Genomic DNA, 230686 nt, shown 5'->3' on the forward strand with positions numbered 1-230686 from the left:
GCCGCCATCGCAGCTCGCTGTTCGAATCGCGCTATCAGGCGCTCCAGCGTGTCGACGACCCGTTGGCCCAAGCCCTTGTCAGCCGCGATCCGACACTGCCGGCCAGCATCACCCGGGAACTGCTCGACACCGCCAGTGGCAGCGAGCTGTTGCAGATCAACGAGGGAGACCTGCCGGAGCGTCAACAGGACCTCATGCAACTGGCCAATCAGGAAGTACGCGTTACCCGTGCTTACGAAGGGCTGGCACTGGACTCGATGAACAATCCCGATTCCGATGCACTCGCTCTGCACAGCCTCAAGCTATTGCCAGGCTGGAGCGGCGACGTACGCCTCGAAATCCGCGATGAACGCTACGAAGGTCTCGTACTCAACAGCATCGGCATCGAAACCGCGCCCGCACGCAAAGTACTGGTTCGCCAACAGGACTGTCGCTACCAGCCCTATGACGAACGCGGTCAGGAACTGCATTCGGCCACTGATTTCTACTCCAGCGTTTTGTATGCGTTGCCCGACGGTGAACGCCAAAACCTGAAGATGCAGATTGGCCAGAACGATCGGCTGTACTCGGCGATCCGTGAGCGGACACTGGCGCGCAACGAGCTGCGCACCGTGTTGTTCGAGGCGCCGATCCGCCAGCCTGTCGTCGATACGCTGCGCCTGGAAGGCTTTGGCAATCAGCGACTGAATACACCCAGGCGCGTTGAAGATGTCGATTTTTTTGAGGCGGGCGAACTCGGTGCGGTGGGCATTGAAAACCAGGACAACCTGACCACCACCGGCCAGCGAATCATCAGCCCCGAAGAGCGCGCCCAAGAGGTCTTTCGAGGCATTTCCACCGACGAAGCACGAGCTTATGTCGCCCCGTTCCAGAATGATCCGACAGCACTCAACGCTGAACTGGCCGCACGTCGCGACGAGCACTTCAAGCTCAGTGATGACCTGCGGCGCTGGGAAACCGATGTCCCCGCCAACGACCCGGCCAGCGGCCTGCCATTGACCTACATGCAGCGCCGGGCAGCCCTACAGAATCGTGCCCTGTTCAGAGAGGCACTTTTACGCTGCTGGCGCAGACAGACTCGCGGGCCCTCAGGCTACATGCTGCAGATCGCTGAACCGATCGTCGGTGACCTGCCTTTGCTGGAGGCGGATTTCAGCCACGTCTCCATGCTCTCGATCAATGGCAGTGCCAGTACCGGGGCCGTGGATGTTTTTCTGCAACGCTTTCCGGGAATGCTGTATCTGGATGCGCAAAACCTCAACCTGCCGAATCTGCCCCAAGCCTTCACTGCCATGCCCCATCTGCGCCAGTTGATCCTGCGCAACTGCGGCGTCAGCCACTCGGCGGCCAACCAGGCAGTGCTTGCGGCATTGCCCAAGCTCTCGCTGCTGGACCTGCGCAGTAATCCGCTGAATGCGCTACCCGATATCAGCGCTCTACCCTCGCTGCGCTACGTCAATCTGTCGCGAACCGGTATTTCGACGCTGCCGGACAATCTGCTCGATCATCCGGTGCTGATTTCCGGCAACTTCCAGGGCAACCGGATCACCGAAATACCGCCATCCTTTTTCAATCTGGCCAGCTCGCTCAGTGACGGTTTCGGGTTTGCGGACAACCCGCTGACGGCGGCAACACGAGAGAAGGTCAAGACGTTCTACAACCACACCGGAAAACACTTCGGGGTACGGCCGGAGGCTGCAGACATCGAGCGCGCGGTGGCACTGTTTCCGGCGCTGGAGATTGATCAGGCCAGTGAACTTCTGTATCGGATACCCGGCCCCCTGGCTGAAGGTCGAGCCCAACTGGCCCGCTGGGAAGCCGAACTCAGCACGCTGAAAACCGAACTGGACGCGTGGGCCCAGCAGACTCCGGCGCTCGACCCCGTGTTCAAGCGCCCGTTGACGCTCGAGGAGCAAGTCCTGGAACGCAGTGCAAGGGAGACGTTCCGCAATAACCTGGAGCAGTTCTGGCGCAACAGATCGGCATCGGCCAGGCAAAGCGAACTGGCGGCCAATCTGGACTTCGCCGGAAACATGCCCGCTCTCAGCGCCAACTTCGGCCATGTTTCCCGGTTAAGGCTGACGGGCAACAAAAACATCACCGCTCTGTTGCCATTCGTGCGCCGTTTTGAACATTTGAACACGCTGGAATTGCACGCCTTCGACCTTGAACCGGTTGCGCTGTCAGAGATCAGGCTGCCGGGCCTCAATGTCCTCGAGCTCAACGACTGCGGTGTGGTGCTGACCCCGGAAAATCAGGCGACACTGGTATCACTCAACAACCTGCATACGCTGGATTTGAGCAACAACCCGCTGGGGACCTTCCCCGATCTGAATATGCTGCCCGAGCTGACCTACCTCGATCTGTCCAACACCGGCATCAACGTAGTGCCCGACGGACTGACCAGCCACCCGCACCTGCGCACCGCAATTCTCAGCGGCAACCGTATCAGCGAAATCCCCGATACCGTTTTTGAAATGACGGCCAATCAAAGTGACGGACTGGACTTCTCCGACAATCCGCTATCGAGTGCAACGCACAATAAAATAAAAGCCTATTACCGACGCACCGGTTTCGACTTCGACGTGCGCGCCGATGAAGGCGACATCGCCCTGATGCGTCAACTGTTCCCGTCCCTGGACGAACAAGAGGCCAGCGATGTGTTCTATGACTTGCCAGGCACTTTGGCAGATGGCCGGACGCAGCTCGTTCAATGGCGCGCCGAACTCAATCAGATGACCACCGACCTGACCTTGTGGGCTCCCCAGGTGCCAGGCACTCACCCGCTCACTGGGCAGATCCTCACGGCCATTGAGCTGTTCGACCAGTACGCCGCCCGATCCGAATTCGGCCAGCAGCTGGAGCGATTCTGGCGTCACCGCTATGGCGAATCAGGGATGCGCGCCGACTTTCTCGAAGCCGACCTGAGGTTCTTTGGAGACTTCCCCCAACTGACCACGGATTTCAGCCATGTGTCAGGCGTGAAACTCAAAGGCAACGCCGCCATCGGCGCACCGGATGCGTTCACCGATTTGTTCGTGAACGCGCGGGAACTGGAACTGCGAAAATTCCCGCTGGACGAAATCCCCCAGACCGTGACTCGTCTGACGAAGCTCAAGGAACTGACGCTGAGCGATTGCGGCATCACCTTCACCGCCCTCGACCAGAGCACCCTTGCGACACGGCAAAACCTTGAGCTGCTGGATCTGAGCCACAACCCGCTATCGACGGCACCTGATCTTCAGTCCTTCCCGGCCATGCGTGACATTCTGCTGAGCAATACCGGTATTCCCGCCCTGCCCGAAGGCATCGCCAGGCATCCGAACCTGAAAAACGCCCTGTTGAACGACAACCGTATCAGCGATCTCCCCGAGGCTTTTTTCAGCATCGATCTGGACCTTGCCGACGGGCTCAATCTGGGCAACAACCCGCTGTCCCTGGCGGCTCGCGAACGTATCAAGACTTTTTATGTCGAGCACGGACGCCACTTCGATGTGATGCCGGACGTCAGCGATCTGAGCAGCGCGCTACGGCTGTACCCGGAGATGGATGTCGACGACGCCAGTCACATGATCTATCACCTGCCTGGCAGCTTGCAGGCCGGTACGGCGCAACTGGCGCGCTGGGAGGTGGAGATCAGCCAGATGCTCAGCGACCTCAATACCTGGACCGAACGCGTACCGGTGCGCAACCCTGCGACCGGCGAACACTGGGGGGCATTCCGACGAACACTGGAAAGGAGCAACAGGAAACAGTTCAGTGAGAAACTGGAGGAATTCTGGCGCGGCAGAAACCCGAACAAACTCGAGTTGAGGCTGAACTCGCTGGAATTTGATGCGTCCTTCGCCGGTGAATTACCGTCGTTGACGGCCGATTTCAGCCACGTCATCCGTCTGTCCATACGCGGCAATGAGGCGTTGAATGCGCCCACGGGTTTTCTGTCGTGCTTCAGCGGATTGCAGGTGCTGGAACTGCGCAGTTTTGCCTTGGGCCGAATGCCCCGTGCACTCTCACTGATGCCGGCCGTGGAAACACTGACGCTGAGCAGTTGCGGCATCGTTCTCGATAGCGTGGGGCAGACCACGCTCACCGGACTGAGTCGCCTGAAGGCGCTGGACCTGTACAACAACCCCCTTGGCACCGCGCCGGATGTCAGCTCATTGCGAGTTCTGACAACACTCGACCTCAGTCGCACCGCTATCAGCCAGGTTCCCGTCGGCGTGGGCCAATTGCCGCGGCTGCGCTACGCGCTGCTGAGCGAAAACGCCATAGTCGATTTGCCGCAAGACATGACTGGCTTCGCTGCCAACGGGGTCGACCTGCGGGCCAATCCGCTGTCCGCCGCCGCCAGAGACCGAATCAAAACCGACTACCAGATCACTCGCCAGCATCTGGGTGTAACGGCCGCAGAAGCGGACATTGCCCTGACGCAATCGTTATACCCACGCATCAGCGAAGTCGATGCTAACCATCTGATCTACAGGCTGCCCGGCACGCTCGCCGAGGGGCATCTTGAATTGCTGCGCCGGCAGAGCGACCTTGCGGCATTACTGGGCGAACTCGGGGCCTGGGCGAAGGAGGCCCCGCGCGATCCAGTCACAGGCGCCACCCTGGAGGGCGAAGCACTGCGGCAGGAAAATGCCAAAAGAGCCTGGTTCGTAAATGGCCTGGAACGCAGATTGCGCGAAGCTCCGATAGGTTTTTCCTCCACCGAACTCACCTGTGATCTTTCGTTCACCGGCGAGTTGCCAACACTGAGCGGGCGCTTCGAGCAGATCAGCGAGCTGACACTGACCAGTACCGCGAAAGTACATCCTCGGGTTGATCGCCTGCTTGAGCTGCTGCCGAATCTGGAGCAACTGGACATACGGGCCTATCAGCTCAATGAGATCCCCCAAGCGGTATTCACCTTGAACAAGCTGACTGACCTGGAACTGCCCGATTGCCAAATCACCCTGAACGCGCAAACGGTGAGCGCCCTGGCACGCATGGAAAACCTGCAAGTTCTCGACCTGAGCCACAACCCGCTGGGGCTGGCACCAGACCTGCGAAACCTGCGGACGTGTTACTCGTTACATCTGGGCCACAGCGGGTTGAGTGACCTTCCAGCCGGGCTTTTCGAACTGCCCCGTTTGAATTATGCCGATCTGTCCGCCAACGCCATTACCGAGCTTCCTGACCCGCTGCCGTCACCGACCCTCGGTTCAGGGGCCACTTATGACTTCAGTGGCAATCCATTAAGCACGCAGAGCGAGCATCGCCTGAGAACGTACAACGAGGCACTGATCGCCCGCAGACTGGAGGATCGAGAAACGCGAGCCAGCACAAACGAAGCGCTGGATGACTTCCAGGACCTTTCGTTTTCCGATTGACCCCGGCGCTCGACGCGGTCTAACCGCGCTCGGGTGGCACTGACGACAATTCGAACGGACTGCTGCTGCGCCGCTGGTTGCGATCTTCCCGCGGCGTGGCACCGAAGAAGTTTCGATAGGCGCTGGAGAAATGCGGCCCCGAGGAGAAGCCACAAGACAGGCCGATCTGGATGATCGACTTGCTGGTCTGCATCAACATCTGCCGGGCCTTGTTCAGGCGCAGTTCAAGGTAGTACTGGCTCGGCACACGGTTGAGGTATTGCTTGAAGATCCGCTCCAACTGACGACGGGACACGCACACATGCTGGGCGATTTCGTCGGTGGTCAGCGGCTCTTCGATGTTGGCTTCCATCAGCAACACCGCTTGGGTGAGCTTCGGATGACTGGAACCGAGACGGTTCTGCAACGGGATGCGCTGGCGCTCGCCACCTTCGCGGATACGTTCAACCACCAATTCTTCCGAGACAGCGCCGGCCAGTTCCGCACCGTGATCACGGGCCAGTACCGCCAGCAACAAGTCGAGCACGGACATGCCGCCACACGCAGTCAAGCGATCGCGATCCCAGTCGAACAGATGACTGGTGGCGATGACTTTCGGGAAACGCTCGGCGAAATCGTCCTGCCAGCGCCAATGCACGGCAGCGCGATAACCGTCGAGCAAACCGAGTTGCGCCAACGGGTACACACCCGCGGACAGACCGCCGATGACCGTGCCCGCACGCACCAGTTGCTTGAGCGCACTGCTGAGCGCCGGGGCCAACGTGGTCGGCGGCTCGTCAGCGAGCAGGAACAGTTTCTGGAAATTTTCGAGCTTGCCGGTCCATGCCTCGCCGGGCAATTGCCAGGCGCCTTCGGCCGGTGGCTCGGCTTGCAGGAACGACAGTTCGTAAACCACGTCCGGGTGCACCCGCTGAGCAACACGCAAGGCTTCCTCCGCCAGCGCCAGCGTCAACGCTTTAGTGCTGGGCCAAATCAGGAAACCAATTCGATGGGCAGTCATGGGCGGGCAATCCGAAGCGAAGAACAGTGATGAAGGCATGGGCCAATGCTAGCCCGTAAATGAACACAAATCTTGAAACCAACCGAGATCCAGGCAGAGATCCAACTGTGGGAGCGAGCCTGCTCGCGAAAGCGGTGGATCAGTCGACATCTATGTCGGATATCACATCGCATTCGCGAGCAGGCTCGCTCCCACAGAGATCGCAGGCCGGCCTTCTGGCTGCGAAGCATGCACTATCACGGTGCACAACGGCAGCCCTGATTTATTTCAAACTGCCCGAGAGGAATTGTTGCAAACGTTCCGATTGCGGATTCACCAGCACTTCGCGCGGGTTGCCGCTTTCTTCAACAACGCCTTTGTGCAGGAACACCAACTGGTTCGACACTTCACGGGCGAAGCCCATTTCGTGCGTGACCACAACCATGGTGCGACCTTCCTGAGCCAGTGCTTGCATCACCTTCAACACGTCGCCAACCAATTCAGGGTCGAGCGCCGAGGTCGGTTCGTCGAACAGCATTACCTCAGGTTCCATCGCCAGCGCACGGGCAATCGCCACACGCTGCTGCTCGCCACCGGACATGTGCCCAGGGAACGCGTCTTTACGATGGGCCACGCCGACCTTGTTCAGGTAGTACTCGGCTTTCTCGCGGGCTTCGTACTTGGGTACGCCCAGTACGTGCACCGGCGCTTCCATGATGTTTTCAATTGCAGTCATGTGCGACCACAAGTTGAAATGCTGGAACACCATCGACAAGCGCGAACGCATGCGTTGCAGCTGCTTCGGATCAGCGGCTTTCAGCGCGCCGTCCTTGTTCGCCACCAGTTTCAGCTCTTCGTTGTTGAGCAGAATCTTGCCCGCGTGCGGCTGCTCGAGCAGGTTGATGCAGCGCAGGAAAGTACTTTTGCCGGAGCCACTGGAGCCGATGATGCTGATCACATCGCCGGCTGCCGCTTTCAGGGACACGCCCTTGAGCACTTCGTGACTGCCATAGCGTTTATGCAGGTCTTGGACTTCAAGTTTGTACATGCGGTCGGTTCTCACAAAAACAGTCAGTCAGTCGTTGAGCAAGCGCCCGTGACGCAGCGCTTCGCGCCCCGCCACCTTGGCCAGCCAGAAACCGGGTTGGGCATAACGCAGCCGTTCAATGGCAAACAGCACCCCGGAGGTACCAGCACACACCGTGCTGACCCGATCGGACAGAGGATCAATCACTTCAAAAATCTCGTCGCCCGCCTCGACCCACTCGCCGGGCTTGCGCAGAAAACTCACCACGCCAGGGTGCGGCGCGAACAGCAACTCAGTGCCCTCGAACGGCATGCCTTCACAGGCTTCGTGCGCCGGGTTCGGCCACTCGCCGGTGATCAAACCTTGCTCGGCGAGGAACGCGAGAATGCCTTCAGCATAGGCGCAGGCTTCAGCGCGACCGGTGTCGGCCTGACCGCCCAGCTCAATCGTGGTCGCCAGACACGCCAGTGGAATCTGCGCATCAGGGAACTGCCGCGACAGGCGCAGCCACGGCAGCGAACAGGCTTCATCGAACGAGCTACCGCCGGAATCTTCCGCCAGCAGCCCCACCTTCACATTCAGCTGCGCAGCCAGCGAACGCCACTGCGGCCAGTGCTGCGGCAACGCATACATGTGCAGCGCGGCTTCGGCATCGCAATGCAGATCGAGCACCACATCAGCGGTGCAGGCATGGCTGAGCAACACACGCTGCATACCTTGCAACTGGCTACTCGCCTCCGGCAATGCCGCCAAGTGATCAGCCATGGCCTGACGGATCAGACGCACATTGGCATGCGGATCATCACCGAGACGCTCGGCCAATGCTGCCGCAACCGGCGCGCTCAGCTCGACGAAATCACGGTTGAAATTCTTGCCGCTGCCGGCCTCGAAACGGCCCTGGTGATTGCCTTGCAGCAATTGCCCGAGACCCAACGGGTTGGCGACCGGCACCAGCTCGATAACACCGTTGAGCAAGCCTTTGGCTTCGAGTTCGCCGAGGCGCTTTTTCAGCTCCCAGGCAGTGCGCATGCCCGGCAACTCATCAGCGTGCAGGCTGGCCTGAATGTAGGCCTTGCGCTCGCCGTGGCCGAAGCGAAAGACCGAAATCTTGCGCTCGCTGCCCAGGTGGCTCCACGGCAATACGTGGTCGATGCGTTCCATATCAGTGCTTCCGCGGGGCCAGGTAGCTCAACCAGCGACGCTCGGCCAGTTTGAACAGTTTGACCAGAATGAACGTCAGGCACAGGTAGAACAGGCCAGCGGTGATGTACGCCTCGAACGGCAGATAGAACTGCGCGTTGACGGTACGTGCTGCGCCAGTGATATCGATCAGGGTCACGATGGAGGCCAGACTGGTGGTCTGCAGCATCATGATCACTTCGTTGCTGTACTGCGGCAGTGCCCGGCGCAGGGCCGATGGCAGAAGGATGCGCTTGTACAGTTTGAAGCGCGACATGCCCATGGCTTTGGCCGCTTCGATCTCACCGTTCGGCGTGGCCTTGAGGCTGCCGGCAATGATTTCCGCAGTGTAGGCGCTGGTGTTGACCGCAAAGGCCAAGCACGCGCAGAACGTTGCGCTGGACAGCCACGGCCACAAGAAGCTTTCGCGGACCGCTTCGAACTGCGCCAGACCGTAGTAGATCAGGAACAGTTGCACCAGCATCGGCGTGCCACGGATCACGTAGGTGTACAGCCACGCGGCGCCGTTGACGACCGGGTTCTTCGAGACGCGCATCAGCCCCAGCGGCAGGGCCGCGAGCAGACCGAAAAACAGCGACAGCGCGAGCAGTTTGAGGGTGGTCAGCAAGCCGCCGAGGTACAGCGGCATGGCCTCCCAAATGACGTTGTAGTCGAAGATCATAGATCAGCCGCCCTTACGCCTACCGAGTAGCGCTTCTCAAGTTGACGCAGGATCAGCAACGAAACACTGGTGATCACCAGGTACATCGCCGCCACTGCGAGGAAGAAGGTGAAAGGCTCGCGGGTGGCATCTGCCGCCTGCTTGGCCTTGAACATCATGTCTTGCAGACCGACCACGGAAATCAGCGCGGTGGCCTTGGTGAGTACCAGCCAATTGTTGGTGAAGCCCGGGATCGCCAGACGAATCATCTGCGGCACCATCACCCGGAAGAACACCTGAAAACTGCTCATGCCGTACGCCATGCCCGCTTCGGCCTGACCTTTGGGAATGGCCATGAACGCGCCACGGAAGGTTTCCGACAGGTACGCACCGAAAATGAAACCGAGGGTGCCGATACCGGCGGCCAGCGGATTCAGATCGATGTAGTCGTCATAGCCGAGCATCGGTGCGACGCGGTTGAGCAAGTCCTGACCGCCGTAGAAGATCAGCAGGATCAGCACCAGATCGGGAATCCCGCGGATCACCGTGGAATACAGATCGCCCAGCCAGGCCAGCCAGCGCACCGGCGACAGGCGCAACGCGACACCGATCAGCCCGAGAACGATGGCCAGAGCCATGGACGACAAGGCGAGCTGAAGCGTCAGCCATGCGCCATCGAGGATGACAGCCCCGTAGCCTTTCAACATGATTCAGGTCCTCGAAAGTTGGGATGAAAAAATGGCGCAAACCGCAGAGATCCTGTTGCTTGCGCCATTTCGGACTTGTCGCAGAGACGTGTTACTTGCCGTAGATATCGAAGGCGAAGTACTTGTCCTGGATTGCTTTGTATTTGCCGTTTTCGCGGATGGCCGCGATGGCAGCGTTGATCTTGTCTTTCAGGGCGTCGCCCTTACGCACGGCAATGCCTACCCCGTCGCCGAAGTATTTGACGTCGGTGAACGCAGGACCTGCAAACGCGAAGCCTTTGCCGGCGTCGGTGTTGAGGAAGCCATCTTGCAGCAGGGTGGCGTCAGCCACGGTACCGTCGAGACGACCGGCGGCCACGTCGAGGTAGATTTCGTTCTGCGAGCCGTACGGCTTGATCTCGGCACCCAGTGGCGCGAGGACTTCGCGGGCGAAACGCTCGTGGATCGAACCACGTTGCACGCCGATGTTCTTGCCCTTCAGCTCAGCCAGACCTTCGCTGACCTGAGTACCGGCCTTCATGACCAGGCGGGCCGGAGTGTTGTAGTACTTGTTGGTGAAGTCGACCGACTTCTTGCGGTCTTCGGTGATCGACATCGACGACAGGATCGCATCGATCTTGCGCACTTTCAGTGCAGGGATCAGACCGTCGAACTCTTGCTCGACCCACACGCACTTGACCTGCATCTGCTCGCACAGAGCGTTGCCGATGTCGTAGTCGAAACCGACGATGCTGCCATCCGGTGCTTTCGAAGCGAACGGAGGGTAAGCCGCTTCGATACCGATCTTCAGAGGTTTTTCGTCAGCGAAGGCGTTCATCGACAGCACGGACAGTGCCAGGGCGCCAAGCAGCACAAGTTTCTTCATCTTGGGACTCCATCGGTAAAGGGCAAAAACGGCAGAGTGAGCGACAGCCCAATATGCGAATGGGTGAATCGGGAAATCGGTTGCTGCATCGGTGGGAAATTTCCCATTGAAACCGAAGGAGGTTTCAACGTCAGCCACGATGAGCGAGTGATCGGCATTCTAACGACAGGCCGGAAGCCGATATTTCTTCAATGCGACAACTAATTACAGATGCACAGAGAAAGCGACTTTGGCACATTGACAGCCCTGCAATTTCATGCAAGAGCGAAAGACAGTGAACCGATCTATGCTGCAAATTGCGGGCCTATTATTCGCAAACCCTTCTAATCCGGCAAGCGCAGCGTTGTGTCTTATTTTTCACTGGTGGTTTTAAGGCTCTAAAACGGGGCGATGCGTTTCCCTTTGCCCCGTCGCGGGGCGGGCGGTTACACATTCGGTTACGTGGAGGGTGTTGGGTAACAGCGGGAAATGTCTTACGGGGTAGATCGATAATTATTGGTTGGGTGCGTTGGTGGTCTGACAATGGACTGCGATGGCGTCTGACAGATTGCTATCGCGAGCAGGCTCACTCCTACAGTTGATCGCGTTTCTTCAGGTGGAATGCGATCCCTGTAGGAGTGAGCCTGCTCGCGAAGAGGCCAGCCCAGTCACCACAAAACCTCCAGACACAAAAAAGCCCCGCCCGGCAAAACCGGACAGGGCTCCTATGCTTCTAACGCTTAAGCCACATTCATGGTCTTGTGCGTATCAATCAAATGCTGCACCACACCCGGATCCGCCAGCGTCGAGATATCCCCCAACCCGTCATATTCCGCCGTGGCAATCTTGCGCAGAATCCGGCGCATGATCTTGCCCGAACGCGTCTTCGGCAGCCCCGGCGCCCACTGGATCACGTCCGGCGAAGCAATCGGCCCGATCTCTTTGCGCACCCAGTTCTTCAGCTCCAGACGCAGCTGCTCGGTCGGCTCCTCGCCATTCTTCAACGTGACATAGACATAAATGCCCTGTCCCTTGATGTCATGCGGCACACCCACCACCGCTGCCTCAGCAACTTTCGGATGCGCAACCATCGCACTCTCGATCTCCGCCGTGCCCATGCGGTGACCGGACACGTTGAGCACGTCATCGACACGCCCGGTAATCCAGTAGTAACCATCGGCATCACGACGCGCGCCGTCACCGGTGAAGTACATGCCACGGAAAGTCTTGAAGTAGGTATCAACGAAACGATCATGGTCGCCATACAGCGTGCGCGCCTGACCTGGCCACGAATCGAGAATCACCAGATTGCCTTCAGCCTCGCCCTCGATGATGTTACCGAGGTTGTCGACCAGCGCCGGCACCACACCGAAGAACGGACGTGCCGCCGAACCCGGCTTCAGCGCGTGAGCGCCCGGCAGCGGGCTCATCATGTTGCCGCCGGTCTCGGTCTGCCACCAGGTATCGACGATCGGGCAACGCGACTTGCCGACATTCTTGTAATACCAGTCCCAGGCTTCCGGGTTGATCGGCTCGCCCACGGAACCGAGCAAACGCAGGCTGCTGCCATCCGCGCCTTCAACCGCAGCCTGACCCGAGGCCATCATTGCGCGGATCGCGGTCGGTGCGGTGTAGAGGATGTTGACCTTGTGCTTGTCGACGATCTTCGCCACCCGGGTGATGTCCGGATAGTTCGGCACGCCTTCAAACAGCAGCGTGGTCGCGCCGTTGGCCAGCGGGCCGTAGACGATGTAGCTGTGACCAGTGACCCAACCGACGTCGGCGGTACACCAGTAAACTTCGCCCGGACGGTAGTCGAACACGCGCTCGTGGGTCATCGCCGCGTACAGCAGATAACCGCCGGTGGTGTGCTGCACGCCCTTCGGCTTGCCGGTCGAGCCGGAGGTATAAAGGATGAACAGCGCTTCTTCGGCGCCCATCTCTTTCGGCGCGCAGACGGTGCCCGCCACTTTCATCAGGTCTTCGTACCAGATGTCGCGATGCTGGTTCCACTTGATGTCGCCACCGGTGCGCTTGCAGACGATGACTTTCTGGATGCTGCTGGTTTCCGGGTTGGTCAGTGCGTCGTCGACGTTGGCCTTGAGGGAAATCTTCTTGCCGGCGCGAATACCCTCGTCAGCGGTGATCACCACTTTCGATTTGCAGTCGATGATGCGACCGGCCAAGGCTTCCGGCGAGAAACCGCCGAACACCACCGAGTGAATCGCGCCGATCCGGGTGCAGGCCAGCATGGCGACCACGGCTTCGGGAATCATCGGCATGTAAATGGTCACCACGTCGCCACGGTGCACGTCCTGACCACGCAGGGCGTTGGCCAGTTTGCAGACTTGTTCGTGCAGTTCGCGGTAGGTGATGTTGCGGCTCTCGGAAGGATCGTCGCCTTCCCAGATGATTGCGACTTGATCGCCGCGCTCGGCCAGATGACGGTCGAGGCAGTTGTAGGAAACGTTCAGGGTGCCGTCGGCAAACCACTTGATGTCGACATGGTGATCGTCGAACGACGTCTGTTTCACCGTGGTGAAAGGCTTGATCCAGTCGAGACGCTTGGCTTGCTCGCGCCAGAAGCCGTCAGGGTTGACGACCGACTGCTGGTACATGGCTTTGTAGGTCGCCTCGTCAGTCAGCGTGTTAGCCAGAACCTCGGGACGAACGGGATACAGAGAAGCCGCACTCATCTTTCCTACCTCGGTGTAATAGTTGTTTTTGTATGACCCTGTTGTAACGGGGCGGGGGCCATAGAACCATTCGACGATGGTAGTAACAAGCCCCTACAAATCCTCCAGATACCCCGTTTACTAGCCAGACACCAACCTCCAAAACACCCCCGAACCCTGTGGGAGCTTGCCTGCAAGCGAATCAGACAACTCGGTCCCACAGACAAAACACCCGGTTATCAATCCCCATCTCAAGGGATTGTTACCAAATCTGCCAAAGGTGTTTATCAAAACCCGCTCTGTTTACCCCCGCCCCATCTCCCTAAAATCCACCTCGCCAACAAGGCAAACGCGATTAACAACGATACAGCCCCCACGAAGGCCGTTAATCCAGCTCTCAAGTAATAACTGCAAACGATGAAGTTACACACGCAACCCCATAAAGGTTGCGTGACCCCACTCGACCTCAAAAAGGTAAATCTGAAATGAAAGCTTTATTGGTTCTGGCCCTCAGCAGTCTGTGCGCAACCGCCATGGCAGATGAGGTTCCGACTGATGTCGCGCAGCAACAACCGGTGATCGAGGAATACACTTACTCCACTCACCTGGACATCGCCAACGTTGTATCGATGAGTGAAATTCCCAACGTCTGCGAAGTAGTCCCTGCAAAAATGGAGTACGACGACTCCAAAGGCCAGCGCCACATCCTGCGTTACAGCGTCATGGGCAACGGCTGCACCAATTGATGATTCGAGACTGCACCGAATTGGATCTCTCAGCGCTTCATTGAGGGTCGATTCCAGCCCGACTTCGGTCGGGCTCAGTTGTGTTTGAAGTCATCAAAAATGCTTGCAAACCACTAGATGTAGTGAAAAACCGGTTTTTTTGTTCGTTTTTTGAGCAAATCGACAATTGCGAGATTTTTGCGAAAAAAAATCTATCCCCGGCAAAGCCCTGTAAACCCTCACTCTCGTCGAAAAACCACCCTCCTCGACCGCTCCATGCGCGGATTCGCCTCAGCACAGCCGTGTTTTTTTCCCTATAATGCCGCCCCATACGGGTCAGCAATATTCCCTTACAGGGAGCAAAAGCCATTCTGAAGCCCCGCAGCAGCGTTCAAAGCTGATTGCGCCCATCAGAGGCTCTCGGAACCCGTCAAAATTTCTGTTTATTTGCCTGCGTGCATCGCTGCAAAAAACGACATCCAACGCGGTCTGTACGACCGTGTGAAAAACCAACCAATCAGGTTTCACACGGGCACAGGCCCTCACGCAGGAGACGACACGTCATGCTGAGCTGGGACGAATTCGACAAAGAAGACAGTGAAGTAGCAACCGTGAAAGGCGCCAATGCCGGCCACGCTACTGAAGCCAACATGGACCGCCTCGACAACGCTGGCGGTGCCGCCGCGATCGAAGCTCGCGCCGTGACCGCCGACGACTCGGCCGCTGTCGCCCGCGCCAAGGCTGCACTGAACTCCCTCGACGTCGCCGAAGGCCTCGCCGAACTCGAAGGCGCCTCCGCCCGTGTCGCCGTTGACGAAAAGCGCATGATCAACTGCCGCGCCGACCTCAACCAACTCGTGCCATTCAAGTACGACTGGGCCTGGCAGAAATATCTGGACGGTTGCGCAAACCACTGGATGCCGCAAGAAGTCAACATGACCGCCGACATCGCCCTCTGGAAAGACCCGGAAGGCCTGACCGACGACGAGCGCCGCATCGTCATGCGCAACCTCGGCTTCTTCTCCACCGCCGACTCCCTGGTTGCCAACAACCTGGTACTGGCCGTGTACCGCCTGATCACCAACCCGGAATGCCGCCAGTACATCCTGCGCCAGGCGTTCGAAGAAGCGATCCACACCCACGCCTACCAGTACTGCATCGAATCGCTGGCCATGGATGAAGGCGAAATCTTCAACATGTACCACGAGATCCCATCGGTCGCCAAAAAGGCAGCCTGGGGCCTGAAGTACACCCGTTCGATCTCCGATCCGAAGTTCGAAACCGGCACCCCGGACACCGACAAAGAGTTGCTGCGCAACCTGATCGCCTACTACTGCGTTCTGGAAGGCATCTTCTTCTACTGCGGCTTCACCCAAATCCTCTCCATGGGCCGCCGCAACAAAATGACCGGCGTCGCCGAGCAGTTCCAATACATCCTGCGCGACGAATCCATGCACCTGAACTTCGGCATCGACGTGATCAACCAGATCAAAATCGAAAACCCACACCTGTGGGATGCCGAAATGAAGGAAGAAGCGACCCAGATGATTCTGCAAGGTACGCAGCTGGAGATCGAATACGCACGTGACACCATGCCTCGCGGCGTACTGGGCATGAACGCGGCGATGATGGAGGACTATCTGAAGTTCATCGCTAACCGTCGGTTGTCGCAGATTGGTTTGAAAGAGGAATATCCAGGGACGACTAACCCGTTCCCTTGGATGAGCGAGATTATGGACTTGAAGAAAGAGAAGAATTTCTTTGAGACTCGTGTGATCGAATACCAAACTGGTGGTGCGTTGAGCTGGGACTAATAGTCTCGCTCGGCACGATTTGACGATTGCGGTTTGAGTCGGCAAGTCGAGAAAGCAAAAAGCCCCGATCTGATCGGGGCTTTTTTATGGGCGATCGGTAAGCCTTTTTACGCCTACGTCACAGCGTTCAATCTCCTACAGCACTTACAGTCGCTTCCCATTGAAGCCTGCCACGAGCACTAATAAGCTCTATCGCAGGTGCCTAAGAAACGCCCAACGTAGAAAGCTTGGTCAGTGACACTGACGTGTAAATCGTCGGTGGCAACTGCTCTGCTCGTTGGGATTTCTTACGTCCGCTCTACGTTGGGTCAGGCCCTCCCAAAATTCCAAACGTAGAGGTCATAGATATGTCTAACCCATGCTCGGTAACCGTCTTCTCTCGCCACAACCTTTCTCTGCGTGCCCTTCTACTCGAAAACCAGCCATGGTTTTCCGCCCGCGATGTTGGCCGTTTGATGGGTTTCCATCTGAATGATCGGGTGGTCAACAAGCTAGATAGCGATCAACGCCGCGTCATGTGGATTGAGTACTTTCGAGAACCAGAACAGCATCTGATGCTTAGTGAATCCGGGGTTTATGCACTGTTGGTGTATCACTACGTACCGGGGAATCGGTTGTTGCGTGAGTGGCTGACCAATGAGGTAGTGCCGACCTTGCGCGATGCGCAGGATTCGGGAAATTCAAATCGGCCAATGTTGAGTTTGTTGGATTGGCCGGAGATGTCTTTGAGTTTGTTGCATTGGCAGGATGAAGGCTGGATTCGGCTGCGGGATATGCCTTACCTGTTGAACGATCAAAATCCACGACGAGCTTCTCTAGAGAAGCCCTGGTGGCGGAGGGTTACGCAGGTGTTTCAGTTCTCGAAGCACTCGATGGGTTAGGAACAAGTTTGTAGGACCGCGCAGGATTCGTCGTTATTTCCTGTAGGACTTTTCGTAGACAGATGTGATGGCCACTCAGTATCGTCCGAGGGTTTTCAACCCTCGGCGATTGTATGGACACGAAAAAAAGTAATAGCGATTGGAGTGACGTAGAGATTCAGGCGGCAGTCGACGCCTATCTCAAAATGCTGGCACGCGAGCAGAGCGGCCAGAAATTCGTCAAGACTGAGGAAAATCGAATCTTGCGTGAAGGCCCCTTAACCGGTCGGACTAAAGGCTCGGTCGAGTTTCGGATGCAGAACATCTCTACCGTGCTGGTAGAAATGGGTCGAACGCGTATTGAAGGCTACAAACCTGCCAAGAATGTTGGCGCGAATGTAGCGCGCAGCATCCTTAAGGCACTTGATGCTTCTACTGTTCTGACACTTGAAGATTCTGATCCAACGGCGGACGAAGCATTGCTTGAGCAACGCGCGGCTAAATTTGAGCGAAAGCAATTTGATTACGTCCCCAAAGGGATAAAAACACCAATCCAAACGACTTCCACTAGAAAGGTTTACTTTCGCGATCCTGAATTGAGGGGTTGGGTTCGTCAGCAAGCCAATGGAAAGTGCGAAGGTTGTGGCAAAGCAGCGCCATTTGAAAAGGATGGGAAACCGTTTTTAGAAGTGCATCACGTCAAGCACATGTCGCAAAAGGGTTCGGACCTTAAGACGAATGTTGTGGCGTTGTGTCCTAACTGTCACCAACGTTGCCACCATTCGGACGACAGAGAGACTTTCACTGCATGGCTGTATGACAACGTTGGAAGACTCGAAAAGGAATAATCGCGGTTTATCTGACTAACCGTATTTGCTGTTCTTGGGACTACTCCGCAGCCAAGCGGGAGCAAGCTCCTTCTCCACAGGGTGATGCGTGTCCTGCAATTGCGGTGTGAGTATTGAAATCTGATTGATGCCAAGAATCCCCAGCAGGCTGGCTCCCACAAATCCCGCATCATCCTGAAAACAATCAGTGCAACCCGCGCCGCCTCCCGCTATTAATACCCATCCCCCACTCAAGGATCCGAGCCCCACCATGAAATTCGATCTCGCCTACTGCCTCAGCCTCGACGACAAGTTGTCGATCTATGACGTTCGCGATCTCAATTTCGATGAGACGGTGGCGTTTGACTCTGCGAAGGAACACTTCCAGTGCCCCAACGATGCCTGTCGTTCGGCGTTCGAGGCTTCCAACGAGTTGGGCACGTTCAACGCTAAGAACGTGAATTACGTGCGCACGCCGCACTTCAAGAATCTGCCCACTACGCAGCATGTGGCGGGTTGTCCGTATGTGAGTTTGAAGGCTTCAGCGTCTGGCGTTGAGACGGCGGATGGAGAGGTGGATGACGGGCGTGAGGAACACTTTCCATCGGAGTTGTTGCTGACCCGGCGTGAGTATGTGCGCAAGCCTGTCGCGCCAGCGGGGGCGGCGGATGTGTTGCGGGATGATCCGGTGCGGGTGGCGGCGGACAGTGGTAAAGAGTCGGCGAATCGTGAGTCGGCGCCTGACAAGACCAGTGTGTTTGCGCATCCGGTGGAATGTTTTGTTTCCAACTTCGCGGACAAGGAGTTGCTTAAGCGGATGCCGTTGAAGGTCGGCGAGCATACGGCGCCGTACAGTTCGTTCTTCAAGAAGATCGAGTATCTGACGGACAACAAGGGGCTGATTTACTGGGGGCGGATCAAGAAGATCGAGGACTTCCACAGTGCCAGTTTTCGTATCGATTTCGAGGACAAGGTCTGGTTCAAGAAGCCCGAGGACAGTAAGAAGAAGCCGTATCCGGTCAGTGTTTATCTGAACAAGAAGCTGATCGACAACTACCGCAAGCGCAAGGCGTTTCTGGAAGAGATCAAGCACGCGGCGGATAGCGACAAGGCGTTGTTCTGTTTCTTCTATGGGGTGACGCCGGAGTTGAGGCAGGTGCCCGGCAAGAAGAACCCCGAAAAGCCTTTCGAGGTCTTCAATGCCAATATCGAGAACCTGGACCACTTCATTATTCGTGAAGCGCCGGGCCTGGAGTGACGGTTAGCCCTGGGGCAGTTGCAGTTTGACGGCGCCGGGGTGTTGTTTGACGAGGGAGTACGGCAGGATCGACCAGTCGGGTGAATCGCAGGCTCGTTCTATGCGGGCGAAGTACGCTCCGATGTACAAACCTTTTTCGGTGAAGTGCCAGTTGGAATAGCTCCAGTTGTCTTCATTGGTGAAGTCGCAACTGTCTTCATCTCCGCCTGCCGGTTTCTTCATTTCATCCGGGTACAGTGCGGTGAGCTGCTTTATTAGCCACGGCTTGAAGATTTCGCGTTGGTACTTTGAGCGCGCTGCGTCTTCGGCCTCGGTCAATGGCTGGTCACCGCCTCGGTAACGATCAGCGTGAAGGATTGGCTGACCCTCGCCCACCCAGAGCACGTCTTCGAGCGACAACGGATGGCCGGTTTTCACATCGATGTTAAGTGGTGAATCGCCGAAGTCCGGGTGCGCACCGCCGCAGTCGTAGCTGGTGGAGATGTTCAGGCTGATGACGCTGGGCGAGATAAATGTCGGGGTGACGTCCTGCAGGAATTCGGCGTAACCGCGACCTCGCAACTGGCAACCGTAGTAACTGATGGCCTCGTCCCACAAGCGCCCGAGCAACTGCTGGTTAACCCGTTGCAGATCTTCTTTTGGCATCCCGGATTCGATGCTGAACATGGACATCTTGGTATCAGGCTCTTCCCACCATTGCAGGGAGTAGCCCATGAAGTCCTGCTTTTTACCGGGTTTGAGTCTCAGTCCCTGAAGCCGTAGATATTCGTAGGGCTCGCTCTTGGGCAACTTGGCGATGTAGGGCAATGCATTCGCCGGCACTTCGGGAAGTGGCGTATCAGTGACGAGTACGGGCAACTTTTTGCCCTTCGGGTTTTGCCATTCGCCCTTCCAGCCGCCATCAATCTGTTGCAGTTTGAGGGTCGGTAATGGCTTGTCCGGGTCCATACGATTGCTGCCCTCTGTGAGCAGCAAGATGTCATTTTGATAGGTGCCGTTAAGCTCTAGATCGCGGTGAAATTTCTCATAAAAGTAGCGACCGGTGACTTGTCCCGGGTCACTAATATCGACTTCGAAGACGATCGGCATTTTGCCCAACGTGCCGGTGAACACCATCCGGTTGTTTTCAGCGTGTGCGGTGGATTGCAGCGAGAACAACACAGCGGCGCAGGTTGCCAGGCGCATCAGTCCCTTGAGCATTGATCGTTCCTTGAAAGAGGCGGAGGCCGCGCCGGCATTGGAGGGCCGGCGCGGATAAATTCGCGGCGATTATGGCGGGGTTACGCCTGGTAATCGAGAGTCTGCGCTTGAAAGATAACGCCACCTCAAGGCAGTTGCAGTGCAACCCCGCCCGGATGTTGTTTGACGATTGTGTACGGCAGAACGCTCCAGTCCACGAATCCGCAGACCGCCGCGACGTGGGCAAATGATGGCTCGAGCTTGATGCCCTGTTCCGTGAAGTACCAACCCGGATAATGCCAGGGATAATCCTCGTCGTAGCCGCAATCGTTTTCACCCTCAAGGGTGACGGTCATTTCGTTTGGGTAGAGTTTCAGCAACTGTGCGACCAACCAAGGTGCCAGTTCAGTGTTGCGGTAGTTCGACCACGCTGTCGAGGAGCCGGGTGAGCCCGCGGCGAAATCTTCATATTCCTCGTAGTGCAACGGCTTGCCCTGCCCCACCCACAAAACATCATCAAGGGTCAGAAGCTTGCCTGTCTTGGTATCGATGTTGAGCGCGTCGTGGCTTTGATCCGGATAGGCACCGCCACAGTAATAGTCCGATGAAATCCGCACACTCATCACTGTGGGCGACATCCACAGTGGCTGGCTCCACTGCGCATAACTTCCAGAACAGCCATAAGACGACAACACTTCGCCCCACAAACGCGCCATCAATTGTTGGTTAATAAGTCGACGGTCTTCGAGGGAGTAACCGGTCAACACTTCAAACAGAGAAGTGCCTGTCTTCGGCTCAGTCCACCACTGCAGCGTGTAGCCCATGAAGGTGTCGGTCTTGCCTTTTTTGAGGGTGACGCCCTGCAGTCGCAGATATTCGTAAGGATACTTGTCGTGAAGGATGGTGAAAAAGGGCAAGGCATCGTCGGGTACATCGGGGATGACGGCTGGTTCTAACTCGACCTTCAGGATTTTCCCAGCGGTACTCGTCCACTCGCCATACCAACCATGAGTTGTCGGCTGCAGACGAAGGGTCGGGCGCGAGTCTTCCATCCGCGAACCTTCTTCCAGCATCAGTGTTTCCCCGTCCAGGGCACCGTCGAGTGGCAGATCCTTGCGATACTTCTTATAGAAGTAACGACCGTCTCCAGTGCGAGTGTTTATTTCGAGGACGATGGCCGCTTTACCCAAGGTGCCGGTGTACACCTGCGCGCCGTTGTCGGCCCACGTTGCAGTCGAGACAAACAAGCCCGTCAGAAAAAGAACAGCGAAAAGGCGTAACAATCCTCGGAACATCACTTCATCCTTGAATAAACGAGCAACTGCCCGCCAAAAGAAGCTGCGGATTATGTCGAGGTTGCGCGGGGGAATCGAGCGCTGTCGCTTTCAACTCAAGCACATGCTGATCATCACCATCAGCAACAGCCCGATGTACACACGCGCATGCACCCGATCCGGGATTCGTCCAATCCATGGCTGGGCCAATCGAATCCCGATGAGCGAGCCAACCGTCAGCACCGCAAACGCGAGCAGATCCACATACCCGATAAACCACGCCCCCAGTTCTGCCTGACTGAACCCGGCCAACGCCATGTACGTCAGCGTCCCGGCCAATGCCACCGGCACACTTAAAGAATTGGCCATGGACGTCGCTTGCGACATGCTCAATCCGCAACGGCGCAACAGCGGTACGGTCATGACGCTGCCTCCTACACCGAGAAACGTCGCGATGGCGCCGATGCCTACACCACCTGCGGAAGTTTCCGTAGCGCCAAGTCGGCGTGGGATGACGCCTGCGTTCTGAGTGAGAAACCCGCGCCTGAGCAAGCAATCGACAATGGTTACACCGAGGTAGCCGATGAACGCATAGCGAATCACGTCGCCGCTGACCCACACAGCCGCTATTGCACCCACGATTGCGCCCACGCCGATAAACCCTCCCAACGGCCACAGGTAATGACGAATGAGATTGCCGGCGCGGCGGTGTTTGTCGGTGGCGATCAGGGCGTTGACGATCATCACGCAGGTCGAAGTGGCGACAGCGATGTGCATCGCCGATTGGCTGATCGGGTCGTCGGCGCCGTGGCTGGCGGTGAGCAGGCGATACAGCAGCGGCACCACGACGAAGCCGCCGCCGAAGCCGAACAGCACGGCGGTAATGCCGGTCAGGCAGCCGAAGAGGGTCAGCAGTAAATAGAACATGTCGAGGCGTCCGTAGTGGGAGAGCGGTCGACGATAGAGCGGCGCCGCTTGGCCTGCTTCAGCAACTCAGCCAATAATGTTTGCGTTTACGCCAACCACTGGGAAACACCTGATGCGCAATGTCTCGATCAATCTGCTGGATGACACACCGCGCGCGGTGGTGGCGATCGGTACGGATTATTCCCACGGTGACTTGCTGCCTTTTCACACGCATCGACGGGCGCAGTTGTTGTACGGCGCGACCGGGGTGATGCAAGTCAGCACCCATGACGGCAACTGGGTGGTGCCGCCGCAGCGCGCGGTGTGGATTCCGCCGGGGGTGGCGCATGAGGTGTTGATGCTTGGGGTCAGCACGCGCAGCTTGTACATCGAACCGGGTGCAGTGGATTTGGGGGCGCGCTGTCAGGTGATCAGCGTGTCGCCGTTGATGCGGCATTTGCTGATGGAGGCCGTGGAGGTACCGCTAACGTATGACCTCGGCGGGCGCGATGGTGTGTTGATTGATCTGTTGCTGCATGAATTGACGCGCAGTGCGCCGCTGCCGCTGCACATTCCGCTGCCGACTGACGGAAAGCTCCTGTCTCTGTGTCAGACCTTTCTGCATCAGCCGTACGCCCACCAATCACCACAGCAGTGGGCTGACCAATTACACATAAGCTTGCGTACCTTCAACAGACTGTTTCGCCAACAAACCGGGCTGAGCTTCAGGCAATGGCGGCAGCAGGCGTGCGTGGTCCTGGCGCTGGCGCGGCTGGCCTCGGGTGAAGCGGTGACGCGCATCGCGCTGGACTTCGGTTATGAAAGCCCGGCGGCGTTCTCGACGATGTTCCGGCGGATCCTCGGGCAGGCACCGTCCGTCTGGTTGGAGGCGGCGAATTAGCGCAAATCAAAAAATGCGTTTGATCCCGGCCGAAAACAACTGTACAAAAACACAGTACATTTTCAATCAGCACTCTTGAGCCCGGAGCACACCATGGCCTCTCTTGCGATGAACCACATCCTCGAACGCATTGCCCTTTTCCAGTTCACCCCGACGCACTGCATCCAGGCCCGAGCGATGCTGGGCTGGAGCGTGGAACAGCTCTCGCGGGAGGCTGAGGTTTCGGTTGAAGACATCCAACGCTTTGAAGCGCAGCAGGATGTCGCGGATGCGGCGCGACTGGCGCTGGCTTACCGGTTTGAGGCGCGGGGGATGGTGTTCTTTCCCGGGTTTGCCCCTGGGCGCTCGGTGAGCGTGGCTCGGGAATCGGCAGGGCATGCGGATTTTGCGATGGTTGATTAAACGCTGTGCCTGCGACGAATTTCTCAAGGCGAAAACGGCATCGTCCCGGAAGAACGATGCCGCTTTTATTAGCCGTTATTTGAACTCCGGATGCTGCAGTTCCAGCGATTCCTGTTCGTAGCTGTAAGCCATTGCCAGCAATTGTGGTTCACTCCAGCGCGGGCCAAAAAAGAACACGGAAGTCGGCAACCCATCGCCGTTCATACCCGATGGCAGAGTAATCGCGGGATAACTCGCGACAGCGGCAGAAAACTGTGAGAAACCGTCGTCTTCGGAAACCAAAGCATCGAGATTGTGCTCACGCAGTTGTTCGTCGATGGCCTCCTTGAAGGCCGCGTTAAGGGCTTCAATGATCGCCGTTGCTTCTTGATGAGTCGTCGATAGCGCATTGACTGCTTCCAGCATCGACTGAGCGTAGCCAGCATGGCCGGGATTGAGCGTGTTGAAGTCGATCAGTTCCTGCAACGACTGGACCTGCAGTCCGGTTCGACTGGCGAGATATTCGGGCAGTTCATGCTTCATACCGCCCATCAAACCGGTGAAGTAGTCCCCCATGTCGGGCAAGCGCATCGTCAGAGGAACAAGGGTCGCGCCCAGCTCTTGCATGGTGGCCATCGCCATCAGGAATTCAAAACTCGGCGTCAGCGGCGTGCCTTGGGAGCCTGTATACGCGATCGGGTAACCGATCCGCTTACCGTTCAAGGCATCGTTGGCGAGCAGCGCGGTGTAATCAATGCCCTGAGGCGCTCCCGCTGTGGCGGCATCAGCAGAGTCCATGCCTTGCAGCACGTTGAACATCATCGCGGCATCGCGAACAGAGCGGGTCAATGTGCCGGGAGTATCTTGCAGGCGCGTAATTGGCACGATACCGGACCGACTGAACAACCCCAGCGTCGGTTTGACCCCGACCACACCGTTGGCCGTTGCCGGGCAAGTAATCGAACCGTTGGTTTCGGTGCCGATGGAGAGCGGTGCGAAACCCGCTGCGACGGCAACCGCCGAACCGGAACTGGAACCACAGACGCCTTCACTCAACACATGTGGGTTTTTACTCTGACCGCCTCGGCCGCTCCAGCCATGGGGTAGCTCCATGTCACGCACATAAGCCCATTCGCTCATATTGGTTTTGCCCAATACGATCGCCCCCGCCTCACGCAGTTGTTCAACGATGAACGCATCCTTGCTCGCAGGCTGACCCACCATCGCCAAAGAGCCCGCGCTGGTTTGCAACATGTCCGCTGTATCGATGCTGTCTTTGAGCAGCACCGGAATGCCGTGCAGCGGGCCACGGATGTGGCCTTGCGCGCGCTCCTGATCAAGAGCCGTGGCGATTTCAACGGCTTGCGGATTCAACTCGATAATTGCGTTGAGAGTAGGGCCTTGTTTGTCCAGGCTCGCCATTCGCTCAGTCAAGTGCTCGACCAAGGCGACGGCGGTCAACTCATTGTCGGCCATCAGCTTGCCCAGTTCACTGACGCTTGCGTATTCCAGGGCATCGGCCGCAACGGCAACATTTATCGCGACCATCGGCAGAACGATGGCCAGCGCCAGTTTATTCACGCAGTGTTTGAAGAGGTGTTTCATGTTTATCGTCCTTGTTTAGGCTATGCACGGGTGAGTCATTCACTCGCGACACAGCCTAACGAGGACGTAGGAAAGAGCTGTCGGCAAAACAGACCACATGCAGTAGGAAAAGTCATCCTGACTCGTAGCCACTACAAAAGTAAGCGGATTTTTCCGACACAAAAAAGCGCTAATTCATATAGATAAACAGCCCATCCGCATCAGGATTCGCCCGGTGGAATGAGACTTCAGGCGCCCTGCACCACCGCCTCACTCTCCCCTTCAACCGCCAACCACCACGCCTCCCCGCGTTGCGGTTGAGCGATGTTAAACGCCTCACCCATCTGCGGCGTGGTAATGGAAATACTGCGTTCCCACGCCAGTGCCAGAATCCGGTCAAATGGTTCGTGCCAGGCGTGCATGGCCAGGTCGAAGGTGCCGTTGTGGATCGGGAAGAGCCAACGGCCCTTGAGGTCGATGTGCGCTTGCAGGGTTTCTTCGGGCTGCATGTGCACGTGCGGCCATTCGACGTTGTAGGCGCCGGTTTCCATCAGGGTCAGGTCGAAGGGGCCGTACTGTTCGCCGATGCGTTTGAAGCCGTCAAAGTAGCCGCTGTCGCCACTGAAGAAGATCCGCGTGTCGCCGTCGATCATTACCCATGACGCCCACAGTGAGCTGTTGCCATCGAACAGACCACGGCCGGAGAAGTGCTGCGACGGTGTGGCGACGAAGCGGATGCCGGCAATTTCGGCGCCCTGCCACCAGTCGTACTGGCGGACTTTGCTGGCATCGATGCCCCATTTAATCAGGGTGTCGCCGACGCCGAGCGGGGTCAGGAACAGGTTGGTTTTGGCGGCCAGCCTGAGCACGGCCTGATAATCGAGGTGGTCGTAATGGTTGTGCGACAGGATTACCGCTTCGATCGGTGGCAACTGGTCGATGCTGATCGGCGGCTGGTGGAAGCGTTTCGGCCCGGCCCACTGTACGGGTGATGCGCGCTCGGCAAAGACCGGGTCGGTGATAAAGAATTTGTCGCGCAGCTTCAGCAACAAGGTCGAGTGACCGAGGCGATAGACGCTGTGATTGGGCGCTGCCAGCAGTTCTTCCCGGGTCAACGCTTGCACCGGAATCGGCGCGGCGGGTCGGGTGTTGCGCGGTTTGTGGAAAATCATGTTCCACATGATCCGCAGCATTTTGCGTACGCCTTCGCGTTGCACAGGTGCGTGGTTGCGAAACAGCCCCTGATGCTGCCGCGAGGCTTCAGGCGTGGATGTGTTATCCGGGAGCGAAACTGGATTGGCCATGACTGAATGACTCCAGAAAAACCGCACAATTCGCGGTTTTTCCACGGTGGACGATAGATGGCCAAAGCTGCACGCATAGGCCGAACTGCTGTTTTTTAGGTTGCGAGGATTAACGCAACATTACACTGCTCGGTGTAGTTTCTAGGTTGCATCAAAGCGGATGACAAGTAAACTGCCAAGTGTAATTTCATCTTTTCTCTGCCGAAGCGTACTTATGACAGCTCCACAGCGCCTCACCGACCGTAAACGCGAAGCCATTATTCAGGCGGCGATTGCCGAATTCCGTGCCCACGGTTTCGAGATCACCAGCATGGACAAAATCGCGGCCACGGCCGGTGTGTCGAAGCGCACGGTGTACAACCATTTCCCCAGTAAAGAAGAGTTGTTCGCCGAAATTCTCAACCAGTTGTGGGCACGAATCAGCGCCGAGCAATCGGTGACCTACAACCGCGATCAGCCCTTGCGCGAGCAATTACGGCAGATGCTGCAGGCCAAGGTGCAGTTGATGGCTGACGAGAATTTTCTGACCCTGGCACGGGTGGCAATTGCGGCGACCATTCATTCACCGGAGCGCGCGCAGAACATGATCGAGCGCATGGGCGAGCGCGAAGAAGGTCTGACCGTGTGGATTCGCGCCGCGCAGGCCGATGGCCGCTTGAAACCGGTCGATCCGGAATTCGCCGCCCATCAAGTACAAGGTTTGCTCAAGACCTTTGGCTTCTGGCCACAGATGTCGATGGGCCGCGCAGCCCTCGATGTCGAGATGCAGAACACCGTCGCCGAATCGGCGCTGGAGATGTTTCTGGCCTGCTATCAGCTCTAAATCGCCCTCCACCTGTAACCCGCTCCCTGCCAGTTGCCGCTGTACGAGGCATGGAGGCTTGATGGAGCGATGGGTGAAGCATTGAATTCATGTTGTCATCCACAGGTGCCAGACTTGCGAGTGGGTCTGAGTATCGGTCTGGCGCGGTATCAGCCCTTGTACAAGGATGCCCTCGACTGGCTGGACGATGCCGACGAAGCGCTCTACACCCCCAAACATAAGGGCCGCAACACCATCAGCACTGCCTTGAGCCGTGCAGTGGCGGACAACGTCAGCGCCTAAAAAGTTATACAAAATTACAAATAATTACTTTCTTGTACAACTTTATGAAGTTTTGTATAAGTAGCCATCTGCCAGTTAAGGAATGCTGGCATTGAGCAGTCACCGCCGAATGCCGTCCGCGCATTCGGTCTGCCAGCGCGGAAATAGGGACTGAATCCTCGATCTTCCCCTTCTTCCAGAGTACTGCGAGCATGTTCTTCAATCGCCACAAATCCGTCATCGACGATCTTCAGCGCACCCTCACCGAACAAGCCGGCCTGCTCGATGCGATCAATCGCTCGATGGCGGTGATCGAGTTCGACCTCGATGGCGTGGTGCTGCGTGCCAATGACAACTTTCTCAAGACCATGGGTTACACCGCCGAACAAGCGATCGGCCAAGCGCATCGGCGCTTTTGCACGCCAGAGTTCGGCCGTAGTGCTCAGTACACTGATTTGTGGTCACGCCTGAAAAACGGCCAGTTTCAGTCCGGGACATTTGAACGGGTCGACGGCAAGGGTCAGCCGATCTGGCTGGAAGCCAGTTACAACCCGATCAAGGATGCCTCGGGACGGGTGGTGAAAGTGGTCAAGTACGCCATGGACGTGACCGCGAAGGTGCAGCAGGAAAGTGAGGCCAATGCCAAGTTGCAAGCGATTGACCGGGCAATGGCGGTCATCGAATTCAACCTCGACGGCAGTATTCTCACGGCCAATCAGAATTTTCTGACGCGCATGGGTTACACCCTCGCCGAGCTGAAAGGTAAACATCACCGTTTGTTCTGCACGCCGGCATTGGTCAATAGCAGCGCGTATGAGGATTTCTGGCGGCGTTTGAACCAGGGCGAGCTTTTCCAGGGTCAGTTCGAACGCGTGGATAAACGCGGGCAAACGGTGTGGCTCGAAGCCAACTACAACCCGGTTTACGACGCTGCCGGGCGCTTGTGCAAAGTGGTGAAATTCGCCTCCGACGTGACCGCCCGAGTCGAGCAACACGAACAGGACGCACGCAGTGCCAGCGCGGCGTATCACATCTCGGTGGCGACGCGAAAAGTCGCCGAACAAGGTACGCAGGTGATCCAGCAAGCCGCCAGTGAAATGCGTGAAATCGCCGAGGACATTGCCGAGTCTTCAACGCTGATTGCACAACTGGGTGAACGCTCCGAGCAGATCACCGCCATCGTCAACACCATCCGCGCGATTGCCGACCAGACCAACCTGCTGGCGCTCAACGCTGCGATCGAAGCAGCGCGCGCCGGTGAACAGGGTCGCGGTTTTGCCGTGGTCGCTGACGAAGTGCGGCAATTGGCGGCTCGAACCAGCGGCTCGACCGCGGAGATTTCCAGCATGATCGGGCTGATCCAGAACGAGACCCGCCAAGCCATCAAGAGTATGGAAGGCACCCGGGGGCGCGCGGCTGAAGGGGTCGAGTTGGCGAATCAGGCGGGCACGGTGATCTTGCAGATTCGTGATGGCGCCAGTGAGGCGGTGGATGCGGTGAGCATGTTTGCCAATGAGCGAGTGCCGGGTTAAGGCTTGTGCAAGGCAGGTAGACCGCGTCGTGGCCTTCGCGAGCAGGCTCGCTCCCACAGGGGTTAGGTTGATCACAATATTTGTGAATACCCCGGCTACCTGTGGGAGCGAGCCTGCTCGCGAAAGGGCCATGAGCTGCAATGCAGGACTATAGTGACTTTCAGTCCCAAGCCCTGCCGAGTGCATCATGACCACTGAAAAACCCGCAACACCGGAATCAGCTCCCGTCGATCACCTGCGCTTCCACCGCCGCCATGCCCACCTCAGCACCACCTTCGGCAATGACAAGTTCGCCCTGCGCGCCGAGGCGTTTGCGCGGTTCTTCGGCACGCCGATGTTTCTCGGCGCGCAAACCCTGATCGTGTTGTTGTGGGTCTGCCTCAACGCGTTTGGCGTGACCACCTTCGACGTTTACCCGTTCATCCTGTTAAACCTCGCTTTCAGCCTGCAATCGGCCTACGCCGCGCCGCTGATTCTGCTCGCACAAACCCGTCAGGCCGCCCGCGACAAGGCGCAAGCCGATGCCGATGCGCAACACCGTGAAGCGCTGGCACAGGCCAATACCGAGCGTCAGGCCCAAGCCGCGAAGAACACCGCGCAACTGCTTGAACTGCTGGAGCAGAACACCCGCCTGACCGAGATGACCAAAAACCTCACCGAGCGCATTGCCAACCTGACCAGCGAGCTGCACGATCACATGCGCCAGAACCCGCAGCGCTGATCACGGCAACCGCAGCGCCCGCCCCAACTCATCAAACAATGTCACCACCGAGCGCAAGGCCCGGCAATCCGGGCGCGTCAGCAGCCACAGTGCGGTGTCATAGCCGTGCAGCGGCTCGCTTAACGCCTGCAAACCGCCGGTGATCAGAAAGTCCGGTAACGCCGCCACGCCGAGGCCCGCGCGAACCAGCTCCGTCACCGACAACATGCTGTTGCAGCGATAGCCCGGTGTCACGCCGGGTAGATGCTGGCGACGCCAGGCAATCGTCGGATGATCGGGGAGAAAGTCATCCGGGGCGATCCACGTCAGCGCCGCCAGATCCGACGCATCAACGTTCTGCAGATAACCCGCACTGGCGCAGACCCGGTAGGAAATCTTCGCCAGTTGCCTTCCGACCAGATGCTCGGGCGGTGTGCGCGTGAGACGCAGGGCAATGTCGGCATCGCGGCGGCTGAGGTTGGCGAAATCGTTGGAGGTGCTGAGCTCAATGGTCAGCGCTGGGTAATTGGGCATGAACTGCGCCAGTGCTGGCAGCAGCAAACTCTGCAGCACCGAATCGGTACAGGTCAGACGCACCGTGCCGCTGACCACTTCGCCGCCCTGCTCCACGCCAATGCGCGCGGCCTCTAGTGCTTGCTCGGCGCGTTCGGCTTGCTCGGCCAGTGTCTGCGCGAGAGTTGTTGGTAAATAGCCGGCGCGGCTTTTTTCGAACAGTTGCTGACCGAGTGCGGCTTCGAGACGGCGCACGGCGCGAAACACCGTCGATACGTCGACCTTCAACAGCTGCGAAGCGCGGGCCAGAGAGCCGCCGCGCACCAAGGCCAGAATCAGGGCAAGATCGGGGTAGTCGAGCTGATAGTGCGTGGCTGCATTGATCACTTGGGGAAACGCCCATATTGAGTGCGTGAACGCCAATCTATAGTGAGTGCCATCAATCAACAAGCGCAGGGAACCCCCATGGAAAACAGCGCCATCCGTATCGCCCTGATTGGCGATTACGACCCGCAGGTCACCGCTCACCAAGCCATTCCCGTCGCCCTCGGGCTGGTCGCCGAACACCTCAACCGCAACGTGCAATTGGAATGGTTGCCCACCGAGCAGATCCACGCCGATACGCCGCTCGAGCGGTTCGACGGTTTCTGGTGCGTCCCCGCCAGCCCTTACAAAAGCGAAGCCGGCGCACTGCGGGCGATCCGTTTTGCCCGCGAACAGCAGCGGCCTTTCCTCGGTACCTGTGGCGGTTTTCAGCATGCGGTGCTGGAGTTTTCCCGCAACGTGTTGGGTTGGGAGGATGCGGAACACGGTGAAACATCGCCCGACTCTGAACGCGCGGTACTCACGCCGTTGACCTGTTCGCTGGTCGAAGCGGTCGACAGCATTCACTTGGTTCCCGACTCGTTGATCGCCAAGGCGTACGAAACGTCGCAGATTCGTGAAGGCTATCGCTGCCGCTTCGGTGTGAATCCGCTGTTCGAACAGCAACTGTTGAACGATCGTCTACAGGCAGTGGGGCATGATTCGTCAGGGGATTTACGCGCGATTGAACTCAAGGAGCACTGCTTCTTTGTCGCGACGTTGTTTCAACCGGAACGTGCGGCGCTTAAAGGGTTGATGCCGCCGCTGGTGCGGGCGTTTGTTGAAGCTTGTGGGGAGTTACGTTTATGACTGATTGCTTTGCGGTGATTTTTACTTCGACTCGAACCGAAGGTGACAACGGCTATGCCGAGGCGGCCGAGCGCATGGCTGCGTTGGTCAGTGAGCAGCCGGGGTTTCTTGGGGTGGAGTCGGTTCGTGGGGCGGATGGCGTCGGGATTACGGTGTCGTATTGGGAGAGCGAGGCAGCGATTCTGGCGTGGCGGCAGAACCCTGAACATCAGGTGATTCAGGCCCGTGGGCGTTTGGAGTGGTATTCGGCGTTTCATACGCGGGTGTGCAAGGTTGAACGCGAGTATCGGTTCGGGCCATAAAATGGCGGCGCATTGGCGGCCGCCTTCGCGAGCAGGCTCGCTCCCACAGGGGATTTGTGATCGACGCAGATCCAATGTGGGAGCGAACCTGCTCGCGAAGAGGCCCTCACCCTCACAGCAAATCTTCAGCCCCGCACCAGACTACGCACCGCCACAATCTCCGGCACCTCAACCTTGCTCATATAAACGCGCAACGGCTCGGTGATGTTGATCCGGTCATCAATATTCTGATCCAGCAACAACTGAATCAACTCGCGTTTAAGCGTCATGGTCTGCGCTGTCGCCGGCGCCCAGACGAATTCATTCACAGGAATAATGCCGTCATCGGCCACGTCCATGCCGAACGAATCTTCGCTGAAACGCACGATGTATTGACCGGTTTTGCGGTTGAGGCCGACAAAACCCTTGAGATCGTCGGCAGCCTGGCAGATGAGTTGGGAGGTGATGCGCATGGTAAACCTCACGAAAAATGATCGATGGTTTACACGCAGGGCAACAGAGCGGCGCGCCCTCTGCCGGGACGTCTGCCGAGGTCAAGCGTACTGCAAACCGCGCCACAAAAGTGCAGGAAAAATCGCTTTTAATACGTTTATGTCGGTCCTGCGATAGCACCCGAGCGATTCAGTTGTTAAAAGGTAGGTCTTTGAAAATGCCCTGCGAAAGGAACTCGAACATGCCCGCTACTTTCACCAAAAGTGCTCTGGTCCTGAGCCTGCTGCTCGGCCTCGGTCAGGCGCACGCCGCCAGCCAAACCGATCCGAAAGCGCTCGCTGCCGCCAACGGCATCCCGCACCCGGCGGTGATCGCCCACCGTGGCGCGTCTTTCGATGCACCGGAATCCACTGCGGCGTCTTACAAACTGGCTCGTGACCTGGGCGCCGATTACCTGGAAATGGACTTGCAGCGCAGCAAGGACGGCGTGCTGTTCGCCCTGCACGACGACAACCTGCAACGCACCACCGACGTTGCGACCAAATTCCCGGAGCGCAAGGACGCCTCGGCCACCGCGTTTACCATGGCCGAACTGAAAACCCTCGACGCCGGCAGCTGGTTCAACGCCAAGTACCCGGATCGCGCGCGCCCGTCCTACGCTGGGCTGAAGATTCTGACCCTCGATGAAATCATCGACATCGCCCAGGCCAACCCGCAACACAAGCCGGGCCTGTACATCGAGACCAAAGAGCCGCAACTGTTTCCCGGGATCGAGAAAGACCTGAAAGAGAAGCTGCAGGATCGTGGCTGGCTGAGCCCGGCCGGTTCGAAACTGGCGAAAAGTGCGCTGGGTGTTGGTCAGGGTAAAGGCAAGGTGATCCTGCAAACATTCGAGAAAAACAGCCTCGAACTGCTGGAAAAAGAAATGCCGCAAGTGCCGAAAATCCTCCTGTTGTGGGTCGGCGAAGGCAGCATCGAGCCGAAATCGAAAGTGACGTTTGCCGAATCCGGCGAGAAAGACAAAAACGTTTTCTACGGCAAGCAAGAGCCGAAGTCCGAAGCCGAATTCAAACAATGGGTGGATTACGCCAAGGCCCAGGGTGCAATCGGCACCGGCCCTTCGGCGAAGCTGACCAAGGGCGGCGACCAGAGCTACTCGGATCTGGTGCAACCGTGGATGAACCAGTACACCCACGATCAAGGCTTGCTGGTGCACGTCTACACCGTTGATGAACCGTTAGATTTCGAGAAAGTCATGGCAGCCGGTGTCGACGGCATCTTCACCAACCGTGCCAGCGAACTGTTGAAATTCTACAAACGCCCGGCGGCTGGCACTGTTGATCAGGTGTTGAAGAGCAACGGTTTCTGATCTGAAATCGAGGCGCCTATATCGCGGGCAAGCCACGCTACCAGAGGTTCTGTGCAGGTGCATGGCTTGCCCGTTTTGTTTGGGTGCGGGGTTTTAAGGGTGAGTTAAGTTGTGCCGGTTAACCTGAGGCCACTTAAACGAATCACCCCAAGGAACGAACCGATGAAAACTTTGACTGCCCTGTTTACCGCCGCTGCCCTGACTCTTACCGCTGGCCTGGCCCAGGCTGATGTCCGCGTCGACCAGATTCCTGAACTGGTTAAGTCGGGCAAGATCAAGTCGCTGGAGTCGATGAACGCCGAAGCGCTGAAACTGCATCCGGGTGCGACTATTACTGACACGGATCTGGACAACCACTTCAATGGTTATGAGTATGAAGTTGAGCTGAAGACAGCTGATGGTAAAGAGTTTGATGTGGACTTTGATGCGACCACTGGCAAGGTGCTGAGCAACAAGCAAGACACTTGATTGAACGCACTATCAAAAGCCGCACGATTGAAAGATCGTGCGGCTTTTTTGTGTTCGGCTTTTTTTATTGGTTGTCAGTGAGATTTTCTCCCCCTCACCCCAGCCCTCTCCCCCAAGGGGGCGAGGGGGAAAGGGAGCAGATCGGGGGCTATTCAAGGCCTGAGTTCGACTCGCAATCTTGCAGCCGACAAGAAAACACCAAAGACCTGAGTGCACCTCGATATTTCAGGTCGGCGTACCTCGAATAATCACCGCGGTCAGTCCCCTCTCCCTCTGGGAGAGGGCTAGGGTGAGGGGAAAGGGCATCACGCCGAGGTGCTGACCAACGAGCCCGAAGTGCTCGAGTCGGAATCCTGCAACGCCTGCAACAGCGAGGCAGTGGCGGTGGACAGGGACGCCGAGGTAGCGGTGATCTGCGCTTGTGCGGCGGCTACTTCCGCAACCTTGGCATCCGAACTTTCCTGCTTCGCCTGCGCCGCTTGCAACGCCTGCTGTTCTTCCTGCAATTGCTTTTGCAACTCGGCAATCTGCTTGCGCAATTCCTTCACCGAATCCGATTCTTCACTGCTGCTGGAACTGCTGTCACCCGCCGGAGCGGCCCCTCCACCGGCGGCGACTTTATCGCTATCGGCAGTCGCACCCGTGCTGGCGGTTGCTGAGGTAGACGTGTCGTCACCAACGTCACTGATCGACGTTTTGCTGGTCGGTGCGCTGACGGTCTGATTGATCGAAACAGAAGTGATGCTGACCATGAAAAGGCTCCAATGCCGGTTATAGATAACCGGTCATCGACCATGGCCGCAGGTAATTGAGATCGACTGTGTACCGACTCGGTATCCGAACCGGTACACAGTCGATGGCGTCAGGCGCTCAGGCGCGCGGTGACTTCGTTCAGTTGCCCGGACAGACCGTGCAGGTTCTGGCTGGCACTTTCGGTGCGCTGCACGTTGTCGAGGTTGGTGCTGGCGATCGAAGTGATCTCGGTGAGGTTGCGCGAGATGTCCTCGGCCACCGAGGTCTGCTCTTCGGCAGCGGTAGCGATCTGACGGTTCATGTCGCGGATCGCTTCTACGGCGTGAGTAATGCGTTCCAGCATCGCGCCCGCCTGGGTCACCTGCTCGACACTTTCTTCGCTACGCGTCTGGCCGCTGTCGATGGCTTGTGCGGCGTCCACCGCACCGGTTTGCACGCTCTGAATGATCTGGTTGATCTCGATGATCGACTCGGCAGTGCGCTGTGCGAGATTGCGCACTTCATCGGCAACCACCGCAAAACCACGCCCGGCCTCACCGGCCCGCGCCGCTTCAATCGCAGCGTTGAGCGCCAGCAGGTTGGTCTGTTCGGCGATGCCACGAATCACTTCCAGCACTTTGCCAATGCGGCCGCTGTCGGCTTCCAGACGACGAATCACCGTGGCGGTGTTGGCGATTTCACCGCGCATCTGGGTGATCGAGTGAATGGTGCTCTGCATGACCTTCTCACCCTGCTGGGCAGACTGGTCGGCATCGTCCGCAGCACGCGCGGCATCGGCAGCGTGACGCGCCACTTCTTGGGCGGTGGCGGACATTTCGTTCATCGCCGTGGCCACTTGATCGGTGCGGTTGAACTGCTCGTTGGTGCCGCCGGCCATGGTCGTGGCGATCGCATTCAACTCACCGCTGGCGCTGTCCAGATCACTGGCGCTGCGCTGCAAACGGGTGAAGGTGTCGGCGAGGAAATCGCGCAGGGTATTGGCCGCTGCGGCGAGGTTGCCCAGTTCATCCTGACGGTCGCTGACCACACGTTCGGCCAGTTTGCCGCGGCTCAATTGGGTGACGTAATCGATGAGTTTGCGGATCGGATCGACCAGGTTGCGGTTGACCAGCCACAGGCTGAGCAGGCCGATCAACAGGCCCGACGCGAGCATCACCAGCAGCCCCAGCCACACGGTGCGATCGGCCTCGGCACTGATCAGCGCCGACTGTGCACTACCCTGCTTGCGCAACTCAGCGACCAGTTCGCTCATCTGATCACTGGCGGCACGGTCAACGCCTTTGACCGCCGCGTCACCCGCCGCCGGATCACCACCGGCAGCCACGTAGGCATCGCGTCCCTTCTGATAGGCGCTACCCAGTTGACGGTGTTCGTCGCGCAGGCGTTCGATGCGCGATTTCAGACTGGGCTCAATGCCTTTCTGCCCGGCCAGTTCACCAAGGATGTTCTGTACATCGCGCTGCCGGTCTTCGAACTGGCCCCAGTACTTGGCCAGATCCGCCGGTTGTTTGCCGCGCAGCAGGACGTTTTTCCACTCCTGCACCTGCACCTTGAATTGCAGGTTGGCTTCGTCGATCAGTTGCGAGGTGTGCAGGGGACCGGCGATCAACTGGCTGTAGCTTTGCACGCCGTTGGAGAGGAAATGAAAACAGGCCAGCGCAATCAACAGCACCGCCAGCAAGCTGCCGCTCAGCAGGGCGAGGATTTGCGCTCTCAGGGATTTTTGCAGCATCGAAAGATACTCAGGACAAGAATGAGGCACGCCCGGTAAGGCGTGAAATTGTGCCGGACATCCATGTCGGCGAGCCTTGGCTCATGGCCAATGGCGCGCAACCTAACGCAACTGTGATCGGCGCGCCAGAGCGCTTCTTGAAGAAAATCCGACCGTCGGTAAGTCGCTGATTTGACGTCACTTTACTGTCATATAAATGTCATGTGACATTGCGATGATGCGGCTCAGTGAACCTGCCATTTGCGCGACCGACGCACCCTCCTCGCAGCGAGCCTTCATGAACCACAGCCTCGATATCAGTCATCGCGATCCTGATCTGTTTGGCCTGCTCTACGGCTTCCGTTTCCTGCCCGGCGAACGGGGCCGCGAAGTCGATTCGGCCACGGCACTGCGCTGTTTGCAGGACGATAGTGACAGCGGCGAATTCCTCTGGCTGCACCTCAATCTGGCGCATGCAGCGTGCGAGCGCTGGATGAAAAGTCATCTGCAATTGCCCGAAGAGTTTTTCGAGGCGCTGCACGAAGGCTCGCGTTCGACGCGCATCGAGCATGTCGACTCGGCATTGCTGGCGGTGGTCAACGATGTGGTGTTCAACCTCAGCAGCATGGTTTCTTCGGATGTGTCGACGCTATGGGTTTGTGTGCGCAGCAAACTGATCGTCAGCGCGCGCTTGCAACCGCTGCACTCGGTGGACAAATTGCGCTCATCGGTGAAGGCCGGCGAGCGCTTTCGTTCGCCCTCGGAACTGCTGGTGCATCTGCTCCGTGATCAGGGTGAGGTGCTGACGCAGATCGTGCGCAAGACCAGTCTGAGTGTTGATCAGGTCGAAGACGAATTGCTCTCCTCGCGGCTGTCGACCAACCGTGCAGAACTCGGTGCCAACCGCCGCGTGCTGGTGCGCCTGCAACGGCTGCTGGCGCTGGAGCCGGGCTCGTTGCTGCGTCTGCTCAACCGGCCGCCGCCGTGGTTGCAGAAGGAGGACGTCAAGGAACTACGCAAATCCACCGAGGAGTTTGCGCTGATCATCAACGACCTCACTGCCCTCGGCGAGCGGATCAAACTGCTCCAGGAAGAGATCGCCGCCAACCTCAACGAACAGAGCAACCGCACGCTGTTCACCCTGACCGTGGTCACGGTGCTGGCGCTGCCGATCAACATCATTGCCGGTTTTTTCGGAATGAATGTGGGTGGCGTGCCGTTGTCGCAGGATCCGGAGGGGTTCTGGATATTGGTCGCGCTGGTGGCGACGTTTACCGTGATTGCCGGGCGTTGGGCATTTCGCAAGCGCGGGGATTATTGACCACCGAACCTGATGTCCAGCACAGATCACCTGTGCGAGCCTGCTCGCGAAAGCGATCTGTCATTCAACAATGATGGTGACTGACACTCCGTCTTCGCGAGCAGGCTCGCTCCCACGGGGGACCTCATCGGCCTTAAGACCGACGGTGGGATTAATCCGCCAAACACTGACATGGCGCAGTCTCTCTGTAACATTCTGCAACGATCATGGGCGACATTCCTTCCCTCGCTCAGGATTGTCCTGCTATGGCTACTCCCTCCCTGACCGCCAGCCCCGCGTCCGCCGCCAGCGGCAGGCCTGCCCTCGACAAGAAAACCGGCCCATTCACCTACGTGATCTTTTTCGCCGTGCTGGCGATGGGAATGCTGTTTACCGCTTACAGCCTGATGCACGACATGCACGAACTCGGCACGGTGGTCACCACGTGGACGCCGTTTCTGCTGCTCGGCGTCGCGCTGCTGATTGCTCTGGGCTTTGAGTTCGTCAACGGTTTCCATGACACCGCCAACGCCGTGGCGACGGTGATCTACACCCACTCGCTGCCACCCAATGTCGCCGTGGTCTGGTCGGGGTTCTTCAACTTTCTCGGCGTGCTGCTTTCGAGTGGTGCGGTGGCGTTCGGCATCATTGCCTTGCTGCCGGTGGAGTTGATTCTGCAGGTCGGTTCGTCCGCTGGTTTCTCGATGATTTTCGCCCTGCTGATTGCGGCGATCCTATGGAACCTTGGCACCTGGTGGCTGGGTTTGCCAGCCTCGTCTTCGCACACCTTGATCGGTTCGATCATCGGCGTCGGTGTGGCCAATGCCTTGATGCATGGCCGCGACGGCACCAGCGGTGTCGATTGGGCACAGGCGACCAAGATCGGTTATGCGTTGCTGCTATCGCCGTTGGTGGGTTTCGGTTGTGCGGCACTGTTGCTGCTGGCGCTGCGCGCCTTCGTGAAGAATCGTTCGCTGTATAAAGCGCCGGAAGGCAACACGCCGCCGCCATGGTGGATTCGCGGTTTGCTGATTCTGACCTGCACCGGCGTGTCCTTCGCCCACGGCTCCAACGACGGGCAGAAAGGCATGGGCCTGATCATGTTGATTCTGGTCGGCACACTGCCAATGGCTTACGCCTTGAACCGCACCATGCCGGAAGAACAGTCGTTGCAGTTTGCCGCCGTGGCGCAAGTCACCCAGCAAGCGCTGGTGAAAAGTGCACCGCTACCAACGCCTGCCGATCCGCGTGCAGTGCTCTCCGACTATGTGCGCAGCAAGGACGCCACGCCGCAACTGATCCCCGCCCTCGCCGCCCTCACCGGGCACATTGGTGAGGAAGTCAAAGGTTACGGTTCGCTGGCAAAAGTCCCGGCCGAAGCCATGGGCAACGTGCGTAATGACATGTACCTGGCCAGCGAAAGCATTCGCCTGATGGACAAGAACAAGGTCGGCAATTTCGACGCCGACACCAGCGGCAAACTGCAACTGTTCAAGCAACAGATCGACAACGCCACGCGGTTTATTCCGCTCTGGGTGAAGATCGCCGTGGCCATCGCGCTCGGGTTGGGCACCATGGTCGGCTGGAAGCGGATTGTGGTGACGGTCGGCGAGAAGATCGGCAAGACCCACCTGACGTATGCGCAGGGTGCGTCGGCGGAAACCGTGGCGATGCTGACCATTGGCGCGGCGGACATGTTTGGTTTGCCGGTGTCGACGACGCATGTGTTGTCGTCCGGTGTGGCCGGGACCATGGTCGCCAACGGTGGCGGGTTGCAGATGAAGACCATCCGCAATCTGTTGATGGCGTGGGTGCTGACCCTCCCGGCGGCGATCCTGCTGTCAGGCAGCCTGTACTGGCTGTTCACCCAGATCTTCTGACGGACGAAGATCCCCTGTAGGAGTGAGCCTGCTCGCGATAGCGGTGGGTCAGTTTAATCAATGTTGACTGATACACCGCTATCGCGAGCAGGCTCACTCCTACAGTTTTGACCGGTGTTCAGGTTTAGAGCGCGGAGCGAATCAGATCGCCCAGCCAATCCATAAACACCCGCACTCGCAAGGGCAAATGCCGCTGCCGCGCATACAGCAATGAAATGCCCATCGCCGGCGCGGTGAATTGCGGTAGCACCGTCACCAGTTCGCCGTTGTCCAGATGCGGCTGCATGCCGGTACGCGGCACCTGCGTCAGACCGAAACCGCCGAGGCACGCCGACTCGTAAGCGTCTGTGCTGTTGACCGTAATGCTGCCAGCCATCGGCAAGCGTTTAACCTGCCCGCCCTCCTCGTACACGAACCCTTCCGAACGCGAACCGAGCACGCCAACGTAATGCACCAGCCGATGCTGCGCCAGATCTTCCAGTGTCTGCGGCACGCCGTAGCGCGCGAGGTACGCGGGACTGGCGCAATTGACCATGGGGAAGTCACCGAGGTGCCGCGCGACCACCGATTGATCCGGTTGCGCGCCAATCCTCACCACGCAATCGAAGCCTTCGCTGAGCAGATCCACGCGGCGATCGGTGCTGCTGATTTCCAGCTCCAGATTCGGGTGGCGATCCATGAACTGCGGCAAGCGCGGCATGATCAGACGCCGCGCGAGAATGTTCGGCAGATCGACCCGAATGCGCCCGGTCAGCGAAGCCTCGTCCTGGCGGAACAAGCCTTCGATCTCGTCCATGTGCGAGAGCAGATCCTTGCTGCGTTCGTACAGCACCAGTCCGTCCTGCGTCGCCTGCACCTTGCGCGTGGTGCGTTGCAGCAGGCGCGTGCCGAGTAACGCTTCGAGCGCTTGCACATGCTCGGAAACGGTCGATCGCGGGAGACCGAGATTTTCCCCGGCGAGGGTAAAACTCGACAGTTCGCTGACCCGCACGAAGGTGCGCAGCAGTTCCAGTTTGTTCATTAGGCACCTGTCGATTGTTCGGCTGAGCCGATCAGTGATTCCGGTTTCACTCTGTTTATCACCTCACGGCGGATAAATAAACTGAGTCCCATCACCACTCACCGCAATCGAGGAAGCCTCCATGAATCGTAAAATCGCATTGATCACCGGCGCCAGCCGTGGCCTGGGCAAGAACGCCGCCCTGCACCTCGCCGCTCAGGGCATCGACATCATCGGCACTTACCACAGCCGTGCTGATGAAGCCCAGGCGCTTGTGAGCGAAGTGCAAGCACTCGGCGGCAAAGCCGTAATGCTGCAACTGGACGTCGGTCGCAGCGAAAGCTTTGCCGATTTCGCTAAACACGTTGAGCAGGCGTTGCAGCAGACTTTCGACCGTCAGCGTTTTGATTTCCTGATCAACAATGCCGGGATCGGTGTGCATGCACTGTTCGCCGAAACCACGCCGGAGCAGTTCGATTTGCTGATGAATATCCAGCTGAAAGGGCCGTTCTTTCTGACTCAGCAGTTGCTGCCACTGATTAACGACGGCGGACGCATCATCAATATTTCCAGCGGCCTGACCCGTTTCAGCCTGCCGGGTTACGGCGCTTATGCGGCGATGAAAGGCGCGATGGAGGTGCTGACCCGATATCAGGCGAAGGAGTTGGGTGCGCGGCAGATTGGCGTGAACATTCTCGCGCCGGGCGCTATCGAAACTGACTTCGGTGGTGGCGCCGTGCGCGACAACTCGGCGCTGAATGCGATGGTCGCCAGCAACACCGCGCTGGGCCGTGCCGGGCAGCCGGACGATATTGGCGGAGCGTTGGCGCTGCTGCTGTCGCCGGGCGGACAGTGGATCAATGGCCAACGGGTCGAGGCATCAGGCGGCATGTTCCTCTAACCAACGCTGAAACACCGTCACATGTAGTAGCTGCCGAAGGCTGCGATCTTTTGATCTTGATTTTAAAGGGCAAGATCAAAAGATCGCAGCCTCCGGCAGCTCCTACACGGGGATCGAGGTTAGTTCTGGAAAGTGTTGCGGGTCATGAAGCGCTCGCGCACCACGTCATAGCCCCAGTGATACACGTAGGTGTACGGCAGGAAAAACAGCAGCACACCGATGTCGAGCAGAAACGCCTGCCACAGGCTGACCGACAGCCACCAGGCAATCAGCGGCACGCCCATCACGATCAAACCACCCTCGAAAAGCAGCGCGTGCACCACTCGCACCCAAGCGTTGTGCGGGAGGTTCATGCGCTCCAGCAAACGATCAAAGAAGCGGTTGAACACCACGTTCCAACCGAGCGCCAACAGCGCGATCAACACCGTCACGGCGCCCATTTCAAGCATCGGTTTTTGCATGATCCACGCCAGCAACGGCGTGCAGATCAGAATGGCCAGCAGTTCGAAACCGATGGCCTGAAAAATACGTTCAGTGATGGATTTGTGGGCAGTCATGGCCTGACTCCTTGAGTGAAGATGGTTGCCATGATCTATGCTCGCATCGATACTTCATAACCAATAACCATCGATCAAGGCGATAGTTGATGATCTCTCAGGAAGTGCTGCTCGCGTTTGTCCAGGCGGCCACCCAAGGTTCGTTTTCCGCGGCGGCGCGTAAGCTCGGGCGCAGCCAATCGACCATCAGCGCGGCGGTGGCCAGCCTCGAGATCGATCTGGACCTGGTGTTGTTTGATCGCAGCAGCCGCAAACCGACCCTGACACCGGCCGGGCATGTGATGCTGCAACGCGCCGAGGCGATTCTGGCGGCCAGCAGTCGCCTGGAAATGACCGCGCGACAGTTGTCCCAAGGCGTCGAGCCGAAGCTGACGGTGGCGATTTCCGATACCTATCAGTCGGACCGTTTTGAAGCGGCGTTGGTCGGGTTTGAGCAGCGTTATCCGGATCTGGAGCTGGAATGTTTGATTGCCGAATGCGATGACCTGATCGAATTGGTGCAGCGTGGTCGTGCGCATCTGGCCTTCGCGGAGATGCAAGAAAACTATCCGCCGGATCTGGCGACGTCGACGGTGGCCGAACGCACGGAAATCGCCCTGTTCGTTAATCGCGACCATGCGCTGGCCAAGCTTGATCACATTGATCAGCAGATCCTTGAGCAGCATCGCGAATTGCGTCTGGCGACCATCGTCAATCCGTATGACAGTCGTGGCAAAGGTCGGGTGTGGTCGGCACCGAGTTATCTGATGTTGCTGGAAATGGCCGAGAAAGGCTTTGGCTGGGCGCCGTTGCCGCGTTGGCTGGCGCAGCGGTTTGGCAATGATTTGCTGGTGGAATTGAAGGTGCGCGGCTGGCCGAAGCCGGTGTTTGTCGATGCGTTGTGGTCGCGGCTTTATCCACCGGGGCCGGCGGGGAGTTGGTTGTTGAGCAAGATGCTGGAATAACTTCGCGCCCAATCGCTGGCAAGCCTGAAGTCAAAAGCCCCTCACCCCAGCCCTCTCTCTGTATGTACCGGACACATGGTGGACACATGTTCGGAGACATGGTGGACGGTTTTAGATCTTCTTACCTGCCGTTACGATCTGCAAGTTCAAGTCGATTCGGGCGATACGATGTCTACTCCAGTAGACATCGTGGATGCCGTCCTCCGTCGTCTCCCGGATAGCCACTGACCTCCCGTAAAACGCCTTTCCGACGGTGTATTCACGGTTACCCCAGTAGATCTCGCCCTTCACCTGAACCTTCCTGACCACATCCCCATCGTCGTATTCTGGCGCTGCCGGTTGTTCCTGATATTCCCGTGGGCTGCTGCTGTATCGAGTCGCAGGAACCTGCATGTCCAGTGCTTGATGCGGGCGCTTCTGGTTGTAAATATCACGCCAGATATCAAACGCCCGTTGTGCGTCGTCCAGATCGATGAAGAGCTGGCCTTGCAGAACTTCCCTTTTCAGGCTGCGGTGGAAGCGCTCTAGCTTTCCCTGGGTTTGCGGATGATAAGGTCGGGAGTGGCCGACCTTGATGCCCTGGCTCATCAGCCAGACCTCCAGCGCGGTATAAACGCCGGTTTGGTCACCCCATGGCGAACCGTTGTCCATCGTCATGCGCAGAGGCAGACCGTAGAGCCGAAAGGCCCGCATTAGTTGCTCCTGGACGGTTTGGCGCTGCTCATTGGCACACGCGGCGATGCACAGTGAGAACCGCGAGTGATCGTCCAGTATCGTCAGCGGATGGCAACGTCCGTGGTTCAGGCTGATATGGCCCTTGAAGTCCATCTGCCAAAGATCATTGGGCGCTTCATGCTCGAACCGGATAAACGGTTTAATCTCAGCAGTCTTTGGATCAACGCGCGAATGACGCTGTAAAACCGCATGCACGGTGCTGACCGAAGGCATCACTGCGCCGCTGTCTTCCAGCACGCGCTTGAGCTTACGAGCGCCCCAAACTGCGTACTCCTGACTCACGGTCAGTATCTGCTGCTCAACCTCGTCAGCGCAGCGTTTGGGTGATGTCTTTGGTCTTCGAGACTGATTGATCAATCCCTCTGCACCTGAGGTTTCAAACCTGCTGAGCCATTTGTAGGCAGTGCTTGGGCTGATGTTGAATCGGCGGCAAAGCTGCCGAACATTGACCCCTTCTTGCCGAGCCAAAAGCACGAATTCTGTACGAAGCTGCACGGTGGACACCTCTTCCCAAGACACAGGCCATCTCCTTCGCGATGAGCAATGTGTCTATTAAAATGTGTCCACCATGTCTCCGAACACCTGTCCACCATGTGTCCGGTACATACACTCTCGGAGGGAGAGGGAGCCGACCGAGGTGTCTTGCGTCCGACATCGACCTGAAAGACCGAGTCGATTATGGATTTTATTGCGACCTTAAACCTCGCCCAGACTGGGTCGATTCTGGATTCAAAACCGATCGTTCAAGTCGGTGAAATTCTGCAATATCCCCCAATCGGTCCCCTCTCCCCCTGGGAGAGGGCTAGGGTGAGGGCAATTCCAGCGCCGAAAGCCGCCCTTCAATAAACCGCCGCTCCGGCTCCTGCCGGGTCAGCTCCAATGCCCGCAGATACGCCGCCCTCGCCTCTCCCACCCTGCCCAACTGCCGGCAAAACTCCGCCCGCGCCGAATGCGCCAAGTGATAATCCTGCAGCTCGCCGCGTGCCAAAATCCCTTCAATCAGATTCAATCCGGCCAACGCCCCATCACGCTTGGCCACCGCCACCGCCCGGTTCAACTCGATCACCGGCGAAGGCACCGCGCGCAACAGCACATCATACAAACCAACGATCTGCTCCCAATCGGTTTCTGCCGCCGACGGCGCCTCAGCATGAACCGCCGCAATCGCCGCCTGCAAACAATATGGCCCAAAGCGCCGCGTGGTCAGCGCACGCTCGACCAGCGCACAACCTTCAGCGATCAATTCGCCATCCCACAATGAGCGGTCCTGATCATCCAGCAGCACCAATTCACCGTCCGGCGAAGTGCGCGCCGAACGTCGCGATTCGTGCAGCAGCATCATCGCCAACAACCCCAAAACCTCCGGTTCCGGCAGCAACTCCATCAACAGCCGCCCCAACCTGATCGCCTCACGCGTCAGATCTTCACGGGTCAACTCAGACCCGCCCGACGCCGAATACCCCTCGTTGAACACCAGATAAATCACCCGCAACACACTGTCGAGGCGCTCGGGCAATTCGCTCAGGCTCGGTACTTGATAAGGGATTTTCGCATCACGAATCTTGGCTTTCGCCCGCACGATGCGCTGGGCAATCGCCGCTGGCGCGGAGAGAAATGCACGGGCGATTTCCTCGGTGGTCAGGTCGCAGACTTCGCGCAAGGTCAGCGGCACTTGCGCATCCGCCGCCAGTGCCGGGTGGCAACAGGTGAAGATCAGCCGCAGACGATCGTCTTCCACGTCTTCGCCACTCCAGTCGGACTGTTCGAGTTCTTCCAGTTGCGCCAACAGCAAGGGTTGCGAGGCCTTGAACCGCGCGCGGCGACGCAACACATCAATCGCTTTGAAGCGCCCGGTCGACACCAGCCAGGTGCGCGGATTATCCGGCACGCCGTCGCGTTGCCAGCGCTCGACCGCGACGAAGAACGCCTCATGCAAGGCCTCTTCGGCGAGGTCGAAATCACCGAGCAGACGAATCAGCGTCGCCAGAATCCGCCGCGAGTCTTCGCGATAGACCTGCTCGACCCGCGCCCGAACCTCAGACATTCAACTGCCGCACCGGCCGCACTTCAACGCTGCCAACCCGCGCCGCCGGAATGTTGCCGGCGACCTGAAGCGCTTCGTTAAGATCCTTGGCGTCGATCAGGTAAAAGCCAGCCAGTTGCTCCTTGGTTTCGGCAAACGGGCCGTCGGTGATCGACAGTTTGCCGTTGCGCATACGCACCGTGGTGGCGGTCTGCACCGACTCCAGCGCTTCGGCGGCGACCATCCGCCCACTGCCCTGAATCGACTCGGCATAAGCCCAGCATTCGGCGTCTTCCGGGCTGTCGGGCGACGAATGCAGCAGGCGCTCATCGCTGTAGACCAGGCATAGATACTTCATGGCGTTCTCCTGAAGCGGACGGTTCAACTATGGCTGAAGATCAGGGGGTCACATCGAACAGGGTCGCGCCGCTCATCGGATCGAACGGCGCCGACCAGTGTTCGTGGACGATTTTCCACGCCCCGCCGACCTGCCGGTAGCAAGCGGTGACGCGCATCCAGCAGCTCTGGGTTTCGCCTTTGTCGTTGGTGCCACCGCAGTTGGCCACCCAGTGGGCGAAGGCGATGTTGTCGGCGCTTTCGATGGCGATTTCCTGGAATTCGAAGACGTGCGGGCCGGGGCACATTTCCATGCACGCGACCCAGTGCGCGCGGTAGGCGGGTTTGCCCTTGAATTGCAGGGCCTTGATCGCATCGAAGGAGACGATGTCGTCGGCATACAACGCCATGACTTTCTCCACGTCCTTGGTCATGACGGCTTCGCGGTAGGTGTCGATCAGGGTCTGGATTTCAGATTGTGCGCTCATGCTGTTCTCCGTGGTTTTTGTTGTGAAGACACCCTTAGTCGTTCGGCATACAGGCAGATCGACAGTCGAAACAAAAAATTTCCCCTGAGGCCAAAATCGCTAGAATCCGAGGCTCATCTTTGTAGGAAAAAGGAAATTCCCGTGTCAGCCCAACTCGTGCCGTACGACAGCCTGAACGCCTTGCAGCGTCAGCAAGTCGAGGCGATTGAAATCCATGCCGAGCAGATCAAGTTCTCCGGCGATATCCACGGTGCCTTGCACACCCTGCTGTCGAAACCCGGCCCCGGCGTGAAAGGTTTCGCGCTGTTGGCGGATGAGGTACCGGTGGCGTTTCTGCTGCTCAAGCGCCCGCCGGTGTTGCCAGCCTGGGCCAATGAGCACAGTGCAACATTGCATGCGTTGCAGGTTGATCGCCGCGCGCAGGGCAAAGGTTTCGGCAAGGCGTGTCTGCAAGCGTTGCCCGAAGTCGCGCGTCAGGCCTGGCCGGAGATCAAAGGGCTGGAATTGTCGGTGGACGCAGACAATGACGCGGCGATCGCGCTGTACGCCAAACACGGCTATGTCGACAGCGGCGAAGCGTACAAGGGCCGGATCGGTTACGAACGGCGCATGGGCCTGGTTTTCTAAGTCATCGAGGGAAGCACGATGATCGATTCAATCGAAGCGCTGGAAGCGATTTACGGACTGCCCCACGAGCGCGCGGTGCGCAAGCAGATCGGTTTTCTCAACGAGGATTATCAGGCGATGGTGCGGGTTTCGCCGCTGGTGATTGTCAGCTCGGTGGGGGCTGATGGGCTCGACAATTCGCCGCGCGGTGACAAAGCCGGGTTTGTACGGATTATTGATGAGCGCACGCTGGCCCTGCCCGATCGCCCGGGCAACAACCGCATCGATACCTTGCGCAATGTGCTGCAGGATTCGCGGGTGTCGCTGCTGTTCATCATTCCGGGGATTGGTGAAACGTTGCGGGTTAATGGCACGGCGACGATCAGCGCGGAGCCGCAGTTGCTGGAAAGCTTTGCGGTGAATGGCAAACCGGCGAAAACGGTGTTGCTGGTGACGGTGGAAGCGGCGTTTTTTCATTGCTCGAAAGCCTTCGTCCGTTCGGATGCGTGGAACCCGGAAACGCATCTGCCACGCTCGGCCCTGCCCTCTGCTGGCGCGTTCCACAAGCGCCTGAACGATGGCGAGTTCGATGCCGAAACCTACGACCGCGAAGCACCGACGCGGGTGCGCGAAAGCCTCTACTGAAAAAAGATCTCATGTTCTCTTACAGGACTAAATCATCCTGTAAGAGTTATCCCATGAACAAATCTCAAATCATTTAAAACAGATAAAACCCTGTAAGTAAATTCTGATTTTCATCCTGGATATTGACGCCTCGCTGTCAAACAATCTAGGTTTTAGCCATGAGCAAATTTATTAATTACTCAACAGCCTATATATATATTCGAACATCGGCCTTCAACATATAAACGGAAACTTAAATCACTGCACCACTCGTTTTTTTTATAATAAAGAGAACAACATGATAGACACTCTAATAAAAACCGCCAAATCAAAAATCACGCCCAATGAAATAATCATATTGGACGGAATAATCTCAATCCCGAAAAGCTATCTCCGAGAGAAAGCATTTTTAGAACCGACAAGCATCCTGATTATTTCCGGATCTTTAATTGAGGGCATCGGAACAATTCACTCCGACATCGACTGCATTATACTCTGCGACGAACACCCCAAAGCTTGCAACATTAAAGATATCGAACACGCATTTGTCACTGACGAGAATTATCGCCATATTACAAAAAACGAAAAAGTTCACAACACAACCGACTTCTACGGCGATACGAGCATCCACATCGACGCCGACTACATCACCTTCTCAGAAATTGAAGATATATATAAAAAAATCAACAAAGCATTTGATGAAGTTAGTTCGGACCAACGATTTCTATATGACCCTGTACTCACAAATACAGAGAACAACATCGTTCACCGCTCTATTATCGGGCATGCAATTACCAACGAAGAAAAATTTGATTCAATAAGAGCACAAATCCCTCTAAAAAAACATATCTACATTGCACATCGCGAAAAGCTTCCAGTTTTTTACGCATTTCAGGATATTCAAGGTTGCTGGCAGTCAGGAAATCTATGGATGGGCTGTGAGATAGCCAGGGACATGATGCTAAAAACATCCATGAGTTTCACCTACCTCACTGGCACCTCGAACAAGCATTACAAGTGGATATATTCAAATATGTATCGAATTGAAGGGTTCGACGCCATCAAAAATAAGTTTTTCGATTTAGCCAGGCAAGGAGCAACTACGGAAACAGAATGCAGATCTTACATACAAGAGATTTTGGACTACATGGACTTGGTATTCCTCGCGATTGAAGGCCTTCTAAAAACAACAGATATCTATCCAACGACAGAAACCTCCCTTGCCGCGCTTGATAATGAATTCAATGAACGCAAGCAAACCAAACATAAAACATCTGTGTGCGAGTACTACTTTAGGAAAAAGTATTTTGCTGCTTCCCAGACTCCTCCATTAACGACATTACTTAAAGAATGGGACTAATCCCCTCCCGAAACGCCACAAGCGACCCACACTATGGAAGTACTTAAATTATCTGTACCACTGATGCTTTCGAGATTGGGAGATATGATAGGGTCACTGATTTTTTTCTCATTTATCGGCCATCACATTGTCGACTCTCTGAGTGCAGCGTCATTCGCTTTGGCTTCAATATCTTTTTTGACCGTTGTCGGGATCGGTTTCTTTTCAAAAACATTAGTAACCGTTGCAGGCGCAAACAACTTAAGCACCACCAGCATAAACTCCGAAATAACCACATCATTTAATCTTGCAATTTTTTATGGGCTATTAGTTCCGGTCACGATATTTCTAGCAGGTAAAATTTTTTTAGAACTGGATACCGACCCCAACAACCTGGAAGACTTCAAAGTACTTTTAACACTTTCGATTTCGCTGCCTGCCGTTTTCCTACAAACCACCATTTTCAACGTCTATAATGGCATCAGAAAAACGCAATACGAACTCACTTACACATGGCTATTAAATAGCGCACTCGCACTGACATGTTTTGCACTCATGAACATAGAGTCAAGTATAAATCTATACGACTTCATCATCACATACGTTTGCCTGCGTTATGTGTTCTCATGTGCAGCGCTGATCTTTTTCAGAACAACAACAAACAGACTCTTTAAAAGCTCTCCCCGCCTCAATATATCAAGAGATGACTATATAAAGTACACGATTAACGGCTTCCCTATGGCACTGTGCTTAGGCAGCGAAAGCCTCCTTTTCTTTTTACTTTCCCTGATATCAAAACATATAAATGACATCAGCCTTTCTGCATACCAAGCTTCTATCCATGCAGCCAGTATCATATATATGATTTCTATAGGAATAGGAAATGCCGCAGGAATAATTACAGCACGCCATTACATTACGAAGAATATCCAAGCAATCTCAAAAACATTCCTATTGTCTATCGGACTCGGATTACTCGTACTGGCACCCATCCTAGTGTCTTTTTATTTTTTTAGTGAACGTATCGCTCTAATCTACACATCCGACACAGCGACGAGGATTCTCATAGAAAACAACATCATTATCTCAATACCCTTTTTAGTATTTGAGTTTATCTTCGTTGTCGCCAGATTGACTTTAAGAAGTATGAACGACTTTTGGATACCCACAATAATGACAATACTGACACTAAACATTTTTGGTGTGCTTTCTTCAGCAACCCTATTATTACTCTACGAGCACAACGTGCGCTCAATATTCCTGGCATTAGCACTATGCTCATTTACTTTAATGTTGCTTTTACTCTGGAGATTAAGGTGCACATTAAAATACGCATCTAAAACACTCTGCATTGAAGAGAACCTACACCGAATAAAACAGCGCTGACCTTTCCTAATTAGTTTTGCGAGAATCGACCAATGAGACAGACCTCCTCATTTATCAACACAAAACATCAGCAGTCAACTTTGACAACGATAATTAGCGAGCATCATGCCTGGCGAACATTGAGCGGATTACAAACTACCGACTATTACGCATACCGCAACGCATTACTTAATGGGTGTCATCTTCAACGTGCTTTATTCGAACTACGCCACCCCGAGGTAATGATATGTGACTTGAGCAATCTCGAGCCGATTTTTAACTACATGTCTGATTTACAAATAGTGAAAACCTGGTATCAAATCAACTCAGCCATTAATCAATCAAAATTTGAAGGCATGCGCAAAATATTAGGCGATGGCCTATCACCGGAAATAGCTATTTCTGGGCCAAGTAAGCAAAAGCTCCTCGATTTTAAAAATGAGTTAATCGAAAAAATCCTACCGAAATTGATGAAACAGAAAAGATCCTCACACACCCAATCAACGAAGCGTGGGATATCGAAAAACAGATTACTCATAGATACCAATGATAACACCATTAACTTTCATAACCGCTTCTGCGCATTTTACAGTGCCTACATATCACACGAGCATTGGGACAGCTGCATCACGTTGAACACCCGATATATTTACGAAGACCATCCAATCTGGCATAAGATCAAAACACTATCCAAGAACAAACTATTTTTATTATCAGCTGGACTACCTATTGCTCTAGGTTATCTCGCAGCAACTGGAGATGAAAAGATATTCTTTTCAGAAATTCATCGACAAAACGATGCAAATTTACTGACGCGCGATAGTGAGTTTTTGGATATTTTCCCTGACAAAGAAATAACAAATGAGCCTTGGTTGATTATAGACAAGTCATATACAGGCGGTAGCCTTAGGCAAGCTGGGAATATGATTAGAAAAAAAATAGGTTATAAAGCTGAGGTTAGAACTCTCGCATTGTTCCCGAAAACATTTAGCGCATTCATGAGCGCGGATTACGCCGTTTACGGAGGAAAACTATTTGAAGTGAGACTCTACGCATCACGCCTGAACAGAGAAACCTGGCACACACAACTCATATCCGAGCAATCAACATGAGAGCTTTATTCAGAGATGAACACGTTTCTGAACTGGAAGAATGTCTCTACAAGGCTAGGAAGCAACTACGTCGTTATTGGGCTGGAACGCTCGCATGCTTACCCGACTACGACATACCACAAGACAAGTGGATAAACGCCCAAACACAATCAGATTTAGATTGCCAATCTATATTATTTGAATGCCTTTCAAATATCAGTTTCAAGATCACAATATACTCGGAAGAAACTGACAACTTCAGCAGCTCCGATGAAAGCGAAGAGTTCTCACTTCTTATTGACCCATTAGACGCTACGCACAACGCAGTCCTTGGCTTCCCTGGCTACACATCAAGTGTGGCGCTTTATCACGAAGGCGCATATATATTTGGATGGGTGTATGACATATCAAGAGATTTAGTGTACACGGCAGCATTAAACGAGGGAGCGTATCTGCAATCCTCGATAATTGTTAAAAGACTTAAAACACGCACCACCCACTCTCTAACAGATATGAGAGTTTCTTTACATCGCCCCAAAAACGTTCAGGAGAGATCCAGAATTGAAAAAATAATATGGTCCGCGGCGAAGGTTCGAATTTATTCCTGTTCCTCACTGGAAATCTGTCTTATTGCTGCCGGGGTACTTGATGCTTTTATTGACGTAGGCGCACCCGGACACGAACGGAGTTGTGATATTGCCGCAGCAGAGTTGATACTCAGAGAGGCGGGTGGCGCATTATTCGACGACAAAGGTGGTATCAGAAACAGTCTCCCCCCTTCACAAACATCGCTATCGGACACCGGAACGTTAATAGCCCTATCCACGAAAGAACTTATACGATTACTTTTATAACATACTGAACTGGAGACGAATCATGCTATTCGAAACAGTCGCCCTAAAACTCGAATTATTGTCTAATGGTGTTAATTTCTCTAAAGAATTCCTAGATTACTTTCAGAACCAATCGACTCACATTGAAAAAAGACGAGCATATGGTACAGGTGATAGTGTAATACTTGAATCAAACACCCACACACCGCAGGAAATAATTCTAGATGGACAAATCATCGCAGCCGCTAATTACAACCCTAATTCAGCGTACCAAGTCGTCTTAGCACAAGGATACCCTGCATTAAGGCATGGAAGTAAAATTATAAAAATCACGTTCCCCACTAGACCGACGGCTTATGGAAAACATCTAAGCAACGGCGAGTTATTCGAAACACATTTAACCGTCTATGGAAACTCCACCCTCGGAGTATTCTCACCTGGCCACTGTTACTACTTCAATAATGGCCGAGAGTGCAAATTCTGCTCTCTGGGCGCTGCCAGAGAAAACCTTTCCGATCACAAAATGCGTATCAAAGGTGGTTTGGCAGGAGAAGCAGTAGAGATAGCCACTGAGGTCGAGAGTGGACGTTACAAGAGAGTACTGTTTAATGGCGGCACGATCCGGGACTATGATAAAGGCTACTCAATGCATTTAGACTTAATGGAGCGAGTCAAAGAGAGAAACACTGCAAGCAAACTCGAATACCACTTAATTTCGATGCCACCCAAAGATTTCCGGCTATTCGAGCGATTCAAAGGACTGGGCAATAATTTATCCATGAGCCTGGAAGTATTCAATGCAGATTTGTTTTCTGAAGTTTGCCCTGGAAAATCACAGGATTACACAAGAGCACGCTTCCTCTCTGCGTTTGAAGCCGCTGTCGAAGTTCTTGGTCGCGGAAATGTATACGCAGGCTTTGTGGCAGGCATGGAACCTTTAGAGTCAATCATTGAAGGAATCGAATATTTCGGAAATATGGGAGTGGTGCCCGCGGTTGCAGTATTCCACCCCGATGCAGGCTCATACTACTCTACAAAAGCGCGTCCTTCCGTTGACTTCCTAAGTACACTCGGTAAAAAAATGTCAGAAATTTATCATAGAGAAGGCTTTAGACCGTTAATAGAAGGAAGTGGAAGAAACTCTTTAGATACTGAAGCGTATTTAGGAGGTTTTGCATGAATTATTCTTTGAACAAAGGAGTATTTATTGCATTCGAAGGTACCGATGGTGCAGGAAAATCAACGGTTGCGCGAGCGACTTATGACAGAATTCTTGAATCCCATTCTGCAATGCACTATATAGACAAAAACCGCCCTCCAGTGCCTACAGGCTATACAGAGTTTCATATGTCTCGGCTACGTGAAGTCTTATGGGATTATCCGGACAACGCTCCTCTGGAACAATTAGGTGACAAACACTGGATGAGCCTCATAACAGCGTGGTTTCACGCCACAGATCATGCGGCTATAAAACCTTTAATCAATTCTGGCGCAAGTTGCATCGCCGATGGTTGGCATTATAAATACCTGGCGCGCTTCTTGCTGAAGAGTACTGATTTGGCTGAGGATGCGTTGACAATGTTCTCAACAATCAGAAAACCTGACTTCATAATTTTTTTAGATGTTGATCCGGCAATGGCAGCACAGAGAAAAGGATCATTTCGCCTTAGCGAGAGTGGAGCCTATGATGGCGCCAATGCAGATCCCCAGAAGGGCTTCATTGACTATCAGAATCGAGTTAGATCCAGTTATGAGCGCTGCGGTCTAGTGAACTGGATAAGAATCGATACAACCGACCTAAGTGAGGAAGCCGTTCTCGATAAGGCGGTGACTGCAGTCCAGAGCATTCTTCGTAGGGAGTAGAAAGCAACGAACGTTTCTAACGACGAGCTGATCGACGCCGACAGCTACGAGCGCGAAGCGCCAAAATGTGTGAGCGACACGCTTTACTGACTCAACACGGTCCCCTGGAGGAGTGAGCCTGCTCGCGATAGCGGTGTACCAGTTAAATCGATGTTGTCTGACACTCCGCTATCGCGAGCAGGCTCACTCCTACAGGTTTTGATCGGTGTTGGGTCAGAGGGTCAGGATCATCTCGTGCCACGCCATCCCGCCGTGGTCGGACTCTGACGGTTTGATGTAGGCAAAACCAAACCCGGCATACAGCGGAATGTGCTTCTCCTTGCACATCAGGTGAATCGTCGCTTTATCCATCCCGCGCATGCGATCGATGAACTCGCCCATCAAACGCTTGGCCAAACCCTGCCCCTGATAATCCGGGTGCACCACCACCGACATGATCACCACGTTCGGCCCCTTCGGGTCGTGGCCGATCAGCTCCTTGAACGCTTCATCCGACATCTGCACATCAAACGCCGCGCCGGAGTTGACGAAGCCTGCGACCTCACCGTCCACCTCGGCAACGATAAAACCTTCCGGCCAAGTGGCGATGCGCGTGGCTATTTTTTCGCGGGTGGCCGCTTCATCACCTTCATAGGCGACGGTTTCGATGGCGTAGCAGCGGTCCAGGTCGGCGGCGGTGACGTTGCGGATAACGGTGTTCATGGCGGCTCGGAAATCAGCAGAAGAAAGTGCCGAAAGCATAAAGGAATAAGGCCTGCATATCGATGCGCACGGGCGGCGTAAAGTCTGCGTATAAGCGCTTTTCTTCGTGCAGGCGGCGGGCTATTTCTGAGGTGTGTCTCTGACTACCCTTGGGGGAAACCGCTTTATGAGCAGCGTTGAAATCGGCCTGTTGCTGGTGTTGGGCATCAGTACATTCGGCTTTATCACTTTGGGCATCGACCTGTTGCGGGCGCGACGGTTGGGCAAAGGCAAGCGGGGTTGAAAACCATGAGGCGGATCATTGATCCGCCTCATGCTTGTCGGCTCAGGCCTTGGTATCGACCGGCACGCAGATTTCCAGTTTGCCGGTGTGCAGCTTCGGATTGAAATCGGCGCTGTAGCGCTCCAGTTCCGGGGCGTTGAGCTCCACGTAGTGGGAGGTCGGCAACCAGGTCTTGTAGATGTATTGCAGGGTTTGCGGCAACTGTTCGAGCGGTCCTTTGTGCTCGAATACTGCGTACTGGCGAGGCAGCACTTCGACCCATTGGTAGACCTTCTGATCGAGGTCATCGAGCTTGCTGATTTCCACCCCGGCGATGTAATCAAAGCCGCCCTTGCCGTCGAAATTGCTGCAGACGCCGTATGTCACTTCGTTCTTTTGCCCCTGAATCTTTCCCAGGTGCGGCAAGAACTTTTCCCACAGCGCGGGGATGTCTTTTGCTGTGTCTTGGGTAAATCGACCGCGAAAGCCTGCAATCAGCAGGAAGTGTCCATGTTCGAAGCGAGGTTCAGCCACTTCGACGCGTGTTTGCTCATCCATGACTCGACTCCTGGAACAAAAAAGGGGTTCGGCTGGGAGTATAGAAAGCCAAACCCAATTCGCACGCTTACAGCGAATGCAACTGCTCGACGGCACCTGATCCGACAAATTCGTTGTAGCCGGATACGATCACGTACACCGCGAAATAGCAGAAGATCGCTGCAGATGCCATGTAGGAATAGCGCAGCAGCTTGTCGCCCAACAGCTTGCCACCGTGGCTTGCGGCGAAGCATAAACCCGCCGACCACAGCAGCCCGGCGCAAAGGAAACCGCCAAGGAACAGCGCCGAACTCAAAGGGCCACCGCCACCGGAACGGGCGATCAAGGTGCCGCCGACCGCGGCAAACCAGAGAATCGCGCTTGGCGATGACATAGCGAGAAAAATCCCCCGGAAGAATTCCTTGCGATGGGAGTTGTGCCCCACCTCTGCCGTCTCGGCCAATAGCGCTTCGTGATGGATCGCCGAGTAAATCATCTTCGCCGCAAAGTAGATCAGCAACGCCGAACCCCCGATCCACAACACCCAACGCACTGTTTCGTATTGCAGCAAAACCGTCATGCCGGCCAGCGCCAGCACCGCGTAAATCAGGTCGCCGACGCAGGTGCCAAGGCCCAGCGCAAAGCCCTGAAAGTAACCGCGCTGCATCGCCAGCGTGATCATCGCAATGTTGGCCACGCCGATATCCAGGCACAGCGAAAGGCTCAGCAAGAAGCCGCTGGTGAATTCCATCTACCGATTTCCTTGGGACAAAATTGTTTACAAACGGGCTGGACAGTATGCCATCACTGACCTTATCTTCCGCCACAGGTCACCGCAGTGACCAGCGTCGCTCGGACGGTTCCGGGCGCTTACGTTATCCGAGGCAACAATGGCCGAACAAGGTTCGCCGCGCCGCTTTGCGCGCATAGATCGACTCCCCCCTTACGTTTTCAACATCACCGCCGAGCTGAAGATGGCCGCGCGTCGTCGTGGTGAAGACATCATCGACTTGAGCATGGGCAACCCCGACGGGGCTACGCCGCCGCACATTGTCGAAAAACTCGTACAGGTTGCGCAACGCGAAGACACCCACGGTTATTCGACGTCCAAGGGCATTCCGCGCCTGCGCCGGGCGATTTCCAACTGGTACAAGCAGCGCTACGAGGTCGATATCGACCCGGAAAGCGAAGCCATTGTCACCATCGGTTCCAAGGAAGGCCTGGCGCACTTGATGCTGGCGACCCTCGATCAGGGCGACACCGTGCTGGTGCCGAACCCGAGCTACCCGATTCACATCTACGGTGCGGTGATTGCCGGCGCCCAGGTGCGTTCGGTGCCGCTGGTGCCGGGCGTGGACTTCTTCGACGAACTGGAACGGGCCATTCGCGGCTCGATTCCGAAGCCGAAAATGATGATCCTCGGCTTCCCGTCGAACCCGACCGCGCAGTGTGTGGAGCTGGATTTCTTCGAGCGGGTGATCGCCCTCGCCAAGCAGTACGACGTGCTGGTGATTCACGATCTGGCCTACGCCGACATCGTCTACGACGGCTGGAAAGCCCCGTCGATCATGCAGGTGCCGGGCGCCAAGGACATTGCGGTGGAATTCTTCACTCTGTCGAAGAGCTACAACATGGCCGGCTGGCGCATCGGTTTCATGGTCGGTAACCCGGAACTGGTCAACGCCTTGGCGCGGATCAAGAGCTACCACGACTACGGCACTTTCACCCCGCTGCAAGTGGCGGCGATTGCTGCGCTGGAAGGCGATCAGCAATGCGTGCGCGACATCGCCGAGCAGTATCGCCAGCGCCGTAACGTGCTGGTCAAAGGTCTGCATGAACTGGGCTGGATGGTCGAAAATCCAAAGGCGTCGATGTATGTCTGGGCGAAGATTCCTGACCAGTACGCGCATCTGGGTTCGCTGGAGTTTGCCAAGAAATTGCTGGCTGAGGCCAAGGTGTGCGTCTCGCCGGGGGTCGGCTTTGGTGAGTATGGCGATGACCATGTGCGCTTTGCGCTGATCGAAAACCAGGACCGGATTCGTCAGGCTGTGCGCGGGATTCGCGGGATGTTCCGGGCGGATGGCTTAGTCGCAAAAACTGGCGGCTAACGCAAAACCTGTAGGAGTGAGCCTGCTCGCGATAGCGGTGTGTCAGTCACCGTAAATGGCACTGACACACCGCTATCGCGAGCAGGCTCACTCCTACAAGGGAATGTGTCCGGCCTCGAAATTTCACCCACAAAAAAACCGCATCGCTGCGGTTTTTTTGTGCCTGCAAAGCGTCGCTTAAACGAACAGCGACAGCAGCAGGATAAAGCCCAACGCAACCACCGACAGGATGGTTTCCATCGCCGTCCAGGTCTTGAACGTCTCGGCCACGGTCATGTTGAAGTACTGCTTCACCAGCCAGAAACCGGCGTCGTTCACGTGGGACAGGATCAACGAGCCGGCACCGGTAGCCAGCACCAGCAGCTCACGGTTAACGCCCGGAATCATCCCCACCACCGGCACCACAATGCCCGCGCCAGTGATGGTCGCCACAGTCGCCGAACCGGTAGCGATACGAATCACTGCCGCCACCAGCCACGCCAGCAGGATCGGCGAGATCTGCGCGCTGACCGCCATGTGGCCGATCACGTCGCCCACGCCGCTGGTCACCAGCATCTGCTTGAAGCCACCGCCAGCACCGATGATCAGGATGATCGCGGCGGTTGGCGCCAGACTTGCGTCGAGCCACTTGAGCATCTGCTGGGAACCGATGCCCTGCTTGTGCCCGAAGGTGTACAGCGACAGCAGCAAGGCCAGCAGCAGCGCCGAGATCGGGTGGCCGATCATGTCCATCCAGGTACGGAAGAAGTGACCGTCCGGCAGCGCCACGTCAGCGAAGGTTTTCAGCAGCATCAGGAACACCGGCAACAGCACGGTGATCAGGGTGATGCTGAAGCTCGGCAGCGTGGTCGAGTCGTCGTTTTCACGGGCCAGTTGATCGACCAGCTCCTGATTCGGGTGACCCGGAATGTGCTTGGCGATGAACGTACCGAAGATCGGACCAGCAATGATCGCGGTCGGCAGCGCAACGATCAGACCATAAAGAATGGTCTTGCCGATGTCAGCGCCGAACACACCGATGGCCAGTAGCGGACCCGGGTGCGGTGGCACCAGACCGTGCACGGCGGACAGGCCAGCGAGCAGCGGGATACCGATCTTGATGATCGACACGCCCGTACGGCGCGCAACGATGAACACCAGCGGAATCAGCAATACGAAGCCGATTTCGAAGAACAGCGGAATGCCCACCAGGAACGCGGCGAACATCATTGCCCACTGGACTTTGTCTTTACCGAACGCCCGGATCAGGGTCTGGGCGATCTGATCCGCCCCGCCCGACTCGGCCATCATTTTGCCGAGCATGGTGCCCAACGCAAGGATGATGCCGACGAAACCGAGCACGCCACCGAAGCCGTCCTGGAACGCCTTGATGATGGTGCCGATCGGCATGCCCGACGTCAGGCCGAGGAACGCGGCGGCGATGGTCAGGGAAATGAACGGGTGAATCTTGAACTTGGTGATCAGGATAATCAGGCCGATTACCGTGACCACTGCATCGAGCAGCAGGAACGTCTCATGGGACATGCCAAACATTGGGGGTGTCTCCTGGATTGTTGTTGTTATTAAAGCGGGTTAAACAGAAGTCGGGAGGACAGCGCTATCTCTTTCAACACACTCATACCGCCTGCTTCAGACCGTGGGCCTGCCACCAGACGTGAGCCTGGGACGCCAGTTCTTCAACGCTGTGGATCGAGGCATTCAGGGCCAGGGTCAACGGTTCGCCCTTGGGCGACTCGAGGGTGGCGAACTGGCTTTCGATCAACGTGGCCGGCATGAAGTGGCCCGGACGATGGGACACACGTTCAGCGGCAACTTCAGGGGTCAATTCAAGAAACACGAAGCCCAGGCCCGGCAAGGCACTGCGCAACACTTCGCGATAACTGTGTTTAAGGGCCGAGCAGGTCAGCACTGGGCGTTTGCCCGATGCATCGACACGACGCAGTTCATCGCACAGGCTGTCGAGCCAGCCGGCACGGTCGTCGTCGTCCAGGGGGATCCCCGCGCTCATCTTTTCGATGTTCGCGGCCGGATGGAAAGTATCGCCTTCAATGGCAGTGGCGCCGCTCAATTGGCACAGGGCCTCGCTGACGCACGTCTTGCCGCAACCGGCAACGCCCATGATGACCAGGGCGGTGATGGGATGACTCATATAACACCTCAGCGCGCAGACAGCGCTACCTTTGCTAGCTATGACTCTAGTGCACAGGCAGAAGTTGCCGACGCCTTCTTGTCGTTTTTTTGGGTTGCAGCAGGTTTGTTCCCAACGCCAAAAAGCGAAGATCAGGCAGGACCTCGCTTACGCATTTACAGCTGCATCAGGACAGCGCTACCTTAGTGCCTTGATTTTTGTTTGGCAAGCCGCCCGATGACCTCCCCTAAAAACGATAAAAACACTCGCACCACTGGCCGTCCCACCCTGAATGAAGTTGCCCGCCTGGCCGGTGTCAGCCCGATTACCGCCTCCCGCGCCTTGCGTGGGGTCAGCACGGTCGCCACGGAACTTGTGGAAAAAGTGCAGAAAGCCGCCCTCGAACTCAACTACGTAGTGAACCCTGCCGCCCGCGCGTTGGCCTCGGCGCAGAGCCATTCGGTGGTGGTTCTGGTGCCTTCGTTATCCAACTTGCTGTTCATCGATACGCTGGAAGCCATTCATCGGGTGCTCACGCCCAAGGGCTTCGAAGTGCTGATCGGCAACTTCCACTACTCGCGCGATGAAGAAGAAAATCTGCTGCGCAACTACATGGCTTATCAGCCGCGTGGATTTTTGCTGACCGGGTTTGATCGCACGGAAAGTTCGCGGCGGATGATCGAGGCGAGCAACATTCCCTGCGTGTACATGATGGAACTGGACAGCGCCGCCGGGGTGAATTGCGTCGGCTTCTCGCAGCTCAGTGCCGGTGAAACGGCGGCCGAGCATTTGCTTTCTCGTGGGCGCAAACGCCTGGCTTACATTGGTGCGCAGCTTGATCAGCGCACGTTGTTGCGTGGTGAAGGTTTCCGCAAAGCGCTGCAGAAGGCCGGCCGTTATGACCCGGATCTGGAAGTGCTGACGCCTCGCTCTTCGTCGGTGGGCTTGGGCGGGGAATTGTTTTTGCAGTTGCTCGCGGCGCATCCGGATGTTGATGCAATCTTTTTTGGTAACGACGATTTGGCGCAGGGTGCGTTGCTGGAAGCGTTGCGCAACGGCATCAAGATTCCCGAGCAAGTGGCGATTCTCGGTTTCAACGACTTGCCGATGTCCGAGCACATGGTGCCGCGCCTGAGCAGCATCAACACCCCGCGTGAAGCGATCGGCCGGCGCGCGGCGGAGCAGATGCTGACGTTGATGGCCGGTAACAGCGTGGCGCGCCCGGTAGAAGACATGGGCTTTGAACTGAAGATCCGCGAAAGTACCTGACGCTGTCGCCCCCCCGCAGGTTTTATGTGGTGCTCACAAATGCTGAGTTGAAACACAATCCCCTGTGGGAGCGAGCTTGCTCGCGATAGCGGTGTGTCAGGCGACGCATGTGTTGAATGACACTCCGCTATCGCGAGCAGGCTCACTCCTACAGGGGATCTGCGCAATGTTCAATGGCTGAGCAAGTCAACGAGGGCCAGTGCGCCTTTTTGTAAGGGCTGGCTCTTGAGCCACACCGCATGCACCGGCATCACCAGTCCGTTTTCGATGTTGCGGAAATTCAGCCGTTTCAGCCGTCCGCTGTCCAGTCGCGGCTGCACCACCGACAGCGGAAAATTGCCCCAGCCCAATCCCGCCTCGACCATTTCCATCGCCGTTTCAAGGCTGTCCGTGCGCCAGTACGACTCCGCCACCAACGGCCGCGTCTCACTGATCGGCAAGTCCCGGCTGGCGACGATGATCTGCCGCACATGCACCAGATCCTCGAGAAACACATCCTGCCCCTGCAACAGCGGGCTGTCCGCCGCCAGTGTGGCGATCATCCGCTCGCTGCCGACAAACTGAAAACGCTCCAGCACATTCATGCTCAACCCGGCAAACGCCAGGCACACGCTGACGCGGCCGCTGTGCAGCATCGCCAGCACGTCATCCTGCGGCGCGGTCAGCACTTCGATGTCGAGCAGCGGATGCCGCTCGGCGATCACCTTGATCGCCGCCAGCAAACGACGGCGATCGATGTCCGCGACCACGCCGATCGACAACTTGCTCTCCAGCCCCAATGACAATTCCACGGCATGCACTTGCAGTTGCTTGAGTTGCTCGGCGATCAGCCGTGCGTGCGGCACCAGCGACAGCGCCATCGCCGTGGGTTGCGGTTCGCGATGACTGCGATCGAACAGCAGATAACCGAGTTCGGCCTCAAGGTTGCCAATACCCATGCTGACGGCGGAAGGCACCCGACCTAACGCACGCGCCGCCGCCGAAAACGAGCCACGCTCGATCACGGCAAGAAACAGCTCGATGCTGTCGCTGTTGAAATTCACCTCAAACACCTATCAATAGAACTGAAAGTAGCTGACTTTTTCTGTCAGCCCTATTGAAGCTATCTTTCGCCGCCTTCGCCAGTCCCACTGGCCAACAAACGGCAAGAAAGAGGCAAATCCCCATGCAAGGCGTCAAACGCAAACTGGTCTATGTGTCGCTCTACGAAGTGATCGGCATGACCTTCTCCGCCCTCGGTCTGGCGCTGTTGTCCGGCACCTCGCCAGGCAGCACCGGGCCATTGGCGGTGATCATCACCACCATCGCCGTCACCTGGAATTTCATTTACACCTCGCTGTTCGAGCACTGGGAAAGCCGCCAGCAATCGCGCACCCGCACGGTGAAACGACGCATCGCTCACGCGGTCGGTTTTCAACTGACGTTGATCGTGTTCCTGATTCCGTTGATCGCGTGGTGGATGAACATCAGTCTGGTGCAGGCGTTTCTGCTGGATCTGGCGCTGATCATTTTCATCCCCTGCTACACGTTCGCCTTCAACTGGCTGTTCGACCGGATCTTCGGCTTGCCGGCCTCGGCGCTACCGGATTCGACGGCTGCGGCATAAATCGTTAATTCGTAAGCAGATATTGCAAGAAATCAGCGGTTTAGCAGGTTAAACCGCCGATATTCACAATCCGCGAACTCCGATAGCAGGCTAAGCTTTTCCATCAATAAAAAATGGACCTGCCCATGACTGCACACGCTCCCGCCGCCGCGCAAAAGCGACGGCATCGACCCGATCCGCGCCGCTCAGGTGTCCGCCCGAATTGATCGCCTTCCGGCGGTCGCGACGATCTGGCGGCTGGTAGCGCTGCTGTCGATCGGTGGTTTCTTCGAACTCTACGATCTGTTCCAGACTGCCTACATCAGCCCCGGGCTGATTCGCGATGGCATCTTTGCCACCGGTAATCAGGGTGTGTTCGGTTTCTCTGATCAAGCAGCGTTTGCTTCGGCGACGTTCCTCGGCCTGTTCCTCGGCGCCAGCCTGCTCAGCCCGTTGGCGGATCGCTTCGGCCGCCGCGCGATCTTCACCTTTGCCCTGGTCTGGTACACGGTGGCGACGGTGTTGATGGGCATTCAGAGTTCAGCGCTGGGCATCATTTGCATGCGCTTTCTGGTTGGCATCGGTCTGGGGATCGAACTGGTAACCATCGACGCCTACCTCTCGGAACTGGTGCCCAAGCGCATGCGCAGTTCGGCGTTTGCCTTTGCGTTTTTCGTGCAGTTCCTGTCGGTGCCGGCGGTGGCGCTGATGTCGTGGTGGCTGGTGCCGCAAGCGCCATTCGGCGTGTCCGGCTGGCGCTGGGTGGTGTTGGCCAGCGCGGTGTTTGCGCTGTTTATCTGGTGGCTGCGCAAGCGTCTGCCGGAATCGCCGCGCTGGCTCGCGCAGCATGGCCGCTTTGATGAAGCCAAGCGGATTCTCGATGGCATCGAAGCACGCTGCGAGAAGGATCACGGCAAGCCACTGGACGTGCCCGAAACGGTCCCGGTCGACGTCGAAGGCAAGGGCCGCTTTGCCGATATCTGGCAGCCACCGTATCGCCGCCGCGCGTTGATGCTGATCGTCTTCCACATCTTTCAGGCCATCGGTTTCTTCGGTTTCGGCAACTGGTTGCCGGCGTTGCTGTCCGGCCAGGGCGTCAGCGTCACCCACAGTTTGATGTACGCGTTCATCATCACCCTCGCCTACCCGCTCGGGCCGCTGCTGTTCGTTAAATTCGCCAACCGTTTCGAGAACAAATGGCAGATCGTCGGTTCAGCCCTCGGCGCGATGACCTTCGGCACCTTGTTCGCCCTGCAGACCAGCGCCTTCGGGCTGATCTTCTGCGGGGTGATGATCACGTTCTGCAACGCCTGGCTCAGCTTCAGTTACCACTCGTACCAGAGCGAACTGTTCCCGACCAACATCCGCGCCCGGGCGGTGGGTTTCTGTTATTCGTTCAGTCGTTTGTCGACGGTGTTCAGCAGTCTGTTGATCGGCCTGTTTCTCGACAACTTCGGCACACCGGGGGTATTGGCGTTTATCGTCAGTAGCATGCTGATCGTGATGCTGACCATCGGTTGGTTCGGTCCGCGCACGCGCAATCTGGCGCTGGAGAATATTGCGCATCGCTGATGGTTGGCAACGGTCACCCTCTGCCGCTTATCGGCAATGGATGACCGCCGCGAACACCGGACTGATGATCAAGTTGTTGAAATAAAAGGATTTATTCAGAAGGCACGGTAATTGCTGTGATACGGCAGTCAAGTAATTACCTACAGGTCCACACATCATGTTGATCAGTGCCAAACAACAGCAAATCATTCATCTGCCCAAAGCGCTGAATGACGATGCGACGTCCATCGCCGCAGCCGGTCTGCAAGGAGGTCTGCACGGCGCCATGCTGCAAACCCTGCAAAACCAGACCCAGGCGCAAACCGCCGAAGCCACCGCCAAGGTGCAGGACTCGGCCACGCAGATCGCCACCCAGCAAGTCAGCGAAGCCACTCGCATCAGCGATAACGTCGACGAAGCGTTCGCCAAGACCCGCGTGAACCTGCAATCGACCGACGCCACCAGCGCCTCGGCAACATCCGCCACCGATGAATTCAAGGACTACATGAGCAAGACGCCGGAACAGCGTCTGCGCGACAGTATCCTGCAGTCGATGGGGCTGACCGAAGACGACATCAAAGCCATGCCGCCGGAGAAACAACTGGCCATCGGCAAAGAGATCGCCGAGCGCTTGCAGGACAAGATGAAGCTGGCGCAGGCGGAAAAAGACAACGATGTGAAGGACAGTGACAAGCAGGCGGACAAGTTTCTCGCCGCACTCTGATCTCCAGGTCGCCTGAAATCAAATGTGGGAGCGAGCCTGCTCGCGAAGGTGGTGAACCAATCAACGTAGATGTTGAATGTTCCGCCGCCTTCGCGAGCAGGCTCGCTCCCACAGTTTTTTGTGTGTTCAGGAAAGATCAGTTCAATTGCAGGGTTTCATTGAACTGGCTGATCGCATCCACCACATGCCGTGAGCCCTGCTGAATCTCCTGAATCACCGCCCCCGCCTCGTTCGCCAGCTCCACGCCAAGCCCGGTACGACTCAGGCTCGACTGCATACTCGACACCGCACTCAGCGACAGGTCATGGTTCTTGCGTACCACATCGACAATTTCCAGGGTCGCCTGACTGGTCCGCGCCGCGAGGCTGCGCACCTCATCCGCGACCACCGCAAAACCACGCCCATGTTCACCGGCCCGCGCCGCTTCGATGGCAGCGTTAAGCGCCAACAAGTTGGTCTGATCGGCAATGCCGCGAATGGTTTGAACAATGGTACCGATGATGTCTGACTGTTTGCTCACCGCATCGATACTCGCCGCCGCTTCGTTGAGGTCGCGGGAAATGTCCTGAATGATCTGCACCGTTTGCTGCACGACCTGTGAGCCTTTTTGCGCGCAGGCGTCATTTTGTACCGAAGTGCTGTGGGCCGATTCGGCAGCGTTCTGCAACGTAGTCATCTGATGGGTGATGTCGCTGGCGAACTTGACCACTTTGTACAGGCGGCCCTTGGCGTCGAACAATGGGTTATACGACGCTTCCAGATAGACCATGTGCCCGGACTTGTTCTTGCGCTCGAAACGGTGCGAGTGATATTCGCCGCGATTGAGTGAGGCCCAGAATGCCTTGTACTGCGCAGACTCGGCTTCGGCACGATGGCAGAACAGGCTGTGATGATGGCCGACGATTTCGTTGAGCGAGTACTGCATGGTTTGCAGAAAGTTGTCGTTGGCGGAAATGACGTTGCCTTCCGGGGTGAACTCGATCACCGCCATGGAGCGGCTGATCGCCGCCAGCATGCTTTCTTCTTCGTGTTCTTTATTCACTCGAGCAGTGATGTCGGCAGCGACTTTGATTACGCTGCGGACTTGTTTGTCCGGGCCATAAACCGGCATGTAACTGGCTTCGAGCCAGACTTCCCTGCCGGCCTTGTTCAAGCGCAGGAAAGTGCCGCTGATCGGCTCACCGCGCGCCAGGTCACGCCACAATTTGGCGTACTCCTCGCTGCGATAGAAAGCCTCTTCACAAAACACCCGATGATGTTTGCCACGCACTTCATCGGCGCTGTAGCCCATGGTCTTGCAGAAGTTTTCATTGGCATCGAGAACGATGCCGTCAGGGCTGAACTCGATCATGGCCATCGAACGGCTGATCGCGGCCAGTTTGGCGTTGGCCTCGGTCAGGGCGCAGCTGAAGCGCTCGATTTCCTGCAGGTCAGCCTTGTGATGTAGGTTGAACATGGTTGTATCACCTTCCGCGCGGACTTTTGATTTGATGAAAGTTCAGTTCTTTCACGATCCACCACTACGTTCCACAGAACAGGCACACGCATTCCTCCACGGGAGGAAGTTGTCAGGTGATAAATGATGATCAATCGGAGCGTCCATGCAGCGACGCTCTAATCAAGACATCCTTCTCTTGATAGCCCGCACGCGGGCCAGCCCTAACGCGTTGAAGAACTTCCATGTAAGCGACGCTCCTTGTTGGTTCAGTGTCGGTGCCTTGGGTTGCGCACTCTGGCAGCATGAATTCACGGACCAACGATGCGTTTCTGCCATGTTTTGACATGACGGTCGACATAGTTAGTTACGAGAAGCATAGCCAGTGCAAAGGCCTGCGCAAGGCCACTAGTCGGCCAGTATCTGGCACTTTTTGCACAAGAAACGGTTCAGCGCGGGGCGTTGTATCGGGGGATGGCCATCGCGAGCAGGCTCACTCCTACATTTGATCTGCGATGTTCACACGATCAAATGTAGGAGTGAGCCTGCTCGCGATAGCAATAGTCGTCGCACTACCAAAACATCAGGAAAAATCTACAAACCTGCACTCACCTTGGTCGCCACCTCCGCAGGCACCCAAGGCTTCCAGACCTGCGGCTGCTCACGCAAAAACGCCTGCGCCACCACTCTCGGCTGCAAACGTTTTTCGCTCATTCCCGCCAACGTCTGGTTCAACAGATCAATCGGCAAATCAACCTTTTCAAAGAACGTCACCAGTTCCGGGTACTGCGCCTTGAATGGCGCCGACACACCGATCGCCAGGCTCGCCGGCATCGAACGGGTGCCTTTGGGATTCGGGTTATTGGCATCGGCGAGGGTTTTCCAGGCCTCGGCATCGAACGGCGGCTCCTCCAGTTTCACCAGTTTGAACCGACCCAGCAGCGGTGTCGGTGACCAGTAGTAGAACAACACCGGTTTACCGCGTTTGATCGATGACGCCACCTCGGCATCCAGCGCCGCGCCCGAGCCGGTGCGGAAGTTGACGAAACTGTCGTTCAGCGCATAAGCCTTGAGCTTCTGGCTGTTGACGATCTCCGAGGTCCAGCCAGTCGGGCTGTTAAGGAAACGCCCGCGAGACGGGTCTTCCGGGTCGCGGAACACGTCTTTGTAGCGCGGCAGGTCCGCCACCGACTTCAACTCCGGCGCCAACGCTTTGATGCCGCGCTCGGGGTCGCCCTTGATCACATACTCCGGCACCCACCAGCCTTCGGTGGCACCTTTGACCGTGTCGCCCAAACCGAACACCTTGCCTTCGGCGGCCGCTTTGACCCACGCCGGACTGCGCCCGGCCCATTCTTCGCCGATCACCTGGATATCGTTTTTCGCCAGCGCCGCTTCCAGGCTGACGGTGCTGCCAGGCAACGTGTCGGTCGGGTAGCCGTAACCTTTTTCAACGATCAGGCGTAGCACTTCGGTGATGAAACTGCCGCTTTCCCAAGTGATGTCGCCGAAGTGGATCGGCGCGGTTTTTTCCGTCGCCGAAACAGCGCCAACACTCAGGCTCAACGCCAGCAGCGAAGTGCCGAGCAGGGTTTTGATCGATCTCATGCGGACCTCTTGTCTTGCAGGGATTGGTTGGCGCTGTGGCGATCGCACAGCGCTTGGGAACGGCTCATGTACTCGCTGACCGAGCGCTGGGAGATGCCCAGTTCGGCAGCGATTTGCGGGTAGGTCAGGCCATCGATACGGGCGAGCAGAAACGTCGTGCGGACCTTGGCGGGCAAGCGTTGCAAGCTGTGATCGAGGCGGATGAGGGTTTGCGATAGCGTGACCAGGTCTTCAGGCGAGACGGCGTAATCGACAGCAAGCTGCTGGCGATGACGACGCTCCAGATCACCGCGTCGCCAGCGTTGATAGAGCAGGCGCTGGGCGATGGTCGTCAGCAAGGCGCGGGGTTCGCGGATGGCCCTCAGTGCCGGGGCTTCAAGCAATTGGGCGAAGGTTTCGGCGGCGATGTCTTCGCTGCCGGCCGCGTCGTGCAGATGCCCGCGCAGGTAAGCACAGAGCCAGCGATAGTGAGCGCGAAACAGATCGTCCACGGTGTTGCGATGGCAAAGCTCGGCGCCGGACATAGGGGCTCCTGGTTAGGGGTCGCTGAATGTCCGGTGTTCCGGTGGCGCGATCGTAGCAAGGCGCCTTATTCGTTAAAAATACTTAAAACGAATTTTTATATTCCATTTGCAAATAAAAGATCAAAAGATCGCAGCCTTCGGCAACTCCTACACCGATCCCCTGTAGGAGCTGCCGAAGGCTGCGATCCTTAGCGCAAGCGGCCATAGCCAAGTCCTTCAGCCTCACGCTGATAGTCGAGCAGGATTTGATAATCGCGCTCACTGGCCGCAAACACCTCAGGCAATCCCAAGGTCTCCACGACATCAGGGAGTTCGCGCAAGGTTTTATTCATTACCTGTCGGAGCTGCTCGATCTGCTCATCCGTAGCGCTACCTACCGTAATGAACGGCAAGGTCGGGCTCAGGGCACTGCGCGCAACCACCCGTAAGGCACGGACTTCTTCCGGCGCATGTTGCGCCAGATAGGCGTAGGTGACGCTGTCGATGGCGGCTAGATCGGCGCGGTTTTCGCGCAGCCAACGCAGGCTCTCGCGATGGCCGCCGCTGATGCCGACCGAGGCGAAGAATTGTCCGTCCTGATTCAGTGGCGCCAAGCGCTGACGCAGCAGGTTCATGCCACTGTTGGAGTCCTCACTGTTGATCACCCCGCGACTGTCGCGCAACTCCGCCAGCGTTTTACGTGGGTCGTCAGCGCGGCCGAGGATCAGGCTGCAATGATTGCCGGCGCTGGCGTCGGGGAGTTCGTAACGGGGCCGGCCGACGATGCGCACTTGCCCGCGCAATGCAGTCATCAGCGGATAGCCGCAGGTTTGTGTGAGCAGCAGATCGGGGGATAACCAGAGTTCGGGCAATGACAGGCCTTCAGCACTCAGGCGGGTGTGGCCAAGTTGCTCGAGAATGCGCGCAATCCAGCGCTCATTGGCTGCGCGGATGGGCTCGGGGGCGACGTACATCAGGAGTTCGGTGTGGTGTTGGGTCATACACATTTTTCCCGGGCAGCACGTTTCAATGTAGGAGTGAGCCTGCTCGCGATAGCAGTGTGTCAGGCACTGAAAATGTTACTGATATACCGCTATCGCGAGCAGGCTCACTCCTACAGGGTTTTGTGGTGTTCTTGGGTCAGTGGTAAGGATGCTCGGGACTGTCGATCGGCTTCAAGACATGACGTCGCCAGAACTCGCCATACCCCTGAACGAGAAACCCGCCACTGCGTGCGATCCATTGCTCGCGATGCATCCGGTAAACCGTCGGCAAGTCGTACCACGCCAGCTTCGGCAAGTCGTGATGCACCAGATGAAAATTCAGATTCAGGAACAACCAGCGCCACGGCCAACCCGCTTCGTTCAACACCGTGCGCTGCTCGGGTTGCACATGCGGGCGATGTTCGTAGTAGGAGCGGATCATCGCGATCGACAGCGCCGGCACGCTGATCAGCAGCAGGTAATGCCAGACCGGCAGCACGCTGAAACGGGCGATGAACCACAGCATCAATAACGTGAGCAGGCCGTGGGTCAGCCACATCAACCAGGCCTGGCGCTCGCCATTCTTCAGCCGCAGCAACTCTTCTTTGGCCAGCGCCATCAGCGTCAGCGGAGCACCGATCAAAAAACGCCCGAGCACGGTTTTGTTCAACCAGTGCAAGCTGCGTTCAAACAGCGAACTGCCCTGCCAGCCAGCGCGGGTCAGGTAACGGCTTTCCGGATCGACGCCGGGCACGGTCAGATCCTCATCGCGGTGATGCAGCAAATGACTGTCGCGATACAACGTGTACGGATACCACACGGCAAACGGCGCGTAGCCAAGGATCTTGTTGAAGCGCACCCAGCGCGTCGGATGCCCGTGCAGCAACTCGTGCTGCACCGACAGCCACAACACCAGCAGCGGGATCAGCAACAGCGTGCTCAAGGCACGGCCCAGCCAGTGACTGTTGAGCACAATGGCGAACCAGCCAGCATAAACGCCGATCAGCAACAGCCAGGTCGGCCATTCGGTGCGGGCGGTAAAGCGTTGGCGCAGGGTTTCGATCTGCTGACGATGGGCGGCGTCGAAGTAATGGGGCATGGCGTTGCTCGGAACGGGATTCTTGCCCTTCTGTGCAACGACGCGGTGCAATCTTGCAGATTATTTTCGGGTGCAGGCAGGAGCCCGAGAACCGGGCTCCGGAAAGGCGTGATCAGTGACCGAAGATGTCGACCTTTTTGGCTTTCTTCTCTGCGCGTTTTTCAATCGCGGTCTTGGCCGGTTTCTTCTTCGCGGCTTTCTTTGAATCCATACCTTTGGACATGATGCGTACTCCACTCACAGGGGATGTGAGGTCAGGTATACACCTATCCAGAGCCGTGCGTTCTTTTATAATCGCCGCTTTGCCCACCGACAGTCCGATCCCATGCCCGACACCCAATACAGCCTGCTCGACGAGTCGCTTTGGCCGTTGATGAACAAGTTTTACCGCAGTCACCAGTCCTCGATGAAAGCGGTTCGTGATGCGCAATTGTGGGTCGCGCGGCGCGGAGAGATTGTGGGTGCGTTGTGCTTGCGGCCGGTGGCGGGCGGACATTGGTTGACCGGGTTGTTTGTTGATCCGGACTGCCGTGAACAAGGGATTGCCGCGCAGTTGATCGCGGCGGCGGTGGAGGATGTGAGCGAGCCGGTGTGGCTGTTCTGCCATCCGGATTTGCGTGAGTTTTATGAGCGACGCGGGTTCACGTTCGACCCGGCGCTGCCGCAAGCGATGGCGGAGCGATTGAGCCGGTATGCGCGGAGCAAGCCGATGATTGCGATGGAGCTGGCCCCCTCACAATCCTGATGTGCAATGCAAAACCAATGTGGGAGCGAGCCTGCTCGCGAAGGCGCTGTGTCAGTCACAGAATCTGTCACTGATATTGCGCATTCGCGAGCAGGCTCGCTCCCACAGGGATATTTGCTGGGTCTTGAATCAATCGTCAGCAGTGGGATCGAGATCCGGGAACATCACTTCGGTAAAACCGAACTTGCTGAAATCGGTAATGCGCGACGGGTACAACCGGCCAATCAGGTGATCGCATTCGTGCTGCACAACGCGTGCGTGGAAGCCTGAGGCGACACGCACAATCGGCTCACCCTTCGGATCAAATCCTTCATAGCGAATCTGCTGATAACGCTCCACCGCGCCACGCAAACCCGGCACCGACAGACAGCCTTCAAAGCCCTCTTCCGTCAGTGGACTCAGCGGGGTGATCAACGGATTGATCAGGATCGTCTGCGGCACCGCTTCAGCGTCCGGGTAACGTTCGCTGTGTTCGAAACCAAAGATCACCAATTGCAGATCGACACCCACCTGCGGCGCAGCCAGGCCAACGCCACCGACGCTTTCCATGGTCTGGAACATGTCGTCGATCAGTTGCCACAGCTCAGGGCTGTCGAACATCTCGGCCGGCACGGGCGGGGCGATGCGCAGCAGGCGCTCGTCGCCCATTTTCAGAATTTCACGGATCATGATCAGACTTCGTCAGTGTCCGGCTTGAGCGAGTGATCGCGGCCCAGGCCCGAGACGTGTTGTTTGGGATGTTCATCGAGTTCGCCGGGGACTTTCTCACCCGCATCCTTGCCCTCGCTGGACATGTGTTCGATCACCGCGTTCATCTCGGCGCCGAGCAACAGCACCGCGGCGGAAATGTAGAAGTACAGCAACAGCACGATGATCGCCCCGATGCTGCCATACATTGCGTTGTAGTTGGCGAAGGTTTTCACGTAGAAAGCAAAGCCCAACGAGGCGATGATCCACACCACCACGGCCAACACAGACCCGGGTGTGATGAAACGGAATTCCTGTTTGACGTCGGGCATCACGTAGTAAATCAGTGCCACGGCGACCATCATCAGAATCACGATCACCGGCCAGCGCGCGATGGTCCACACGGTGACGATGAAATCTTCCAGCCCCACCTGCGCGGCGATCCAGCCCATGACTTGCGGCCCGAGCACCATCAGCGCGGCGGCCACCAGCAGCATGCCGGCAATGCCGACGGTGTAGACAATCGACAATGGGAAGCGCTTCCAGACCGGTCGGCCTTCGACCACGTCATACGCCGCGTTCATTGCGCTCATCATCAAACGCACGCCAGCGGAGGCGGTGTACAGGGCGATAACGATACCGACGGAAAGCAGGCCACCCTTGGACTGCTGCAACTGGTCGATCACCGGATTGACCTGCTCCAGCGCCTGCGGTGGCAGGACCAGTTCCGACTGCAGGCGCAGCCAGGAGAAAAAGTCCGGCAGGTGCAGGAAACCGATCAGGGCGATCAGGAACAGAATGAACGGGAACAGCGAGAACAGCATCTGGTAAGCCAGTGCCGAGGCGTAGGTCGACATCTCGTCGTCGACGAATTCAGTGACCGTGCGCACCATCACCCGGTGCAGGGGCAGACCTTTCATGTCCGGAAAAATCATTCGCGTCTCCTTTCGCCGCAGAACAGGTTGAAGTCGTGGCGACTCAGGGGCGTTTTTTACATCACGTTAGCCTGTTTGGCGAACCTCGTCGGGTCGTCGCAGGCTTTTGACACAAAAACGGCCATCCTTGGATGGCCGCTCGTGTATTTCGTTCAAGGCTGAGTTACGCCTTGTCGACACCTTTTTTGACCGCGTCCTTGGCTTTGCCGACCGCTTGCTGGGCTTCGCCTTTTTTCTCTTGAATCTTGCCTTCGGCTTGCAGCTTGGTGTTGTCGGTGGCTTTACCGACGCCTTGCTTGACGTTGCCGACCGCTTCGTTGGCCATGCCTTTTACTTTATCGCCTGTGCTACTCATGGTGTTTCTCCTTGGTGCAATTAGGGGGAAAAGTCAGTACGTAATGATTGACTGGCCGGGTTTGCGCCAAGTTTCATTTATTTTCGGGGGTTCATTTCGTCGTGGCGTGCAGGTTGAGCTTTATGTTTGCGTGCGTAGCCCCGAGAATGCGCAACATATGGGCGCCAAGCGCCAGGAACCGATACCGCAGGAATGTTATGAAACTCGATAAAACGCAGGCCATCGCCCGACGCAACAAGGAACTGGGCGGTGCCGTGCTCGGCACCAACAACTGCCACTTCGCCGAACTGAACCGTAACCGCAACATCTGGTGGTTCGACCTGCCGGTGTCGCGTCTGGCCATCGGTCAGTACGAGTGGATTCACTTGCTGATGCATACGCCGGCCACCGATGAACTGCTGCACCTGAAAGTGCCGACGGTGTTTCTGCGTGAAAAGCTTGAAGGGTTGGTGATTCGCAATGAAGGCAAGCGTAAAGCGGCATTGAGCCTGGAATTGAGTGCGGACAAGGATTCGTATCTGCAGGACATGCGTCCGGCGGGGACTAACGTGAATTTTGCGCCGTTTCGTCAATAGCCCTCACCCTAGCCCTCTCCCAAAGGGAGAGGGGACTGACTGAGTTGTTTGGGCGAGCTACACCGACCTGAAACATCGAGTCGAACTCAGGTTCTGAAAGGCCCCCCGATCGGCTCCCTTCCCCCTCGCCCCCTTGGGGGAGAGGGTTGGGGTGAGGGGGTAGGATTTACCGGGCACTGCAAACTCCCCCGCATACACCAACAAAAAGCCCCGCATCTGCGGGGCTTGGTGTTTAGGCGGCGGACTTGGCCTTGATCTTCTTCAGCTCTTCATCCCGCAGCTCGCGACGCAGAATCTTGCCGACGTTGGTGGTCGGCAGCGCATCGCGGAATTCCACCGAGCGCGGCACCTTATAACCAGTGACGTTGGCGCGCATGTGCTCCATCACCGTTTCCTTGGTCAGGGTCACGCCTGGTTTGGCAACGATGAAAATCTTGATCGCCTCACCCGACTTCTCGTCCGGCACGCCGATGGCCGCGCACTGCAACACGCCCGGCAGGGTCGCCAGCACGTCTTCCAGTTCGTTCGGATAGACGTTGAAACCGGAGACCAGGATCATGTCTTTCTTGCGGTCGACAATGCGCATGTAGCCGTCCGGCTGGATCAGCGCGATGTCACCGGTCTTCAGCCAGCCTTCGCTGTCGAGCATTTCATCGGTGGCTTCCTGACGCTGCCAGTAGCCCTTCATCACTTGCGGGCCCTTGACGCACAGCTCGCCGATTTCACCCAGCGGCTGCTCGACGCCGGCATCGTCGATGACTTTGCACAGGGTCGATGGCACCGGAATACCGATGGTGCCGATCTGGATGTTCTGGATCGGGTTGACCGTGGCCACCGGGCTGGTTTCGGTCATGCCGTAACCTTCGCAGATGGCGCAACCGGTGACCGCTTTCCAGCGCTCGGCAGCGGCCAGTTGCAGGGCCATGCCGCCGGACAAGGTGACTTTCAGCGCGGAGAAATCCAGCTTGCGGAAACCTTCGTTGTTGCACAGCGCCACGAACAGCGTGTTGAGGCCGACGAAACCGCTGAACTTCCACTTCGACAGTTCCTTGACCATCGCCGGCAGGTCGCGCGGGTTGCTGATCAGGATGTTGTGGTTGCCGATCAGCATCATCGCCATGCAATGAAAGGTGAACGCGTAGATGTGGTACAGCGGCAGCGGCGTGATCAGGATCTCGCAACCTTCATTGAGGTTGGAACCCATCAGCGCTTTGCACTGCAGCATGTTGGCGACGAGATTGCGATGGGTCAGCATCGCGCCTTTGGCCACGCCAGTGGTGCCGCCGGTGTATTGCAGCACGGCAACGTCGCCGCTGTCCGGATTGGCTTCGGCCACCGGTTGGCCCTGGCCCTTGCTCAACACGTCGTTGAACTTGACGGCTTTCGGCAGATGATAGGCCGGCACCATCTTCTTCACGTACTTGATGACGCTGTTGATCAGCAGACGCTTGATCGGCGGCAGCAGGTCGGCGACCTCGGTGACGATGACGTGTTTGACGCCGGTTTTCGGCACCACGGTTTCGGCCAGGTGCGCCATGTTCGCAAGACAAACAAGGGCTTTGGCGCCGGAGTCGTTGAATTGGTGTTCCATTTCCCGCGCGGTGTACAGCGGGTTGGTGTTGACCACGATCAGCCCGGCGCGAATCGCACCGAAGACGGCCACCGGGTACTGCAGAACGTTGGGCAGTTGCACGGCGATTCGATCGCCGGGCTGCAAATCGGTATGCTGTTGCAGATACGCGGCAAACGCACCGGACAATTCGTACAATTCACCGTAGGTGATTGTCTTGCCCAGGTTGCTGAAAGCCGGTTTGTTGGCGAAGCGTTGGCAGGATTGCTTCAACACTGCCTGAATGTTCGGATACTCGTCCGGATTGATGTCGGCAGCAATTCCAGCCGGGTATTTATCCTTCCAAAAGTCTTCGATCATGGAAGCCCACTCCTCAGCAACGCGAATTCTTCACCGCATTTGATGCGATTATTATTGGTGTGTGTTTGGTATTGGTGAATCTGGCTTTTATATAGGCCGAGAAGTCACAAAGCGCGCCGAGAGTAGCAGCTTTGCCAAGGGTCGACTAGAGCCAAAAGCGGCCCCTACAGTCATTATCATGACTCAAGACTATCTAGCAGTCATTTTAGAGCAAAAATCCTAGACCACCTTGAAAGCCCCGGTTTTCGGGGACATCGGCCAAAAAAATTCGCGAGCAGGCTCGTTCCCACAAGGATCACATCTTTCCCTGTGGGAGCGAGCCTGCTCGCGAATGCGCGCAGCGCAGCCGTTGATTTTTACGCGATATCGCGCAACTCGCGCCGCAGAATTTTCCCGACAGGCGTCATCGGCAATGACTCACGCAATACGATGTGTTTCGGCACCTTATACGCAGTGAAATTCTCTTTGCAGTAGGCCTTGAGCTCTTCGAGGCTGACCCCGGTTTCCCGCGCCACCACAAACAGCTTCACCGCCTCGCCCGAACGCTCGTCCGGCACACCGATCACTGCGCAGTTGGCGACTTTCGGATGGGCCATCACCACGTCTTCGATTTCGTTGGGGTACACGTTGAAACCGGAGACGATGATCATGTCCTTCTTGCGATCGACGATGCGCACGAAACCGTCCGGATCGATCACCGCGATATCACCGGACTTGAACCAGCCCTCGGCATCCAGCACTTCGGCCGTGGCCTCAGGCTTGTGCCAATAGCCCTTCATGATCTGCGGGCCTTTGATGCACAACTCGCCGCGCTCGCCCATTGGCTGTTCGACACCGTCATCGTTGATGACTTTGAGCAGCGTGCCCGGTACCGGCAAACCGACGGTACCCAGACGCGATTGATCGCCGTACGGGTTGGTGCAGGCCACCGGCGAGGTTTCGGTGAGGCCGTAACCTTCGGTGATGCGGCACCCGGTTATCTGCTCCCAACGCTCGGCGGTGGCCTTGACCAGCGCGGTGCCGCCGGAGTTGGTGAGCTTCAGGCTGGAGAAATCGAGGGTCTTGAAATCCGCGTGTTCCATCAGCGCCACGAACAAAGTGTTCAAGCCCAGCAACGCCGAGAAGCGCCAGTTCTTCAGCTCCTTGATGAAGCCGGCAATGTCGCGCGGGTTGGTGATCAGCACGTTGTGGTTGCCGGAAACCATCATGCACATGCAGTTCGCGGTAAAGGCATAGATGTGATACAGCGGCAGCGGCGCGATCATCACCTCCTGGCCTTCGCGCAGCAGTGGCTGACCGTCCGGGCCGAGTTGGGCGAGACAGGCGCGCACTTGCTGCATGTTCGCCACCAGATTGCCGTGGGTCAGCATCGCGCCTTTCGCCAGCCCGGTGGTGCCGCCGGTGTATTGCAGCACAGCGATGTCGTCGAGGCTGACCTTCAGCGGCTTGATCCCCAGGCCGCGGCCCATGCGCAGTGCGCTCTTGAAGGAGATCGCCTGCGGCAGCGAATACGCCGGGACCATCTTCTTCACTTTGCTGACCACGGTATTGACCAGCCAGCCCTTGGCGCTGGGCATCAGGTCGCCCATCTTCGCTTCGATCAGGTATTGAATGTCGGTGTCGGGCAGCACTTCCTGGACTTTCTGGCCGAACATGTTCAGGTACACCAGTGCTCGTGCGCCGGAATCCTTGAACTGATGGCGCATCTCCCGCGCGGTATACAGCGGGTTGGTGTTGACCACGATGAGCCCGGCACGCAGTGCACCGAACACGGCAATCGGGTAATGCAGGACGTTGGGCATCTGTACCGCAATGCGATCCCCCGGCACCAGATCGGTATGCGCTTGCAGGTAACCGGCGAAGGCAGCGCTCTGGCGCTCGAGCTCGGCGTAGGTCAGGGTGATGCCCATGTTGCTGAACGCCGGGCGATCGGCGAACTTCTTGCAGGAACGCTCGAACACCTCGATCACCGACTTGAACTCACCCATGTCGATGTCCAGCGGTACGCCGGCCGGGCGTTTATCGTTCCAGAAATCAGGTTGCATTGTTCTTGTCCTCTTTACCTGAGCCGATCCGGGGCCGCTTTCTGTCATTTCTGAAAAAGCGGAGGTTCACGGACACTAGCAGCTATGGCCATTGAGGCAAATATGGACAAAGCCGTCATTGATCGTGTGAATCTTCCTGCCGTGGCGTGGGCTGATCAGACGCGCTATACAATGATCCGACTCTGAGCAAAGGAATCGCCATGATCCACGACACCCTATGGCTGGACGCGAGTGACCGCAGCCGCCTGTTCGTCAATCAATGGCTGCCTACGGCGCCGTTGAAAGCGGTGATCCTTCTGGCCCACGGCATGGCTGAACATAGTGGTCGCTACGCGCGACTGGCCGACACGTTTTGCGACAAAGGTTATGGCGTGTACGCCCCGGATTTGCGCGGACATGGCAAAACCGCCAATCACGGAACCCTCGGCCACTTCGCCGATGACGACGGCTGGTGCAAAGTGCTCGGCGATCTGGCCAGCCTCAATCAGCACCTCGGCCAGCAGCACCCCGGTGTTCCGATCATCCTGTTGGGGCACAGCATGGGCAGCTACTTAGCCCAAGGTTATTTGCTGCACCACAGCGCCAGCCTGCACGGGGCGATTCTGAGTGGTTCCAACTTTCAGCCTGTTGCGCTGTATCGCGCTGCGCGGCAAATCGCCCGTCTGGAAAAACTGCGTCAGGGTGGCAAGGGCCGCAGTGCGCTGATCGAATGGCTGTCGTTCGGCTCGTTCAACAACAAATTCAAACCGGTGCGCACACCGTTCGACTGGTTGAGCCGCGACCCGGCCGAGGTCGACCTGTACGCCAACGACCCGCTGTGTGGCTTTCGCTGCACCAATCAACTGTGGATCGACCTGCTCGGCGGCTTGCAGCAGATCAGCAAAGCGTCCAATCTCGCGCAGATCGACCCGGGCCTGCCGCTGCTGGTAATCGGCGGCGAATGTGATCCGGTGAGTGAAGGCAAGCGTCTGACAGATCTGGCCAATGCCTTGCGCACGGCCGGCAGCCAGCACCTGCAACTGCAGATCTACCCGCAGGCGCGGCACGAATTGTTCAACGAAACCAACCGCGACGAAGTGATCGCGGATGTGCTGGCCTGGATCGATCAGGCCCTGAGCCATCCACGCCCGCATCGCAGCGAATAATTTTTTGTGGATTCATTTAATCCATCAGAGGAATCAAGCCCGATGACCCAGGTTACCAACATCCCTTACGAAGCCCTCGAAGTCGGCCAGACCGCCAGCTACAGCAAGACCGTCGAAGAGCGCGACATTCAACTGTTTGCCGCGATGTCGGGCGACCACAACCCGGTGCACCTGGACGCCGAGTTCGCCGCCGCAAGCATGTTCAAAGAGCGTATCGCTCACGGCATGTTCAGCGGTGCGTTGATCAGTGCCGCAGTGGCGTGCGAGTTGCCTGGGCCGGGCACTATTTATATCGGCCAGCAGATGAGCTTTCAGAAGCCGGTGAAGATTGGCGACACGCTGACCGTGCGTCTGGAAATCCTCGAGAAACTGCCGAAGTTTCGTGTGCGCATTGCCACTCGTGTGTTCAACCAGCGTGATGAGTTGGTGGTGGATGGTGAGGCGGAGATTCTGGCACCGCGCAAGCAGCAGACGGTGACGTTGCCGACGCTGCCGGCGATCAGCATTGGCTGATTGATTTTTGGTGTGTCAGTGAGAGCTTTTCCCCCTCACCCCAGCCCTCTCCCCCAAGGGGGCGAGGGGGAAGGGAGCCGATCTCCGTGGTTTTCAGATCTTGAGTTCGACTGGATATTTCAGGTCGGCGTACCTCGAAAGAACACCCCGATCAATCCCCTCTCCCCCAGCCCTCTCCCTCTGGGGCGAGGGGGAAAGGGAGCCGATCTTGATGCTTTTCAGAACCTGAGTTCACCTCAGATCGCTCAAGTCGGTGTATCTCCAACATCCACCTCGGTCAGTCCCCTCTCCCTCTGGGAGAGGGCTAGGGTGAGGGGCCCTTGCTTTGGCTTTCCCCCAGACATAAAAAAACGCCAGACTAGCTGGCGTTTTTTGTACCCGGCGAACGCTTACGAACGAGCGCGAGCCTGGTTACGCAGCGCTTTCACCTGGTCGTGATTACGTTGCACGCCGTGATACTGGCGTTCAACCAGGTCACGAATACCCACCAGATTGTGCTTGTTGATCTTCTCGATGGCTTCACGATAAGCCTTCAGCGCATGGTCTTCACCACGCTCGGCTTCGTTCAGCACGGCCTCTTCGTCTTTGCCGGTGAACATGGCTTTGACGTCGACCCAGCGACGGTGCAGGTCACCGCTGACGCTGGTGGAGGTTTCCGGATCGCCGCCCAGCTTGCGAACTTCGGCTTGCAGTTCAGCGGCAGCAGTGGCGCAATCAGCGGAGCGAGTGACAAACAGGGTTTTCAGCTCTGGATGTTTGATGTCTTCAGCGCAAGTCTTGAACCCTTCCTGACCGTCCTTGCTGGTTTCAATCAGGTCATTGAGTACAGAGATGGCTTCTTTATTCATGTCGGTCATTTTTCAATTCCTTGCGATTGGTTGAAGATGCAAGGGATATTGCAGCGTGCGTGCCAGCTTTTTTATTTCTAATAAACTGTTGTAAATCAACAACTTAAAGATAAGTGAACTATCTGTATCACGGTTATTTGCATGATCTGTCATTTGGCCTGCATGCAGAATGCCTGTATTTTCCTGATTGTTTTGAAGCCAGACGAAAACCCTGATGAATCCCGAAAAACTCGAACTGCTGATCACCCGCGAAATGCCTTTCGGCAAATACAAGGGGCGGATCATTGCCGACCTGCCGGGGCCATACCTGAACTGGTTTGCCCGCGAAGGTTTTCCGCACGGCGAACTCGGTGGCTTGCTCGCGCTGATGCAGGAGATCGACCATAACGGCCTCTCGGACCTGCTCGAACCGCTGCGCGCCAAACACGGCAAACCTGCCCCGCGCCACTGAAGCACCCTCCTCTCTCAGAGTCAGCCGACCATGCCCGATAACACCCGCCGCGCCCGTGACGAAGCCTTTTGGCAAACGTTCGCCGACCGTTACGACGTTCAACCCGGCCCCGTGAACCTGGAAAACGGTTACTTCGGGCGCATGTCGCGCACGGTGATCGAGGAGTACCAGCGCAATATCGAGCTGATCAATACGAGTAATTCGGTGTATGTGCGCCAGCGTTTCGAGCAGCACGACAACCTCGATATCCGCGCGCAACTGGCCGAGCTGATTGGCGTACGCGCACAGAGCGTCGCGTTCACCCGCAACGCCACCGAAGGCTTGCAGTCGCTGATCCGCAACTACAACCGCTTGCAACCGGGCGATCAGGTGCTGATCAGTGATCTGGAATACGATACGGTCAAAGGCGCCATGCGCTGGCTGGCCAGACATCGCGGTGCCGAGGTGATCGAGATTGCCCACGCACACCCGGCGAGCTACGACAGCCTGCTAGAGACTTACCGCGAGGCCTTCGTCGGTCATCCGAAGATCAAGCTGATGGCCCTGACTCACGTCACTCACCGCACCGGTCTGGTCATGCCCGTGCAAGCCATCGCCAGGCTCGCCAAGGAACATGGCGTCGATGTCATCCTCGACGGCGCCCATGCGCTCGGCCAGATTGAGTTCGATCTTGAAGCACTGGGCATCGCTTTCGCTGGTTACAACCTGCACAAATGGATCGGCGCGCCGCTCACCCTCGGTTTCCTCTATATCGCGCCGCAACGCTTGGCCGATATCGATCCGGACATGGGCGAAATGCATTACCCGGTGAATGACATCCGTGCGCGCACCTCGTACAGCACGCCCAACATTCCGGCGCTGATGACCTTGCCGCTGGTGTTCGAGGAGCACCGTTCCCTCGGCGGTGCGCCGGCCAAAGGCGCTCGCGTCAATTATCTGCGCAATCTGTGGGTCAGCGCGGTGCGGCACTTGCCGGGCATCGAGGTAATGACGCCTGATGATCCTCGGCTGTATTGCGGCATCACATCGCTGCGATTCACCCGGCACGATGATCAACAGGCGATGGCCGAGCGTCTGCTCAACGATTACAACCTGTTCACCGTGGTGCGCAACGGCGCCGCCAGCGGGCCGAGCATCCGCATTACACCGGGCCTGACCACCACCGCTGGCGACATGCAGTTGCTGGTCCGCGCGCTGAACGAGCTGCGCTAAAACACTGTGATCAGGTATTTGTCGTAGCCCGCCACGCCGATCTGCGATGACAGTGCAAAGGTGTCGACGCCGATCGTCAGGTTGCCGAAGTAGCCGTCCTCCGGGCCAGCGTCCGTGATCGGGCGCAATCCCAGCCGAACGGCATCGTTATCAACGGCTGTGCAATTGCAGGCACAGGGCAAATGCAGGCGCCCCGCCCAGGCCTCCTGGTACAGCTGCGGCTGTTGATCGTCATTGGCGATGGCGACGCTCAGAGCGATGCACGAAAAGGCAGTTTGCCGATCCGGGTAAAGGCTGGTGAAACGAACGATGCCTTTACTGTCGGTCGACTGACTGCCGCACAGTGTGTCGGTACCAATGTGCTGCTCGATGCGAACCACGGCGCCACTGACCGGCTCGCCGGTCATTGCATCGACCAGGGTCAGCCGCAATACAAGGGGCAAACCTTCGATGCCCGCGCTGATGTTGCGCACCTTGCCCATACTGTTGTGCCAATCGAAACTGCCAACCACGGGCAACTGCCGCGGGCGCAGAGCGTTGATTGATAAAGCGACAGATTGATGGTCGTCCATGAGGCGTTCTCTCTTCCGTAAGATGAACGCAGATTAGCGCCACGCAAACGCGGCTGTGCGGTAACTATGTATCGCGTGATGTCCTGACACTTTCTTCAAGGCAAAAAAAACGGTGCACCGACCAAGCGCACCGTAAAGCCGTAGAACACACAACGAAGTGTCTGGTAACAATCAGTCCAGCAGCGCCAACGCCTCGGCGGTGCATTCCTGAATACGGGCCCAGTCGCCGTTCTTGATCCACTCCGGATCAAGCATCCAGCTACCGCCCACGCACATGACGTTTTTCAGCGCCATGTAGCTCTTGATGTTGGCCGGGCCGACGCCGCCAGTCGGGCAGAATTTCACTTCGCCGAACGGGCCGCCGAGTGCCTTGATTGCCGCTACGCCACCGCTGACTTCAGCCGGGAACAGCTTGAAGCGGCGATAACCCAGACCGTAGCCTTCCATGATGCCGGAGGCGTTGCTGATGCCCGGCAACAGTGGAATCGGGCTATCGACGCTGGCTTCGAGCAAATCACGGGTGATGCCCGGGGTGACGATGAATTGCGAGCCAGCGGCTTCGGCGGCCGCGAGCATGTTGCGATCGAGCACGGTGCCAGCACCGGTCATCAGTTCCGGACGCTGGTCGCGCAGGATCTGAATAGCCTTGAGGCCGAACTGCGAACGCAGGGTCACTTCCAGCGCGGTCAGGCCACCGGCAGCCAGGGCGTCGGCCAATGGCAGCACGTCCTGTTCGCGAGCGATGGTGATCACCGGCAGGATCCGCGCCTTGGCGCAGAGGCTGTCGATCAGGGCAACTTTGTCCGCCATGGAAACGGTCGGGGATGGGGTTGTCATAGCGGCTGTTCCTTGGCTCATGGGCACCAGTAAATCTCTAACGTAGGTTGCAGAAACGCGCGCACCGGCATGGCGGCGACGTCGTCGGATGCCAGTGCGGCATTCAGGGTGGTCAGTTTCGATTGACCGGAAATCGACAGAATCTTGTGCTTGGCCGAGGCCAGCAGCGCACGGCTCATGGTCAGGCGCTGACGCGGCACGCTCGGCGCCAGCATCGGCCAGCAACGGCGTGTGCCAGCGGTTTGCAGCGCTTCGGCAAGGTTCGGGCTGTCGGGGAACAGCGACGCGGTGTGACCGTCATCGCCCATGCCCAACACCAGCACATCAATCGGCGGCAACTCGGCGAGCAGACGATCAGCCTGTTCCGCAGCCTGCTCGACGTTGGCCGCCGCGCTATAAAGGCTGAGGAACTGCGCCTTGGCCGCCGGGCCTTTGAGCAAGTATTGCTTGAGCAAACCGGCATTGCTGTCAGCGTGTTCAACCGGTACCCAACGCTCGTCGGCGAGGGTCACGACGACCTTCGACCAGTCCAGTTCCTGCTTGGCCAGGTGCTGGAAAAACGCCACCGGGCTACGACCGCCCGACACCACCAGCACCGCGTTGCCGCGTGCCGCAATGGCCTCGCTCAATTGCTTGGCAACGTTCAGCGCCAGACCTTCGGCCAACAGCACTGGGCTGTTGAATTCGTGAGCATTCACGCCCGCAGGCAGTTGCACATCAGATATCGCCATACCACGACCTCCCGTCCCGCGTGATCAATGCAATGGAGCTCATCGGCCCCCACGACCCGGCCGCATACGGCTTGGGCGCGTCACCGGATTTTTTCCACCCGGCGATCAACTGGTCACACCATTTCCACGCGGCTTCGATTTCATCTTTACGGACAAACAGGTTCTGATTGCCGTTCATCACTTCCAGCAACAACCGCTCGTAGGCATCGGGGATCCGCGCGCTACGCCAGGTGTCGGAGAAATTCAGTTGCAGCGGGCCGCTGCGCAGTTGCATGCCTTTGTCCAGGCCTTGCTCTTTGGTCATCACGCGCAAGGAAATGCCTTCGTCCGGTTGCAGGCGAATGATCAGTTTGTTGCTGATCTGCAAGCGCTGCTCAGGGGCGAAGATATAGTGCGACGGTTCCTTGAAGTGGATGACGATCTGCGACAGTTTCTGCGGCATGCGCTTGCCGGTACGCAGGTAGAACGGCACGCCGGCCCAGCGCCAATTGCGGATATCGGCACGCAAAGCGACGAAGGTTTCAGTGTCGCTCTGGGTGTTGGAATTCGGTTCTTCGAGGTAACCCGGTACGGATTTGCCTTCGCTGTGGCCGGCGATGTACTGGCCGCGCACCACCTGAGTGGTGAGGCCTTCCGGGCTGATTGGCGCCAGTGCCTTGAGCACTTTTACTTTCTCGTCACGGATGCTGTCGGCGGACAGGTCGGCCGGCGGGTCCATGGCGATCAGGCAGAGCAACTGCAACAGGTGATTCTGGATCATGTCGCGCAGCTGGCCGGCCTTGTCGAAGTAGCCCCAGCGGCCTTCGATGCCGACCTTCTCGGCCACGGTGATTTCCACGTGGGAGATGTAATTCTGGTTCCACTGGGTTTCGAACAGGCTGTTGGCGAAACGCAGGGCGATCAGGTTCTGAACGGTTTCTTTGCCCAGGTAGTGGTCGATGCGGTAGGTGCGGTTCTCCGGGAAGAACTGCGCCACGGCGTCGTTAACCTTGCGCGACGATTCGAGGTCGGAGCCGATCGGCTTTTCCAGCACCACACGGGTGTTTTCTGCCAGACCGACTTTCGCCAGGTTCTCGCAGATCGCGCCGTACACCGCGGCCGGTGTGGCGAAGTAGGCAATCATGCGTTGCGTGCTGCCGGCCAGTTCGGCCAGCGCCACATAATCTTCGGATTTAAGGAAGTCGACGTGCAGGTAGGTCAGGCGTGCGAGAAAACGCTCGGCGACGGCTTCGTCCAGCTCTTTGCCTACATAGCGGCGCAGTTCGGCGGCGATGAACGCCATGTGCTGCTGCTGGGAACCTTCTTCACGGGCCAACGCGATGATGCGCGTGTCCTCGTGCAGCAGGTCGGCGCCATCGAGGTGATAAAGGGCAGGAAACAGCTTGCGCAGGGCCAGATCGCCAAGCGCGCCGAACAAGGCAAAGGTGCACGGTTCAACCGTAATCGAAGGCATGATGTTTGTTCTTTTATCAAGTTAAGCTACAAATACCTTTTTTCAAGGCATCACTCAAGGGAAAATGTAGTAATAACCACAACATTTTCGCAAAATACAGATTCCGAGTGGTGGTCAGTCGGAGCCATCAGTAGGATAGGCCACCGTTACGGGCCATATCAAAGGCCCAATTTGCATAGCCCGGCGCACCTTTGCGCAGGTGAATTAGGAATTCCATATGGACCGCGTGCGAAATTTACTGGAACAGATCCAGAGTCGCCTTGAAGACCTGAACAAGGCCGAACGCAAAGTCGCCGAGGTGATCCTGCTCAACCCGCAGCAGGCCACCCGCTTCAGCATCGCCGCCCTCGCCCAGGCCGCCTCGGTGAGCGAACCGACGGTCAACCGCTTCTGCCGTTCGTTCGGTGTCAGCGGCTACCCCGAGCTCAAGCTGCAACTGGCGCAGAGCCTGGCCAGTGGCGCGGCGTATGTCAGCCGCGCGGTCGAGGCCGATGACAATCCCGAGGCGTACACGCAGAAGATTTTCGGCAGCGCCATCGCGTCGCTGGACAGTGCCTGTCAGGCGCTGGACCCGAACCTGATCAGCCGCGCCGTCGACCTGTTGATTCAGGCGCGGCAGATTCACTTCTTCGGCCTCGGGGCTTCGGCGCCAGTGGCTTTGGATGCACAGCACAAGTTCTTCCGTTTCAACCTCGCGGTCACTGCGCATGCCGATGTGCTGATGCAGCGGATGATTGCCTCGGTGGCGCACACCGGTGAGTTGTTCGTGATCATTTCCTACACCGGGCGTACGCGTGAACTGGTGGAAGTGGCGCGCATTGCTCGCGAGAACGGCGCTTCGGTGTTGGGTTTGACGGCGGAAAATTCGCCGCTGGCCAAAGCGAGTACCTTGAGCCTGAACATTCCGTTGCCGGAAGACACCGACATTTATATGCCGATGACTTCGCGGATCATTCAGTTGACGGTGCTGGATGTGTTGGCGACCGGGATGACCTTGCGTCGCGGGGTGGATTTCCAGCCGCATCTGCGCAAGATCAAAGAGAGCTTGAATGCGAGCCGGTATCCGGTGGGTGACGAGTTCAACTGAAGATCAAAAGCCCCTCACCCCAGCCCTCTCCCGGAGGGAGAGGGGGCCGACCGAGGTGCTCTCAGGAGTTACATCGACCTGAACGTTCAAACCGACCTCAGGTTTGGCCAAGCCAAGATCACCGTTGTAGTCGCAAGTCGGTGGATATAGCCAATCCAACTCGGTAAGTCCCCTCTCCCTCCGGGCGGTCCGACGTTTCGGGAGGGCTAGGGTGAGGGTCGCGGTGTGCTTGACACACTCAAGCCGCCGCCCACGCCTGCAAACTCAAATGCGCCTTCTCCCCCGGCGCCAGATGCAGACTGTCCGTTCCGCCCGCCGCCGCTTCCACACAGACAAACTCGGAAATCTCATCCCACGTCACGCCCAACAACGGCCGCGCCCCCGGATGCCAGACCACCGTGTCCGCGCTGTCACCGGTATCAATGCACAACTCGCGTTGCCAGGCGTGATCTTTCAGCTGCAATTCGCCGTCATGCTGGAACACTCGCTGACAGCCACCATCAACGCGCAATTCACCTTCCTGCTGACAAACCTGGCGATTCAACTGGTCATAACCCTGCGCACCTTCGAGCCCAGACAGCGCTATCTCACCGACATCGCCAATACGCCAGTAAGCATGCAAAGCCTGGCTCAACTGGCACGGCATGTCGTCCTGATGCTCGGTGCTCAGACGCAGTTCCATGCGTTCGCCCAGATGCGCATGCAGGTCAACCTGCCAGTCGCACAGCTGCAACTGCCAGTGCAGGCGCACGCCATCTTCGGCGCTGCTGCTGTCGAGCAACTTCCAGTCGAGCAAACGCGCCCAACCATGCGATGGCCAGGCGTTTTCGCTCGGATGACGGCCATACCACGGCCAGCACACCGGCACGCCACCGCGAATGGCACCTACGTGCGGCCACTTCGCCGCACACCACAACCACGGCTTTTGCCCACGCGGCTGAAAGTGCAGCAACTGCGCGCCCTGACGACTGAACACCGCCTGACACAGCGGGTGATCGATCACCAACACGTCGCGCATCTGATAGCGCTCCCAGGCGAACACCGGTTGTTCACGCAGGGATTTGAAAAAGCGTTGTAGCGGATGCTCATGCATTTGCCACGGTTCCGAATTCACTGTAACGGGCTGCGCGAACCCTCAAAAAAAAGCGGACAGCCTGGGCTGTCCGCAAATATGCGCACATAGAGAGGAGCTTATCGCAGACGCGTTAGAACGTAGACTGAATTTTCAGGCCAGCGACCAAAGCGTTATCGACTTCATCCACACCACCCGGGTGAGTGATGTACTGCAGGTTAGGGCGTACGGTCAGCCAGTTGGTGACGTGGAAGCCGTAGTTGATCTCGTAGTTGTATTCGGTTTCACGAATCGGCGAGAACACCGGATTGTCGTAATCCGAAACACCGTTGGAGGCGTTCAGCAGCTCGGCGTTTTTCTTCACGTCGTCGTTGACGTGGATACGCGCCGCACCGATACCGACATCATCCTTCGGACGCGCGTCGAATGGGCCTTTGTAGACAAACATCACCGACTGGTAGTTGTCGATGAAGTTGGTGTCTTTGTCGTGGAACGTGGCGTTGGCGGCGATGTTCAGACCGCGGGTCGCATCACCGTTGTGGCTGGTGAGTTGCTGTTGCGCCACAAACCAGTAGCCGCTTTTGCTGCTGTGGGTCTTGTAGGCATCGCCAGTAGTAGCAGCGTCGAAACCGTTGACGTCTTCGCGAACGTCGTCGGCATCCGCCGTGCTTTTGTAGTAACCGACGCGGTATTCGCCCGGCAGGCTGTTGACCTTCGGCGACCAGACCAACTCGACCGGCAACACAGTACCTTTGGTACCGCTGCCGCTGAGTTTGAAGCCGTTGCCGTGTTCCAGCTGCGACGGGTTCTGGTTGTACGCACCGATCTGCGCGTAGAGCTCGTCGTTGATGTTGTACTTCACGCGGATCGCGGCCTGGCTGACGGGCCAGTTGTACCAGATGTTGGTTGCCCAGTTACCCACTTGCGAACCGCAGAACGCGAGGTTCTGGAAGTCGCACGGGAAGGTGTTGAAGTCTTCGCCTTCACCGAAGTAACCGGCCTTGACGTCGAGTTTGTTGTCGAAGAACTGGTGCTGAATCCACAACTGGGTCAGACGCACCATGTGGCCACGACCATAAACTTCTTGCGAGGAGCTGAGGGTGCCGGCACGCGGATCGCCAACGCGGTCGTTGGAGATGTTGTAGCCGTTACGGTTGGTCAGCTGGATCTTCGCCTGGGTGTTATCCCAGCCCCACAGCTTTTGCAGATCGAGTGCCACGCCCAGACCGAACTGGTCAGCGTAACGCGCGGTCTTGTCGTCGTTGTAGCCACCGTTCAGGTTGCCACCGACTTCCCCAACGTAGTCAGCCTTGATGTCGATACCCTGCTCGATCAGCTTGGTACGCTCGCCACCCCAGTCGCCGGTCATCCACTTCGAATCGGAACTGAAGGCATCCGCCGCCATGGCGTTACCGGCCAGGACCAAGGCCGCCGCAGCCGACACTTGGCAGATCAACCGGGCATTGACGTGTTTCTTTTTCATCCCTACATCCTCGTCTTTATTGTTATTAACTGTTTTTATCTAACGCGGTTTACATAAATTGCGATGCTCGACAGGCCGGGCACCGCTTGCTCCTTTGTAGGAGTGAGCCTGCTCGCGATAGCGGTGTGTCAGGTAACAACTACATCAACTGACAGGACGCAATCGCGAGCAGGCTCACTCCTACACTGTTCCTCAGCGGCCTTTGAATTGCGCCACGTTCGCAGACCGCGCATCGGTCTGTGGTTGCCCGGCAGTGCCGAGGCGTTCGCCAGTCTTGGCATCGAACAACAACACTTTCGACGGATCGAACTGCAGCGTCAGGTTCTCGCCCACCTGCGGTGCCACGTCCGGCGCCAGACGGCAGCAGACTTTGGTTTCATTCAGGTTGACGAACACCAGGGTGTCCGGACCGGTCGGCTCGGTCACCTGAACTTCGGCACGAATGCTCGGCAGACCATTGCCCTCGCCGTTCGCCAAAACAATCTGCTCCGGGCGCAGGCCGAGGATCACTTCGCGATCTTCGAGACCAGCGTCCTGCATGCTCATCGGCAGTTCGCAACGCGCCTGACCACTGTCGAGCAGCGCCAGCAGACGACCGTCCTTGCGTTGCAGACGCAGCGGAATGAAGTTCATCGGCGGCGAACCGATGAAGCTCGCCACGAACAGGTTGGCCGGGTCGTTGTAGATCTCTTTTGGCGTACCGAACTGCTGAATGATGCCGTCCTTCATCACCGCCACCTTGTCGCCCAGGGTCATCGCTTCGATCTGGTCGTGGGTCACGTAGACCGTGGTGGTTTTCAGGCGCTGGTGCATCAGTTTCATTTCGGTGCGCATCTCGACGCGCAGCTTGGCATCGAGGTTGGACAGCGGTTCGTCGAACAGATAAATCTTCGGCCGACGCGCCAGGGCACGGCCCATCGCCACACGCTGTTGCTGTCCACCGGAGAGCTGACCCGGTTTGCGATTGAGCAAGTGTTCGATCTGCAGCAGCTTGGCCACGCGCGCGACTTCTTCGTCGATCGCCGCCTGCGGCATCTTGCGAATCTTCAGGCCGAATTCGATGTTCTCGCGCACGCTCATGGTCGGGTACAGCGCGTAGGACTGGAACACCATGGCGATGTCGCGATCCTTCGGGCTCATCCCGCTGACGTCCTGATCACCGATCATGATCGCGCCGCCGGTGATGGTTTCCAGACCGGCGATGCAGTTCATCAGGGTCGACTTGCCGCAGCCCGACGGGCCGACGAGGATCAGGAATTCTCCTTCCTTGATCGACAGTTCGATGTTCTTCAGGGTGTCCGGCAGGCCGGCACCATAGGTCTTGTTGACGTTGCGAAGTTCGAGCGTTGCCATGATTACCCCTTGACTGCGCCGGCCGTCAGCCCGCGCACGAAATACTTGCCTGCGACCACATAGACCAGCAGGGTCGGCAGGCCGGCGATCATCGCCGCTGCCATATCAACGTTGTATTCCTTGGCGCCGGTGCTGGTGTTGACCAGGTTGTTCAGCGCCACGGTGATCGGTTGCGAATCACCGCTGGAGAACACCACACCGAACAGGAAGTCGTTCCAGATCTGGGTGAACTGCCAGATCAGGCAAACCATGATGATCGGCGTCGACATCGGCAGAATGATGCGGCGGAAAATCGTGAAGAAACCTGCGCCGTCGAGGCGTGCAGCTTTCACCAGCGCATCCGGAATGCTCACGTAGTAGTTACGGAAGAACAGCGTGGTGAACGCCAGACCGTAAACCACATGGATAAACACCAGACCGGTAGTGGTGCTCGCCAGGCCCATCTTGCCGAGGGTGAACGAGGCCGGCAGCAGCACGGTCTGGAACGGCAGGAAGCAGCCGAACAACAGCAGACCGAAGAACAACTGCGAACCGCGGAAACGCCAGAACGACAGCACATAACCGTTCAACGCACCGATGGCGGTGGAGATGATGACGGCTGGCACAGTGATCTTGATCGAGTTCCAGAAGTAGCCGTCAACCGTGGCCCAGGCCTTGACCCAACCGATACCGCTGACCACGGTCGGCCAGCTCAGCAGGTTGCCGGTGCTGATGTCTTCCGGGGTCTTGAAGCTGGTCAGCAACATCACCACCAGCGGCACCAGATAAAGCAGTACGGCGAGGATCAGCACCGCGTAGATCGCGATGCGACTCAGGCTGATAGCAGGTTTGGCAGCGAGACTAGTCATTGCGCTTGGTCCTCAGCTCGGAATACAGGTAAGGCACGATGATCGCGAGGATCGCACCGAGCATCAGAATCGCACTGGCCGAGCCCATGCCCATCTGGCCGCGACTGAAGGTGAAGGAATACATGAACATTGCGGGCAGGTCGGAGGAATAACCCGGGCCACCAGCAGTCATCGCGGCGACCAGGTCGAAGCTCTTGATCGCGATGTGCGCCAGAATCATCACTGCACTGAAGAACACCGGACGCAGGCTTGGCAGCACCACTTTCCAATAGATCGTCGGCATGCTCGCGCCATCGATCTGCGCGGCACGGATGATCGATTGATCAACACCACGCAGGCCGGCGAGGAACATCGCCATGATGAAGCCCGAGGCTTGCCACACAGCGGCGATCACCAAGCAATAGACCACGCGATCCGGGTCGATCAGCCAGTCGAGACGGAAGCCTTCCCAGCCCCAGTCACGCAACAATTTGTCCAGGCCCATGCCCGGGTTGAGCAGCCATTTCCATGCGGTACCGGTGACGATCATCGAGAGCGCCATCGGGTACAGGTAAATGGTGCGGATAAAGCCTTCGCGACGGATGCGCTGGTCGAGGAACACCGCCAGCAACACGCCGATCACCAGAGTGATACCGATGAACATGCCGCCGAAAACCGCGAGGTTTTTGCTCGCGACCCACCAGCGATCGTTGTCGAACAACCGCGCGTATTGCGCCAGACCGGCCCACTTGTAGTTGGGCAGGAACGTCGAGGTGGTGAACGACAGCACGAACGTCCACAGGATGTAGCCATAGAAGCCCACCAGCACGATGAACATGCTCGGCGCCAGCACCAGTTTGGGCAGCCAGCGTTGCAATGCATCGAACGGCGAGGCCTTGCTGAACACAGCAACAGAACTCATGGGGAAATCCAGTACAGGGAATAAAAACTACAGTGAGATCCCTTGTGGGAGCGAGCCTGCTCGCGAATGCGGTGTGTCAGTCGACGGATGGAGCAACTGACACAACGCCTTCGCGAGCAGGCTCGCTCCCACAGGAGAAGCCTGTCCTACCGACGCTTATTTGGACGACTTGATCGCTGCGCCAAGTTTCTTGGCGGTGTCGGCCGGGTCAGCTTTCGGGTCGTTGATGTAGTTGGTCACGACATCAAAGAACGCGCCTTGCACCGCCAGCGTGGTCGCCATGTTGTGCGCCATGCTTGGCTGCAGGCCGCCGGACTTGGCGTCTGCCAGGAAGTCCTTGGCAGCGGTCTGTGCGCAGGAATCGAAACCGAGTTTCTCCATGTCGTTCAACATGTCGTTGCGAACCGGGATCGAGCCTTTGTTGATGCTGAAGACTTTCTGGAAGTTTTCACCCAGCACGACTTTGGCGATGTCCTGCTGACCGGCCGCAGTGCCTGCGTCCTTCTGCTTGAACACGGCCAGCGAGTCGATGTTGTAGGTGAACGCCTTGTCGGTGCCCGGGAAGGCGACGCACTCGTAGTCCTTGCCAGCGACTTTCTTGGCAGCGGTCCATTCGGACTTGGCCCAGTCACCCATGATCTGCATGCCGGCCTTGCCGTTGATGACTTTGGCCGCTTCCAGGTTCCAGTCCTGACCTTTGCCGTCGACGTCCATGTAGGTCGCGACTTTCTTCAGCTCGGTCAGCGCCTTGACCATTTCCGGGCCGGTCAGCGCGGCGTTGTCCAGGTCAACCAGGGCTTTCTTGTAACCATCGACACCCATGACCGAAAGCACTACGGCTTCGAACACAGTGCTGTCCTGCCAAGGCTGACCGCCGTGAGCCAACGGGATGAAACCCGCAGCCTTGAGCTTGTCGCCAGCGGCGTAGAATTCTTCGAGGGTGGTCGGGTTCTTGGTGATCCCGGCTTTCTTGAACACTTCCGGGTTGATCCACAGCCAGTTCACACGGTGAATGTTCACCGGCACGGCCACGTAATCACCGTCGTACTTCACGGTATCGGAGACTTTCTTGTCGAGCAGGCTGTCCCACTTTTCCGACTTGGCGACGTCTTTCAACACGTCGGTGTCGAGCAGGCCGGTCGACGCCCATTCCTGGATGTCCGGGCCTTTGATCTGAGCGACGCCAGGCGGGTTGCCGGCGACTGCACGGCTTTTCAGCACGGTCATGGCCGTTGCACCGCCACCACCGGCGACAGCGCCGTCTTTCCAGGTGAAACCGTCTTTTTCGACTTGCGCCTTGAGCACATCAACAGCGGCTTTTTCGCCACCGGACGTCCACCAGTGCACGACTTCGACCGAACCTTTGGATTCGGCAGCGGAAACACTGAGAGGCAGAATTGCGAGCGGGAACAGGGAGGCGACAGAAATGACAGTAGCGAGGCGAGAAATCGCATTCATCTGAGATGTACCTTTCTTGTTGTTATGCATGCAAGTCTGGTGCTTGCGCTGCACAGGAGTTTAAACAGGACGTTTCCCTTCGCAGGTAACGAAGGGACGCGCGAATGTCACCACATGGTTACACAGGACTGCTCTGGGATAACTGTGCCAGCGCAGTCGCCATACTGGGTGACAAGGGTAGACGAGGGATCAGCACGGCTTGCCAGGCATGATACAGATCGGGTTTGCCCGGCCAGATATCGGCGCTGGGAATGTTTTGCGGGTTGAGTTCGTGGTGCCAACTGCCGTCGCAACGGTCGATGAAATTCATCTCGCAGAATTCCCAGAACAGTCGGTACCAGGTTTCGTATTGCGCATCGCCTGTGCGCTTTAGCAACGCGCTCGCAGCAGCGCTGGCTTCAGCGTGTGTCCAGTGCAGGCGATGGCGGACGACAGCCTTGTTGCTCCAGTCGAGGGTGTAGACGATGCCCGGCAGACCATCGACGTTCCAACCGTTACGGCAATTGTTCTCGAAGAGTTTCTGCGCATCGGTCGCGAGCCAACCGGGGGTGAGCATGCCGGCCTGAACCCGCGCCGCTTCGAGGTGCAGCAACAGCCGCGCCCACTCGAAACCGTGGCCCGGCGTGGTGCCATAAGGGCGGAAACCGTCGGCAGGATTATCGTGGTTGTATTCACGCAGCGGTTGCCAGTCGCGGTCGAAATGTTCGATGACCATGTAACCGTTGGCGGCAGCATGTCCGTGGATCACCCGCTCGACGATGCGTTGCGCACGCACCAGCCAGCGCGGATCTTCGGTGACATCAGCCAGCGCGAGGAACGCCTCGGTCGCGTGCATGTTGCTGTTGGCGCCGCGATAGGCTTCTTCTTCGCTCCAGTCGCGGTTGAAGAACTCGCGCATGGCGCCCTCTTCTTCGCTCCAGAAATACGTGTCGATGATATCGATGGCGTCATCCAGCAACGCCTGCGCACCGGGGCGTTGCGCGACCACCGCAGAACTCGCCGCGAGCGCGACAAAGGCATGCAGGTAAGCGTTCTTGCCGGTGTTGTCATCGCGGTGTTCGGCGACCGCGAACCAGCCGCCGTGCAACGCATCACGCAACGGCCCGCGCAGGGCGGCGATGCCGTGATCGACCAGATCGGCAAAACCCGGCAGGCCCTGAATATGGGCCATGGCGAAGCTGTGGGTCATGCGCGCGGTGTTCATGGTTTCAGCTTGCGCGTTCGCTGGCAGACGGCCGCGTTCGTCGAGGTTGCCGAAGCCTTGTGGGAGTTTTGCTGCCTTGGCGAAATCCAGCAGACGCAGGCCTTCGGCGGCGAGCCATTGCTGGTGGGCAGGGGCGTTCAGCCAACTGCTGAAGCCGGGTTGGAAGAGATCCATGGGTGGCCTTTTTTGTTGTTATGACTGCGGGGAGTCTAAACAACGGGCCGGGGTGGGCTTGTAACGAAGGGGGCGGGGTTTGTCACTGATCCGTGACAAAAGAGCCACCCTCACCCCAGCCCTCTCCCGGAGGGAGAGGGGGCCGACCGCGGGGTATTGAAGAGTTACGCCGACCTGAAAGTTTTTCAGCGAATCCATAATCGACACGGTGTTTCAGGTCGATGTATGACGCAAGACAATGCAGTGGTCTAATTTCCCCAGACACCCCGATAGGTGGAAAATACATCTATCGAGGAGTTATTCATGACTAAAAAACGCAGGGCATTCGACGACAGCTTCAAGCTGCAAGTCGTGAAGATGATCAAGGATCAGGGACTGACCGTTGTGCAGGTTTGCCAAGATCTGAACATTGGTGAGACAGCCGTTCGACGCTGGGTGCAGCAATACGAGGCAGAGCAACTGGGGCAGGCCGGAATCGGCAAGCCATTGACGGCGGAACAGCAGCGCATCCGGCAATTGGAACAAGAAAATCGGCAGCTCAAGATGGATAACGACATCTTAAAAAAGGCTACCGCCTTCTTTGCCCGCGAGCTGAAGTAAGGTATCGACTGGTTCGGCAGCTGCAACAGAAGGCTTACTCAGTGGCACATGTCTGTCGGTTGCTGAGCATTAGTCGTTCAGGCTTCTATGAGTTTCAGAAGCGTGCCGATGCGCCTGTTCGGCAGAGTTGTCCTGTTCTTGTGCAACTCAAGGCGTCTTTCGCCGAGAGTGGAGGCTGCTACGGCAGCCGCCCTTTGCGCGACGCTTTGCGCGGTAAAGGCATGCTTGTCGGGCTGTATAAAATCCGTCGATTGATGCGGGCTAACGGACTGCGTTCAGCCTGGAAGCGCAAGTTTGTACACACAACCGATAGTAATCATGACCTGCCGATTGCAGAGAATGTACTGAACAGAAAATTTGATCCAGTAGCGCCAAACAAGGCCTGGGTAGCCGACATCACCTATATCCGCACCCGCAGTGGCTGGTTGTATCTGGCCGTAGTATTGGACTTGTTCTCGCGCAAGATAGTGGGCTGGTCGATGGCTCCGAACATGCCGGCAGAGCTGGTGTGCACCGCGATGCAACTGGCTATCGCGCAGCGTCAACCGCCACCAGGCTTGATTGCCCACTCAGATCGGGGCAGTCAATACGCAAGTGCAACTTACAGAGAGTTACTGGCAAGAAACGACATGCAGCAGAGCATGAGCCGTAAAGGTAATTGCTGGGACAATGCGGTGATGGAACGCTTCTTCCTGAGTTTGAAAATGGAGCGGGTATGGCGACGTGACTACGCCAACCATGCTGAAGCGATCCGCGACATCACCGAGTACATCGTTGGGTTTTATAACAACGAACGGCTGCACTCGAAACTGGGATATCTGCCACCGACCGTCTATGAGCGGGCGATGGCGTCAGAACCACCTATCGAGGTGTCCGGAATTAGTTGACCACTGCACAACTCGGTCAGTCCCCTCTCCCTACGGGCGGTCCGACGTTTCGGGAGGGCTAGGGTGAGGGGCGCTTTTGACCTAATCCGCCGAACGCGGCAATTGCAGAGTCACCCGCAACCCACCCTCACGCAGATTCTGCAGCGTCACTTCCCCGCCATGACTGTGGGCAATATTGCGCGCGATGCCCAACCCCAAGCCATAGCCCTGCTGCTGCCCCGCCAGCCTGAAGTGCGGCTCAAATACCTGCTCCAGCCGCTGCTCCGGCACCCCCGGCCCTTCATCATCAACGTGCAAGACAAACGCGCTGTCATCGTCATCAATGTGCAGATGCGCGTTCTGCCCATACTTCAACGCGTTGTCGATCAAATTGCCGATGCAGCGTTTCAACGCCAAAGGCTTGCCCGGATACGCCGCCAACGCCCGGCCATGCTGAGTCACGCGACCATTACCATTCGGTGCCAGATAGGGCTCGACCAGACAATCAAGCACGTGATTGAGATCCACCGGTTCGATGTTCTCGTGGATGTCAGTGTCTTTCACGCATTGCAGCGCACCTTTGACCAACAACTCCAGCTCATCCAGATCGCGACCGAATTTGGCCTGCAGCTTCTCGTCTTCAAGCAATTCGACGCGCAGACGCAAACGCGTGATTGGCGTACGCAGGTCATGGGAAATCGCGCTGAACAACTGGCTACGCTCGGTCAGGTAGCGACTGATACGCTCGCGCATGGTGTTGAAGGCGCGGCCCACTTCCACCACTTCACTGCCGCCGCCCTCGGCCACTGGTTCGACGTCGGCGCCCAGCGACAAATCCCGTGCAGCACGTGCCAGACGCTTGAGCGGCCGGCTCTGCCAGTGCACCAGCAGGCCGATGAACAGCAGCAAGAATCCGCTGGTGAGAACGATGAACCACACCTGTTGCGAGGGCAGGCCTTGCTCTTCAAGACTGGTGTACGGCTCGGGCAACAGTGAGGCGATGTACAGCCATTCGCCCGGCGCCATCTGAATCTGCGTGACCAGCACGGGTGGATTCACCGGTTCCAGGGTCAGCGCGTAATGCGCCCAGGAACGTGGTAATTCATCCAGCTTCAGCCCGGCGTTGAAAATCCGCAGATCCTCGGGGCTGACAAAAGTCACCGAAATATCGGTGTCATGGCCCAAGGTCTGCCGCAGCACTTCGTCGACCGCCTTCATCACCGCCGCTTTACGCGGTGTGACCGGCAGCACGTCCATGCCCAATGGTTTGTCGTTCAGGGTCACGACAAAGCGGGTGCCGCCCATACTGCGCAACTGATCGAGCACCAGCGGTCGATAAGCCACCGGCAACGAGCGGAAGTAACTGACGCTGGCGGTCATCGAATGGGCGAGGCTGCGGGCGCTGGTGACCAGACCTTCGAGCTGCGTGGCGCGCAGTTGCGAAACCCAGATCACGCTCGACAAGGTCTGCGCAAACAACACCGCCAGCAAGGTCAGCAACAACATCCGCCCGAGCAGCGAACGCGGCACCGGCACTTTGGCGGCGAGTTTGCGCAACGACTCAGTGAGCATTGCCGGCAACCACGTTGGCTGCCAGTTGATAGCCACTGCCGCGCACGGTGCGAATCAGTCGTGGCGGTTTCTCGGTATCGCGCAGGCGCTGGCGCAAACGGCTGACGGCCATGTCGACGATGCGATCGAGCGGCATCAGATCGCGACCCCGGGTGGCGTTGCCAATGGTGTCGCGGTCGAGGATTTCCTGCGGGTGATCGAGGAACAGCTTCAACAGGGCGAAGTCGGCACCGGAGAGAATCACTTCCTCGCCGTCAGTGTGAAACAGCCGATGGCTGACCATGTCCAGACGCCATTCATCGAAGGCCAGCACGTCACTGCCACTGCGCTCCTGGCCGAATTGCGCGCGACGCAGCAATGCCTTGATGCGGGCTTGCAGTTCGCGCGGGCTAAAGGGTTTGCCGAGGTAGTCGTCGGCACCGAGTTCCAGACCGATCACGCGGTCGGCTTCGTCGGAACTGGCGGTGAGCATGATGATCGGCACCTGCGCCTGACGCGGATGCTGTCGCACCCAACGGCACAGGCTGAAGCCGTCTTCGTCGGGCAGCATGACATCGAGGATCACCAGATCGCTCGGCGCCTCGTTGAGAGCCTGACGGAAACTGGCACCGTCGGCGGTGGCCCGTACCTGAAACCCGGCGCGGGTCAGGTAGGTTTCCAGCAACTCGCGTATTTCCTGGTCGTCATCGACCAACAATATCGACTTGTTGACTGAGCTCACTTCGAAGGCATCCTTGTTGTTGGAATTGGGGCGGATTATGCCTTAAGCATCAAACTAACAAACACTACAGAAACCCCTGTGGGAGCGAGCCTGCTCGCGAATCGGTTTTAACATTCAACAGATCTGTTGACTGACACACCGCTTTCGCGAGCAGGCTCGCTCCCACAATTGGATTGCATTTCAGGTCGGGATTGATTGATCCAGGGCTACACCGGCGCCAACCAGCCCGGAATACGGCGCTGTCACCAGCCACACCGGAATGCCTTTGAAGTAATCGCTCATGCAGCCTTTGTCAGCAAAGCTGCGGGCAAAACCGCTTTCGAGGAAGAAATCGGCAAAGCGTGGAATCACACCACCAACGATATACACCCCGCCACGTCCGCCCGTGGTCAGCACGTTGTTGCCGGCGACACGGCCGAGCCAGCAGCAGAACTGCTCCAGAACTTCCAGGGCAATCGGGTCACCGGCCAAACCAGCTGCGGTGATAGCTTCCGGCGTGTCGAGTGTCGGCTCATGCCCATCGACCGCACAGATCGCCCGGTAAACCCGTGGCAGACCGCCGCCGCTCAATGCGGTTTCCGCGCTGACATGGCCGATCTCGTTGTGGATGTGCTGCCACAACTGGGTTTCACGCGGGCTGCTCAGCGGCAGATCGACGTGACCGCCCTCGCCCGGCAACGCCGCAAAACGACCTTCACCCAGATCAAGCAAGGTACCGACGCCAAGGCCAGTGCCCGGGCCAATCACCACAGCAGGGCGCAACGGCTCCGGCGTACCCTCGCAAACCACGCGGAATTCGCCCGGCTGCAAACGGGTCATGCCCAACGCCATCGCCGAGAAGTCGTTGACCAGCAACAACTGCTCGACCTGCAAGGTTTTGCAGAACGCGGTGCGGCTCAGGCGCCAGTGGTTGTTGGTGAATTTGAATTCATCACCACTGACCGGGCCGGCCACCGACAGGCACACCGAACCGATCGAACCCGGCGCCAGACCGAGCCCGCTCAGGTAGAGGCTGATCGCCTCTTCCGGGCTGGCGTGGTCGGCCGTGGCCAGCACCTGAACCGATTGCAGTTGCTGGTTTTTCCACAACGCGAACCGCGCGTTGGTGCCTCCGATGTCACCGACCAAAGCCAGTTTCAATTAAGCGTCTCCAGGGCAGAAGTGAAGGCGCTGGCGCCCTGCTCCGCCGAGCTGAAGGCCAAACGCATAAAACCAAACAGTTCACGCCCGCTGCCAATGTTGTTGCCCAACAGGCCTTTGGCGGGTTCGCGTGCTGCAAATTCTGCGGCGTCGACCTTGAGTTCCAAGGTGCCTTTGACGCCATCGACGCGGATGATATCGCCCTCTTGCACGCGCGCCAAAGCGCCACCGACATAAGCCTCTGGGCTGACGTGAATCGCTGCGGGGATTTTCCCCGAGGCGCCGGACATGCGCCCGTCAGTCACCAGCGCGACTTTGAAGCCGCGATCCTGCAGCACGCCGAGGAACGGCGTCATCTTGTGCAACTCGGGCATGCCGTTGGAGCGCGGGCCCTGGAAGCGCATCACCGCGACGAAATCTTTTTCCAGCAGACCGGCCTTGAACGCATCGGCCAGGTCTTGTTGATCCTGGAACACCATTGCTGGCGCTTCAACGATCTGGTTTTCCAACGCGACAGCGGAGACCTTCATCACACCGCGACCGAGGTTGCCTTCCATCACCCGCAAACCGCCTTCCTGCGAGAACGCACGGGCGACCGGGCGCAGAATGTTTTCGTCGAGGCTGTCGACCGGGCCTTCGCGCCAGACCAGTTCGCCGTTATCAAGGAACGGCTCTTTGGTGTACTTGCTCAAACCGTGTCCGAGCACGGTGTTGACGTCTTCGTGCAGCAGGCCGGCGCCGAGCAGTTCGCGAATGAGGAACGACATGCCGCCCGCAGCCTGGAAGTGGTTGATGTCGGCTTTGCCGTTCGGGTACACGTGGCTCAGGGTCGGCACGACTTCGGAGAGGTCGGCCATGTCCTGCCAGGTCAGTTGAATGCCCGCGGCCATGGCGATGGCCGGCATGTGCAGGGTGTGGTTGGTCGAACCGCCGGTGGCGTGCAGCGCGACAATCGAGTTGACCAGCGACTTCTCGTCGACGATTTCGCCGATCGGCATGAAGTTGCCGTTCTGCTTGGTCAGGCGCGTCACTTGATGCGCGGCTTCGCGGGTCAGCGCATCACGCAGCGGCGTGTTCGGGTTGACGAAAGAGGCGCCCGGCAAGTGCAGGCCCATGACTTCCATCAGCAACTGGTTGGTGTTGGCGGTGCCGTAGAAGGTGCAGGTGCCCGGGCTGTGGTAGGACTTCATCTCCGATTCCAGCAGCTCTTCGCGGGTGGCTTTGCCTTCGGCGTACTTCTGGCGCACGTCGGCTTTTTCCTTGTTGGAAATCCCCGAGACCATCGGCCCGCCCGGGACGAAAATCGTCGGCAGGTGGCCAAAGCGCAGCGAGCCCATCATCAGGCCCGGGACGATCTTGTCGCAGATGCCGAGCATCAGTGCGCCGTCGAACATGTTGTGCGACAACGCCACAGCGGTCGACATGGCGATCACTTCGCGGCTCGGCAGGCTCAGTTCCATGCCCGGCTCGCCTTGGGTGACACCGTCGCACATCGCCGGAGTGCCGCCAGCGAATTGGCCGACCGAGCCGATTTCGCGCAGGGCGTTCTTGATCTGTTCCGGGAACACTTCGTACGGCTGGTGCGCCGAGAGCATGTCGTTATACGAAGAAACAATGGCGATGTTCGCCGAGTTCATCATCCGCAGGCTGTGCTTGTCTTCGCTGCCGCACCCGGCCACGCCGTGGGCGAAGTTGGCGCATTGCAGCTTGCCGCGCATCGGCCCGTCAGTGGCGGCGCCGCGAATCAGTGCAAGGTAAGCCTGACGCGTGGCGCGGCTGCGGGCGATAAGCCGTTCGGTGACCTCAAGGACGCGGGGATGCATGTGTAGAACTCCAGGCTAACGGATGTGGCGACCTGATTGTCTATGCTGATCAAACGCCGTTGTTGTTGGAATGACAGACGGCTTTTTTGACCATTCGGACCAGTTGATTCAGGTCACTCGTTGTAGATAAAACAAAATATTGCCACTAAAAAGGCTTGTTTTCTATTTTTATGCGAATAATCTTGTAATTCCAACAACAAAACGACGGCGGCGCTGTTCCATGACTCTTCGAATCGCAATCAATGGTTTTGGCCGCATCGGCCGTAATGTCCTGCGCGCACTGTATACCCAAGGCTATCGACAGGATTTGCAGATCGTCGCCATCAACGATCTGGGTGACAGCTCGATCAATGCCCATCTGCTCAAATACGACACCGTTCACGGCACGTTCGACGCGCAAGTCGAGCATGACAATGAAAGTCTGACCGTCAACGGCGACCGCATTGCGGTCAGCGCGATTCGCAACCCGGCCGAACTGCCATGGGCGGCGGAAAAGATTGATGTGGTGTTCGAATGCACCGGTCTCTTCACCGACCGCGCCAAAGCCGCCGCGCATATTACTGCCGGCGCGCGCAAAGTGATCATCTCTGCCCCGGCAAAAGGCGCCGACGCCACCGTCGTTTATGGTGTGAACCACGACATTCTGCGCCAATCGCACCAGATCATCTCCAACGCTTCGTGCACCACCAACTGCCTGGCACCGGTGGCACAAGTGCTGCACCGCGAGCTGGGGATCGAAAGCGGTCTGATGACCACTATTCATGCCTACACCAACGATCAGAACCTCACCGACGTCTATCACACCGACCCGTATCGCGCGCGTTCGGCCACGCAGAACATGATCCCGAGCAAGACCGGCGCCGCTGAAGCGGTGGGCCTGGTGTTGCCGGAACTGGCCGGCAAACTGACCGGCATGGCCGTGCGAGTGCCGGTGATCAATGTGTCGCTGGTGGATTTGACCGTGCAGCTGAAAAAAGAAGTCAGCGCCGAGGAAGTCAACGCGCTGATGAAAGCCGCCAGCCAACACTCGAAGATTCTCGGCTTCAACACCCTGCCGCTGGTATCCAGCGACTTCAACCATAATCCGCTGTCGTCGATCTTCGATGCCAACCACACCAAATCCAGCGGCAAACTGCTGAAAGTGCTGGCCTGGTATGACAACGAGTGGGGCTTCTCGAATCGCATGCTGGATAACTGCCTGGCGCTGTGTAACGCCGAATAATCTCAAGCAATCCCCTATCTCTGTGGGAGCGAGCCTGCTCGCGAATACGATGTGTCATTCAACATTTATGTTGGCTGATCCACCGCTTTCGCGAGCAGGCTCGCTCCCACAGTTTTTTGCGCAGCTTTCAAAATCAGGGCTTGACCATTCGACTAGATGATAAGCATTATCATTCGCTTGAAATCGATCAGGTCCTCCCGTGAGTCAATCGCGCTTCAACCACGTCTTCCTCACCCAGCGCACCTCCTTGCTGCGAACGCTGGAACGGATGGTCAACAATCACAGCACCGCTGAAGACCTGCTGCAGGAGACCTACCTGCGTGTGACGCGGGCGTTGAGCGAGCGGGCCATCGATCACCTCGAACCTTTTGTCTTCCAGACCGCGCGCAATCTGGCGCTGGATCATTTGCGCGCGCGCAAGATCCACTCGCGAACGATGGTCGATGATGTGCCGCAGGATGTCGTGCACAGCATCGCCGCCCCGGCCAGCAGCGCCGAAGACGCCGCCCACGCCGAACAGATGCTGGAGCGCCTGAACGTGAGCCTCAGTCAACTCAGCCCCCGCCAGCAGCAGATTTTCATCCTCAGCCGTTTGCACGGGAACAGTTATCAGGAAATCGCTGATGAGCTGAACGTCTCCCTCAGCACCGTACAAAAAGAATTGAAGCTGATCATGAGCATTTGCATCGGCGTCGCCGAACGTCTGAATGGCGACTGAGGCTGTAGGGCTTTTCTGTAAGTGCCAGGATCGACTGCACGGATCATCGGGCTTTGTTACCCTTGCCCGACTTTTACGCTTCACTTGAAAAAACAGCCGTGCGCAGACACTGCCGAGGAAACACCGTGACGGACACCCACCGCTCGCCTTCGCCGGATTCGGTGCAGGACGCTGCAAACGCAATGGACCAGGCTTTGGACTGGCTCATCGTGCTCGGCAGCCCGGACGAGGAGCAGACCCGGCAGTTTCATGCCTGGCTGGCGGCCGATCCGTTGAATGCCGATGCGTTTGCCAAGGCCCAGGCGATCTGGGACGGCCCGCAAGTCGCCCTGTGCGCGCAAAGCCTGGCGGCGAAACCTGCGAAAGTCACCGTCCTCAAGCGTCTGCGTCCGCACTGGAAACCGCTGGCCACCGCCGCGGTGCTGATCCTTGGCTTGTTCAGTTTCAGTAATCTGCCGATGCGCCTTCAGGCCGATCACCTCACGGTGGTTGGCGAGCGTCAGCGTCTGCAACTGGAGGACGGCTCGAAAGTTCTGCTCAATACCAACTCGGCATTCTCCAGCACCATCAACGATCAACAGCGTGTTGCCCGGTTGTTTCAGGGCGAGGCGTTTTTCGAGATTGCCAGCGGCCGCAGTCAACCGCTGGAAATCGATGCCGGGCCGGTCACTGCCAGCGTGCGCGATACTGCGTTCGCGGTGCGTTATCTCGATGGCGTCGCGCAGGTCAATGTGCAACGTGGCGACGTCGATCTGCGCGCCACCCACAACGATGCTCGCGTGCGTCTGACTGCCGGTGAGAGCATCCGCATTGGCCCCAACGGTTTCGACCGCCCGGCCAAACTCGACGCCAACACCGATCTGGCCTGGGTCCAGGGCCGACTGGTGTTCGAGAACTGCCCGCTGAATCAGGTGCTGGCCGAATTGCGCCGCTACTACCCGGGCTGGATCATCAACACCAACGAGCAACTGGCCGACGTCGCCGTGACCGGCAATTACCGTCTCGATCAGCCGCTCGACGTGGTTCGCTCCCTCGCTCAGATCACCTCGGCGCAACTGAAAGAATTCCCCGCCGTGGTCATCCTGAACTAAATGAGAATTATTTTTACTCGATAGCCAACGTCAGTACGTCTCGTTATAGCCAATGCAATTGATTCGCAACACGCGAAGCCAATCAGCCCCTATAAAGATTCGTGCGACACGGAGCGCTATCGATGTCCTCACACCTTACCCGCCAGACTTCCTCCCCTTCCCGCGTCTTGTCGCTGCTGACCGCGGCCATCCTGATGGCCGGCACTGCGCCACTGATGGCTGCCACCGAGCAACCGACGCGCAACATGGGCGATTACTCGTTCGCCATCGGCCAGCAGCCGCTGGTGTCGGCACTCAATGCCTTCACCGCCGTGACCGGTTGGCAGGTCGGCTTGCCGGCAGAACTGGGTCAGGGCGTGTCGTCGCCGGGCGTGCGTGGCTCGCTGCCAGCGGAAAAAGCCCTGGAGCGTCTGTTGGTGGGGACCAACCTGAGCTTCCGCAAAATCAGCAACAATAATGTGGTGCTGGAAAAGCGCAACGCCAGCGGCACGCTCAATCTCGATCAGGTGACCATCAGCGCCACCCGTCAGGAGCAGTCGGTCAACAGCGTGCCGGCCACCGTCACCGTGCAGACCCGCCAGGACCTGGACCGCAACAACGTCAACACCATCAAGGATCTGGTGCGTTATGAGCCGGGCGTATCCGTCGGCGGCGCCGGCACCCGTGGCGGTATCAGCGGCTATAACATTCGCGGTATCGACGGCGACCGCATCCTGACGCAGGTTGACGGCGTGGAAGTGCCAGACGGTTTCTTCAACGGCCCGTATGCCAAGACCCAGCGTAATTACGTTGACCCGGAAATCGTCAAGCGCGTGGAAATCCTCCGTGGCCCGGCCTCGGTGCTCTACGGCAGCAACGCCATCGGCGGCGCCGTCAGCTACTACACCCTCGATGCCGACGACATCATCAAGCCCGGCAAAGACGTCGGCGCGCGTCTGAAAACCGGTTACAGCTCCGCCGATGACAGCTGGCTGAAGTCCGCCACGGTTGCCGGCCGTGCCGACCAGTTCGACGGTTTGCTGCACTACAGCCAACGCGACGGTCACGAGACCGATTCCTACGGCAGCAACAATGGCACTGGCCTTGAACGCACTGCGGCCAACCCGGAAGACGTGAACGCCTACAACGTGCTAGCCAAGATCGGCTGGAACTACAACGAAGATTCGCGTCTGGGCCTGACCTACGAAAAGTACAAGGATGATCGCGACACCGATCAGAAAAGTGCTTACGGCGGCCCGTACTTCAACGGCGCCCCGACCATCCCCGACAGCGTGCTGCCCGGCGGCATGTACCAGTGGCGCACCGGCAACGATACGATCACCCGTGAGCGTTTCGGCATCGAGCACTCGTTCGCCCTCGACAGCCTGCTGGTCGACAACGTGAAGTGGAGCCTCAACCACCAGATCGCCAAAACCGACCAGAGCACCACCGAGTTCTACTACCCGATCACCCGCCAAGTGCTGCGTACTCGTGACACGATCTACGAAGAAAAGCAGTGGGTCTTCGATGCGCAACTGGACAAGGCGTTCGCCATCGGCGACACCGATCACGTCCTGACTTACGGCACCACCCTCAAGCAACAGAAAGTCACCGGTTCGCGCAGCGGCGACGGCACTTGCCTGGCCGTCGGTCGTGGCTGCACCGCCATCGGTGCGACCAGTACCGCTGACGTGTTGGCCAAAGCCACCGACTTCCCGGACCCGACCATCAACACCTACAGCGTGTTCGCTCAGGATCAGATCAGCTGGAACAACTGGACCTTCCTGCCGGGCCTGCGCTACGACTACACCCAGCTCAAGCCGCACATCACTCAGGAATTCCTCAACACCGTGGCGGCGGACGGCCAAGGCACGGTCAGCGACGAGAACAGGACCTGGCACAAAGTCTCGCCGAAATTCGGCCTGACCTACGCCCTGACCGAGAATTACACCTGGTACGGTCAGTACGCCGAAGGCTTCCGCACCCCGACCGCGAAAGCCCTGTACGGCCGCTTCGAAAACACCACCACCGGTTACAGCGTGGCGCCGAACCCGGACCTCGAACCGGAGAAAAGCAAAAGCTATGAAACCGGTCTGCGCGGCAACTTCGAACACGGTTCGTTTGACGTAGCGGTGTTCTATAACAAGTACCGCGACTTCATCAACGAAGACGCTGTGACCCCGGGCCGCAACGAGCTGACCTTCCAGTCGGCCAACATCAAGCACGCCACGATCAAGGGTGCGGAAGTCAAAGGTCGCCTGAATCTGGATGCGTTCGGCGCGCCGCAAGGCCTCTACACCCAAGGCTCGATTGCCTATGCCTACGGTCGCAACAACGACAACGGCGAGCCGATCAACAGCGTCAACCCGCTGACCGGCGTGTTCGGTCTGGGTTACGACCAGGACAACTACGGTGGCCTGCTGAGCTGGACCGTGGTGAAGAAAAAGGATCGCGTCGACGACAGCAACTTCAAGTCGCCGGATGGCGTCAGCAGCCAGTTCAAAACCCCGGGCTTCGGCATCCTTGATCTGGCCGGTTATTACAAAGTCACCGACGACGTCACCGTCAGCGGCGGCATCTACAACCTGACCGACAAGAAATACTGGCTGTGGGATGACGTGCGCGGTTACGACAGCGTCGGCGAAGCCTCGGTGACGCAGCCGGCCAACCTCGATCGCCTGACCCAACCGGGCCGCAACTTCGCGATCAATCTGATCTGGGATATCTGATCCGGCGAACCTCACTGCGCGTGTTCTGGCACCGCGCCGTGAGGTTTTTTTACGCTTGCACGTCGCCTTGTTCGTCTCGTTATCAAGCGCCTCTTTTATCAAGGACATGTCATGACCACTTCGGAAAAAGCCCTGCGTTCACAACGCCTGAACCAGATCACCCATGAGCCGCACAGCAAACTCGATGCGCTGGTGAAGGCTCACGCGCCGTTCGAGACCCGCGCCAATTTCGCCCGTTTTGTCGTCGCGCAGTACCTGTTCCAGTCGGAACTGGTCGAGCTGTACAACGATGCAGAATTGACTGCGATCGTCCCGGATCTGCCGGCGCGTTGCCGCGCCGAAGCGGCCAAGGCTGACCTAGCCGACCTCGACACCGAAGTGCCGGCACCGGTCGCAGGCGCGGTGAAAAACCCGAGCAAGGCTCGCGCACTGGGTTGGATTTTTGTCTCCGAAGGTTCGAAGCTCGGTGCGGCGTTCCTGATCAAACGCGCCGTGGCGCTGGAGCTGAGCGAATCTTTTGGCGCCCGTCACTTGGGTGAGCCAGAAGGTGGCCGGGCCGAAGGCTGGAAAAGCTTCGTACGCACCCTCGATTCGCTGCAGTTCAGCGCTGAAGAAGAAGCTGAAGTCGAGCAAGGTGCGATCGACGCGTTCAACCGCTTCACCGTACTGCTGGAACAGGCTTACGCCACCGAAGCCGAACCGGCCTGACACAACACACATCCCCTGTAGGAGTGAGCCTGCTCGCGATGGCGTCCTGTCATTCAACATGAATGTCGACTGATACACCGCTATCGCGAGCAGGCTCACTCCTACAGGGGAACTGCAACAACCTGTAAGATCTCCATTCCGCTTCAGAAGCCACCGCTGAGCCCATGCCGCAACCCGCCTCCTCGAAACTCGCCCGTCTGCTGTTCGGCCTGCTGGCCTATGTCAGCCTTGGCATCGGCTTGATCGCCATTGTCGTGCCCGGCCTGCCGACCACCGAGTTCATCCTCCTCGCCGCCTGGGCCGCGACCCGCAGTTCGCCGCGCCTGAGTGCCTGGCTGGAAAACCATCGGCTGTTCGGGCCGATCCTCAGCAACTGGCGCAACGGCAAGATCATCGCGCGCAAGGCCAAAGTCAGCGCGACAGTGAGCATGTTGCTTTGCGCGACGTTAATGCTGGTGATGCTCGAGCACGGCTGGCCGGTCTATCTGGCGATTGCCGGGATGAGCCTGGGCAATCTGTGGATCTGGTCGCGCCCGGAATCTCTGGCTAAAACTGTCTGATCACGCTCGCCACAAGTCTCTCCCGCCCGTGACAAGCGCCGTCACCGTCCTGAAACATCCCTGTAATTATTCGCTTTTTCAGCACTTTCCCCTGCGCAAACGTTTAGCGCTGACCGTCCGTCGGCACGCGCCTCATGACCTCTGCTTCCACGCCGATGAGCATTGAATGGCGCTGAATGGATTTGGCGAACCGGATAGTTCATATCCGCCTGCCACCCGTTTATTCATTCGCGAGATCGCCCCATGTTCGACGCTCTGTCCATTCGCCTGAAAATCGTTCTGCTCTCCGGCCTGTGCCTGCTCGGTGTGGTCGCGCTGATCGTCGGCATGAACATCTACCAGACCAACCAGAACGACGAACTGGTCAGCAACTCCAGCAACAAATTGCTCACCGCCAGTGTGCAGAATCTGTTGCAAGCCAAAGCCGCCGAACAAGCGGTGCGGGTGCAGAAAACCTTCGGCGAAAGCCTGACGGTGATCACGGCCGTAGCGGATCAGATCAAGGACATGCGGGTAATGGCCGCCAAGCGTTCACTGGACGCCGGTGCGTTGCGCGAAGAGTTGAACCTGAGCCTGAAAACCGCTTTTGAACGCAACGACAAAGTGCTGGGCATCTGGCTCGCTTTCGAACCGAATGCTCTCGACGGCAAGGACAGCGAATTCGCCAACGATGCCGCCCGCCAATCCAACGAAGCCGGGCGCTTCGCGACTTACTGGAGCCGCGCCGCCGGTGCCTCGCTGAACACCATCATGGTCGAAGAAGACCTGACCAAAACCACCCTCAGCGTCAGCGGCACGCCCTACAACAGTTGGTACACCTGCCCTCGCGACAACAAGCGTACCTGCCTGCTCGACCCGTATGCCGACACCGTCGGTGGCAAGGAAATGCTCATGACGACCATTTCCGTGCCGTTGATCGTCGACGGCAAAGCCATCGGCGTGGTCGGTGTCGACATCGCCCTCGACGCCCTGCAAGCGGCGGCTGTGGATTCCCAGCGCAGCCTGTTCAACAACGCCGGGCATATGCTGATCGTCTCCGGCAGCGGCGTGCTCGGCGCCGACAGTTCCGACGCGAGCAAGGTCGGCAAAAAGATCAGCGACACCCTCGGTGCCGATGGCAAAGACGTGCTGCAACTGCTGACTTCTGGCACACCGAAGATCCTCGAACAGGGCGACCTGATTCGTGCGGTGTACCCGGTCGATCCGATCGGTAACTCGCGCGCTTGGGGCGTGGTCATCGACCTGCCGAAACAAGTGTTGTTGGCTGACTCGGTCAAACTGCAAGCGGTACTCGACGATGCTCAGGAAACCGGCGTAATCACAGCGCTGCTGGTCGCCGTGGTTGCCGGCCTGGTTGGCCTGCTGCTGATCTGGCTGACCGCGTCCGGCGTCACCCGGCCGATCAACAGCGTCGCCGAGATGCTGAAAAATATTGCCAGCGGCGAAGGCGATCTGACCCAGCGTCTGAACTACAGCAAAAAAGATGAACTGGGCGAACTGGTCAACTGGTTCAACCGTTTCCTCGACAAGCTGCAACCGACCATCGCGCAGATCAAACAGAGCATCACCGAAGCCCGTGGCACCGCCGACCAGTCTTCGGAAATCGCCCGCCAGACCAGTGAAGGCATGCAGGTGCAGTTCCGCGAGATCGACCAGGTCGCCACCGCCTCCAACGAAATGAGCGCCACCGCCCACGACGTCGCCAACAGCGCATCGAACGCAGCCAATGCCGCGAAAGGTGCCGATCAGTCGGCGAAGGACGGCATGTCGATCATCGAGCGCAGCACCCGCGACATCAATCAACTGGCCGATGAAGTCAGCAAAGCGGTGACCGAGGTTGAAGCGCTGGCGGTGAACAGCGAGCAGATCGGCTCGGTACTGGAAGTGATCCGCAGCATCGCCGAACAGACCAACCTGCTCGCCCTCAACGCGGCGATTGAAGCCGCTCGCGCCGGTGAGAGTGGCCGTGGTTTTGCCGTCGTCGCCGACGAAGTGCGCAACCTCGCCAAGCGCACGCAGGATTCGGTGGAGGAAATCCGCATCGTGATCGAGCGCATTCAGACCGGCACCCGTGGCGTGGTCGCGACCATGCATTCGAGCCAGACCCAGGCGCATAACAACGCCGGGCAGATTCGTCAGGCGGTGGATGCGCTGGGCAAGATCAGCGATGCGGTGACGGTGATCAGCGACATGAACCTGCAGATTGCCAGCGCGGCTGAGCAGCAGAGTGCGGTGGCCGAAGAGGTCAATCGCAATGTCTCGGCGATTCGTACCGTTACCGAAACATTGACTGAACAAGCCACTGAATCGGCAGCGATCAGCAGCCAGCTCAATGCTTTGGCCAGTCAGCAGATGAAGTTGATGGATCAGTTCCGCGTCTAAGCCACACTGCATTTCCCTTGTAGGAGTGAGCCTGCTCGCGATCGCGGTGGATCAGTGGAGCATGTGTCGACTGACCCACCGCGATCACGAGCAGGCTCACTCCTACAGGAGCTTTCATCTAATCCAATGATTTTTTGCACTATCATCGCCCTCTCGCTCCGGAGGGCCTTCGATGACTGATTTACTCACGTCCATTCAAGCCGCACTCGGCTTGTCACACACGCCGATTCCGTTCACAGATCGTGGCGCCCTGCCCTCGGCGTTCGCCGTTACCGAGCTTGCCTGCGCCAGCATGGCCGCGGCCGGTCAGGCCGTTAGCCAATTGATCGAACAGCAGACCGGTCACTTGCCCGACGTTGAAGTCGACCGACGCCTGGCCTCGTTCTGGTTCTCGACCTCGCTGCGCCCGATGGGCTGGCAAGTACCACCGCTGTGGGACCCGGTTGCCGGCGACTACGCCACACAGGATGGCTGGATCCGCCTGCACACCAACGCCCCGCATCACCGCGCTGCCGCTGAACGTGTGCTCGGTGCCTGCGCCGACCGTGCTGCGATGGCGGCGAAAGTCGCGCAATGGGCAAGTACGGATCTGGAACAAGCGGTGGTCGAGGCCAAGGGCTGCGCCGCCGAAATGCGCAGTTGGGCCCAGTGGCAGACGCATCCGCAGGGGCTGGCGGTGAATGCCGAGCCGCTGGTGCATTTCCTCGATTCGCAAGATAAAAGCAGCCAAACCTGGCAAGGCTCGGTGGCGCAACCGTTGGCCGGGATCAAGGTACTGGATCTGACGCGCGTACTCGCCGGCCCCACTGCCAGCCGTTTTCTCGCGGGCCTTGGCGCCGACGTATTGCGCATCGATTCCCCGACCTGGAACGAGCCCGGTGTCGTCCCGGAAATGACCCTCGGCAAACGCTGCGCGCGGTTGAATCTGCATGACTCGGCAGATCGTGCGGTGTTCGAAAGTCTGCTGAAGGACGCCGATATTCTGCTGCACGGCTACCGCGCCGACGCACTGGAGCATCTCGGTTTCGGCGTTGAGCGCCGTCGTCAGCTCGCACCGGGCCTGATCGATGTCGCCCTCAACGCCTACGGCTGGAGCGGCCCGTGGCAGAACCGCCGCGGCTTCGACAGTCTGGTGCAGATGAGCAGCGGCATCGCCGAGGCCGGCCAGCGCTGGCAACAGGCCGATAAACCGACGCCGTTGCCGGTGCAGGCGCTGGATCATGCGACGGGGTATTTGATGGCGGCGAGTGCGATCAGATTGCTGACTGAGCGGTTGGCGAATGGCCGAGCGGGCTCGGCGCGATTGTCGCTGGCGCGGACGGCGAAGTTGTTGATCGAGTCTGCGCCGGGGACAACCGAAGCGCTACGTGCCGAGGATGAACAGGATCAGGTGGTGTCGGTGGAGCAAACCCCGTGGGGCCCGGCGCATCGCTTGCAGGTGCCGGTGAAGATCAGCGGCACACCGATTCAGTGGGCGTTGCCGGCCACAGAACTGGGTTCGCACCGGCCACAGTGGTGAATCTGAAACCGCTATCGCGAGCAGGCTCACTCCTACAGTTGACCGCATTTCTACTGATGGAACGCGGTTTACTGTAGGAGTGAGCCTGCTCGCGATGAGGCCTGAATTGACCAAGCGACATTCGGATCAGTCCGCACGGCTCAAAGATGTCCACAAAAGCTGCGCCGCATACCCTCGATAAGGCCGCCACGCCTCAGCGCGCAACGACAATTCCCGCTCTGTCGGCCGCTCGCCTTCCAGCACCTCCAACGCTCGCAACAACCCGACATCCCTGGTCGGAAACCCATCCAGATCGCGCAACTGCCGCAACGCAATGTACTGCGCCGTCCACTCGCCAATCCCGTGCAAGGCCAACAACCGCGCCACGCCACCCTCGCGATTCGGTTCAAACAAAGAAGGCTCATCCAGCAACGCTTGCACCACACCCGACAGCGTCCGCCCGCGACTTTTCGGCATGCCCAGCGCCGCCAGATCTGCCGCTGCCAACACGTCCGCCTCAGGAAACACATGGGTCAATCCAGGCACGCCCGAATCCAGCGGCGCGCCATATTGCCCAACCAGTTTCCCCGCCAAACGAATCGCCGCCAGCACCGTAATCTGCTGCCCGAGCACCGCGCGAAACGCCAATTCCAAGCCATCCCACGCACCGGGAATCCGCAGCCCCGGACGCTCGGCAATCAACCGCGCCAGCAACGGATCACTCGCCAAATGCCCTTGCATCAGCGCCAGATCCGCATCCAGATCAAACATCCGCCGCAACCTGATAACGATCTCGGGCACCATCAACGGATCAGGAAAATCCAGCTCAACCACCAAGGCATTCCCTGCCTCAGGCCAAATTGAAACCGTGCCATGAAGCCCGTTCAACCCGATGCTGCGCGAGTACATTCCATCGACCACAACCTCCATCCCAACCACCGCCCGCGCCGCGAGAAACCCCAACATCGCCGCCCAGTCATACGGTGGCTGATACTCAAGCGACAACCTCACAACGACAGCACACCGCTGTACAAACCATAAGCCGCCAGCCCCGCACCGATGACCACGCAGGTAAAAATGCCCTTCTCGACATGGGTGAACAGTGGCTCGCCCGCCTCATGCTTGGCCTTGGCAAACAGGATCACCCCCGGCGCATACAGCAACGCCGACAGCAGCAAATACTTCACCCCGCCGGCGTACAGCAACCACACCGCATACCCCAGCGCGATGCCGCCGATCAGCAGGTCCTTGGTGCGTTCGGCCGAGGCATGCTCATAGGTTTCGCCGCGTCCGCTAAGCAGCACCGCGTACGCCGCCGACCACAGATACGGCACCAGAATCATCGACGAGGCCAGATAAATCAGGCTGGTGTAAGTGCCCGCCGAAAACAGCGTGATCAAGAGGAAAATCTGGATCATCACGTTGGTCAGCCACAACGCATTGACCGGCACATGGTTCTTGTTTTCCTTTTTCAGGAACGCCGGCATGGTCTTGTCCTTGGCCGTGGCGAAGAGGATTTCCGCACACAGCAAGGCCCAGGACAGCAACGCACCGAGCAGTGAAATCGCCAGACCGATGCTGATCAACAACGCGCCCCACGGCCCGACGATGTGCTCAAGCACCGCCGCCAGTGACGGGTTCTGCAGATTCGCCAGTTCCGGCTGGCTCATGATCCCCAGCGACAGCACGTTGACCAGCACCAACAGCGCCAGCACGCCGACAAAACCGATGACCGTGGCGCGACCGACGTCGCTGCGTTTTTCCGCTCGCGCCGAATACACACTGGCGCCTTCGATGCCGATGAACACGAACACCGTGACCAGCATCATGTTGCGCACCTGATCCATCACCCCGCCGAAATTCGGGTTGCTGGTGCCCCAGATATCGCGGGTGAAAATGTCAGCCTTGAAGGCGACGGCAGCGATGACGATGAACATGATCAGCGGCACGACTTTGGCCACCGTGGTCAGCTGATTGATCAGCGCCGCCTCCTTGATCCCGCGCATCACCAGAAAATGCACGGCCCACAGCAACACCGAGGCACAGCCGATGGCGATCGGAGTATTGCCCTGGCCAAACACCGGAAAAAAATACCCAAGGGTGCTGAACAGCAAGACGAAATAACCGACGTTGCCCAGCCAGGCACTGATCCAGTAACCCCACGCCGACGAGAAACCCATGTAGTCGCCAAACCCGGCCTTGGCGTAGGCATACACGCCGGAATCCAGTTCCGGCTTGCGATTGGCCAGCGTCTGAAACACGAACGCCAGGGTCAGCATGCCAATCGCGGTGATCCCCCAGCCGATCAGAATCGCCCCGGCATCGGCGCGCGCCGCCATGTTCTGTGGCAGCGAGAAAATCCCCCCGCCAATCATCGAACCCACCACCAGGGCGATCAACGCGCCTAATCGCAGCTTTTGCGTCGGTTGCGACATTTCAGTTTCCCTTTGAATGTGTGGTGAGAATTGGATTTTAACGACGATTAACTAAACGGATAAAGGTAGATGACGTTTATCAAGTAACGCCAATCAACGCCCATTTTTATATAGCCGATGACGCTAACGCTCTAGCACGCTAAGTCGGTTTTGTGCGCTGATCCCGATAATTCAATTCTGTACTGAAAACAGAGGCGGAAAATTTGCCAAAAGCTGAAAAAGAACTAGCGTGATAATTCGAAAGTAATACTAGTCATTCCCAAAGATGTAGCCACAACGCCTCTAGGACGGGCCTTGCAGGTAGGAGCTTTATGCCTTCAGTCGAAGCCTAAGTCATTCATTAACAATGGAATGTGACCATGCACTGATCTAAGTCAGCTGTTTGAACAGACAACAGAACTACGCTGTGATCTCTTCTCTCCTGCAATGGAGTCATGCAAATGTCTGAAGCTCCCGGAAAACTACGACTAGGTGCACTGGTTGCATTGGTAGTCGGCTCAATGATCGGTGGCGGGATATTCTCCTTGCCTCAAAACATGGCCGCCAGCGCCGACGTCGGTGCGGTACTTATCGGTTGGGCCATCACCGCTGTCGGCATGCTCACCCTCGCTTTTGTCTTCCAAACCCTCGCCAATCGCAAGCCTGACCTGGACGGCGGCGTCTACGCCTACGCCAAGGCCGGTTTTGGCGATTACATGGGTTTCTCGTCCGCTTGGGGTTACTGGATCAGCGCCTGGCTGGGTAACGTCGGTTACTTCGTTCTGCTGTTCAGCACCCTCGGCTATTTCTTTCCGGTTTTCGGTGAGGGCAACACCGTTGCTGCGGTGATTGGCGCCTCGGTGCTGTTGTGGGCGGTGCACTTTCTGGTGCTGCGCGGGATCAAGGAAGCGGCGTTCATCAACCTGGTGACCACGGTCGCCAAGGTCGTACCGCTGCTGCTGTTCGTGTTGATCGCAGTGTTCGCCTTCAAACTGGACATCTTCACCGCCGACATCTGGGGCATCAAAAATCCGGATCTGGGCAGTGTGATGAACCAGGTGCGCAAGATGATGCTGGTCACCGTGTGGGTGTTCATCGGCATCGAGGGCGCGAGCATCTTCTCCGCCCGCGCCGAAAAACGCTCGGACGTCGGTAAGGCCACCGTGATCGGCTTCATCACCGTGCTGCTGTTCCTGGTGCTGGTCAACGTGCTGTCGCTGGGCATCATGACCCAACCGGAACTGGCGAAACTGCAGAACCCGTCGATGGCCGCCGTGCTTGAGCATGTGGTCGGTCACTGGGGCGCGGTGCTGATCAGCGTCGGCCTGATTATTTCCCTGCTGGGGGCGCTGCTGTCGTGGGTGCTGCTGTGTGCGGAGATCATGTTCGCCGCTGCCAAAGACCACACCATGCCGGAGTTCCTGCGCAAGGAAAACGCCAACCACGTACCGGTCAACGCCCTGTGGCTGACCAACGCGATGGTGCAGATTTTCCTGATCATCACGCTGTTCTCGGCGAGTACTTACCTGTCGCTGATCTACCTCGCCACTTCGATGATTCTGGTGCCGTACCTGTGGTCGGCTGCCTACGCCCTGCTGCTGGCGGTGCGCGGTGAAAGTTACGAAGGCTTCGCGGCCGAACGGCGCAAGGATCTGATTATCGGCGGCATCGCGCTGATCTATGCGGTGTGGCTGCTGTATGCCGGCGGGGTCAAGTATCTGCTGCTCTCGGCCCTGCTCTACGCACCCGGCGCGATCCTGTTCGCCAAGGCCAAGCTGGAACTCAAACAACCGATTTTCACTAACGTCGAGAAGCTGATTTTCGCCGCAGTGGTCGTGGGTGCCCTGGTGGCGGCCTACGGTCTCTACGACGGCTTCCTGACTCTGTAATCCCTGATTGATTTGTTATCTGGAGGATCTGAAATGACCACGGAAAAAGTTAAGTACGGCGTCCATTCCGAAGCCGGCAAACTGCGCAAAGTCATGGTGTGTTCCCCAGGTCTGGCCCATCAGCGGCTGACCCCGAACAACTGCGATGAGCTGCTGTTCGACGACGTGCTCTGGGTGGCCCAGGCCAAGCGCGACCACTTCGACTTCGTGACTAAAATGCGTGAGCGCGGCATCGATGTGCTGGAAATGCACAACCTGCTCACCGACATCGTCGCTAACCCTGAGGCACTGGACTGGATTCTCGAGCGCAAGGTCACCGCCGACTCGGTGGGCCTGGGCCTGATCAACGAAGTGAAGTCCTGGCTGAAGAGCCTCGAGCCACGGCACATCGCCGAGTTCCTGATTGGCGGCGTGTCTGCCGATGACCTGCCGGACAGCTTCGGTGGCAAGACCATCCAGATGTTCCGCGACTTCCTCGGCCACTCCAGCTTCATTCTGCCGCCGCTGCCGAACACCCAGTTCACCCGCGACACCACCTGCTGGATCTACGGCGGCGTGACGCTGAACCCGATGTACTGGCCGGCGCGCCGTCAGGAAACCCTGCTGGCCACCGCCATCTACAAATTCCACCCACAGTTCACCAACGCCGAATTCGAGATCTGGTACGGCGATCCGGACAAGGAACACGGCAGCTCGACCCTTGAAGGCGGCGACGTCATGCCAATCGGCAACGGCGTGGTGCTGATCGGTATGGGCGAACGCTCGTCCCGCCAAGCCATCGGCCAACTGGCGCTGAACCTGTTCAAGAACAAAGCCGTGGAAAAAGTCATCGTCGCCGGCCTGCCGAAGTCCCGCGCCGCGATGCACCTCGACACCGTGTTCAGCTTCTGCGACCGCGACCTGGTGACGATTTTCCCGGAAGTAGTGAATCAGATCGTCGCGTTCACCCTGCGCCCTGACGAAAGCAAACAGGGCGGCATCGACATCCGCCGCGAAGAAGGCACCTTCCTCGACACCGTGGCCAAAGCCCTCAACCTGCCGAAGCTGCGCGTGGTGGAAACCGGCGGCAACAGCTTCGCCGCCGAACGCGAGCAATGGGACGACGGCAACAACGTGGTTGCGGTGGAACCGGGCGTGGTAATCGGCTACGACCGCAACACCTACACCAACACCCTGCTGCGCAAGGCCGGCGTGGAAGTCATCACCATCAGCGCCGGTGAATTGGGCCGAGGCCGTGGCGGCGGCCACTGCATGACCTGCCCGATCATCCGCGACCCGATCGATTACTAAACCTCTGAGCCCTGGCCGACACTTACAACGTGCGGCCAGGGGGATAACCGACACCGAAGGAGATCCATCATGGCTTTTAACATTCACAACCGTAACCTGCTCAGCCTGGAACACCACACCCCACGTGAGCTGCGTTACCTGCTCGACCTGTCCCGCGACCTGAAACGCGCGAAATACACCGGCACCGAGCAACAACACCTGAAGGGCAACAACATCGCCCTGATCTTCGAAAAAACCTCGACCCGTACCCGTTGCGCGTTCGAAGTGGCGGCGTATGACCAAGGCGCTAACGTCACCTACATCGACCCGAACTCCTCGCAGATCGGCCACAAAGAAAGCATGAAAGACACCGCCCGCGTGCTGGGGCGCATGTACGACGCTATCGAGTACCGTGGCTTCAAACAGGAAATCGTCGAAGAGCTGGCCAAGTTCGCCGGTGTGCCGGTGTTCAACGGTCTGACCGATGAATATCACCCGACTCAGATGATCGCCGACGTGCTGACCATGCGTGAACACGCCGACAAGCCGATCCATGACATCAGCTACGCCTACCTCGGCGATGCGCGCAACAACATGGGCAACTCGCTGCTGCTGGTCGGCGCCAAGCTCGGCATGGACGTGCGCATCTGTGCACCGAAAGCGCTGTGGCCACTGGATGATCTGGTCGAGCGTTGCCACAAATATGCGGAAGAAAGTGGCGCACGTATCACCCTGACTGAAGACCCGAAAGCGGCGGTCAAAGGCGTCGACTTTATTCACACCGACGTTTGGGTATCGATGGGCGAACCGGTGGAAGCGTGGGCCGAGCGTATCCAGCAACTGCTGCCGTATCAGGTCAACGCTGAACTGATGAAAGCCAGCGGCAACCCGCGCACCAAGTTCATGCATTGCCTGCCGGCGTTCCACAATAGCGATACCAAAGTCGGCAAACAGATTGCCGAGCAGTATCCGCACCTGAAAAACGGCATCGAAGTGACCGACGACGTGTTCGAGTCGCCTGCCTGCATCGCCTTCGAGCAAGCGGAAAACCGCATGCACACGATCAAGGCGATTCTGGTCTCGACCCTGGCTGATCTGTAACTGAAATAGCTCCCACTGAAGGAACCGGTGCCAAAGGTGGGAGCGAGCCTGCTCGCGAAAGCGGTGGGTCATTCAACAGAGATGTCGACTGATCTGACGCCTTCGCGAGCAGGCTCGCTCCCACAGGGGATCCCGGTTCCTACAGGAAGATCGAGTTGTTTGCCTCTCCTCTGATTAGAAGGACATGCACCATGCGTATCGTCGTAGCGCTGGGCGGTAACGCCCTGCTCCGCCGTGGTGAACCGATGACCGCTGACAATCAGCGCGCCAACATCCGCATCGCCACCGAGCAAATCGCCAAGATCCATCCTGGCAACCAACTGGTCATCGCCCACGGCAATGGCCCGCAAGTCGGCCTGCTGTCGTTGCAAGCGGCGGCCTACACCTCCGTCACCCCTTACCCGCTGGACGTGCTCGGTGCCGAAACCGAAGGCATGATCGGCTACATCATCGAACAGGAACTGGGCAATCTGCTCGACTTCGAAGTGCCGTTCGCCACCCTGCTCACTCAGGTCGAAGTCGACGCCAAAGACCCGGCCTTCCAGAACCCGACCAAACCGATCGGCCCGGTTTACGACAAGGCCGAAGCAGAAAAACTCGCTGCTGAAAAAAGCTGGGCGATTGCTCCAGATGGCGACAAGTTCCGCCGTGTGGTGGCCAGCCCACGGCCAAAACGCATCTTCGAAATCCGCCCGATCAAATGGCTGCTGGACAAGGGCAGCATCGTGATCTGCGCCGGTGGCGGCGGGATTCCGACCATGTACGACGAGAACCGCAACCTCAAAGGCATCGAGGCGGTGATCGACAAGGACCTGTGCTCGTCGCTGCTCGCCGAGCAACTGGAAGCCGACCTGCTGGTGATCGCCACGGACGTCAACGCGGCGTTCATCGATTACGGCAAACCGACGCAGAAAGCCATTGCCGAAGCGCACCCGGACGAACTCGAACGCCTCGGTTTCGCCGCTGGTTCCATGGGGCCGAAGGTACAGGCAGCCTGCGAATTCGCGCGCCATACTGGCAAGGTCGCGGTGATCGGTTCGTTGGCGGATATCGAAGCGATTGTCCAGGGTACTGCCGGTACTCGCGTGACCACGGCGAAGCCGGGCATCACTTACCGATAATCAGAAACTCCGGGGGCAGGCCCCTGGTCTGCCCTTCTCCCATGCCTTGAAAGGAGAAACTCATGGCCCAGTTTGAACCCGGTCATTTGCATATTGAGCGGCACGCGTTGACGCCGGATGACGTCAGTTACAACGTGCACCTCGACTATGAAGTGTTCAGCGATCCGCAAAAAGGCAAAGGCATCCAGTTCACGATGCATGGCAACCTTCAGGGCAAGGACATGAAAGAGACCTTCTTCCTGCCCAAAGAGGAGGCCTACAACTTTGCCAACAATGTGACGAAAATCGCCGAGAAGTACGGCATTCCCAAGACGCACAGCCAGATCGGCTCGGTTCACAAGCATTACGACATGATGTTTGAAGACATCCGCAAGCAACTTGATATGAAGTCCGGGGATCCGGTCAATCTTGAGCACTTCGAATAACCCTCAAAAGCCCCTCACCCTAGCCCTCTCCCAGAGGGAGAGGGGACTGATTGGGGGATGCTCTAGAGTTACACCGATCTGATCCTGCTTTACCGAATCCATAATCGACTGGTTCTTTCAGGTCGATGTCAAACCTCAGACACCTCGGTCGTCCCCCTCTCCCTCCGGGAGAGGGCTGGGGTGAGGGACTGATTGGGAGATGCTTCGGAGTTACGCCGATCTGAACTCGCTTTACCGAATCCATAATCGACTGGTTCTTTCAGGTCGATGTCAAACCTCAGACACCTCCGTCGGCGCCCTCTCCCTCCGGGAGAGGGCTGGGGTGAGGGGGCTGATTGGGAGATGCGTCGGAGTTACGCCGACCTCAACTCGCTTTACCGAATCCATAATCGACTGGTTCTTTCAGGTCGATGGCAAACCTCAGACACCTCGGTCGGCCCCCTCTCCCTCCGGGAGAGGGCTGGGGTGAGGGTGCTTTTGCTTTCACCTCTCTCCAAGCCCAAGGCATACTTGCCACCCTCCGCTCTGCAGATCACTGAACCGCCCCATGCGTATCCACGTCAGTTTCATCGACCGCGTCGGCATCACCCAGGAAGTCCTGGCTATCCTCGGTGGGCGCAATCTCAATCTGGATGCGGTGGAGATGATCCCGCCCAACGTCTACATCGACGCACCGACCCTCAGCCCGCAAGTGCTCGAAGAGCTGAAAGACGCGTTGTTTCGCGTGCTCGGCGTGGAAGCGGTGACTGTGGTCGACATTCTTCCTGGCCAGCGTCGGCACCTGCAGCTTGACGCGTTGCTGGCGGCGATGACCGATCCGGTTCTGGCGCTCGACAGTGCCGGCAAAGTGCTGCTGGCCAACCCGGCATTAATAGCGCTCTACGGTCGCGAACCGGCCGGTGAAAGCGTCTCTGAACTGTTCAACGATCCGGCCCTGCTCGACACCTTGCTCGAACACGGCTTCCGCTTGCCACTGCGCGAAATAACCGTCAACGGCCAGACCTTGCTGCTCGACGCCACACCGATCACCGACGCTGGCGCCCTCCTGACGCTGTATCAACCGAACCGCATCGGCGAACAACTCTCGGCGCTGCACCACGACCACGCCGAAGGTTTCGACGCGCTGCTCGGCGAATCCCCGGCAATCCGCACGCTCAAGGCCCGCGCGCAAAGAGTCGCCGCCCTCGACGCGCCGCTGTTGATTCAAGGCGAAACAGGCACCGGTAAAGAACTGGTCGCCCGTGCCTGCCACGCGATCAGCACTCGCCACAGCGCACCGTTCCTCGCCTTGAACTGCGCGGCGCTGCCGGAAAACCTCGCCGAGAGCGAACTGTTCGGCTACGCCCCCGGTGCCTTCACCGGCGCGGCGCGCGGTGGCAAGCCGGGGCTGATGGAACTGGCCAACCAGGGCACGGTGTTTCTCGATGAAATCGGCGAGATGTCGCCGTATCTGCAGGCCAAGCTGCTGCGCTTCTTGAACGACGGTAGTTTCCGTCGGGTCGGCGGTGATCGTGAGGTGAAGGTCAACGTGCGCATCCTCAGCGCGACCCACCGCGATCTGGAAAAAATGGTCAGCGAAGGCTTGTTCCGCGAAGACCTGTTCTATCGCCTCAACGTACTCAACGTTGAAGTGCCGCCGCTACGTGAGCGTGGTCAGGACATTCTGCTGTTGGCGCGTTATTTCATGCAGCAGGCCTGCGCGCAGATCCAGCGCCCGGTCTGCCGCCTCGCTCCGGGGACTTACCCGGCGCTGCTCGGCAACCGCTGGCCGGGCAACGTGCGGCAATTGCAGAACGTGATCTTCCGTGCGGCGGCGATTTGCGAGAGCAGCCTGGTGGATATCGGCGACCTCGACATTGCCGGCACCTCGGTCGCGCGTCAGGCTGACAGCGACGTCGACAGCCTCGAACAAGCGGTCGAGTCCTTCGAGAAAACGCTGCTGGAAAAACTCTACGTCAGCTACCCCTCGACCCGGCAACTGGCCAGCCGCCTGCAAACTTCGCACACCGCGATTGCCCATCGCCTGCGCAAATACGGCATCCCCAACAAACCCTGAACCCACCACAAATCCTCCTGTAGGAGTGAGCCTGCTCGCGATAGCGGTCTGATATTCAACATTTGCGACGTCTGACACTCCGCTATCGCGAGCAGGCTCACTCCTACATTTATTTGTGGCGGATTCGTAATCCGTTCAAAAACGACCTTCAACTGTACTGAAAGCGCTACAGCGGAACGATATCGATACAGCCTCTTCTGATCACCGCTGTGCAAGGCTTTGATCCCGTTCAGCTTTTTTCCTCGCTCCACACTGTAGCGATTTCGCTACACACGTCAGTGCATACCGCATAGCAAAAATACATAACCTATTGATTTGTAACGATAAATCAACCTTGGCCGCATTCTTGCTATTCATCCCCTTATAAATAAGGGCCTTCGCGCCCGACTATTCCACCGCGTCCACCAGACGAGTCTGGCCCCCTGAGGAGTTTCCATGAGCGAGTTGCGTTTTACTGAAGATCACGAATGGCTGCGCACCGAAGCTGACGGCAGCGTTACTGTCGGCATCACCGCTTTCGCGCAGAACGCCCTGGGCGACGTGGTGTTCGTGCAACTACCTGAGCTGCAGGCTTACGAAAAAGGCGCTGAAGCCGCCACCGTGGAATCGGTGAAAGCCGCCAGCGGCGTGTACATGCCGCTCGACGGCGACGTACTGGAAATCAACCCGGCGCTGGAAGACGCCCCGGAACTGGTCAACGAAGATCCGCTGGGCGAAGGCTGGTTCTTCCGCTTCCAGCCAAGCGACGCCGCCGCTGTTGGCAAACTGCTCGACCAGGACGCGTACGACCGTCTGATCAAAGCCCAAGCCGAAGCCTGAGGAATACCGACATGACTCAAGTAAACCTTGGCACCGCCAACGAATTCATCGCCCGTCACATCGGCCCGCGCGCCGGTGACGAGCAAGCCATGCTCAACAGCCTCGGCTTCGACTCGCTCGAAGCCCTGAGTGCCAGCGTCATCCCGGAAAGCATCAAGGGCACCAGCGTGCTCGGCATGGACGACGGTTTGAGCGAAGCCGATGCCTTGGCGATGATCAAATCCATCGCTGGCAAAAACCAGCTGTTCAAGACCTACATCGGCCAGGGCTACTACAACTGCCACACGCCGTCGCCGATCCTGCGCAACCTTCTGGAAAATCCAGCCTGGTACACCGCTTACACCCCGTACCAGCCAGAAATTTCCCAGGGCCGTCTCGAAGCGCTGCTGAACTTCCAGACCATGATCAGCGACCTCACCGGCCTGCCGATCGCCAACGCCTCCCTGCTCGACGAAGCCACCGCCGCTGCCGAAGCCATGACCTTCTGCAAACGCCTGAGCAAGAACAAGGGCAGCCACCAATTCTTCGCCTCGATCCACAGCCACCCGCAAACCCTCGACGTGCTGCGCACCCGTGCCGAGCCGCTGGGCATCGAAGTTGTCGTCGGCGATGAGCGCGAACTGACCGACGTAACGCCGTTCTTCGGCGCGCTGCTGCAATACCCGGCGAGCAACGGTGATGTCTTCGACTATCGCGATCTGACCGAACGCTTCCACGCCGCCAACGCGCTGGTAGCCGTGGCCGCTGACCTGCTGGCCCTGACCCTGCTGACCGCCCCTGGCGAGTTCGGCGCTGACGTCGCCATCGGTTCGGCACAACGCTTCGGTGTGCCGCTGGGCTTCGGTGGCCCGCACGCGGCTTACTTCTCCACCAAAGATGCGTTCAAACGCGACATGCCGGGCCGTCTGGTCGGCGTTTCGGTTGACCGTTTCGGCAAGCCGGCGCTGCGTCTGGCGATGCAGACCCGCGAGCAACACATCCGCCGCGAGAAAGCCACGTCGAACATCTGCACCGCGCAAGTGCTGCTGGCCAACATCGCCAGCATGTACGCCGTCTACCACGGCCCGAAAGGCCTGACGCAGATCGCCAACCGCGTGCATCACCTGACCGCGATTCTGGCCAAGGGCCTGACCGCGCTGGGCGCGAAAATCGAACAAGCCAGCTTCTTCGACACCCTGACAGTAGCCACCGGCGCACAAACCGCTGCGCTGCACGACAAGGCGCACGTGGCGCAGATCAACCTGCGCGTGATCGACGCTCAGCGTCTGGGCCTGTCGGTCGACGAAACCACCACCCAGGCTGATATCGAAACCCTGTGGGGCCTGTTCGCCGACGGCAAAAACCTGCCGGACTTCGCTGCGCTGGCCGCCTCCGTGCAGAGCACCATCCCAGCCTCGCTGGTACGTCAGTCGCCAATCCTCAGCCACCCGGTGTTCAACCGTTATCACTCGGAAACCGAGCTGATGCGCTACCTGCGCAAACTGGCGGACAAGGATCTGGCGCTGGATCGCACCATGATCCCGCTGGGCTCGTGCACCATGAAGCTCAACGCCGCCAGCGAAATGATTCCGGTGACCTGGGCTGAATTCGGTGCGCTGCACCCGTTCGCCCCGGCCGCGCAAAGTGCCGGTTACCAGCAACTGACCGACGAGCTGGAAGCGATGCTTTGCGCCGCCACCGGTTACGACGCTATCTCGCTGCAACCGAACGCCGGTTCGCAAGGTGAATACGCAGGCCTGTTGGCGATCCGCGCCTATCACCAGAGCCGTGGCGATGAGCGCCGCGACATCTGCCTGATCCCGTCGTCCGCCCACGGCACCAACCCGGCTACCGCCAACATGGCCGGCATGCGCGTTGTCGTGACCGCGTGCGATGCGCGCGGCAACGTCGACATCGAAGACCTGCGTGCCAAAGCCATCGAGCACCGCGAACACCTCGCCGCGCTGATGATCACTTACCCGTCGACCCACGGCGTGTTCGAAGAAGGCATCCGCGAAATCTGCGCGATCATTCATGACAACGGCGGTCAGGTGTACATCGACGGCGCCAACATGAACGCGATGGTCGGCCTCTGCGCACCGGGCAAGTTCGGCGGCGACGTCTCGCACCTGAACCTGCACAAAACCTTCTGCATCCCGCACGGCGGTGGCGGCCCGGGCGTCGGCCCGATTGGCGTGAAGTCGCACCTGACCCCGTTCCTGCCGGGCCACGGCCAGATGGAACGCAAAGAAGGCGCGGTCTGCGCGGCACCGTTCGGCAGCGCAAGTATTTTGCCGATCACCTGGATGTACATTCGCATGATGGGCGGCGCCGGTCTGAAGCGCGCTTCGCAGTTGGCGATCCTCAATGCCAACTACATTTCCCGTCGCCTCGAAGAGCACTACCCAGTGCTGTACACCGGCAGCAACGGTCTGGTGGCGCACGAGTGCATTCTCGATCTGCGTCCGTTGAAAGACAGCAGCGGCATCAGCGTTGATGACGTCGCCAAGCGCCTGATCGACTTCGGCTTCCACGCACCGACCATGTCGTTCCCGGTTGCTGGCACGCTGATGATCGAGCCGACCGAAAGCGAATCCAAGGAAGAACTGGATCGCTTCTGCGACGCCATGATCCGCATCCGCGAAGAAATCCGCGCGGTGGAAAACGGCACGCTGGACAAGGACGACAACCCGCTGAAAAACGCGCCGCACACCGCTGCGGAACTGGTTGGCGAGTGGACTCACCCGTACAGCCGCGAGCAGGCCGTTTATCCGGTTGCGTCGTTGATCGAAGGCAAATACTGGCCACCGGTCGGTCGCGTCGACAACGTCTTCGGCGATCGCAACCTGGTCTGCGCCTGCCCGTCGATCGAAAGCTACGCTTAAACCGATGGGGGATCAGTTATCGCTGATCCCGCACACACCGCTGATCCCCTGTAGGAGTGAGCCTGCTCGCGATAGCGCACTGACATTTACCAATGATGTCGACTGACAGACCGCTATCGCGAGCAGGCTCACTCCTACAAGGGAATGCGGTCAGCCGCAAAACTTTGCCAATTCCTATAACAAGAAACCGGAGAACCACTCATGTCGTTAAGCGTGTTCGACCTGTTCAAGATTGGCATCGGCCCCTCCAGTTCCCACACCGTCGGCCCGATGCGTGCTGCTGCGCGTTTCGCCGAAGGCCTGCAACGTGAAAACCTGCTGACCACCACCGCCAGCTTGCGCGTTGAACTCTACGGCTCCCTCGGCGCCACCGGTAAAGGTCACGGCAGCGACAAAGCCGTGCTGCTCGGCCTCGAAGGCGAACACCCGGACACCGTCGATACCGAAACCGTTGCCGCGCGCCTGCAAGAGATTCGCGGCAACGGCCGGCTGAACCTGCTCGGTGAACACAGCATTGCGTTCAACGAGAAAGAACATCTGGCGATGATCCGCAAGCCGTTGGCTTATCACCCCAACGGCATGATCTTCCGCGCCTTCGATGCGGCAGGCCTGCAGATTCGCAGCCGCGAGTACTACTCGGTCGGAGGTGGCTTTGTTGTCGACGAGGACGCGGCTGGTGCCGATCGCATCGTCGAAGACGCCACGCCGCTGACCTTCCCGTTCAAAAGCGCCAAGGACTTGCTCGGGCATTGCGCCACCTACGGTCTGTCGATCAGTCAGGTGATGCTGACCAATGAAAGCGCCTGGCGCCCGGAAGCGGAAACCCGCGCCGGACTGCTGAACATCTGGCAGGTGATGCAGGACTGCGTGGCTGCAGGTTGCCGTAACGAAGGTATTTTGCCGGGCGGCTTGAAGGTCAAACGTCGTGCGGCGGCGCTGCATCGGCAACTGTGCAAGAACCCGGAATCGGCCTTGCGCGATCCGTTGTCAGTGCTCGACTGGGTCAATCTCTACGCACTCGCGGTCAACGAAGAAAACGCCAACGGCGGGCGCGTGGTCACCGCACCCACCAACGGCGCGGCCGGGATCATTCCCGCAGTGCTGCATTACTACATGCGTTTTATCCCCGGTGCGAACGACGACGGCGTCGTACGGTTTCTGCTGACCGCGGCGGCCATCGGCATTCTCTACAAGGAAAACGCCTCGATCTCCGGCGCCGAAGTCGGCTGCCAAGGTGAAGTCGGCGTGGCCTGTTCGATGGCCGCCGGCGCGTTGTGTGAAGTGCTCGGTGGCAGTGTTCAGCAAGTGGAGAACGCGGCGGAAATCGGCATGGAGCACAACCTCGGCCTGACCTGCGACCCGATTGGCGGACTGGTGCAGGTGCCGTGCATCGAGCGCAATGCGATGGGCTCGGTGAAAGCCATCAACGCGGTGCGCATGGCCATGAGAGGCGACGGCCAGCATTTCGTCTCCCTCGACAAAGTCATCCGCACCATGCGCCAGACCGGCGCCGACATGAAAAGCAAATACAAAGAGACCGCCCGCGGCGGTCTGGCGGTCAACATTATCGAATGCTGACCTCACCCCAGCCCTCTCCCTCCGGGAGATAAACGTACCTAACTCCCTCTCCCTCTGGGAGAGGGCTGGGGTGAGGGGCTTTTGATCTTGATCTTGCCTCTTACCCAAACTCAAATTTTCAAGGAGCCACGCATGTCCACCGAACAACTGTCGAAAACCCCGCTGCACGCTCTGCACCTCGAACTCGGCGCCCGCATGGTGCCGTTCGCCGGCTACGACATGCCAGTGCAATACCCGCTCGGCGTTATGAAGGAACACCAGCACACCCGTGAACAGGCCGGGTTGTTCGACGTCTCGCACATGGGCCAGATCCGCCTGACCGGCGCCAATGCCGCCAAAGCCCTGGAAACCCTGGTGCCGGTGGACATCATCGATCTGCCGGTGGGCATGCAGCGTTATGCGATGTTCACCAACGAGACCGGTGGCATCCTCGATGACCTGATGGTCGCCAACCTCGGCAATGACGAACTGTTCCTGGTGGTCAATGCCGCGTGCAAGGATCAGGACCTGGCCCACCTGCAAAAACACATCGGCGCTCAGTGCACCATTACGGCGCTGTTCGAAGAGCGTGCGCTGTTGGCATTGCAAGGTCCGGCGGCGGTCACCGTGCTGGCGCGACTGGCACCTTCCGTTGAAAAAATGACTTTTATGCAGTTCGCCCGTGTGAATCTGCTGGGTGTCGACTGCTTCGTCAGCCGTTCGGGCTACACCGGTGAAGACGGTTTCGAAATCTCCGTTCCGGCCGCCGACGCGGAAAAACTCGCCCGCGCCCTGCTCGCTGAACCGGAAGTCCAGGCCATCGGCCTCGGGGCCCGCGATTCGCTGCGCCTGGAGGCCGGCCTGTGCCTGTATGGCCACGACATGAACACCGAGACCACCCCAATCGAAGCCAGCCTGTTGTGGGCGATCTCCAAGCCACGTCGCGCTGATGGCGCGCGGGCCGGCGGTTTCCCGGGCGCGGAGAACGTTTTCGCTCAGCAGCAGAACGGTGTCGCACGCAAACGCGTCGGCCTGCTGCCACAGGAACGCACCCCGGTGCGTGAAGGCGCAGAAATCGTCAACGAAGCCGGCGAAATCATCGGCAGCGTGTGCAGCGGCGGCTTCGGTCCGACGCTGGGCGGTCCGCTGGCAATGGGTTACCTCGACAGCGCTTATGTCGCCATCGATACACCGGTTTGGGCCATCGTGCGTGGGAAAAAGGTGCAAATGCTTGTAAGCAAAATGCCATTTGTTCCACAACGCTACTATCGTGGTTGATTGACTGTTTCTATAAGTAACGCGATTGCGTAATGCGTGCACTAATGTGTCACGCAATCGCCACAAAAAAGTGCATTTTCTAACAATCGATTCGAATATGAACTTTGCTTATAACGTTCGAAAACAATTGAACGAGCCAATCGTCTAAGCCCGCACTAGTGAAAGGATTAACTTGCTAAAGCTCAGTAAAACCGGGGGCTTCGCAGGGCTTGTTTTTTCTCCCGTAGTTGGCGTAGAGTTTGTCCACTGTGTTTGCATGGGTCAGCTTGGAATCGTGACCTGGGCAGTAGCCTACAAGTTAGCTACATCCCGTTCGACGTCTTCTTACTCTCCTGCAACCAGCCCCAGTACTCTTTCATGAGAAAGAGACTGTCATCAATTTTTGCGTCAAAGGAAATAAGAAATGTCCACACGTCAGAGCGGTACCGTCAAGTGGTTTAACGACGAGAAAGGTTTTGGTTTTATCACTCCAGAAAGCGGTCCGGATCTGTTCGTGCATTTCCGCGCCATTCAGGGCAACGGCTTCAAAAGCCTGAAAGAAGGCCAGAAAGTGACCTTCGTTGCTGTGCAAGGCCAGAAAGGCATGCAGGCTGACGAAGTACAAGCAGAAGCCTGATTTCTGTTACGAAAAAGCCCCTGATATTGATATCAGGGGCTTTTTTGTGCGCGCGAATCCGTAAAATGGCGCTTCATTTTGCGTCCAGAGGCTGCCATGTCGAAAAACCTGCTCACGCCCCAAGGGGATTTCCCTCCGGTAGGCCTTGGCCGTCGCTTGGCAGCGATGTTCTACGACTTTCTGCTGTGCACCGCGCTGCTGATCGTAACCGGCGGCATCTACAAGATGATCCAGGCAGCGATCATCGGCGAAGAGCGCCTGCGGGTAATGACAGATGCCGGGCAACTGGACGGTGATCCCTTGTACTCCACCGTGCTGGTACTGGTGCTGTTCGGATTCTTCGCCAAGTTCTGGACCCATGGCGGGCAGACACTGGGCATGCAGGTGTGGGGCATTCGTGTGCAGAACGCCGATGGCACGGCGATCAGCCTGTGGCAGGCGCTGTTGCGGTTTATGGTGTCGATTGCGTCGTGGCTGTGCGTGGGGCTGGGATTCTTCTGGTCGCTGTACGACAAGCAGAAGCGCACGTGGCATGACATCTATTCCGATACCCGCGTCGTCCGGATCCCGAAGAAGACCAAATAATTTCCAGACGCCAAAAACCACTGTAGGAGTGAGCCTGCTCGCGATAGCGGTGTATCAGTCAACATAATTGTTATCTGACACACCGCTATCGCGAGCAGGCTCACTCCTACAGGTTTATTCGTTGCCTGAAAGATCTCAGGCGTTACCGGCCAGCTTCATCCGTGCAGCTTGAGTAAAGTCGAGCATCCGCTTCAACGGCCGAATCGCCTGCGGAATCAACGCCGGATCAACAAAGATCTCGTTCGTCCCTTCCTTCAAGCTCTTGAGCGTGCGCTCAAGGGTATTCATGGCCATCCACGGGCAATGTGCGCAACTGCGGCACGCGGCGCCGTTACCGGCGGTTGGCGCCTCGATGAAGACCTTGTCCGGGCACAACTGCTGCATCTTGTAGAAGATGCCACGGTCTGTAGCAACGATCAGCGTCTTGTTCGGCAATGACTGTGCAGCGGCAATCAGCTGACTGGTAGAACCGACGGCGTCCGCCAACTCGATCACCGACGTTGGCGATTCCGGGTGCACGAGGATCGCAGCATCCGGGTACAGCGCCTTCATGTCTTCGAGCTGCTTGGACTTGAACTCTTCGTGAACGATGCAGGCACCGTCCCAGAGCAGCATGTCCGCCCCGGTCTTGCGCTGAATGTAGGTGCCGAGGTGCTTGTCCGGACCCCAGATGATGGTCTCGCCGTTGTCCATCAGGCTTTCGACGATCTCCAGCGCGCAACTCGACGTCACTACCCAGTCAGCCCGGGCTTTGACCGCCGCAGAGGTGTTGGCATAGACCACCACCGTGCGCTCCGGGTGCTGATCACAGAACGCCGAGAACTCGTCGACCGGGCAACCGAGATCCAGCGAGCACGTTGCCTCAAGCGTCGGCATCAACACACGTTTTTCCGGGTTGAGGATCTTCGCGGTCTCGCCCATGAACTTCACGCCGGCGACCACCACGGTTTTGGCCGGATGAGCGTTGCCGAAGCGGGCCATTTCCAGGGAGTCAGAGACACAGCCACCGGTTTCTTCGGCCAGAGCCTGAATCACCGGATCGCAATAAAAGTGGGCCACCAGCACCGCGTCCTGAGCCTTGAGCTCGGCGGCGATGGCAGAACGGTAATAAGCCTCTTCCTCAGCCGTCAGCGGTTTGGGCTGTTTGGCATCGAGGTGGGCTTGAACCAGAAGGCGTTCGGAAATCTGCGTCATGTTCGCAAGACCTGCAGGCGCTTTCGCGCGAAAGTCGAGTATACACCCGGCTCCGGACCGCTTGAGGGTACCGCCGGGAGAGTGAGTATTATCAGGCACGGACAGCGTTGAAGCTGCGCAAGGCTACAGAATATCCCGTTGATACAAAAGATGATTCTGACCTGCGTCAGCGCTGCGGGTATTGAAATAACGCGGAGCGAAATTGCAGGCAAAAAAAAACCCGGAAATCCTCACTTTCGTGGGCCTTCCGGATTTTCTAAACCGCCAAATATGGTGGGTCGTGTGGGATTCGAACCTACGACCAATTGGTTAAAAGCCAACTGCTCTACCAACTGAGCTAACGACCCGCTGTGTGGTGGCGCGTATAATACTGATTTTTAAGGACTATTCAACACCTTTTTGAAAATAATCAAAAATAAGGTGTTGGGTCGTCCACACCAGCTGCCGCGAAGCCTTCTGCACGCAGGCGGCAGCTGTCGCATTTACCGCACGCGCGGCCGTCATCGTCGGCCTGATAGCAGGACACGGTGAGGCCATAATCAACGCCGAGCTTCACGCCCGCCTCGACGATCTGCGCCTTGCTCAGGTTCTGTAGTGGCGCCTGAATGCGGAAGCCGTTGCCTTCAACGCCGGCCTTGGTCGCCAGATTGGCCATGCGCTCGAACGACTCGATGAACTCCGGGCGGCAATCCGGGTAACCGGAATAGTCCACGGCGTTGACACCAATAAAGATGTCGCGTGCACCGAGCACTTCTGCCCAGCCCAACGCCAGCGACAGGAACACCGTGTTACGCGCCGGCACGTACGTCACCGGAATGCCTTCGCCCAGCTCTTCGGGGATGTCGATGCTGGTGTCGGTCAGCGCTGAGCCGCCCATGCCATTGAGGTTCAACCCAATCACCTTGTGCTCGACCACGCCCAGGTCGCGGGCGACGCGGGCAGCGGCGTGCAGTTCGGCGTGCGAACGCTGGCCGTAGTCGAAGCTCATGGTGTAGCAGCGGTAGCCTTCGGCGCGTGCCATGGCCACGACGGTCGCCGAATCGAGGCCCCCGGACAGCAGGATGACTGCGCGTTTTTCGAGAGTGTTCAGTTGTTCGGTCATATCAGCGCCCCGGCTCGTCATTCCACAGATATTTATGCAACTGCAACTGCAACCGCACCGGCAGGTTGTCCGCCACCACCCAGTCCGCCAGATCGCGGGCATTGAGGTCATGGTGGCTTGGGGAAAACAGCACTTCACCGGCACGCCGATCGAGACCGTACTGAATCAGTTTGGAGACGGCCCAGTCATAGTCGTCCCGCGAGCAGATGACAAACTTCACCTGATCGTTGGGCGTCAGCAGTTCGATGTTCTCGTAACGGTTGCGATGGGCTTCTTTCGAATCCGGCGTCTTCAGGTCGACAACGCGACTGACGCGCGGGTCGACCGCCGAGACGTCGAGGGCGCCACTGGTTTCCAGCGAGACCTCATAACCGGCATCACACAACTGTTTAAGCAAAGGAATGGCGTTCGGCTGTGCCAACGGCTCGCCGCCGGTGACGCAGACGTAGCGCGGACGAAATCCGGCCACTTGCTCGAGGATGTCGTCGAGGGTGCGGATGGTGCCGCCGCTGAAGGCATAGGCGCTGTCGCAGTATTGGCAACGCAAAGGGCAACCGGTCAGGCGCACAAAAACCGTGGGCAGCCCGGCAGTCCGCGTTTCCCCCTGCAACGAGTAGAAAACTTCGGTGATTCTCAATGTGTCTTGCATAGTCGCCACGGGCGTAACAGCTAAACAGGCTGTCCGCCTCCGTCAGGCACTTCAGGCAATCCCGCCAACGCGTAGACCGCAAGAAGCGTGTTTCAGAAAAAGGGCGTGAATTCTAACGAAAAAACCCGCGACAAGCGCGGGTTTCTTCCAAACGGGTCAAGCTTGCTTACATGCGTTGCAGATCGCGTTGAGCCAACTGAGCGGCAGAGGTACCCGGATATTGGGCCACCACCTGCTGCAGAATGCCTTTGACCTTGTCGGTATGACCGAGGCGGCGCTCTACATCAGCCAGCTTGTACAGCGAATCCGGCACTTTGGCATGCTTGGGATACAGCTGCGAAACCTTGGCGAAAGCCTGACCTGCACCTTGCAGATCGCCTTTGGCCAGATTCACTTCACCCAACCAGTACTGGGCGTTGCCCGCGTATTGGCTGTTCGGGTATTTGCGCAGAAAAGCGGCAAAAGCCTGGCTGGCCTTGTCGAAATCCTTGGCTTTGATCAGGTCGAAAGCGGCATCGTAATACAGCTTTTCCTTGGCCGGATCACCCGGTTCGCTGCTTGCAGCAGGTGCCTGGGCAGCAGCCCCGGCGCCAGCGGCAGCACCGGCAGCAGCACTTGCATCGCCACCGGCAGAAGAATTCTCAGGAGTCGCGGCAGGTGCAGCACCGGATCCTATGCGCCGATCAAGATCCTGGTATCGCTCCAGGGATTCCTGCTTCATGCGCGCAACCTGATTCTGCAGTTCTTCAATCACACCTTGCTGGCGCGATATCTGATCCTGCATCTGTTGCAATTGGTTGAACAGCATGCCTTGTGCCGAGGTAGGGGCCGAAGCCGCTCCCCCGGCATAGGCGCCGTTCGTACCGTAACCCGCAGGCGGATAACTGCTCCCGCTATTGTTATAACCGGAGTTGTCATCGACCACAGGAACCGCAGCCCACGCCGCAAGCGGCGCGAGGCTGAGAGCCAGAACAGTTACAGCACGACGGCACGTTCGCATATCGAATTACTTACGCAGTTCGACGCGACGGTTTTGAGCCCAGGACTGCTCGTCGTTGCCGGTAGCAACTGGACGCTCTTCGCCGTAGGAAACCAGTTCCAGCTGAGCTGGGGAAACACCTTGCAGTACCAGGTAGCGCTGAACGGCTTTCGCACGACGCTCGCCCAGTGCCATGTTGTACTCACGAGTACCACGTTCGTCGGTGTTGCCTTCCAGAACAACGCGAGCGCCGTTTGCTTTCAGGTCTTTGGCGTGAACGTCCAGAGCGCGCATGGCTTCTGGCTTCAGGTCCGAGCTGTCGTATTCGAAGTAGAAGGTGGTGATTGCGCGCAGAGCAGCTTCTTCGCTCAGGGAACCGTCAACGGCACCAGTGTTTGCGCCGTAACCAGCGTTTGGATCAACAGCGCCTTCACCGGCGTTGTCGCCGCCTTTGGACGAGCAACCTACAGCTACAGCCATGGCCAGAGCCAGCGCAGCAAATTTACCAAACTTCAGCATTTCCATCGTGAAACTCCTAATGAACCCCAGTGTGTTAAGTAAAACGTGTAGCGCCCGCTCACTTCAGGTAAGGGGACCAGGACGGTTCTCTGACTTCGCCTTGAGCGGTAGGAAGCGGGAGCCTAACGCGTCCATTAATGGACACGAGCATCAAGACTCCCCGGCCCTGTTGGCGGGTGGCGTAGATTACCATGGTGCCGTTGGGCGCAACAGTAGGTGACTCGTCCAGAGTGCTATCAGTGAGGATCTTTACACTACCTCGCTGCAGATCCTGAGCTGCCACCTTGAAATTGGTGAAGCCATCCTGACGATGAATCATCACCAAAGTCTTTTCATCTGCCGACAGTTTCGGGTTGGCGTTGTAGTTGCCAATGAACGTAACACGCTCGGCACCACCGCCACCGACGCTGGTTTTATAGATCTGCGGCTTGCCGCCACGGTCGGAGGTGAAGTAGATGGTCGAGCCATCCTTGCCCCAGAACGGTTCGGTATTGATGCCTTGCCCATTGGTTACGCGGCTGATCTGACGCGAAGCCAGATTCATCACGTAAATGTCAGGGTTACCGTCCTTCGACAGTACGAACGCCAGGCGATCACCGTTCGGCGACCAGGCTGGTGCACCGTTCAGGCCTTCGAAGTTGGTGATCTGCTCGCGGCGACCGGTGTCGATGTTCTGCATGAAGATGCGCGGACGCTTCTGCTCGAACGATACGTAAGCGATGCGTTTGCCATCCGGTGCGAAACGCGGCGACAGGATCGGCTCGCGCGATTGCAGCAGAGTCACGGCGCGGGCACCGTCATAGTCAGAACGTTGCAGGGTGTAACGGGTGTTCTTCTCGGAGAAGCGCTCAGCCGTCACGTACAGCAGACGCGTCGAGAACGCACCTTCAATACCGGTCAGCTTCTGGAACGACTGATCGGAGATGAAGTGCGCCATGTCACGCAGTTGTTCGGTGGTACCGGAAACACTGCCGTCAGCCACTTTCTGTTCGGTGGCCACGTTGAACAGCGCCCACTGCACCTGCAGACGACCGCCGGCTGGCGCAATGCTGCCGACCATCATGTATTGAGCACCCACCGCCTTCCAGTCACGGAAGATGATTTCGCTCGGCTGGCTTGGCTGGCTGATCATGTTTTGCTTTGGAATCGGCGAGTAGTAGCCCGAGTTGCGCAAATCGTTACCAATGATTTCAGCCATGTCATCCGGCAGCACGGCACCGCCTTGCATGCCGAACGGTACAACGGCAATCGGGGTAGCCCGATCGCTGCCGCTGGTAACCAGAATGTTTTTCTCATCCGCCATCGCGATCCCTGCCATGCAGCAGATCACGACCAGCATTCCTCGAAGAAGGTTTCTCACAAGGCTAGATCCTCAGGTGTGAATGTCATCTTGAATGAACGATACGGAGCGAAATCGCTCGGCTTCATTCCCTGCATTTCTGTCAAACGTCCAATATTCTTCACTGCAGCGACTGCCGACGCATCGAACGGACCATCACCACTGGACTTGGCCACGCTAACCGAGGTCACCGTACCGTCCGGCAACATGCCGATCTGCAATACAACCGTCATGCCTTTGCGTGCCGAAGGAGGACGAGCCCAACCTTCTGCCGCTCGCGCACGAATCAGGTCATCGAAACTGCCCGCGACTTCGTCACCCTGCTCATCAGCCAAGGCCTGCTGGCGCTGCGGCGTGTCGGAAAGCAGATCGGCCAAGGCCTGAGCCTTTTTATCTTCGGTCGATTTGCGTGCCGCATCCTGCGCTTTCTTCTTCGCAGCATCGGCAGCAGCTTTCTTCTTCGCTTCGTCGGCGATTTTCTTCTTCGCCTCTTCAGCTTCAGCTTTCTTCTTGGCGTCTTCGGCGGCTTTCTTCTTCGCGTCTTCGACGATCTTCTTCTTGGCTTCTTCAGCAGCGGCTTTCTTGGCCTCTTCTTCAGCAGCCTTTTTTGCTTCTTCTTCAGATTTCTTCTTGGCTATATCAGCCAATTGTTTCTCTTCAGCCTTCTTGGCTTCGGCGGTCTTCTTGGCTTCGTCGGCTTTTTTGGCTTCGTCAGCCTTTTTCGCCTCGTCTGCTTTCTTCGACTCGTCGGCCTTCTTGGCTTCCTCGGCTTTTTGAGCCGCTTCTTCTTTCTTTTGTTCCGCAGCGGCCTTGATCTCTTCCTGCTCGACCTTCTTCTGTTCCATCTGCTCGACTTCGGTCTGGCGCGCGGCGGATTTCTTCGCCTCACCCGCAATCTTCTGATTGGTCTGGGTGGTTGCCTGACTTTTCGATTTCAGCTGGTAGAGGGTCGCCTGGACGATCGGTTTGGCCGGCGGCAGCTCTGGTGTAAAGGCAAAACTGACGAACAGCATGCCGAACACCAGCACGTGCAGGACAATCGCCAGAACACTAGGCCAGAAGTAGCTTTCCGAGGCGGACGGCTCTCGCTGTTGCTGCATCAGGGGGCCTCGGTAATCAAACCAACATTACCGACCCCGGCTTTCTGCAACCCGCCCATGGCGCCCATGACGGAACCATAATCGACGGTCTTGTCACCGCGGATGAAGACCTGGGTACGCTTGCCGCCTTCAGTGCCGGCGCGAATGATCTTGGTCACCGCGTCGGTCATTTGCGGCAGGGTCATGGCCCTGTCCTGTTGCTTCTCGGTATCGACTTCGCTGCCAAGGTTCCAGTAGTAGGTCTTGTCAGCCTTGATCGAAATGGTCAGGACTTGCGTGTTGTTGTCCTGCGGCAAGGCTTCGCTGGAAACCTTGGGCAGATCAACTTTCACGCCCTGATTGAGCATCGGCGCGGTCACCATGAAGATGACCAGCAGTACCAACATCACGTCGATGTAAGGCACCACGTTCATCTCGGCGACCGGCTTGCGCTTTTTGCGAGCTCGAGCGATTAAAGCCATTGGAAATTACCTGCTTATTCTTCGCTGGTGTGCACTTTGCGGTGCAGGATCGCCTGGAATTCATCGGCGAAGGTGTAGTAGCGGCCCAGCAAGGTTTCGCTGCGAGCAGCGAAACGGTTGTAAGCGATTACGGCAGGGATCGCGGCGAACAGACCAATCGCGGTGGCGATCAGGGCTTCAGCGATACCCGGGGCCACAGTGGCCAGGGTCGCTTGCTGGGCGCTGGCCAGACCGCGGAAGGAGTTCATGATGCCCCACACGGTACCGAACAGACCGATATACGGGCTGACCGAACCGACGGTGGCGAGGAACGGCAGGCTCTGCTCCAGCTTTTCTTCTTCGCGGGAGATGGCCACGCGCATGGCACGCGCCACGCCTTCCATTACTGCTTCAGGATCAACGCCTGGCTGCTGACGCAGACGGGAGAATTCCTTGAAACCGGCACGGAAGATCTGCTCCACGCCCGAATCCGGATCAGGATTGCTGCCCGCCTGACGGTACAGCTTGGACAGGTCGATACCCGACCAGAAGCGCTCTTCGAAGCTCTCCAGGGCGCGTCGACCGGCGCGCAGCAGATTGCTGCGCTGAAAGATCATGATCCATGAGGTCACCGATGCGGCCACCAGGGTCAACATTACCAACTGCACCACGATGCTGGCATTGCTGACCAGGCTCCACATGGAGGAATGGTCGACGACGTTAGCTTCCACGCTTTATCTCCTGCTTTGAGTGTGTACCCGGGCCGACCGCGTCGGCGAAGGCCGCACGCAAGTCTTCGGGAAGGGCCCGGGGTTTCAAACTGTTAGTGCGCACACAGGCCACCAAAAACTGCCCTTCACAGAGCAGCACATTATCCGTTGCCCGCCTGACCTGCTGTTTGAAGCGCAGGCTGACCCGGTTCAATTCGATTACATCAGCGCTTACCAGCAGTTCGTCGTCCAGTCGCGCCGGCGCGTGATAGCGCGCTTCGCTGGAATGCACGACGAACAACAGGTCCTCCCCTGCCAACTGCGACTGGGCAAAGCCCAGCTCGCGAAGCCGCTCGGTTCGAGCCCGTTCCATAAACTTGAGGTAATTAACGTAATACACGATGCCGCCCGCATCGGTGTCCTCGTAATAAACGCGACAACGATGTGCGAACGGCTCAAGCCCGTTTTGCGCGCGCATACTCTAGTGCTTACTCCTCAGGTTGCCAATCCGGCCAGGCAACTGTTTTTCATGGTTTCAGAGCTTTACCGCAAAAGTACCGTCCTATGACCGTACAAACCCTGAATAAATCGACAAAAAATGTGTATCAATCGTCCACGGCATCGAGAAACTCGTCTGCCACGGGCATTTCACCCATTCGTGACGGGATGTTTAAACCGAAGTGCAGGTAGGCATGACGCGTCACCACCCTGCCCCGCGGCGTGCGCATGATGTAGCCCTGCTGAATCAGATACGGTTCCAGCACATCCTCAATGGTGTGGCGTTCTTCGCTGATTGCGGCGGCGAGGCTGTCGATACCGACCGGGCCGCCATCGAACTTCTCGATCATGGTCAGCAACAGACGCCGGTCCTGATGATCGAAGCCATGCTCATCGACATCCAGCAGATTCAGCGCCAGATCCGCCACCGCTTTGGTGATATGGCCTTTGGCACGTACTTCGGCGAAATCACGCACCCGACGCAGCAGACGGTTGGCGATTCGCGGCGTGCCACGGGCGCGACGAGCGATCTCAAAAGAACCTTCCGGATCCAGCGGCAAACCGAGAATGGCTGCCGAACGGCTGACAATCGTCGCCAGGTCGGCCGTGCTGTAGAACTCAAGACGCTGGACGATACCGAAGCGGTCACGCAACGGGTTGGTCAGCATACCGGCGCGAGTGGTTGCGCCCACCAGGGTAAATGGCGGCAGATCGAGCTTGATCGAACGCGCTGCCGGCCCTTCGCCAATCATGATGTCGAGCTGGAAATCTTCCATCGCCGGGTACAGCACTTCTTCAACGATCGGCGACAGACGATGGATTTCGTCGATAAACAGTACGTCGTGCGGCTCAAGATTGGTCAGCAATGCGGCCAGATCACCCGGGCGCTCCAGTACCGGACCGGAAGTGCTCTTGATCGACACGCCCATTTCCTGGGCGATGATGTTGGCCAGCGTGGTCTTGCCCAGACCTGGCGGGCCGAAGATCAGCGTGTGGTCGAGGGATTCGCTACGACCACGAGCAGCCTGGATGAACAGTTCCATCTGCTCGCGCACCGTCGGCTGGCCAATATAGTCGGCCAGACTGACCGGGCGAATGGCCCGATCCTGGACTTCTTCGCGCTCGCGCGGGCTGTGCGCGGCGGTGATCAGACGATCAGCTTCAATCACTTAAATCATTCCCTTCAGGGCGCGGCGGATCAGGTCTTCACTGCTCAAATTCTTGTCCTTGATGGCGGTAATCGCCTTGCTTGCTTCCTGCGGCTTGTAGCCCAGGGAAATCAGCGCGCTGACCGCATCGTTCTCGGCGGTATTGACCGGCGCTGGGCCGTCCGGCTGATTCGGTACCAGCGCGAACATGGCCGGCGTAGTTTCCCAGGCCTTGAAGCGGTCTTTCAGCTCGACCAGCAGACGCTCGGCGGTTTTCTTGCCGACCCCCGGCACCTTGGTCAGGGCCGAGGTGTCCTGCGACTGCACGCAACGGATCAGTTCGTCGACTTCCAGACTCGACATCAACGCCAGGGCCAATTTCGGCCCGACACCATTGAGACGGATCAACTCGCGAAAAAAGTCTCGCTCACGCTTGCCGGCAAAACCATAGAGTAACTGCGCGTCTTCACGTACGACCAAATGGGTGTGCAGGGTCAGCGGTTCACCGACCGACGGCAGACGATAAAGAGTGGTCATGGGCACTTCCAGCTCATACCCGAGGCCGTTTACATCCAGAATCAGGTGCGGCGGCTGTTTCTCAGCCAGAGTGCCGCGCAAGCGTCCAATCACGTTTCAGATCCTTGAGCGTTGGCCAGCCGTGGGCTGGCGACTGTCGAAAGGCGGATTCCGGGCCGACGACCCAGGCGCAAGAAATCCGCTTTCAGGAAAATTGATGCTGATGCTATCAGAGACGCAGGCGCCCGCCACGACTGCGTGCCGTTCCCAAGCCGTGCGGCAGCAGGCTGGAACGTGTATGTGCGTGACAAATGGCGATAGCAAGGGCGTCCGAGGCATCGATTTGCGGTTTGCTGGTGAGTTTGAGCATGTGCATGACCATCATCTGCACTTGTTCTTTATTCGCGGCGCCTGTGCCCACAACCGCCTGCTTGACCTGAGTGGCCGTGTACTCGGCGATTTCCAGGCACTCTTCGGCACCGGCAACAATCGCGGCGCCACGGGCCTGCCCGAGCTTCAGCGCGGAGTCGGCGTTTTTCGCCATGAAGACTTTTTCGATGCCCATGGTTACCGGGCCGTAAGTCTGGATGATCTCGCGTACGCCGCGATAAACGATTTGCAAACGTTCGTGCAACTCGCCCGCACCGGTACGGATGCAGCCCGAAGCCACATAAATGCAGCCACCACGCCCGGTATCACGAACAATGCCGTAACCGGTAATGCGCGAACCGGGGTCGATACCAAGAATTAAAGTCATAGCGCCTGCAGATTCGGTAAAAGCACGATTTTCAAATCAACCCATAACAAATGTGGGAGCGAGCCTGCTCGCGAAAGCGGTTTCATCATCAGCAACGATGTTGCCTGAAAATCCGCCTTCGCGAGCAGGCTCGCTCCCACATTGAATCGTAGTCGCTCTTAACCGAGCTGAGCGGCCACGTCTTCCGGAATATCCGCGTTGGAATAGACGTTCTGCACGTCATCCAGATCCTCAAGCATGTCGATCAGCTTGAGCACCTTTTCCGCCCCTTCCAGATCCAGTTCGGCGCTGGTGGTCGGCTGCATGACGATTTCCGCGTCATCGCCCTTGAACCCGGCGGCTTCCAGCGCGTTACGCACGGCATAGAAGCTGGTGAACGAGGTGAACACATCGATCGAGCCGTCTTCGTGGCTGACCACGTCGTCAGCATCGGCTTCCAGCGCCGCTTCGGTCAGTGCGTCCTCATCAACGCCCGGCGCGAAGCTGATCTGGCCTTTGCGCTCGAACAGGTAAGCCACCGAACCGTCGGTGCCGAGGTTGCCACCACATTTGCTGAACGCATGACGAACGGCTGCCGCAGTACGGTTGCGGTTGTCGGTCATGCACTCGACCATCACCGCCACTCCGCCCGGGCCGTAGCCTTCGTAGGTCAGCTCTTCAACGTTGTCCGCTTCGGTGGCGCCAGCGCCGCGCGCAACGGCACGATCGATGATGTCGCGGCTCATGTTCGCGCTCAGCGCCTTGTCCAGCGCCAGACGCAGACGCGGGTTGGAGCCCGGGTCACCGCCGCCCTGGCGGGCCGCAACGGTCAGTTCGCGGATCCACTTGGTGAAGATCTTGCCTCTCTTGGCATCCTGACGTTCTTTGCGGTGCTTGATGTTCGCCCACTTGGAATGACCTGCCATAACTCGCTCCGAATTCTCTTTGAAACGTTGCCCGCCCTGCTCATGCAGCGGCCAGCAAACAAAAAATCTCGACCTGCTCTCTATAGAAAGAAAAAAGGCGCATCCGAAGATGCGCCTTCAGGCCCGTCTTACTCAGCCTTTGGCGTTTCGCGCAAACGAATGTGCAGTTCGCGCAGTGCCTTGGCATCCACCACACCCGGCGCTTGCGTCATCACGTCGGCAGCACTCTGGGTTTTCGGGAAGGCGATCACTTCACGGATCGACTGGGCGCCGGTCATCAGCATCACCAGACGGTCCAGACCGAAGGCCAGACCACCGTGCGGCGGTGCACCGTACTTCAGCGCATCGAGCAGGAAGCCGAACTTCTCTTCCTGTTCCGCTTCATTGATACCCAGCAGACGGAATACCGCTTGCTGCATTTCCTTGCGGTGGATACGGATCGAACCGCCACCCAGCTCAGTGCCGTTCAACACCATGTCGTATGCGCGGGACAGAGCGCCAGCCGGGTTGGCTTCCAGCTCTTCAGGAGAGCACTTCGGCGCGGTGAACGGGTGGTGCAGCGCAGAGAAGCTACCGTCGTCGTTTTCTTCGAACATCGGGAAGTCGACGACCCACATTGGCGCCCACTCGCAGGTCAGCAGCTTGAGGTCGTGACCGAGCTTGATGCGCAGTGCGCCCAAGGCTTCGCTGACGATCTTGGCCTTGTCGGCGCCGAAGAACACGATGTCGCCGTCAACAGCACCCACGCGATCAAGGATGGCGTTGAGGTTTTCCAGCGGGATGTTTTTCACGATCGGCGATTGCAGACCGTCAACACCGGCAGCGCGCTCGTTGACCTTGATGTACGCCAGGCCCTTGGCACCGTAGATGCCGACGAACTTGGTGTAATCGTCGATCTGCTTGCGCGGCATGCTCGCCCCGCCTGGAACGCGCAGAGCAGCGATACGGCATTTCGGATCATTGGCCGGGCCGCTGAACACTTTGAAATCGACTTCTTTCAGTTGATCGGCAACGTCGACCAGTTCCAGCGGGTTACGCAGGTCTGGCTTGTCGGAACCGTAACGGCGCATGGCTTCTTCGAAAGTCATGTGCGGGAAGTCGCCGAATTCCAGACCCAGCACTTCCTTGAACAGGTTGCGGATCATTTCTTCGGTCAGGCCCATGATCTCTTTTTCATCGAGGAAGCTAGTCTCGATGTCGATCTGGGTGAATTCTGGCTGACGGTCAGCGCGCAGGTCTTCGTCGCGGAAGCACTTGGCGATCTGGTAGTAACGGTCGAAACCGGCAACCATCAGCAGTTGCTTGAACAGCTGCGGCGATTGCGGCAGGGCGAAGAACGAACCGGCGTGGGTACGGCTTGGCACCAGATAGTCACGTGCGCCTTCAGGGGTGGCACGGGTCAGGATCGGCGTTTCAACGTCGAGGAAGCCGTTCTCGTCGAGGAAGCGACGGATGCTGGTGGTCATGCGCGAACGCAGACGCAGCTTCTCGGCCATTTCCGGACGACGCAGGTCGAGGAAGCGATAACGCAGACGGGTTTCTTCGCCGACGTCGGAGAACTCGTTCAGCGGGAACGGCGGGGTTTCCGACTCGTTCAGCACTTCCAGTTCGTAACCCAGCACTTCGATCATGCCCGACGCCATGTTGGCGTTGGTGGCACCGGCCGGACGCAGACGCACCTTGCCGGTGATCTTCACGACGTACTCGCTGCGCACGCGATCGGCAGCGGCGAAGCTCTCGGCGCGATCCGGATCGAAAACCACCTGGGCCAGACCGTCACGATCACGGATATCGAGGAAAATCACCCCGCCGTGGTCGCGACGACGGTGAACCCATCCGCAAAGGGTAATTTCCTGGCCTTCCAGGCTTTCGTTCAGTTGGCCGCAATAGTGGCTGCGCATCATGGTCGTGGTTCGCTTCTCGTAATTCGAAAAATTCGGTGGAGCTCCCGTTGCTTTTCAAGCAATGCGGAACTCACGCGTGTCGTTCAACCTGAGGTTGAACCCTAGTCAGATTTGTCGCCACCGGCCAGGTTCTTCTTGGCGCCGGTCTTGAAATCGGTTTCGTACCAACCGCCGCCACTGAGGCGAAAGCCTGGCATCGACAGTTGTTTCTTGAGCTCTGGCGCCTGACAGGCAGGGCAGTCGACCAGCGGGGCCTCGCTGATCTTTTGAATGGCTTCCAACTGATGACCACAGGAAGCACATTGATAATCGTACATCGGCATGGGGGTGTCTCGGCGATCAGATTGCCACCGCGCGCAGGGCTTTGCGGCGAAAGAGCGGGATTATATCGATTAAATGCGGCCTGTGCAGCCGTAAGACTGCACAGGCCGCGACCTCGTTTGCAACCGCCGCTTCAGAGCGATTCGGCAGGTGCACCGTGCTTGACGCCGTTCATGACACACACCACCCGCACCAGCGCGCTGAAATTTCTCACCCCGCCGTGACGCAAATGCACTTCACGGTCGACGTGGGACAACAGCGAGCTGATCGAACAGCAGTTGTCTGCGGCCATTTTGCCGAGGATGTTCCAGTAGACCCGCTCCAGCCGCAGGCAGGTCGCATAACCGTTCAGACGCACGGATCGTGACGATGGCTGAACCAGTGCCATGTCGAATTCGTTGACGAACGGATCGACTTTCAATTCATGTGGCAAGCCGACAATCCTGTCGCCTCGCCTGTCTCCCTCTACCATATCGGTGACACTCCTTTGCCATCTCTGCTTGTTTGAAAAGTCACATCCTGTGGCTTTCATAAAAGCGCAGACACAAAGTTATAGCCAGACGACTTATTGACCATCTCCGTAGGATAAGCCAACGATACAGGTAAGATTCCGGACAGCGCGCAGTCCTTCGAATGCTGGCCTGCGCGCCCGCAGGATTAAGCTTCCAGCAACGCGCGCAGCATCCACGCAGTTTTCTCGTGAACCTGCATGCGTTGGGTCAGCAGGTCGGCGGTCGGCTCATCGCTGACCTTGTCGAGCAGCGGGAAGATGCCACGCGCGGTGCGGGTCACGGCTTCCTGGCCATCGACCAGTTGCTTGATCATGTCTTCAGCACTCGGTACGCCGACTTCCTCCTTAATGGAAGAAAGGCGCGCGTACGTGGCGTAGGCGCCCGGCGCCGGAAAGCCCAAGGCGCGAATACGCTCGGCAATCAAATCAACGGCCAGCGCCAGTTCGTTGTATTGCTCTTCGAACATCAAGTGCAGCGTGCGAAACATCGGGCCGGTGACGTTCCAGTGGAAGTTGTGGGTTTTCAGATACAGCACGTAGGTGTCCGACAGCAGACGCGATAAGCCTTCGACGATGGACTTGCGGTCTTCTACACTGATACCGATATCGATTGCCATTTTTACCCCCTAACGGCGATTGAATTCATCCAACAGGTGCAGACCCACTCTAGCAAGCCTGCCGACTCCCCGCAGCCCGGATCGGGTGCAGGTGCTGCGACAAATCGACCGACACCTGCCGCTGGCCGGGCTGATTTGAGTAGCCGCAGGCTTTGCTGTTAAATAGGCAGTGTGTCGCCATGCCCCATTTTTCGGGGTGTTGCGCATAGGCTGATGCCGTGAACGTGTCCACCGCCTCTTATTTTGTTCCGAAGCGAACCGTGCGCCTTCAGCTCTTCCTTGTGAGCCGTCATAAACGTGAGCCAATCAAAATGTTGAAAATCGTCCACCTGCTAATGGGCGCAGCAGCCTTGCTGCTGTCGTTCATACCCAGCTTGAAATCCGAAGCTGTTCCCTACCTGCAACAACCCGATGCACTTTATCTGGCCTTTTTCGGCCTGCTTAACCTGGTGATCGCCCCAGTGATTCCTTACTGGAACAAAGGCCCTCGTCAGCATCTGCAAAACCTGGTCAGCGCTCTTCTGGTACTGACCGTCGTCCTGCAAACCTTGACCCTGATCGCCCCGATGCCCGTCATCGCCGGCCAGCCAGCCGTGCTGTTCACCCTGGTGATCGCACTGGTTGCCGTGGTCTTGCACCTGGCTGTGAGCTTCTATCGTTCTTCACCGGCTGCCGCTCCAACCAGCTATGACATGACCAATCGCGATACCGGTACCGTCAAGTGGTTCAACACCTCCAAAGGCTTCGGCTTTATCTCCCGGGATTCCGGCGATGATATTTTCGTGCACTTTCGCGCGATCCGTGGCGAAGGTCACCGCGTACTGGTCGAAGGCCAGCGCGTGGAGTTCTCGGTGATGAACCGGGACAAGGGCCTGCAAGCCGAGGACGTGATCGCCGCTCTGCCGCGACGCTGATTCAGGCATGAAAAAACCGCGAACAGCATGCTGCTCGCGGTTTTTTTTCACCTGATGAAAACTACCCGCCTCAGTAGTGCGGCGGTGGCGCCTCATCCTCAAAGGATTCGAACTGGCCGACCATCTCTTCCTGGCGCTTGAGCAGGGCTGCCATCTGCAATTGCAGGCGCTCGACCACGCGCTGCTGAGCCACCAGTACGTCGTTCAACGCCTGAATGGTGTCATCCTGAAACGCCAGGCGGCTTTCCAGATCGGTAACGCGTTCTTCCAGACTCATGACTCAGCCCTCCACAAAGGTGAAATGCTCGGTCAGGACCAGCCGCAACCGTTCGCGAATGGCAGCGACCTGCTCGGCACTATATGGCCTGGCCGGGTGCTTGCCCCAGACCGGTGCCGGCCAGGCTGCGTCGTCGCGTTTGCGCACAATCACATGCATGTGCATCTGGCTGACAACGTTACCCAAGGTCGCGACGTTCATTTTGTCTGCATCGAACAAATCCTTGAGCAGCTCAGCCAGCGCGGTGGTTTCCTGCCAAAACTGCTGTTGGTCGGCGACATCCAACTGAAACAACTCACTGATATCGTCCCGACGAGGTACCAGGATGAACCAAGGGTAATTGGCATCATTGGACAGCAGCAGTCGGCAGAGAGGGAAATCACCGATCGTCAGCGTGTCCTGTTGAAGTCGTGAATCTAAAGCAAACACTGCGCGCACTCCCGGCTGATCTTCATTATTCAGCTTAGCGGCGATCCATGGGGACAGCGCACCAAGCGACAGGACGGCAGCATACCTGCGAATGCGCCAGCCTTCACGACGACGGTGAATCCCGCCGCTCTGCCAACGCCCCGAGATGTGACATTTGCGAGCGCGACGCACCAGCACGGAACCAACATCGACGTTCAGCGCGAAAAAATGACCAGAATCAGCAGAGACGTGCAGCGTCATGTTCCTTCAAGCTGTATGAATTCAGAACAGCTGTAAATTTTTTTGCACCAAAACCGCACAGTGCGTCTACGCTCACTGCGTCGGGCATCCGCCAAATACTCACTGGCGGGGTGAACCGGTAACGTTTTTGGTTGTCACGCGCGTTTCTCGGCGTGGCAACACCATAGGAGGAATGGCGTCAAGCACAGAAAAAATCAGGCTTGAAGCCCAGCTTTCACAAGGTTTTCACAAGCGCAGGCGGGTGTTCAGAAAAATAACCGCAACGAAATCGCGGTTTGTGCACGCTTGTTGCATTCGTACCCATATGGACTATAAGCGCACCACTGGAAGTGGATGCCTTAAGCCCCATAAGAACAGTGGCAGGGTTGCCCGATGGAGATTCAAGTGTTTTGCCAGGGACTCTTTTTTACCGATGCAAAAAGGCCCATAAACAGCGAGAAAGTTGTCAGTCCGGCTGCATTGGTACTGTGAATTTGCGACATCCACCGCGCCATTTGCGACAACGTCGTAAAGAAGCTGAAAGGTTAGATTCGCAAGTATCGCCAACATTGTCGGCGTGATATAAGTTTGCGCCGACACAAAAAGAAAGAGCCGCCCAGATAATAAAACAGGTGGGACGGCAGTACTCTTCTAAAACCAAAGGAGCAAATCACGATGCGCGTGATGAAGTGGAGCATGATCGCACTGGCAGTTGCTGCAGCCGCCAGTACTCAAATGGCTACGGCCGCACCGTTTGTAAGTGACCAGTCTGAAGCCAAAGGTTTTGTTGAAGACGCGAAACTCACCGAGACGTTGAAGAACTACTACTTCAACCGCGACAACAAAGACGGTGGCCATGATCAGAAAGACTGGACCCAAGGCTTTCTGGGTAATTTCACCTCCGGTTACACCCAAGGTACTGTCGGCGTAGGTATCGATGCATTCGGTTACCTGGCGATCAAACTGGATGGCGGTGACGGCACTTCCGGCACTGGCAACATGAGCCGTAGCGACACTCTGAAGGCTAACGGCTATGCTCACGACGTTAACGACAGCCAAGGTAAAGCCGGTGCTGCCGTTAAATTCCGCATCTCCAAAACCGAATTGAAAATCGGTGACCAACAGCCAAGCACTGCTCCAGTGTTCGCTGTCGGTGGTTCCCGCATAATTCCTCAATCTGCCAGCGGCTTCCAGTTGCAGAGCAGCGAAGTCAAAGACCTTGACCTCGAAGCCGGTCACTTCTACTCGGCGACCAGCCAGGACAAAAACGCCCGTGATGGCGGCCTGTACGCTAACTACGCAGGCCAGGAAGCCAAGACCATCGACTATTTCGGTGGCAAATACGGCATCACCGAAAACCTGAGCGCATCGCTCTACGGCGCCAAGCTGGAAGACATCTGGAACCAGTACTACGCCAACGTGAACCTCACCACTCCATTCGGTGGCGACACTTCGCTGAACACTGACTTCAACATCTACCGCACCACCGACACCGGTGACAAGCTGGCGGGTGACATCAGCAACACTGCCTTCTCCCTGGCAACCGCGCTGTCGTTCCTGAAAGCACACACCTTCACCCTGGCCTTCCAGAAGGTCAACGGCGATACCCCGTTCGACTACGTCGGTGTGGGTAAAAACAACCGTGGCGGCGACTCGATCTTCCTCGCCAACTCCATCCAGTACTCTGACTTCAACGGTCCTGGCGAGAAATCCGTGCAAGCCCGTTACGACCTGAAAATGGCCGAGTACGGCGTTCCAGGCCTGAGCTTCATGGTTCGTTACGTTAAAGGTTGGGACATCGACGGTACCGGTCTGGCTGCTAACAGCCAATACCGCACCAACACTGGCGCTCCGCTGTACGGTGAAGATGGCAAACACCACGAAACCAACTTCGAAGCCAAGTATGTTGTTCAGTCTGGCCCGGCTAAAGACCTGTCCTTCCGCATTCGTCAAGCCTGGCACACTGCCAACGCTGACGAAGGCGAAGGCGACGTCAAAGAGTTCCGTCTGATCACCGAATACCCACTGAACATCTTGTAATCGTCAGTGGTTAGTTTGGAAGCATAAAAAAAGGCCCATCTTGCGATGGGCCTTTTTTGTTGCCTGTCACTTGCAATAGTTGCCTGACCGATAAGTCAGGCAATTAATTAGCAACCTATCATTGTGTGACCGATTCCTGTACCACACGTATCACGCGTTGTGGAAAAGGAATATCAATACCGGCAGTCTTTAAACGGTCACGCGACTGTTCGTTAAACATGAACATCACGTCCCAATAGTCTGCAGTTTTAACCCACACACGCAGGGAAACAGTGATCGAACTGTCACCCAGCGTCGAAATCACGGCCTGTGGCTCAGGATCCTGCAACACACGCTCATCCTTGGCCAGATCCAGCAGTACCTGACGCGCTTTTTGCAGATCGGCTTCGTAATCCACACCGACATCGAACACCACTTTGCGGGTTGGCTGACGATTGGTGTTGGTGATAATGCCGTTCGACAGATTGCCGTTTGGCACGATGATGGTTTTGTTGTCGCCAGTACGCAGCACCGTGTGGAAAATCTGGATGCTGTCGACAGTCCCCGCCACACCTTGCGCTTCGATCCAGTCACCGATACGGAACGGACGGAACAGCAGAATCAGCACGCCACCAGCGAAGTTCGCCAGACTGCCCTGCAACGCCAAGCCGATCGCCAGACCGGCCGCACCGATCGCGGCAACGAAAGAGGTGGTTTCAACACCGATCATCGAAGCGACGCTGACAATCAGCAGCACTTTGAGAATGATGTTCGCCAAGCTGCTGATAAAGCCTTGCAGCGCCAGATCGGCATTACGCAGGGCCAGCAGACCGCCGAGTTTTTGCGTGACCTTGTTGATCAGCCACCAGCCGATGGCCAGGGTAATCACTGCCAACAGCACGCGGCTGCCGTATTCCATGATCATCGGAATCCACGCCTGGGACGCCTTGACCAGGTTGTCCACCTCAGCATTCAAATCCATGTTCTATCTCCTGATTTCCGGCCATTCGGCACGCGAAAAATAAGCGGCAGAAACCCGCCGGGTGTACAAAAAACAACGTGGGAGCGAGCCTGCTCGCGAAGGCGCCGTGTCATTCAGCAATGAGTTGACTGACACACCGCCTTCGCGAGCAAACTCGCTCCCACAGGTCATCGGACCGAGCTTAGTCGCGGAAGTTGTTGAACTGCAGCGGCATGCCGAATTCTTTGGCACGCAATGCCGCGATGGCTTCTTGCAGGTCATCACGCTTCTTGCCAGTCACACGCACTTGCTCGCCCTGAATGGCCGCCTGCACTTTGAGCTTGGCGTCCTTGATGTGGCCGACGATCTTCTTCGCCAGTTCCTTGTCGATGCCTTCCTTGAGCACGGCGTCCTGCTTCATCAGCTTGCCCGATGCGTAGGCGTCTTTGACTTCAAGGCACTGCACGTCGATCTTGCGCTTGACCAGCGCCAGCTTGAGGATTTCGATCATCGCTTCCAGCTGGAATCCGGCTTCAGCGGTCAGGCTGACGGTCAGGTCCTTTTCCTTGAACTCGAAGCTGCCTTTGCCTTTCAGGTCATAACGACGATCGAGTTCCTTCACGGCGTTCTCGACCGCGTTGGTGAGTTCGTGTTTGTCCAGTTCGGATACCACGTCGAACGACGGCATGTAATCTCTCCAATAAAAAGGCGCGCTCGATGTGGATGGAGCGCGCTTGGCTTGCGGTTAAAATCGGGCTCATTATAACGGGTCTTTTCCCACCGACACGGCGAGCCGCACATGCCTGTACGCAATCGAGCAAAAAACTGATGTCCACCCCCTGGCATGTACTGGGCGCCGGCAGTCTCGGCACACTGTGGGCCACACGTCTGGCCCGCGCGGGTCTGCCGGTCAGGTTGATCGTGCGTAATGCCGAGCGCTTGCGCAGCTATGAAGCAGCGGGCGGCTTGACGCTGGTGGAGCACGGTGTGGCGAGCAGCTATGCGGTTCCCGGCGAAACACCCGACAGCCCCGAGCCGATTCGGCGCTTGCTGGTCGCGTGCAAGGCCTACGACGCTGAAAGCGCTGTTGCCCGCCTCGCCCCACGGCTGACAGCGGACGCCGAACTGATCCTTCTGCAAAACGGCCTCGGCAGTCAGGACGCTGTCGCCAACCTTGTGCCATTGGCACGCTGCATCAGCGCTTCAAGTACCGAGGGTGCCTTCCGCGATGGCGACTGGCGTGTGGTGTTCGCCGGTCACGGTTTTACTTGGCTGGGCGATGCCGGGCATCCGGTCGCGCCGATCTGGCTGGATGATCTCGACGCCGCGAAGATCCCCCACGAGTGGAGCACCGATATCCTCACCCGGTTATGGCGAAAACTCGCGCTCAACTGTGCGATCAATCCGCTCACTGTGTTGCACGAATGCCGCAACGGCGGATTGCAGGAACATCACTGCGAAGTCGCCACGCTGTGCGGCGAACTGGCCGAACTGCTGGAGCGCTGCGGCCAACCGGCTGCAGCAGAAAACCTGCAACAGGAAGTCGAAAGGGTCATCCACGCCACCGCCGCCAATTACTCATCGATGTATCAGGACGTCGCCAATCAACGCCGCACCGAAATCAGCTATCTATTGGGCTATGCCTGCAAAGTCGCTGCGCGCCACCAGTTGAACCTGCCGCACCTCAATCAATTGCAGCAGCGGCTGATCGCGCATCTGAACAGCCGTGGATTGCCCAGCGACTGAGCAGCGGCTACGCTGGCCACTTGTTCCTTTGCTGCGATAAACCTGATGCCATTGCGCCAGCGCCTCGAAAACCTGCCGGTCGGCCAGAAACTGCTGGCCGCCCTGCTGGTGCTGTTGACCACGGTTCTGCTGGTCGCCAACCTGACCTTTATCAGCGCCGCCTATTACATCTCCCAGGAAAGCATGGCGCCGCAGGCCTTGCAGACCATCGGCCGACTGATTGCCAACCCGAGTCTGGTCAGCGAGGCCCTGCAATCACCGCAAAGCGCCGAGCGCCTGCTCAAAGAGCTCGACAGCTACTCACCGCTGCGCGCCGCCGCGCTGTATGACGGCAAGGGCGAACGCCTGGCGCAAGTCCAGCACGGCGACAAACTCAGCCTGCCGGAACGTTATCGGCACATCGAAGCGTGGCAACTGACCGAGTTTCGCAGCAACCAGTTGATCACCCTGCCCCGCCCCGGCACTGCGCCGGGCCATCTGTTGCTGGTGGCCAGCAGCGAACTGCCGATGGCCTTCTACACCGGCACGCTGACCGCCAGCCTCGGCATTCTGATTTTCAGTGTGTTGTTGTGGCTGGTGATTGCCCGGCAGATCAAACGTCTGATTACCCGCCCGATTCATCAGTTGGAAGAGCTCTCGCGCCAAGTCACCCGCGAAGAAAACTACGCCCTGCGCGCCTCACGCGGCAACCACGACGAAATCGGCAGTCTGGCGGAGGCGTTCAACACCATGCTGTCGCGCATCGAAGCCCGCGAACAGCAACTCAAGCGCGCCCGCGACGACTCGCAAGCCGCCTACGATCAGGCCCAGGGGCTGGCCGAGGAAACCCGCCACACCAACCGCAAGCTGGAACTCGAAGTCCAGGTGCGCAGCAAGATCGAGAAGAAACTCACCGGTTTCCAGAACTACCTCAACAGCATCATCGACTCGATGCCCTCGGCGCTGATCGCCCTCGACGAGCAGCTCTACGTCACCCAGTGGAACCAGGAGGCCAGCGCCCTTTCCGGTACGCGGCTGGACGAAGCGCTGAACCAGCCGATCTTCCTAGCCTTCGAACCGCTCAAGCCATTTCTGCCGCAACTCAAGCAGACTGTCGAGCAGCACACCGTAGCGAAAATCGAGCGGGTAACCTGGTTCAAGGATGAAGAACCGAAGCATTACGCGCTGACGTTCTATCCATTGATGGGCGGTGCCGGGCGTGGCGTGGTGATCCGCATCGATGACATCACCCAGCGTTTGTCGCTGGAAGAAATGATGGTGCAGTCGGAAAAAATGCTCTCGGTCGGTGGCCTCGCCGCCGGCATGGCCCACGAAATCAATAACCCGCTGGGGGCGATCCTGCACAACGTGCAAAACATCCGTCGACGCCTGTCCGCCGACCTGCCAAAGAACCTCGAAACCGCCGAGCAACTGAACATCGACCTGGACACGGTGAACCGCTACCTGCAGGGCCGCGAAGTGCCGCAGTTGCTGGATGGCATTCAACAGGCCGGTGCCCGGGCAGCGAAAATCGTCACGCACATGCTCAGCTTCAGCCGTCGCAGTACCCGGCAGATGGCGCCCTGCGATCTGCCGGCGCTGATCGATCAAGCCGTGGAAATCGCCGGCAACGACTTCGACCTGGCCATCGGTTTCGACTTCAAGGGCCAAGCGATCATCCGCCAGTTCGACCCGGCGCTCGGCCCGGTGCCGGGCACCGCCAACGAACTGGAACAGGTGCTGCTCAATCTGCTGAAAAACGCCGCGCAGGCGATTCACCAGCGCGAAGACGACAGTGAGCCGGGGCGGATCATCCTGCGCACCAAGCTCAATCCGCCATGGGCTGAAATTCAGGTCGAGGACAACGGCATCGGCATGAGCGAGAACGTGCGCAAACGCACCTTCGAGCCGTTCTTCACCACCAAGGAAATCGGTCAAGGCACCGGGCTTGGCTTGTCGGTGTCGTACTTCATCATCACCAATAATCACAAAGGACAGATGGAGGTGCAGTCAGCACCGGGCCAGGGCACTTGTTTCACTTTGCGCCTGCCGCTGACGCAACCGCTGCCCATCGCTGCCGAAACCAATCAATTATCGAGGTAACCCATGGGCTTTCGCCTGTCGAAAATCTACACCCGCACCGGTGACAAAGGCGAAACCGGCCTGGGTGACGGCCGTCGCGTGCCCAAGGATCACCCGCGCATCGAGGCGATTGGTGAAGTCGATACGCTGAACAGTCAGGTCGGTGTATTGCTGGCCGGGTTGCTGGCCGAGCGCGACACGTATCCGGGGCTGAATGAACTGATCGAGGTGTTGGCGCCTTGTCAGCATCGCTTGTTTGATCTGGGTGGCGAGTTGGCGATGCCGGCGTATCAGGCATTGAACGCGGCAGAAATCGAACGACTGGAAACTGCGATCGATGTGTGGAATGAAGAACTGGGGCCGCTGGAGAATTTCATTCTGCCGGGCGGGTCGATGTTGATTGCCCAGGCCCATGTCTGCCGGAGCCTGGCGCGGAGTGCCGAGCGGCGGTGTCAGCATCTGAATGCGCTGGAGCCGTTGGCCGGGGTTGGGCTGGCGTATATCAATCGGTTGTCGGATTTGCTGTTTGTGGCGGCGCGGTTGATTGCGCGGCGGCAGGGGATTGCGGAGATTCTTTGGCAGCCGGCTGCCAAGCCTGCAGAAAAGTAGCGCCCTATAGGACGCCATCGCGAGCAGGCTCACTCCTACAGTTGACTGCGTTCTACCTGAAGTAACGCGGTCAATTGTAGGAGTGAGCCTGCTCGCGATGAGGTCAGTAGCCGTTAAACAGAGTCAGGCCAGAACGCGCGAATCCCCGCGACACCCTGCGCGCCAACATTCCAGGCCTTGTCCCGCTCCGCCGGACCAACCCCACCCAACAGAAACACCGGCTTACTAAAGCCTTCAATCAACGCCTCAGCCTGCTCCCAGCCCAACGGCTGCGCGTCCGGGTGCGTCAAGGTCGGCTGCACCGGCGACAGCGTGACGAAATCCACGCCCATCTGCTCGGCCAGCGCCAGTTCTTCAGCGTTGTGGCACGACGCCGCGAGCCAGCGCTCCGCGGGCAACGGGCGCCCCGCCGCCGCATATTTACGCAGCTGTGCAGAGGTGATGTGCCATCCGGCAGACGGGAAATCGCCCAGCCATTCGAACGGCCCCTTGATCATCAATTGCGCCTTGCCGGCACACAGCCCCACCGCATCAACAGCCAGATCGCGGTACTTGGGGTCGTAGCCGTTCGGTGCGCGCAGCTGGATCAGTTTGATCCCGCCGGCAATCGCCTTCTGGATTCCGCGCAGCAACGCCGGGGTTTCCAGGTCCTCAGGAGTGATCAGGTATTCCGCCGGCAGACGCGCGGCGGCAACGATCGGCTGATTGGCGGCCGGGAACTCATAGTTCGCCAGCTCCTTCGCGGTCACCCAAGCCAAAGGCTGGCCCTCGGCACCGTGTGGTTCACCGGTGAATGCCGACACTTCCCAGACATCCAGCAATACCTGCTTGTCCGGGTAATCGTGACGCACTTTGATCAGCGGGCGGGCGGCGCCAACGACGATGCCCAACTCTTCGTGCAGCTCCCGGGCCAGCGCAGTTTCGACCGACTCGTCAGCCTCGACCTTGCCCCCGGGAAACTCCCACAGACCACCCTGATGCTGGGTGTCGGCGCGGCGGGCGATGAGGATTTTGCCACTGTCGTCACGAATGACCGCAGCGGCGACGTGTACACGTTTCACGGATTCAACTCCTCCAGTCCAGCCTTTTGCCACGCCTTGAAGGCGGGCCATTGGTAGACGGTTTCAACATAGGCTTCGTCGGCGGCGGGCAGCTGCACTTGGTAGGTGCGCAGACGCACGGCAATCGGCGCGAAGAAGGCATCGGCCAGGCTGACGCGTCCAAACAGGTACGGCCCGCTCTCGGTGGCGGCGGCACGGCACTCGGCCCACAGCGCAAGCATGCGGTCGATGTCGACCTTCACTTCTGGCGGTACCGGGTTCAGCGGTGCGTCATGGTTGAGGTTGAACGGCATGTGATTACGCATGGCGAAGAAGCCGCTGTGCATTTGAGCGCAGGCGGATCGGGCCTGGGCGCGGGCGAAGATATCGCTCGGCCAGAGCTGCTCGGACGGGAACGTCTCGGCGAGGTATTCGGCGATGGCCAGTGAGTCGGCGATGGTGCCGCGCGCCGTTTGCAGCAGCGGGACTTTAGCGGTCGGCGAATGCTTGAGCAGCAGCGCGCGGGTGTCGGGCTTGCCGAGTTTGATCAGTTCTTCGCTGTAGGGTGCGCCGGTCAGTTCGAGCGCCAGGGCGGCACGCAGGGACCAGGAGGAAAGCAGTTTGTCGCCGATGATCAGGTGCAGGGACATGGGTGTGGCGCCTTTTCGTCAGAGGAGAAACCTGGAGACTTGCATTCTTTGAGCTGCCGTCTTCGCGAGCAGGCTCGCTCCCACATTGGATCGTGTTGCCACAAATCCTCTGTGGGAGCGAGCCTGCTCGCGAAAGAAGCAACCAGGTCTTGGATCAGGTGCGGTATTCAGCGTTGATCTTCACATACTCATGCGACAGGTCGGTGGTCCAGATGGTTTCGCTGCAATCGCCACGACCCAGTTCGATGCGGATGGTGATCTCTTCCTGCTGCATCACCGCCGAACCCTGGGCTTCAGTGTAGGTCGCCGCACGGGCGCCACGGCTGGCGATGCACACCTCGCCAAGGAACACGTCGATTTTGCTCACGTCCAGATCCGGCACGCCGGCACGACCAACGGCAGCCAGAATACGGCCCCAGTTCGGGTCAGAAGCGAACAGTGCGGTCTTGATCAGCGGCGAGTGGGCCACGGTGTAGCCAACGTCCAGGCATTCCTGATGATTGCCGCCGCCATTCACTTCAACCGTCACGAACTTGGTCGCGCCTTCGCCGTCACGCACGATGGCCTGGGCCACGTCCATGCACACTTCGAACACCGCCTGCTTCAATTTGGCGAACAGCTCGCCTTCAGCGCGGGTGATTTCCGGCAGTGCAGCCTTGCCGGTGGCGATCAGCATGCAGCAGTCGTTGGTCGAGGTGTCGCCGTCGATGGTGATGCGGTTGAACGACTTGTTGGCGCCGTCGAGCATCAAATTGTGCAGCACGTCGCGGGAGACTTTGGCGTCGGTAGCGATGTAGCCGAGCATGGTCGCCATGTTCGGGCGGATCATGCCGGCGCCTTTGCTGATGCCGGTGACGGTGATGGTCACGCCGTCGTGCTCGAACTGGCGGCTGGCGCCCTTCGGCAGGGTGTCGGTGGTCATGATGCCGGTGGCGGCGGCTTCCCAGTTGTTTTCCGATAGATCATCCAGCGCGGCTTGCAGGGCGCCTTCGATCTTCTCGACCGGCAGTGGCTCGCCGATCACGCCGGTGGAGTACGGCAGAATCTGGCTGGCATCGACACCGGTCAGCTCGGCCAGTTTGGCGGTGGTGCGCTCGGCAGCGGCCAGACCCGGCTCGCCGGTACCGGCGTTGGCGTTGCCGGTGTTGGTCAGCAAATAACGCACGGCGTTCTGTACGCGCTTCTTCGCCAGGATTACCGGCGCGGCGCAAAAAGCGTTCAAGGTGAACACGCCCGCCACGGTCGAGCCTTCGGCGCAGCGCATCACAACGACATCTTTGCGCCCCGGGCGCTTGATGCCGGCCGAGGCGATACCGAGTTCAAAACCGGCAACCGGGTGCAACGTTGGCAAAGGACCAAGACCAACAGCCATGAATGCGCTCCTTACTCAATGATGTCAGCACCGCCACGCGCAGCGACGGTGGTTTAAATGGCAAAACGCCGCGACGGCAGGAGCCGGTCGCGGCGCGGGTATTTCAGCGATTGAAACGGGTTTTACTGGATCTGCCCGTGGCAATGCTTGAATTTCTTGCCCGAACCGCAGTAGCACAGTTCGTTGCGGCCCAGCTTCTGCTCGTTGCGCACCGGCGCGGTGGCGAGGGCTACATCGACCTCTTCACCGAGTACTTCCGGTTGCTCCAGACCTGGCGCTTCGGCGTGTTCGAACTGCATGCGGGCGGCCAGTGCTTCGGCTTCCTGACGCAGACGTTGCTCTTCGGCTTCCGGATCTTCGCGGCGCACCTGAACGTGCGACAGCACACGGATCGAGTCGCGCTTGATCGAATCGAGCAGCTCGGAGAACAGCGTGAACGACTCGCGCTTGTATTCCTGCTTCGGGTTCTTCTGAGCGTAGCCACGCAAGTGGATACCGTGACGCAGGTGATCCATGGTCGACAGGTGGTCTTTCCACAGGTCGTCCAGCACGCGCAGTACGATTTGTTTCTCGAACGAGCGCAGTGCGTCGGCACCAGCCTGATCTTCTTTCTCGTTGTACGCCGCCATCAGCTCGGTCATGAGCTTCTCGCGCAGGGTTTCTTCGTACAGGTGATCGTCTTCGTCGAGCCATTGCTGGATCGGCAACGCTACACCGAAGTCGCTCTGCAGCGAGGCTTCCAGACCGGCCACGTCCCACTGCTCTGGCAGCGATTGCGGAGGAATGTGCGCGCTGACGGTGGCGTTGAGCACGTCCTGACGGAAATCAGCGATGGTTTCACCGATGTTGTCAGCGGCCAGCAACGTGTTACGCATGTGATAAATCACTTTACGCTGTTCGTTGTTGACGTCGTCGAACTCGAGCAGTTGCTTGCGAATGTCGAAGTTGCGGCCTTCAACCTTGCGCTGCGCCTTCTCGATCGCGTTGGTCACCATGCGGTGCTCGATCGCTTCGCCCGGCTGCATGCCGAGGGCTTTCATGAAGTTCTTCACTCGATCAGACGCGAAGATGCGCATCAGGCTGTCTTCCAGCGACAGGTAGAAGCGGCTCGAACCGGCATCGCCCTGACGACCGGCACGGCCACGCAACTGGTTGTCGATACGACGGGATTCGTGACGCTCGGACGCAATCACTTGCAGACCGCCGGATTCCAGCACTTGCTGGTGACGCTTCTGCCAGTCGGCCTTGATCTGGGCAATCTGCTCAGGGGTCGGATCTTCCAGCGACGCGACTTCAACTTCCCAGTTACCGCCCAACAGGATGTCGGTACCACGACCGGCCATGTTGGTGGCGATGGTCAGAGCGCCCGGACGACCGGCCTGCGCGATGATCTCGGCTTCTTTTTCGTGGAACTTGGCGTTGAGAACCTTGTGTTCGATGCCTTCCTTCACGAGCAGTGCGGACATGTGCTCGGAGGTTTCGATGGTGGCAGTACCCACCAGCACCGGACGACCGGCCGCCATGCTTTCCTTGATGTCCGCAACGATCGCCGCGTATTTCTCTTCGGCGGTGAGGAACACCAGGTCGTTGAAGTCTTTACGCGCCAACGGTTTGTTCGGCGGAATGACCATGACTTCCAGACCATAGATCTGGTGGAATTCGAACGCTTCGGTGTCGGCGGTACCGGTCATGCCGGACAGCTTGGTGTAGAGACGGAAGTAGTTCTGGAACGTGGTCGACGCCAGGGTCTGACTCTCGGCCTGAATGTTCAGGCCTTCCTTGGCTTCGATGGCCTGGTGCAGGCCTTCGGACAGACGACGACCCGGCATGGTACGGCCGGTGTGTTCGTCGACCAGTACGACCTGGCCGTCCTGCACGATGTATTCGATGTTGCGGTTGAACAGCTTGTGCGCACGCAAACCGGCATACACGTGGGTCAGCAGGCCCAGGTTGTGTGCCGAGTACAGGCTCTCGCCTTCAGCCAGCAGGCCGACGCGGGTGAGCATGTCTTCGATGAACTGGTGACCGGCTTCGTTGAGTTCGACCTGACGGGTCTTCTCGTCAACGGTGTAGTGGCCAGCCTTGGTGACTTCGCCTTCGACTTCTTCAACGTGCAGTTCCAGCTGCGGGATCAGTTTATTGATCTCCATGTACAGCTTGGAGCTGTCCTCGGCCTGACCGGAGATGATCAGCGGGGTACGCGCTTCGTCGATGAGGATGGAGTCGACTTCGTCGATCACGGCAAAGTTGAGTTCGCGCTGGAATTTTTCTTCCATGCTGAACGCCATGTTGTCGCGCAGGTAGTCGAAACCGAATTCGTTGTTGGTGCCGTAGGTGATGTCGGCGGCGTAGGCCAGACGTTTCTCTTCCGGCGGCTGGAACGGCGTCACGACGCCGACGGTCAGGCCGAGGAATTCATACAGCGGACGCATCCAGTTGGCGTCACGACGCGCCAGGTAGTCGTTCACCGTCACAACGTGCACGCCCTTGCCGGACAGTGCGTTGAGGTAAACGCCCAGGGTCGCTACGAGGGTTTTACCCTCACCGGTGCGCATTTCGGCGATCTTGCCTTCGTGCAAGGTCATGCCACCGACGAGCTGTACGTCGAAGTGGCGCATACCCATGATGCGCTTGCCGGCTTCGCGGGCGACCGCAAAGGCTTCTGGCAACAGCTTGTCGAGGGTTTCCCCTTTGGCGATGCGGGCCTTGAACTCAGCGGTCTTGGCACGCAATTGATCGTCCGAAAGGGCTACCATTTGCTCTTCGAAGGCATTGACGAGCTGCACCGTCTTGAGCATGCGTTTGACTTCACGCTCGTTCTTGCTTCCAAAAAGTTTCTTTAACAAAGGCGCAAACATATCGGCAGGATCTTCCACACTAAAGGGATGGAGGGCGGCCCCGTGAGCGTCGCCCGTGCAGCCCTCATGGCCGCATGCGAACGAGCATTCTACCCGGAAACGGAAGTGAGGAAAGTGGCGATGTTCCACGATGCTGGCACTGCGCTTTGACGGGGCTCACTTAAAATAGGGGCGTTTTGCTCAACTTCAAGTCATACAAGGCAGAAGTTAGTCGTTGATTTAATGGGTAAAGCGGGGGCAAAAGCAATGGGCGAGTGATTTCGGCCTTTCTGCTACCATGGCGTTTCTGTTACTTCAGGTGTTCGATCATGGCATTCCGCCCTCTTACGGCCAGAGCACCCGCCGTTCTCCTGCGCGAAGCCAAGCCGCTCAAAGCCATCCTCGGCCATGCCCAACGACTGGGGCATTTGCAGCGCCTGCTCGAAAGCCAACTGCAACCTGCCGCCCGGGAACACTGCCATGTGGCCTCGTGGCGTGAGGGCAGTTTGCTGTTGATTGTCACCGACGGCCACTGGGCGACACGTCTGCGCTATCAGCAAAAACGCTTGCAGCGGCAATTGCAGATGTTTGACGAGTTCGCCAGTCTGACGCGGATTCTGTTCAAGGTGCAGCCGCCGACGGTGCAGCGTGGAGCGGTCGGGCACACGATGGATTTGTCCACGGAAGCGGCGGCGACGATTCAGGCGACGGCGGACGGGATCACTGATCCGGGGTTGCGTGCGGCGCTGGAGCGTTTGGCGGCGCACGCCAAAGACAAGTCCTGACAGCAACAATTGTAGGAGTGAGCCTGCTCGCGATAGCGGTGAAACAGTCGACATTGTCGTGCCTGGCATACCGCAATCGCGAGCAGGCTCACTCCTACATTAGATCAGCGGCGTTTGCTGCCACCGAGTAAAGAGCCCATAAGGCCGCGTACCAGTTGTTTGCCCAGATTGTTGGCCGCCTGGCGCATCGCCGACTTCAGCGCCTGCCCTGCCGCCGTACCCAGAAACTCCCCTGCCCTGTCGGCCAGGCTCGGCTCTTCAACTGCTGGCTTACCCTCTGGCACCTCGGCCTCCGGCGCCAGCCCTTTGCGCCCCATCAGAATTTCATACGCCGATTCCCGATCAATCGGCTTGTCGTAGCGCCCCTTGAATGGCGAACCTGCGATCAACACCGTGCGCTCGGTCTCGGTCAACGGCCCGATCCGCGATTGCGGTGGCGCGACCAGCACGCGCTGGACCATTTCCGGCGTGCCTTTCTCGGTCAGCGTGCCGACCAAGGCCTCGCCAATGCCCAGTTCAGTCAGCACCGACAAACTGTCGAACGCCGGATTCGGCCGGAAGCCGTCCGCCACCGCGCGCAGGGATTTCTGCTCTTTGGCGGTGAAAGCGCGCAAGCCATGCTGGATTCGCAGGCCCAGTTGCGCCAGCACGTCATCCGGCAAGTCCGCCGGCGACTGCGTGACGAAATACACGCCAACCCCTTTGGAACGGATCAAGCGCACCACTTGCTCGAGGCGCTCCTGCAAGGCCTTGGGCGTATCGCCGAACAACAAATGCGCCTCATCGAAAAACAGCGCCAGCAGCGGTTTGTCGGCATCGCCGCGCTCCGGCAACTGCTCGAACAGCTCAGCCAGCAGCCACAACAGGAACGTTGCGTAGACCTTCGGCGCCTCGTGCACCAGACGGCTGGCGTCGAGCAAGTGAATGCGCCCACGACCATCGGCGGTCGGTTGCAGAATGTCTTCGAGTTGCAGTGCCGGTTCGCCGAACAAGGCTTCAGCGCCCTGCTGCTCAAGGATCGCCAGACGGCGTAGCAGCGCCTGACTCGAGCCAGTGGTCATCAGCGCCGCGTCTTCGCCCAGCAGTTGCGGGTTTTCCTTGAGATGATTGAGCAGCGCTTTCAGATCTTTCAGATCCAGCAGCAACAGGCCCTCGCGATCGGCAACCTTAAAGGCTGCGTAGAGCGCCGACTGCTGACTGTCGGTCAGCTCCAGCAGGCTGCCGATCAGCAACGGGCCCATTTCGCTCAGCGTGGTGCGCAGCGGATGACCGGACTCACCGTGGATATCCCACAGCGTCACCGGATAAGCCTGCGCCGTGTAATTGAGCCACGGCATCCCGGCGATACGCTCGGCAACCTTGCCCTGCGGGTTGCCGGCGGCACCGAGGCCACACAGATCGCCCTTGATGTCAGCGGCAAATACTGCGACCCCGGCGTCGCTAAACGCCTCGGCCAAACGCTGCAAAGTGACGGTTTTACCGGTACCGGTGGCGCCGGCGACCAGTCCGTGGCGGTTCGCCAGGCGCATGGCCTGAGCAATCTGCTGGCCCGCGAGATCAGCGCCGATTACGAGTTGCGAGGAGTCAGGCATTTTGTCACCCAATGGTTAATCTTTGATTACGCATGGCCGATACAGAAGAGTGAGAGACCCGACCACAAGTCAGGCCGGACATTTCCCTAAGGAGAGACGGAAATATCAGCTTGTTTTCACCCTTGCCCATTTTGCGCGCTTCTATAAAAGCACGCCCTGGACATTAAGACCTTAGCGGAACCCCAAGCCATGAACAAAAATCTGCGCTTCAGCCATAAAATCTTGCTTGCCGCCGCCCTTATCGTCATTGCCGCCTTCGCCTCGTTTACCTTGTACAACGACTGGCTACAGCGCAATGCGATCCGCGATGACCTGAACAACTATCTCAACGAGATGGGCGAAGTCACCGCCGGCAATATCCAGACCTGGCTCAGCGGTCGCATTCTGCTGATCGAGAACGCCGCCCAGAACATTGCCATTAACCCGGAACCGGCCAATGTCGCCAGCCTGCTGGAACAGAAAGCCCTGACGTCGACGTTCATGGCTTCCTACCTCGGCGATGCCACTGGCCACTTCACCATCCGTCCTGATGCGAAGATGCCCGACGGTTTCGATCCACGGGTGCGCCCTTGGTATAAAGGTGCCGAGAGCAGCAGTACCTCGACCCTGACCGAGCCGTACATCGACGCCGCGACTGGCCAACTGATCATTTCCATCGCCACCGCCTCGAAAAAGGCTGGTCAGAGCGTGGGCGTGGTCGGTGGCGACTTGAGCCTGCAATCGCTGGTCGACACCCTCGCCGCCCGCGACTTCGACGGCATGGGTTACGTGTTCCTGGTCAGCGCCGACGGCAAGATCCTCGTGCACCCGGACAAGGCGCTGGTGATGAAATCACTGAAAGAAGCCTATCCGCAGGACACCCCGCGCATCAGCAGCGACTTCAGCGAAGTCACCGTTGACGGCAAGACCCGCATCGTCACCTTCGCGCCGATCAAAGGTCTGCCGTCGGTGAACTGGTACATCGGTCTGTCGGTGGACAAGGATCAGGCTTTCGCCATGCTCAGTCAGTTCCGCACCTCGGCCGTGATCGCCACCGTGATCGCGGTGGCGATCATCATTGCCCTGCTTGGCATGCTGATCCGCCTGCTGATCCAGCCGCTGCACGTGATGACCCGCGCCATGGAAGACATTGCTGATGGCGAAGGCGACCTGACCAAACGCCTGACCATCGTCAATAACGATGAGTTCGGCATCCTCGGAACCGCATTCAACCGTTTCGTCGAGCGCATTCACGGCTCGATCCGCGAAGTGTCTTCGGCGACCGGCCAGGTTAACGAAGTCGCCCTGCGCGTGGTCGCGGCGTCAAACTCGTCGATGTACAACTCCGATCAGCAAGCTTCGCGCACCAGCAGTGTGGCGGCGGCGATCAACCAGCTCGGCGCCGCCGCACAGGAAATCGCCCGCAACGCCGCACAAGCCTCGAATCAGGCCAGCGACGCGCGCGGTCTGGCTGAAGACGGCCAGCAAGTGGTGGATCGCAGCATTAAAGCGATGAATCAGCTGTCGAGCATGCTCAGCGCGTCGAGCAGCAATATCGAGTCGCTGAACAGCAAAACCGTGAACATCGGCCAGATTCTCGAAGTGATCACCAGCATTTCCCAGCAAACCAACCTTCTAGCGCTTAACGCGGCGATTGAAGCCGCGCGTGCCGGTGAGGCCGGTCGTGGTTTTGCTGTGGTGGCCGATGAAGTGCGCAATCTGGCGCATCGCACCCAGGAATCGGCGCAACAGGTGCAGACCATGATCGAGGAGCTGCAGGTCGGCGCCCGTGAATCGGTGAGCACCATGAGCGACAGCCAGCGCCACAGTCAGGACAGCGTGGAAATTGCCAACCTTGCCGGGGAGCGCTTGAACAGCGTGACGCAGCGCATTGGCGAGATCGACGGCATGAACCAGTCGGTGGCCACGGCGACCGAGGAGCAGACCGCTGTGGTTGAGTCGATCAACGTCGATATCACCGAGATCAATACGCTGAACCAGGAAGGTGTGGAGAACTTGCAGGCGACGTTGCGGGCGTGTTCGGATCTGGAGCAGCAGGCTTCGCGTCTGAAGCAGTTGGTTGGCAGTTTCCGCATTTAAGATCAAAAGCCTCCCCCTCACCCCAGCCCTCTCCCCCAAGGGGGCGAGGGGGAAAGGGAGCAGATCTATATGCTTTTCAAAATCTGAGCTCGGCTCAGGAATTGCCAAGTGTAGAGAGGAAAGGAAGCCGATCTTCGTGCTTTTCAGAACCTGAGTTCGACTCAGGTCTCTCAAGTCGGCGTATCTCCAACATCCACCACGGTCAGTCCCCTCTCCCTCTGGGAGAGGGCTAGGGTGAGGGCGCTCTTAAGCCCACCGCGCAATCCCGACCGAACATCTATTCTTGATAAAGGTCAACCAAGGGAGAACCACGCAGCGGAGGGATGATCACCGTGCACATCGCCGACATCACCATGTTCTACGCCCCGGCCAGCGGTGGCGTGCGCACTTATCTGGATGCCAAACACCGCAGGCTGGGCGTCAAACCCGGCATTCGCCACAGCCTGTTGATTCCAGGTGCGCATTTCGGCGAACACGACGGTATTTACACGGTTCCCGCCCCCGCCCTGCCCTTCGGCAAGGGTTATCGCTTCCCTGTACGCCTCGCGCCTTGGCGAAATGTCCTGCAGGATTTGCAGCCTGATCTGATCGAAGTCGGTGATCCTTACCTGACCGCATGGGCCGCGCTGGATGCCCGGCGGCAGCTCGATGTGCCGGTGATCGGCTTCTATCACTCGGATCTGCCGCTGCTGATCAGCAATCGCATGGGCCATTGGGTCACGCCGAATATCGAGGCATACGTCACCAAGCTTTACGGCAACTTCGATCGGGTCCTGGCACCTAGCCAGGTCATGGCTGACAAGCTCAGCGGGCTCGGTGTACGCAATGTTTTCGTGCAACCGTTGGGCGTCGATCTGCAGACCTTTCACCCCAGTGTCCGCGACCCGCAACTGCGCGCAGAACTGGGCATCGCCGAAGACACCCGGTTGCTGATTTTCGCCGGACGCGGTTCGAAAGAGAAAAACCTGCCGGTGCTGCTCAAATGCATGCAACGCCTTGGCCCGCGTTATCACTTGTTGCTGGTCGGTTCTTCGATGCCGGCGGCAGTGCCGGACAATGTCAGTGTGATCGACGAATTCTGCCCCGCGCCACGCGTCGCGCAGTTGATGGCCAGTGCCGATGCGTTGATCCATGCCGGCGATCAGGAAACCTTTGGCCTGGTGATCCTCGAAGCCATGGCTTGCGGCATTCCCGTGGTGGCGGTGGCTGCCGGGGCGTTCGAAGAGATTGTCACGGAGTCTTGCGGCCTGCTGTGCGCGCCAAACAACCCGCAGGCGATGGCCAATGCCGTGCGCGAACTGTTCAGTCGCGGCTGCGGCAAACTGGGCGCACAGGCCCGCCAGCATGTCGAAACCCACTACGCCTGGGACACGGTGGTCGACAGTTTACTGGGCCACTATCACGCGGTACTTGGGCAAACGCTGCCGCGGGCGGCCAATGGTTGAATCGATGAACAATCCCGCCGTGTTGCTGGTATTGCACGACGTGGCACCGTCGACGTGGACGGATTACCAACCGTTTGTCGAGGCGGTCGACGCATTGGGCAATGTGCCAATGACGTGGCTGGTCGTACCGAACTTCCACCGGCACAACACCCTCGACGCTCACCCGGCATTTTGTCGAATGCTCGACACGCGCGCCGCCCGTGGCGATGAGTTGGCGTTACATGGTTATTTCCACGATGACCAGGAGCCCCGCCCAACGACACCACGAGACTGGTTCATGCGCCGGGTCTACACCCATGAAGGCGAGTTCTATCGTTTGTCCCGCGAAACCGCCCTCGCCCGCCTGCGCGATGGCATCGATGTTTTCCAGCGCCACGGCTGGCCGCTGCACGGTTTCGTCGCCCCGGCGTGGCTGATGAGCGACGGCACCCGCCAGGCCCTGCGTGAATTGCCGTTTAGCTACACCAGCGATCCGCAGCATCTTTATCGGTTGCCGGATTTCACCGCTATCGACGCCCCCGGTCTGGTCTGGAGCGCCCGCAGTGCCTGGCGCCGGGGCCTGTCAAAGTTGGTCTGCGAGCAGCGGGAACAGCGCTGGCGCCAGGCGCCGGTGATTCGGCTAGGCTTGCACCCGGTGGACATGCGCCACCGCTTCTCCCGCGACTACTGGTTGCATACTCTTGAACGACTGCTGAACGAAGGACGCGTACCGATGACCAAAATGAACTGGCTCGCTCAACAGTGCGGTCGACTGGAACGCGTCGCATGAGTCGCGGCATTCTGTTGCTGATCGGCCTGCTTGCGGCGGTGCTGATCCCCGTTGTGCTCGGCGGCGGCGAAACCTGGGCGCGACTGCAGAGTTTCCCGTTGCACTGGCTGCTGATCATGTTCGGCATGATCCTGCTGTGCTGGGGCATCAATACCCTGCGTTTACGGTTGTTGCTCGGCGATCAACGTGATCGCATAACACCCTTGAAGAGCCTTGGCGTGGTCATGGCCGCCGAATTCGCTTATTGCGCAACACCCGGCGGCAGTGGCGGACCGCTGACGATCATGGCCCTGCTGGCCCGTTCGGGTGTGCGGCCGGCGCGGGGCAGCGCGGTGTTTGCCATGGATCAACTGAGTGATTTGCTGTTCTTTCTCTGCGCCCTCAGCGGGATTCTGATTTATGCGCTGTTTCAACACCTCAGCGATCGGCTGGAGTGGCTGCTGACGGTCAGCGCCGTGTCGTTGTTTGGCGGCCTGTTCAGTTGCGTATTGGTCGCGCGCTACCACCGCGCGTTGATTCGACTGAGCGGGCGTCTGTTGGCAAGGGCCAACGTCAAGGTCCGCACCCGGCGTCGCTGGGCGCGCAAGTTGCTGCATTTTCTCGCCGCGTTTACCGATACGTTGAAGTTGCCCTGGCAGACACTGATCAAGGTCTTTGCGCTGACGTGCGTGCATTGGTTGCTACGTTACAGCGTGCTGTATCTGGCGCTGCGCGGGTTGGGCGCCGATTTGCAGTGGGCGTGGAGTTTTCTGGTGCAGATGCTTTCGCTCGGAGCCGGACAATTCAGTCTGCTGCCGGGCGGTGCCGGAGCGGCGGAATTGACGTCGGCAGCGCTGCTGGCGCCGATGGTGGGTAAATCCACCGCAGCGGCGGCGATTCTGATTTGGCGGGTGGTGACGTATTACTTCTATCTCGTGGTCGGTGGCCCGGTGTTTCTGTTGATGTTGGGGCGGCCGCTGTTGAAGAAGCTGATGAACGTCAGACAGGCTTCTTGACGTCGTCCTGCTCCTGCTCTTTGAGTTGTTCCCACAACTCGGCAGCGCCGGGAAACTCGGTACCATCCTCCGGGCTCATGTCCTCGGGATCATATCGACTCAAACAACCCTCGCCCAAAGTTGCCGGTGCTTTGGAAGTGGCTTTGTCCAGTGGATCGGTCATGGCTTTTCCTCAAAGCTGAAATGAACAAGGGTCTGGGCGATTGAACGCCCAGACCCTTGGTTTTTCAAGCCGGTGTGGTTTAGATCAAAACACCACAGTCTTGTTGCCGTGCACCAGCACGCGGTCTTCGAGGTGATAACGCAGGCCACGCGCCAACACCATCTTCTCGACATCACGGCCGAAACGCACCATGTCTTCGATGCTGTCACTGTGGCTGACGCGGACCACGTCCTGCTCGATGATCGGACCGGCGTCCAGCTCTTCGGTAACGTAATGGCAGGTCGCACCGATCAGCTTCACGCCACGCAGCGACGCCTGGTGATATGGCTTGGCGCCAACGAACGACGGCAGGAAGCTGTGGTGAATGTTGATGACCTTGTGCGCGTATTCACGGCACATGTCCGGCGGCAGGATTTGCATGTAGCGCGCCAGCACCACCACTTCAGCGTCGTGCTGTTTGACCAGGCGCGACACTTCATCGAAGGCCGGTTGCTTGTCCTGCGGATTGACCGGAACGTGGTAATAAGGAATGCCGTGCCACTCGACCATGCTGCGCAGGTCATCGTGGTTGGAAATCACGCAGGAGATTTCGCAGTCCAGTTCGTCGCTGTGCCAGCGGTGCAGCAAGTCAGCGAGGCAGTGGGATTCGCGGCTGGCCATCAGCACAACACGCTTTTTCTGCTCGGTGTCGGTGATGCGCCAGTCCATCGAAAACTCTTCGGCGATCGGCGCAAACTTCTCGCGCAGCACTTCAATACCGAAAGGCAGCGAATCGGCACGAATTTCGTGACGCATGAAGAACCAGCCCACTTGATTGTCCGAGTGGTGGCTCGCTTCGGTGATCCAGCCGTTGTGGGCTGCCAGAAAATTACTGACTTTGGCAACAATGCCAACGCGGTCCGGGCAAGAAATCACCAGGCGGAAAGTGCGCATGAGGGGGAAACTCCAGAACTTCGCAAAGGCCGCCATTCTAGCGGCTGCGGGGGAAAACTGCAGTATTGATCAGCATCGGTGCGCGCCAGGCCCGACACTCCGGTTTTTCGCTGGCGTCACCATCAAGCTGAGGGCCACCGTTTGACATCGCTTGATCAGGCAACTGTGAATATCTGTGATGACTGGATCACACTATTTAACTGAATATTCAATAGAACGCAGTTTCTCGTAACTAATTTAAATAAAAACTCCGGTTAAATGTTTACTTGATGAAACAGCCTGACTATTATTGCGGCACTGTCCCCCTGCCATCCCGCACTCTACTAAGGTAGTAATCATGTCCTTGATCAACGAATATCGCGCCACCGAAGAAGCTATCAAAGAGCTGCAAGCCCGTTTGAAGAACCTGTCCCAAGACGACAAACTGCAAACCGAGCTGGAATTCGAAGGCAAACTGCGCACCCTGATGGGCGAATACTCCAAGTCCCTGCGTGACATCATCGCGCTGCTGGACCCAGAGTCAAAAACCAAAGCACCACGCGGCGGCGCAGTAAAAACTACCGGCACCAAGCGTGCTCGCAAAGTTAAACAATACAAAAACCCGCACAACGGCGAAGTCATCGAAACCAAAGGTGGCAACCACAAAACTCTGAAAGAGTGGAAAGCCAAGTGGGGCGGTGACGTGGTTGAAGGCTGGGCTACCCTGCTGGGCTAAGCCGCAACGCCTTCGCAGAGCGATCCGCGAAAAAACAAACGCCAGCGAATGCTGGCGTTTTTTTATGCCCGGCATTTACGCCCGGTCATGTTCGATTTCAAAGATTCAAACGTTTGCGCAATGCCTGGACATAATTCTGCCATTCATTGAGCACCTCACTCTGCATTGGCGTGGCATTAATCGACCATTGCTCGGCCGCCTCGGTAAAAGATTTCAAGGTATTCGGTGCGCCGCACTCAGGCGTGGACAAACGCTGCTGACAAAATATTCTCCAGCGCTCTTGCTCTTCGAAATTCAACGTCTCGGGAAAGTTACGTGCGCGATATCGAAAGAGTAATTCTGGCAAACGTTCGTCATCGAAAGGCCATTGCTCTTGCGCTAGTTGTGCCGGGTCAGCGCTCCTCACTTGCTCACATAGGCGCCGGTCGCGGTCGCCGATAAATCCGTCGTACAACTGTTGTTCCGGATCCTCGCTCGGCGTGAAATCTTCACTGACATAAATCTCTGCAACTTTATCTTTCCAACTTTGTTGTGCGTCAGTTAGCCGCAGTGCTCGCTGTTGATACAGCGCCATGTCCAGCCCCAGCCGTTGCTGATCTTGCGCGCGCAAAACCGCAAGCGGCGCCACCACCGGGCAACGGTTGATGTGAATCAGTTTGAGCGGCACCGGTAACTCGCCTTCCAGTAAATCATCGCGACGCCTGTACAACCGCTGACGCAGGGTCTGCGCGTCCAGATCGAGCAACCCCTGCGGGTCGAGGTGCAGATCGCAGACGATCAAGGCGTTACGGTTTTTAGGATGCCAGGCTAATGGCAGCACCACACCGACATAACTGCGCGCGGCCGAGAAACGCCCGGAAATATGCACCAGTGGCTGCAGCAGACGAATCTGATCCATGACCTTTTGCTTGCTGCGCAACTGGAACAGCCAGTCATACAGCTTCGGCTGTTTTTCGCGGATCAACCGCGCCAGTGCGATGGTGGCGCGCACGTCTGACAAGGCTTCGTGGGCGTGACCATGATCGATATTGTTCGCCGCTGTGAGGCGTTCGAGCTTGAGCGTCACCCGGCCTTCGTCATCGGTCGGCCAGACCAGGCCGTCAGGACGCAACGCATAGGCGGCGCGTACCACATCGATCAGATCCCAACGGCTGTTGCCGCCCTGCCACTCCCGGGCGTACGGGTCGAAAAAATTGCGATACAGGCTGTAACGGGTCATCTCGTCGTCGAAACGCAGCGTGTTGTAACCGGCGCCGCAGGTGCCGGGAGCCGCCAGTTGAGCGTGCACCCGCGTCATGAAGTCCGCTTCGCTCAAACCCTTTTCGGCGAGCTGGCTCGGGGTGATGCCGGTGATCGCGCACGCCGCCGGATGCGGCAGGATGTCTTCGCTGGGCTGGCAGTAGAGATTGACCGGCTCGTCGATTTCATTGAGCGCATGGTCGGTGCGAATCCCGGCCACCTGCAACGGGCGGTCGTTACGCGGATTGATGCCAGTGGTTTCGTAGTCGTACCAGAAGATTGAAGTCACGGGCGGTTCCTGAACTGAAGATCGGCAAAGTCTAGGCGCTCGACCGCGCTCGCGGCCAGCCTCGCGTCATTCAAACACTTCGCGCTTTACGATGTGCAATACATAGTTATGTCGTTTTCCCCCGAGAGGCTGCTAGCATCGGCCTCACTTGCACCCCGAACAGGCGAACATCAGGTAGCCCATGCTCGAGCCCACAGCACCGCCAAGGAAAGCACCGCTGGATACGCGGCATCAGGTCGAAACGCCGGAAGGTATCGACCTGCCGTTGCGTCCCGCCGGGTTGATGGTGCGGGCCGTGGCCTTCGCGATCGATCTGGCCATACGCGGCGTGATCATGGGCGTGCTGTTCATCGCCCTGGCGTTTCTCGGCAAGCTCGGCATGGGTCTTGGTTCGCTGCTGCTGTTTGCGATCAGCTGGTGGTACATGGTGCTGTTCGAAGTGCTGCGTCAGGGCCGCTCGCCGGGTAAACAGTGGATGGGGCTGCGCGTGGTACACGACGACGGCACACCGATTGGCTGGTCGGCCTCACTGCTGCGCAATCTGCTGCGTTTTGTCGATCTGCTGCCCTTCGGCTACTTCCTCGGCACCCTCAGTTGCCTGCACCACCCGGCCTTCAAACGCCTCGGTGACATGGCTGCCGGTACGCTGGTGATCTATAGCGAACGTCCGCTGATGCGTCCGCAACTGCCTAATGCCGAACCTCGCCGCTCACCTGTTGCCCTGACACTCGCCGAACAACGCGCCGTGCTGGGTTTTGCCGAGCGCCAAGGTGATTTATCGCCAGCGCGGGTCAATGAACTGGCGGCGCTGCTCGCCCAGCCGCTGCATATTTCTGCGCCAAAGGCTGTCGCTGAACTCAATGGCATCGCTCGCGGTTTGTTGGGCCCGACATGAAGCAAAGCCTTTTCGAAAGTCGCCACAAGGCCGAATGGGAGCGTTTTGCGCTGGCCCTCGAACGCCTCGAACGTGGCAAGGACACCTCGCAAGTCGGCGGTTTCCCCAAGGCCTATCGACGGCTTTGCCAACATCTGGCGCTGGCTCAGGAGCGTGGTTACAGCAGTTTCCTCATTGATTCGCTGCAGCAACAAGTACTGCGCGGACATCAACAGCTGTACCGTCATCGCAGCCGACTCGGCGGCAATCTGCTGAGTTTCATCCTCGCCGACTTCCCCAGACTGGTGCGTGCCGAGTGGCCTTTTGTGCTGGTCGCCAGCCTGCTGTTCTTTGGCAGCCTGATCGGCGTCGGCATGCTGGTGTATGTGTTTCCCGAACTGGTCTACAACCTGATCCCCGCCGATCAAGTGCGTGAGATGCAAGGCATGTACGACCCGGTTGCCGGCCACCTCGGGCGCCCCGCCGAACGTGCAGCCAGCGAAGACTGGGTGATGTTCGGTTACTACGTGATGCACAACATCGGCATCGCCTTTCAGACCTTTGCCAGCGGTTTGCTGATGGGCGTGGGCAGTGCGTTTTTTCTGTTCTACAACGGCATGGTCATCGGCGCGGTCGCCGGGCATCTGAGCGAAATCGGTTTTGGCCAGACCTTCTGGTCATTCGTCATCGCCCACGGCGCCTTTGAACTCACCGCCATCGCCCTCGCCGGCGCGGCCGGTCTGCAACTCGGCTGGGCGTTGATCGCGCCCGGACGGCTGACCCGCAGCGAAGCGCTGCAACGGGCGGCGCGCAAAAGTGTGCTGCTGGTGTGCGGCGTGATGATGTTCCTGCTGATTGCTGCGTTTATCGAAGCCTATTGGTCATCGAAAACCAGCGTCACGCCGCTGACCAAATATCTGGTCGGCGCCGGGCTGTGGGCATTGGTCGCGCTCTATCTGTTGTTCGCCGGAAGGACCCGCCATGCGCCTGAGTGACGCCACCGTGGTGATCCGTCCGCGCACGACCTGGGAAGCCATGGACCTGGGTGTGCTGATGAGCCAGCAACATCGGCGTCTGCTGATGACCAGTTGGGCGATTGTCACCCTGCCGCTGTTCGCTTTGCTCAGCCTGCTGCTGTGGGATTCGCCGTCGCTGGCGGTGTTTATCTTCTGGTGGCTGAAACCGGCGTATGAGCGCCTGCCGCTGTACATCCTGTCGAAAGCGCTGTTTGGCGAAACGCCGACACTTAAACAAGCCTTGTGCGAATGGCCGCGCCTGCTCAAACCGCAACTGCTGGCCAGCCTGACCTGGCGCCGCTTGAGTTTGAGTCGCAGCTTTCTGCTGCCGGTAGTGCAACTCGAAGGCCTCGATGGCAATGCCCGACAGCAACGCCTGCAAGTGCTGCTGCAACGCAACGCCGGTGCCGCGCAGTGGCTGACCATTATCGGCGTGCATCTGGAGACTGCGCTGTGGATCGGCCTGATGGTGTTGTTCTACATGCTATTGCCGCAGCAGATCGAAACGGATTGGGACTGGCAATCACTGATCTTCGCAGCGGATCACGACTGGCGCTGGCTCGAACACCTGACCAATGTTTTCTACGCGCTGGTGCTGGTGGTGTGGGAGCCGATCTACGTCGCCTGCGGCTTCAGCCTTTATCTGAACCGACGCACACAGTTGGAAGCATGGGATATCGAGTTGGTGTTCCGCCGCTTGCGTCATCGTCTCAACAACGGTGTTTTGGGGGTGCTGCTGGCGGTCTTTCTGCTGCTGCCGAATGTGCCTTCGGCGTGGGCAGCCGAGCCGGATGACAGTCCCCAGGCGCCGCGACTGTTGAATCAGCCACTCACCAGTCAGGCATCCCGTGACAGCATCCAGGCGCTGCTTGAGCAACCGCCGTTCAAGAACAAGGAATCCGTCACCCGCTACCGGTTTGGCGACGACCCGGCGAAACCTGCCGAAGCGCAAACACCGGGTGAAGCGCCGCAGTGGCTGAAAACCCTGCTGGGCTGGCTCGACGGGCAACACTTGAATGGACTGGCGAAGATTATTGAAGTGCTGTTGTGGGGCACGGTCATTGCTGCGCTCGGCTGGCTGATCTGGCGTTATCGCGAGTTTCTGCAAGCCTTCGTCAGCCGCAGACCGAGGCTGCCTGCCAAACCGAAACGCGCGTTGCCGCAACAAGCCTTCGGTCTGGATTTGAACCGCGACACCTTGCCTGATGACATCGCCGCCCATGCCGAACAACTCTGGCAAAGCCAACCCCGTGCAGCGCTGGGCCTGCTCTATCGAGGGCTGCTCAGCCATCTGCTCCACGACTTCGACCTGACCCTGAAACCCGCCGACACCGAACTCCAGGTGCTGGCGCACGTTGAACAATTGCAGCGCGCCGAACTGCTCGCCTTCAGCCGCAACCTGACCAATCACTGGCAGAACATGGCCTACGGGCATCGCGTACCACCGGCGTCCATGCAGCAGGAATTGTGCGATGGCTGGCGCGCCTTGTTCGGCCCCGGAGCCGCCCGTTGAGTCGCCGGACATTGTGCTGGGTCGCTGCGTTGATCGCCCTGTTGCTGGGCGCGCTGAGCGTTTTCCTCTACCTCAAGGCCAAGCCTTATCAGGAAGAAGTCGATCACGGCCCCTCGCCCGCCGCGCAAGCCAATCCCTATCTGGCGGCCGAAATGTTCTTGCGCGAACGCGGCCTCAACGTCAACCATGCCGAAAGCCTCGCGGTGCTCCCCGATATCGATCCGCGCCGCCATACGCTTCTGCTGTTCAACGACCGCTCTCGCATGACTCCGCGTCAGGTCGAGCAAGTGTTGAACTGGACGCGCGCCGGCGGGCGTCTGGTATTCGTCGCCGAATCGCTGTGGGATGAGCAGACCAAACAAAGCAACGACCTGTTGCTCGACCGGGTGCAACTGCATCAATCCCTGAGCAAGGATCTGAAAGATTTACCCGCAGACGTTGAGCCAGACCGTTTCCCGCAACTGACCAAACTTTATCTGGAGGACGAAGACGCACCGGCCTACGCCGGTTTCGACACCGACTTCCACCTCGACGACCCGAAGAATCTTGCGCAAGCCTGGGCTAACAGTGCCAAGGCCACGCACATGATGCAGCTGCCCTACAGCCTTGGCACGATCACCGTGGTCACCGACGCCGAGTTGTGGAAGAACAAGACCATCAGCCAATACGACAACGCCTGGCTGCTCTGGTACCTGAGCGCCGACACCGACGTTGCGTTGATCTACAACACCGAGCACGACGGTCTGCTGACCTTGCTCTGGCGTTACTTCCCGCAAGCCATCGTCGCCCTGCTCGCCTTGATCGGCCTGTGGCTCTGGCACGTCGGTGTGCGCGACGGCCCACTGCAATTGCCCGCTCAGAGTGGACGTCGGCAATTGCAGGAGCACCTGCGCGCCAGTGCCGATTTCCTGTTGCGCCACAACGGCCAGCAAGCGCTGCTGCAAGCACTGCAACAGGATGTGCTGCGCCGCGCCCGTCGCCGGCATCCTGGCTTTGATCAATTGAACGTTGCCGAACAATGGCTGGCGTTGTCGCGCCTGACCCGGCAACCCACCCGCGCTATCAGCCAGGCCCTGAGCCCGGTGCCGAACCGGCGCATATCCAGCGCCGATTTCTGCCGCCAGGTCGCCCACCTGCAAACCCTGAGGAACACGCTATGACTGAACATATCGAGCCCGGCAGCGCCAGCCACGCCGCCCAGCAACGCCAGCGTGCCAGCCAGTTGGCGCAAGCGGTGCGCGGCGAATTGCAGAAAGCCCTGATCGGCCAGAATCAGGTGATCGACGACGTGCTGACAGCGCTTATCGCCGGCGGCCACGTGCTGCTCGAAGGCGTGCCGGGGCTGGGCAAAACCCTGCTGGTGCGTGCCTTGGCCCGTTGCTTCGGTGGCGAGTTTGCGCGGATTCAGTTCACCCCGGACCTGATGCCCAGCGATGTCACCGGCCACGCCGTGTACGACCTGCAAACCGAGCAGTTCAAGCTGCGCAAAGGTCCGTTGTTCACCAACCTGTTGCTGGCCGACGAGATCAACCGCGCGCCGGCGAAAACCCAGGCAGCCTTGCTCGAAGCGATGCAGGAGCGTCAGGTCACGCTCGAAGGTCGCGCCCTGCCGATCGCGCAACCGTTCATGGTTCTGGCGACGCAAAACCCGATTGAGCAGGAAGGCACCTATCCCCTGCCGGAAGCCGAGCTCGACCGTTTTATGCTCAAGGTGCGCATGGATTATCCCGACGCCGATCAGGAGTTGAACATGGTGCGTCAGGTCTGCCGCTCTACCCGCGCCGATATGCTCGATGTGCAACCGCTGCGCACCGTGTTGCAAGCCAAGGATGTGCAAGCCTTGCAACGCATCGCCAGTGATTTGCCGCTGGACGACCAAGTCCTCGACTACGCCGTGCGCCTGGCGCGCAGCACGCGCACCTGGCCGGGGCTGACCCTCGGCGCCGGGCCGCGCGCCTCGATTGCGTTGGTGCGTTGTGCCCGTGCCCGCGCTTTGCTGCGTGGTGGTGAGTTCGTGATTCCCGACGACGTCAAAGGCTGCGCGCTGGCGGTGCTGCGTCATCGCGTGCGCATTGCCCCGGAGCTGGATATCGAAGGCCTGCAGGTCGATCAAGTGCTCCAGCAACTGCTTGAGCAGATTCCGGCGCCGCGTCTGTGAAATTCGGGATGAGCCAAAAAGATCGCAGCCTTCGGCAGCTCCTACACGGAGTGAAGGCATGAAACCGTCGAAACTGCTGTTGATCTGGCTGGCCTTGTTGCTGGCCATCGGCATTGTGCTGGGCACGTTGCGCACACTGGAAATCGACCTCCCGGCCAGTCTGATATCGATCAACTGGGGTTTACTGCTGGCGTTGCTGGCCTTGGCGGTGCTGGATGCGCTGCGCCTGCAACGTCTGCCAACACCGCGCGTCACACGACAGATGCCCGGCAGTCTGGCACTCGGCCGTTGGGGTGAAGTGCGTCTGGAAGTCGAACATGACTTCAGCGAGCCGATGCACATTCAACTGTTCGACCATCCGCCAGAAGGCCTGAGCTTCGAAAACCTGCCACTGTCGATTGAATTGCAACCCGGCCAGCGCAGCCTGCTCGGCTACCGTCTGCGCCCGCTCAAACGCGGTCATTTCAACTTCAGCCACTGCGAAATCAACCTGCCCAGCCCTTTGGGGTTATGGTCAGGCAAACGCCTGCTCAATGTCAGCGACCAGACCCGCGTCTACCCCGATTTCGCCCGTCTCTACGGCGGTGAGTTGCTAGCCGTGGACAACTGGCTCAGCCAGCTCGGCGTGCGCCAGCGGCAACGTCGCGGTCAGGGTCTGGAGTTTCACCAACTGCGCGAATTCCGCGAAGGCGACAGCCTGCGCCAGATCGACTGGAAAGCCACCGCCCGTCAACGCACGCCGATTGCCCGCGAATATCAGGACGAGCGCGACCAGCAGATTATCTTCCTGCTCGACTGCGGCCGACGCATGCGCAGCCAGGATGATGAACTGTCGCACTTCGACCACGCGCTCAATGCCTGCCTGTTGCTCAGTTATGTCGCGTTGCGCCAGGGCGATGCGGTGGGCCTGAGTACCTTCGCCAGCGAACACCCGCGCCATCTCGCCCCGGTCAAAGGCAGCGGCCAACTGAACGTGCTGCTGAACACGGTTTATGACCTCGACAGCACGCAGCGCCCTGCCGATTATCAGGCCGCCGCCAATCAACTGCTGACGCGGCAGAAGCGCCGGGCCTTGGTGGTGCTGGTGACCAACCTGCGCGATGAGGATGATGAGGAACTGCTGAGCGCGGTCAAACGCCTGAGCGCACAACATCGGGTGCTGGTCGCCAGTCTGCGCGAAGAGACGCTGGATACGTTACGCCAGTCAGCGGTGCAAACCCTGCCCGAGGCGTTGGCTTACTGCGGCACGCTGAGTTACCTGAATGAACGGGCAGAACTCCATGAGCGGTTGAGTGCTCATGGCGTCCCGGTAGTGGATGTCCGGCCTAAAGATTTGGGGGCCGAACTGGTGACGCAGTATCTCAGTTGGAAACGCAGTGCGGCGCTCTGATCATCTCTCGATCCGGACGAGCACAGACCCGCTGCTCGAGGTCCCGTCAGGATTCTCGACTTTGACGTCAAGGGAAACGGTTTCCGACAGGTCCATCACCCTCCAGGAGATTTTGTATTTACCATCGCCATTTGTACTGGACTCAATAAATGGCCTCCCGTTAATGGCGACAAGAATTTTCCTTTTCGGCATCGGCTCTCCAGAAGCCTTGTCTACGATCAACGCAGTCATGTCTACCCAGTCGTTCACGAAAGCCGGATTCGGCGAGGCGACAACGGACTTCACAACCGCCGGACGTTCAGTGACATTCAACCGCAGCGTTTCCACATCCCAGCCAGCCAAGCCGCCCTTTACCGACGCCCACAATGCTGCCTCACCTGCAGTGCCCAAGACAAAGCGCACCGTTGCCATGCCATCGGTACCCGTCAGTGTTGCCGGTAAAGATGTGTTGCCGTACTCCCACATCACTTCGACATTAGCCAAAGGCTCGCCGGTATTGGCTGAAACCACCAAAGCCTGCGCTGAAATCTCTTGCCCCGGATAACCGGTCAAATCATCGCTGAACAGTTCCTTGATCTGTCGAGGCTCATGCAGGAAATACGGTAACGAAATCGATTCCGAATACTGCGAATCCCCCACTGTCGCCGTCAGCTGTGCCGCTCCCGGTGTTGTAGGTACAAAGCGGATCCACGCCTCGCCATAGAAGTTGGTGGTCGTTCTCACCTCGCCCAGATCCAGACTTCTCCAGACAACCGTCATTCCCGCCATCGGCCTGCCACTGATAACCGAAACAATGGTGATTCGTTCGAACACAGCCTGGCCCCAGAACAGCGCTTGACTGACCCGCGAACGCTCGGCGATTTTCACCACTTGCGCGCCTTCACCCACCGACATTGCATTGACAGGTGACCATCGAGCCAGGTCTTCGCAGGCCAGAAACAAACCGAAACTGCCATTACGCTTGTCATCGACCGAGAATGAATCGGTGAATCCCGCGTAGCTGCTGAAGACCCTTGGCAAACCGAGTACTGGCTGAGTAAAACGAATGCCCAGTGCCTCAGGTCCGGTGCCGGCCATGCCCAGCGTTAACTTTCGACCGGACAAGAAGGTGTCTTCCGGGGCAGTTATATCGATTCTATGGGTCAGTTTGCGACGCGCAAAACCGGTGTCCTGGCCGATAGGCTGTGCCGGGCCGAAATCCATACTGAACAGCAAGCGATCCCAAGGGTCGCTGGCCAGCGAACAGACCTCCATCGAACGTGTATCTGTAGCATTGTCATACGGACTGGTGACCGACACTTCAACCGTTGCCGATCCGCCTGTGGTTGCCCCATACGCAAAGCCTGCCCAGCCATCGTCAGCAGTCACATGCTCTTCAGAGTGACCATCAACCTTCCACTGCGTTGGCACTTGAACCATGGCATCTTCCGAGAAATCCGAACGTACCTTCGCCCACATCCATGCCGGGTCCTGATCCACGATCGGGAAAACGGCAGACTCACGCACGGTTTCAATGCTGAGTTTGTTGTGGCCCAAGTGCATTCTGGTGACATCCGTCGAGCCAGCCCCCACCGTCAAGAATTTCAGACCGAACGCCCCGCCCCCCTGACTATCGGAACAATCCAGTGTCCAGGTCATGCCACTTTCATCAATAACAGTGTGGCTATGTGGAGGCGGGTCGAGAACGATGTCCATCTCTGACGCTGGAGTTCCGGACCATTGCAAATCCATGGCAAGCCCCACCAGGGCACTCAGTGCTTTGGTTCTGAAAATATATCGGTGTACGGCACCCAGGCAGGGATACAGCAACTGACCTCGGTCGGTGCTCATCTGATCCAGTTCCAGAGTGAATTCATCGTAAATGTCCGGTGAAACCAAGCGGCCGAGCAACTCTCGATCTTCCAGTGAATCGGTCAACAACCGCAGTCCGAACATGCTGCTGCGGCTCTTGGCGAATTCAGAACTCAGAGTCCAGATCAGCGGTTCATCTGGCCGCAATACCCTGGGCTCGCCAAGTTCACTCACCACCAGCCCGATTTCTGGTTCGTCGATGCCCCATACCAGCGTTATTTCCTGGCCGATAAGAGGACTGCCGGCGAGGGCAGTGACCACCAGGGAATGGGTGAGACCTCGTTTGCAGGCAACCCCTAGATTCTGGTCGATCAGACCACGATCAAATGTGATGTTGACCTTGTCCTTCCATGAACTCCTGGCAATCGCTGTCACGCTGAATTCGCACTCATGCGGCTCAGCAGATTCATGCGCTCGGACCGCTGCGGTGATCCCATGAGTACCGGGTTCTCTGGTGTAAAACTTCAGGCTCCCCCAACCACCGCTTCCCGTTTGGCTCTGCACGACGCTGTCGGCCATTTGCCAATCGACCAGCGCACCGATGACCGGTTCGCCGTCGCCCTGATCAGTAACATGCACCACCTGCAAACGCAGGTACGCACTTTCGTATTCCTCGACCACCGGACTATTCGCGGCCTGGCGTACCTCTTTGATTTTGATCCTGTTGCGCGCCAGCGACATGCGCTTCCTGGGCGACGGCAACAACAGCTTCGAGCAGACCAGTGACAACTCGAATATCCCATCGCGGCGGTCTTCGCAGTTCAGCGTCCAGGATGCAGTGCCCTCTCCATCGATCGGCATGGGTACCGATGTTTCCAGTGGCGGACTGACTACGACACCCAATTGCCCAGGCTTGTCACCGTGCCAATGCAGATAGAAGTCCCTGCCTCGCAGACGACTGTTGGCCGCCAGCATTACATCAATGAAATGGGTAGAACCCCGATTCGGATAACTGTTATCAATCCAGTCCCTGATCTCGGTGTTTTCACAGACAGTCAACTGTGCCCACGGATCCTCCCCCAGTACTAGCACGTCGAACGTCTGAGTCCACACACCCTGCTCGTAATAAAGGCTGACCACAGACGCTTCGATAACGAAGTCCCCTGCTGCCTTCGCCGCATAATCGAAGTAGGCCCAACCTTGTTCATCAGTAACGGCAGCCGCCAACACCCCGTGCTCGACGGTCGCCCAGTTCACCGTAAGCCCGGCAAATGGCTGGCCGGTGTAATACGACGCCACTTGCACACCCAAACGGACACTTTGCTCAATCAACGGGTAGTAAGCAGCCTCGACCACCTCACGAAAAATCAGTCGATGATGCCCCAGCGATACGGGGATCTCGTAGGCCTGCGAGGTGTAACGGTTGCGCAAGCTCAGGGTGAATTCGTAGTCCTGATCATCGATCAACGGGCAATCGAGCGTCCATGGCGCGTCCAGCGCTTGCTGGGTGTCCCACACAGGCGTCGCGACAATCGCGCCCTGCGGATTATTGTCGATGCTCAATGCAACCGGGGTGCCGTGCCAAGGGTTATCCGGCACAGGTACAAAACCGAGCACGTGCGGCGTGATCAATGCGTCGCTGCCAAAAGCTCCGCCCGTGCTGGCGCCCTGACACAGGTACATTTTACGCAAGGGCTGGAACGACAGGCCGTCCAGCTCAATTTCCTGCAATTCAAGTGGCGCGAGTTTCAACTCGATTGTGACGCCTGTAACCCAGAGTTCGCCAAATGGACTCGAAGAGTCTGTCGAGCTGAATATTTCGATGCGCAGCAACTTTAAGCTTGAGATGTCCGATGTCAGTTCCACTTCATGCAGGGTCGGACTGAATCGCCTCTCTGGCCCTGATCCGAAACCCTCGCGCTGTTGTGCCTGATCAGGTTTACCGGCGGGTTTGAGTTCGATGCGGTGATGCTCGATGTCTCCCTGAGAAATCCTCACATAGCCTGATTGGCTGAAACTGCTTTCCCAGAGAAAACTCAACCAATAAACACCATTGCCATCGGGATCTCTGGGAAGTGTGACGTCTTGAGTGACACCCGCGCCCTTCGGCGCTTTGATGTGCTTGATAGGCGTGTTGTTGTAATACGCCGTGCCTATAGCAACCGTCCCCGTCCTTGCCCAATATTCGAACCTTCCTTCGAAATCACCGTTGCATACCAGGTTTTCATTCATCTGAACGACAGGATCACTCATGACTGCGCACTCCCTTGCCCCTTGCCGGCCAAGCCCCCTTTCGCTGCTTTGACCAACTCCTTCACCGAATCGGTAAACAATTGATCTCCGCTCTTGCACGTATAGCGAATGCGCAAGATGCAATCGTTCATCGAGCGCAGCATGGCCTCCTGCGATGGCTCTTCATGCCATGGCCAATGTAGATCCCAATCGGACACCGCACCGGTATTTTCAAATGGATAGAGCATACCTTCATCTGGCTTCGCCGCCGCCATGCCGTTGTCGGCAATACCCACCGACAGGGCGATCTGCTGGCCCGGACGTAAGTTGAACAGCACATCGGGAGGGGCCATCTCCCCAGGATCAAGATTGTGCAAGTACTTCACTGACTGCACCGAAGGCCGGCTCGCCGTCATGCTGCCGACCTGTAGCAAGATCGCGTGAACATCCCCGAAAGGTTCCGTCATTATTGGCAAATCGACTTCTACCGAACTGATCTGCCGGCAGTAATGCCCCGGATAATCCCGATCGAACAGCAATTGCGTCAGTCTGAACTTCAGCGAGCCGGTGGTCCGCAGTTGCGCCAGCGCAGCCTCCCAGGTAGCGATGCCGACCTGAGGGTCTGTTGCATCGTTGAACAGGCGACGCAAGGAGATGGTCTTCACCAGTTCCAGTCGCCGCTCGGTGCGCTGCAGGTATTCATGCTCCATATGCAGCAGATGCGCGCGCAAATGCTCGCCAGCAGTAAAACCGTGGCGCTTATCCAGCCACACTTGAGACAACGGAATATGTGAATCGTAATCGCCGGTTTCGGCGCTCATCGCCACTTGCGCGCTGTTGCACAGACTGACCACCGCGTCATAAGCCTGATAGTGCAAAGCCTTGAGCTGGCCCAGCATCCAGCCGAACAATTCGGCATTGGTCGCACGCTTTTTCAGATAGTTGTACATCGTCAACGCCTGAGCGTTAGCTCGCAGCGTTTGCGCGAGGTTGGTTCTGGCCGCATCAATTGCATGGTTCTGCGCGACGATCTGTGCATCGATGGCCGCGATTTCTGCCAGCGCCTGATCGCGTTGCAGCCCCCATTCATTGCGGCGACGGCGATAGCCTTCGGTGGTGGCCTGCTTGTCTGCATCGATTTGCAGCATCGACGAAGCTATTTCCAGGCCGAAGCAGATGGCATCCGTAACTTTGTCGACCCGAAAACCACCGTTCGCCATACCGAAAATATTAGGCGCAGCCGCCACCGCCGCGCCGACCGGTTTGAGGATTTTGGCAGTCAGCGCCAGCTCTTTGGACTGGTCCAGGTTTTCCATGACCTTATATTCGACGTTCGACACGTTGTCGTCATAGCGGGCTGCGAAAGCATCAGTCCGTTCCTGCGCCACTGTCCGGCTCTGCTCAAGCGCCGTCCTGCTCGCTTCCAACTGAGCGATGGATTGCTCCTGCACGGTTCTGGCGTAGCTGCCCAACTCCACCAGATGGTTTTGCTGCAGCTCTTCCTGCTCGGCTCGATCGCGCCGCTCAAGCAGGTTGAGCACTTGGCTGCCGTAATCCTGCAAGGTCTGCACGGCGCGCAAGGCAACTTCGAAGATCACGCGCCAGCGAAATGCAATCACCACCAGCCGTCCCCCCATCGGTCTGGCGCCACCGACGCCACCTGCTGCCAGAGCTTGCAGCAATAGCTTCGGGTCAGTCGGAGGGTTAAACAACGGCAGGAGCATGGGCTTGCCATCAATGGTCAGGTTGTTGCGCAAGTTGTTCATGCGGTACTGCGGCGCGTTGAACCAGGCGAGCAAATCATCATTGATGGGGGTCCTGAACGGCGGACACCCCAACACCCCCAGCATGGGAGACGTATCGGAGCCGGCTGAAACATCGTCCAGGCTGTAATTCAATGTCCGCTCGAAAGTTTCCAGTGCCGTACGCGTGCAACTTTGGGTCAGAAGGTCGCCCAGTGTCGCGGTCTGCCACAAGTTTACCGTTTGAGTCAGAGGTGGTTTGCCCATCAATGACCCCGCTTGCATATAGCACTGCTTTGCCGCCGCCAGGCTTTCGCGGGTCAGTCGGCGGTAATGCCAGTCCCCCCAGGCCATGAGGTTCTTCACGTACTCGATGAACATCAGCAGCCTCAAATGCACAGGCGCTGAATATCCAATCGCATCCGGGTCGGTGGGCGCCACAGCTTCACAGCCGGCATTGCCCAGATCGTTGATCAACGGTCGGCAGCGCCAGTAATTCGGTTTTTCGGGTACCGAGCTGCTGTCGGCAGTAGCCCGGGGATCGAAGATGAAATGCAACCATTTCTGCGCATCGGCATACCGCTCTTCATCACTCAACCGTTTCGCGATCAGATGCGGTAAATGGAAAAACAGCTCCCAGAAAAACAGCCCGTTGGCACTGTCGAAAGCGCCATTACGCTCCTCGAAAACAACACCGGTGGGCGGTGGCTCGGGCTGATGCTGGGATTCCCAACTAAGCAGAGTCGCTGGAGAGACAGTCGAGCTTGTGACCAAATGGGGACCGAACAGCGAATTAAGCCGAACGTAGCGCAACGCCCAGTCATCGCCCAGTTGAAAGTCGAGGAACTGGGCGGCATCCGTGGTGTTTTTCAGCAGCTTTGGCGGGAGGAAATCAGAGAGATTGACAATCTTCAGGTCAAACTGTTTGCCACCAAAACCTTCTTCTTCACTCTTCAGGGTGAACTTGACGTTGTCCCAAGTACCTTTGGGTCGAGTGAAGCTATCCAAAAATTTAATTGCCCAACCGCCGGCTGTAGACACCTCAAGCGTCACCGGCTTGGGGTCGTCACCGGCGAAATTCTCCAACTGCAAGGTAAAGTTTGTATTGTTCTCTGACAAACCTGTGGGCCGGCAAAAACCTTCCACCGTCAGCACATCGTTGTCACCCACTCGCAAGGCGAAGACGGTCAGCCCCAGAAAAGCTGCCATGGAGCCTGAGGGTGACTCACTTGGAACCACAGTAACCTCAAGACCCAAGGGGTGCTGAACCGTCAAGGCAGAAACAAATCGTTCTTCCTTGGCCAGCTCCAGCCAGGTACCACTGTCCTCGGCAACGGGGTTCATCAGCACATCGATGATCGCAGTCTTTTTCAAGGCACCTGTGCCGGTTTTATCATTGTCCAGCAATACCCCGAGCTTGCCTTTGGGATTCTGAGAGTCGACCCATACGGTTGCAATCAAGCGGGCACCTGCAGAGAGATCCTCATCAAACTCGCTATGGCATAAATTCAAAGGCGCCGACCACTGGCCGCTCTGCCTCATGAAGGCCACATAGATATCCAGCTGATGCGGTACGAACCGGGATCTGTCATCTTCCGAAGAATTCGGAGGATCGGCTTTGATGATCTCGCCGACCTTGTCCCGCCACTCCGCCCAGACCATACACAGCCGGCGATTCCAACGCACCGCCCGCATGTCCAGCAACCGCCCGGCAGGTTGAATATCCACCACTTTCCACTCACTCCACGCGGCCGGGTTGACGGCGAGACAAGTGGGCGTGATCTCGATTTGCGCCTTGCGCCAGAAGTGCTGGTACGGCGGCATTCGCTGGCATCCGACAAAATAATAATCAGCGCGCTCAGGGGTCGTGCCATCCATGTAGACGCTGCGCAAATCCATATCGAGGATCTGCTCCAAGGCTTGCAAATAATATTGCAGCGCCGCCTGAACCGAATCGGTGCTCAGACTGGTATGGTTGAGATTGTTTTCAAGGGTCTTGAACAGATCCGTCTTGCGCTGACGCACAAACGGAGTGATGTAATTTTCCGGGTAGTGCACGATCATCTGCCGCGCAGCCCAATCCGAGTAGTTGTTATCCAGCGCCCAGTTTTCCAGGTGATCAGCGGGAAACTCGAGGTTTTCGTAACCGGGCTCCATATTGTTGAGCGCCGCATTGATGTACCACTGCGCACAACTGATCGCTTCGGCCACCCCCGACGTCTGCACCCGAGCACTGTCCAGCAGGTCGATGCGCAGCAATTCGGACACGTCGTCCGCGGTCTGCAAACGCGGGTAACGCTCCGCCCTTACTTGCCCGATGCAAAAATCAAGCAACGCGGTACGAAGTTTTTCCTGTAACAGACCAATGTTGTTCGAGGTCATGATCCTTGCTCCGTGGAAGAGGTTCCCACGTCACCGCCGGAAGGCGGTGACGCTTGTTCAAGCGACTGGCTGCGGCCTTGCGTCACCCAAACTTGATGGGGTCGAAGACAACCCCCTGCCCGCTTGCCAGGCTGCGTATACCGATTTCGAATTCACCGCTGAAAGCGCTGGAAACACGAACACTGGTTACACCTTGCTTATTGGTGAAACCCTGTGCCGGGTGGAACGTTGGCCTTTTTTCGGGATCTGTTCCTGCTTCCCAGGCCCAGTCCACCAGCATCTTGGCCCCAAGGTTTCCGAACTGGTCCACCATCTTGGCGAAAAGTGTGATTTCCTGACCAAGCGCCACGACCGACGTTGGCACCGGAGACATTTCCCCGGTCGGGAAAGTCATGCTGTTGGCGTCGGCGATGACGTTGAGGTTCACTGCCCACTTAGGCTCGAGCAGGCTCATGGAAAAATAAAGGCGGTCCGTGCCCAGGACTTTGCCCGGAACATACTCAGCCTTGAGGACTCCTTCGGTATCGGTGATACCCGAGCTGATGGTCCCTAGCTCGGAGTGCCAGACAACAGGGACACCTTTCAACGCTGCACCTTGGGCGTCGGTGAGCGTCATCGTAATGATCGCTTTCTCGTCTGGTTTACCAGCGAAGACTTCTGTAGGCGTTACGGTGCAAGTCATCCTGACCAACTGGTTCAGTTCACCCGGTATTTGCAAGACCGGCACACGCCTCTGGGTCTGACTGAGCAAAGCCAGTTCAGCCGCTTGCGCATAGGCCTCACTGGCTTCGATCGTCTCCGGCAAGGTACCGATCCGCAAAATGGTCCGGGCATCCATACCGGTCTGCATCGACAACTGGTAAACGCGCATCAGCAGATCCAGTTGTTCCAGGGTTTTCAACACTTGGGTTTGAGGATCGATATGGCGAACACATTCGCTGACTTCCTGCGCGCTCCAGGCAAAGAATTCAGCCAGTTTGATGGCCGCTGCTTGCTGCACCACGCGTAATGCATCGGTGCTGGGAGAGGATGGTAGCGAATGGACCTGACGCAGATAGTCCAGCAAGTTCTGCTCCGGCTGTTCGCTCAGACTGAACGCGCGGGTCAGCGTGGTCAGTGCATAAAGTATGCGCACCGAGAACTCATGTTTTTGACTGGAGTCGATTTTTTTTCGACGGCCAATCCAGGCTTCGTATCCATAACCCAGATAATCCCGGATCAATGCCGCACTCAAGCCCAGTGTCGAAACAACTTCAGCGCGCTGACGCACAACAGCCAGCAGCTCGAGTAACGGATCTGAAGGTTCGTCGCGCCTGCGCTCCGTCGCTGGCGATTCGAGGGCGGTGCGGTCATACACCTGGCGCAACAGTTGGTACACCGAAGCATCGACCCAGTTCAGCACCAGAATGGCCAATTCGCCCTCGATGCCGGCGTAGATTGCCAGCGACTCCCTGACCAGCGACACCTGAGCGTCTCTGGCCTGCAGAAGAACGGCGAGCATGATCCCGGCCAGGACGCTGACCTGGGTTTCCTCAATGTCCAGGCCGTTCCTGACGGCCCATTCGAGCTTCTCGCGGGCGAAGTCCAAATAATCTTCCGGCGTCAGGTCAGTGGCCAGTACCAGGCCATTGACGTCGACAACCGGCGCCAGCCCCTCACTGTCAATCGAGAGCAAATCCAGCCAGTCGTTTTCTCCGGCCGACGGAATACCGGCCACGAGAAAAGAATTATTGGATAACTGCGCGCTGGGCAGGAGGGTGCCGATCTTGTCGAATAACTGCTGATCCTGCTGGGAGGACTCGCTCAGACGCAGTGGTGCACTCACGTGTTGCAACATCCACAGCACCGATATGTTGCTTTGCTCGCACCATTGCACACAGGACTGCATGGCTTCGATCAAGCTCAGCACACCCGGACTGTCAGCCGTGTCTTCTTTACGGCTGTCCTCATCCACTATGCTGACAATACGCGGTTTGCCTGCCAGCCCGTTGAGCCAGGAATCATCCCCCTGCGAACTCAGCACTCGCAACATGAGTACGCCTTCGACCGGCGTGATATTCAACAGCCGGGGCAGTTTTACCAAACGGTAAAAACTGGAAATGACCGCCGAACTGCGTACCAGATTATCGGTAAGCTCATGTGCCTGGGCTATCGCCAGCGCCAGGTAGTGGTAGGTCTGAAGATCAATGTCCAAACCACTGCATAGCTGGCTGACCGTAAGATTGTCTTTTTCCGATATCGGTATCAGCGCAAACGTTGTGTCGTCGAGTTTCAGCGGCTCACGATAATTGCCCTGATTATTGAAGACCTGATCGAACTGCGACAGTGCATCACCGTGACTGTAGAGTGACAGTTCATCGAGAAACACGGCGAAATCCGCTATCGTGCAGTTGTAGCGTTCACGCAGTCGCTGAAACAGACCCAATGCATGGATCACGTCTACCGAAATCGCCCACTCCTCAGTCTTTTCGGCACCGCGCGCTACGGCCTTGATCGCTGCCACCAACAAGGCGTCAATCTGCTCAGAGGGCTGATTCAGCCATTTGTCCAGGCGTAACTTGCGGTTCAACCGGTCAAATACATTCAAGCCTTTTGGACTATTGGGATTAACGATTATCCGATGGAAGTTATTCCCTGACTGGTTGGTGAAGCCGATAGCAGGGTGGCTGTTTTCATTGATGTAAACCGAGCCGGATCGACCGCCTTCCGGGACGTCGGGCTCACTGGGGTATTTCACATTGGCCGAACGCCGCGGCGCGTAGTCACCGACCGAAAAAAGCCTGGTAACCTCCTCGGCCACAAGATTCGTACGTGCAGCCAAAAAAGATGCCTGATTGACATTCAGGTACTCAAGGTCTTCGGTGCCAAAGTTATCCCGATAGAACTGATACATATCTTCAGAGTTATAGTATTTTTCAGTCAGCAACCATTGCTGGTACGGGCCCAGCCGAGAGGCATGAGCCAGGGCGGCAGCGGCTAGCGTCGTCAGGGATCCGGAGTGCAAGAAGTTAGGGAAATTCACGTCTACGATGTTGGTAAAATCCCCCACCGATTTACCGTTGAAACCGGCAACCCCATCGACCGAGCTCCAATCCTGGTTGTACGGCAGACTGTTGGGATAGCGCGCTTTGATCAATGCCTGTTTAAGTGGAACAGTTGTGTTCGCGGTAATGAACGCCTGCAACACGCGAACGATAACGTCGACCGATGACTCCGGCGCGTTCACCGTTTTACTGTCGACCGTCAACGCCATCAGATCCGTGCGGCGCTCATGCAATGGCAGTTTGCGTTCGTCGTCACCAACGGATTCGATGAGATCGCGGATCAAGCTGTACAGGAAGACGAGATACGCCGCCGGCCCGAATATGGACTCCAAAGAATCCGGAGGGCATTTGGCTCTCAATTGCAGATCGAATAACCGCTCCAGTTGCGGTCCCGCTACGAGTGACATCAACCCGCTGGACGGTCCTGTCGAGCCGGCTTTGTCCCGATGCACGTCATGCTCGATATACCGGCGCCGCACATAAGTCGCCAGGCTGTTGGCCCGGCGCAAGAAACGCCGGGCCTCTTCCTGTTCAAGTCCGTACTCGCCGACCAGGAACGGAAGACCCCTTTCGACCAGAGGGAAAATCGATCCCCCCTCCGCTATGTAGGTCCAGAGCTTCCAAAGCCGGTTTTGCCTGGTGGGCGCTTGCTCACCAAACAGCTGAACGAACAACTGCGCGGCGGGACGGAGCGAATCAGCCATGATCACATTCCTTGAGTCGATAACAGGCCCGGGCTGCCTGACGGTTGTGTCAGGCGACCCAGCGTTCAATAAGGATTTAGCGCTTGAAAATGGCTATCGCCAACTGTCATAAATGACAGGTTTTATGACCACTCATCGGATTTTCAATCCAGTTTTATCTGCCGGCGCTGATTCAACTTCAAACCGTTGGCTGACAACCCAGTCAGACCCGATCGGATCGCTTTCACTTGGCAGCAGCCTGAAGCAACACCAGTTGCCACCCAGCGATAGCGCGTGCTCAGCCTGACCTTTCCAGTCAGGGTCGGCCTGAATCGACGCTACCCATATCTTGTCCGGGTTGAACGGGTCGACCAGAACACCGATGCCTTGACGGCCCTTGCCGGCAAACAGCACCGGGTTGCTAACCCTGCGTCCCGGCGCTGGTATCTCAATGGTGGGCTGATAAGTTGCCAGCTGAACCATGCGTTTCGCACTATCGGATTCAAACCCTTCGCAGGCCGCCACAACTTTCAGTTCATGATTGCCCTCGACTTGCCCAGGCTTCAGCGTTACCGACCACGTCCGGTTTTCCCGCACCTCGACACTTGCCTGGTCGCTACCCAGCGTCGCGGTCACGGTGTCGCCGTGCGTCGCGAAACCCGACACCTCGACCTCTAGGCCGACATGGTCAAGGGCAGTCGGGGTTTCGATAATCGCAGCCGCCGGCACGACTTTGTAACGCAGACGCTCATTGGGTTGAGAACGCTGCGCAATGCCATTGAGGACGAATGTCTGAAAGGCCCAGATGATTGTGATTCCCACAGGCAAACTCACTTCGGCTTCCCAGTCGCCTAACGCGTTCACCAGGATATCCGTCAGCAATGGCTCAGTAGCGCCTTGCAGCCAGACCTCCACCCGCGCGCCAGGTCGGCCAGTGCCAGCAATCTTCGAGGTGCGCGGCGCTTTCCCGCCAGGGATCGGCGTCGTGAATCGAGGCGGCGGCACCACCACCTTGAGTTCGTGCTCATCGCTGTTGGTCGACTCTTGCCCGTTGAGTATCTGTTGCGCGTGGAGGAAATAATGCCTCAGCTCCAGATCACGTAGTTCGATCGACCATTTGCCCTCCTTAAGCAATTCGAGCGGAGCACCCAACTCTCCTCCCATCTGGCTGTCATGCAATTGCATCACCGCGCCCTGCATGCCGTCATCACCTTCAATGATGACGTCGTACCCAACTTCTGAACCGGATACCGGCGCGACAATGCGCGGTTGCAATATGACTCTGTGGACAGTGAAGGTTTTCGAAGCCGGCTTTGAAGGGAGATCGAGGATTGTTTGCGTGACCTCCACGGTATGTTCGATATTCGCCTCGAACGGGGTTGGTCGCTGAAACGTCCAGATGGTGGCCGTCACAGTCGCCACATACGTCTCGGTATCGTCGCTGAACGTGATGCTCACCGTGGCGCCCGGCAAGCAAGTGCCGCTGAATTCAGGCTCCAGCCCTTCCTCGGAAGGATCATCCAGGCCTGGCGCCAGCGGTGGAATCGTGACGTACAGGATGAAAGGACATTGCGAGGAGTGGTCTCCCAGACGCTGGGTAATCAGCACTTGTCGTTTGTCGGTTGGCCCCCACTCCTCCAATGCTGGCGTCGACCATTGGCCGTTCACGACCCCTACACTTCGCGCAACCTCGTGTGTATCGGGATCTCTGAGCGAGACGGTAGCGCCTGAGTAACCTTCGCCGCTGAAGACGGGTCGATACTCCTTGCTGTAGCTCGCCTTGGTGATATTCGGCATGTCGTTGTGGACTTTGAAATCAAGAGCCAGCGATTCGATCCAGCCATTGGCGTTGTCGGCGATTTGTTGAATCACCGTCACATCGTGGCTGCCCAGAGGCAAGACAACCGGGGCCGTTTCCCACTCGCCTTGCCCATCGACGCGGGTGTTGGGAGGCAAAGGCAGCGAGCCGTTGCTGGCAGAGAACTGGATTTCGGTCGAGAGGCTTTGATCGAAATGGCCGCGGCCGGAGAACTTCAAGCTTGTATCCGGGAAAAAGGTGACCTCAGGTTTTTCCAGTTTGGGAGGGCGGATTCGGAACGAGCGGGTTGCGCTTCTCCCGGACGGTTTATCGTTCAATACCTGAATTGCGACAAGTGAAGCCGGTCCAGGCTCGAGCGTCACAGACAAGCACCAATCAGTCGCCGTGACGGCAGTCTCACCCAGTTTTTCCAACGTCAAATCTTTATAGATATAAAGAATTGCGCCCACGACGCCGTCGATACCTGACAGTAAGAAATGACACTCCTGCAACTCAATGACCGGGAAAGTGATTATCGGCTTGCGAATGCCCGGCGCGTAGGTTTCGGGGTCAGATTTATCGGAGAGGAATGCTTTATCGTCGATGAAAAAACGACTCCATGCTACGTATACATATTCCCGCTCTTGGGGTTCAAACCCTTCGAGCCACTCGGGAGTCCACTTGCCATCAGTGCCCACAACAGCAGTCCCGAACGCGCCCTGTCCATCCGAATCCTGGCCGTGTAACAGTATGCTGGTACCCCATACGCCGGTTCCGTTAACCTCGACTCCCGTACCTTCTTGAGGAGCAATCCTTGGCGGAGGCTGAGTAGCAGTGAAGTAATTCGTCACCTCAAAAATTGAGCTGCGCGCCGTAACCCGGTTTTTGCCAGTGGGCATGAAGTGTGGCAGGGTAAAACTCCAGACCCCGCCCTTGGCAGACACCTCGAAATTCAGAGTAACAAGAGGCCCAATGATTTGGATGTAAACCGTCTCATTGTTGATCAGCCCCCTACCTGAAATGGTATTGCTTCTGAAATCAATCTCCGATCCGTCCGCTGGCTCATCAATAATTAAAGTGGCTGCCTGAGGAGCATGGTGGGTATCGTCGTTCATGCATCACCTTCGGATACAGTGACAAAGAAAGACAGAAAGCCACAGCAGTCGGATTATTCCTACCTGTAAAATCTGACAGTCCCGACGAACGGTAGCACCTTGCAAAAAGCAAACCGGCAGCGAACGATCAGTCGATCAAAAGTGCGCCGTTGCTAGAGAAAAAGCCGGAATAACGAGGGGGTAATTGACCCAACCTGACCGTCAATTTCGGTGTGTGGGTAAGAACGCTTTCGCGGGCAAGCCCGCTCCCACAGGCTTTGTGTACGCCACAGATCGCAGGTGAGAACGAACCTGCTCGCAAAGCTTTTAGCGGTTTTGAATCAGGCCGAAGCCGGCATCGGCTGAAAACTGAAGTACTGCTGCAACGCCTGCACCAGTTGGCCGAATTCCGGCGGGGGGCGCTGCACGATGAAGCCGGCGTCGTAATGCAGCGGCGTGGCGTCTTCATGGCACCACACGCAACACGCGGTGAAGTCGATGACTTGCTGGCAGCCATCGCTGGCGGGGATTTTCAGGCGTAACTGGAAGTCCACCCCGATCATCATCGGCAACTGGCTGATCAGCATCAGCCCGTCTGCGGAGACATTGCCGAGAAAACCGATGGGCTTGTCGGTAACGCTGTTGAACACTCTGAGGAAGTACGGCAACTGGTGCCGTTCGATCCGGCGGTCGGTAAACATGCGCAGTTCGCCATGCAAGGCTCCATGACAGAGCCGCACCTTTGCTTCGGAACGTGCCTGTGTCGCGGGCCCGCTCTCCCCGCTTCCGGTGTGACGGTCACCAAGTCGCCGTCACCTGACCACTTGCCAGTCGCAGGTGTTGCTCCGGGTTTACAGATTCAGCTCCAAACCCGGGTTACTCGACTATAGCTCAGCCTGTACAAGCGGCCAGATTTTGTATGACAACTGTCATCAGAAACGAGTCGGGCGCACCACCGCAGCGGCGCTGCGCGTCGGGTAGTGGCCCAGGCTCTGCAAGGTTTCCAGACGCGCGCGGGCGCGGTAGGCGTATTCGCTGTTGGGGTACGAGGCGATGATGAACTGGTAGGTCTGCGCCGCGTCGACAAACATTTTCTGCCGTTCCAGGCACTGGCCGCGCATCATCGACACTTCCGGCCATACATACGGGCGGGCACGGCTGGCGCGTTCGACCTTGGACAGCTCGAGCATGACCTGCTCGCAATTGCCGCGATCATAGGCGCTGTAGGCGTTGTTCAAATGATGGTTCATCGACCAACGGGTGCAGCCCGTCACGGCGAGGACGCTGAGGGCAAGGGCGGCAATGGGTACGAATCGCATGAGGGTTCTCCTGTCTTGTGCTCTTTATCGACCCTTGCCGAGAAATCTTCAGAAGTGTTTGCGCCAATCGTCGTGTTCAATAAAGAAAACAATAAGTAGTGCATTCGAACAATGACTACACCCCAAGAGCATAGTAGCCTTCGCTAGCGCTTGAACTCAGGAGTCTTTGCATGTCCGTCCGTCGTACCAAAATCGTCGCTACCCTTGGCCCGGCCAGTAACTCGCCGGAAGTTCTCGAACAGCTGATTCTGGCTGGTCTGGACGTTGCCCGTCTGAACTTCTCCCACGGCACCCCCGACGAGCACAAGGCTCGCGCGAAGCTGGTGCGTGACCTCGCTGCCAAACACGGCCGCTTCGTCGCCCTGCTCGGTGACCTGCAAGGCCCGAAAATCCGTATCGCCAAATTCGCCAACAAGAAGATCGAGCTGAAGATCGGTGACCAGTTCACCTTCTCCACCAGCCATCCGTTGACCGAAGGCAACCAGCAAGTGGTCGGCATCGACTACCCGGACCTGGTCAAGGACTGCGGCGTGGGCGACGAGCTGCTGCTCGACGACGGCCGCGTGGTAATGCGCGTGGATACCGCCACCGCCACCGAACTGCATTGCACCGTGACCATCGGCGGCCCGCTGTCCGACCACAAAGGCATCAACCGTCGCGGTGGCGGCCTGACCGCACCGGCCCTGACTGAAAAAGACAAGGCCGACATCAAGCTCGCCGCCGAAATGGAAGTCGACTACCTCGCGGTGTCCTTCCCGCGTGACGCTGCCGACATGGAATACGCCCGTCAACTGCGCGACGAAGCCGGCGGCACCGCCTGGCTGGTAGCGAAGATCGAACGCGCTGAAGCCGTGGCCGACGACGAAACCCTCGATGGCCTGATCAAGGCTTCCGACGCGGTGATGGTTGCCCGTGGTGACTTGGGTGTGGAAATCGGCGACGCCGAGCTGGTGGGCATTCAGAAGAAAATCATTCTGCACGCACGCCGCCACAACAAGGCGGTGATCGTCGCGACCCAGATGATGGAGTCGATGATCCAGAACCCGATGCCGACCCGCGCCGAAGTGTCCGACGTGGCCAACGCCGTGCTCGACTACACCGACGCCGTGATGCTGTCTGCTGAATCCGCTGCCGGTCTGTACCCGCTGGAAGCGGTTCAAGCGATGGCGCGCATCTGCGTCGGCGCTGAAAAGCACCCGACCGGTAAAACCTCCAGCCACCGTATCGGCAAGGAATTCACCCGCTGCGACGAAAGCATCGCGCTGGCGACCATGTACACCGCCAACCACTTCCCGGGCGTCAAAGCGATCATCGCCCTGACCGAAAGTGGCTACACCCCGCTGATCATGTCGCGCATCCGTTCTTCGGTGCCGATCTATGCGTTCTCGCCGCACCGTGAAACTCAGGCGCGCGCAGCCATGTTCCGGGGCGTGTACACCGTACCGTTCGACCCGGCTTCGCTGGAACCGCACGAAGTCAGCCAGAAAGCGATCGACGAACTGGTCAAGCGCGGCGTTGTGGAAAAAGGCGACTGGGTCATCCTGACCAAGGGCGACAGCTACCACACCACCGGCGGCACCAACGGCATGAAGATCCTGCACGTGGGTGATCCGCAGGTCTGAGTGACGCGCTGAAAAACAAGAGCCCCGGCATGTGAGTGCCGGGGCTTTTTGTTGTCTGATCCAGGAGATGTGTCGACTGATCCGACGCCATCGCGAGCAGGCTCACTCCTACAGGGGTACGCATTTCAAATGTAGGAGTGAGCTTGCTCGCGATGGCGTCAATCCATACAACAAATATCTCAATGCCGTTTGATAAAACCGGTCAACGCCGCCATTGCTTCTGGCGAGCGCAGTCTTTGAGTGAACAATGCGCCCTCCTCCTCGATCACCTTACGAATCAACTCGCGATCCGGGGCTTTCATCAATTGCTTGCTGATACGAACAGCTTCCGCCGGCAACTCTTCAAAACGCAATGCCACTTCCCGTGCCTTGCGCAACGCCGCATCACCACTGCCCAACGCCTCGGTGGCAATCCCCCACTGCGCAGCCTGTTCACCGCTAAAGCCTTCGCCCAACAACAGAAGCTCCGCCGCTTTGGCCTGCCCAAGCAAACGCGGCAGGATCAGGCTGGAGCCGAATTCCGGACACAATCCAAGATTGACGAACGGCATGCGCAATCGCGCATCACGGCTGACATAGACCAGATCGCAATGCAGCAACAACGTGGTGCCAATGCCCACCGCCGCGCCGGCCACAGCAGCTATTACCGGCTTGCGGCATTCGAGCAGGTTGAGCATGAAGTGAAACACCGGGCTGTCGAGGTCGCTCGGCGGTTGCTGGATAAAGTCAGCGATGTCGTTGCCGGCGGTGAAGCACTCGGCGCTGCCGGTGATCAGCACGGCGTTGATCTCAGGATCGCCATCGGCCTGCTTCAGCGCTTCGGCGAGGCGGCTGTACATGGCGCGGGTCAGGGCGTTTTTCTTGTCCGGGCGGTTGAGGCGCAGGGTCAGCAAACCGCGTTCGCGTTCCAGCAGGATGGCATCAGTCATGGCGTGTCTCGCGTCTGAAAATTCAGCGCTCAACCACGGCTCAAAAATACGTCGGCCAGCAGTTGGTTGCGCGGCAATCCGGCCAGGTACAGACGTCGGGCGAAGGCGTCGACGCTGGCCGTCGAGCCGCAGACTAAGGCCAGGGTTTGCCGGGAAACAAGGCGCAGTTGCGCCAAAGCGGCGGCTGACTCGGCCGCTGTCCACAGCTCGACAGTGAGGTTTTCCCGTTGTGCGGCCAGTGCGGCAAGGGGTTTGGCCAAATAGTGCTCGCGATCGTCATGAGCCACGTGAATGACGCGGATCGCGCCTTGGTGATCCTGACGCAAGGCTTCGCGCAGCACGCCGAACAACGGGCCTAGACCGGTACCGGCGGCCAGCAGCCATAGCGGCCGGTTGTGCCAGTCCGGGTCGTAATGCAAGGCGCCGCCACGCAGTTCACCGAGGCGGATAGAGTCGCCGATCTGCAAGCGCCGCGCGGCGTCGCTGAACTCGCCGGGCTGGCGGCAATCGAGGTGGAATTCGAGAAAACGATCTTCTTCCGGCAGGCTCGCCAGCGAATACGGCCGGGCGATGTGATCGATCCACAGCACCAGATGTTGCCCGGCGCTGTAGCGCAACGGCCGCTGCGGGGTCAGACGCAAGCGCAGGACGCTGTCGCTGAGCCAGTCCAGCGCCTCGACCACTGCCGGGCGACCGTCGGTGATCGGGTCGAAAGTGTGCACCTGCAAGTCTTCGACAACCTGACACTGACAGGCCAGACGCCAGCCTTGCTGACGCTGTTCGGCGCTCAAGGCGTCCGGGCGATTGTCGGCGGGCAGGCCCTGCACGCATTGCACCAGACAGGCATGGCAACTGCCGGCGCGGCAACTGTAAGGCACGGCCACGCCATTCTGATTGAGGGCATCGAGCAGGTTGCTGCCCGCTGCCACTGACCATTGTCGCTCACCGACGCGAAGTTCAGGCATCAACGTTCTCCCACGCGGCCGCACACCGATTGCGCCCGTCACGCTTGGCCCGATACAGCGCCTGATCGGCGCGCTGCAAGGCGTCGTCCAGATCATCGCCCAATGCCAGCAGGGTCATGCCGGCCGAGAGACTGAGATTGCGCACATTCAGGCCGACCAGTTCAACGTCGGTGAAGGCGATGCGCAGACGCTCACAGCACGCGGTCAGCCGTTCGGCATCGCAATCGGGCAACAGCACGACGAATTCCTCACCACCATAACGCGCCAGTACATCGCCGTCGCGCAGACACGCCTGAGCGACGCCGGCGAAGGCCTGCAACACCTGATCGCCGGCGGCGTGGCCGTGCAGGTCATTGATGCGTTTGAAGTGGTCGAGGTCGATCAGTGCCAGACCGTGCACGACATCCTCGTCCATTTCATTCAGCTCTCGCGTGGCCAGGCGCAGAAAATGTCGACGATTGAACAGTCCGGTCAATTCATCGGTGGCGACCAGATCTTCGAGCTGACGCATCATCCCGCGCAGGGTGTCCTGATGCGCCTGCAAGGCAAACCGGCGCTGGCGCTGGCGTTGTCGCGACACCTGGACGAAGCGTGCGTAAAGCACCAGCCACGCCAGCACCATCGCCAGAATGCACACCTGCAAGGCTGCGAGCGCTGGCTCGCGCAAGCGGAAGTGGTAACCGTCCCACAGCGTGATTGCACAGAAACTGAAGAACACCAGCAAAGCACAGCGGATGAACGCCCGTCGACTGAGATGGAACAGACCGAACAGCAGGATCAGCACGTAGAAAACCAGAAAGGCGCCACGGGCTTCATCCAGATGGGCGATCAGCCAGGTCTGCCAGCCGAGGCCGATCAGCACCTGTGCTTCGGTCAGGCTGGGGTCGGCAAAGCGCAGGTTGCGCCCGCTCCAGAACAGCGCGAACAGCACCGACTGACTGATCACCACCAGCGCACTGCCGATGGCCACCGAGCTGACAGGCTGGGCGTAATGTCCGGTGAAAAACGCCAGCCACAGCAGCAGCAAAGCCAATCCATAGGTGGCCGCAGCGAGGGCAAAGCGTTTGAGCAAAAGACGTTGAATGGCGTTATGGGTCAATCGTTGACTCACCGTGCGATAAGAGGCTGACCGAGTGTCCTACTCTACAGACCGGCTGCCACTTTAGAGGCGTAGTCGATAAATGACCACCGATTTTCGGGCTCGAAATTTGACGTCAAAAGTGTGGCCTGCGTATACCGCCAAAAGCCCCTCACCCTAGCCCTCTCCCGGAGGGAGAGGGGACTGACCGAGTTGTTTGTTCGAGATACGCCGACCTGAAATACCGAGTTGAACTCAAGTTTGAACTACATGAAGATCGGCTCCCTTTCCCGAGTCGAACTCAAGTCTGAACAGCACGAAGATCAGCTCCCTTTCCCGAGTCGAACTCAAGTCTGAACAGCACGAAGATCAGCTCCCTTTACTGAGCCGAACTCAGGTCTGAACAGCACGAAGATCAGCTCCCTTTCCCGAGTCGAACTCAAGTCTGAACAGCACGAAGATCAGCTCCCTTTCCCGAGCTGAACTCAGGTCTGAACAGCACGAAGATCAGCTCCATTTCCCGAGTCGAACTCAGGTCTGAACAGCACGAAGATCAGCTCCCTTTCCCGAGTCGAACTCAGGTCTGAACAGCACGAAGATCAGCTCCCTTTCCCGAGTCGAACTCAGGTCTGAGCAGCACGAAGATCGGCTCCCTTTCCCCCTCGCCCCCTTGGGGGAGAGGGCTGGGGTGAGGGGGTGGCTGTTGAAGTGCAAACCCTCTGTCCGATATTCGCCCACCCATGCGACCAACGAATGACTGCCGGCGCGTGTACGCCCCATCCAGGCGCGGTATACTGCCGCGCCTTTTTAGCGTCGCGCCAGCAGCCCCGGCGTGCCCGGCCCCAAGGGCCAGCTTCAAGTTGCAAGCTTCAAGCCGCAAGCTCAAGCAGTCCGCGTACTGCTCCAACTTGCCGCTGAAAGCTTGAAGCTTGTAGCTGCCCCATAGAATGTTCCCGTCTTTTAGAGGAGCGCGACTCATGACCGTGATCAAGCAAGACGACCTGATTCAGAGCGTTGCCGACGCCCTGCAGTTCATTTCCTATTACCACCCCGTGGATTTCATCCAGGCGATGCACGAAGCCTACCTGCGCGAAGAATCGCCAGCGGCCCGTGACTCGATGGCGCAGATCCTGATCAACTCGCGCATGTGCGCCACCGGCCACCGCCCGATCTGCCAGGACACCGGTATCGTTACCGTGTTCGTGCGCGTCGGCATGGACGTGCGTTGGGATGGCGCCACCATGGGCCTGGACGACATGATCAACGAAGGCGTGCGTCGCGCCTACAACCTGCCGGAAAACGTCCTGCGTGCCTCGATCCTCGCCGACCCGGCGGGTGCTCGGAAAAACACCAAGGACAACACCCCTGCCGTGATTCACTACTCCATCGTCCCGGGCAACACCGTGGAAGTGGACGTGGCGGCCAAGGGCGGTGGTTCCGAGAACAAGTCGAAAATGGCCATGCTCAACCCGTCCGACTCGATCGTCGACTGGGTACTCAAGACCGTTCCGACCATGGGCGCCGGCTGGTGCCCACCGGGCATGCTCGGCATTGGCATCGGCGGCACCGCCGAAAAAGCCGCGGTCATGGCCAAGGAAGTGTTGATGGAATCCATCGACATTCACGAGCTGAAGGCCCGTGGTCCACAGAACCGCATCGAAGAAATGCGTCTGGAGCTGTTCGAGAAGGTCAACCAGTTGGGCATTGGCGCCCAGGGCCTCGGTGGCCTGACCACCGTGCTCGACGTGAAAATCATGGACTACCCGACCCACGCAGCCTCGCTGCCGGTGTGCATGATCCCCAACTGCGCCGCCACCCGTCACGCACACTTCGTGCTCGACGGTTCCGGCCCGGCCTCGCTGGAAGCGCCACCGCTGGACGCCTACCCGGAAATCGTCTGGGAAGCCGGCCCGTCGGCTCGCCGCGTCAACCTCGACACCCTGACCCCGGAAGATGTGCAGAGCTGGAAGCCGGGCGAAACCGTCCTGCTCAACGGCAAAATGCTCACCGGTCGCGACGCCGCGCACAAGCGCATGGTCGAGATGCTCAACAAAGGTGAAACCCTGCCGGTCGATCTGAAAGGTCGCTTCATCTACTACGTCGGCCCGGTTGATCCGGTCGGTGACGAAGTGGTTGGCCCGGCTGGCCCGACCACCGCGACGCGGATGGACAAGTTCACCCGGCAGATCCTCGAGCAGACCGGCCTGTTGGGCATGATCGGCAAATCCGAGCGCGGCCCGACTGCGATCGAAGCGATCAAGGACAACAAAGCCGTATACCTGATGGCTGTCGGCGGCGCTGCTTACCTGGTGGCTCAGGCGATCAAGAAGTCGAAAGTGCTGGCGTTCGCCGAACTGGGCATGGAAGCGATCTACGAGTTCGAGGTCAAGGACATGCCGGTCACCGTTGCGGTGGACAGCAAAGGTGAGTCGGTGCACATCACCGGTCCGGCGATCTGGCAACAGAAGATCAGCGAAAGCCTGGCGGTAGAAGTGCAGTAAGCATTTCGCTCTCATAAAAACGGCCGGTTCATCTGCAACGATGAACCGGCCGTTTTTGTTTGTGCGAACCGATCGCGATAAAAAATCTGCCAAAGCACACAAAATGATCTTGCGCACCTGTCAGATCTGACAGGTTCAATTTCAGCCTGTTCTTGTTAGCGTCAATCCATACACGCCCACGTCAAGCGCGATGGATTTCCCTATGCCCGATCAAGACTTGAGCATTACTGCTCCTTCCATCGCCAAAAGCTCATCAATCGCCACCATTGGCAACAGTTGGAGCGCCGTAGGCCCGACCGGTACGGCTGGACTCGAACTGCCTGTCCCGACGACTGCCGGACGCGGCTATGATCCGCAACTGACCCTGCGTCACAACAGCAACAGCGGCAACGGCCCCTTCGGCGTGGGGTGGGGTATAGACATCAGCCGGATCAGCCGCCGCACCAACAAGGGTGTGCCGCGCTACACCGTTCACGATGAAATCGTCAATCAGAATGGCGAAGTGTGCATGGCCGAACTGGATGAAAACGGCGATCTCAAATACCGATTGGAGAGCACATACAACGGCCAGGACATCGGCCCGCATAAAGTGGTGCGTTACTGGCCGCGAATCGAAAGCGATTTCGCCCTGTGCGAGTGCTGGCAACGGCAGACCAGGAAAGCCGATGAACCGTGGTTCTGGCTGGTGCATGGCGCTGACGGCTCATTGCACGTCTACGGCATGACTGCCGCTTCACGCCTTGCCGACCCCGACGATCCGTCTCGCGTCAGCGCCTGGCTGCTGTGCGAAAGCATGAACGCGCGCGGCCAGCACATCTGCTACGAATATAAAGCTGACGATGCTGAGCCTGATCCGGTTCATGACTATCGTGCCCAGCGCTATCTGCGCCGGGTGTGCTACGGCAACGTCGTGGCAAGCAACCGACTATTGAGTTGGACCTCCGATAACCCGGCGGCCACTGCGCGATGGTATTTCCAGGTGCTGTTCGATTATGGCGAGCGCGGCACACTACTCACCGATAAGCCGGAATATGCCAGCACCAAGCCCTGGCCCGTGCGTGACGACTCTTTTCTGACCCACGGACAAGGGTTTGAACTGGGCACCCGCAGACGGTGCCACCAGGTGCTGATGTTTCATCACTTTCCTGACGGTGCAGTCGAAAACGCCAAACTCGCGCGCCGGCTGCTGCTGGAATATGGACCGCTGTCAGATGCGCAGCCCTACAGCCAGATCCGCGCGGCGCACTATCAAGGGTTCAATGCCGACGGTAGCGACGAAAACTCACCGCCAGTGGAATTCAAGTACTCGGCGTTCAACATCAATAACGTCCCGCAGCGCTTTCTCGAATCCGACAAGCAAAATGGCATCGAGGACAGCCGTTTCTACAGCTGTATCGATCTGTGTGGCGAAGGCCTGCCGGGTTTGCTCTACCGCTCTGACCGGGCCTGGTATTACCGCCCCCCCAAGCGCGCGAAGCCCAACACCGACCAGGTCGATTATGAGCAATGGCAGTTGCTGGAAAAGATCCCGGTCGCCAACCGTAATAGCGCCGTGCTGCAAATGCTCACCGACCAGATCGGTAGCGGACGTCTGCAATGGGTCACCGCACAACCGGGCTTCAGTGGTTTTCGTGAACTGACCGAGCAGTGTGACTTCTCTGACTTCATGTGCTTCGACGCCTGGCCGACGGAGTTTTTCTCCCCGCAGGCAGTCGTCGGCGACTTCGGCGGAGACGGTTTGCCTTCAATGGCAATCATTGCCAGTAAAAACGTCCGCTACTACAAGAATCTCCGTGAGGAAGGCTTCGCGCCGGCTGAGGAAGTTGCTCATGACGACGATGACCCCTTGCCAGTGTTCAGCAATTCACGCAGTGAACTGGTCCTGCTGGGCAATCTGACTGGCAGTGATATTCCCGGGTTGTGCCGCATCCGCCATGACCAGGTCGATTATTGGCCAAGTCTCGGTCATGGCAAATTCGGCAGAGGTCGCAAGATCAGCGAGTTGCCGTTCAACTATGGAGAGTTCGACTCGTCGCGTGTACGCCTTGCCGACCTTGACGGCTCCGGCGCACCGGCACTGATTTATCTGAAATCCGATGCTTTCGAGATCTATCTGAACTGCGCGGGCAACGGTTTCAGACAAACGCCCGTGATTGTCCCCTGGCCGGCTGGCGTGCGGTACGACTCGTTGTGCCACGTTATCTTCGCCGACCTGCAGGGGCTGGGTTGCGCGACGCTGATCCTGACCGTGACGCACATGAAGCCGCAGCATTGGCGCTACGACTTCGTCTCGGCCAAACCCTATCAACTGATCGCCAGTAATAACAACATGGGTTGCAGCACCCGTGTGACCTATCGCAGTTCGGCACAGGAATGGCTGGATGAAAAGCGTGCCTTGCTCAAACGCCGGCGCCAGGCAAATTGCGGCTTGCCGTTTGCGGTGTCGGTGGTCAAGCAACAGCAGCAACTCGATGAGATCACCGGTAACTGCTTCACCCAGTTTTTTACCTGGCAGGAGGGGTATTACGATCCCAAGGAGCGCGAATTCCGTGGTTTTGGTCACGTGCAGCAGACCGACAGCGAAGCGGCCACGATCAATCCAGACCCAGGCTTCAGCCAGCCGGTACGGGTACTGACCTGGTACCACATGGGCCGCGCGATGAATCGCTCCCGCCTGCCCTATTTCAACAGAGATGAGCAGGCTATCGCGCTGGGAAAAACCTTGTTTACCCGTTTTGAACACAAAGAAGGCGTCGATAAAATCGTCAAAACAACGCTCGACGCCGAAAGCGAATACCAGATTGCGCGGGCCTTGGTCGGCTCGGTTCTGCGCAGCGAGACGTACGCCGACACACCGCGCCTCACCACCCCGTACTCGGTCGTAGAGAGGCGTTTTCTGGTGCGCGAAGTTCGGCCCCAGAATCAGTATGCCGCCGCAGTTCTGCTGCCGCTGCTCGCAGAGGAAATCAACTATCAATACGACGGTTTCGTCAATGACCCGCGTTGTCAGCACAGCATCAGCCTGCTTTGGAACGACTTCGGACAATTGATCCATGGGTTCAACGTGAGTTACGCCCGCAGGCTGACGGCCGACAGTCCCCCTCCCTACGCCGATGAAGATGAAGATGAAAACGATTTTTGGCGCGACGCCCACGACGAGGCACAGCAATCGTTCTATTTGAAGGAATTGCGTGCCCGATTCATTGATCTGCACACTCCACAAATATGGCGACTGGGCCTGCCCTTCCAACAACGTGAAAATGCGCTGGTGTTGCGCAAAGGCACGCTGCCTGCCGGGCTCGATCCGGCGCAGGCGTCCTACGAGAACTTTACGCAACATCAGGATTCGAAAACCTGGCACGACCTGCGTGTACTGACGACACAATCCGTGCAGCGCTATGTCGGCACAGACGGCAAGCCACTCAATGATGGTGAAGCCGGTTTCGAAGCCTTGTCAGGCCGGGTGGAAGTGGCGCTGCTGGACAAAACCGCACTGGAGGCCTACAGCCTGCCCGGCGTGGATATTGACGTGCGGGCTGAACTGGAAAAAATCGGTTACACCCCAATGCCGTTTCTGTTCGGGATAATCCCGCGAGGCAGCACACATCGGGACTTGTGGTCTGCGAACTTCAATGATGTCGAATACCACGATAGCGACCATTTCCATCACGTCCGCCGTTATCGCGAAACACTCAGCCACGGTTGGACCAGCGCCGACTATGATTCCTTTGCACTGAGGATTATCCGCGTTGAACTGCCCGACGGTTGTGTGACGCAAACCCGCTACGATGACCACCATCTACTGCCTCGGGAAATCACCGACGCCAATGAAAACGTCGAGGAAGTGGATTTCGACGCCTTCGGGCAACCCATGAGGATCAGTTTTTACGGCAGCGAAGGGGGGGCGGCCGTCGGCTTCTGCCCACTGAGCGAATATAACCCTCTGCCGGATACCCACCCTGAATGGGCCATCGCCAATCCGGAAGACACCGTGCAAAGTGCGGCGAGTACGCTGCATAAAGATCTGTTCAGCTGGATGGGACAGATTCCGCCCGGGGCGGCGTTGTACTCAAAATGGATAGACCAGCGGCTGCTGTTACCCAGCGGGCATATTCGCGCCAGCACCCGCCATCGACTGACCTACGACAAAGACCTGACGCCTGATGAACTGGCATTGCTTGGGGCGGTAAAAAAAGTCTGGCGCGAGCCGGTACACACGCTGACTCTCAGCGTCGATCGCTACCCCTGCGACGTAATCAAGCCACAGATCCAGATGGTCAAGGCCTGTGTCGACGGTTTTGGCCGGCCGTTGCAAACCCAGCAACGGGTCGATCCGGGTGAGGCGTACGAAGTGGACCCGACAGACTGCTCGCTGCTCATTGATAAAGGCCAGTCGCCTGCCGATCCGCGCTGGCGCATCAGCGAACGCGTCGAGTACAACAACAAGGGGTTGCCGACGCGCCAGTACCGGCCGTTTTTTGCCAACAGGCATTGCTACGTCAACGATCGATCACTGCACAAACTCGGACTGTACGATCAGCTGTTTTATGACCCATTGGGCCGCGTGGTTAAAGTGCTCAACGCCAAAGGCTACTTTTCCCGAGAGACTTACCATCCCTGGTATCGCGCCTCCTACGATTTCAACGACACCGCCGAAGAAGCGCAGCCTTCCAAGGTGCCGAAACAATGAACGCCAGTGTGCATTCGCGCACGCCCTCGCTGGCGGTGATCGACGGCCGTGGCCTGCCGATTCGTCAGGTCGCCTACCTGCGCACGGTGGCTGGCGAGACCCCTAGAGCACTCGTGACGCGCCAACAACACGATGTGGCCGGCCGTCTGGTGGCGCAACACGATCCTCGCTTGCCCATAGCGAACGCCACAACCGTTTACGCGCTGGACGGCACGGCGGTGCTCACCGACAGCGTCGATAGCGGCAGGCGCCATGTGCTCGCCGGCCTCGCCGGCGAGCCGCTGCAACGTTGGGACGAGCGCGGCCATCACTGGCGCTCGACCTTTGACAGCCAACTGCGCGTGGTGGCGATGGAGCTTTCGGGCAACGGTCAGAATCAGCTCGATACTTTCACCTATGCCGAGGGGGCCGAGAGCGCAACCCACAACCGACGCGGCAAACTGATCCTGCAGGTCGATCCCTCAGGTTCACTGGTCATCCCCCGCTATGCCTTCACCGGCCAGCCACTGGAGGAAACCCGTACGTTCCATGATGGCGCAGCGTTCACCAGCCAGCATGTGTTCAGTCCGCTCGGCGTCGTGCTGGAGCAGACCGATGCCGGCGGACATTGTCGACGGTCACGTTACGGCCTCGCCGGGCAACTCAGACAGGTGGACCTGTGGATAAACGGCACAGAATTGCAATCCGTGTTACTCGATGCGCAGTACAACGCCAATGATCAGATCATCGAGCAACGGGCCGGCAACGGCGTGCTCAACCAATGGACCTACGATCCGGCCGACGGGCGCCTGCACACCCAGTGCAGCCGGGCAGGCGAAAAGTTACTGCAGAGTTTTGTGTATTTTTACGACCGGGTCGGCAATGTTGTCCGCGTCGAAGACCCCATCTTCAAGCCTGTCTGGTTTGCCAATCAACTGATCGACGGTCACCGCGAGTTCAACTACGACTCGCTGTACCGGTTGATCCGCGCCACCGGCTACGACGACGCTGCGCCTTCGGACATTCCCGGCTGGCCGACACCGACCGACCCGAAAAACCGCCTCAATTACACCCAGAGCTATAAATACGACGACGGCGACAACCTGACCGAACTGTGTCATGTACGAGACGGTAATACCTTCACCCGTCAGATGTGTATCGACCCGAACAGCAACCGCGGCGTGCTCTGGAAATCCGGCGACGCACCGCCGGATTTCGACACGTTGTTTGATCCTCACGGCAATCAACAGACTCTGAAGCCAGGTCCGACATTGCAGTGGAACGCGCGCGACGAGCTGGAAAGCGTGCCTCTGGTCATCCGGAAAAACAGCAACAGTGACGCCGAGCATTACCGTAACAGCCAGGGCCAGCGAGTCTTCAAATGCCATGAATGGTTTACCGGCACCACCCGCCACTTTCATCAGGTGCGTTACCTGCCCGGCCTGGAAATCCGCACCAAGGACGACGGCGAAGAACTGCACGTCATTAGCCTCGGCAATGCGCGGTGCCTGCACTGGATCACCGGGCGCCCCGGCAGCATCGAAAACAATCAAATGCGCTACAGCCAGAAAGACCACCTCGGCTCGTGCGTGATGGAGCTCGATCAACAGGCCGACATAACCAGCAAGGAAGGTTATTACCCCTTCGGCGGAACCGCGTGGCTGGCGGCACGACACGAAGTGGAAGTGCGCTACAGATTCATCCGTTATTCAGGCAAGGAAATGGATGTCAGCGGGTTGTATTACTACGGTGCACGGTATTACGCGCCGTGGTTGCAGCGCTGGGTCAGTGCGGACCCGGCGGGGACCGTGGATGGGCTGAATCTGTATGGGTTTGTCGGGAACAACCCGGTCTCTTTTATCGATGTGCATGGCAACAGCGGAGAGAAATTCGACATCGTCAATTTCTCGAACTTCGTGACCGAGCTCAGTGATTACGCCGCTACTACGCAGGACAAGATGCAGAAGATATCAAAGAAAAAGTACGGGACCGAGCTGCTGGCGAACGTTGTTGCAGAATCACTTATTGGCATTGCCGGCTTCTTCGCTGGTTATTTCGGCGGCGGGTTCGCAGGTTCAACACTTACCGCCGGTATGCCCTCCTTCGTCGGCTACTTGTCCGAGATGATTGCCATGCACGTCAGCGGCGATATCGGCGAGTCGATCGCCAGCAAATACACGTCCGTTGCAAATATGACCACCTCATTGATTCCACAAACTTCGGTAATGAGCGTCGCAGCCATTGATCAAAAGGTCGGCATCACAGAGAGTTCATCGAGTTTCACCCCGGCCGATGCCGCCAACACCTTACTGGCCCGCGGCGTCGGATCATATCTTCCAGGCGTAGGCGCGGCACTTAATATCGGTGCGCGGGTGCAGGAAGTGGAGGACATTAAACATGGTCTGGATCCGGTCAAGATTGAAAAAATCGAAACGATGCTCTCCGGCTGGAAACAAGCCCTCACTTCGCGAATGGCCGATATAGAGAAAGCCTTCAGAAGCTTAGGACAAGACACGATCAATTCCGCTGGTGTACTACCTGATGCGAGCCGCCTGAAGGCTGCCAAAACCATTCGACTCGATACCTTGCGAGAGGAGACCAATAAGGCCCTGGGGTATATCGAAAGCACTCAGACCTTCATGAAGTGGTACAAAGAGGACTTGCTCACAGACAACAGGTTTTTGCGCAAACAAGCGAAACCAGAGTCGAATTGGAAGAAGTTTCAGAAATTTGTTCTGCCCTTCACCAAACACAAATACAAATGAAATACGACCCCGTTCATAGGCGCACTCCAACGTTGGCGGCGGTCGATGGTCGTGGCCTGCCGATCCGTCAGGTCGCCTACCTGCGCACGTTGGCTGACGAGCCCCCTGGAGCACTCGTGACGCGCCAACAATACGATGTGGCCGGCCGTCTGGTGGCGCAGCGGGATCCGCGTCTGCCCACTGCGAATCTCACTAACGTCTACTCGCTAAACGGCGATGTCGTAAGGACTGACAGCGTTGACGCCGGCTGGCGCTTGACCCTCCCGGGACTGGCCGGTGAGCCTTTGCAGCGCTGGGACCAGCGCGGTAGCCATTGGCACATGAACTTCGATCAGCAACTGCGGGTGGTAGCGGTCGAGGAAAATGGTGAACCCGATGTGGATGTTTTTATTTACGCCGACGCCTCGGCGAAGGCGCAGTTCAACCAACGCGGGCAGTTGCTGGAGCAAAAAGACCGTGCCGGTTCGCTGTTGACGGACAGTTTTTCCCTGACCGGCCCGCCGCTGTGCGAAACCCGAACCTTCCAGGACGGTGAAGCGTTCACCAGCGCACAGGTGTTCAGCCCGCTCGGTGCGCTGCTGGAGCAGACCGACGCCGGCGGCCATCAACGACGCTCGCGCTACGGCCTGGCCGGGCACCTCAAAAAAACTGAACTGCTGATCAGCGGTACGCCTGACTGGCAAGAGGTGTTGCAGGACGCGCAGTACAACGCCAACGACCAGATCATCGAACAACTGGCCGGCAATCGCGTCCTCAGTCAGTGGACATATGACCCGGCGGACGGTCGTTTGCACACCCAGTCGAGCCACAAGGACGTTTACACAGTCCTGCAAAACCTCGAATATTTCTACGACCGCGTCGGCAATATCACCCGCATCAAGGACCACGCTTTTCAGCCGCGCCACTTCGCCAACCAACTGATCGATGGCCACCGCGATTTCACCTACGACTCGCTCTATCGGCTGACCAGCGCCACCGGTTACGACGACGCCCCACCGCCCGACATACCTGGCCTGCCGCAACCGGGCGACCCGAACAATCGCCTCAATTACACCCAGACTTACCAGTACGACAGAAGCGGCAACCTGACAAAACTTTGTCACGTGCGAGCCGGCAATAACTTCACCCAGCAGATGCGCATCGACCCACAGAGCAATCGTGGTGTGCGCTGGAAACAAGGCGATGCGGAGCCGGATTTCGACAAGTTGTTCGATACACACGGAAACCAGCAGGCGCTACAGCCAGGCCAATCCATGAGTTGGAATGCCCGCGACCAACTGTTGAAGGTGACCCTGCTACCCCGCACAAACGGGCGCAATGATGCCGAGGGTTACGGGTACAGTCGGGGCATGCGTGTGTTCAAACGCTACGAAACCTTCACTGCCACCACCGAACATTTCCAGCAGGTGCGCTACCTTCCGGGGCTGGAAATCCGCACCCGCGACAACGGCGAAGAACTGCACATCATCAGCCTCGGCAATGCGCGCTGCCTGCACTGGCTGGCGAAAAAACCCGATGACATCGACAACGATCAACTGCGCTACAGCCTCCAGGATCACCTCGGCTCCTGCGTGATCGAACTGGATCAGCAGGCGCGACGGGTCAGCGAGGAAGGTTATTACCCCTTCGGCGCCACGGCGTGGATGAGCGCGCCCTCGGAGACTGAAGTCAGCTACAGATTCATCCGTTATTCGGGCAAGGAAATGGACGTCAGCGGTTTGTATTACTACGGCGCACGGTATTACGCACCATGGCTGCAACGCTGGATCAGCGCGGACCCGGCAGGCGACGTGGATGGGCTGAATCTTTACGCCTTCGTCGGCAACGATCCGATTGGCCATGTCGACGTCGACGGTGAATCCAAGTGGCCTACTTTGGACGATATGAATGCCGGAGTGGATCGCATCATTGCTTCGCAAAACAAGAGCTATGCCAAAAATGCGCAACGCCTTGCAGAAAAGCGTATGGCCCGCCAAATGAATGATCAGATGATGCAGCACATTGAAATTCTGGGGATTACCCAGCGCCGCGCCAGCGATGCCGCCAAGCAACTCGACAGAATGGGTTCAGGCAGCGACATTGCCTTGGCGACAACACGCAGAACGCTGGTATTGGTCGCAAGCAAAGCCCTCAGTTATGGCGTCGGTCTAACGGTCGGTGTCGGTGCTCAGGCTCTAGGCGCCGCGGCACCCGGTGTCGGCAACGTGATAGGCGCAGGGATGGGCTACGCCGCAAAAATCGGGGTCAGCGCGCTCATCGACTACGCGGCTGAAAGAAGCGGACTGAGCGCGTCGGTCAATTTGAAAACCTCCAAAGTGTCAGCGGACACTATTATCGAGAAAGCCCAACACAAACAAATGCAGCCGCTTGAGTATTTAAACGCCAAACTCCAAGGCATGATTCCTCGCGACAAAAAATCCGGACTCAAGTTGGTGAAGGAGGCAGGCGCTCAACTAACGGCGACGGGTGTGAAGGGAACTCTCAATTCACTATCTCCCGCAGCGGCCGGCGCCATCGCTAGCGGAGCCGCGGCGTTATGGAGTTTGCCGGAAATTGTCAATGAAGCGGCCAAGGCCATCTCTGGAAAATCCAGCGAAAAAATGTTTGAGTTCGAGGGGAAAATTCTCGGACTTGCACAGGCTATCGAGGCGAGTAACGACTCGGTCCATGAGTATGCTCACGCACTTGGCAGAACCAGCATGAACGGCGTCGACCTCAACGATCTAGACCAGGAAACAGCCCGAATCACCGACATGCTCCACGGTCTGGCGTTAACGGTGCAAAAGCATAGAACTGCTCACCACGCCGCCGCGTAAATGGGCCGCTTTCTAAGCGGGGACAATGTTCCCGCCTGCCGACATGCTATCGTGCCCGCCCGACTGCCATCCGTTTGCCCAGCATGCTGCCGACTTCCCGTACCTTGCGTCTGTCGTTGTATACCCTGCTGATCATCGCCGGCGCAGCGCTTGCCGCCACACTTGCGATCCGCCACGCCGAACGTCAGGCGCTGGAGGAAGACGCCGCCCGCGCCAACCAGCAACTGGCGTTGTACGCCAATTCCCTGCACACCCTGATCGACCGCTACCGCGCCCTGCCCGCCGTGCTGGCGCTGGACCCGCAACTGCGCTCGGCGCTGGCCGGGACGGTCAATGCCGACGAACAGACGGCGCTGAACCTGAAACTGGAGAAGATCAACGGCGCGGCACAATCCTCGACCCTCGAACTACTCGATCACACCGGGCTTGCCGTGGCGGCGAGCAACTGGCGTCTGCCGAGCAGTTACGTCGGCCACAATTACGGCTTTCGTCCCTATTTCAGCCAGACCCGCACCCAAGGCAGCGGGCGTTTTTACGCGGTGGGCGTGACCAGCGGGATTCCCGGCTACTTCCTCTCCAGCGCGGTGCTCGGCGATAACGACGAGTTCCTTGGCGCGATGGTGGTCAAGCTGGAATTCCCCGAGCTGGAGCGCGAATGGAGTCAGGGCAATGACACCCTGCTGGTCAGCGATGCGCGCGGAATCATCTTCATCGCCAATCAGCCCGGCTGGCGTTATCGCGCGCTGCGGCCATTGAACGCCCGCGATATGGATGAGATCAAAGCCACCCGGCAGTACGACAAACAATCCCTGCTGCCGTTGACGCATTTGTCGCTGCGCAGTTTCGATGACAACAGCGATCTGCGCCGCGTCGAAGGCCCGCAAGGCACGGCGGATTATCTATGGGAATCGCTGCCACTGAGCGCCGAAGGCTGGACCCTGCACCTGCTGCGCCATCCGCAAGTGGCCTTCGAAGACCTGCGCAACGCCGGCCTCGCCGCCGCCGGCGTGTGGCTAGCGCTGGTGTTTCTGTTGCTGTTTCTCAACCAGCGCTGGCGCCTGTCGAAGATTCGTCAACGCAACCGCGAAGAACTTGAACAATTGGTGGAAGAACGCACCCGCGACTTGCGCACCGCGCAGGACGGTCTGGTGCAATCGGCCAAACTCGCCGCGCTCGGCCAGATGTCCGCCGCGCTGGCCCACGAAATCAATCAGCCGCTGACCGCTCAGCGCATGCAATTGGCGACCCTGCGCCTGCTGCTCGACCATGGCCGCGTCGACGATGCCTATAAAGCCTTGAAACCGGTGGACGACATGCTCACGCGCATGGCCGCCCTCACCGGCCACCTCAAGACCTTCGCGCGCAAAAGTCCCAGCGGCTTGCGCGAGCGGCTGGATCTGGCGACGGTGGTCGATCAGTCGTTGCAGTTGCTCGATGCACGGCTGCGCGACGAACAGGTCAGTCTGGTGCTGCACCTGACCCGTCCGGCGTGGGTACGCGGTGATGCGATTCGTCTCGAACAGGTGCTGATCAACCTGCTGCGCAACGCCCTCGATGCGATGCAGGGCAAAGCCTGCAAGCGTCTGGAAATCCGTCTGGAAGCCGATGAACAACTGTGGCGGCTGAGCGTCAGCGACAATGGCGGAGGCATCGCCGAAGACCATTTGGGCCAGGTCTTTGATCCGTTCTTCACCACCAAACCGGTGGGCGACGGTCTGGGCCTGGGGTTGGCGGTATCCTTCGCTATCGTGCATGAATCCGGCGGTCGTCTAAGCGCCGAAAATGGCGACAGCGGCGCGGTGTTCAGCCTGACTTTGCCGATCGATCTGGAGGCACACATCTGATGCTCAATTCGGTAATGGTGGTCGATGACGAAAGCAGCATTCGCAGCGCCGTCGAGCAGTGGTTGAGCCTGTCGGGGTTCGCGGTGCAGTTGTTCAGCCGCGCCGAAGATTGCCTCGCCGCCCTGCCCGCGCACTTTGCCGGGGTGATCCTCAGTGACGTGCGCATGCCCGGCATGGGCGGCCTGGCGTTGTTGGCCGAGGTGCAGAAACGCGACGCTGATCTGCCGGTGATTCTGCTCACCGGCCATGGCGATGTACCGATGGCCGTCGAGGCAATGCGCGACGGCGCCTACGACTTTCTGGAAAAACCGTTCAGCCCGGAAACCCTGCTCGGCAGCTTGCGCCGGGCGCTGGACAAACGCCGGCTGATTCTGGAAAACCGTGCCCTGCACGAACAGGCTGATAACCGCGCCAAGCTCGACGCAACGCTGCTCGGCGTGTCCCGTGGCTTGCAGACCCTGCGTCGGCAAGTGCTGGATCTGGCGGCGTTGCCGGTCAACGTATTGATCCGTGGTGAAACCGGCAGTGGCAAAGAGCTAGTCGCGCGTTGCCTGCATGATTTCGGCCCGCGCGCGGCCAAGCCGTTCGTGGCGCTGAACTGTGCGGCGATCCCTGAGCAGCTGTTCGAGGCCGAGTTGTTCGGTCACGAGAGCGGCGCGTTTACCGGCGCCTCGGGCAAGCGCATCGGCAAACTGGAATACGCCGACGGCGGCACTTTGTTTCTCGATGAAATCGAAAGCATGCCACTGGCCCAACAAGTGAAACTGCTGCGGGTGTTGCAGGAGCAGAAGCTTGAACGGTTGGGTTCGAACCAGAGCATTCGCGTCGACCTGCGGATTGTCGCGGCGACCAAACCGGATCTGCTCGACGAGGCTCGGGCCGGACGTTTTCGCGAGGATCTGGCCTATCGCCTCAACGTCGCCGAGCTGCGTTTGCCGCCGTTGCGCGATCGTCGCGAAGACATTCCGTTGCTATTCGAAACCTTTGCCCACCATGCCGCTGAACGCCTGGGGCGCACCTTTCCACCTTTGAGTGGTGCGCAATTGAGCCATCTACTCAGCCACGACTGGCCGGGCAACGTGCGCGAACTGGCCAACGTTGCCGAACGCCAGGTGTTGGGGCTGGATGAGCCTGCGCCGGAGATTGATCCGGGGCAATCGCTGGCGGCGCAACAGGAGGCGTTTGAGGCGCAGTGTTTGCGTGCAGCGCTGACCCGGCACAAGGGCGATGTGAAAGCGGTTCTTGAAGAACTGCAACTGCCGCGCCGCACGTTCAATGAAAAGATGCAGCGGCATGGGTTGAGTCGGGAGATGTTTTTGGCTGAGTGAGGCAGGGTCGGGATTTTTTGGTGTGGCTGAAATCCATCCCCCTCACCCCAGCCCTCTCCCCCAGAGGGGCGAGGGGGAAAGGGAGCCGATCTTCATGCTTTTCGAAACCTGAGTTCGACTCGATATCCCAGGTCGGTGAATCTTGAATAAACACCGCAGTCAGTCCCCTCTCCCCCTGGGAGAGGGTTAGGGTGAGGGGCTTTTGATCTTCGCCCCAATAAGCGGAAATCCGCTCATCAAACCAGATTCTTCGGCGATATCCCGCTCACCCAATCCCGCCACCCCCTCTAAACCGGCCCTCCCCCCGTTGGCACACCTCCTGCTATAGCCCTCGCAGGCTGCGTTCCAACGCGCTCCACAAAAACAATTAAACGAAGGATCCTTCAATGGATAACTCCAACGCCCTGCCACTTGGGTCGGCTGCCGTGCCCGCCAAAGAAAGAACCACCGCCAGCCGGATCAAATCGATCTTCAGCGGTTCCGTCGGCAACATGGTCGAATGGTACGACTGGTATGTGTATGCCGCCTTCTCCCTGTACTTCGCGAAAACCTTCTTCCCTGCCGGTTCCACCACCGCCCAACTGATGAACACCGCCGCGATTTTCGCCGTCGGCTTTCTGATGCGTCCGATCGGTGGCTGGCTGATGGGCATGTACGCCGACAAGGTCGGACGTAAAAAAGCCCTGATGGCCTCGGTCTACCTGATGTGCTTCGGCTCGCTGCTGATCGCCCTCAGCCCGAACTACGAAACCATCGGCATCGGCGCGCCGATCCTGCTGGTGTTCGCGCGCTTGCTGCAAGGCCTGTCGGTCGGTGGCGAATACGGCACCTCGGCGACCTATCTGTCGGAGATGGCGACCAAGGAACGTCGCGGCTTCTTCTCCAGCTTCCAGTACGTGACCCTGATCTCCGGCCAGCTCATCGCGCTGGGCGTACTGATCGTGCTGCAAAACGTGCTGACCACTGAGCAGTTGTACGCGTGGGGCTGGCGTATTCCGTTCGCCATCGGCGCGCTGTGTGCGGTCGTGGCGCTGTACCTGCGTCGCGGCATGGAAGAAACCGAGTCGTTCACCAAGAAAGAAAAGTCCAAGGAAAGCGCGATGCGCACCTTGATGCGCCACCCCAAAGAGCTGTTGACCGTGGTCGGCCTGACCATGGGCGGCACCCTGGCGTTCTACACCTACACCACCTACATGCAGAAATACCTGGTGAACACGGTCGGCATGAGCATCTCCGACTCGACCACCATTTCTGCCGCTACGCTGTTCCTGTTCATGTGCCTGCAGCCGATCATCGGTGGCCTCTCGGACAAGATCGGTCGTCGCCCGATCCTGATCGCCTTCGGCGTGCTGGGGACGATCTTCACCGTGCCGATCCTGATGACCCTGCACACCATTCAAACCTGGTGGGGTGCGTTCTTCCTGATCATGGCGGCGCTGATCATCGTCAGCGGCTACACCTCGATCAACGCCGTGGTGAAAGCAGAATTGTTCCCGACTGAAATCCGCGCCCTGGGCGTCGGACTGCCGTATGCACTGACCGTGTCGATCTTCGGTGGCACCGCTGAATACATCGCGCTGTGGTTCAAGAGCATCGGCATGGAAACCGGTTACTACTGGTATGTGACGGCGTGCATCGCGGTGTCGTTGCTGGTGTACATCACCATGAAGGACACCCAGAAGCATTCTCGTATCGTCACCGACTGATCGGGATTTCACAGCCACTGCAATGGTGGCTGTGATGGACTCTTCGCGAGCAGGCTCGCTCCCACATTGGATCTGTGATCGACACAAATCCCCTGTGGGAGCGAGCCTGCTCGCGAATGCCTCAACTCGACTTCGGATCAATCAGGACATTTCGGCAGCCGCCCCCTGTCTGCCATACCGCTTCTGCGCATACGAAGCCCCGACAATCATCACCAGCAGAATCCCCGCCAGCACCGCAGAAGAACCGATGGTGCCGAAGTCCAGCCCACCCTTCTCATGGGGCTTGGTCATCAAGTCGCCCAACGTCGCGCCAAAAGGCCGGGTCAGCACGAACGCCACCCAGAACAACACCACTGTGGAAATCTTCGTGAAGTATTTCAGCAGCACGACCGCCGCGATGGTCGAGCCGATCAGCAGCGCGCCACCGGCAAAACCCAACCCTGAATCGTCGGCAAGGTAGTCGCCCAGCGCGGTGCCGAGGGTGTTGGAAAACAGAATCGCCATCCAGTAGAACATCTCGCCGCGGAAGGTCTGCACCTTGCTGACGTTGAGCGAGTCACCGCTCAGGCGCCACGCGGCAAAGATCGCCAGCAGGATCGCGATAAGGATCATCGAGCCGGTGGCGTAACCCAGTCCGAGGGTGCGATCCATGAAGTCCGACATGGTCGTGCCGGCGGTACTGGTCGACAGGATCACCAGCCAGTACAGCAATGGTTTGTACGTCTTGGCCATCAACTGCGTGATCAGCGTCAGGACAAACACGCTGATCAGAATCAGCGAGCTCATGGCGTAACCGACGTTAAGGGTCATCGACAGCAAATCGCCCGCGGTTTCCCCCAGGGTCGTCGCGCAGATTTTCATGACCCAGAAGGCCAGGGTGATTTGAGGAAGTTTATTCATCGCAAGCAACGCTCCAGTGTGTGACGGCCGGTTCTTGGTTTTCTGGCCGTGGGCAGACTGGCGTTGCGGCAGTGAAAATGCGGTCGGCAAAGTATGAAAAATCTGTCACACGCGCAAAAACAGCGATTAATCGCTAATTAATGCTGCCCCTGCATTCTGCAATCACCTGATCGATGACCTGCGCGACGCTCGCACCGACGACGAAAGCGAATACTCTGCGCCGTCCTTAATATCAATTTAACCGATTGTTTTTAGCATTAATTTGCGCTTTTTAATCAATTTAGTTGGCGTAGCATTAAACCCAAGCAAGACACACCCGCCAACGAATCTGGAGTAACCGACATGAAAACCAAACTGATCCTCGCCCTGACCCTTTCCGTACTGGCCGCCAACACCTTCGCCGCCGACGGCTCGGATCGCACCAAATCCGCCGACTTCATCAACGGCGCCAGCGCCGCGATCGAAACCAGCCACTCGGGCACCTATGCTGCTGACGGTTTTGATAAAACCAACATTGGCAAAGCTGTGGCTGCCGATGGTTTCGACAAGACCAACCTGGGTAAAACGGTCGCTGCTGACGGCTTCGACAAAACCGGCACCGCCGCTGCCATCAGCTAAGTATCAGCAGTCCTCCCACAGCCCGGCCTTGGCCGGGCTTAGTCATTTCTGGGGGATGACAATTTCTGAAACCCACACAAAACCCTGTGGGAGCGAGCCTGCTCGCGAAGACGTCATTTCAGTCGACATCGTTGCGAATGATCCGGCGCTTTCGCGAGCAGGCTCGCTCCCACAGGGGAATTTCATAGCTTGGAATATCGGTGTCTGGCTAGAAATATGCGGCGTCTGCTTGCACTATTGGCTACCTGTTCCAGCACTCTCCAGGACCACCCACCATGCCCGATGACATCCACTTCTACGAACCCGCCAACGGCCACGGTCTGCCCCACGATCCGTTCAACGCCATCGTCGGTCCGCGCCCGATCGGCTGGATTTCTTCGCAGGATGTCGATGGCCGCTTGAACCTGGCGCCGTACAGCTTCTTCAACGCCTTCAACTACATTCCGCCGATCATTGGTTTTTCCAGTGTCGGGCGCAAAGACAGCCTGAACAACATCGAGCAGACCGGCGAATTCGTCTGGAACCTCGCCACCCGCCCGTTGGCCGAGCAGATGAACCAAAGCTGCGCGATGGTCGCGCCTGAGGTCAATGAATTTGAATTGGCGGGATTGACGACAGTGGCGTCAAAAGTGATTTCGGTGCCACGGGTTGCCGAAAGCCCGGTGTCCTTCGAGTGCAAGGTCACGCAGATCATTCAGTTGCAGCGTGCCGATGGCGAGACGGTGCCGAGCTGGCTGGTCCTCGGCGAAGTGGTCGCCGTTCACATTGCCAAGTGGCTGTTGAAGGACGGCATCTACGACACCGCCGCGGCAGAACCGATTCTGCGCGGCGGCGGGCCGGCGGATTATTTCCAGCTGGGGCCTGAGGCCCTGTTCAAGATGTGGCGTCCGGGTGCCAACAAGTAACGCGTTACCAGATCAATTCGGCGTCGTCAGTGACGCCCTTGAGGTTATCCAGCTCATTGATCGCCGCTTCATCGGCGGCAATGGCGCCGGGGAAGATCTGGTCATTCAGCAGTTTGTGAAAGCGTGGTGCGCCGCCATCGACCAGGGCCTTGACCGCGATTGCCGCGTGATAGCCCTTGTTGCCGCCCAACTCGACGGGGACGACTGCGGAAACTGCTTCGAAGTGTTCGAACTCTTTACGTGCCATGTCACACATCCCGGCTCAGACAAATTAAGCCGGACATTAAACCCTCAACCGACGAGTTTGTGTACCGGCGCCGGGCATTGGCCGAGGGCTTGTGCCGCCGACACGTCCTTGAAGGTGTGGAAGTCGAGGCTGTTGACCACCAGTTCCTGCACCAGCTCGGCGAAGATTTCCATCGACGGGCTGTTGAAATAGTTGGTCATCATTTGCTGGCTGCTCCAGAACCCGGAGACCAGCCACAACTCGGGATCACACTGCGAATGCTGCAAGGCAAAGCTCAGGCAACCGGGGGCGGCGCGGGACGGATCGATCAACGCACTGAGGCGCACACCGAGTTCCGCCGAACGCCCGGCGCGCGCTCGAACGAAGGCCATATGACTGACGGGAATCTGCTTGGACATGTTCAACCCTCCCAGGGAGTCGCGTGGCAGCCGGGGGACGGGCTGCGACAGGATCAAAGGTTAAGGGCCGCACGCCCGCCGCCGTTAGTCGATTCCTGCCGCCGCGTTGCACAATCCTGCGAGACTGCATGCAGAACCTGTAACAACCTGTAAAACTGCGTCACACGGTTGTCATACGCGTTTTGTGTAGGAGCTGCCGAAGGCTGTGATCTTTTGATTTTGCTTTAAAGATCAACAGATCGCAGCCTTCGGCAGCGCCTACAGGGTTGAATCGCGACAGGCGCGAAAACAGCTCCAGGCAGAATCAGGCAAGCATTTCGCAGGATGTGTCTACCGCTCGCGCTTGCACAAACATATGCTCTGCTCCATTCCACCTCCCCTGCCGAGGATGCCGTGCATGACGTCATTCGATCGTTTTCAAGCCGAACCCAGCGCTGACATGGAAAAACAGCGCGCGGAACTGGCGGCGATCATCCGCCGCAACACCACTGACGATGGCAGCTACGAGACCGCCATCGGCTCGCTGTTCATGTCGCGCCACACCCAGTCCCATGACTTCGCCCCGGTGCTCGCACAACCGGCGCTGTGCATCATGGCGCAGGGACGCAAAGAGGTGCGGCTGGCCGACGAGTACTTCAATTACGACCCGCTGAATTATCTGGTGGTCTCGGTTTCGATGCCGCTGAGCGGGCGCGTGGTCAACGTTTCGCCGGAGGATCCGATCCTCGCCGTGCGCCTGGACATCGACCCGACCGAAATCACCGCACTGATCGCCGACGCAGGTCCCATGGGTGTACCGACCCGGCCGACCGGGCGCGGTTTGTATGTCGAGAAGATCGACAGTTCGATGCTCGATGCGGTGTTGCGTCTGGCGCGTCTGCTCGATGCGCCGAAAGACATCGCCATGCTCGCGCCGCTGATTCGCCGGGAGATTCTTTATCGCCTGCTGCGCAGTCCGCAGGGTCATCGCTTGTATGAAATCGCGATTGCCAACAGTCAGAGCCATCGCATCAGCCAGGCGATCAAATGGTTGAACGGCAACTTTGAACAGCCATTGCGCATTGATGATCTGGCCAAGGAAGTGAATCTGAGTGTGTCGACGTTGCATCACCGGTTTAAGGCGATGACGGCGATGAGTCCGTTGCAGTATCAGAAGCAGTTGCGCCTGCAAGAGGCCCGGCGGTTGATGTTGGCGGAGGGGCTGGAGGCTTCGGCGGCGGGGTATCGGGTGGGGTATGAAAGTCCGTCGCAGTTCAGCCGCGAGTACAGCCGTTTGTTTGGTGCGCCGCCGTTAAGGGATTTGGCGCGGTTGCGGTTGTCTGTCTGATCCGGAATGTCATTGGGCTTACAACCCTATCGCGAGCAGGCTCACTCCTACAGGGTCAGGTGTACACCCGCCCAATGTAGGAGTGAGCCTGCTCGCGATGAGGCCAGTTCAGACGAAAAAACCTCTGGATCAGATCGCCCGGATCACATGCTTGATCTCCTGAAACGCTGCCAACCCCCAAGGCCCCAGCTCGCGGCCAATACTGCTCTGCTTGTACCCGCCCCACGCTGCCTGCGGGAAAATCACTTGCGGCGCATTGATCCACACCATCCCCGCCTGCAAGGCATTGGCCACGCGATCCGCCGCAGCAGCATCGCTCGTCACCACACTGGCTACCAAACCAAACGGCGTGTCATTGGCCAAGGCAATCGCCAGCGCTTCAGTGGTGAAACTGCGCACGCACAGCACCGGCCCGAAAATCTCTTCACACCACAGCGCGCTGTCCAGCGGCACGTCGGTGAACACGGTCGGCTGCAAGAAATAGCCGCGCGGCAGCTCCGCCGGGCGATTGCCGCCACAGATCAATCGCGCACCCGCGCTGAGCCCACGGTCGATGTGCCCAAGCACTCGCTGGTACTGCGCCTGATTGACCAGCGCACCCATTTCCACGTCTGGGTCAAACGGATCGGCAACCCGAATCGCTTGTGCACGCTTGTGCAAACGGCGGAGGAATTCCTCTTCCAGCTCCTCAGCCACCAGCACACGACTGGTGGCCGAACACATCTGCCCGGCGTTGAAAAATGCGCCGCCACAGGCCAGCTCAACCGCCAGATCGAGATCTGCATCCGCCAACACCAGCAGCGAAGATTTGCCGCCCAGTTCCAGGCTGACCCCCTTCACCGTTTCCGCCGCGCGCTGCATGACCTGCACGCCGACCGCGTTGCTGCCGGTAAAGGAGATTTTGGCGATACGCGGATCCGCCGCCAATGGTGCACCGACCGCCAGTCCTGTGCCGCAGACAAGATTGAACACGCCGTTTGGCAGACCCGACTCCGCGATGATCGCCGCCAGTTCCAGCTCCGGCAGCGGTGTCACTTCCGACGGCTTGAGCACCACGCAGCAACCCGCCGCCAACGCCGGTGCAAGCTTCCACGCCGTAGTGACCATGGGGAAATTCCACGGCACGATCAGCCCGACCACACCGCACGGCTCGCGGCGCAGGCGTGCGCTGAAATCATCGCTGGGCAGCGGCACGTTGCTGTCTTGTCTGGCGTCGAGGCCTTCGGCGAGTTCGGCGTAGTACTCGAATGTGGCGATCACATCGTCGACGTCGATGGCCGCTTCGAACTGCGGTTTGCCGTTGTTGCTCGATTGCAGATTCATCAAATGATCGCGTCCGTTACGCACGCCATTGGCGATGTTGCGCAGGATTGCGCCGCGCTCGGCACCACTGGTTTGCGACCAGTCCTTGAACGCTGCTGTGGCCGCGGCGACGGCTTGATCGACCGCGTGCTCATCACCGCCATTGACCGTGGTCAGCAGCGCTTCGGTGGCCGGGTTGATCACCCGCAGATGTTCGCGGCCGGCCGACCATTGGCCGTTGATGTAGAGGCCGTCGAGTGTGGTCGGGAAACTGATCATTGCGCCACCGCCTGCATCCACTGGTTCTGGTCGATTTCAATCAGGGTCGGGCCCTGACGATCGCTTGCGCTACGCAACGCGGTGCGCAGTTGTTCGATGCTGCTGATCGCTTCAGCCGCGCAGCCGAGGCCCTTGGCCACAGCGACAAAATCCGGGGTGTAGATGTCGACGCCGACCGGCTCGATGGCGCGGTTGACCATGTATTTCTTGATCTCTTCGTAGCCCTGGTTATTCCACAGCAGGACGATTACCGGGGTGCGTGCCTCGACGGCGCTGGCCAGTTCCGGCAGGGTGAATTGCAGGCCGCCGTCGCCGATCAGGCACACCACCGGTGGCCGCGCACCTTGGTCGGTTTGACCGCCGAGCCAGGCGCCAATCGCCGCCGGCAAGGCGTAGCCGAGCGTGCCGTAGCCGGTCGACGCGTTGAACCAGCGGCGCGGGTGATCCGGGTTGAACGTCAGGTTGCCGGTGTACACCGGTTGCGTCGAGTCGCCGACGAACACGGCGTTGGGCAGCTCATCAAGTACGGTGTCGAGGAAACGGGTTTGCGCGAGAGTCGGTGCATCCCAGCTCGCGACCAGTTCGGCGCGCAGTTTGCCGGCGCGGGCCTGGCCCCAATCGCTGCTGCGTTCGCCGAGTTTTTCCTGCGACAGCATGTTCAACAAAGCTTGCGCGGCGTTGCGTGCATCGGCCACCAACGCCAAGTGCGGCGGGTAGTTGCGCACGGTTTGATCGGCGTCGATATCGATGCGCAACAGTTTGCCGGGAATCTCGAAACCGCCAGCGAAAGTGACGTCATAATCGGTCTCGGCCAGTTCGGTGCCGATGGCCAACACCACATCGGCATCGGCGACCAGCGCGCGGGTGGCGACCAGCGTCTGGGTCGAACCAATCAGCAGCGGATGGTTGCCCGGCAGCATGCCTTTGGCATTGATCGTCAGCGCCACCGGCGCGTCGAGCAACTCGGCAAGTCTGGTCAGCTCTGGCGCTGCGTCGATGGCACCGCCGCCAGCCAGAATCAGCGGACGTCTGGCTTCAGCCAGCAGCTCGCTCATGCGTTTGACGGCCGCTGGCGCAGCGCCGGCGCGGTCGATATTGACCGGTACGCTGGCGAGCAATTCATCGGCGTTTTCGACCAGCACGTCCAACGGAATTTCGATGTGTACCGGACGTGGGCGACCGGCCTGAAACAAGGCAAAAGCACGTGCCAGCACTACCGGCAATTCAGCGGCGGACATCAAGGTATGCGAGAACGCCGCAACACCTGCGACCAGTGCGCTCTGATTCGGCAACTCATGCAGCTTGCCGCGCCCGCCGCCCAGCTGACTGCGCGATTGCACACTGGAGATCACCAGCATCGGGATCGAGTCGGCGTAGGCCTGGCCCATCGCCGTGGTGATGTTGGTCATGCCCGGCCCGGTAATGATGAAGCACACACCCGGTTTGCCGCTGGTGCGCGCATAACCGTCGGCCATGAAACCGGCGCCCTGCTCATGCCGTGGGGTGACGTGGTTGATGCTCGAACGGGCCAGCCCGCGATACAACTCCACGGTGTGCACGCCGGGAATGCCGAATACCTGCTCGACCCCATAATCCTCAAGTAACTTGACCAGTACTTCGCCACACGTCGCCATGTCGATTGCCCTTCTTGTTCGCTGAAGACACAGAGCCTTTCTGTAGGAGTGAGCCTGCTCGCGATGGCGTCTGGACATTCAACATTGCGGTGACTGACTCACCGCTATCGCGAGCAGGCTCACTCCTACAAAGAGCCCTTCATGGCTTCATTGGAACGGTCGGCAGGTAGCGGCAACAATCGATTAAAAGTCATACTAGCCATGTCCTCACGTCATACCTTGGATCCCTATGAAACGCCTGCCTCCCCTCCCCGCTCTGCATACGTTTCTGATCACCGCGCAGTGCTGCAACTTCACCCGGGCCGCCGAGCAGTTGCACATCACCCAGGGCGCAGTGAGCCGGCAGATCGCCGGGCTGGAGGCGCATCTCGGTTATCCGCTGTTCATCCGCCTGGCCCGTGGCCTGGCGCTGACCGCCGAAGGACGTGAATGGCTACCTCGTGTGGAAAAAGTCTTCGGCCTGATCAGCGAAGCCACCGAGCAAATCGGCCTGCAGCGCGAAACCCTGCAACTCAAAGCGCCGAGCTGCGTGATGCGCTGGCTGCTGCCGCGCTTGCTGCAATGGCAGAAAGAACGCCCGGACGTGCCGGTAAAACTCACCGCCTCGCTGCAACACGGCGTGGACTTTCAGCGCGAGCAATTTGATGCCGCGGTGATCTACGGCCCGCCGCCGGACAACTCGCCGGGCGCGCTGCACCTGTTCGACGAGCAACTGACGCCGGTGTGTTCGCCGCTGTTGCTCAAGGGCTCACCGGCTCTGTATACGCCGGCGGATCTACAACAGCATCTGTTGCTGCACCCCACTCACGATATTCAGGATTGGTCGGTGTGGCTGAACGCGGCTGAGCTGCGGCTGAACAACATCGGCAGCGGCCAGCATTTCGAAACGCTGGATCAGGCGATGTCGATGGCGTCGCACGGAACGGGGGTGGCGATCGGCGATTGGTCGTTGATTGGTGATGACTTGCGCGCGGGGCGGCTGGTGATGCCGTTCGAGTTGAAGGTGAAGACGGGGCTGGCGTATTACGTGGTGGTGCCTGCGGGAACCGAGCCTTCGCCGCAGTTGGAAGAATTGATGATCTGGTTGGTTGAGCAGGCGCATTTGCGGTGAGGCTTTTTTCCCTCACCCTAACCCTCTCCCAGAGGGAGAGGGGACTGACCGGGGGATATTGAAGAGGTTCAGCGACCTGAACGATTGGCTTTGAATCCATAATCGACTGGATTTTTCAGGTCGATGTACAACGCCAGACACCTCGGTCGGCTCCCTCTCCCTCCGGGAGAGGGCTGGGGTGAGGGTAAAGCTGTATATCAATACCCGACAGTAAACCGCTGATGCGAATGCTTCGGCGTTTCCACTTCGTCGATCAACGCAATCGCGTAATCGGCAAAAGTAATCCAGCTACGCCCTTCGGCACTCACCAGCAAATGATCCTGGCCGACACGAAAACTCCCCGTGCGCTCCCCTTCGACAAACTCTGCCGACGGCGACAGAAAGGTCCAGTCCAGTTCTTTCTCTTGCCGCAACGCCTCAAGAAACGCCGCACCAGCACTGGCTTCAGCTTTGTACTCCGCCGGGAAACCCGCACTGTCGATCACTCGCGTATCGTCCGGCAGCAACAGCGAACCGGCACCGCCGACCACCAGCAAACGCTGCACACCGGCGTGCTTCACTGGCCCAACAATAGCGCTCGCAGGAACGGTAGCGAAGTGCGCAGCGGTGATCACCACATCGTGACCGGCCACCGCGTCCTGCAACGCGGCCGAATCCAGCACATCGACATTCTTGCTGACCACACCGGCACGGGCGCCGATCTTCGAGGTGTCGCGGGCGATAGCGGTAACGCTATGGCCGCGACGCAGGGCTTCTTCCAGCAGTTGGCTACCGGCGCGGCCAGTGGCACCAATGATTGCGATCTTGCTCATGACATTCTCCAGTTGGCTTGAGAGTGCTGCGTTTTTCAGAATCGGCTTACCACTGCATTTCGCCCTTGGCGACTTTCGCGCTCAGCTCCAGCGAGCTTTCTTCGCCCAGTTTTGGGTAACGCTTTTTCATCGCGGCGATCAGTGCGGCGGAATCTTTGGCCTTGGCGGTTTCCACGTCAAAAGCCTTAATGTAGTCGGCGGTGAATTTCACGCTGACCAGCGAACGGCTGCTGTCACCCAAGTAGTGACCCGGCACCACGGTGTTCGGTTTCAGGGTTTCAATCGAGTGCAACGTTTCCAGCCAGTCGGCGTGGGATTGCGCGGTCTGGGTATCGGCCATCCATACGTGGATGTTTTCGGCGACAACCACACCACCGACCACGGCTTTGAGCGACGGGATCCACACAAAACTGCGATCCGGTTGTTTGCCGTCGAGGCCGATGACCTGCAATTTCTGCCCTTCGAGCATCAGGCTGTCGCCCTTGAGCACGCCCGGCACGATGGTTTTCGCCGGAACGTCAGCGCCCATTTTCGGCCCCCAGAAAGCCAGTTTGCCGGCGACGGTTTTGTTGATGTGATCGACGGTCGGTTGCGAAGCCAGCACCTTGGCGTCAGGGAAGGCCTGGGTCAGGGTATCGAGGCCGAAGTAGTAATCCGGGTCACCATGGCTGATGTAGATAGTGGTCAGGTGTTTGCCGCTGGCGCGGATCTTTTCCACGACGTGTTCAGCCTGGGACTTGCCGAATTGTGCATCGACGAGGATTGCGTCTTTCTCGCCGCTGACCAGCACCGAGGTCACCGGGAAAATCGCGTTTGTCCCCGGGTTGTAGACGTCGAGGTTCAGGTTGGCTGCCGCTGCATGCGCGGCAAAACCCAGGGATGCGGTGGCGAGCAGAACGCGTTTGAGTGTGGTGAAACCGATCATCTGTTGCTCCGGTGTCGGAATGCCGTGTTTGGCGATGGGACAGAGCTTAGTTGCCTGACTCGGTACAAAAAATGCGATGCTTGAACATAGTTTGTTTCTGAAAGCGGGCAAATCATGGATCGTCTCCAAGCAATGCGGGTGTTTGTCACCGTGGTGGATCTGGGCAGTCAGTCGGCAGCGGCCGATCATCTGGACCTTTCGCGGCCGGTGGTTTCACGTTATCTGGCGGAGCTGGAAAACTGGGTCGGCGCGCGGCTGATGCACCGCACCACACGCAAGCTGAGCCTGACCGCCGCCGGCAGTGAAATTCTGCCGCGTTGCCGACAGATGATCGAACTGTCGACGGACATGCAGGCCGCCGTCAGCGAACCCCACGACGCCCCGCGCGGCTTGCTGCGGATCAGCGTCAGCACCTCGTTCGGCCAGGCGCAACTGGCGGATGCGATGGCCGCCTACGTCAAACGCTATCCGGGTGTGAGCATCGATCTGCAAATGCTCGATCGCACGGTGAATCTGGTGGATGAACGAATCGATCTGGCAATTCGCACCAGTAACGATCTCGACCCCAACCTGATCGCCCGGCGCCTGACCGTTTGTCGTTCGGTGGTGTGTGCCGCGCCGGCTTATCTACAGGAGCAAGCGGCGCCGTTGCGGGTCGAGGAATTGAGTCGGCATAACTGCCTGACGCACTCGTATTTCGGCAAGAGCCTGTGGCATTTCGAGGAGGATGGCGAACCGGTTTCAGTGCCGGTACAGGGCAATATCAGCGCCAATGAAGCCAGCACGTTATTGCGCGCGACATTGGCCGGCGCCGGAGTGGCGATGCTGCCGACCTATCAGGCCGGGGTGCATATTCACAGCGGTGAACTGGTTCGACTGCTGCCCCATGCCGAACCGCGGCAGATGAGCATCTACGCGGTGTACGCCTCGCGCAAACACATGCCGGCGGCGCTGCGCAGCATGCTGGATTTTCTGGTAGAGCGCTTTCCTGAGCATCCGCAATGGGACGTTGATCTGTAAACCCGATCCAATGTGGGAGCGAGCCTGCTCGCGAAAGCGTTCGTTCAGCCAATTTTTCAGTAACTGAGACACCGCTTTCGCGAGCAGGCTCGCTCCCACAGTGGCTATCGATGTGCTGAATGGTGGGTTACAAGCTCAAGCACATTCGCTGGCAACTCCCCACCGCTGACCTATGCTGAAAGTAATACCGCAGGGTATGTCGTTCAGAGGTCAACGCCATGAACATCAAAACAAGAAGGTACTTCGCGATTTTCATCACCTGCGCCGCCACGCTGGCGCTGTACGGCACCGCTGCCTGGCGGGTCGAACAGCAGCGACAGCTGCCGCGCGAGTATGCGAGCTGCAACTTTGAGCGGTGCATTCCGCACAATGCCACGCTGAACGCATTACGCTGATTTGTCTGGCTGGAATGTGATCCTGTGGGAGCGAGCCTGCTCGCGAAAGCGGTGGGTCAGTCAATATTGATGTTGAATGACACACCGCTTTCGCGAGCAGGCTCGCTCCCACAGTAGACCGCAGCGCTTAGAGGGTTATTGCTCGGCCTTGAGGCTGTCGCGGAAAGCCTTGGGCGATATTCCCACCCTGCGCCGAAACAGGCGCGTGAAATTGGTCGGATCGGAAAACCCCAACAGCTCCGACATCTCGTAAATCGTCATGCTGGTGTAAGTCAGCAAGCGCTTGGCTTCCAGCAACTGGCGCTCGTGCATGATCTGCAACGCCGGTTGTCCCGCCAGCTCACGGCAGGTGCCGTTGAGGTGCGACACCGAAATCCCCAGTCGGTGGGCCAGGTCTTCGACTTTCACGTGCTGGCGATAAGTCTCCTCGACCAACTGGATAAAGCCATTGAGGTATTCGCGCTGACGCTGCGGACGCTGACTGGCTTTGTGCCGCACGATCGCCTGACGGCTGACCCAGACCATGATCACGCTGACCAGCGAATGCATGAGCATTTCCCGCGCCGGCTGGTGGCCGTTGTATTCGGCCTGCAACGCCGAGAACAGGCTGTTGAGGTAATCGCCGTCGTTACCTGCCGGGTAGTTTTCTGCGCTGGCCAGCGCATGTACCGAATCGCCCAGTTGCGCCTGCAAGTGGTTGATCAGCGGTGTGGCGAGAGTAACGATGAACCCTTCGACGTCTTCGGAAAAACGAAAGCCGTGCACCGAAAGCGGTGGCAGCACTTGGATGGCCGGGGTGTCGAGTTGCGTGCGTTGCCCTTCGATCTCAAGCTCTGCCTGACCTTTGAAGACGAAGAGTAACTGGCACAAATCAGCATGGCGGTGGGGTTTGATTTCCCACTCGTGTTCGCGACTGCGGGAGGAAATGGTTTCACAGTGCAGCAAGTCAGGGGTCGGCCAGTCCAGGCTTTCACCGTAGAGCTTGAACACTGGAATCGAAGGCAGCTCAGGCTTGTTCATCACTTCAATCCAGGCCTCGGGGTTGTGGGCGATAATCGCACCGATTGGCAGAATGTACAGGTATCGGCTCAGTTTTCACCTTCAATTGACAGACCCG

At 58.3% G+C, this 230686-nt stretch carries 193 protein-coding genes, 1 tRNA gene and 6 pseudogenes (1 of these 200 only partly in view); 95 read left to right on the forward strand and 105 right to left on the reverse strand.

The features are described 5' to 3' along the window. Positions 1-5372, forward strand: the 3' portion of a protein-coding gene (locus tag AC5SEM_RS18490) for a dermonecrotic toxin domain-containing protein (protein WP_495470979.1). The gene continues 2434 nt to the left of window position 1, outside the view; 5372 of the gene's 7806 nt are visible here — the last part of the coding sequence; its start codon lies off the left edge, out of view; its stop codon occupies positions 5370-5372. A 19-nt stretch (positions 5373-5391) separates the two neighbouring features. On the opposite strand, the gene argR is transcribed toward AC5SEM_RS18490, so the two are convergent. The 7 genes from argR to acs all read right to left on the reverse strand — a co-directional run bounded on the left by argR (position 5392) and on the right by acs (position 13465). Beyond that, a complete protein-coding gene (gene argR, locus AC5SEM_RS18495; RefSeq protein WP_034153329.1) occupies positions 5392-6372 on the reverse strand; it encodes a transcriptional regulator ArgR in 981 nt (326 codons plus the stop codon). A gap of 262 nt (positions 6373-6634) precedes the next feature. After that, complete coding sequence (locus AC5SEM_RS18500) at positions 6635-7399, reverse strand: ABC transporter ATP-binding protein (RefSeq protein ID WP_007912705.1); 765 nt, start codon at positions 7397-7399, stop codon at positions 6635-6637. A 27-nt stretch (positions 7400-7426) separates the two neighbouring features. Beyond that, positions 7427-8539 (reverse strand): M14 family metallopeptidase, encoded by a 1113-nt coding sequence (locus AC5SEM_RS18505; protein ID WP_495470980.1) that lies wholly within the window; start codon positions 8537-8539, stop codon positions 7427-7429. A 1-nt stretch (position 8540) separates the two neighbouring features. Continuing rightward, positions 8541-9239: an ABC transporter permease gene (locus AC5SEM_RS18510; protein WP_495470981.1), complete on the reverse strand. Its 699-nt coding sequence runs from the start codon at positions 9237-9239 to the stop codon at positions 8541-8543. Then, complete coding sequence (locus AC5SEM_RS18515) at positions 9236-9925, reverse strand: ABC transporter permease (RefSeq protein WP_007912702.1); 690 nt, start codon at positions 9923-9925, stop codon at positions 9236-9238. Before AC5SEM_RS18515 ends, AC5SEM_RS18510 begins: the two co-directional genes overlap by 4 nt. 91 nt (positions 9926-10016) lie before the next feature. Then, positions 10017-10790 (reverse strand): ABC transporter substrate-binding protein, encoded by a 774-nt coding sequence (locus AC5SEM_RS18520; protein WP_038366516.1) that lies wholly within the window; start codon positions 10788-10790, stop codon positions 10017-10019. A 719-nt stretch (positions 10791-11509) separates the two neighbouring features. Further along, positions 11510-13465 (reverse strand): acetate--CoA ligase, encoded by a 1956-nt coding sequence (acs, locus tag AC5SEM_RS18525; protein WP_007912698.1) that lies wholly within the window; start codon positions 13463-13465, stop codon positions 11510-11512. 464 nt (positions 13466-13929) lie between these two features. Between acs and AC5SEM_RS18530 the strand changes: the two genes are divergently transcribed. From AC5SEM_RS18530 to AC5SEM_RS18550, 5 genes are all read left to right on the forward strand, one after another. After that, on the forward strand, positions 13930-14190 hold the full coding sequence (locus AC5SEM_RS18530) for a DUF2790 domain-containing protein (RefSeq protein ID WP_008084846.1): 261 nt from the start codon (positions 13930-13932) through the stop codon (positions 14188-14190). Between the two features lie 542 nt (positions 14191-14732). Further along, positions 14733-15983 (forward strand): ribonucleotide-diphosphate reductase subunit beta, encoded by a 1251-nt coding sequence (locus AC5SEM_RS18535; protein ID WP_008084848.1) that lies wholly within the window; start codon positions 14733-14735, stop codon positions 15981-15983. A 347-nt stretch (positions 15984-16330) separates the two neighbouring features. After that, a complete protein-coding gene (locus tag AC5SEM_RS18540) occupies positions 16331-16864 on the forward strand; it encodes a BRO-N domain-containing protein (RefSeq protein WP_495470982.1) in 534 nt (177 codons plus the stop codon). Between the two features lie 113 nt (positions 16865-16977). Continuing rightward, on the forward strand, positions 16978-17691 hold the full coding sequence (locus AC5SEM_RS18545; protein WP_495470983.1) for an HNH endonuclease: 714 nt from the start codon (positions 16978-16980) through the stop codon (positions 17689-17691). Between the two features lie 250 nt (positions 17692-17941). Continuing rightward, complete coding sequence (locus tag AC5SEM_RS18550; RefSeq protein ID WP_495470984.1) at positions 17942-18928, forward strand: hypothetical protein; 987 nt, start codon at positions 17942-17944, stop codon at positions 18926-18928. A 3-nt stretch (positions 18929-18931) separates the two neighbouring features. On the opposite strand, the gene AC5SEM_RS18555 is transcribed toward AC5SEM_RS18550, so the two are convergent. The 3 genes from AC5SEM_RS18555 to AC5SEM_RS18565 form a co-directional block, all read right to left on the reverse strand. After that, positions 18932-20128: a hypothetical protein gene (locus AC5SEM_RS18555; protein WP_495470985.1), complete on the reverse strand. Its 1197-nt coding sequence runs from the start codon at positions 20126-20128 to the stop codon at positions 18932-18934. A 125-nt stretch (positions 20129-20253) separates the two neighbouring features. Further along, complete coding sequence (locus AC5SEM_RS18560) at positions 20254-21402, reverse strand: hypothetical protein (RefSeq protein WP_495470986.1); 1149 nt, start codon at positions 21400-21402, stop codon at positions 20254-20256. Positions 21403-21492: 90 nt separating this feature from the next. Further along, positions 21493-22308, reverse strand: a complete 816-nt coding sequence (locus AC5SEM_RS18565; protein ID WP_495470987.1) for a sulfite exporter TauE/SafE family protein — start codon at positions 22306-22308, stop codon at positions 21493-21495. Positions 22309-22420: 112 nt separating this feature from the next. Between AC5SEM_RS18565 and AC5SEM_RS18570 the strand changes: the two genes are divergently transcribed. Together AC5SEM_RS18570 and AC5SEM_RS18575 are read left to right on the forward strand one after the other, a co-directional pair. Beyond that, entirely contained in the window at positions 22421-23188 is a 768-nt protein-coding gene (locus tag AC5SEM_RS18570) for an AraC family transcriptional regulator (RefSeq protein WP_495470988.1), read from the forward strand. A gap of 93 nt (positions 23189-23281) precedes the next feature. Beyond that, complete coding sequence (locus AC5SEM_RS18575) at positions 23282-23590, forward strand: helix-turn-helix domain-containing protein (protein WP_495470989.1); 309 nt, start codon at positions 23282-23284, stop codon at positions 23588-23590. Positions 23591-23665: 75 nt separating this feature from the next. On the opposite strand, the gene AC5SEM_RS18580 is transcribed toward AC5SEM_RS18575, so the two are convergent. Together AC5SEM_RS18580 and AC5SEM_RS18585 are read right to left on the reverse strand one after the other, a co-directional pair. After that, positions 23666-25174 (reverse strand): amidase family protein, encoded by a 1509-nt coding sequence (locus AC5SEM_RS18580; RefSeq protein ID WP_495470990.1) that lies wholly within the window; start codon positions 25172-25174, stop codon positions 23666-23668. A gap of 227 nt (positions 25175-25401) precedes the next feature. After that, positions 25402-26457: an MBL fold metallo-hydrolase gene (locus AC5SEM_RS18585; protein ID WP_495470991.1), complete on the reverse strand. Its 1056-nt coding sequence runs from the start codon at positions 26455-26457 to the stop codon at positions 25402-25404. 214 nt (positions 26458-26671) lie between these two features. On the opposite strand from AC5SEM_RS18585, the gene AC5SEM_RS18590 reads away from it, so the two are divergent. From AC5SEM_RS18590 to AC5SEM_RS18610, 5 genes and pseudogenes are all read left to right on the forward strand, one after another. After that, the gene (locus AC5SEM_RS18590) at positions 26672-27280 is read left to right on the forward strand and encodes a TetR/AcrR family transcriptional regulator (RefSeq protein ID WP_495470992.1); all 609 of its coding nucleotides are present in this window, start codon (positions 26672-26674) and stop codon (positions 27278-27280) included. Between the two features lie 120 nt (positions 27281-27400). Further along, positions 27401-27562: a diguanylate cyclase domain-containing protein gene (locus tag AC5SEM_RS18595; protein WP_495473483.1), complete on the forward strand. Its 162-nt coding sequence runs from the start codon at positions 27401-27403 to the stop codon at positions 27560-27562. Positions 27563-27843: 281 nt separating this feature from the next. Next, positions 27844-28527, forward strand: a pseudogene (locus AC5SEM_RS18600) (PAS domain-containing protein); the annotation flags it as partial. Positions 28528-28635: 108 nt separating this feature from the next. Further along, positions 28636-29073: pseudogene (locus AC5SEM_RS18605) on the forward strand (methyl-accepting chemotaxis protein); the annotation flags it as partial. Positions 29074-29260: 187 nt separating this feature from the next. After that, positions 29261-29794 (forward strand): DUF1003 domain-containing protein, encoded by a 534-nt coding sequence (locus AC5SEM_RS18610; protein ID WP_495470993.1) that lies wholly within the window; start codon positions 29261-29263, stop codon positions 29792-29794. Here AC5SEM_RS18610 and AC5SEM_RS18615 read toward each other — a convergent pair whose 3' ends face one another. Continuing rightward, positions 29795-30736, reverse strand: coding sequence for a LysR family transcriptional regulator (locus AC5SEM_RS18615; protein WP_495470994.1), 942 nt, complete (start codon positions 30734-30736; stop codon positions 29795-29797). Between the two features lie 15 nt (positions 30737-30751). Here AC5SEM_RS18615 and AC5SEM_RS18620 point away from each other — a divergent pair, with 15 nt between their 5' ends. After that, entirely contained in the window at positions 30752-31459 is a 708-nt protein-coding gene (locus AC5SEM_RS18620) for a CTP synthase C-terminal region-related (seleno)protein (protein WP_495470995.1), read from the forward strand. Beyond that, positions 31456-31761: an antibiotic biosynthesis monooxygenase family protein gene (locus AC5SEM_RS18625; protein WP_495470996.1), complete on the forward strand. Its 306-nt coding sequence runs from the start codon at positions 31456-31458 to the stop codon at positions 31759-31761. Before AC5SEM_RS18620 ends, AC5SEM_RS18625 begins: the two co-directional genes overlap by 4 nt. Before the next feature lie 125 nt (positions 31762-31886). Here AC5SEM_RS18625 and AC5SEM_RS18630 read toward each other — a convergent pair whose 3' ends face one another. Beyond that, positions 31887-32213 (reverse strand): DUF2025 family protein, encoded by a 327-nt coding sequence (locus AC5SEM_RS18630; protein WP_108227136.1) that lies wholly within the window; start codon positions 32211-32213, stop codon positions 31887-31889. Positions 32214-32434: 221 nt separating this feature from the next. On the opposite strand from AC5SEM_RS18630, the gene AC5SEM_RS18635 reads away from it, so the two are divergent. After that, the gene (locus AC5SEM_RS18635) at positions 32435-33562 is read left to right on the forward strand and encodes a glycerophosphodiester phosphodiesterase (protein ID WP_495470997.1); all 1128 of its coding nucleotides are present in this window, start codon (positions 32435-32437) and stop codon (positions 33560-33562) included. A gap of 162 nt (positions 33563-33724) precedes the next feature. Beyond that, positions 33725-34030: a PepSY domain-containing protein gene (locus AC5SEM_RS18640; RefSeq protein WP_007917758.1), complete on the forward strand. Its 306-nt coding sequence runs from the start codon at positions 33725-33727 to the stop codon at positions 34028-34030. Between the two features lie 305 nt (positions 34031-34335). Here AC5SEM_RS18640 and AC5SEM_RS18645 read toward each other — a convergent pair whose 3' ends face one another. Both AC5SEM_RS18645 and AC5SEM_RS18650 read right to left on the reverse strand, forming a co-directional pair. After that, complete coding sequence (locus tag AC5SEM_RS18645) at positions 34336-34782, reverse strand: hypothetical protein (RefSeq protein ID WP_495470998.1); 447 nt, start codon at positions 34780-34782, stop codon at positions 34336-34338. Between the two features lie 110 nt (positions 34783-34892). Further along, on the reverse strand, positions 34893-36515 hold the full coding sequence (locus AC5SEM_RS18650; protein ID WP_495470999.1) for a methyl-accepting chemotaxis protein: 1623 nt from the start codon (positions 36513-36515) through the stop codon (positions 34893-34895). Positions 36516-36792: 277 nt separating this feature from the next. Between AC5SEM_RS18650 and AC5SEM_RS18655 the strand changes: the two genes are divergently transcribed. Further along, complete coding sequence (locus AC5SEM_RS18655) at positions 36793-37815, forward strand: transporter (protein WP_095121237.1); 1023 nt, start codon at positions 36793-36795, stop codon at positions 37813-37815. Between the two features lie 245 nt (positions 37816-38060). Then, the gene (locus AC5SEM_RS18660) at positions 38061-39674 is read left to right on the forward strand and encodes an inorganic phosphate transporter (RefSeq protein WP_077574219.1); all 1614 of its coding nucleotides are present in this window, start codon (positions 38061-38063) and stop codon (positions 39672-39674) included. Positions 39675-39798: 124 nt separating this feature from the next. On the opposite strand, the gene AC5SEM_RS18665 is transcribed toward AC5SEM_RS18660, so the two are convergent. Further along, the gene (locus AC5SEM_RS18665) at positions 39799-40695 is read right to left on the reverse strand and encodes a LysR family transcriptional regulator (RefSeq protein WP_331691817.1); all 897 of its coding nucleotides are present in this window, start codon (positions 40693-40695) and stop codon (positions 39799-39801) included. 121 nt (positions 40696-40816) lie between these two features. On the opposite strand from AC5SEM_RS18665, the gene AC5SEM_RS18670 reads away from it, so the two are divergent. Then, positions 40817-41575 (forward strand): SDR family oxidoreductase, encoded by a 759-nt coding sequence (locus AC5SEM_RS18670; RefSeq protein ID WP_116029940.1) that lies wholly within the window; start codon positions 40817-40819, stop codon positions 41573-41575. A gap of 119 nt (positions 41576-41694) precedes the next feature. Here AC5SEM_RS18670 and AC5SEM_RS18675 read toward each other — a convergent pair whose 3' ends face one another. Beyond that, on the reverse strand, positions 41695-42132 hold the full coding sequence (locus tag AC5SEM_RS18675; protein WP_495471000.1) for a multidrug/biocide efflux PACE transporter: 438 nt from the start codon (positions 42130-42132) through the stop codon (positions 41695-41697). Between the two features lie 89 nt (positions 42133-42221). Between AC5SEM_RS18675 and AC5SEM_RS18680 the strand changes: the two genes are divergently transcribed. Next, complete coding sequence (locus AC5SEM_RS18680; RefSeq protein ID WP_116029942.1) at positions 42222-43076, forward strand: LysR family transcriptional regulator; 855 nt, start codon at positions 42222-42224, stop codon at positions 43074-43076. A 111-nt stretch (positions 43077-43187) separates the two neighbouring features. Here the strand turns inward: AC5SEM_RS18680 and AC5SEM_RS18685 are convergent, their stop codons facing one another. From AC5SEM_RS18685 to AC5SEM_RS18700, 4 genes are all read right to left on the reverse strand, one after another. Continuing rightward, positions 43188-44330 carry an IS481 family transposase gene (locus tag AC5SEM_RS18685; RefSeq protein WP_495471001.1) on the reverse strand — a complete coding sequence of 381 codons (1143 nt, stop codon included), beginning with the start codon at positions 44328-44330 and terminating at the stop codon, positions 43188-43190. A gap of 283 nt (positions 44331-44613) precedes the next feature. Further along, positions 44614-45855 carry an RNA polymerase sigma factor gene (locus AC5SEM_RS18690; RefSeq protein WP_495471002.1) on the reverse strand — a complete coding sequence of 414 codons (1242 nt, stop codon included), beginning with the start codon at positions 45853-45855 and terminating at the stop codon, positions 44614-44616. Beyond that, positions 45848-46192 (reverse strand): YciI family protein, encoded by a 345-nt coding sequence (locus tag AC5SEM_RS18695; RefSeq protein ID WP_077574226.1) that lies wholly within the window; start codon positions 46190-46192, stop codon positions 45848-45850. The genes AC5SEM_RS18690 and AC5SEM_RS18695 overlap by 8 nt, the downstream gene beginning before the upstream one ends. Before the next feature lie 40 nt (positions 46193-46232). Then, on the reverse strand, positions 46233-46658 hold the full coding sequence (locus AC5SEM_RS18700; protein ID WP_495471003.1) for a YybH family protein: 426 nt from the start codon (positions 46656-46658) through the stop codon (positions 46233-46235). A gap of 141 nt (positions 46659-46799) precedes the next feature. On the opposite strand from AC5SEM_RS18700, the gene AC5SEM_RS18705 reads away from it, so the two are divergent. From AC5SEM_RS18705 to AC5SEM_RS18740, 8 genes are all read left to right on the forward strand, one after another. Next, complete coding sequence (locus tag AC5SEM_RS18705; RefSeq protein ID WP_368968413.1) at positions 46800-47285, forward strand: GNAT family N-acetyltransferase; 486 nt, start codon at positions 46800-46802, stop codon at positions 47283-47285. Between the two features lie 18 nt (positions 47286-47303). After that, a complete protein-coding gene (locus tag AC5SEM_RS18710; RefSeq protein ID WP_495471004.1) occupies positions 47304-47909 on the forward strand; it encodes a pyridoxamine 5'-phosphate oxidase family protein in 606 nt (201 codons plus the stop codon). Between the two features lie 277 nt (positions 47910-48186). Further along, positions 48187-49248: a hypothetical protein gene (locus AC5SEM_RS18715; RefSeq protein ID WP_495471005.1), complete on the forward strand. Its 1062-nt coding sequence runs from the start codon at positions 48187-48189 to the stop codon at positions 49246-49248. Between the two features lie 33 nt (positions 49249-49281). Next, positions 49282-50613: an MATE family efflux transporter gene (locus AC5SEM_RS18720; RefSeq protein ID WP_495471006.1), complete on the forward strand. Its 1332-nt coding sequence runs from the start codon at positions 49282-49284 to the stop codon at positions 50611-50613. 233 nt (positions 50614-50846) lie between these two features. Then, a complete protein-coding gene (locus tag AC5SEM_RS18725; protein WP_495471007.1) occupies positions 50847-51704 on the forward strand; it encodes a hypothetical protein in 858 nt (285 codons plus the stop codon). Then, positions 51701-52537 (forward strand): inositol monophosphatase family protein, encoded by an 837-nt coding sequence (locus tag AC5SEM_RS18730; protein WP_371043179.1) that lies wholly within the window; start codon positions 51701-51703, stop codon positions 52535-52537. Before AC5SEM_RS18725 ends, AC5SEM_RS18730 begins: the two co-directional genes overlap by 4 nt. A gap of 22 nt (positions 52538-52559) precedes the next feature. Further along, positions 52560-53696, forward strand: coding sequence for a radical SAM protein (locus AC5SEM_RS18735; RefSeq protein WP_495471008.1), 1137 nt, complete (start codon positions 52560-52562; stop codon positions 53694-53696). Then, positions 53693-54379 (forward strand): dTMP kinase, encoded by a 687-nt coding sequence (locus tag AC5SEM_RS18740; RefSeq protein ID WP_371043181.1) that lies wholly within the window; start codon positions 53693-53695, stop codon positions 54377-54379. Before AC5SEM_RS18735 ends, AC5SEM_RS18740 begins: the two co-directional genes overlap by 4 nt. Before the next feature lie 213 nt (positions 54380-54592). Here the strand turns inward: AC5SEM_RS18740 and AC5SEM_RS18745 are convergent, their stop codons facing one another. The 3 genes from AC5SEM_RS18745 to AC5SEM_RS18755 form a co-directional block, all read right to left on the reverse strand. Next, complete coding sequence (locus AC5SEM_RS18745) at positions 54593-55081, reverse strand: GNAT family N-acetyltransferase (RefSeq protein ID WP_495471009.1); 489 nt, start codon at positions 55079-55081, stop codon at positions 54593-54595. Between the two features lie 325 nt (positions 55082-55406). Beyond that, a complete protein-coding gene (locus tag AC5SEM_RS18750) occupies positions 55407-55901 on the reverse strand; it encodes a GyrI-like domain-containing protein (RefSeq protein ID WP_095121252.1) in 495 nt (164 codons plus the stop codon). A gap of 67 nt (positions 55902-55968) precedes the next feature. Next, positions 55969-56631 (reverse strand): LysE family translocator, encoded by a 663-nt coding sequence (locus AC5SEM_RS18755; RefSeq protein WP_077574232.1) that lies wholly within the window; start codon positions 56629-56631, stop codon positions 55969-55971. A 139-nt stretch (positions 56632-56770) separates the two neighbouring features. Here AC5SEM_RS18755 and alaC point away from each other — a divergent pair, with 139 nt between their 5' ends. Continuing rightward, on the forward strand, positions 56771-57988 hold the full coding sequence (alaC, locus tag AC5SEM_RS18760) for an alanine transaminase (RefSeq protein ID WP_495471010.1): 1218 nt from the start codon (positions 56771-56773) through the stop codon (positions 57986-57988). 177 nt (positions 57989-58165) lie between these two features. On the opposite strand, the gene AC5SEM_RS18765 is transcribed toward alaC, so the two are convergent. Together AC5SEM_RS18765 and AC5SEM_RS18770 are read right to left on the reverse strand one after the other, a co-directional pair. Continuing rightward, the gene (locus tag AC5SEM_RS18765) at positions 58166-59521 is read right to left on the reverse strand and encodes a GntP family permease (protein ID WP_008082018.1); all 1356 of its coding nucleotides are present in this window, start codon (positions 59519-59521) and stop codon (positions 58166-58168) included. An 82-nt stretch (positions 59522-59603) separates the two neighbouring features. Then, positions 59604-60137, reverse strand: a complete 534-nt coding sequence (locus tag AC5SEM_RS18770) for a gluconokinase (protein ID WP_495471011.1) — start codon at positions 60135-60137, stop codon at positions 59604-59606. Positions 60138-60353: 216 nt separating this feature from the next. Here AC5SEM_RS18770 and gntR point away from each other — a divergent pair, with 216 nt between their 5' ends. After that, positions 60354-61385, forward strand: a complete 1032-nt coding sequence (gntR, locus tag AC5SEM_RS18775; protein WP_122598743.1) for an HTH-type transcriptional regulator GntR — start codon at positions 60354-60356, stop codon at positions 61383-61385. Positions 61386-61555: 170 nt separating this feature from the next. Here the strand turns inward: gntR and AC5SEM_RS18780 are convergent, their stop codons facing one another. After that, positions 61556-62428, reverse strand: a complete 873-nt coding sequence (locus AC5SEM_RS18780; protein WP_331691825.1) for a LysR family transcriptional regulator — start codon at positions 62426-62428, stop codon at positions 61556-61558. A 122-nt stretch (positions 62429-62550) separates the two neighbouring features. On the opposite strand from AC5SEM_RS18780, the gene AC5SEM_RS18785 reads away from it, so the two are divergent. From AC5SEM_RS18785 to AC5SEM_RS18795, 3 genes are all read left to right on the forward strand, one after another. Then, positions 62551-62991, forward strand: a complete 441-nt coding sequence (locus tag AC5SEM_RS18785; RefSeq protein WP_027612586.1) for a PACE efflux transporter — start codon at positions 62551-62553, stop codon at positions 62989-62991. Positions 62992-63120: 129 nt separating this feature from the next. Continuing rightward, entirely contained in the window at positions 63121-64542 is a 1422-nt protein-coding gene (locus AC5SEM_RS18790; RefSeq protein ID WP_495473484.1) for an MFS transporter, read from the forward strand. Positions 64543-64699: 157 nt separating this feature from the next. Then, positions 64700-65245 (forward strand): hypothetical protein, encoded by a 546-nt coding sequence (locus AC5SEM_RS18795; RefSeq protein ID WP_495471012.1) that lies wholly within the window; start codon positions 64700-64702, stop codon positions 65243-65245. Positions 65246-65381: 136 nt separating this feature from the next. On the opposite strand, the gene AC5SEM_RS18800 is transcribed toward AC5SEM_RS18795, so the two are convergent. The 6 genes and pseudogenes from AC5SEM_RS18800 to AC5SEM_RS18825 all read right to left on the reverse strand — a co-directional run bounded on the left by AC5SEM_RS18800 (position 65382) and on the right by AC5SEM_RS18825 (position 70873). Continuing rightward, positions 65382-65921: a methyl-accepting chemotaxis protein gene (locus tag AC5SEM_RS18800; RefSeq protein ID WP_439958830.1), complete on the reverse strand. Its 540-nt coding sequence runs from the start codon at positions 65919-65921 to the stop codon at positions 65382-65384. A gap of 3 nt (positions 65922-65924) precedes the next feature. Then, positions 65925-66701: pseudogene (locus AC5SEM_RS18805) on the reverse strand (PAS domain-containing protein); the annotation flags it as partial. Between the two features lie 573 nt (positions 66702-67274). Further along, on the reverse strand, positions 67275-68288 hold the full coding sequence (locus tag AC5SEM_RS18810) for an ABC transporter substrate-binding protein (protein ID WP_495471013.1): 1014 nt from the start codon (positions 68286-68288) through the stop codon (positions 67275-67277). Next, complete coding sequence (locus tag AC5SEM_RS18815; RefSeq protein WP_495471014.1) at positions 68285-68812, reverse strand: sigma-70 family RNA polymerase sigma factor; 528 nt, start codon at positions 68810-68812, stop codon at positions 68285-68287. The genes AC5SEM_RS18810 and AC5SEM_RS18815 overlap by 4 nt, the downstream gene beginning before the upstream one ends. A 188-nt stretch (positions 68813-69000) precedes the next feature. After that, entirely contained in the window at positions 69001-69792 is a 792-nt protein-coding gene (locus AC5SEM_RS18820; RefSeq protein WP_495471015.1) for a phosphate/phosphite/phosphonate ABC transporter substrate-binding protein, read from the reverse strand. Between the two features lie 139 nt (positions 69793-69931). Beyond that, positions 69932-70873, reverse strand: coding sequence for a fatty acid desaturase (locus AC5SEM_RS18825; protein ID WP_495471016.1), 942 nt, complete (start codon positions 70871-70873; stop codon positions 69932-69934). A gap of 325 nt (positions 70874-71198) precedes the next feature. Between AC5SEM_RS18825 and AC5SEM_RS18830 the strand changes: the two genes are divergently transcribed. Continuing rightward, a complete protein-coding gene (locus AC5SEM_RS18830; RefSeq protein ID WP_495471017.1) occupies positions 71199-71618 on the forward strand; it encodes a GNAT family N-acetyltransferase in 420 nt (139 codons plus the stop codon). A 129-nt stretch (positions 71619-71747) separates the two neighbouring features. On the opposite strand, the gene def is transcribed toward AC5SEM_RS18830, so the two are convergent. The 3 genes from def to AC5SEM_RS18845 all read right to left on the reverse strand — a co-directional run bounded on the left by def (position 71748) and on the right by AC5SEM_RS18845 (position 73595). Further along, on the reverse strand, positions 71748-72287 hold the full coding sequence (gene def, locus AC5SEM_RS18835; protein ID WP_495471018.1) for a peptide deformylase: 540 nt from the start codon (positions 72285-72287) through the stop codon (positions 71748-71750). A 2-nt stretch (positions 72288-72289) separates the two neighbouring features. Then, positions 72290-73240 carry a YihY/virulence factor BrkB family protein gene (locus AC5SEM_RS18840; RefSeq protein ID WP_077574243.1) on the reverse strand — a complete coding sequence of 317 codons (951 nt, stop codon included), beginning with the start codon at positions 73238-73240 and terminating at the stop codon, positions 72290-72292. A 163-nt stretch (positions 73241-73403) separates the two neighbouring features. After that, on the reverse strand, positions 73404-73595 hold the full coding sequence (locus AC5SEM_RS18845) for a CsbD family protein (protein ID WP_008082339.1): 192 nt from the start codon (positions 73593-73595) through the stop codon (positions 73404-73406). A gap of 197 nt (positions 73596-73792) precedes the next feature. Between AC5SEM_RS18845 and AC5SEM_RS18850 the strand changes: the two genes are divergently transcribed. Further along, positions 73793-74170 carry a hypothetical protein gene (locus AC5SEM_RS18850; RefSeq protein ID WP_007917843.1) on the forward strand — a complete coding sequence of 126 codons (378 nt, stop codon included), beginning with the start codon at positions 73793-73795 and terminating at the stop codon, positions 74168-74170. Between the two features lie 232 nt (positions 74171-74402). Here AC5SEM_RS18850 and fadD1 read toward each other — a convergent pair whose 3' ends face one another. Beyond that, positions 74403-76100, reverse strand: coding sequence for a long-chain-fatty-acid--CoA ligase FadD1 (gene fadD1 / locus AC5SEM_RS18855; protein ID WP_095048180.1), 1698 nt, complete (start codon positions 76098-76100; stop codon positions 74403-74405). A 356-nt stretch (positions 76101-76456) separates the two neighbouring features. Beyond that, positions 76457-78145 carry a long-chain-fatty-acid--CoA ligase FadD2 gene (fadD2, locus tag AC5SEM_RS18860; RefSeq protein WP_495471019.1) on the reverse strand — a complete coding sequence of 563 codons (1689 nt, stop codon included), beginning with the start codon at positions 78143-78145 and terminating at the stop codon, positions 76457-76459. A gap of 200 nt (positions 78146-78345) precedes the next feature. Here fadD2 and AC5SEM_RS18865 point away from each other — a divergent pair, with 200 nt between their 5' ends. Next, positions 78346-79290: an alpha/beta hydrolase gene (locus tag AC5SEM_RS18865; protein WP_495471020.1), complete on the forward strand. Its 945-nt coding sequence runs from the start codon at positions 78346-78348 to the stop codon at positions 79288-79290. Positions 79291-79332: 42 nt separating this feature from the next. Further along, positions 79333-79803, forward strand: a complete 471-nt coding sequence (locus AC5SEM_RS18870; protein ID WP_003227420.1) for a MaoC family dehydratase — start codon at positions 79333-79335, stop codon at positions 79801-79803. A 389-nt stretch (positions 79804-80192) separates the two neighbouring features. Here the strand turns inward: AC5SEM_RS18870 and AC5SEM_RS18875 are convergent, their stop codons facing one another. Then, the gene (locus AC5SEM_RS18875; RefSeq protein WP_034153383.1) at positions 80193-80660 is read right to left on the reverse strand and encodes a ferritin-like domain-containing protein; all 468 of its coding nucleotides are present in this window, start codon (positions 80658-80660) and stop codon (positions 80193-80195) included. A 205-nt stretch (positions 80661-80865) separates the two neighbouring features. Between AC5SEM_RS18875 and AC5SEM_RS18880 the strand changes: the two genes are divergently transcribed. Together AC5SEM_RS18880 and AC5SEM_RS18885 are read left to right on the forward strand one after the other, a co-directional pair. Further along, positions 80866-81102 (forward strand): DUF3820 family protein, encoded by a 237-nt coding sequence (locus AC5SEM_RS18880; RefSeq protein WP_003227425.1) that lies wholly within the window; start codon positions 80866-80868, stop codon positions 81100-81102. 30 nt (positions 81103-81132) lie between these two features. Further along, complete coding sequence (locus AC5SEM_RS18885; RefSeq protein WP_495471021.1) at positions 81133-82314, forward strand: aminotransferase class V-fold PLP-dependent enzyme; 1182 nt, start codon at positions 81133-81135, stop codon at positions 82312-82314. On the opposite strand, the gene AC5SEM_RS18890 is transcribed toward AC5SEM_RS18885, so the two are convergent. The 4 genes from AC5SEM_RS18890 to zwf form a co-directional block, all read right to left on the reverse strand. After that, positions 82311-82886 carry a hypothetical protein gene (locus tag AC5SEM_RS18890; RefSeq protein WP_495471022.1) on the reverse strand — a complete coding sequence of 192 codons (576 nt, stop codon included), beginning with the start codon at positions 82884-82886 and terminating at the stop codon, positions 82311-82313. The genes AC5SEM_RS18885 and AC5SEM_RS18890 overlap by 4 nt on opposite strands. Positions 82887-83057: 171 nt before the next feature. Beyond that, positions 83058-83723 (reverse strand): bifunctional 4-hydroxy-2-oxoglutarate aldolase/2-dehydro-3-deoxy-phosphogluconate aldolase, encoded by a 666-nt coding sequence (locus tag AC5SEM_RS18895; RefSeq protein ID WP_008082815.1) that lies wholly within the window; start codon positions 83721-83723, stop codon positions 83058-83060. Between the two features lie 17 nt (positions 83724-83740). Continuing rightward, positions 83741-84454, reverse strand: a complete 714-nt coding sequence (gene pgl / locus AC5SEM_RS18900) for a 6-phosphogluconolactonase (protein ID WP_495471023.1) — start codon at positions 84452-84454, stop codon at positions 83741-83743. Beyond that, positions 84441-85907: a glucose-6-phosphate dehydrogenase gene (gene zwf, locus AC5SEM_RS18905; RefSeq protein ID WP_077574250.1), complete on the reverse strand. Its 1467-nt coding sequence runs from the start codon at positions 85905-85907 to the stop codon at positions 84441-84443. Before zwf ends, pgl begins: the two co-directional genes overlap by 14 nt. Before the next feature lie 226 nt (positions 85908-86133). On the opposite strand from zwf, the gene AC5SEM_RS18910 reads away from it, so the two are divergent. Continuing rightward, a complete protein-coding gene (locus AC5SEM_RS18910; RefSeq protein ID WP_171057240.1) occupies positions 86134-86994 on the forward strand; it encodes a MurR/RpiR family transcriptional regulator in 861 nt (286 codons plus the stop codon). Between the two features lie 238 nt (positions 86995-87232). On the opposite strand, the gene AC5SEM_RS18915 is transcribed toward AC5SEM_RS18910, so the two are convergent. From AC5SEM_RS18915 to AC5SEM_RS18945, 7 genes are all read right to left on the reverse strand, one after another. After that, complete coding sequence (locus AC5SEM_RS18915; RefSeq protein ID WP_007917868.1) at positions 87233-88087, reverse strand: D-hexose-6-phosphate mutarotase; 855 nt, start codon at positions 88085-88087, stop codon at positions 87233-87235. A gap of 112 nt (positions 88088-88199) precedes the next feature. Continuing rightward, positions 88200-89549 (reverse strand): carbohydrate porin, encoded by a 1350-nt coding sequence (locus tag AC5SEM_RS18920; protein WP_095126181.1) that lies wholly within the window; start codon positions 89547-89549, stop codon positions 88200-88202. A gap of 192 nt (positions 89550-89741) precedes the next feature. Further along, entirely contained in the window at positions 89742-90902 is a 1161-nt protein-coding gene (locus AC5SEM_RS18925; RefSeq protein ID WP_212621224.1) for an ABC transporter ATP-binding protein, read from the reverse strand. 2 nt (positions 90903-90904) lie between these two features. After that, positions 90905-91750, reverse strand: a complete 846-nt coding sequence (locus tag AC5SEM_RS18930; RefSeq protein WP_007917872.1) for a carbohydrate ABC transporter permease — start codon at positions 91748-91750, stop codon at positions 90905-90907. Continuing rightward, positions 91743-92651 carry a carbohydrate ABC transporter permease gene (locus AC5SEM_RS18935; RefSeq protein WP_007917874.1) on the reverse strand — a complete coding sequence of 303 codons (909 nt, stop codon included), beginning with the start codon at positions 92649-92651 and terminating at the stop codon, positions 91743-91745. Before AC5SEM_RS18935 ends, AC5SEM_RS18930 begins: the two co-directional genes overlap by 8 nt. A gap of 156 nt (positions 92652-92807) precedes the next feature. Next, complete coding sequence (locus AC5SEM_RS18940; RefSeq protein WP_495471024.1) at positions 92808-94109, reverse strand: ABC transporter substrate-binding protein; 1302 nt, start codon at positions 94107-94109, stop codon at positions 92808-92810. 118 nt (positions 94110-94227) lie between these two features. After that, positions 94228-95487 carry a D-mannose isomerase gene (locus tag AC5SEM_RS18945; protein ID WP_495471025.1) on the reverse strand — a complete coding sequence of 420 codons (1260 nt, stop codon included), beginning with the start codon at positions 95485-95487 and terminating at the stop codon, positions 94228-94230. A gap of 303 nt (positions 95488-95790) precedes the next feature. Here AC5SEM_RS18945 and AC5SEM_RS18950 point away from each other — a divergent pair. Continuing rightward, a protein-coding gene (locus tag AC5SEM_RS18950) for an IS3 family transposase (RefSeq protein ID WP_495471026.1) occupies positions 95791-96974 on the forward strand; the annotation gives its coding sequence in 2 pieces (ribosomal slippage) (positions 95791-96055 and positions 96055-96974; 1185 coding nt in all). A gap of 81 nt (positions 96975-97055) precedes the next feature. Here the strand turns inward: AC5SEM_RS18950 and AC5SEM_RS18955 are convergent. The 4 genes from AC5SEM_RS18955 to edd all read right to left on the reverse strand — a co-directional run bounded on the left by AC5SEM_RS18955 (position 97056) and on the right by edd (position 102209). Beyond that, positions 97056-98525 (reverse strand): ATP-binding protein, encoded by a 1470-nt coding sequence (locus tag AC5SEM_RS18955; RefSeq protein WP_007917878.1) that lies wholly within the window; start codon positions 98523-98525, stop codon positions 97056-97058. Next, positions 98515-99246 carry a response regulator gene (locus AC5SEM_RS18960; RefSeq protein WP_007917879.1) on the reverse strand — a complete coding sequence of 244 codons (732 nt, stop codon included), beginning with the start codon at positions 99244-99246 and terminating at the stop codon, positions 98515-98517. Before AC5SEM_RS18960 ends, AC5SEM_RS18955 begins: the two co-directional genes overlap by 11 nt. Positions 99247-99426: 180 nt before the next feature. Beyond that, complete coding sequence (locus AC5SEM_RS18965; protein ID WP_123593660.1) at positions 99427-100386, reverse strand: glucokinase; 960 nt, start codon at positions 100384-100386, stop codon at positions 99427-99429. After that, a complete protein-coding gene (edd, locus tag AC5SEM_RS18970; protein ID WP_137218817.1) occupies positions 100383-102209 on the reverse strand; it encodes a phosphogluconate dehydratase in 1827 nt (608 codons plus the stop codon). The genes AC5SEM_RS18965 and edd overlap by 4 nt, the downstream gene beginning before the upstream one ends. A gap of 220 nt (positions 102210-102429) precedes the next feature. On the opposite strand from edd, the gene gap reads away from it, so the two are divergent. From gap to AC5SEM_RS19015, 9 genes and pseudogenes are all read left to right on the forward strand, one after another. After that, a complete protein-coding gene (gene gap, locus AC5SEM_RS18975; RefSeq protein WP_495471027.1) occupies positions 102430-103431 on the forward strand; it encodes a type I glyceraldehyde-3-phosphate dehydrogenase in 1002 nt (333 codons plus the stop codon). 199 nt (positions 103432-103630) lie between these two features. Then, the gene (locus AC5SEM_RS18980; RefSeq protein ID WP_122598769.1) at positions 103631-104149 is read left to right on the forward strand and encodes an RNA polymerase sigma factor; all 519 of its coding nucleotides are present in this window, start codon (positions 103631-103633) and stop codon (positions 104147-104149) included. 125 nt (positions 104150-104274) lie between these two features. Further along, on the forward strand, positions 104275-105240 hold the full coding sequence (locus AC5SEM_RS18985; RefSeq protein WP_495471028.1) for a FecR family protein: 966 nt from the start codon (positions 104275-104277) through the stop codon (positions 105238-105240). A 122-nt stretch (positions 105241-105362) separates the two neighbouring features. Then, complete coding sequence (locus AC5SEM_RS18990; RefSeq protein ID WP_495471029.1) at positions 105363-107948, forward strand: TonB-dependent receptor; 2586 nt, start codon at positions 105363-105365, stop codon at positions 107946-107948. A gap of 111 nt (positions 107949-108059) precedes the next feature. After that, the gene (locus AC5SEM_RS18995; RefSeq protein ID WP_123593665.1) at positions 108060-108656 is read left to right on the forward strand and encodes a biliverdin-producing heme oxygenase; all 597 of its coding nucleotides are present in this window, start codon (positions 108060-108062) and stop codon (positions 108654-108656) included. 164 nt (positions 108657-108820) lie between these two features. Beyond that, on the forward strand, positions 108821-109216 hold the full coding sequence (locus AC5SEM_RS19000; RefSeq protein ID WP_495471030.1) for a YbaN family protein: 396 nt from the start codon (positions 108821-108823) through the stop codon (positions 109214-109216). Between the two features lie 516 nt (positions 109217-109732). Continuing rightward, positions 109733-110740: pseudogene (locus AC5SEM_RS19005) on the forward strand (methyl-accepting chemotaxis protein); the annotation flags it as partial. A gap of 330 nt (positions 110741-111070) precedes the next feature. Further along, positions 111071-111598 (forward strand): annotated as a pseudogene (locus AC5SEM_RS19010) (methyl-accepting chemotaxis protein); the annotation flags it as partial. Between the two features lie 172 nt (positions 111599-111770). Next, on the forward strand, positions 111771-113117 hold the full coding sequence (locus AC5SEM_RS19015; RefSeq protein WP_495471031.1) for a CoA transferase: 1347 nt from the start codon (positions 111771-111773) through the stop codon (positions 113115-113117). 126 nt (positions 113118-113243) lie between these two features. On the opposite strand, the gene AC5SEM_RS19020 is transcribed toward AC5SEM_RS19015, so the two are convergent. After that, complete coding sequence (locus tag AC5SEM_RS19020) at positions 113244-114107, reverse strand: DNA-3-methyladenine glycosylase family protein (protein ID WP_495471032.1); 864 nt, start codon at positions 114105-114107, stop codon at positions 113244-113246. Continuing rightward, positions 114104-115531: an arginine-ornithine antiporter gene (arcD, locus tag AC5SEM_RS19025; protein ID WP_495471033.1), complete on the reverse strand. Its 1428-nt coding sequence runs from the start codon at positions 115529-115531 to the stop codon at positions 114104-114106. The genes AC5SEM_RS19020 and arcD (AC5SEM_RS19025) overlap by 4 nt, the downstream gene beginning before the upstream one ends. A gap of 440 nt (positions 115532-115971) precedes the next feature. Between arcD (AC5SEM_RS19025) and arcD (AC5SEM_RS19030) the strand changes: the two genes are divergently transcribed. From arcD (AC5SEM_RS19030) to AC5SEM_RS19085, 12 genes are all read left to right on the forward strand, one after another. Beyond that, the gene (gene arcD, locus AC5SEM_RS19030; RefSeq protein WP_095121300.1) at positions 115972-117399 is read left to right on the forward strand and encodes an arginine-ornithine antiporter; all 1428 of its coding nucleotides are present in this window, start codon (positions 115972-115974) and stop codon (positions 117397-117399) included. Positions 117400-117432: 33 nt separating this feature from the next. Beyond that, a complete protein-coding gene (arcA, locus tag AC5SEM_RS19035) occupies positions 117433-118689 on the forward strand; it encodes an arginine deiminase (RefSeq protein WP_150774425.1) in 1257 nt (418 codons plus the stop codon). A 69-nt stretch (positions 118690-118758) separates the two neighbouring features. Next, the gene (locus AC5SEM_RS19040) at positions 118759-119769 is read left to right on the forward strand and encodes an ornithine carbamoyltransferase (protein ID WP_016983839.1); all 1011 of its coding nucleotides are present in this window, start codon (positions 118759-118761) and stop codon (positions 119767-119769) included. A gap of 191 nt (positions 119770-119960) precedes the next feature. After that, a complete protein-coding gene (gene arcC, locus AC5SEM_RS19045; protein WP_495471034.1) occupies positions 119961-120890 on the forward strand; it encodes a carbamate kinase in 930 nt (309 codons plus the stop codon). A gap of 62 nt (positions 120891-120952) precedes the next feature. Continuing rightward, positions 120953-121315 carry a DUF5064 family protein gene (locus AC5SEM_RS19050; protein ID WP_095048204.1) on the forward strand — a complete coding sequence of 121 codons (363 nt, stop codon included), beginning with the start codon at positions 120953-120955 and terminating at the stop codon, positions 121313-121315. A gap of 547 nt (positions 121316-121862) precedes the next feature. Then, positions 121863-123371 carry a transcriptional regulator GcsR gene (gene gcsR, locus AC5SEM_RS19055; RefSeq protein ID WP_077574269.1) on the forward strand — a complete coding sequence of 503 codons (1509 nt, stop codon included), beginning with the start codon at positions 121863-121865 and terminating at the stop codon, positions 123369-123371. A 435-nt stretch (positions 123372-123806) separates the two neighbouring features. After that, positions 123807-124190, forward strand: coding sequence for a glycine cleavage system protein GcvH (gcvH, locus tag AC5SEM_RS19060; RefSeq protein WP_495471035.1), 384 nt, complete (start codon positions 123807-123809; stop codon positions 124188-124190). 11 nt (positions 124191-124201) lie between these two features. Further along, positions 124202-127054: an aminomethyl-transferring glycine dehydrogenase gene (gene gcvP / locus AC5SEM_RS19065; RefSeq protein ID WP_495471036.1), complete on the forward strand. Its 2853-nt coding sequence runs from the start codon at positions 124202-124204 to the stop codon at positions 127052-127054. Positions 127055-127255: 201 nt separating this feature from the next. Beyond that, entirely contained in the window at positions 127256-128632 is a 1377-nt protein-coding gene (locus AC5SEM_RS19070; protein ID WP_495471037.1) for an L-serine ammonia-lyase, read from the forward strand. 132 nt (positions 128633-128764) lie between these two features. Next, positions 128765-129889, forward strand: coding sequence for a glycine cleavage system aminomethyltransferase GcvT (gcvT, locus tag AC5SEM_RS19075; protein WP_495471038.1), 1125 nt, complete (start codon positions 128765-128767; stop codon positions 129887-129889). A gap of 403 nt (positions 129890-130292) precedes the next feature. Further along, complete coding sequence (locus AC5SEM_RS19080; protein ID WP_003227496.1) at positions 130293-130505, forward strand: cold-shock protein; 213 nt, start codon at positions 130293-130295, stop codon at positions 130503-130505. Positions 130506-130601: 96 nt separating this feature from the next. Next, positions 130602-131090, forward strand: coding sequence for an RDD family protein (locus AC5SEM_RS19085; RefSeq protein ID WP_137218829.1), 489 nt, complete (start codon positions 130602-130604; stop codon positions 131088-131090). Between the two features lie 135 nt (positions 131091-131225). Here AC5SEM_RS19085 and nadA read toward each other — a convergent pair whose 3' ends face one another. The 19 genes from nadA to AC5SEM_RS19180 all read right to left on the reverse strand — a co-directional run bounded on the left by nadA (position 131226) and on the right by AC5SEM_RS19180 (position 146299). Then, a complete protein-coding gene (gene nadA, locus AC5SEM_RS19090; protein WP_016773509.1) occupies positions 131226-132284 on the reverse strand; it encodes a quinolinate synthase NadA in 1059 nt (352 codons plus the stop codon). A gap of 271 nt (positions 132285-132555) precedes the next feature. Then, positions 132556-132631 (reverse strand) — tRNA-Lys (locus AC5SEM_RS19095). A gap of 62 nt (positions 132632-132693) precedes the next feature. Beyond that, entirely contained in the window at positions 132694-133386 is a 693-nt protein-coding gene (gene queC, locus AC5SEM_RS19100) for a 7-cyano-7-deazaguanine synthase QueC (protein ID WP_077574276.1), read from the reverse strand. Position 133387: 1 nt separating this feature from the next. Next, positions 133388-134035, reverse strand: a complete 648-nt coding sequence (gene queE, locus AC5SEM_RS19105) for a 7-carboxy-7-deazaguanine synthase QueE (protein WP_077574277.1) — start codon at positions 134033-134035, stop codon at positions 133388-133390. A 166-nt stretch (positions 134036-134201) separates the two neighbouring features. Then, on the reverse strand, positions 134202-135035 hold the full coding sequence (gene ybgF / locus AC5SEM_RS19110; RefSeq protein WP_077574278.1) for a tol-pal system protein YbgF: 834 nt from the start codon (positions 135033-135035) through the stop codon (positions 134202-134204). A 6-nt stretch (positions 135036-135041) separates the two neighbouring features. Further along, positions 135042-135539 (reverse strand): peptidoglycan-associated lipoprotein Pal, encoded by a 498-nt coding sequence (gene pal, locus AC5SEM_RS19115; RefSeq protein ID WP_003178634.1) that lies wholly within the window; start codon positions 135537-135539, stop codon positions 135042-135044. A 52-nt stretch (positions 135540-135591) separates the two neighbouring features. Beyond that, positions 135592-136872 (reverse strand): Tol-Pal system beta propeller repeat protein TolB, encoded by a 1281-nt coding sequence (gene tolB, locus AC5SEM_RS19120; RefSeq protein ID WP_174244523.1) that lies wholly within the window; start codon positions 136870-136872, stop codon positions 135592-135594. Positions 136873-136889: 17 nt separating this feature from the next. After that, complete coding sequence (gene tolA / locus AC5SEM_RS19125; RefSeq protein ID WP_016983827.1) at positions 136890-137972, reverse strand: cell envelope integrity protein TolA; 1083 nt, start codon at positions 137970-137972, stop codon at positions 136890-136892. After that, a complete protein-coding gene (tolR, locus tag AC5SEM_RS19130; RefSeq protein WP_161806672.1) occupies positions 137972-138424 on the reverse strand; it encodes a protein TolR in 453 nt (150 codons plus the stop codon). Before tolR ends, tolA begins: the two co-directional genes overlap by 1 nt. Before the next feature lie 23 nt (positions 138425-138447). Further along, on the reverse strand, positions 138448-139143 hold the full coding sequence (gene tolQ / locus AC5SEM_RS19135) for a protein TolQ (RefSeq protein ID WP_008080223.1): 696 nt from the start codon (positions 139141-139143) through the stop codon (positions 138448-138450). Next, entirely contained in the window at positions 139133-139600 is a 468-nt protein-coding gene (ybgC, locus tag AC5SEM_RS19140; protein WP_007912735.1) for a tol-pal system-associated acyl-CoA thioesterase, read from the reverse strand. The genes tolQ and ybgC overlap by 11 nt, the downstream gene beginning before the upstream one ends. A 127-nt stretch (positions 139601-139727) precedes the next feature. Beyond that, positions 139728-140789 carry a Holliday junction branch migration DNA helicase RuvB gene (ruvB, locus tag AC5SEM_RS19145; protein WP_007912736.1) on the reverse strand — a complete coding sequence of 354 codons (1062 nt, stop codon included), beginning with the start codon at positions 140787-140789 and terminating at the stop codon, positions 139728-139730. Then, the gene (gene ruvA, locus AC5SEM_RS19150; RefSeq protein WP_034153418.1) at positions 140790-141398 is read right to left on the reverse strand and encodes a Holliday junction branch migration protein RuvA; all 609 of its coding nucleotides are present in this window, start codon (positions 141396-141398) and stop codon (positions 140790-140792) included. Between the two features lie 115 nt (positions 141399-141513). Then, positions 141514-142041 (reverse strand): crossover junction endodeoxyribonuclease RuvC, encoded by a 528-nt coding sequence (ruvC, locus tag AC5SEM_RS19155; protein WP_007962095.1) that lies wholly within the window; start codon positions 142039-142041, stop codon positions 141514-141516. Positions 142042-142199: 158 nt separating this feature from the next. Next, positions 142200-142946, reverse strand: coding sequence for a YebC/PmpR family DNA-binding transcriptional regulator (locus tag AC5SEM_RS19160; RefSeq protein WP_007912738.1), 747 nt, complete (start codon positions 142944-142946; stop codon positions 142200-142202). Between the two features lie 128 nt (positions 142947-143074). Next, positions 143075-144850, reverse strand: coding sequence for an aspartate--tRNA ligase (gene aspS, locus AC5SEM_RS19165; protein WP_095121315.1), 1776 nt, complete (start codon positions 144848-144850; stop codon positions 143075-143077). Positions 144851-144951: 101 nt separating this feature from the next. Beyond that, entirely contained in the window at positions 144952-145173 is a 222-nt protein-coding gene (locus AC5SEM_RS19170; RefSeq protein ID WP_007912741.1) for an FmdB family zinc ribbon protein, read from the reverse strand. Between the two features lie 131 nt (positions 145174-145304). Beyond that, positions 145305-145643: a ribbon-helix-helix domain-containing protein gene (locus AC5SEM_RS19175; RefSeq protein WP_212621206.1), complete on the reverse strand. Its 339-nt coding sequence runs from the start codon at positions 145641-145643 to the stop codon at positions 145305-145307. Between the two features lie 185 nt (positions 145644-145828). Further along, on the reverse strand, positions 145829-146299 hold the full coding sequence (locus AC5SEM_RS19180) for a Dps family protein (protein WP_495471039.1): 471 nt from the start codon (positions 146297-146299) through the stop codon (positions 145829-145831). A gap of 311 nt (positions 146300-146610) precedes the next feature. Here AC5SEM_RS19180 and AC5SEM_RS19185 point away from each other — a divergent pair, with 311 nt between their 5' ends. Further along, complete coding sequence (locus AC5SEM_RS19185; RefSeq protein WP_008080216.1) at positions 146611-147213, forward strand: cold-shock protein; 603 nt, start codon at positions 146611-146613, stop codon at positions 147211-147213. A 70-nt stretch (positions 147214-147283) separates the two neighbouring features. Here AC5SEM_RS19185 and AC5SEM_RS19190 read toward each other — a convergent pair whose 3' ends face one another. Beyond that, positions 147284-147490: a SlyX family protein gene (locus AC5SEM_RS19190; RefSeq protein WP_038366649.1), complete on the reverse strand. Its 207-nt coding sequence runs from the start codon at positions 147488-147490 to the stop codon at positions 147284-147286. A gap of 3 nt (positions 147491-147493) precedes the next feature. Then, complete coding sequence (locus tag AC5SEM_RS19195; RefSeq protein WP_495473485.1) at positions 147494-147919, reverse strand: HIT domain-containing protein; 426 nt, start codon at positions 147917-147919, stop codon at positions 147494-147496. Between the two features lie 894 nt (positions 147920-148813). Between AC5SEM_RS19195 and AC5SEM_RS19200 the strand changes: the two genes are divergently transcribed. Then, positions 148814-150178, forward strand: a complete 1365-nt coding sequence (locus AC5SEM_RS19200) for an OprD family porin (protein ID WP_077574286.1) — start codon at positions 148814-148816, stop codon at positions 150176-150178. 118 nt (positions 150179-150296) lie between these two features. Here the strand turns inward: AC5SEM_RS19200 and AC5SEM_RS19205 are convergent, their stop codons facing one another. Both AC5SEM_RS19205 and AC5SEM_RS19210 read right to left on the reverse strand, forming a co-directional pair. Then, positions 150297-151139, reverse strand: a complete 843-nt coding sequence (locus tag AC5SEM_RS19205; protein ID WP_495471040.1) for a mechanosensitive ion channel family protein — start codon at positions 151137-151139, stop codon at positions 150297-150299. 181 nt (positions 151140-151320) lie between these two features. Next, positions 151321-151806: a YajQ family cyclic di-GMP-binding protein gene (locus tag AC5SEM_RS19210; protein WP_007912755.1), complete on the reverse strand. Its 486-nt coding sequence runs from the start codon at positions 151804-151806 to the stop codon at positions 151321-151323. Between the two features lie 140 nt (positions 151807-151946). Here AC5SEM_RS19210 and AC5SEM_RS19215 point away from each other — a divergent pair, with 140 nt between their 5' ends. The 3 genes from AC5SEM_RS19215 to AC5SEM_RS19225 are packed head-to-tail and all read left to right on the forward strand — an operon-like array spanning position 151947 to position 155534. Then, complete coding sequence (locus AC5SEM_RS19215; RefSeq protein WP_495471041.1) at positions 151947-152864, forward strand: putative 2-dehydropantoate 2-reductase; 918 nt, start codon at positions 151947-151949, stop codon at positions 152862-152864. Positions 152865-152909: 45 nt separating this feature from the next. Next, a complete protein-coding gene (locus tag AC5SEM_RS19220) occupies positions 152910-154946 on the forward strand; it encodes a sensor histidine kinase (protein WP_077574290.1) in 2037 nt (678 codons plus the stop codon). Positions 154947-154949: 3 nt separating this feature from the next. Continuing rightward, positions 154950-155534, forward strand: coding sequence for a cob(I)yrinic acid a,c-diamide adenosyltransferase (locus AC5SEM_RS19225; protein ID WP_495471042.1), 585 nt, complete (start codon positions 154950-154952; stop codon positions 155532-155534). Positions 155535-155647: 113 nt separating this feature from the next. Here the strand turns inward: AC5SEM_RS19225 and AC5SEM_RS19230 are convergent, their stop codons facing one another. From AC5SEM_RS19230 to secA, 4 genes are all read right to left on the reverse strand, one after another. Then, a complete protein-coding gene (locus AC5SEM_RS19230; protein WP_137218833.1) occupies positions 155648-156595 on the reverse strand; it encodes a Nudix family hydrolase in 948 nt (315 codons plus the stop codon). Further along, complete coding sequence (locus tag AC5SEM_RS19235; RefSeq protein ID WP_495471043.1) at positions 156592-157224, reverse strand: glutathione S-transferase family protein; 633 nt, start codon at positions 157222-157224, stop codon at positions 156592-156594. Before AC5SEM_RS19235 ends, AC5SEM_RS19230 begins: the two co-directional genes overlap by 4 nt. Before the next feature lie 154 nt (positions 157225-157378). Continuing rightward, positions 157379-158596 carry a bifunctional glutamate N-acetyltransferase/amino-acid acetyltransferase ArgJ gene (gene argJ / locus AC5SEM_RS19240; protein ID WP_077574294.1) on the reverse strand — a complete coding sequence of 406 codons (1218 nt, stop codon included), beginning with the start codon at positions 158594-158596 and terminating at the stop codon, positions 157379-157381. Positions 158597-158718: 122 nt separating this feature from the next. Beyond that, positions 158719-161454 (reverse strand): preprotein translocase subunit SecA, encoded by a 2736-nt coding sequence (secA, locus tag AC5SEM_RS19245; protein ID WP_077574295.1) that lies wholly within the window; start codon positions 161452-161454, stop codon positions 158719-158721. Between the two features lie 308 nt (positions 161455-161762). Between secA and AC5SEM_RS19250 the strand changes: the two genes are divergently transcribed. Continuing rightward, positions 161763-162218, forward strand: coding sequence for a DUF721 domain-containing protein (locus tag AC5SEM_RS19250; RefSeq protein ID WP_495471044.1), 456 nt, complete (start codon positions 161763-161765; stop codon positions 162216-162218). Between the two features lie 104 nt (positions 162219-162322). Here the strand turns inward: AC5SEM_RS19250 and AC5SEM_RS19255 are convergent, their stop codons facing one another. Further along, complete coding sequence (locus AC5SEM_RS19255; protein WP_495471045.1) at positions 162323-163810, reverse strand: helicase HerA-like domain-containing protein; 1488 nt, start codon at positions 163808-163810, stop codon at positions 162323-162325. A gap of 189 nt (positions 163811-163999) precedes the next feature. On the opposite strand from AC5SEM_RS19255, the pseudogene AC5SEM_RS19260 reads away from it, so the two are divergent. The 5 genes and pseudogenes from AC5SEM_RS19260 to gpgF all read left to right on the forward strand — a co-directional run. Then, positions 164000-165031 (forward strand): annotated as a pseudogene (locus tag AC5SEM_RS19260) (HAMP domain-containing protein); the annotation flags it as partial. Positions 165032-165124: 93 nt separating this feature from the next. Then, positions 165125-165889: a methyl-accepting chemotaxis protein gene (locus tag AC5SEM_RS19265; protein WP_371043227.1), complete on the forward strand. Its 765-nt coding sequence runs from the start codon at positions 165125-165127 to the stop codon at positions 165887-165889. A 323-nt stretch (positions 165890-166212) separates the two neighbouring features. Continuing rightward, a complete protein-coding gene (gpgS, locus tag AC5SEM_RS19270; RefSeq protein ID WP_495471046.1) occupies positions 166213-167334 on the forward strand; it encodes an N-acetylglucosaminyl phosphatidylglycerol synthase in 1122 nt (373 codons plus the stop codon). Then, entirely contained in the window at positions 167327-168103 is a 777-nt protein-coding gene (gpgD, locus tag AC5SEM_RS19275) for an N-acetylglucosaminyl phosphatidylglycerol deacetylase (RefSeq protein WP_495471047.1), read from the forward strand. Before gpgS ends, gpgD begins: the two co-directional genes overlap by 8 nt. Beyond that, positions 168100-169098 carry a glucosaminyl phosphatidylglycerol flippase gene (gene gpgF / locus AC5SEM_RS19280; RefSeq protein ID WP_495471048.1) on the forward strand — a complete coding sequence of 333 codons (999 nt, stop codon included), beginning with the start codon at positions 168100-168102 and terminating at the stop codon, positions 169096-169098. Before gpgD ends, gpgF begins: the two co-directional genes overlap by 4 nt. On the opposite strand, the gene AC5SEM_RS19285 is transcribed toward gpgF, so the two are convergent. After that, complete coding sequence (locus AC5SEM_RS19285) at positions 169082-169261, reverse strand: hypothetical protein (protein WP_137219578.1); 180 nt, start codon at positions 169259-169261, stop codon at positions 169082-169084. The genes gpgF and AC5SEM_RS19285 overlap by 17 nt on opposite strands. Before the next feature lie 84 nt (positions 169262-169345). Further along, positions 169346-170194 (reverse strand): formyltetrahydrofolate deformylase, encoded by an 849-nt coding sequence (purU, locus tag AC5SEM_RS19290; protein WP_007912774.1) that lies wholly within the window; start codon positions 170192-170194, stop codon positions 169346-169348. Between the two features lie 337 nt (positions 170195-170531). Here purU and mvaT point away from each other — a divergent pair, with 337 nt between their 5' ends. Then, positions 170532-170909, forward strand: coding sequence for a histone-like nucleoid-structuring protein MvaT (gene mvaT, locus AC5SEM_RS19295; RefSeq protein WP_007933316.1), 378 nt, complete (start codon positions 170532-170534; stop codon positions 170907-170909). 97 nt (positions 170910-171006) lie between these two features. On the opposite strand, the gene sbcB is transcribed toward mvaT, so the two are convergent. Beyond that, entirely contained in the window at positions 171007-172437 is a 1431-nt protein-coding gene (gene sbcB / locus AC5SEM_RS19300) for an exodeoxyribonuclease I (RefSeq protein ID WP_495471049.1), read from the reverse strand. A gap of 181 nt (positions 172438-172618) precedes the next feature. Between sbcB and AC5SEM_RS19305 the strand changes: the two genes are divergently transcribed. Genes AC5SEM_RS19305 through AC5SEM_RS19330 form a run of 6 tightly spaced genes read left to right on the forward strand, consistent with a single transcriptional unit; the run spans position 172619 to position 179388 of the window. Further along, the gene (locus tag AC5SEM_RS19305; RefSeq protein WP_495471050.1) at positions 172619-173332 is read left to right on the forward strand and encodes an RDD family protein; all 714 of its coding nucleotides are present in this window, start codon (positions 172619-172621) and stop codon (positions 173330-173332) included. Further along, positions 173329-174306: a stage II sporulation protein M gene (locus AC5SEM_RS19310; protein ID WP_495471051.1), complete on the forward strand. Its 978-nt coding sequence runs from the start codon at positions 173329-173331 to the stop codon at positions 174304-174306. Before AC5SEM_RS19305 ends, AC5SEM_RS19310 begins: the two co-directional genes overlap by 4 nt. Further along, the gene (locus AC5SEM_RS19315; RefSeq protein ID WP_495471052.1) at positions 174293-175840 is read left to right on the forward strand and encodes a DUF4129 domain-containing protein; all 1548 of its coding nucleotides are present in this window, start codon (positions 174293-174295) and stop codon (positions 175838-175840) included. The genes AC5SEM_RS19310 and AC5SEM_RS19315 overlap by 14 nt, the downstream gene beginning before the upstream one ends. Continuing rightward, positions 175837-177000 carry a DUF4350 domain-containing protein gene (locus AC5SEM_RS19320; protein WP_495471053.1) on the forward strand — a complete coding sequence of 388 codons (1164 nt, stop codon included), beginning with the start codon at positions 175837-175839 and terminating at the stop codon, positions 176998-177000. Before AC5SEM_RS19315 ends, AC5SEM_RS19320 begins: the two co-directional genes overlap by 4 nt. After that, complete coding sequence (locus AC5SEM_RS19325; RefSeq protein ID WP_137219571.1) at positions 176997-177998, forward strand: AAA family ATPase; 1002 nt, start codon at positions 176997-176999, stop codon at positions 177996-177998. The genes AC5SEM_RS19320 and AC5SEM_RS19325 overlap by 4 nt, the downstream gene beginning before the upstream one ends. 58 nt (positions 177999-178056) lie before the next feature. Next, positions 178057-179388: a DUF58 domain-containing protein gene (locus AC5SEM_RS19330; protein ID WP_495471054.1), complete on the forward strand. Its 1332-nt coding sequence runs from the start codon at positions 178057-178059 to the stop codon at positions 179386-179388. On the opposite strand, the gene AC5SEM_RS19335 is transcribed toward AC5SEM_RS19330, so the two are convergent. The 6 genes from AC5SEM_RS19335 to AC5SEM_RS19360 all read right to left on the reverse strand — a co-directional run bounded on the left by AC5SEM_RS19335 (position 179389) and on the right by AC5SEM_RS19360 (position 195473). Beyond that, a complete protein-coding gene (locus tag AC5SEM_RS19335; protein WP_495471055.1) occupies positions 179389-183432 on the reverse strand; it encodes an Ig-like domain-containing protein in 4044 nt (1347 codons plus the stop codon). It abuts the gene before it with no gap. Further along, positions 183429-187535, reverse strand: coding sequence for a Tc toxin subunit A-related protein (locus AC5SEM_RS19340; protein WP_495471056.1), 4107 nt, complete (start codon positions 187533-187535; stop codon positions 183429-183431). The genes AC5SEM_RS19335 and AC5SEM_RS19340 overlap by 4 nt, the downstream gene beginning before the upstream one ends. Before the next feature lie 82 nt (positions 187536-187617). Then, entirely contained in the window at positions 187618-191283 is a 3666-nt protein-coding gene (locus tag AC5SEM_RS19345) for a Tc toxin subunit A (protein WP_495471057.1), read from the reverse strand. A 132-nt stretch (positions 191284-191415) separates the two neighbouring features. Next, on the reverse strand, positions 191416-194175 hold the full coding sequence (locus AC5SEM_RS19350; protein WP_495471058.1) for an Ig-like domain-containing protein: 2760 nt from the start codon (positions 194173-194175) through the stop codon (positions 191416-191418). Positions 194176-194495: 320 nt separating this feature from the next. Continuing rightward, on the reverse strand, positions 194496-194855 hold the full coding sequence (locus AC5SEM_RS19355) for a PilZ domain-containing protein (protein ID WP_454562907.1): 360 nt from the start codon (positions 194853-194855) through the stop codon (positions 194496-194498). A 231-nt stretch (positions 194856-195086) separates the two neighbouring features. Then, entirely contained in the window at positions 195087-195473 is a 387-nt protein-coding gene (locus tag AC5SEM_RS19360) for a tetratricopeptide repeat protein (protein WP_007951249.1), read from the reverse strand. Positions 195474-195643: 170 nt separating this feature from the next. Here AC5SEM_RS19360 and pyk point away from each other — a divergent pair, with 170 nt between their 5' ends. After that, positions 195644-197095: a pyruvate kinase gene (gene pyk, locus AC5SEM_RS19365; protein ID WP_077574310.1), complete on the forward strand. Its 1452-nt coding sequence runs from the start codon at positions 195644-195646 to the stop codon at positions 197093-197095. A 179-nt stretch (positions 197096-197274) separates the two neighbouring features. On the opposite strand, the gene AC5SEM_RS19370 is transcribed toward pyk, so the two are convergent. Genes AC5SEM_RS19370 through AC5SEM_RS19380 form a run of 3 tightly spaced genes read right to left on the reverse strand, consistent with a single transcriptional unit; the run spans position 197275 to position 200088 of the window. After that, complete coding sequence (locus tag AC5SEM_RS19370) at positions 197275-198024, reverse strand: enoyl-CoA hydratase-related protein (RefSeq protein WP_495471059.1); 750 nt, start codon at positions 198022-198024, stop codon at positions 197275-197277. A 29-nt stretch (positions 198025-198053) separates the two neighbouring features. Continuing rightward, positions 198054-198989 (reverse strand): iron-sulfur-binding ferredoxin reductase, encoded by a 936-nt coding sequence (locus tag AC5SEM_RS19375; RefSeq protein WP_495471060.1) that lies wholly within the window; start codon positions 198987-198989, stop codon positions 198054-198056. After that, entirely contained in the window at positions 198982-200088 is a 1107-nt protein-coding gene (locus AC5SEM_RS19380; RefSeq protein ID WP_077574313.1) for a GGDEF domain-containing protein, read from the reverse strand. Before AC5SEM_RS19380 ends, AC5SEM_RS19375 begins: the two co-directional genes overlap by 8 nt. Before the next feature lie 956 nt (positions 200089-201044). Between AC5SEM_RS19380 and AC5SEM_RS19385 the strand changes: the two genes are divergently transcribed. The 7 genes from AC5SEM_RS19385 (at position 201045) to AC5SEM_RS19415 (ending at position 217696) form a co-directional block, all read left to right on the forward strand. Beyond that, on the forward strand, positions 201045-202568 hold the full coding sequence (locus AC5SEM_RS19385; RefSeq protein WP_007916251.1) for a fumarate hydratase: 1524 nt from the start codon (positions 201045-201047) through the stop codon (positions 202566-202568). Positions 202569-202770: 202 nt separating this feature from the next. Continuing rightward, positions 202771-207258, forward strand: a complete 4488-nt coding sequence (locus AC5SEM_RS19390) for a SpvB/TcaC N-terminal domain-containing protein (RefSeq protein WP_495471061.1) — start codon at positions 202771-202773, stop codon at positions 207256-207258. Next, positions 207255-210002: an RHS repeat-associated core domain-containing protein gene (locus AC5SEM_RS19395; protein ID WP_495471062.1), complete on the forward strand. Its 2748-nt coding sequence runs from the start codon at positions 207255-207257 to the stop codon at positions 210000-210002. Before AC5SEM_RS19390 ends, AC5SEM_RS19395 begins: the two co-directional genes overlap by 4 nt. Further along, a complete protein-coding gene (locus tag AC5SEM_RS19400) occupies positions 209999-212818 on the forward strand; it encodes an RHS repeat-associated core domain-containing protein (RefSeq protein ID WP_495473486.1) in 2820 nt (939 codons plus the stop codon). The genes AC5SEM_RS19395 and AC5SEM_RS19400 overlap by 4 nt, the downstream gene beginning before the upstream one ends. Before the next feature lie 83 nt (positions 212819-212901). After that, the gene (locus AC5SEM_RS19405) at positions 212902-214662 is read left to right on the forward strand and encodes a sensor histidine kinase (RefSeq protein ID WP_495471063.1); all 1761 of its coding nucleotides are present in this window, start codon (positions 212902-212904) and stop codon (positions 214660-214662) included. Then, positions 214662-215990, forward strand: coding sequence for a sigma-54-dependent transcriptional regulator (locus tag AC5SEM_RS19410; protein WP_495471064.1), 1329 nt, complete (start codon positions 214662-214664; stop codon positions 215988-215990). Before AC5SEM_RS19405 ends, AC5SEM_RS19410 begins: the two co-directional genes overlap by 1 nt. Before the next feature lie 386 nt (positions 215991-216376). Further along, positions 216377-217696 (forward strand): MFS transporter, encoded by a 1320-nt coding sequence (locus AC5SEM_RS19415; RefSeq protein ID WP_007912608.1) that lies wholly within the window; start codon positions 216377-216379, stop codon positions 217694-217696. Between the two features lie 141 nt (positions 217697-217837). Here AC5SEM_RS19415 and AC5SEM_RS19420 read toward each other — a convergent pair whose 3' ends face one another. Further along, entirely contained in the window at positions 217838-218596 is a 759-nt protein-coding gene (locus AC5SEM_RS19420; protein WP_077574320.1) for a COG4705 family protein, read from the reverse strand. Between the two features lie 342 nt (positions 218597-218938). Between AC5SEM_RS19420 and AC5SEM_RS19425 the strand changes: the two genes are divergently transcribed. Both AC5SEM_RS19425 and AC5SEM_RS19430 read left to right on the forward strand, forming a co-directional pair. Then, positions 218939-219214: a hypothetical protein gene (locus AC5SEM_RS19425; protein WP_077574321.1), complete on the forward strand. Its 276-nt coding sequence runs from the start codon at positions 218939-218941 to the stop codon at positions 219212-219214. A 275-nt stretch (positions 219215-219489) separates the two neighbouring features. Next, a complete protein-coding gene (locus AC5SEM_RS19430; protein ID WP_495471065.1) occupies positions 219490-220119 on the forward strand; it encodes a flavin reductase family protein in 630 nt (209 codons plus the stop codon). A 4-nt stretch (positions 220120-220123) separates the two neighbouring features. Here the strand turns inward: AC5SEM_RS19430 and AC5SEM_RS19435 are convergent, their stop codons facing one another. Further along, positions 220124-220366, reverse strand: coding sequence for a hypothetical protein (locus AC5SEM_RS19435; protein ID WP_077574323.1), 243 nt, complete (start codon positions 220364-220366; stop codon positions 220124-220126). Between the two features lie 44 nt (positions 220367-220410). After that, positions 220411-220764 (reverse strand): putative quinol monooxygenase, encoded by a 354-nt coding sequence (locus tag AC5SEM_RS19440; protein ID WP_038366796.1) that lies wholly within the window; start codon positions 220762-220764, stop codon positions 220411-220413. A gap of 397 nt (positions 220765-221161) precedes the next feature. On the opposite strand from AC5SEM_RS19440, the gene AC5SEM_RS19445 reads away from it, so the two are divergent. Continuing rightward, complete coding sequence (locus AC5SEM_RS19445) at positions 221162-222091, forward strand: AraC family transcriptional regulator (RefSeq protein WP_077574324.1); 930 nt, start codon at positions 221162-221164, stop codon at positions 222089-222091. A 129-nt stretch (positions 222092-222220) separates the two neighbouring features. Here the strand turns inward: AC5SEM_RS19445 and AC5SEM_RS19450 are convergent, their stop codons facing one another. Both AC5SEM_RS19450 and AC5SEM_RS19455 read right to left on the reverse strand, forming a co-directional pair. After that, entirely contained in the window at positions 222221-223669 is a 1449-nt protein-coding gene (locus AC5SEM_RS19450; RefSeq protein ID WP_495473487.1) for an aldehyde dehydrogenase family protein, read from the reverse strand. Next, complete coding sequence (locus AC5SEM_RS19455; RefSeq protein WP_495471066.1) at positions 223669-225306, reverse strand: 5-guanidino-2-oxopentanoate decarboxylase; 1638 nt, start codon at positions 225304-225306, stop codon at positions 223669-223671. Before AC5SEM_RS19455 ends, AC5SEM_RS19450 begins: the two co-directional genes overlap by 1 nt. Before the next feature lie 229 nt (positions 225307-225535). Between AC5SEM_RS19455 and AC5SEM_RS19460 the strand changes: the two genes are divergently transcribed. Further along, positions 225536-226417, forward strand: coding sequence for a LysR substrate-binding domain-containing protein (locus AC5SEM_RS19460; RefSeq protein ID WP_495471067.1), 882 nt, complete (start codon positions 225536-225538; stop codon positions 226415-226417). A gap of 197 nt (positions 226418-226614) precedes the next feature. Here AC5SEM_RS19460 and AC5SEM_RS19465 read toward each other — a convergent pair whose 3' ends face one another. Together AC5SEM_RS19465 and AC5SEM_RS19470 are read right to left on the reverse strand one after the other, a co-directional pair. Next, positions 226615-227229 carry an NAD(P)-dependent oxidoreductase gene (locus AC5SEM_RS19465; RefSeq protein WP_495471068.1) on the reverse strand — a complete coding sequence of 205 codons (615 nt, stop codon included), beginning with the start codon at positions 227227-227229 and terminating at the stop codon, positions 226615-226617. Positions 227230-227275: 46 nt separating this feature from the next. After that, a complete protein-coding gene (locus AC5SEM_RS19470; RefSeq protein WP_495471069.1) occupies positions 227276-228154 on the reverse strand; it encodes an MBL fold metallo-hydrolase in 879 nt (292 codons plus the stop codon). A 114-nt stretch (positions 228155-228268) separates the two neighbouring features. On the opposite strand from AC5SEM_RS19470, the gene AC5SEM_RS19475 reads away from it, so the two are divergent. Both AC5SEM_RS19475 and AC5SEM_RS19480 read left to right on the forward strand, forming a co-directional pair. Beyond that, positions 228269-229174 carry a LysR family transcriptional regulator gene (locus AC5SEM_RS19475; protein ID WP_495471070.1) on the forward strand — a complete coding sequence of 302 codons (906 nt, stop codon included), beginning with the start codon at positions 228269-228271 and terminating at the stop codon, positions 229172-229174. 218 nt (positions 229175-229392) lie between these two features. Next, entirely contained in the window at positions 229393-229569 is a 177-nt protein-coding gene (locus tag AC5SEM_RS19480) for a hypothetical protein (RefSeq protein ID WP_176091768.1), read from the forward strand. 135 nt (positions 229570-229704) lie between these two features. On the opposite strand, the gene AC5SEM_RS19485 is transcribed toward AC5SEM_RS19480, so the two are convergent. After that, positions 229705-230589 carry a helix-turn-helix domain-containing protein gene (locus AC5SEM_RS19485; protein ID WP_116030017.1) on the reverse strand — a complete coding sequence of 295 codons (885 nt, stop codon included), beginning with the start codon at positions 230587-230589 and terminating at the stop codon, positions 229705-229707. Between the last annotated feature and the right edge of the window lie 97 nt (positions 230590-230686).

Source organism: Pseudomonas sp. CH61, from assembly GCF_059429415.1.

Bases quoted from the DNA above. Each gene is read 5' to 3' on its own strand.
- argR (WP_034153329.1), bottom strand. From the start codon at position 6,372: ATGACTGCCCATCGAATTGGTTTCCTGATTTGGCCCAGCACTAAAGCG.
- AC5SEM_RS18500 (WP_007912705.1), bottom strand. From the start codon at position 7,399: ATGTACAAACTTGAAGTCCAAGACCTGCATAAACGCTATGGCAGTCAC.
- AC5SEM_RS18505 (WP_495470980.1), bottom strand. From the start codon at position 8,539: ATGGAACGCATCGACCACGTATTGCCGTGGAGCCACCTGGGCAGCGAG.
- AC5SEM_RS18510 (WP_495470981.1), bottom strand. From the start codon at position 9,239: ATGATCTTCGACTACAACGTCATTTGGGAGGCCATGCCGCTGTACCTC.
- AC5SEM_RS18515 (WP_007912702.1), bottom strand. From the start codon at position 9,925: ATGTTGAAAGGCTACGGGGCTGTCATCCTCGATGGCGCATGGCTGACG.
- AC5SEM_RS18520 (WP_038366516.1), bottom strand. From the start codon at position 10,790: ATGAAGAAACTTGTGCTGCTTGGCGCCCTGGCACTGTCCGTGCTGTCG.
- acs (WP_007912698.1), bottom strand. From the start codon at position 13,465: ATGAGTGCGGCTTCTCTGTATCCCGTTCGTCCCGAGGTTCTGGCTAAC.
- AC5SEM_RS18530 (WP_008084846.1), top strand. From the start codon at position 13,930: ATGAAAGCTTTATTGGTTCTGGCCCTCAGCAGTCTGTGCGCAACCGCC.
- AC5SEM_RS18535 (WP_008084848.1), top strand. From the start codon at position 14,733: ATGCTGAGCTGGGACGAATTCGACAAAGAAGACAGTGAAGTAGCAACC.
- AC5SEM_RS18540 (WP_495470982.1), top strand. From the start codon at position 16,331: ATGTCTAACCCATGCTCGGTAACCGTCTTCTCTCGCCACAACCTTTCT.
- AC5SEM_RS18545 (WP_495470983.1), top strand. From the start codon at position 16,978: ATGGACACGAAAAAAAGTAATAGCGATTGGAGTGACGTAGAGATTCAG.
- AC5SEM_RS18550 (WP_495470984.1), top strand. From the start codon at position 17,942: ATGAAATTCGATCTCGCCTACTGCCTCAGCCTCGACGACAAGTTGTCG.
- AC5SEM_RS18555 (WP_495470985.1), bottom strand. From the start codon at position 20,128: ATGCTCAAGGGACTGATGCGCCTGGCAACCTGCGCCGCTGTGTTGTTC.
- AC5SEM_RS18560 (WP_495470986.1), bottom strand. From the start codon at position 21,402: ATGTTCCGAGGATTGTTACGCCTTTTCGCTGTTCTTTTTCTGACGGGC.
- AC5SEM_RS18565 (WP_495470987.1), bottom strand. From the start codon at position 22,308: ATGTTCTATTTACTGCTGACCCTCTTCGGCTGCCTGACCGGCATTACC.
- AC5SEM_RS18570 (WP_495470988.1), top strand. From the start codon at position 22,421: ATGCGCAATGTCTCGATCAATCTGCTGGATGACACACCGCGCGCGGTG.
- AC5SEM_RS18575 (WP_495470989.1), top strand. From the start codon at position 23,282: ATGGCCTCTCTTGCGATGAACCACATCCTCGAACGCATTGCCCTTTTC.
- AC5SEM_RS18580 (WP_495470990.1), bottom strand. From the start codon at position 25,174: ATGAAACACCTCTTCAAACACTGCGTGAATAAACTGGCGCTGGCCATC.
- AC5SEM_RS18585 (WP_495470991.1), bottom strand. From the start codon at position 26,457: ATGGCCAATCCAGTTTCGCTCCCGGATAACACATCCACGCCTGAAGCC.
- AC5SEM_RS18590 (WP_495470992.1), top strand. From the start codon at position 26,672: ATGACAGCTCCACAGCGCCTCACCGACCGTAAACGCGAAGCCATTATT.
- AC5SEM_RS18610 (WP_495470993.1), top strand. From the start codon at position 29,261: ATGACCACTGAAAAACCCGCAACACCGGAATCAGCTCCCGTCGATCAC.
- AC5SEM_RS18620 (WP_495470995.1), top strand. From the start codon at position 30,752: ATGGAAAACAGCGCCATCCGTATCGCCCTGATTGGCGATTACGACCCG.
- AC5SEM_RS18625 (WP_495470996.1), top strand. From the start codon at position 31,456: ATGACTGATTGCTTTGCGGTGATTTTTACTTCGACTCGAACCGAAGGT.
- AC5SEM_RS18630 (WP_108227136.1), bottom strand. From the start codon at position 32,213: ATGCGCATCACCTCCCAACTCATCTGCCAGGCTGCCGACGATCTCAAG.
- AC5SEM_RS18635 (WP_495470997.1), top strand. From the start codon at position 32,435: ATGCCCGCTACTTTCACCAAAAGTGCTCTGGTCCTGAGCCTGCTGCTC.
- AC5SEM_RS18640 (WP_007917758.1), top strand. From the start codon at position 33,725: ATGAAAACTTTGACTGCCCTGTTTACCGCCGCTGCCCTGACTCTTACC.
- AC5SEM_RS18645 (WP_495470998.1), bottom strand. From the start codon at position 34,782: ATGGTCAGCATCACTTCTGTTTCGATCAATCAGACCGTCAGCGCACCG.
- AC5SEM_RS18650 (WP_495470999.1), bottom strand. From the start codon at position 36,515: ATGCTGCAAAAATCCCTGAGAGCGCAAATCCTCGCCCTGCTGAGCGGC.
- AC5SEM_RS18655 (WP_095121237.1), top strand. From the start codon at position 36,793: ATGAACCACAGCCTCGATATCAGTCATCGCGATCCTGATCTGTTTGGC.
- AC5SEM_RS18660 (WP_077574219.1), top strand. From the start codon at position 38,061: ATGGCTACTCCCTCCCTGACCGCCAGCCCCGCGTCCGCCGCCAGCGGC.
- AC5SEM_RS18665 (WP_331691817.1), bottom strand. From the start codon at position 40,695: ATGAACAAACTGGAACTGCTGCGCACCTTCGTGCGGGTCAGCGAACTG.
- AC5SEM_RS18670 (WP_116029940.1), top strand. From the start codon at position 40,817: ATGAATCGTAAAATCGCATTGATCACCGGCGCCAGCCGTGGCCTGGGC.
- AC5SEM_RS18675 (WP_495471000.1), bottom strand. From the start codon at position 42,132: ATGACTGCCCACAAATCCATCACTGAACGTATTTTTCAGGCCATCGGT.
- AC5SEM_RS18680 (WP_116029942.1), top strand. From the start codon at position 42,222: ATGATCTCTCAGGAAGTGCTGCTCGCGTTTGTCCAGGCGGCCACCCAA.
- AC5SEM_RS18690 (WP_495471002.1), bottom strand. From the start codon at position 45,855: ATGTCTGAGGTTCGGGCGCGGGTCGAGCAGGTCTATCGCGAAGACTCG.
- AC5SEM_RS18695 (WP_077574226.1), bottom strand. From the start codon at position 46,192: ATGAAGTATCTATGCCTGGTCTACAGCGATGAGCGCCTGCTGCATTCG.
- AC5SEM_RS18700 (WP_495471003.1), bottom strand. From the start codon at position 46,658: ATGAGCGCACAATCTGAAATCCAGACCCTGATCGACACCTACCGCGAA.
- AC5SEM_RS18710 (WP_495471004.1), top strand. From the start codon at position 47,304: ATGATCGATTCAATCGAAGCGCTGGAAGCGATTTACGGACTGCCCCAC.
- AC5SEM_RS18715 (WP_495471005.1), top strand. From the start codon at position 48,187: ATGATAGACACTCTAATAAAAACCGCCAAATCAAAAATCACGCCCAAT.
- AC5SEM_RS18720 (WP_495471006.1), top strand. From the start codon at position 49,282: ATGGAAGTACTTAAATTATCTGTACCACTGATGCTTTCGAGATTGGGA.
- AC5SEM_RS18730 (WP_371043179.1), top strand. From the start codon at position 51,701: ATGAGAGCTTTATTCAGAGATGAACACGTTTCTGAACTGGAAGAATGT.
- AC5SEM_RS18735 (WP_495471008.1), top strand. From the start codon at position 52,560: ATGCTATTCGAAACAGTCGCCCTAAAACTCGAATTATTGTCTAATGGT.
- AC5SEM_RS18740 (WP_371043181.1), top strand. From the start codon at position 53,693: ATGAATTATTCTTTGAACAAAGGAGTATTTATTGCATTCGAAGGTACC.
- AC5SEM_RS18745 (WP_495471009.1), bottom strand. From the start codon at position 55,081: ATGAACACCGTTATCCGCAACGTCACCGCCGCCGACCTGGACCGCTGC.
- AC5SEM_RS18750 (WP_095121252.1), bottom strand. From the start codon at position 55,901: ATGGATGAGCAAACACGCGTCGAAGTGGCTGAACCTCGCTTCGAACAT.
- AC5SEM_RS18755 (WP_077574232.1), bottom strand. From the start codon at position 56,631: ATGGAATTCACCAGCGGCTTCTTGCTGAGCCTTTCGCTGTGCCTGGAT.
- alaC (WP_495471010.1), top strand. From the start codon at position 56,771: ATGGCCGAACAAGGTTCGCCGCGCCGCTTTGCGCGCATAGATCGACTC.
- AC5SEM_RS18765 (WP_008082018.1), bottom strand. From the start codon at position 59,521: ATGTTTGGCATGTCCCATGAGACGTTCCTGCTGCTCGATGCAGTGGTC.
- AC5SEM_RS18770 (WP_495471011.1), bottom strand. From the start codon at position 60,137: ATGAGTCATCCCATCACCGCCCTGGTCATCATGGGCGTTGCCGGTTGC.
- gntR (WP_122598743.1), top strand. From the start codon at position 60,354: ATGACCTCCCCTAAAAACGATAAAAACACTCGCACCACTGGCCGTCCC.
- AC5SEM_RS18785 (WP_027612586.1), top strand. From the start codon at position 62,551: ATGCAAGGCGTCAAACGCAAACTGGTCTATGTGTCGCTCTACGAAGTG.
- AC5SEM_RS18795 (WP_495471012.1), top strand. From the start codon at position 64,700: ATGTTGATCAGTGCCAAACAACAGCAAATCATTCATCTGCCCAAAGCG.
- AC5SEM_RS18800 (WP_439958830.1), bottom strand. From the start codon at position 65,921: ATGACTACGTTGCAGAACGCTGCCGAATCGGCCCACAGCACTTCGGTA.
- AC5SEM_RS18810 (WP_495471013.1), bottom strand. From the start codon at position 68,288: ATGAGATCGATCAAAACCCTGCTCGGCACTTCGCTGCTGGCGTTGAGC.
- AC5SEM_RS18815 (WP_495471014.1), bottom strand. From the start codon at position 68,812: ATGTCCGGCGCCGAGCTTTGCCATCGCAACACCGTGGACGATCTGTTT.
- AC5SEM_RS18820 (WP_495471015.1), bottom strand. From the start codon at position 69,792: ATGACCCAACACCACACCGAACTCCTGATGTACGTCGCCCCCGAGCCC.
- AC5SEM_RS18825 (WP_495471016.1), bottom strand. From the start codon at position 70,873: ATGCCCCATTACTTCGACGCCGCCCATCGTCAGCAGATCGAAACCCTG.
- AC5SEM_RS18830 (WP_495471017.1), top strand. From the start codon at position 71,199: ATGCCCGACACCCAATACAGCCTGCTCGACGAGTCGCTTTGGCCGTTG.
- def (WP_495471018.1), bottom strand. From the start codon at position 72,287: ATGATCCGTGAAATTCTGAAAATGGGCGACGAGCGCCTGCTGCGCATC.
- AC5SEM_RS18840 (WP_077574243.1), bottom strand. From the start codon at position 73,240: ATGATTTTTCCGGACATGAAAGGTCTGCCCCTGCACCGGGTGATGGTG.
- AC5SEM_RS18845 (WP_008082339.1), bottom strand. From the start codon at position 73,595: ATGAGTAGCACAGGCGATAAAGTAAAAGGCATGGCCAACGAAGCGGTC.
- AC5SEM_RS18850 (WP_007917843.1), top strand. From the start codon at position 73,793: ATGAAACTCGATAAAACGCAGGCCATCGCCCGACGCAACAAGGAACTG.
- fadD1 (WP_095048180.1), bottom strand. From the start codon at position 76,100: ATGATCGAAGACTTTTGGAAGGATAAATACCCGGCTGGAATTGCTGCC.
- fadD2 (WP_495471019.1), bottom strand. From the start codon at position 78,145: ATGCAACCTGATTTCTGGAACGATAAACGCCCGGCCGGCGTACCGCTG.
- AC5SEM_RS18865 (WP_495471020.1), top strand. From the start codon at position 78,346: ATGATCCACGACACCCTATGGCTGGACGCGAGTGACCGCAGCCGCCTG.
- AC5SEM_RS18870 (WP_003227420.1), top strand. From the start codon at position 79,333: ATGACCCAGGTTACCAACATCCCTTACGAAGCCCTCGAAGTCGGCCAG.
- AC5SEM_RS18875 (WP_034153383.1), bottom strand. From the start codon at position 80,660: ATGACCGACATGAATAAAGAAGCCATCTCTGTACTCAATGACCTGATT.
- AC5SEM_RS18880 (WP_003227425.1), top strand. From the start codon at position 80,866: ATGAATCCCGAAAAACTCGAACTGCTGATCACCCGCGAAATGCCTTTC.
- AC5SEM_RS18885 (WP_495471021.1), top strand. From the start codon at position 81,133: ATGCCCGATAACACCCGCCGCGCCCGTGACGAAGCCTTTTGGCAAACG.
- AC5SEM_RS18890 (WP_495471022.1), bottom strand. From the start codon at position 82,886: ATGGACGACCATCAATCTGTCGCTTTATCAATCAACGCTCTGCGCCCG.
- AC5SEM_RS18895 (WP_008082815.1), bottom strand. From the start codon at position 83,723: ATGACAACCCCATCCCCGACCGTTTCCATGGCGGACAAAGTTGCCCTG.
- pgl (WP_495471023.1), bottom strand. From the start codon at position 84,454: ATGGCGATATCTGATGTGCAACTGCCTGCGGGCGTGAATGCTCACGAA.
- zwf (WP_077574250.1), bottom strand. From the start codon at position 85,907: ATGCCTTCGATTACGGTTGAACCGTGCACCTTTGCCTTGTTCGGCGCG.
- AC5SEM_RS18915 (WP_007917868.1), bottom strand. From the start codon at position 88,087: ATGCATGAGCATCCGCTACAACGCTTTTTCAAATCCCTGCGTGAACAA.
- AC5SEM_RS18920 (WP_095126181.1), bottom strand. From the start codon at position 89,549: ATGAAAAAGAAACACGTCAATGCCCGGTTGATCTGCCAAGTGTCGGCT.
- AC5SEM_RS18925 (WP_212621224.1), bottom strand. From the start codon at position 90,902: ATGGCAACGCTCGAACTTCGCAACGTCAACAAGACCTATGGTGCCGGC.
- AC5SEM_RS18930 (WP_007917872.1), bottom strand. From the start codon at position 91,750: ATGACTAGTCTCGCTGCCAAACCTGCTATCAGCCTGAGTCGCATCGCG.
- AC5SEM_RS18935 (WP_007917874.1), bottom strand. From the start codon at position 92,651: ATGAGTTCTGTTGCTGTGTTCAGCAAGGCCTCGCCGTTCGATGCATTG.
- AC5SEM_RS18940 (WP_495471024.1), bottom strand. From the start codon at position 94,109: ATGAATGCGATTTCTCGCCTCGCTACTGTCATTTCTGTCGCCTCCCTG.
- AC5SEM_RS18945 (WP_495471025.1), bottom strand. From the start codon at position 95,487: ATGGATCTCTTCCAACCCGGCTTCAGCAGTTGGCTGAACGCCCCTGCC.
- AC5SEM_RS18955 (WP_007917878.1), bottom strand. From the start codon at position 98,525: ATGCTCACTGAGTCGTTGCGCAAACTCGCCGCCAAAGTGCCGGTGCCG.
- edd (WP_137218817.1), bottom strand. From the start codon at position 102,209: ATGCATCCCCGCGTCCTTGAGGTCACCGAACGGCTTATCGCCCGCAGC.
- gap (WP_495471027.1), top strand. From the start codon at position 102,430: ATGACTCTTCGAATCGCAATCAATGGTTTTGGCCGCATCGGCCGTAAT.
- AC5SEM_RS18990 (WP_495471029.1), top strand. From the start codon at position 105,363: ATGTCCTCACACCTTACCCGCCAGACTTCCTCCCCTTCCCGCGTCTTG.
- AC5SEM_RS18995 (WP_123593665.1), top strand. From the start codon at position 108,060: ATGACCACTTCGGAAAAAGCCCTGCGTTCACAACGCCTGAACCAGATC.
- AC5SEM_RS19000 (WP_495471030.1), top strand. From the start codon at position 108,821: ATGCCGCAACCCGCCTCCTCGAAACTCGCCCGTCTGCTGTTCGGCCTG.
- AC5SEM_RS19015 (WP_495471031.1), top strand. From the start codon at position 111,771: ATGACTGATTTACTCACGTCCATTCAAGCCGCACTCGGCTTGTCACAC.
- arcD (WP_495471033.1), bottom strand. From the start codon at position 115,531: ATGTCGCAACCGACGCAAAAGCTGCGATTAGGCGCGTTGATCGCCCTG.
- arcD (WP_095121300.1), top strand. From the start codon at position 115,972: ATGTCTGAAGCTCCCGGAAAACTACGACTAGGTGCACTGGTTGCATTG.
- arcA (WP_150774425.1), top strand. From the start codon at position 117,433: ATGACCACGGAAAAAGTTAAGTACGGCGTCCATTCCGAAGCCGGCAAA.
- AC5SEM_RS19040 (WP_016983839.1), top strand. From the start codon at position 118,759: ATGGCTTTTAACATTCACAACCGTAACCTGCTCAGCCTGGAACACCAC.
- arcC (WP_495471034.1), top strand. From the start codon at position 119,961: ATGCGTATCGTCGTAGCGCTGGGCGGTAACGCCCTGCTCCGCCGTGGT.
- AC5SEM_RS19050 (WP_095048204.1), top strand. From the start codon at position 120,953: ATGGCCCAGTTTGAACCCGGTCATTTGCATATTGAGCGGCACGCGTTG.
- gcsR (WP_077574269.1), top strand. From the start codon at position 121,863: ATGCGTATCCACGTCAGTTTCATCGACCGCGTCGGCATCACCCAGGAA.
- gcvH (WP_495471035.1), top strand. From the start codon at position 123,807: ATGAGCGAGTTGCGTTTTACTGAAGATCACGAATGGCTGCGCACCGAA.
- gcvP (WP_495471036.1), top strand. From the start codon at position 124,202: ATGACTCAAGTAAACCTTGGCACCGCCAACGAATTCATCGCCCGTCAC.
- AC5SEM_RS19070 (WP_495471037.1), top strand. From the start codon at position 127,256: ATGTCGTTAAGCGTGTTCGACCTGTTCAAGATTGGCATCGGCCCCTCC.
- gcvT (WP_495471038.1), top strand. From the start codon at position 128,765: ATGTCCACCGAACAACTGTCGAAAACCCCGCTGCACGCTCTGCACCTC.
- AC5SEM_RS19080 (WP_003227496.1), top strand. From the start codon at position 130,293: ATGTCCACACGTCAGAGCGGTACCGTCAAGTGGTTTAACGACGAGAAA.
- AC5SEM_RS19085 (WP_137218829.1), top strand. From the start codon at position 130,602: ATGTCGAAAAACCTGCTCACGCCCCAAGGGGATTTCCCTCCGGTAGGC.
- nadA (WP_016773509.1), bottom strand. From the start codon at position 132,284: ATGACGCAGATTTCCGAACGCCTTCTGGTTCAAGCCCACCTCGATGCC.
- queC (WP_077574276.1), bottom strand. From the start codon at position 133,386: ATGACCGAACAACTGAACACTCTCGAAAAACGCGCAGTCATCCTGCTG.
- queE (WP_077574277.1), bottom strand. From the start codon at position 134,035: ATGCAAGACACATTGAGAATCACCGAAGTTTTCTACTCGTTGCAGGGG.
- ybgF (WP_077574278.1), bottom strand. From the start codon at position 135,035: ATGCGAACGTGCCGTCGTGCTGTAACTGTTCTGGCTCTCAGCCTCGCG.
- pal (WP_003178634.1), bottom strand. From the start codon at position 135,539: ATGGAAATGCTGAAGTTTGGTAAATTTGCTGCGCTGGCTCTGGCCATG.
- tolB (WP_174244523.1), bottom strand. From the start codon at position 136,872: ATGCTGGTCGTGATCTGCTGCATGGCAGGGATCGCGATGGCGGATGAG.
- tolA (WP_016983827.1), bottom strand. From the start codon at position 137,972: ATGCAGCAACAGCGAGAGCCGTCCGCCTCGGAAAGCTACTTCTGGCCT.
- ybgC (WP_007912735.1), bottom strand. From the start codon at position 139,600: ATGCGCGCGCAAAACGGGCTTGAGCCGTTCGCACATCGTTGTCGCGTT.
- ruvC (WP_007962095.1), bottom strand. From the start codon at position 142,041: ATGACTTTAATTCTTGGTATCGACCCCGGTTCGCGCATTACCGGTTAC.
- AC5SEM_RS19160 (WP_007912738.1), bottom strand. From the start codon at position 142,946: ATGGCAGGTCATTCCAAGTGGGCGAACATCAAGCACCGCAAAGAACGT.
- aspS (WP_095121315.1), bottom strand. From the start codon at position 144,850: ATGATGCGCAGCCACTATTGCGGCCAACTGAACGAAAGCCTGGAAGGC.
- AC5SEM_RS19170 (WP_007912741.1), bottom strand. From the start codon at position 145,173: ATGCCGATGTACGATTATCAATGTGCTTCCTGTGGTCATCAGTTGGAA.
- AC5SEM_RS19175 (WP_212621206.1), bottom strand. From the start codon at position 145,643: ATGGTAGAGGGAGACAGGCGAGGCGACAGGATTGTCGGCTTGCCACAT.
- AC5SEM_RS19180 (WP_495471039.1), bottom strand. From the start codon at position 146,299: ATGGCAATCGATATCGGTATCAGTGTAGAAGACCGCAAGTCCATCGTC.
- AC5SEM_RS19185 (WP_008080216.1), top strand. From the start codon at position 146,611: ATGTTGAAAATCGTCCACCTGCTAATGGGCGCAGCAGCCTTGCTGCTG.
- AC5SEM_RS19190 (WP_038366649.1), bottom strand. From the start codon at position 147,490: ATGAGTCTGGAAGAACGCGTTACCGATCTGGAAAGCCGCCTGGCGTTT.
- AC5SEM_RS19200 (WP_077574286.1), top strand. From the start codon at position 148,814: ATGCGCGTGATGAAGTGGAGCATGATCGCACTGGCAGTTGCTGCAGCC.
- AC5SEM_RS19205 (WP_495471040.1), bottom strand. From the start codon at position 151,139: ATGGATTTGAATGCTGAGGTGGACAACCTGGTCAAGGCGTCCCAGGCG.
- AC5SEM_RS19210 (WP_007912755.1), bottom strand. From the start codon at position 151,806: ATGCCGTCGTTCGACGTGGTATCCGAACTGGACAAACACGAACTCACC.
- AC5SEM_RS19215 (WP_495471041.1), top strand. From the start codon at position 151,947: ATGTCCACCCCCTGGCATGTACTGGGCGCCGGCAGTCTCGGCACACTG.
- AC5SEM_RS19220 (WP_077574290.1), top strand. From the start codon at position 152,910: ATGCCATTGCGCCAGCGCCTCGAAAACCTGCCGGTCGGCCAGAAACTG.
- AC5SEM_RS19225 (WP_495471042.1), top strand. From the start codon at position 154,950: ATGGGCTTTCGCCTGTCGAAAATCTACACCCGCACCGGTGACAAAGGC.
- AC5SEM_RS19235 (WP_495471043.1), bottom strand. From the start codon at position 157,224: ATGTCCCTGCACCTGATCATCGGCGACAAACTGCTTTCCTCCTGGTCC.
- argJ (WP_077574294.1), bottom strand. From the start codon at position 158,596: ATGGCTGTTGGTCTTGGTCCTTTGCCAACGTTGCACCCGGTTGCCGGT.
- secA (WP_077574295.1), bottom strand. From the start codon at position 161,454: ATGTTTGCGCCTTTGTTAAAGAAACTTTTTGGAAGCAAGAACGAGCGT.
- AC5SEM_RS19250 (WP_495471044.1), top strand. From the start codon at position 161,763: ATGGCATTCCGCCCTCTTACGGCCAGAGCACCCGCCGTTCTCCTGCGC.
- AC5SEM_RS19255 (WP_495471045.1), bottom strand. From the start codon at position 163,810: ATGCCTGACTCCTCGCAACTCGTAATCGGCGCTGATCTCGCGGGCCAG.
- AC5SEM_RS19265 (WP_371043227.1), top strand. From the start codon at position 165,125: ATGTACAACTCCGATCAGCAAGCTTCGCGCACCAGCAGTGTGGCGGCG.
- gpgS (WP_495471046.1), top strand. From the start codon at position 166,213: ATGATCACCGTGCACATCGCCGACATCACCATGTTCTACGCCCCGGCC.
- gpgD (WP_495471047.1), top strand. From the start codon at position 167,327: ATGGTTGAATCGATGAACAATCCCGCCGTGTTGCTGGTATTGCACGAC.
- gpgF (WP_495471048.1), top strand. From the start codon at position 168,100: ATGAGTCGCGGCATTCTGTTGCTGATCGGCCTGCTTGCGGCGGTGCTG.
- AC5SEM_RS19285 (WP_137219578.1), bottom strand. From the start codon at position 169,261: ATGACCGATCCACTGGACAAAGCCACTTCCAAAGCACCGGCAACTTTG.
- purU (WP_007912774.1), bottom strand. From the start codon at position 170,194: ATGCGCACTTTCCGCCTGGTGATTTCTTGCCCGGACCGCGTTGGCATT.
- mvaT (WP_007933316.1), top strand. From the start codon at position 170,532: ATGTCCTTGATCAACGAATATCGCGCCACCGAAGAAGCTATCAAAGAG.
- AC5SEM_RS19305 (WP_495471050.1), top strand. From the start codon at position 172,619: ATGCTCGAGCCCACAGCACCGCCAAGGAAAGCACCGCTGGATACGCGG.
- AC5SEM_RS19310 (WP_495471051.1), top strand. From the start codon at position 173,329: ATGAAGCAAAGCCTTTTCGAAAGTCGCCACAAGGCCGAATGGGAGCGT.
- AC5SEM_RS19315 (WP_495471052.1), top strand. From the start codon at position 174,293: ATGCGCCTGAGTGACGCCACCGTGGTGATCCGTCCGCGCACGACCTGG.
- AC5SEM_RS19325 (WP_137219571.1), top strand. From the start codon at position 176,997: ATGACTGAACATATCGAGCCCGGCAGCGCCAGCCACGCCGCCCAGCAA.
- AC5SEM_RS19330 (WP_495471054.1), top strand. From the start codon at position 178,057: ATGAAACCGTCGAAACTGCTGTTGATCTGGCTGGCCTTGTTGCTGGCC.
- AC5SEM_RS19335 (WP_495471055.1), bottom strand. From the start codon at position 183,432: ATGAGTGATCCTGTCGTTCAGATGAATGAAAACCTGGTATGCAACGGT.
- AC5SEM_RS19340 (WP_495471056.1), bottom strand. From the start codon at position 187,535: ATGACCTCGAACAACATTGGTCTGTTACAGGAAAAACTTCGTACCGCG.
- AC5SEM_RS19345 (WP_495471057.1), bottom strand. From the start codon at position 191,283: ATGGCTGATTCGCTCCGTCCCGCCGCGCAGTTGTTCGTTCAGCTGTTT.
- AC5SEM_RS19350 (WP_495471058.1), bottom strand. From the start codon at position 194,175: ATGAACGACGATACCCACCATGCTCCTCAGGCAGCCACTTTAATTATT.
- AC5SEM_RS19355 (WP_454562907.1), bottom strand. From the start codon at position 194,855: ATGTTTACCGACCGCCGGATCGAACGGCACCAGTTGCCGTACTTCCTC.
- AC5SEM_RS19360 (WP_007951249.1), bottom strand. From the start codon at position 195,473: ATGCGATTCGTACCCATTGCCGCCCTTGCCCTCAGCGTCCTCGCCGTG.
- pyk (WP_077574310.1), top strand. From the start codon at position 195,644: ATGTCCGTCCGTCGTACCAAAATCGTCGCTACCCTTGGCCCGGCCAGT.
- AC5SEM_RS19370 (WP_495471059.1), bottom strand. From the start codon at position 198,024: ATGACTGATGCCATCCTGCTGGAACGCGAACGCGGTTTGCTGACCCTG.
- AC5SEM_RS19375 (WP_495471060.1), bottom strand. From the start codon at position 198,989: ATGCCTGAACTTCGCGTCGGTGAGCGACAATGGTCAGTGGCAGCGGGC.
- AC5SEM_RS19385 (WP_007916251.1), top strand. From the start codon at position 201,045: ATGACCGTGATCAAGCAAGACGACCTGATTCAGAGCGTTGCCGACGCC.
- AC5SEM_RS19390 (WP_495471061.1), top strand. From the start codon at position 202,771: ATGCCCGATCAAGACTTGAGCATTACTGCTCCTTCCATCGCCAAAAGC.
- AC5SEM_RS19395 (WP_495471062.1), top strand. From the start codon at position 207,255: ATGAACGCCAGTGTGCATTCGCGCACGCCCTCGCTGGCGGTGATCGAC.
- AC5SEM_RS19400 (WP_495473486.1), top strand. From the start codon at position 209,999: ATGAAATACGACCCCGTTCATAGGCGCACTCCAACGTTGGCGGCGGTC.
- AC5SEM_RS19405 (WP_495471063.1), top strand. From the start codon at position 212,902: ATGCTGCCGACTTCCCGTACCTTGCGTCTGTCGTTGTATACCCTGCTG.
- AC5SEM_RS19410 (WP_495471064.1), top strand. From the start codon at position 214,662: ATGCTCAATTCGGTAATGGTGGTCGATGACGAAAGCAGCATTCGCAGC.
- AC5SEM_RS19415 (WP_007912608.1), top strand. From the start codon at position 216,377: ATGGATAACTCCAACGCCCTGCCACTTGGGTCGGCTGCCGTGCCCGCC.
- AC5SEM_RS19420 (WP_077574320.1), bottom strand. From the start codon at position 218,596: ATGAATAAACTTCCTCAAATCACCCTGGCCTTCTGGGTCATGAAAATC.
- AC5SEM_RS19425 (WP_077574321.1), top strand. From the start codon at position 218,939: ATGAAAACCAAACTGATCCTCGCCCTGACCCTTTCCGTACTGGCCGCC.
- AC5SEM_RS19430 (WP_495471065.1), top strand. From the start codon at position 219,490: ATGCCCGATGACATCCACTTCTACGAACCCGCCAACGGCCACGGTCTG.
- AC5SEM_RS19435 (WP_077574323.1), bottom strand. From the start codon at position 220,366: ATGGCACGTAAAGAGTTCGAACACTTCGAAGCAGTTTCCGCAGTCGTC.
- AC5SEM_RS19440 (WP_038366796.1), bottom strand. From the start codon at position 220,764: ATGTCCAAGCAGATTCCCGTCAGTCATATGGCCTTCGTTCGAGCGCGC.
- AC5SEM_RS19445 (WP_077574324.1), top strand. From the start codon at position 221,162: ATGACGTCATTCGATCGTTTTCAAGCCGAACCCAGCGCTGACATGGAA.
- AC5SEM_RS19455 (WP_495471066.1), bottom strand. From the start codon at position 225,306: ATGGCGACGTGTGGCGAAGTACTGGTCAAGTTACTTGAGGATTATGGG.
- AC5SEM_RS19460 (WP_495471067.1), top strand. From the start codon at position 225,536: ATGAAACGCCTGCCTCCCCTCCCCGCTCTGCATACGTTTCTGATCACC.
- AC5SEM_RS19465 (WP_495471068.1), bottom strand. From the start codon at position 227,229: ATGAGCAAGATCGCAATCATTGGTGCCACTGGCCGCGCCGGTAGCCAA.
- AC5SEM_RS19470 (WP_495471069.1), bottom strand. From the start codon at position 228,154: ATGATCGGTTTCACCACACTCAAACGCGTTCTGCTCGCCACCGCATCC.
- AC5SEM_RS19475 (WP_495471070.1), top strand. From the start codon at position 228,269: ATGGATCGTCTCCAAGCAATGCGGGTGTTTGTCACCGTGGTGGATCTG.
- AC5SEM_RS19480 (WP_176091768.1), top strand. From the start codon at position 229,393: ATGAACATCAAAACAAGAAGGTACTTCGCGATTTTCATCACCTGCGCC.
- AC5SEM_RS19485 (WP_116030017.1), bottom strand. From the start codon at position 230,589: ATGAACAAGCCTGAGCTGCCTTCGATTCCAGTGTTCAAGCTCTACGGT.